Origin of the sequence: Micromonospora matsumotoense, assembly GCF_050951065.1 — a bacterium.
GTDB classification, from domain to species: domain Bacteria; phylum Actinomycetota; class Actinomycetes; order Mycobacteriales; family Micromonosporaceae; genus Micromonospora; species Micromonospora matsumotoensis.
This window is the reverse complement of sequence record NZ_CP192025.1, coordinates 7,149,604-7,376,265: the sequence shown is the minus strand read 5'-3', so window position 1 is coordinate 7,376,265 and position 226,662 is coordinate 7,149,604. Positions and strand designations below refer to the sequence as shown.

Below are 226,662 nucleotides of genomic sequence, written 5' to 3'. Positions count from 1 at the left end.
AGGTTGTCCCGAGGCTCATCCACCGCGGCGGTTGAGGGTCTGACCTCGGGGTCCGTATCGTGGGGCACCGACCGGTCGCGCGGTGGCCCCCCGATCGACTCGACCGGAAGATGGCACACCGCCGGCGTACTGCTGGAACCGGTTCGATGCTGTGGAGGGGGAACCGTGTCGGTCACCGACGACATGCGGGCGGAGCCCCGGGCCGGGGGGCAGTCGCCCCCGCCACCCCGCGACGGCCAGTTCGACAAGACCCCACCCCAGGACGTCGCCGCCGAGCAGTGCGTCCTCGGCGGCATGCTGCTCTCCAAGGACGCGATCGCCGACGTCGTCGAGATCCTCAAGTCCACCGACTTCTACCGACCCGTCCACGCCACCATCTTCGACGCCATCCTCGACATCTACGGTCGCGGTGAGCCGGCCGACGGGATCACGGTCGCGGCGGCCCTGGCCGACTCGGGGGACCTCGCCCGGGTCGGCGGTGCCCCCTACCTGCACACCTGCATGGCGGCCGTGCCGACGGCGGCGAACGCCTCCTACTACGCCCGGATCGTGGGCGAACGTGCGGTGCTGCGCCGGCTGGTCGAGGCGGGCACCCGGATCGTGCAACTCGGCTACGGCACCGCCGCCGGGGGCAGCCGGGACGTCGACGACGTCGTCGACCTGGCCCAGCAGGCGGTCTACGAGATCACCGAACGGCGGGTGAGCGAGGACTTCGCGATCCTCGCCGACATGCTCCAGCCCACCCTGGACGAGATCGAGGCGGTCGGCGCGCAGGGCGGCGTGATGACCGGGGTGCCGACCGGCTTCACCGATCTGGACCGGCTGCTCAACGGCCTGCACCCGGGGCAGCTCATCATCGTGGCCGGCCGACCCGGTCTCGGCAAGGCGCTCGCCCTGGACACGCCGTTGCCCACCCCGGACGGCTGGACCACGATGGGCGAGGTCGAGGTCGGCGACCGGTTGCTCGCGGCGGACGGCACACCGACCACGATCACCGCCGCCTTCGACGTGATGGACGACCGACCCTGCTGTGCGGTCGAGTTCTCCGACGGCAGCGTGATCATCGCGGACGCCGACCACCTGTGGCAGACCACCCACGCGCGGGTCCTGGAGCCGGCGCAGGCCGGGGGACCGGTCGGCCCGGCCGGTAGCGGCGCGCAGGCCCGACGGGAGGGTGTGGTCACCACGGCGGAGATCGCGGCGACGCTGCGTACCGGCCCGGATGCCCGCCTCAACCACGCCGTCACCAACTGTGCCCCCCTCCGGTTGCCCGCGCGGCGGCTGCCGGTCCCGCCCTACAGCCTGGGCGTCCGGCTCGGTGACGGCGGCGCTGACCCGAGTTGCCTCACCGGGACCCTCCGCGCGACCCTCCGACAGATCGGTGTCAGCCCGGACCGGCACATCCCCCGGGACTACCTGCGGGGTTCCGAGGCGCAGCGCCGGGCGCTGCTCGCCGGTCTGTTCGACGCCGCCGGCACGGTCAGCCCCACCGGCGACCTCCAGTACACCTCGACCTCACGGCGGCTGGTCGGAGACGTCCGGGAACTCGTGGTGAGTCTCGGTTACCGCTGCACGGTCACTGAGCGGGCGGTACCCGGCCGTACCACGCTGTCGTCGACGGCCTACACGGTCACCTTCGCCACCGGGGACGCCGTGTTCCGGCTGGAGCGCAAGGCCGCCGTCCACCCTGCCCGTCGACGGACCGGTGCGGACGTCCGGTACGTGGTGGATGTGCGGCCGGTGGCCAGTGTGCCGGTCCGGTGCGTGACGGTGGACAACCCGGCGCACCTCTACCTGGCCGGGCGGTCGATGATCCCGACCCACAACAGCACGGCGAGCATGGACTTCGCCCGCAACGCGGCGATCCGGGCCAACCAGGCCGCCGCCATCTTCTCGCTGGAAATGAGCAAGGTCGAGATCGTCATGCGGCTCCTCTCGGCCGAGGCGCGGGTCCCGCTGCACGTGCTGCGCAGCGGGCAGCTCTCCGACGACGACTGGACCAAGCTGGCCCGCTGCATGGGTGAGATCAGCGATGCGCCGCTCTTCGTGGACGACACGCCGAGCATGAACCTGATGGAGATCCGGGCGAAGGCCCGCCGGCTCAAGCAGAAGCACGACCTCAAGATGATCGTGGTCGACTATCTCCAGCTGATGACCTCACCGAAGCGCACCGAGAGCCGCCAGCAGGAGGTCGCGGACCTGTCCCGTGGCCTCAAGCTGCTGGCCAAGGAGGTCGAGTGCCCGGTGATCGCGGTCAGTCAGCTGAACCGTGGCCCCGAGCAACGCACCGACAAGCGCCCGCAGTTGTCCGATTTGCGGGAATCTGGCTCGATCGAACAAGATGCTGACGTCGTCATTCTGCTGCACCGCGACGACTATTACGACAAGGAGTCGCCGCGCGCCGGGGAGGCGGACTTTATTGTCGCCAAGCACAGGAATGGTCCGACCGACAGTATAACGGTCGCAGCGCAGCTCCATCTCTCTCGGTTCGTCGATATGGCCATCGGGTGACCGGTATTGGGACGCGACCGGCCGCTGGGCGGCGAAGCGACGTGGTTGCACGTGCGGAAAGCGGAGAGTCTTACGAGTATTGCCCTACATGACGGGGTGACAAGGCAAGCGATCCGAGGAATGCTCCGTCGTTGTGGCGTGCCTGCACGTCGAACTGGGAAACTGACGAATGCGTAGCGCGAGGAGGTAATGGAACGATTTCTCGACGGCGCGAGCCTCGGGCAGAGCGCCACCGATTTCAGCGTCACGGTGCCGTCCGTTCGTGGCCTGATTTCCCGCCGAGGAATCAAGATCTCGTCAGTCTCGCAGAGCTTGCGACATGACGCCTTCGATGACCTGACACCCGAGACTTGCCACTGGCTCGGATTCCTGTTCGCCGACGGATGCGTCAGGCTACCGACCAGGTCCTATGCCGCAGATATCGGTAGGACTGGCTGACCGAGATCGGAGTCAACTGGTCGCGCTACGGGATTACTGGGCTGTGGTAACAGTATCTCTCAAACAAGCCCGACTCACGGCTCGTGCCAATTCTCCATACGGTCGCAGACCTTGGCGGACCGGCTCATGGAATTGGGCAGATGCGGTGAGTCCGTCGACGAGCGGTTTGGTTCTCCCCGCGCGACTTCTGGCGTGGCGTCGTCGATAGTGACGGCTCGTTGGGGATTTATAAAAGGGTGGCACCGGGTAATCGGACTCTTGCCCAGTTCAGAGTGGTCGGAAGGTGGCATGTCATGGCCGCATTTGTTGCTTTCCTCGAAAGTAACGGCATTGGTGGCCTGTCGGTGCGTCCACACAAGAGTATCTGTGCTGTTGGAGCCACCTGTGGACTGGCTGAGAGAATAGCCTCCCTCCTCTACCTGAATGCTGAACCGGCTCTCGCGCGGAAGGCAGAAATTGCCGCACAGATGATCGCCCGGCAGCAATAGCGTTTACATGCTGCGCGCTTCAGCGTCAGCCGAGCAGTGGGAACCAACCGGCGGCCTCGCCCAGCGCCACCCGGTCCCGGTCGGTCAGCGGCTGCCGGCCGGTGGCCTTGCCCAGGTACGTCAGGTCGTCCCAGTCGGCGGGCCGGACGGTGTCGTCGCTGAGCAGGCCGTCCATCGTGGCGACCGCGACCGTGACGGCGTGCGCACCGGGTCGCGGCGCGTCGGGCAGGTCGAGCACGAGGTCGAGATGGTGCACGACGGCCTCGGTGGTCAGCGTGGCCAGGAAGTCGGGCACCCGCAGCACGTGCCCCTGGGTGGTGACGCAGCCCTGCGGGTCGGCGGCACCCGCCGCGCGTACGGCGGCCGGGGCGGTGTCGGCCCAGATCCGCACCACGCCGGTGGGCCGGTCGAAGGCGGCGGCCGAGCGGCGGGCCCACCACGCGTGCCGGGCCGCGGCGTCGGGATCGGCACCCGCCGGGAACGACCGCCAGTAGCTGACGTCGTCGGTGTCGGCCGGCCCGTCGGCGGGGCTGGCCAGCGTGACCAACGCCCGTTGGGCGTCGCAGAGCAGGTGGAAGAGCAGGTCGGCGACGACCCAGCCGCGACATCGGGTGGGGCGTTGCAGGGCATCGTCGTCGAGGTCGGCGACCACCCGGGTGATGCCGTCGTAGGCCTGCGCCAACGCGGTGTGCTGCCGGACGAAGGTCATGCCGTGCAGCGTCGCACGCGGGACGCCGTCCGGCACGACAGTCGGCGACCGGCCGGCCAGGGAGCATCGCGACAGGCCGGCCCGCCCGGGGAGCGGTCGGCCGACGGGCCGGGTGGACGACGGGCCGGCTGGCGGCGCGTCGGGACGGCCGGCCGGGCGGTGGAGCGCCAGGCCGGCCGCGACGGGTCGGTCAGCCGAACATCTCGTCGAGGAAACCCTTGTGCTTCTTGCGCTTGTAGTGGCCGTGGTAGCCGTGGTGCTGCTGCTGCTGGTGACCGTAGCCACCGTGGGTGCCGTACGCGGGCTGCGGCGGGTAGCCCGGCGGGGGCGGGGGCGGCGGTACGGCGCCGTAGCCCGGCTGGTGGCTCGGGGCAGGCGGTGGCGGAGGCGGCGGGTAACCGCCCGGCGTCTGGACGTGCTGCTGACCGGGGACGGGACCCGGTTGGCCGGGCGCAGGTGCGCCGCGCTGCTGGTTCCAGTTCGCCTCGGCCTCGAACAGCTTTTCGAGTTCGCCACGGTCCAGGAAGATCCCCCGGCACTCGCCGCACTGGTCGATGACGACTCCGCTGCGCTCGTACTGGCGCATTTCTCCACGACACTTGGGACAGGTGAGCTGCATCGTTCGACGGTACCCGGTCGGCGCAGCATTCAGGCGGTGGCGATCAGCGCCTCGGTCACCTCGTCGTCGTCGACCTCGTGGAAGTCGTCGTAGTAGGCGCTGACCGCGCCGAAGTCGACGGGGTGCTGGGCGCAGACCACCTCGTCCGCCTCGGCGGCCAGCACCTCGTACGCCTCCTGCGCGCCGACCGGCACCGCGACGACGACCCGTCGGGCGCCGAGCCGCCGGGCGACCTGTACGGCGGCGCGGGCGGTCGCGCCGGTGGCCAAGCCGTCGTCGATGATCAGGGCGGTGCGTCCGGTCAGGTCGAGCGGGGGGCGGCCGGATCGGTAGCGGGCCTCCCGACGGTCGAGTTCGGCCTGTTCGCGGCGTTGCACGTCGCTGCTGTCGGCCGGGTCGAGCCGGGCGGCGACCTGGTCGTTGAGGACCCGGACCCCGCCGGGGCCGAGCGCGCCGAAGGCCACCTCGGGGGCCCAGGGCAGGCCGAGCTTGCGGACCACCAGCACGTCGAGTGGCGCGCCGAGCCGGTCGGCGACCACCCGGGCCACCGGCACCCCACCACGGACCAGGCCCAGCACGACGACATCGGGTTGGCCGGCCAGGGCGGTGAGCCGCTCGGCGAGTCGCCGGCCGGCGTCCTCCCGATCGCGATAGCTGCTCATGCTCTCAGGTGTACGCCCTGCGGGCGGGGCGTGCCGGGGACTCGCTAGAACCGGGGCCCGACGGGTGGTCAGGGCGGGTGCCCAACTCAGCAGGGCGATCGGGTAGAGCAGGTAGCCGAAGCGGGTGGTGGGCATCAGCATGATCGCGGCGAGCAGGCCGTACCCGCAGATCAGCGCGGTGGTGACGACGGTGCGCGGCGGGCGGCGGACGAGCCGGACGGCGATCGCGGCACCCACGGCGACGAGCAGCGCGGCGGCGACGAACCGGCCACCGGGCAGGGCGGTGGCGATCAGGTGGCCGGGGAACGGGGACTGGGCGGGGCTGGTGACCTGGCCGTGGCCGAGCGGGAAGCGGAACACGTTCTCCACCAGCGCGTCCCAATTCACCACCAGGGCGGGGAGCAGGGCGAGGGCGGGCAGGCCGAGCGCACCGGCGGCGACCCGCAGCCCGGCCCGCCGGGTCGCCCCCCAGAAGATCAGGACCAGCGCGACCGGCCAGGCGAAGAGCTTCAACGCGCCGGCCAGCCCGACCGCCATCCCGGCCGGGCCGGGTCGGCCGCCGGCGGCGAGGGCCAACGCCAGCAGGCAGAGCGCGAGTACGGGCAGGTCGTCGCCGCCGGTCGCCAGGGTGAGCGCACAGATCGGCAGGACGGTCGCCGCCTGCACACCGCGCAGCACCGCCGGTGCCCCGGCCCAGCCTCCGACGGCCCGACCTCCGACGGGTCGGGTGGAGCGGCGTAGGGCGACCACGGCCAGCGCCAGGGCTGCGGCGGTGACCAGCGCGAACCAGACGCGGGAGTCGGTCCACCAGGCGTCGGTGGCGGCCCGGGGCAGCCCGAACAACGCCATCCCCGGCTGGTAGGGGGTGTAGCCGAGCAGTCGTTCGTCGGCGGGCAGCGCGGCGATGGCCTCCGGCCCGAGGTAGGGGGTGCCGTGTTCGGCGAGCCGGATGCCGGCGTGTTCCACCACCACCACCTCCTCCTGGGCCCGGTCGGTCCGCCCAGCGGCCCGCTGCCCGGCCTGGACGAGCAGGGGGAGCAGTGCGGTGCCGACCCAGGCGAGGCCGTTGACCGCCGCGCGGGCGGTGGTGCCGGCCAGCCGCGGGTGCTGGCGACGGCTGAGGAACTGGGCGGCGACCAGGAGGGTCGCGACGAGGTAGCCGACGGCGGCGATGCTCCCCCAGGCCCGGTGCGGTGCCAGGGCGGAGGAGGCGGCGGCGGTGACGGCGGCGAAGGTGGCGGAGACCGCGTAGAGGCCGAGGTCGAGGGCGAGCCCGCCGGCGGCGGTGTCGACGGTCCGCCAGCGGCGGGCGGCGCGGTGGGCGGCGGTCACGCCGGCAAGTGTGGCAGACCGGTCGAGCGGTTCCGGGCGGGCTGGCGCCGGCCGGGGGTACTGAGCCGGATGACCGAACCGGTGTCGTGCAGTGGCGTGGCGAGGGTGCCGGGCCGGCCGCCGGAGCCGCGTTGGAGGGCGGCGAGGAGCGCGCCGGCCGGCAGCGGGCGGGCGAACAGGTGCCCCTGGCCGGCGGCGCAGCCGAGGGACCAGAGGGCGCGGCGCTGCGGTTCACTCTCCACGCCCTCGGCGACGACCGCGAGGTCGAGGCTGCGGCCGAGGTCGAGGGTGGAGCGGATGACGGCCGCCGCCTCCGCGGAACTCTCCATCGCGGTGACGAAACTGCGGTCGATCTTCAGCTCGTGGACCGGAATCCGGGAGAGCAGGGAGAGCGAGGAGTAACCGGTGCCGAAGTCGTCCAGGGCGAGCCGGATGCCGGAGTCGCGCAGCCGGCTCAGCACCCGGTCGACCACGTCGAGCTGGCTGAGGGTGAGCGTCTCGGTCAGCTCCAGGACCAGCCGGTCCGGGGGGAAGTCGTGGGCCTGGAGCCGGGCCAGCACCGCACCGGGGAAGCGGGCGTCGAGCAGGCTGCGGGGGGAGACGTTGACCGAGACCGGCAGGTCGAAGCCGGCGGTCCGCCAGGTGACGGCGGCGACGAGCGCCTGGTCGAGGATGGCCTCGGCGAATGCGGGGAGCATGCCGGAGCGTTCCACCGCCTCGATGAAGCGCAGCGGGTCGATCACCCCGTGCCGGGGGTGGTGCCAGCGGGCGAGCGCCTCGGCCCCGGTCACCTCGCCGCTGCCGAGGTCGACGAGCGGCTGGAAGTTGACGGTGAACTCGTGGTCGGCCACCGCGCGGGGCAGCTCACCGCCGAGGGTGAGCCGGCGCAGGTCGGCGGTGTCCCGGGTCGGCGCGTACGTGGCGGTCCGCTGGCCGGCCCGCTTGGCCTGGTACATGGCGACGTCGGCGCGGCGCAGCAGCTCCGGCATGCCGCCGCTGGCGGGGGCCGCCGCGATACCGCCGCTGGCCTCCACGCTGATCCGCATGCCGTCCACGTCGAGCGGTTCGTGCAGGGCGCCGAGCAGGGTCTCGGCCCGGTGGGCGGCGATGGCGGGGGCGGGCAGGGCGCGCATCAGCACGGCGAACTCGTCGCCGCCGAGGCGGGCCACCAGGTCCTCGTCGCGGGCGGCGGCGCGCAGCCGGTCGGCGACCTGCATCAGCACCTGGTCACCGGCGGCGTGACCGAGGGTGTCGTTGACCTCCTTGAAGTGGTTGAGGTCGATCAGGACGAGGGCGGTCACCCCCTCGGCGTGCCGGGCGTCGAGCTGCTCGGTGCCCCGGTCCAGCAGTTGCCGGCGGTTGGCCAGGCCGGTGAGCGCGTCATGGCTGGCGGCGTGGGCGTGCTCGTCGGCCACCCGGGCCAGCTCGGCGTACGCCTGGGCGTTGCGGACGGCGGTGCACAGGGCGGAGGCGAAGGTACGCAGGGTGTACTGCTCGCGTTCGTTGAGTCGTACCGGGCCGCGGAACCGGAGGCGGAGCATCCCGACGTCGGCCGTCCGGTCGTGGCCTTCGAGCCGGGCGGGCAGGACGGTGCCCTCGATCTCGCTCGGGGTGCCGGCGGGGCCGTCGTAGGTGATGGTGCCGCTGGCTCCGCGTACGGTGCGGCCGGCGTCGCGCAGCTCGATCTCGACCTCGTCGGCGGAGAAGAGTTCGGTGGCCTGGGTGACGGCGGTGGTGAGGACCTTGTCCAGGTCGACCACGTTGAGCGCGTCGGTGGTGCGGGCGAGGCGCTGCCAGGCCTGCTGCTCGGTCCGGGACTTGACCTGGTTGGAATAGAGCAGGTGGAGGCTGAGCACCAGGGGTGGCACGGCCAGCAGGAGCCGGGGGTCGGCCTGGAGGATGACCAGGGTGACGGCGATGAGGACGAACCGGGCCAGCGCGCTGGTCAGGCGGAGCCCGAGGTCGTCCCAGAAGAGCCTGCGCAACGGGGTGCCGGTGGCCATCGCGATGACCGGCAGGGTGAGCAGTTCGTCGAGGACCACCGCGACGACGTAGGCGAGCCCGATCATGCCGATGACGTGTCGGAGGTCGGTGTCCTGTGGCGACCAGCCGAGGGTGTGCAGGGCGACGCCACCGCCGGCCGCCAGCAGCATGCTCTTGGCGATGCCGAAGGCGGTCTTCAGCGGTGAGGGCTTCATGGACAGCAGGGCGATCGCGACGCCGGTGCCGGTGGTCAGGACGACCAGTGGCGCCGGGGCGACGGCCAGGCCGAGGACGATCGCCGTCTCGCTCCAGGAGATTGCGTGGACCGTTGCCCGAATACGAATTCGCCAGTTGATCCGGACGCCGAGTGCGGCCGTGAAGGCCAGGGCGATGGATCGGGTGAGGTCGCCGCCGGTGAGGTCGAGATGGACCAGTTGGTAGAGGGCGACGGCCGTCGCTGCGGTGGCCACCACGCAGACGAGGCCGACGTGCAGCGTCAGCTGCCGCTCGGCCTCCGTCTTGCCTTCGTCCGGTCGTGCCATCGTGTCCTCGACAACCACTCCGTGTCGCTGAGCAGAGGGCAAGGCTACGTGGGGTCACGCCGCCACCACAATCGTCTACAGCCACTCGTGTGCGGACATCGCGTTCACCCTCCCCTGGTCGTTGCGCCCGACCCTTCCGGTCGGGTGCTGGCAGGGGACAGCCTAAGTGCGGTAAGGACGATTTTGGAGGTATAAATGTAACTATGAGCGATAGGTGAGAATTGAGTGCGGGTTGGTGACTTTCCGTTTCCGTGGGGAAACGGAGTGCTGAGTGCTCCCGACGGTTCTCGTTAACGCTAGATAATGGTGCAGCGAGCGGGTTTACGACATCGGGCGAGGGGTGCTGGTTACCGCAACTGCGAGGTGACCGGCGTGCGAGTGCGACGGATCACCCGATTGCGGAACGCAGCGTAGTCGTGTCGACGCGATGGTGCCAGTGTCGTCGAAGTGGCTCGGTAGCGATTCGCGGTCACGGCGCGACGTAGGGTTTCTCGCCGGTGACGGCCGAGTGTCCGATCTCCCATGCGATGGTGTTTCCCGCTCTCCCTCCGGTCCCAGAACGTATTAGTGGCGACCGATGAAATCGACGGTGAGCTATCGATCGCAAATCGTCCCGTACGGCGTCGACCCCCTTGATCCCCACCGCCCGGGGTGAAAGGGACGTACCCCCTGGTCGGACCCGAACGCTAGGCTCGCGGACGTGACCGATCCCGCGCAGCTCAGCCACGTCGACGCCGCCGGCGCGGCCCGCATGGTCGACGTCTCCGCCAAGCCGGTGTCCGGCCGGGTCGCCGTGGCCGCCGGCCGGCTGCGCACCACCGCCGAGGTGGTGGAGCTGCTGCGCCGCGACGGGCTGCCCAAGGGCGACGCGCTGGCCGTCGGCCGGATCGCCGGCATCATGGGCGCCAAGCGCACCCCGGACCTGATCCCGCTCTGCCACCCGATCGCCCTGCACGGCGTCACCGTCGACCTGCGACTCACCGACGACACCGTCGAGATCACCGCCACCGCCCGCACCGCCGACCGGACCGGGGTGGAGATGGAGGCGCTGACCGCGGTGGCCGTCGCCGGGCTGGCCCTGATCGACATGGTCAAGGCGGTCGACCCGGCCGCCGCCGTGGACGCCGTCCGGGTGCTGCGCAAGTCCGGCGGCAAGACCGGCGAGTGGGTCCGCCCGCAGGACCGGCCGTGATCCGGGCCCGGGTGATCGTGGCGTCCCAGCGGGCCGCCGCCGGGGTGTACGCCGACACCAGCGGCCCACTGCTCGTCGCCGGCCTGCGCGAGCTGGGCTGCCAGGTCGACGAGCCGGTGGTGGTGCCCGACGGCGAGCCGGTCGGCGAGGCGCTGCGGGCCGCCCACGCCGACCGGGTCGACGTGGTGTTGACCAGCGGCGGCACCGGCATCAACCCCACCGACCGCACCCCGGAGGTGACCCGGGCGCTGCTCGACTACGAGATCCCGGGCATCGCCGAGGCGATCCGCGCCTACAGCCGGGACCGGGTGCCCACCTCGGCGCTGTCCCGGGGGCTGGCCGGGGTGCTGGGCCGGATGCTGGTGGTCAACCTGCCCGGCTCGCGGGGCGGCGCGAAGGACGGCCTGGCCGTGCTGGGGCCGATCCTCGCCCACGCGGTCGACCAGTTGCACGGGGGCGACCACTGACCGCACGGCGGCCACGGCGGCGATAGGCTCGCAGGGGGTGAACGCGGAGCCCCGCGTCCCGTCCGAACGGAGGCCCGCCCGGTGAGCACGGAAACCGCCGCGACCTCGGCCCAGGTCGCCGCACCGCCGCCGGCCGGATGGGAGGAGGCCCGCTCCCGGGTGTACGCGGTCGGCCTGGCCGCCGCCCTACCCCCGGTCAACCGGGCGCTGGCCGACGCCGACGGGCACACCCTGGCCGAGCCGTTGACCACCCGGACCGACCTGCCCGCCTTCCCCACCTCCAGCGTCGACGGCTGGGCGGTGCGCGGCGCCGGCCCGTGGGACGTCGTGGGGCGGGTGCTCGCCGGACACACCCCGGCCGGGCTGACCGCCGACGGCACCACCGTCGAGATCGCCACCGGCGCGATGGTCCCCGTCGGGACGACCGCCATCCTGCGCATCGAGGACTCGAGTCGTACCCCGGACGGGCGGGTGACCGGCACGCCGCGTCCCCATCCGGAGTGGCGTGAGCCGGGTGAGGAGGCGGTCGCCGGTGAGGAACTGCTGCCGGCCGGCACCCCCGTCGACCCCGCGCTGATCGGGCTGGCCGCCTCCTGCGGGCACGACCAACTCCGGGTCCGCCGTCAGCCCCGGGCCGCGCTGCTGGTCTTCGGGGACGAACTGCTCACCGCCGGCCCGCCGGGGTCCGGTCGGGTCCGCGACGCGCTCGGTCCCGCCGTGCCGTCGTGGTTGCGCCGCTACGGCTGCCAGGTGCGGCCCTCCGACGTGGTCGGCCCGGTGGCGGACACCCTGCCCGCCCACGTGGCCGCCCTGCGCGGGGCGCTGGCCGTGGCCGACCTGGTCTGCACCACCGGTGGCACCATGCACGGCCCGGTCGACCACCTGCACCCCGCGTTGGAGGCGCTCGGCGCCGACCACGTGGTCAACACCGTCTCCGTCCGGCCCGGCTTCCCGATGCTGCTGGCCCGGCTGGCCGACGCCGACGGGCGGGTCCGCTTCGTGGCCGGGCTGCCCGGCAACCCGCAGTCGGCGATCGTCGCGCTGGTGTCGCTGGTCGCGCCACTGCTCGCCGGGCTCCAGGGCCGTGCGCTGCCGGCGCTGCCGCAGGCCACCCTCGCCGCGCCGGTGTCCGGCCGGGGGGACCACACCCACCTGGCTCTGGTCCGGCTGGACCGGGCCGCCGGCACCGCCCACCCGGTCCGGCACGTCGGCTCGGCGATGCTGCGCGGGCTGGCCGGCGCGGACGGGTTCGCGGTCATCCGGCCGGGCACCTCCGGCGAGGCCGGGGCGCGGGTGCCCGTCGTACCGCTGCCGTTGCTGCCCGGGGAGCGCACGTGGTGACGGCCGGCCCCACGACGACCCTGCTCGCGGTCACCGATCAACCGCTGGATCTGGCCGCGCACGAGGCGGCGGTCGCCGACCGTCGGGCCGGCGCGGTGGTCTCCTTCCAGGGCGTGGTCCGCGACCACGACCACGGCCGACCGGTCACCCTGTTGGAGTACGAGGGACACCCGAGCGCCGTCGAGACGCTGCGCGCGGTGGCCGCCGAGATCGCCGCCGACCCCGACGTCTACGCGGTGGCCGTGTCGCACCGGGTGGGCCGGCTCGACATCGGGGACGTGGCGCTGGTGGCGGCGGTCAGCACGGCGCACCGGGCGGCGGCCTTCGCGGCCTGTGCCCGGCTGGTCGACGAGGTGAAGGCGCGGCTGCCGATCTGGAAGCGGCAGGTCTTCGCCGACGGCACCGAGGAATGGGTCAACTGCCCCTGAGCGTGGCGTCGTGGCCCGCCGGGAGCGCCGCCGGGCCGGCCGGGGTCGGCTGACCGCGGCGGCGCGGGCCGGGCGGGGTCAACGGCGGCCGGTGGTGGCGGTGGCGCGGGCCGACCGGTCGGCATAGAAGGCGGGCTCGGCGCCGGGCCGCCACGGCAGGGCGGCGACCAGCACGATCAACGCCAGCGCGAGCGAGTTCTCCATGAGCGCGCCGAAGAGACCGTTCTGGTAGTGGGACACCTCGGGCAGCTTGTGCTCGTACGGCCAGATCGGCGAGATCAGGAAGAGCAGGTACAACCCGAGCGCCGCCACCCCGTGCCGGAACCCGGTCAACGTGGGGTACCAGATCGGTGGGCGCAGCCCGCTCACCCCGGGTGGTCCGCCGAACGACTGCGGGCCGGTACGCACCGACAGTCCCCGACTCGCCTCGCGGCGGCGTACGGCGGCGTCGGCGAGCACGACGATCGCCGGGATGACCCAGACCAGGTGGTGCGACCAGGAGATCGGGCTGATCACGTTGGCGGTCAGCCCGACCAGCGTGAACGCGGTCAACTCGTCGCCGTCGGCGCGGGCGTTGGCGGCCCGGGACAGCCCGACGGCCAGGATCAGCACCGAGAACGCCAACCAGAGCAGGCCGGGCGTCTCGATCGAGTCGTAGAGCCGGGCCAGCAGGCCGGCCAGCGACTGGTTGGGCGTCATGTCGGCGGCCCCGACCCGCTCGGTCTGCCACAGCACCCCGCCGAAGTAGGCCCGCGACTCGGTGCCGACCAGCGCGAAGCTGGCCAGGGTGACGCCGATGGTGGTGCCGACGGCGGTGGCGGCGACCCGCCACTGCCGGGTGAGCAGCAGGTAGGCGATGAACAGCGCCGGGGTGAGCTTGACGGCGGTGGCCAGGCCGATGCCCATGCCCGCCCAGGATCCGCTGTAGAGCAGCCGCAGGAAGGGGCCGTCGGTGTCGTGCCCGTGGGTGCCCCGCCGGGAACGCCAGCGCAGGCCCACCAGGTCGGCCATGATCAACGCGAACAGGAGCAGGTTGACCTGCCCGTAGCCCAGGGTCTCCCGGACCGGTTCGAGGGCCGTGGCCATCGGGGTGGCGATGGCCACGGTGTACCAGAGCGGCCAGCCGAGCCGGTCGACGATCGGGCGCAGCAGCGCGGCGAGGATCACCGCCAGCGCGGCGATGCTGCCGGCCGCGTTGATCCAGCCGGCCATCTCGATCGGCAGCATGGCCATCGGCAGCATGGCCAGCGCGGCGAAGGGCGGGTAGGTGAAGCCCAGCGTGGTGGTGGGCGCGATGAACTCGTACAACTCGTGCCCGCTCGCCCACCACACCACCGCGCCGTGGTAGATCTTCATGTCGAAGAAGTTGTACGGCCGCCCGAAAGCACCGATGGCGAGCCATGCGGCATAGGCGACGGCGGCCACGATGCCGGTCCGTACGACTGTCCTACGATCGATCCCACGCGTTGCGCGACGGACTGGGGCGAGGCGGTCCGCACGTCTACCGACAGTCGTCGGCATGGCGTGGCCACCCCCATACCAAGGTCGTCCTACCGGTCCAGGTCCGGTAGGGAGCCTAGAACGGCGCCTCACGTTACTGCCTCCCGCGTTATCCGACCGTGTCTGATCCCACACCAGTTTTTGACATTTCCACCGCGTTAACGGGTGTCGGGTGGTTCAGGTAATTCGCGGCCTTACGGGGGGTGGTGGCCGAATCGATGCAGGTCAGCCGGGAAGTCGGCGGGCGGCGGCAGCCGACCGGACGGCGATCCGGGCCTCCCGCCGGGCGGTACGCACCGCGCGACCGACCGAACGTCGAGAGTGGCCGATCCGGTGACCGGCCCGCCACCGTAGGCCCGGCTTCCCCTCGGTGTCGGCGGCGGCGAGCAGCAGGCCACCGAAGAGCCCGAGGTTCTTCAGGAAGTGGACCTGGTTGTTGTTCCGCTTCGCCGGGTCGTCGTCGTTCCAGAACGGGTGACCGGCGGCGGTGGTCGGCACCAGCGTGCCGGCGAGGACCAGTGCGGCCGGCCGGGTGAACTTCCCGGTGGCCAGCATCAGGCCGGCGGCGAGCTGCACGGCGGCGTTGGCGCGGATGAGCGTCTCGGCATCGGTGGTGAGCTGCGGCGCGGCCCGTTGGATCAGCGGAGCGACCCGGTCGGTGACCGGCCGGGCAGCCGGCACCAGCCGCTGGGGGTGCTGGAAGTTGCGGGCGCCGCTGACCACGAAGATGCCGCTCAACATGACACGGGCGAGGGAGCGCACGGGTTTCATTGCTCAGTCATACCCCGTTTGGACCCCTGCTATCCGGGCAACGGCCGATCCGGAGCGCTCTGCGTGCCGTCGCCCGGGAGCAGGTCGCGCCACTGCTCCCGGGGCCGTGTCGTGCGGTGGGCACCGGTGGCACGCCACGCCGAACAGAGCGACCGTCGCTGATGGACCGGCCGCGACCGGTAACGTCGCGCCGGTGACGACCCTGCGGTTGCGTCCCGAGGGCCCGGCCGACGCCGGCCCGATCCGTCTGGTGCTGGCTGCCGCCTTCGCCCGCCCCGACAGCACCACCCCGGGCGAGGTCGCCCTCGTCGACGAGTTGCGCGGCAGCGCGGCGTGGCTGCCGGAACTGGCGATGGTCGTCGAGTACGGCGGCGAGGTGGTCGGGTACGCGCTGCTCACCCGGGTCCAGGTCGAGGCCGACCGGGCCCGCGTCGCGGCGCTGGTGCTCGGCCCGGTGGCGGTGGCCCCGCACCGGCAACGGGTCGGACATGGCACGGCGGTCGTGCAGGCCGCGTTGGAGGCCGCCACCGAACTGGGTGAGCGGCTGGTGGTGGTGCTCGGCGACCCGGCGTACTACCGACGGTTCGGCTTCACCCGGGCGGACCGGATGGGGCTGGTCAGTCCCTGGTCGGGGCTGGGGGAGCCGTGGCAGGCGCTGGTGCTGCCGCCGGAGACCAGTGACGCGCCGCCGCCTCCGCGCGGCGAGGTGGTCTTTCCCCCACCCTGGTCCCGGGTCTGATCCCGACTCGTGCCGGCGGCCGGTTGACGTCCCCCACCCGGGCGCCCAGGTCGGTTGGGCTGTCAGGTCGGCTGGGTACGCAGGTAGCGGCCGAAGTGCGGGACGGTGAAGGCGACCGTGCCGCGTTCCCCCGAATAGATCAGACCCTTCTTGATCAGCGCGTCCCGGGCCGGGGAGAGGCTTGCCGGCTTGCGCCCCAGCGCACGGGCGATCTCGGCGGTCGGCACCGCGGCGTCCATGTCGTCCCGACCACCGCTGTCGGCCTCCCCCGCCACCGGGGAGAGGGTCGCCATCGCCCGCATGTACTCCCGTTCGGCCGGGGTGGCCCGCTCGAACCGGGAACCGAAGAAACCGACCGCCAGCTCCGCCTCCGCCTCCGGGGCGGCGACCCGGACGTCCGCGTCGGTGATCGGTGACCGGGGAGCATGGTCCCAGGTCGCCTTCCCGTACGCCTGGACGAAGTACGGGTAGCCGCCGGACGACTCGTAGAGCAGGTCGAGGGCCTTCTGTTCGTACTCGACCTGCTCCCGCTCGGCCGGTGCACACAGTGCCTGGTCGGCGGCGATCCGGTCCAGCCGGTCGATCCGCAGATAACGGAAGAGCCGCTCGGAGTACGACTTGGCGGCGCTGAGCACCGCCGGCAGGTGCGGCAGCCCCGCACCGACCACGATCAGCGGTGCGCCGAGCTGGGACAGCTCGTGGCAGGCCGCGCAGAGCGCCGAGACGTCCTCCGCGCCGAGATCCTGCATCTCGTCGATGAAGACGGCGATGCCGGTGCCCACGTCCCCGGCGATCGCCGCCGCGTCGGTGAGCAGCTCCACCAGGTCGATCTCGATGTCACCGGAGTCGGCCCGACCGCTGCTGGCCGGCACGTCGATGCCGGGCTGCCAGCGGTCGCGCAACCGGGGGGCCGCACCGGCCCGCCCGGTGGTCGGCACGCTGCGCTGCGCAAACGCCTTGAGTACGCCGAGGAAGGCGTCGATCCGGTCCGGGGCGCGGTGCCGGGGGGCGAGTTCGCGGACCGCCATGTGCAGCGCGGCGGCGATCGGTCGACGCAGCGACTGGTCCGGTCGGGCCTCTATCTTGCCGGTGCCCCAGAGCTGGTTGATCGCCTGTGAGCGGAGCGTGTTGAGCAGCACGGTCTTGCCGACGCCGCGCAGGCCGGTGAGCATCAGGCTGCGTTCGGGGCGACCGCGGGCGATCCGTTCCAGCACCACGTCGAAGACGTCCAGCTCCCGCCCCCGCCCGGCGAGTTCCGGCGGGCGCTGACCGGCACCCGGCGCGTACGGGTTGCGGACCGGATCCACGCATCGCACAGTATCGGGCGATCTAGCCGGCGGACTAGAGATGCGTAGACGGGGCTACCGGCGTGTTGCCGGTCCGGGCCGGTTGCGGCTCTCGACACGAATATGGGGCTGTCTAGCATCCACGCTAGACAGCCCCATATTTGCCTGATCAGTTGCGTTTGCGCAGGCAGAGCACGTAGTCGAAGAGGTCCACCGAGTTGTCGTGCACGTAGTTGGCGTTCGACTCCGGTGCCAACGACTTGCACCGCTCCCCGTTGGTGGAGGCGGGAATCCGCAGCAGCACCTCGTACGTGTTCGGCCCGCACGGCACCTTGCGCAGGTCGGCGTCGCTGGCCGTACCGTCGTTGACCACGCAGTCGCCCCGGACGATCTGCTCCGCCCGGGTCGGCGTCGGGGTCGGCTCGGCCGTCGTCGGTTCCAGGGTCGGCTCGGCCGGCTCCGTTGACTCGGTCGGCCCGTTCTCCGTCGGCGCGGCGGACACGCTCGCCGTCGGTGCCGGGTCGTCACTGTCACTCGACGCCAGGACGAACCAGCCGCCCACCGCGAGGCACGGGCAGAGCAGCAGGACCACCACCAGCCCGATGATCAGTGCGATCCGGCCGCCCCGACCCTTTGCCGGCGGTGCGGCCGGGGGCGGAAAGCCCGGCGTGGGCTGTCCCGGATACCCCGGCGGCGGCGGGGCCTGGCCCGGAAAGCCGGATGACGACGCCGACTGCCCCGGGAAGCCGGATGACGACGCCGACTGCCCCGGGAAGCCGGGTGCCGGTGCGGCCTGCCCCGAGTAGCCGGGCGGTGCGGCCTGGCCGGCGAAACCGACCGGTGGCGGTGACGCCGGTGCGCCGAACACGCCGGCTGCCGGTGCGGCGGTCGGCCCGGCGGGCGGGAAGGGACCCGGTGGCGGGTAGCCGGCCCCCGAGGACGGCACCGGTGCGCCCGTCGGCGGGAGGTAGGTGTCCGGTGGCGGGTAGCCCGCCCCGGAGGACGGCGGTGGATAGCCCGCCCCGGAGGACGGCGGTGGATAGCCCGCTCCGGAGGACGGTGGCGGGTAGTCAGCCCCCGCTGCCGGCATCTGGGTGGTCGGCGAGTATCCCCCGCCCGACGCCGGCAGCTGCGTGGTGGGCGAGTATCCGCCGCCCGACGCGGGCAGCTGCGTGGTGGCCGGCTGCCCGGCTCCCGACACCGGCAGTCGGGTGGTCGGCGGCTCCGGTGGCGTGGAGATCGGGGCGGTCGGTGGTTCGGCGGCGAAGGGCGCCGTCGGCGGCTCGGCCGGGCCGGCCCAGATCGGTGCGGTCGGCGGCTCCGGCGGGCCGGCCGAGATGGGTGCGGTCGGGGGTTCCGGCGGGCCGGCCGAGATGGGTGCGGTCGGGGGTTCTGGCGCGGCGGCTGAGAATGGTGCGGTCGGGGGCTCTGGTGCGGCGGCCCAGATCGGTGCGGTTGGGGGTTCTGGCGCGGCGGCTGAGAATGGTGCGGTTGGGGGTTCTGGCGCGGCGGCCGAGATCGGTGCCGTCGGAGGCTCCGGCGCGGCGGCTGAGAATGGTGCGGTCGGGGGTTCTGGAGCGGCGGCCGAGATGGGTGCCGTCGGAGGCTCCGGCGCGGACGTGGCCATCGGTGTGGTGGGCGGCTCTTCCGTACTCGGAATGGGTGCCGTGGCCGGCTCGCCCGCCTCCCGCGACACGGGCACCGTCGGTGGATCGGCGTCTTCCGACGGGATCGGTGCGGTCGGTGGCTCGACGTCTCCCGGCCGGATCGGTGCGGTGGCCGGCTCGTCCGGGCCGGCATCGGGTTCGGCCGGCCGGGCGGAGATGGGGGCGGTCGGTTGGTCGTCCGGGCCACCCGGAAGGTGCGCGGTCACCGGTTCCTCGGCAGCGACCGGGGCAGGCGCGGAGATCGGCGCGGTCGGCGTCTCGTCGACCGGATGCGGGCCGGCCGGCGGGATGACGGCGGTCGCCGGTTCCTCGGCGGCGTCCGGAGCCGCCGGGGAGATCGGGGCCGTCGGCTTTTCGTCCTGGTCGCGGACGAGGGGAGCCGTCGGCGGCTCGTCCGATCCGCCCGGGATCGGGGCCGTCGGTGGTTCCGGCTCCGACGGAATTCCCACGGTGGGTGGCTCCGGCTCGGCGCGGACGATGGGCTTCGTGGGTGGCTCGGGGTCGGGGTGCGCGAGGGGCGCGGTGGGTGGCTCAGGGTCGGGGTTCGGGGGCCGGTGTCCCTCGTCGGGGCGGCCGGAGTCGGGTGGGCCGAAGGTTGACAATCTCTCCCCCAGGGGTGGGCTCAGCGCTGCTTCAGGCAGAGGACGAAGTCGAGGGTGTCCAGCTCGCTGTCGAAGAAGTACCAGTTGGTGTAGCCCTCCACCTTGCCGCACTTCGCCTCGGCGTCCCTTTCACCACTGGTCGCCCCGTCGAAACGACGTAACACCTCGTACGTCCTCGGGGCGCACTCGGTGATCAGTAGCTTGGGCTTGCCGCCGGCCGGGCCCTCGTTGCGGACGCACTGCCCCGCCTTGACGAAGCGCGGGTCGGCCGACGAGGCGGGAGCGGGGGTGGTGGCTGTCGGCCCGGCCGGGTCGGCGGTGGTCGCGTCCGGCTCGACCGGTGCCGTCGGCAGTGCGGCACCGGTCGTGGTCGACGGCTCGTCGTCGTCGCCCAGCAGGTACCACAGGGTGCCACCGCCGACGACCAGCACCGCGAGCACGACCAGCACCGTGACCAGCGGACCCCGACCCGACGGCGGGTTACCCGGGTACGCGAGCGGCCCGCTCGGCGGATACTGCTCGGTCGGCCCGTACTGCTCCGGCAGGGACTCCGTCGACCCGAATGCCGGATAGCGCTGCGCCGGCCCGTACGGCTCCGACGGGAACTGGTCGTACGACGGATGGTGGGGCTGCCCACCCGCTGGCTGAACTGGCACGGTCGGTGGGTGGGGCTGATCCGGGGCGGGCTGCCGCCACTGGTCGTCCGGGCGTCGTCCACCCCACGGGTCCGGGGAACCGCCCGGTGGTCCGTAGTTCGCCATGCCCGTCCTCCCGCGTGCCGAGATGCCGGTCATCCGGAAGGACGCCACCGACGTGGTCACCGTAGCGTGGTCCCGCGATGACCTCACCTTCCTCGGCCGCGACACCCGCCCGACCAGCCCTGATCTGGACCGCACTGATCCTGGTCTACGTGCTGTGGGGTTCCACGTACCTCGGTATCCGGGTCGTGGTGGAGTCGATGCCGCCGCTCGGCTCGGCCGCCACCCGCTTCGGTGGCGCCGCGCTGGTGCTGGCGGTGGTCCTGCGGCTGCGGCGGGGTAGGGGCGCGCTGCGGGTCGACCGCCGGCAGCTCGGCTCGGCCGCAGTGGTCGGGGTGCTGCTGCTCGCCGGCGGCAACGGCCTGGTGGTGCTCGCCGAGTCCGGCCCGCCCGGTGTGGCGGTGCCCTCGGGGATCGCCGCGCTGCTGGTGGCCACCGTCCCGCTGCTGGTGGTGCTGCTCCGTACGGTCACCGGGGACCGCCCGCCGGGGTGGACGTTCGCCGGCGTGACGGTGGGCTTTCTCGGGCTGCTGCTGCTGGTGCTCCCCCGGGGCGGGACGGGGGTGGTGCCGCTGGTCGGGGCGTTGACCGTGGTCGCGGCGGCCACCTGCTGGTCGGTGGGGTCGTTCCTGTCCAACCGGCTGCGGATGCCCGCCGACCCGTTCGTCGCCACCGTCTACGAGATGGTCGCCGGGGCGGTGGCGCTCGCCGTGCTGTCCCTGGCCCGGGGCGAACTGCGCGGGTTCTCCCCGGCGCAGGTGACGACCCGTTCCTGGCTCGCCCTGGCGTACCTGCTGGTGGCGGGGTCGTTGGTCGCCTTCACCGCGTACGTCTGGCTGCTGGCCCACGCGCCCATCTCACTGGTCTCCACCTACGCCTACGTGAACCCGGTGGTGGCGGTGGCGCTCGGCGCGCTGCTGGTCGCCGAGCCGATCACCGGCCAGGTGCTGATCGGCGGCGCGGTGATCGTGGCCGGCGTGGCGGTGGTGGTGACCACCGAGCGGGCCCGGCGGACCGCCGGCGACGGGGCAGCCGCCGTGCTGTCCCGGCGGTAGCGTCGAGGGCCGTGCCCGTCGGCCCGGTGACCGCCTCCGCGCTGCTCGGCGTCCTGGCCGGTCTCGCCGCACCCCGGGTCGCCCGCGCTTTCCCACCCCGTACCCCGCCGGTCGGGGCCTCGGCTCCTGCGCCGGTCGGGGTCGCGGCTCCTGCGCGGGTCGGGGTCGCGGTGGTGGGGGCGGTGGTCTGCGGCGGGTTGGCCGCCGCGCGGGGCCGGAGCCGGCGCTGCCGGCGTTCCTGCTGGTGGCGGCCGTGGGGCTGACGTTGGCGGTGGTGGACCTGACCAGCCTGCGGCTGCCCGACCCGCTGGTCGGCGCGGCGGCGCTCGGCGGTGGCACCGCGCTGACCGTCGCGGCCGTCGTCACCGGCACGCCCGGTCGACTGGCGCTCGCGCTGGCCGGGGCCGCGCTCTCCCTCCTGCTGTACGTGGTGCTGGCGCTGCTGCCCCGGTCCCGGCTCGGCTTCGGTGACGTGAAGCTGGCGGCGGTGCTCGGGCTGCCGTTGGGCTGGCTGGGCTGGCCCACCCTCTGGCTCGGCCTGCTCCTGCCGCACCTGTTCAACGGGGTGCTGGTGCTGGCGCTGCTGGCCGCCCGCCGGGTACGCCGGGACACCGCCCTGCCGTTCGGCCCGGCCCTGCTCGCCGGCACCTGGCTGGCCATCCTCCTAGCCTGACCCACCCCACCCACCCCACCCACCCCACCCACCCCACCCACCCACCCCTCACCCTTCGCCTGCCCCCACCCCACCCGAGACCGACGCATCGGCATGATCGGCATAGATCTTGGAAGATTTCGGCCCTCCAAGGGGCCATTCCCCACCAAGATCTACCCGTCACCCGCGTGATTCGTCACCCGCAACGACCTGCCGGCGACCAGCGGCACCACGACGAAGACCAGCGGCGGCATCAGCTCGACGGGCCCGTCAGTCAGATCAGGCGGAGCTGGCGGTCCTTGGGGCGGCGCGGCTCGGCCTCGCCGAACCGTTCGAACAGCCCCGGGTCGACGACGTCCAGGAACGGCGACGGTCGGCAGTCGCGTTCGGTGCCGTGCCGGACCCGGCGGGCGGCGTGGCTGACATAGAGCCGGTCCTGGGCGCGGGTCAACCCGACGAAGAAGAGCCGGCGCTCCTCGGCGATCGCGTCGTCGTCGGGCGTCGAGCCGGGCCAGCGCAGCGGCAGCAGGCCGTCCTCGACGCCGACCAGGAAGACCACCGGGAACTCCAGCCCCTTCGCCGCGTGCAGGGTGAGCAGGGTCACCGCCTCGGCGCGCGGGTCCAGCGCGTCCACCTCGGCCCCGGTGGCGAGCTGGGAGAGGAAGAGTTCCAGGTCGTCGCCGCAGCGCCGGGCCAGCGGGGTGAGCAGGTCGACGGCCGTACGCACGTCCTCGGGGCGGACGGTGCCGGCGGCGTCCAGGGTGGGGGCGGCGAACCGTTCGGCGAGCACCTGGCCGGCGAGCCGGACCCGGGCGGGCAGCCCACCGGCGAGACCGTCGGCGTGCCGCAGCTCCCGGGCGATCGCGAGGACGCCGGGCCGGTCCCGGAGCCGGTCGTGGGACCGTTTCTGCACCGGGATGTTGGCCCTGGACAGCGCGTCCACGATCGGGGCGGCCTGCGCGTCGGTGCGGTAGAGCACCGCGATGTCGGAGAAGGACAGGGTGGTGGCCCGGCCGTCGATGCGCCCCGAGTCCAGCGAGCGGTGGGAGAGCCCGCCGACCAGGTCGTCGACGGTGCGTACCACGAAATCGGCCTCGTCGGCGACGGACGCCGCCGGGTAGCGGCCGACCAGCGGGGCTTCCGGGTCGAGCCGGGCCGGGTCGAGCCGGCGGCCCCGGACCAGCGACGACGGCGCGATGGCCTGGACGGCGGCGGCCAGGATCGGCGCGGACGAGCGGTAGTTGCGGTTGAGCCGGACCAGCCGGGCGTCGGTGAAGTCCTCGGAGAAGCGCAGGAAGTAGCCGACGTCGGCACCCCGGAACGAGTAGATCGCCTGGTCCGGGTCGCCGATCGCGCAGAGGTTGCCGTCGGCGGGGCTGAGCAGCCGCAGCAGGTCGTACTGGACGGGGTCGACGTCCTGGTACTCGTCGACGAAGATCCACCGCCAGCGTTCCCGGTAGTCCCGGACCAGCTTCTTGTCGCCCTTGAGCAGCGCGACCGGCAGGGTCAGCAACTCGTCCAGGTCGACCAGGTCCTGCTTGCGCAGCAGTGCCGTGTAGCGGGCCGGGTCGTCGCCGGCCTCCGCCCGCGCCGCCGCACGTTCGGCATCGTCGGCGATCCGGAAACCCGCCGGCAGGCCGGCCGCCCCGGCGTTCTCCCGCAGGATGCTCAGCCCGAGCGAGTGGAAGGTGCCGACGGTGACGTCCTCGGCGACCGGGCCGAGCAGCCCGTCGAGCCGGTGCCGCAGCTCCTCGGCGGCCCGCCGGGTGAAGGTGATCGCCAGGCACTGCTCGGGGAAGACGTTCAGCTCCGCGCAGAGGTAGGCGATCCGGTGGGTCAGCGTCCGGGTCTTGCCGGTGCCCGGCCCGGCCACGATCAGCAGCGGGCCGCCCGGCGCGGAGGCGGCCACCCGCTGCATGGCGTCCAACCGGTCCAGCAGGCCGGTGCCGACCTCTTCCATCCCGGCGAGCATCGGTTCGAACGGCTCGTGCGGCGACGGCGTCGAGGCGATCGGCGGTGGCGGCGGGGTCGGCGCGGGCTTCGGCTTCGGTTCGGCCTTCGCCGCCGCCGGTCGCCGGGCCTTCGGTATCGCCGCCGGCTCCGTCGGCCTGCGCTGCGCCGGCACCGGTACGTCGAAGAGCGTCTCCTGTCCCGACCCACCGGCCCCGGGCAGCTCGGCGGGGTCGAAGAGGGTGATCACGCCGTACTCGCCGTCGTAGCCGGGCATCCGGCGCACGTCGCCCCGGCGCAGTCGGCCGATGCCCTCGGCGAGCAACTCCCCGCCGACCCGGCCGATCTCGTCGACCGGGGTACGGGTCAGGATCTCCAGCTCCGGGCCGAGCGCCGCGACCAGCTCGTTGAGCTTCCCCTCGACCTTCTTGGACCGGGGCCCCACCTTGTTGATCTCACCGAGGATCTCGGCCAGCGGCACCAGGTGGGTCACCTCGCGGGCGTGCTCCGGTCGGTGCCCGTCCGGCCGGTCGGCCAGCTCCTCGACCCGGCTCAGCACCCCCACGGTCAGCGGTTTGCCGCACTCCGGGCAGCGCCCGCCGGCCGCCCGGGTCTGCTCCGGCGACCAGTTGACGCCGCAGAGCCGGTGCCCGTCGGCGTGGTACTTGCCCTCCTCGGGGAAGAACTCGATCGTCCCGGCCAGCCCGTCACCGGTACGCAGCGCGTCCCGGATGGCGAAGTAGTCGCGGGCCGAGGAGAAGACGGTGGCCTCCCGGGCCAGGGCCGGCGGGGAGTGCGCGTCGGAGTTGGAGACCAGCCGGTAGCGGTCCAGGCTGCCGACCCGCCAGTTCATCGCCGGGTCGGAGGAGAGCCCGGTCTCCACCGCGAAGACGTGCTCGGCCAGGTCGGCGTAGCAGTCGGCGATCGCGTCGAAGCCGGACTTCGAGCCGAGCGCGGAGAACCACGGCGTCCAGATGTGCGCCGGCACCAGGTAGCCGTCTCCGCTGGCGTCGAGGGTGATCTCCAGCAGGTCCCGGGAGTCCAGGCCCAGGATCGGCCGGCCGTCCGAGCCGAGGTTACCGATCCGGCCCAGCGCGGTGTTGAACCGGGCCACCGCGTCCAGGTCGGGCAGGTAGATCAGGTGGTGCACCTTGCGGGTCCGGTCGTCCCGCTTGTAGATGGTGGAGATCTCCACGCTCAGCATGAACCGGACCGGGTCCGCCTCCGCCGCGTCGGCCAGCCGGGGCGGCAGTCGCCGGGCGATGTCCGCCTCGGCCTCCGGGCCGAGCCGGTACAGGCCGGGCTCGGCCGGTTGCAGGGTTTCCCGCAGGTGGTCGTACCAGGCGGGATGGGTGAAGTCCCCGGTGCCGAGCACCCCGATGCCCTTGCGTCGGGCCCACCAACCGAGGTTGGGCAGGGTGAGATCGCGGCTGCACGCGCGGGAGTACTTCGAGTGGATGTGCAGGTCCGCGACGAACGGCGGGACGCCACCAGGGGGAGCGGCGTTGAACGGAGGCACGCCGCATCCTGTCACGGCTGGTCCACTACCCGCCTGCCGCCACGCGTACGCGTGAGGAGAGCAATCCGGTGCTGGACTCCACCCGCCGGACGCGGTATGAGCGGGGTTTTCCGTCCATCCGGGCAGGTCACGGGGCGCGCAGCTCCACCAGGGTCACCTGCGGCGGCGCACCGACGCGGACCGGTGGGCCCCAGAAACCGGCCCCGTTGGTGACGTAGACCTTGGTGCCGTCGACCTCGCCGAGGCCGGAGACCACCGGCTGCTGGAGCTTGACGGCCAGGTTGAACGGGGCCAGCTGGCCGCCGTGGGTGTGCCCGGACAGTTGCAGGTCGACGCCGAACTTCGCCGCCTCGCGGGCGGCGATCGGCTGGTGGGCGAGCAGCACCACCGGGCGGCTGACGTCCCGGCCGCCGAGCGCGGCGGTGAAGTCGGCAGGGCCGGCGACGCCGGTGCCGTCGGCGGTGACGTCGTTGATCCCGGCCAGGTCGAGCACCCCGCCCCGGGCCCGGATCTCCTGCCGTTCGTTCTGGAGCACCCGCAGGCCCAGCCGGTCGACCTCGCGGACCCACTCCTCCACGCCGGAGTAGTACTCGTGGTTGCCGGTGACGAAGAAGCTGCCGTAGCGGGAACGCAGGTCACGCAGCGGCTCGGCGGCCTCGCCCAACTCGGCGACCGAGCCGTCGACCAGGTCACCGACGACCGCGACCAGGTCGGCGTCCAACCGGTTGATCATCTCGACGATCCGCTCGGTGTGCATCCGACCGCGCAACGGACCGAGGTGGATGTCCGAGACGGTGGCGATGCGCAGCCCGTCCATGCTGCGGGGGAGCTTCGCCAGCGGGATGCGTACCCGGTCGATCTGTGGTGGTCCCAGCGCGGTGCGGACCCCGTACCCGGTGATGCCGGCGGCGGTGAGCCCGGCGAAGATCGCCGCCCCCCGGGCGAGCAGCAACCGGCGGGATTCGTCGTGGTCGGGCCGGTCCACCGCCTCGGCGGCCGGCGGGTCGGCGCTGCCGGCCGCCCCGACCAGCGCCGGTTCCGGGGCGGCCGTGGTCGCCTCGGCGGCGGCGCTGCGGCGACGCAGCACCAGCCGGGTCACCGCCATCGGCACTTCCAGCACCAGCAGCACGATCAGCAGGTAGAACATCACCGCGAGCCAGAGGTAACCCGGCCAGGCCAACCAGAACGCCCCGGCCACCTGGGTGCCGGTCATCGTGGCCGGGACGAGCACCGCCAGCAGCACCGCGACGACCGTGCCGACCCGCCGCAGCCGCCCCGGGCCGGTGGTGTCCTTGACCAGCCGCTTCCACAGGTAGAAGTGGATCAGGCCGACGACCAGCGCGAGTGTGCCCACGAACCCCAGAATCGCCAACACGGCAGCCCTTCCTCAGCCGCCCGCGAAGGGAGGCAGCACGTCGATCGTGGCCCCGGCCGGCAACGGCGTCTGCCGATCATGGCAGGCCACCCCGTCGACCAGGAAGCTCGCCACCTGGAGCACCGCGGCCAGCCGGGGGCCGTGCCGGTGGGCGAGTTCACCGAGCAGTTCGTCCAACGACTGCCCCGCAGGTGCGGTCTCCTCGCTGCGGCCGGCGGCGGCCCGTGCCCCGGCGAAGTACCGGACGGTGAGGTCCACCTCAGCCGCCGATCGCCGACATGGGCCGGACGGGTTGCAGGAACGTCGGGTCGTCGATGCCGTGCCCGGCCCGCTTGACCACCGTGGCGGCCTGCCAGCGCCGGGCCAGTTCGGTGTCGTCCGCGCCGGCCCGCAACGCGCCGCGCAGGTCGGACTCCTCGGTGGCGAACAGGCAGTTGCGGATCTGGCCGTCGGCGGTGAGCCGGGTCCGGTCGCAGTCGCCGCAGAACGGCCGGGTCACCGAGCCGATCACCCCGACCCGGGCCGGGCCGCCGTCGACCAGCCAGGTCTCGGCCGGGGCGGCACCCCGCGCGGCCGGGTCGGCGGTGAGCGGGAACTCGGCGGCCAGTGACGCCAGGATCTCGTCGGCGGTGACCATCGTGGCCCGGTCCCAGCCGTGCTGGGCGTCCAGCGGCATCTGCTCGATGAACCGCAGCTCGTAGCCGTGGTCGAGGGCGAACCGCAGCAACGCTGGTGCCTCGTCGTCGTTCACCCCGCGCATCAGCACCGAGTTGACCTTGACCGGGGTGAGCCCGGCGGCGGCGGCCCCGGCCAGCCCGGCGAGCACGTCGCCCAGCCGGTCCCGCCGGGTCAACGCGGCGAACCGGGCCGCGTCCAGGGTGTCCAGCGACACGTTCACCCGGTCCAGCCCGGCGTCGCGCAGCGCCGGGGCGAGCCGGTCCAGCCCGAGGCCGTTGGTGGTCACCGAGATCCGGGGCCGGGGGGTGAGCGCGGCCACGGCGGCGACGATGCCGACCAACCCCGGCCGGATCAGCGGCTCGCCGCCGGTGAACCGCACCTCGGTCACCCCGAGCCGCTGCACCGCGACCCGGACCAGCCGGACGATCTCCTGGTCGGTGAGCAACTGCGGCCCGGCCAGCCAGGGCAGCCCCTCCGCCGGCATGCAGTAGGTGCAGCGCAGGTTGCACTTGTCGGTCAGCGACACACGCAGGTCCCGGGCGATCCGGCCGTACCGGTCGACGAGGACGCCGGCGGTCGTCGGGGCGGCGGTCACCCGTCGACCGTAGCGCGGCCGACGCCCCGCAGCGCCGCTCGGGCGGCACCGACGACCGCATCGCGGTACGCCCCACCGAACAGCGCGGTGTGCACGAGCAGCAGGTGCAGCTGGTGCAGCGGGACCCGTTCGGGCCAGCCGTCGACGAGCGGCCACGCCTCCCGGTAGCCGGCTATGATCCGGTCGTGGTGCGGCGGACCGCCGAAGAGCGCCAGTTGGGCCAGGTCCGTCTCCCGGTGCCCGCCGTGCGCCGCCGGGTCCACCAGCCACACCCGGTCGTCCGCGCCCCAGAGCAGGTTGCCCGGCCACAGGTCGCCGTGCACCCGGGCCGGCGGCTCGTCGCCGCCGAACTCGCCGACCCGCGCCACCACCTGCTCCACCAGCGCGGCGTCCGCGCCGTCGAGCGCACCGCCGTCGACCGACATCCGCAGGTACGGCAGGAGCCGCCGCCGGGCGAACCAGTCTGGCCACGGACCGTCGTCCGGGGTGTTGTCCTGCGAAAGCGTGCCGATGAACCCGGGCCAGGCCGCCCCGAACCCGGCCGCACCGGCCCGGTGGGTGTCGGCCAGCTCCCGACCGAACCGCTCGGCCGCCCCGGGCGTCGGCTCGCCGGGGTCGACCCAGTCGAGCGCCAGCAGCCCCGGCAGCGCCACCACCACCTCCGGTACGGCCAGCGCGCCGGCCTCGCGCAGCCAGCGCAGCCCGGCGGCCTCGGTGTCGAAGAAGCCCTCCGGCACCGGCCGGCCGGCCCGCTCCGGCCAGGTCTTGGTGAAGACCGAGTGGCCGTCGTCCAGGGTCAACCGGGAGGCCGCACAGCTGTCCCCACCGGCCACCGGGGTCTCCCGGATGCGCTGGTGGGTCAGGAAGGTGGGCAGGTGCTCCGGGTGCGCCCGCAGGTACGCCAGGTCCATCAGCGCAAGGTAGCCGCTCCCGCCGACCCCGGTGGGCCGTGTGACCTCCGAAATCGCGGCTACGTGCGCAAATACTCTCCGTATCTGTGGATAAGTCGCGTGTCGTCCACAGGGCCTGTCGAGGGCATTCCCGCCCGCCGCAGGCTGCCGGACATGAACGCGACCGACCGCCCCCGGCTCACCGTCCGCTCCCCCGCCGACCTGATCACCGCCGTGCCGTACCTGATCGGTTTCCATCCCACCGACAGCATCGTGGTGGTGGCGATGCGGGGCCGGCGGATCGTCTTCGCCGCCCGTGCCGACCTGCCCGAACCGGGCGCCGACCCGACGCTGCCGGCGCGACATCTCGGCGACGTCATCGGCCGGCAGGACGCCGAATCCACCACCGTCATCGGCTTCGGCCCGCCCGAACGGGTCACCCCGACGGTGGACGCCGTCCGGTCGGCGCTGGTCGCCATCGGGCTGCCCGTGCTCGACGCGCTGCGCGTCACGGATCGCCGCTACTGGTCGTACCTCTGCGAAGCGCCGGACTGCTGCCCACCCGACGGCACCCCGTACGACCCGGACGTCAGCCAGGTCGCCGCCGCCGCGGTCTACGCCGGTCAGGTGGCGCTCCCCGACCGGGCGGCGCTCACCGCCCAGGTCGCCCCCGCCGAGGGGATCGACCGGGTCGCGCTGCGCCGGGCCGGCGACCGGGCCGAACGACGCCTGCTCCAACAGTTGGAAGCGGCCCCCGCCACCGACGAGTTCGGCGAACGGACGATCCGGAAGTCCGGCGTGGCAGCGGTACGGCAGGCGCAGCGCCGGCACCGACGCGGTGAGCGGCTCACCGACGACGAGGTGGCCTGGCTGACCCTGCTCCTGACCCACCTGCCGGTACGCGACCACGCGTGGGAACGCACCGACGGGCGCGAGGAGGACATCACCTTCTGGAGCGAGGTGCTGCGCCGCACCGAGGAGGAGTTGGCCCCCGCCCCGGCCTGCCTGCTCGCCTTCGCCGCCTGGCGGGCCGGCCAGGGCGCGCTTGCCGCCGTGGCGCTGGAGCGGGCGCTGACTATCCGCCCCGACTACACCCTCGCCCAGATCCTCGACGACCTGCTCCGGCGCGGTGTGCCACCGTCCGACCTGGACGGCTGGCCGGCCGTGACCGAACCGGGAGTGCTGCGCCCCCGCCGTCGCCGTCCCCGCCGCCGTCGCTGACCGGTTGGGCCTTCGGGCGGCACCTGGGGGGTGGCTTCGCGGGCGGTGGGTGCTCAACGCCGGGCCGGACGGTGCTGACCACGCCGTTGCGGCGGCGCGTGGGAGGCGCGCATGGTCCAGGGCCGGGTCTGCAGGACGGTGAGCACCTGGCACCGCGAGCCGATCCAGGCCCCGGTAGCGGGACACGTCCAGCAGTCCAGGACGCGACCAGGATCGAGGTACCAGCGGGGCTCTCGGTAGGTTCGGGTGGACCAGGCGGTCAACTGTTGGTGCATGGCGTTGCGGATCAGCACCTCGACGTGGCCCAGCGTGACCCAGAAAGCGCCGCTCATGATGGCGTTCCATTCGTACAGCGCCACCGCCTGGTCAAGATCGCCACCGACTGCGGCCTGGTAGGTGCCCAGTCGTTCGGCAGAGAACCGTTGCCGCAATAGCTGTGCTGTCGCCTCGGACACGCATCCCACTCCACAGACAGGGGCCAGTGCCCGGATTGTCGCGCGCCAGCACAGCGTAGGGCGTGGACCGCCTCCGGCACGCCAGGCGTGCGGAGGTAAGGGCGGGAAATATGAATGGCACCCACCCGACCGGGTGGGTGCCATTCATATTCTGAAGCCAGAACTCTGGTGGCCCCGAAGGCGCCCAGAGCGTTCGTGTTCGATCCTACTACAGACGTCGGCACCCGGCGGTGCCAAGAGTTGCCTGACACTTGCCATCAGTGGCTACCGACGTTCGGCGCACCAGCCTGCGCTTCCCGCCGGCCTGGGAGTGCTCTGCGCCGCCCTCGTGGCCACTCCCGTCGATGGTCGACTGCGTCTTCGAGCGGCGGCCGGGTCGGTGCGCGGGCTGCGGCGGGTCGGGGGTGCAGTAGCCGGTCGGCGGAGAGGACCGACGTGGGAGGGGTGACGGCAGGTCACGTTCGGTGAGGGTGCTCGGGGCATGTGTTCCCTCAGGTGAGTATGCCCAGCAGTCATATTCATGCCTGAGGGGCATGAGGCTGTCGGCGGGACGTTGTCAGGTCGACCCGGTCAACGCCGAGCGGGAAGGCCGGCCGCCGCGTTGGTCCACCGGCCGAGGGCGGGTCAACCAGGTGTGGGCCTGCCAGCTGGCCCTCCACGCGAAGCGCCTGCCCCGAGTCCCCGGGGCAGGCGCTTCGTCAGGGCAGATCGGTCAGGCGCGATCGGCCAACCCGGTGACGAACGTGCGCCATGAGGGCGACGCGAACGTCAGGGCCGGCCCGTCCGGGTCCTTGGAGTCGCGGACCGCGACCGCACCGGGAAGATTGTCGGCAACCTCGACACAGTTTCCACCGCTGGTGCCACTTCGGGTGGACTTGCGCCACTGCGCGTCAGTCAGGTCCATTGGCCTGCTACTCCCATGATCAGATTTAACGACTGCCGTCGTGGCAGCGCCTCGTTTCGGATGCTCTCCCACCGTTCGAAGAGCGTAGCCAGGTCTGCCGGCTGGCTCACCACATCGCCGCCCAACTGGCTTTCGAGGTGTCCTATCCAGCCGCCGTCACCCATGTGCGCGAGCGACAGTGGACCGGAAAGCCCGGCGTAGAGACCAACTTCGGCAGGCACGACGTGGATGCTGATATTCGGTCGTTCCGCACAAGCTACAAGGTGGTTGATTTGCTCGGCCATCAGTTTCTCGAAGCCCTCACCGGCACGGTGGACCGCGCTACCGTCAATCACCGCGACAAGCTGTGGTGGGTCATCTCGGCCCAGGACATGTTGTCGTTCAATGCGTCCTGCCACCCGGCGATCCACTTCGCTATCAGTCAGACGCGGATCGAGCCGCAGCACCGCGCGGGCGTATGCCTCGGTTTGCAACAGGCCGGGGATCAGGTTCGGCTCGAAGTACCTGAGTTGGGTCGCGTTGCGTTCGGCGTCGAGCCACGGCAGAAACCACGACGGGGTGCCGAGCTTGCTCACCAGGCGCTCGAAGAGTCCGCCGGTGCTGAGCGCCCGGTCGGCCCCCTTGATGAAGTCCAGAGTCAGGGCCCGCGTGCCACCCTCGACGGCACTCACGTGCGACGCACTGAAACCGGCACCCCGTCCGAACGCCTCCTGCGTCATGCCGGCGGCACCCCGAGCCCGACGAATCTCGGCAACGACGAAATCGGCGAGCGGATCTGGTACGTCAGCCATGCACAGCGCCCCAATCTGAAGATCGACTATTCACGCCGCCACCTCTTCGGCGGCTCCACGTCCAGCTCTGCCCGGACGCCCGTCGCACCTTTCGAGCCTAATGGTCTCCACATCAGAGTGTCACCAGGGCGGCGCAGTCGGTAGTTGTCGAGAGCTGGCGACGGCGTCTGCCGGAGGGGCCGTCCCGGGGGAGGGCGGGACGGCCCCTCCTCCACGTCGACGGAGAGGGGACACCGTGCCCAGGGAGAAGCCGAAGCCCGACAAGAGCCCGAAGCCTGCGCCCAGTCCGAAGCCCGCGCCCAGCCCGGAGCCCGCGCCCAGCCCCGAGCCCGCGCCGGACCCCGGGCCGCCCGCGCGCCCGATCGTGCCCGGGCCGATCGGGCCGATCGTTCCGCCGTACCGGGGGCCGGGGCGGATGACCGGCATCGTGCCGACGCACCGGTGGGCGGTCAGCCGGAACCAGGGGCCACGGTGACCGCGCCGGAGGTCAGGTCGGGAGAGGTGCTGCACCTGTCGCGCGCCGCCAGCGTGCAGTTCATCCGGCCGATCACCGTCCGGGTCATCCGGGTGCTGACCGACTGGCACACGTACGACGGTTGGGTGTGGATCGACGCGTACCAGCTGAATGCCGTCGGCGACGCGGTGCGGCGGCGGACCCTGTTCATCATGCCGGCGGGCGCGCGCCGGCTCACCCCGCAGCCCGGCCCGACGACTCCCGATGCCAGGCCAGCTGCCCCGCAGCGCCGGGCGACGATCCCACGGCCCGCGACGGCCGACGCGCAGCGACGGACGACGCCACCACGACCCGGGATGATGTCGCCGCAGCCGGACCGGCAGGGTGGGGCGACGACCTCGCGGCGGGCGGCGACGGCCCCCCAGGGCACTCGGGCCGGTCGGGGGCGGGAGCGCAGGTCGGCGGGGACGCCGTGACCGGGCCGCTGCCCAGCCGGCACACGCCGCTGCGGCCGATCTGGCTGTGCCGGGTCGATGCGAACCCGTGGCCGTGCGGGGAGGCGAAACTCGCCCTCCTCGCCAGGTATGACGGCGACCGGCCCGGCCTGCTCGCCCTGCTGGCCAGGTTGTCGGCGGAGGCGACCGAACACCTGACGCAGCTCGACAACGGTCGCCAGATCGACGTGACCGACCGCTTCCTCACCTGGGCCCGCCCGCCGGACCGCTGACCCTTCTCCTCCCAGTCGACGTGACGCCGCCGGAACCGGCAGCGGTCGCCGGTGGATTGTGGAGAGTTGTTGCGGCCCTGGCGACAAGAAGTCTCCACAATCCACCGGCGACCGAGGCAGGGCCGGTTCAGGGTGTGACGCGGTGCGTGCCGGTGTAGACGTTCATCGTCCGGCCGCGCAGGAAACCCACCAGGGTCAGCCCCGCCTCGTCGGCCAGCTCGACGGCGAGGGTGCTCGGCGCGGAGACCGCCGCCAGCAGCGGCAACCCGGCCATCCAGGCCTTCTGGGTCAGTTCGAAGCTCGCCCGGCCGGACACCAGCAGCAGGTGCCCGGCGAGCGGCAGCCGCCGTTGCCGGACCGCCCAGCCGATCACCTTGTCCACGGCGTTGTGCCGGCCGACGTCCTCACGCAGCACCACCAACTCGCCGTCGGGGGTGAACAGGCCCGCCGCGTGCAGGCCACCGGTGCGGTCGAAGGCGCGCTGCGCCGCCCGCAGCCGGTCCGGCAGCTCCGCCAGCAGCTTCGCCGGCACGCTGAGCGGGTCGTCCGCGACGGTGAAGCGGGACCGGGTACGCACCGCGTCGATGCTGGCCTTGCCGCACACCCCACAGGAGCTGGTCGTGTAGAAGTTGCGCGTCGGGTCGGTCGCCGGTGCCGGCACGCCGGGGGCGAGCACCACGTCGACCACGTTGTACGTGTTGGGCGTCTCCACCCCGGAGCAGAGCTGGGCGGTGTGCACGTCGGCGTCGCTGCGGATCAGCCCTTCGGTCAGCAGGAAGCCGATGGCCAGGTCGAGGTCGTCTCCGGGGGTACGCATGGTCACCGCCAGCGGCCGGCGTCGACCCGGCCCGCCCGGGCCGACCCGGATCTCCAGCGGTTCCTCCACGGCGAGCGTGTCCGGCCGGCGCAGCGCCACCCGGGCGTCGTCCGCCGCGTCGAGGTCGATCCGGAGCACGCTCCGCCGGTCAGTGGCCCGTCCCATCCCGCCATCCTGCCCCGCCCACCCGATCCACCGCACGGCGACGGCCCCGCACAGGTGGGCCGGGCGGCTACCGTGACCGGATGACGGCGTACGCGGCGGTGGTGCTGGCCGGTGGGGCGGCCCGCCGGATGGGCGGGCGGGACAAGCCGGCGGTGCCGGTGCACGGGCGGTCGATGCGCGACCGGGTGCTCGCCGCCGTCGCCGATGCCGTACCCCGGGTGCTGGTCGGGCCGGGCGGGTCGCTGCCGGCCGACGTGCTGGTGACCCGGGAGGAGCCGGCGGGTGGTGGTCCGGTGGCCGCGACGGCGGCCGGACTGGCCCTGCTCCACCCGGGTACGACGGTGGTCGCCCTGCTCGCCGCCGACCTGCCGCTGCTCACCCGCCCGGCCGTCGGCGTGCTGCTCGACGCGCTCGCCGCCGAGTCCGGCCCGGGGGCGTCGGACGGCATCTGCCTCCTCGACGACCGGGGGCGGCGGCAGCCGTTGTGCGGGGTGTGGCGGGTGCCGCCGTTACGCGCCGCGCTGGACCGCACGGCCGCCCGGCGGGCCGGGGCGCTGGCCGGGGCGTCGATGCGGGAACTCCTGAGTGAGCTGACCGTGCGCGAGCTGGCCTGGTCCGCTGCCGGCCCGCCACCGTGGTTCGACTGCGACACTGACTCCGACGTACGCCGGGCGGAGGAGTGGACGCGATGACCGTGCTGGACGACTGGGTGACGGCGGTCTGCGCCGAGTTGGGTCTCGACCCGGCCGAGGTGTCGGTGCCGACCGTGCTGGACCTGGCCAGGGACGTCGCCCACCAGGTGGTGCGGCCGGGCGCGCCGGTCACCGCGTACCTGCTGGGGGTGGCGGTCGGGCGGGGCGCGGACCCGGCTGCGGCGGCGGCCCGGCTCAGCGGACTGGCCGCCGAATGGCCGGTCGAGCTGGGCGGAGAACGCCCCGACGGTCCCGCCGTGCCCTGATCGGCGCGTGCTGGTCGGGTCGGCGGGCGCGGTGTCCGATGCCGGTCGCGGTGGATTCGTTCTCCGGCCCGCCTGGGTAGGGTGACCTTGACGGACGGAGGCGATCATGACGGCGGACCACCCCTCGAAGCCGACCGGTGATCAGCCCGGCACCTCGCCGGCGCATCACGATCACCACGAGTCGATCCTGCTGGACGAGCCGAGCACGGCCGACCTGCGGGCCAAGGTCACCGAGGCGTGGCGGGAGTTCGCGCGGGCGCTGGCCGCGCGGCTGCGCGAGCTGCCCACCGGGGCGCAGCTCGAACTCACCCTGGACCCGACCGCCTCCGGCACGGGTGACGCGGTCTATTCGATCAGCGTGGCCGCCGGTGAGGGTGGCCGGATCTCCGCGCGGGCGGTCGGCAACGCCACCCTGCCGCAGGGTTTCCGGCTGGACCGCGCCGCGGTGGCCGACATGATCGCGCTCGGCTGGTCGCCGCCCGGCGTGGTGGCGGGCTCCGGCGAACACTTCGGCCTGGAGGGGGTGGCCGGCGACGCCAGCAAGCTGGCCGGGCTGCTCTCCCGCACCCTGCGGGACGTGTACGGGGCACCGCACCCGGCCTTCCTGGTCTATCTCAGCCAGGACGCCGAGGGTGAGTCGTTGCCGATCGAGGCGCTCGGCACCGCGCGCAGCGAGTTCGGCCCCGACCAGGACGTCGAGGCCGACCTGGATGAGGCGCTGGCCGCCGCGGCGAACGCCCAGAGCGGCGAGCAGGAGGTCCTCGACCTGCCCGAACGGGTCCGGACGGTGGTGTCGACCATGCTGAAGTCGACCTCCGAACACCTCCAGATCGATTCCGACGGGGACATCAACATCCGGGCCGGGTCGGCGATGGTCTTCGTCCGGGTCCGCGACAATCCGCCGTTGGTCGACGTCTTCTCGCCGGTGCTGACCGAGGTCGAGCCGACCGAGCGGCTGTACGTGAAGCTCTCCGAGTTGACCAACCGGATGCCGATCGGCCGGCTGTACTGCGCCGACGACACCGTCTGGGCGTCCATCCCGGTCTTCGGCCGCAACTTCCAGGCCACCCACCTGATGCTGGCGGTGCAGGTGATGACCGGCCTCGCCGACGAGTTGGACGACCGGCTGCACGGTGAGTTCGGCGGGAAGCGGTTCTTCGGTGAGGGCGACAAGCCGAGCCGGGGCGACACCGAGCACCGCACCGGCATGTACCTCTGACAGTGCTGCCCACCGCCCACCGCCCACCGGACAACCGCGCCGCGCCGCCGCTGCGCCGCTGCGGGCCGCGTCGCCGGGTGCGGCATGGGCGGCACGGGCGGTCAGGGGGTGGACGGACCGACGCCGGGTGACTCGACCAGTCGGGACAGCACGATGGTGCTCCGGGTGGAGGTGACGAACGGCTCCGCCCGGAGCCGCTCCAGCGCCTCCTCCAGGTGGGAGATGTCGGCGGCGCGCAGGTGCACGAGCGCGTCGGCCTCCCCGGAGACGGTGTAGGCGCCGACCACCTCGGGGTGCCGGCGGGCGGCCACCCCGAGCTGGGTGGGCGTGGTCCGGCCGGCGCAGAACAGCTCGACGAACGCCTCGGTGGTCCAGCCGACGGCGGCCGGGTCCACCACGGCGGTGAAGCCCCGGATCACCCCGGTGGCCCGGAGTCGGTCCACCCGTCGCTTGACCGCAGGCGCGGAGAGTGACACCCGGGCACCGATGTCCGCGTACGAGGTTCGGGCGTCCGCCACGAGCAACGCAATGATTCGCTGGTCGACCGCGTCTATCTGCAACGTTCCGCCTCGGGGAAGCAATGGTTGTGGCTGTTACCAACGTTCTACGCTACCTACCCTTGGTGACCGTGAACCAGCAGCGCGTCCCGCGAAAGCGGACATATCTCATGTGTGCCCCCGAGCACTTCGCCGTGGAGTACGCCATCAATCCGTGGATGGACGTCACCACCGGTGTCGACCAGGTGCTGGCGGTCAAACAGTGGGACCGGCTGCGGGACACGCTGGTCGGGCTCGGCCACGAGGTGCACGTGCTGACCCCGCAGGCGGGGCTGCCGGACATGGTCTTCGCGGCCAACGGCGCCTTCGGGGTGGACGGGACGGTCTACGGCGCGCAGTTCAAGCATCCGCAGCGGACCGCCGAGGCCGCCGCGCACCGGGCGTTCTACCAGGAGCACGGCTGGCACTTCATCGCGCCGAGCGAGACCAACGAAGGGGAGGGCGACTTCGCCTACCTGCCCGAGGCGCACGGTGGGTTGGTCCTCGCCGGGCACGGGTTCCGCACCGAGTTGCCGGCGCACGCCGAGGCACAGGAGGCGCTGGGCCGCCCGGTGGTGTCGCTGCGCCTGGTCGACCCGCGTTTCTACCACCTGGACACTGCGCTCGCCTCGATCGACGACGGCAACATCGCGTACTTCCCGGGGGCCTTCTCGGCGGCCAGCCAGCGGGTGCTCACCCAGCTCTTCCCGGACGCGGTGCTCGCCGACGACGAGGACGCGCTGGCCTTCGGCCTGAACCTGGTCAGCGACGGGGCGAACGTGGTGCTCAACAGCGAGGCGACCCGGCTGGCCGGGAAGCTCAAGGCGGCCGGGTACACCCCGCTGCCGGTGGAACTCGCCGAGCTGAAGAAGGGCGGCGGCAGCGTCAAGTGCTGCATCGCGGAGCTGCGCCCCTGACCGACCCGGCCACCGTGAAGGCCGACCGGGCCCGGACACGGTGAAGGGCCCACAGGTCGGGCCCGGACACGGTGAAGGGCCCACAGGTCGGGCCGAATATCAGGAAGGGCCGGCCCCGTCCGGGGTCGGCCCTTCGTGGGTACGGTTCAGCCGAGGGTGGCGATCTCGTTGATCAGGACGTTGGAGAGCAGCCGGCCGTCGAACTGCACCTTGCGCAGGTACCACTTCTGCTGCGGGGTACGCGGCTGGTTGAACTGCCACGGTCCGCGCGGGCTGTCGATCTGGCCGATCTTGCCCAGCGCCAGGTTGACCTGCTGCGGGGTGGGCTCCGCGCCGGCCAGCCGGATCGCCTTGTCGAGCACCTGCGCGGCGTCGTACGAGGCCATCGCGTAGGTGGTGGGGGAGACGTTGTAGGTCTTGCGGTACGCCGAGGCGAAGATCCGGTTGGCGTTGTTGTTCAGGTCGGCCGAGTAGTTCAGCGAGGTCTGGATGGTGCCGGCCTTGAGGCTGTCGTCCGCGTTGACCAGGGTCGAGCGCAGGTCGGTGAGGATGTTGCCCTCGGTCAGGAAGCCGGGCGCGTAGATGTCGCCGAACCACCGGCTGCGGCGAAGCTGCCGGATGAACTGCTCACCCGCGGTGCCGGAGTAGAAGCAGAAGATGCCGTCCGGTTGGCGGCTGAGCGCCTCGGTGATCTGCGCGGTGAACTCGCCCTCGCCGGGGGTGGGGTTGGCGGTGGTGAGGATCGGTGCGCCGATGATCCGGGGGTCGTCGGCGCCGAAGCCGTCCCGGAAACCGTTGATCACGTCCTGGCTGGCGGTGCCCTCGGGGGCGACGATGGCGAGCCGGCTGCCGGCGGGCAATGTTCGCCGCAGGTAGGACCCGAGCGCGCGGCCCGGCTCGTCCAGCACGTACGACGTCCGCCAGATGTAGACGACGCTCTGGAGGCTGGGCGGGGAGGCGTTGGACCCGATCAACGGCACCCGGGCCTTCTCCACCGCGTCCCGGATGCCGGACATCACGGTCGAGTTGACCACGCCGCTCATGGCGAGCACGTTCTGGGCGAGCAGGGTGTCGACGGCGGCCTGGCCACTCTTGGCGTTGTCACCCTCGTCGACGGTCACCACGGTCGTCGGGTGCCCGCCGAGCTGCTGTCCGTTCATGGCCAGGAAGAGCTGGAAGCCGTTCTCGATGTCCTCGCCGATCGCCTTGCCGTCGCCGTTCTCCGGCCGGATCAGCCCGACCTTGATCGGTTTGCCCACGACCGGGGTCTCGGTGTCGTCCGTGCCGCAGGCGGCGGCCAGTCCGGTGGTACCGAGCGCGGCCAGCAGCTGAAGGGCCCGCCTGCGGTTCATCTGCGACACCGAAATCCTTCCGGGAGCATTGCCGGGCGTCACCGCCCCTCCGGCGTTCTACCTGGTGGGCGGCCCTGCGTCAATGAATCTTGATCTTCAAGCAGCGACTGCAATGCAGCTCTTACCTGTGGCCAGACCGCCGAGAGTGGGTCGATCAACCCGAAGTGCTCGCATTCCGGCAGCTCAACGAGGGTGACCGGGGCTCCGGCGGCTCGTGCGGTGGCAGCATATGACCTGCTCAGAGCGATCGGCACCTGGCGGTCCTGCATCCCGTGCAAAATCACTGTCCGTGTCCGCAGCGGTACCGAACTGCGGGGGTCGGCCGCCGCGTACCGCTGCGGGTGTTCGGTCGGACCGCCGCCGAGCAGCGCGGCCACCGCACCCGAATCCAGATCCCGCCGGTACGCCTCGACGAGGTCGGCCACCGGGGCCAGTGCCAGCACCCCGGCCACGGCCTGTGGGGCGTGCGCCGCGACGTGCAACGCGAGCTGCCCACCCGCCGAGTGCCCCAGCAGCACCAGCGGCCCCTCGGCGACCTGCCCCGGCAGGGCGCGCGCCGCCAACCCGGGCAGTGCCGTCACCCCCGCCCGGACGTCGGAGAGGGTGTTCGGCCACCCACCGTCCGGCTGACCGGTGCGCCGGTATTCCAGCTGGGCCACCGGCCACCCCAGGTCGGCCAGCGTGGCGGCGAGCGGGCCGGTGTGGGTGCGGTCGTACCCGGCCCGCCAGAAGCCCCCGTGCAGCACCGCCACCAGCGGGCGGACCGGACCGTCCCCGACCGGCCGGCGCAGGTCGACGAGCTGCTCCGGCTGGTCGCCGTAGCGCACGGTCAGGTCCGGCGGCGGGGCGGGCCGGGTGAGCACGGCCCGCGGGTCGGAGGGCATGCCGGCGACGGTAGCGCGGTCGACGGCCCGGCGGTGTCCCCCGCCACCAGCGGGAACGCGCGACCGGCGGTCCGTCGGTGGTGGTGGGCCGGGCGGCTGGTGGTCCGGGCGAGTGCGGCGGGACCGGGTGGGTAAAGATGGGTGCCATGACCGAAGCGCACTCGACTGGACAAGATGACGAGCCGGGCCGCGAGGACGGGCACTCGGGCACCGTGGTGGTGGTCGGCCCGGACGGCCGCCCGGTCGGCACCGTGCAGACCGACGAGGCCGGCGAGGACCCGACCCGGCTGGTCGAGCAGCCGGCCAAGGTGATGCGGATCGGCAGCATGATCAAGCAGCTGCTGGAGGAGGTCAAGGCCGCACCGCTCGACGACGCCAGCCGGCACCGGATGCGGGAGATCCACGAGCGGTCGATCGTCGAGCTGAAGGACGGTCTCGCCCCCGAGCTGCGCGAGGAGCTGGAACGGCTCTCGCTGCCGTTCGCCGAGGACCAGGCCCCCAGCGAGGGGGAGCTGCGGATCGCCCACGCCCAGCTGGTCGGCTGGCTGGAAGGGCTCTTCCACGGCATCCAGGCGGCCCTGGTGGCCCAGCAGATGGCCGCCCGGGTGCAGTTGGAGCAGATGCGTTCCGGTGGCCGTGCCGCCCTGCCCAGTGGCCCCGGCGGGATGATCCCCGGCATCCCCGGGATGGGGCCGCAGCCCGGTGGCGGTGAGGGCCACAACACCGGCCAGTACCTCTGATCCCCACCCGCCGACCCTGAGCCGTGCGCCGGGGCGTTGCCGCGTGGCGACGCCCCGGTCCGCTCAGCCCACCCCGAAGACCTTCTCCAGGTACGTCGCCACCCCGTCGGCGGTGTTCGCCCCGGTCACCTCGTCGGCGATCTCCAGGACGGCGGGGTGCGCGTTGGCCACCGCCACCGCCCGCCCCGCCCAGGTGAGCATGGGCACGTCGTTGGGCATGTCACCGAAGGCGAGCACGTCGGACTGCCGTACGCCGATCCGGGCCGCGTACCAGGCCAGCCCGGCCGCCTTGGTCACCCCGGCGGCGGAGATCTCCACCAGCCCGCTGTACGACGAGTGCGTCGCCTCGGCCAGCCCCTCCAGCGCCCCCGCCACCACCTGCACGAAGGCGTCCGGGTCCTGGGTGCCGGCCCGGGCCAGCAGCTTCACCGCCGGCACCGAGGCCAGCTCCTCCGGCGACTCGACGGCCCGGATGGCCTCGTGGTCGGCGTCCCAGCGCAGCGGGTAGTGCGCCTCGTGCCGCATCTCCCGGCTGTCCACGATCTCCACCGCGAAACTGACCTCCGGCACCGCCGCCCGCAGCCGGCGGGCCACCTCGGCGAGCAGTTGCGGGTCGAGCGGATCGGCCCGCAGCACCTGGTCGGTGTCCGGGTCGTACACCACCGCGCCGTTGGCGCAGATCGCCGGCAACGGCGCGGACAGCTGGTCGTACACCATCTGGAGCCAGCGGATCGGGCGGCCGGTGACCAGTACGACCGGCGTGCCCGCCGCGGCGACCCGCTCCAGCACCGCCGTGGTGCGGGCGCTGAGCCGTCGGTCGTCGCCGAGCAGGGTGCCGTCGATGTCGCTGGCGACCAGCCGTGGTGTCTCTCCCATCACCGGGAGAGTAGTCGGTCCAGATAGACCGCCACCCCGTCGTCGTCGTTGCGCAGGGTCACCTCGTCGGCGGCGGCCCGCACCAGCGGGTGGGCGTTCGACACGGCCACCCGGGACCAGCCGGCCCAGGCGAACATCGGCAGGTCGTTGGGCATGTCCCCGAAGACCAGCACGTCCGCCGGGTCGACGCCGAGCCGGTCGGCGACCACGGTCAGGCCGCTGGCCTTGTCCACCCCCGGCGGGCAGATCTCGACGAAGCCGAGGCCGGCCTGGGTGAGGCTGGCCACCTCCGGCCCGACGAACTGCCGGGCGGTCTCCAGCAACTCGTCCACGTGGTGGTCGGCGGTCCGGACGAATGCCTTGATCACGTCGTGGGAGAGACATTCGGCGCGGGTGCGCGCCTCGAACCGGTCCTGGTAGGGCCAGGCCGGGTGGTAGTCGCCCCAGAGTGGCGCGTCGTGCTCGTCGGACCCCTCGACCATGACGGTCAGCGGGCCGACGGCGGCCTCCAGGTCGGTCAGCAGCGCGGCCAACACCTCGGCGGACAGCCGCTCGTCGCGCAGCACCACCGGGCCGGCCGGGTCGCTCTGGTCCACCACGCAGCCACCCCCGGCCATCACCAGGTAGTCGGCGGCCCGGATGTCGTTGCGGGTGAGTTCCTTCAACCGGGGGCCGCGGCCGGTGGCACCGACCACCGGGATACCGGCGGCCCGCACCCGGTCGAGCACCCCGTGGGTGTACGCAGAGACGGTCTCGTCGCTGCGCACCAGCGTGCCGTCGAGGTCGGTGGCGATGAGTTTCGGCAGTCCCGGGCGGGTCATCGTTCCTCCTTGCCCGCCGCCGTCCGTACCGGTCATCCGACCCGGTGTGACGGCGGGCAGCAACCGTACCTCGCCGAACAGGTCGCGACCACGGCTTCCCGGCGAACCGGGTGCCAACGCCGGATGGCCGCCGGACCGCTCACCGCGGGTCCGCGCCGGTGCCGGGGCGGGGGCCGGTCGTGGCGGGTGACGGCGCTCAGGCGTCGGACTCGCGGCGGGCGAACGGGACCGTCGGGGCGACGGTCAGGTCGGCGGGCGCGGCCGGTCGGTCGTCGCCGCCGGGATCGACCCCGGCCGGTTCCGCCCCGTCACCGAGGCCGTCGTCCCGGAGCCGGACGTCCGGCTCCGGGACGACGGTGAGCAGTGCCGCCCCGACCAGCACGACGGCCACGAACGCCATCACCAGGCCCCGGCCGTAGTCCACCCGGAACCCGTCCTCGGGGGAGTAGAACAGCGCCCGCTGGCCGGAGTCGTCCAACGAGAACGCGGTGACGGTGAGCAGGACCACCAGGGCGCCCGCCACGGCCAGACCGGCCAGCCGGGCGTCGTGCCGGGCCGCCGCCCGCCCGCGCAGGGTCAGCACCACCGCGACGCTGAGCAGCAACAATCCCATCAGGTAGGCGATTCCGAAGCCGCCCACCTCGGCCACTCCACCGGGTACCCGGATGGTGCCGCTGCCCTCCGGACCACCGTTCGGGACGGTCATCACCAGCCACTCCCCGGCCATCGACGCCGTGGCGGCGACCGCGCCGAGCAGGGTCAGCACCGGGGGCAGCCGGCGGTCCCGGCGCAGCGCGGTGGGCCAGTGCCCGAACCGTCGGCCGGTCGGTCGTTCGGGGGCACCCCACTCCAGCACGGCGCTGTCGTCCGTGCGGTCGTCCTGTCTCGGGATGGGGAGATCCTGGGACATCGGCCACCTTCCGCGTCGCGGGCCTGACCCGCATCATCCCACGTCGGAACGCCACCGGCCGGGAGCCGGCACCCGGAAGGTCGGCAGCGCGGTGGGGGTTCGACTAGCGTTCGGGGTATGCCTATCCGTACCGCATCCGCACGTTGGCAGGGCAATCTCACCGAGGGCGCCGGGACCGTCCGCACCGGCAAGGGCGGCCTGGAGGGGAACTACTCCTTCAAGTCGCGCTTCGAGGAGGGTGAGGGGACCAATCCGGAGGAGCTGATCGGCGCGGCCCACGCGGGCTGCTTCTCGATGGCGCTCTCCAAGCAGCTCGCCGACGCCGGCCTGTCCGACACCTCGGTGGAGACCACCGCCAAGGTGCACTTCGACAAGACCGACGCGGGGATGACCGTCACCCGGATCGACCTGGAGACCGTCGGTCAGGCCCCGGGCCTGGACGAGGCCCAGTTCACCAAGCTGGCCGAGGCCGCCAAGGAGGGCTGCCCGATCTCCCGGCTGCTCTCCCCCGGCGCGCAGATCAGCCTCACCGCCCGCCTCGCCTCCTGATCCGTCCCGGTTGCCGCCCGGCCCGCACGCGGGCCGGGCGGCAACCGGGGTACGGGCGGGACCTCGACGGACCGGTGGGCGGGCGGCGGGTCGGGCACAATGGGTGAGGTGCCCGTGGAGATGAGCCGTGAACGCTTCGAGGAGCTGGTCGGCGAGGCCCTCGACGAGGTGCCCGAGGAGTTGCTCCGGCTGATGAGCAACGTGGTCATCCTGGTCGAGGACGACCCACCCGCCGGTGAGAACCTGCTCGGCCTCTACGAGGGGCACGCGCTGACCGAACGCGGCTGGAGCTACTCGGGCGTGCTGCCCGACCGGATCTTCATCTACCGTCGGCCGATCCTGCACATCTGCGCCACCGAGGACGACGTGATCGAGGAGGTGGCGGTGACCGTGGTGCACGAGATCGCCCATCACTTCGGCATCGACGACGAGCGGTTGCACGCGTTGGGCTGGGGCTGAGCGCGCCGCTCGGCTGATGCGGCAGTTGCGGGGGCTGCCTACCGTGGGGCGAGCACATCCCCGATCAGGAGGAAGACCCCATGCGCAGCGCGCTGTTCTCGGCAGAAAACCTGGAGAAGGAGTCCGCCCAGCCCGGCATGCGGCTGCAGAACTCCAAGATGCTCAAGATCGAACTCAACGGTGAGGCGATGGCCCGGGTCGGGTCCATGGTCGCCTACCAGGGGCAGGTGCAGTTCCAGGCGCTCGGCTCGGGCGGCATCGGCAAGTTCATCAAGCAGCGGCTCACCGGCGAGGGGGTGCCGCTGATGAAGCTCAGCGGCCACGGTGACGTCTTCCTCGCCGAGTTGGCCAAGGACGTGCACATCATCGACCTGGAGCCGGGCGACGCCCTGTCGATCAACGGGTCCAGCGTGCTGGCCTTCGACTCCTCCCTGTCGTACGACATCAAGATGGTCGGTGGCGCGGGGATGGCCTCGTCCGGCCTGTTCAACTGCGTGTTCAGCGGCCACGGTCGGATCGCCATCACCACCAAGGGCACCCCGGTCGTGCTCAACGTCGACGCGCCCACCTACGTCGACCCGCAGGCCGCCGTCTGCTGGTCGGCCAACCTCCAGACCGGCTACCACCGGGCCGAGCAACTCGGCCTGGGCACCCTGCTCGGTCGCAGCACCGGTGAGGCGTTCACCATGAGCTTCGCCGGCCAGGGCTTCGTCGTGGTCCAGCCGTCGGAGGAGCCGCCGGTCCAGGGCAGCGGCACTCAGCAGCAGCAACAGGGCCTGCTCGGCGGTCTGCTCAGCTGACCTGCACCGGATGGGGGCGGTCCCGCGTGGGACCGCCCCCATCCGTCTGTGTGCCGTGGAGATCCGCGGCGGCGGGGTCAGCTCAGTTCGCCGGAGCGCAGCCGGGCCAGCCAGGCCGCCGCGTCGGTGTAGTCGGCGTCCGACAGGCCGGCCGGCGCCGGGACCGGCCGGTCGCCCACCGCGTCGGTCCACCGGTGCCGGGGGTACGACCCGAGGAAGCGCACCTCGGCGCAGACCCGACGCAGCCCCTGCAACGCCTCACCGAGCCGGGCGTCCGCGACGTGACCGGTGCAGTCGAGGAAGAAGACGTACCGGCCGAGCGCCTCACCGGTGGGACGGGACTCGATCCGGGTCAGGTTGACCCCCCGGACGGCCAACTCCATCAGCACCGACAGCAGGGCGCCCACCCGGTCGTGGGCGATGTAGACCACCAGCGAGGTGAGGTCGTCACCGGTCGGCGGCGGGGGCGGGCCGGGGCGGGACAGCAGGGCGAAGCGGGTCACCGCGTCCGGATGATCGGCGATCTTGTCGGCGAGCAGCGTCAACCGGTGCCGGGCCGCCCCGATCGGGGCGCAGATCGCCGCGTCGTACTCCCCGTTCGCCGCGCCGGCCGCCGCCGCGCCGTTGGAGAGCACGTCGATCACCGTGGCGTCGGGCAGATGGGCGCGCAGCCAGTTGCGGCACTGGGTGGACGCCTGCGGATGGGCGGCCACGCTGCGCACCCCGGCGAGGTCGGTGCCGGGGCGGGCGCCGAGCACGAACTCCACCGACAGGATCACCTCCCGGGTGATCACCAGCGGGCCCCCCTCGGCCAGCTCGTCCAGGGTCACCCCGACCGCGCCGCCGATCGAGTTCTCCATCGGCACCAGCGCCGCGTCCGCCTCACCGGCCCGTACGCTCTCCAACGCCTCACCGACACTGCGGGCGGGCGTACGACTGCCGTGCTCGGCGGCCGGGACGGTACGCAACGCCTGTTCGGCGAAGGTGCCCTCGGGGCCGAGGTAGACGTATCGGGTCGGCGGTGTTCCGGGCATGCCGACCAGCCTACGCACCCGGTGGCAGCCCGGTCGCGGCGTCGCAGGCCAACGTCCGGATGGCGGGCGGTGCGACCGCCTTCACCTCGATCGAGCAGACGTCCGTCCCGGCGGTGACCAACCGCAGCGCCCCCGGCTCACCCCGGCTGACCGCCTGGAGTTCCTCGTGCCCGCTGACCGCCAGCACGGTGTACTGCCAGCCGTCGGCGCAGAGCGGCCCGTCGACGGCCCGTACCGTCACGTTTCCCGGCAGCACGTCGTCGCGGAGCAGCCCGATCACCCGGTTGGCGGTGGGCCGGCCGGCGCAGTCCGTGGCGACCGCGGCGGCGGTGGGGGCCGGCGGCGTCGGGGTCGACGGCAGGGTGGGGGTCAGTGGCGGGAGGGTGGGCGGCATGGTCGGCGGCGCGGTCACGGCGGGCGTCGGCGGGGCGACGGGGATCGCCACCCGGCGTTCCGGCGGGGCCGCGCATCCGGTGGCCGGTAGCACGGCGAGCAGGACCACAGCGAGCCGGGCGGTGACCGGCCGGCGGTGCGGGGGGCGGTGTGCGGGGTCAGGCGGCACGGGCCGATCCTCGGGGGAGTCGCGCGGGGGCGGCGGGACGGGGAGAGCCGGTCAGATCGCGGAGAAGAAGGTGAGTGAACCGGCGACCGACCCGTCGGTGAGCATCGGCGTGGAGATGGCGTCGACGGTGGCGTAGGTGGTGTCGTCGCCGGCCGGTTGCACCCTCAGCAGCCCCCGGGCGAGTCGACCGGAGTGCAGGGCGAGCAGCGGCGGGATCTTGTCGGTCTCCTGCTCGGGCAGCTCGTGCCGGGCGGCGGTGAAGTCGAGCAGCCGCAGGCCCCCTTCGAGCAGCGGCAGGCCGACCACCTCCTCGGGGGCACCGAGGCAGAGCAGTTCGCAGCCGGCGGCGGAGATGGCCACCACCCGGGTGTCGGCGGCGATCAGGAGGCAGGGCTCCTCGGCGTGTGAGACGGTGGCCGACCACTGCCCGACGTTGTCGCCCCCCGGCCCTGTCGGCGTCCGTGCGGCCGGCACGAACACGTCCGAGAGCGAGAGTTCGACGTGGGCCACCGCGCCTCCTAGGTACACCGACGGACTGTCCACGCTAGCCGGTCTTCATGACGGTCGCCGACCGCGCTGGAGCCACCGGCCGCCGGTGTGGATCGGGTGCCCTGGTGGGCGGCCGGCGACGGCGCGGACCGGAGATGTCGGGGGGACCGGTACCGTGGGGCGTCGCCGGTGACGTTACCGGCGACCTGCCGACTTGTCAGCGGCCGTTCGGCCCTCGTCGTACCACCGGTAGTCGCCGGCGGGACGGTAGGTGCCGTTGTGCCAGGTCTGCGGTGCCTGGGCGACCCGGGACAGCTTCTCGGCGGTGGCCGGGCTGATCCGGTTGCCCCCGGCGACGAGGAGCCGGTCCAGCTCCCGGTGGGTCGCCATCATGCAGTCCTTGGGCAGGCCGTAGACGCTGATGACGCCGGAGCCGACGAAGGTCAGCACCGGCGTCACCGGGATCGGCAGCCCGACCGCTGCGGTGAGTGCCTTACTCGCCCGCTTGGCGTCCTTGCGGGCCTCGGCCACGTACGGCGGGCGCTTGCCGTTGATCTGCACCACGTCCCCGGCGACCAGCACGCGGGCCCGGCCGTGGTCGGCGATGCTGACCGCGAAGAGCCCGCTGGGGCCGATGGCGAGGAACCCGGCGCGTTCGTCCTGGCCGTGGTCGCGCAGGACGTCGGAGACGTCGGTGCGTGGCCACTCGATGACGTGCCAGGCGGGGCCCAGGTGGTCGAGTTGCCCGAGCGCCCGCGCCCCGGCGGCCTCCAGCCGGCGGGCACCCCGCTCGGCGCGGCGTCGACGCGCCCATTCCAGTGGGGTCGGACGGGCCGGATCGAGTGCCGCGGACCCGTCGGGACGGGGGTGCGGCACCGCCACGGGCGGCAGTGCCCGGGTGGGTACGGCTCGACGAGCGGGAAAGACAGTCATCGCGACCTCCGGCAAAAGGTCCCTCGAAAGTTATGGTCTCACTACCCTACGTCGCCACTGTGGGGGTACGGCAAGTTGGAGCGCCGGAATGAGTGCGGATGAATGCCATATTCATCCGCTGTTCTTCCGCTGAAGATCGTTCACCACTGCCCTACGCTGCGGGGGTGACCCACTACGTGGACAGCGAGGTCGGTCGACTCGGCACGGTGCTGTTGCACCGGCCGGGTCCGGAACTTGCCCGCCTCACCCCCCGCAACAACGACTCGTTGCTCTTCGACGCTATCCCATGGGTCGGCCGGGCCCAGGAGGAGCACGACGCCTTCGCCGCCGAGCTGCGCGGGCGCGGCGTGGAGGTGCTCTACCTCGCCACCCTGCTCGCCGAGACCCTCGCCGTCGCCGAGGCCCGCGCCGACCTCACCGAGCAAGTGCTCAGCTCGCCCCGGCTGGGCGACACCCTGCGCCGCCGGGTCGCCGACCACCTCGCCTACCTCGACCCGGCCGGGCTGGCCGGCGTGCTCACCGCCGGCCTCGCCCACGAGGAGGTACGGATCAGCGCCGAGCGCCCCGGCGGTCTGGTCTGGACGATGATGGACCGGCACGAGTTCGTCATCGACCCGCTGCCCAACCTGCTCTTCACCCGGGACTCGTCACTGTGGATCGGCGACCGGGTCGGGGTCACCAGCCTCGCCATGCCGGCCCGCCGCCGGGAGACCACGCTGACCGACGCGATCTACCGCTACCACCCCCGTTTCGTCGGCACCCGGGCCGTCTACCACCCCGGTCTGGAGCATCTCGAAGGCGGCGACGTGCTGCTGCTCGCCCCCGGGGTGCTCGCCGTGGGGGTGGGCGAGCGGACCACCCCGGCCGGTGCCGAGCGGCTGGCCCGGCAGGTCTTCGCCGCCGGCCTGGCGCACACCATGCTGGTGGTGCCCATCGCCCAGGAACGGGCCACCATGCACCTCGACACCGTCTGCACCATGGTCGACGTCGACGCGGTGCTGATGTACCCCAACGTGGCCAGCACGCTGTCGGCGTACACGGTGATCGCCGGGCCGGACGGCGAGCCCCGGGTCGACGGCCCCGCGCCGTTCCTGCGCGCGGCGGCCGACGCGATGGACCTCGACCAGCTCCGGGTGATCGACACCGGCCTCGACCCGGTGACCGCCGAACGTGAGCAGTGGGACGACGGCAACAACACCCTCGCCCTGGCCCCCCGGCTCTGCGTCGGCTACGAACGCAACGTGGAGACCAACGCCCAGTTGGAGCGCGCCGGCATCGAGGTCATCCCGATCGCCGGTTCGGAGCTGGGCTCCGGCCGGGGCGGCCCCCGCTGCATGTCCTGCCCGCTGGTCCGCGAGCCCCTGCACCCGCCCGCCGCCTGAGCCGCCGGCAGGGGGCCGCCCGCCAGCGGGGCGGCTCCGGCAAGGCAGGACGGCTCAGGCTCCGGCAGGCGGGGTGCCGCCCGCCCAGCGGGGCGGCTCCGGCAGGGCGGGACGGCTCAGGCTCCGGCAGGGCGGGACGGCTCACACGCGGGCGGCGGGGGTGGCTCAGCGGAGGGTGAGCTGGCGGCCGAGCAGGCCCTGGCGGGCCCGGCGGCCGGCGGCGTCCAGCGGCTCCTTCTCGGCCAGCGCGTCGGCGTACCGCTTGGCGAACGCGGCGACCGGCTCCTCCCATTCGGCGGCCGGGACGTCCTCCGACAGGTCCCAGACCGGCGCGAGCCGGCCGTGCGCCCGGAACATGCCGGCGAACTTCGTGCCCTCGCCCAGGGTGAGGACACCGGCGGCGGAGAGCCGGGAGAGCGCGTCCAACGCGGCGTCCTCGTCGTCGCCGAGCACCCAGCGCACGTGCGCCTTCTCCGGCACCTGGCACCAGTAGGCGGCCCGCGCGGCGGCCAGCTTCACGGTCGGGTAGATCGCCGCGTTCGCCCGCTCCAGGGACGCCTGCACGGTCGGGTCGTCGGCCGCGCCGGGGTCGAGCCAGAAGTCGAAGCCGTCGTGCATCGTGATGTCCAGCGGACCGTCGACCAGGATGTCCTGGAGCCGGCGGCCGGGGCCCGGCAGCGGCGGCACCGTCACCGCCCCACCCGGCTCGGTACGCAACGCGCAGAGCAGCGCCTCGGCCAGGTCCCGGGAGACGTCGCCGGACTGCTGGTGCCGCTGGAGGCCGATGAACACCCGACCGTCCGGCTTGGTCATCGCCGGGGCGGCCATCGGCAGCACGGTGGCCAGGGTGACCGGCCGGTCGCCGTGCTCCTCGACCAGGTCGGGGGTGAGCCGCAGTGGTGCGGAGGCGGCCGGCACGAGTTCGCGCAGGGCGATCCACTCCGGTTCGTCCGCCAACCCTTCGAACGGACGGGGGACGAAGACGTCCCGGATCTTCTCCCGGCGGGGAGCGGCCTCGGCGCGCTGGTTCTTTCGACGCTTGCTCACGGCGAGACAGCCTAGAGCCCGACCGGGGGCGGTGGGGGCAGGACCCGCCCCGCGCCTCCCCGGGGGGTCGACGAATGCCGAGGTCGGACCCCGGCCCGGCCGGTGACGACCAGGATGTCCCGGTCAGCCGGCGGCGACCAGGTCAGGGCAACAGTCGGCCGGGTCGAACTCGGCCCAGACGCTCTGCCCGAGGCCGTCCCGGTCGACCCCCCAGCGACTGGCCAACCCGGCGACGATGTGCAGGCCCCGACCGTCGACGGCGTCGGTGCCGGCGGCCCGCATCCGGGGGCCCGCCCCGGCGCCGCCGTCGGTCACCCGGACGGACAGGCCCGTGCCGGTCGCCGTCGGCCGCAGCCGCCAGGCGACCCGGACCACCCCGCCGGGTAGCGGGTCGGCGTGCCGGACCGCGTTGCCGACCAGTTCGGCCAGGACGGCCACCAGGTCGGCGAGGAGGGGCGGGGGCACCAGGTCGGCCAGCTCGTCGGCGAGCCGGTGCCGGGCCAGCCGCGCGCCGGTGGCGTGGTGGGGAACCACCACACACCACGAACGCTCGACTCGTCCCCTCGACACCCCGGCTCCTTCGCGGCCCCATGCCTGCTGGTGCGGTGGGTCACCCCCGTGCCCACCGACGACAGCTCATCCGCGCGGCAGCCGCACCTCTGCGACCGTACCGCCACCATCTCGTGGACGTAGGGATACCCATCCATTCTGCTGTTCAACGATCCGGCGGACGAGATAGAGGCCCAGCCCGGCACCGGGATATCCCCGCCGGTCCCCGGACTCGCCCTGCCAGAACCGGTCGAAGGCGCGTTCCACGTGCTCAGGCCGGATGCCCACGCCCCGGTCGGTGACCCGGAACGAGACGGTCTGCCTGTCGGCCGCCGCGAACACCTCGATCGCGGCGTCCGCCGGTGACCACTTTCCCGCGTTGGTGCACAGCTCGGTCAGCACGGTGGTCAGGCTGTGCCGGTCACCGAGCGCCTTGGGCAGGTCGACGGGGACGTGCAGGAGCAGTCGGCGGCGCAGGTCCGCAGGGAGGTCCAGCACCGCCGCGCGCAGCGCCCCGCCGAGGTCGAACGGGACGGCCGGCTCGTCGCCGGGGCGGACATCGGTGGCCGAGGTGAGCAGCCGGTCGACCAGCCGGGCGAGTTCGTTGGCCCGTTGACCGATCACCCGGGCCGCCTGCCGCCGGTCGTGGTCGGTCAACGACTCCCAGTGGTCGGTCAGGGTGTCCGCGTAGCCCTTGATGACGGTGACCGGGGTACGCAGCTCGTGGCTGGTGACCGCGACGAAGAGGTCCCGGTCGGAGTCCCGGCGCTGCTGGTCGGTGATGTCGCGGAAGGTGACCACCCGGAGCGTGCCCGGACCGACCAGCTCACCGGAGGTGATCCGCAGCCACCGCCCGTCCGGCAGCTGGTGGTCGAGGACCTGGCCGGCGGGGGGGAGCGGGAACGGCAGGGGCCGGTTCATCGCCTCACCGGCGCTGCGACCGGTGACCTGGGCGGCGGCCGGGTTCCAGAGCCGGACCCGGCCGTCCCGGTCGACCACCGCCAGGCCGTCGGCGAGGGCCGCCACGACCGGGCCGTCGCCGTGCACCGGCAGGCCGCTCTGGTCGCCGTACATGTGGGCGATGCAGGAGGCGAGGTAGCCGAGGGTGGCGTGCTGGACCCGGTCCTCGGACTCCTCGTTGTCGGCGTAGAGGGCGTGCAGGCTGCCGACGGTGAGCCCGTTGAGTTCGGCGCGGGCGACGATCATGCGGCGCAGGCCGCGCTCGGCCAGTTCCCCGGCGAGCGGGCCGTCGAGGCGGTCCAGCCGGGTCTGCCGGACCCGGGGGCCGGTGAGTAGGCAGACGGTGGCCGGGTCGGAGGCCGGCAGCGGGCGGCCGATGGTCCACTCGGCGCAGCCGCTGGCGGCGATCACCCGCCCGCCGGTCGGGGCGAACTCGACGAAGGCCACGCAGGCCGCGCCGAGCGCGGGCCGGGCCGCCCGGAGGAGCGCGGTGAGCACCGGCAGCCCGGCCTCTCCCGAATTGATCATCTCGATCACCGCGCCGTGGTCGGTGATGAGGTCGGCGAGGTCGGTGCGCTCCGGCATGCCCCGAGTGTGCCCCGTGCACCACCCTTCGGGCATCCCCCGACGGCTGCCGACGCCCCGACCGGAATTCCCGGCCGGTCGGGCCGGACGAGGACGGGTCGCACCGGCCGGTCGGGCCGGCCGGCAGCGGGCCGCACCGGCCGGGCGGCGACGGGTCTGATCGGCCGGCCGGGCCGGGCGGCGACGGGCCTGATCGGCCGGGCGGGCCGGGCGGCGACGGGTTTCATCGGCCGAGCCGGGCCAGGGTGTGGGCGGGCCGGTCGGTGATCACCCCGTCCACCCCGGCGTCGAGGACCAGCTCCAGGTCGGCCGGTTCGTTGACCGTCCAGACGTACACCGGGTGGCCGGCGGCCCGCAGTGTGGGCACCAGCGCCGGGCGGGCCCGCACCAGACCGATGCCCGGCCCGGCGATCCCGGCGCCGAACGGCAGCCGGCCGAGCCGCAGCCAGCGGGGCAGCACTTCCAGCAGCAGCACCGTCGTCAGCGCCGGGGCCAGCTCGCGGACCCGGCGCACCGCCAGCGGGGAGAAGGACATCACGGTGACCTGGACCGGGTCGTCGGGGTCCGGCTCGGCCAGCCCGTGCCGACGCAGCAGCGCCACCAGCCGGCGCTCGACGTCCCCCCGGTAGCGGGACGGGTGTTTGGTCTCCACCAGCAGCCGGACCGGGCGGCCGGCGTCCCGCACGGCGGTCAGCAGCCGGTCCAGGGTGAGCAGCCGGGTGTGCGTGTCGTCCGGTGCCTCGTCGCCGTCGGCCGGCGTGCACCCGGGATGCCAGGAGCCGAAGTCCAAGGTCTCCAACTCGGCCAGGGTGCGGGCGCTGACCAGACCGTGACCGTTGCTGGTCCGGTTCAACCGCCGGTCGTGTACGCAGACCAGGTGCCCGTCGCGGGTCAGCCGGACGTCGCACTCCAACCCGTCGGCGCCCTCGTCGAGGGCCCGCAGGTAGGCCGCCAGGGTGTGTTCGGGAAGGTCGGCCGACGCGCCACGATGTGCGAAGACCAGCGGATCACCCATGGTCCGGTGCTCAGATGACCTGGCCGGGTTGCCCGTCCCCGGTGACCACCGGTTTGCCGACGGCCACCCACTGCCGCATCCCGCCGTCGGCGTTGCGCACCTGCCCCCACCCGTTGCTGAGCAGGTAGCCGACCACCTGGGCGGAGCGCCCACCGGAGCGGCAGATCACCGCGACGTCGCGGTCGGTGGGCACTTCGGCGAGCCGGGCCGGCAGCTCCATCATCGGCACGTGATGGGCGCCGGGCGCGTGGCCCGCCGCCCACTCGTCGTCCTCACGGACGTCGAGCAGGTAGGTATCGTCGTTGATCGCGGTCACGGGGACGCTGGGAACCTGGGATCCGAACACGGTCACCAAGCCTAGATCCTCGGTGCCTACGACGGCACGTCGGCTGGTCGGTGTGGCGTCACAACCGGTTGACCCAGCGCGGGTTGGCCTGCGACCAGTCGGGCAGCCGGTCGGTGCGGACGGCGTCGAAGAGCCCATCGCCCCCCTGGTCCAGCACCACGTACGAGATGCCGTCGATGGTCTGCGGGTAGGACGGCAGCTGCACCCCGTGCAGCGCGTCGGCGGGTAGTGAGCGCAGTGCGAACACCAGGTCGTCCAGGGGTACCCCGTTGGTGTCGACGGTGAGTGAACCGCCGACCGCCCGCAGCACCCGGTCCAGTTGCACGGGGTCGCTGCGCAGGTGGGCCTGGGCGGCGCGGTCCAGCATCGCCCGGAGCATCTGCTGCTGGTGGCGTTGCCGGTCATAGTCGCCGTTCGGGAGGTCGTAGCGCTGCCGGGCGTAGTCCAGCGCCTTCGCGCCGTCCATCTGCTGGCAGCCGACCGGGAAGTGCGCCCCGGTGTGGATCGACCGGACCTCGGTGTCGACGCACATCCGGATGCCCCCGAGCAGGTCGATGACCTGGCGGAAGCCGGCGAAGTCGACGAGTGCCGCGCCGTCGAAGCGGATGCCGGTGAGGCGGGTCAGGGTGGCCGAGAGCAGTCGGGTGCCGCCCTCGCCGCCGCCGCCGTGCTCGTACGCCGCGTTGATCTTGTCTTGTCCCCCGCCGTAGCCGGCGCCGTCGGGCGGGATCGCGACCAGCAGGTCCCGGGGGACGGAAATCAGGTACGCCTGCCGTAGGCCGGGCGGGACGTGCACGATCAGGATGGTGTCCGATCGCTGGTCCGACCCTTGCGCGCCGGGGCGTCGATCGGAGCCGACGACCAGGTAGTTCAGGCCGGTGTCCAGCTCGGTACGGGCCTGCCGGGCGTCCGGGGCGAGCAGTTGTTCCCGGTTGACCGTCCGGTCGTAGCGGTGGGTGAGCAGCCGTACCCCGACGACGGCGAGGCCGGCGAGCAGCACCAGGGCCAGGCCGACGCCGAGCAGGACCCGGGACCAGCGTGACCTGCGCCGGCCGGGAGGCGGTGTACCCCGCTCTCGCTCGGATCGCGCTGACCTGGCCGTGACGCCCTCCCCGTAACGTGAATACTTCTCACGTCAGGCTACGGCGGGGCGGCCGCTCGCCGGGCCGGTTCGCCCCGACTACCCGCAGGTCACTTGCGGGTGGACAGGACGCTCGGGTTGGCGTACACGAACTCACCCAGCTTGTCTTCCTTGATCGCCTGGAACATGTCCAGCGTCTGCTGGCTGAGCGCCTCACGGTTGTTGGCGTTGCCGTTGAACGTGCCGCCGTTGGTGCGCAGCATGGTCAACTCGTTGGCGGTGACCCCGCGCATGGTGAAGACCAGGTCGGCGACCGCCACCCCACCGGTGTCCAGGATGAACGCCTTGCCGGCCGCCTTGATCAGCTGGTTGACCTTCACCGGGTTGGTCAGCATGCCCTTGTCGGTGGCCTTGCGGGCCATCGCCTTGATCAGCTGCTGCTGGTTCTGCTGCCGGTCGTAGTCGCTGTTCGGCAGGCCGTAGCGCTGTCGCGAGTAGTCGAGCGCCTGGAGGCCGCTCATCTCCCGGCAGCCCTTCTTGTAGACCACCGGGGTCATCGGCCGGCCGGTCTTCTTGGCGTCGGCGTTCCACATCTGCTTGCCGTCCACGATCATCATGTGGTGCGACTTCACCTCGTGGCTGACGCAGATGCGCACCGTGCCGAGGGTGTCGATGACGTTCTTGAAGCCACCGAAGTTGATGATCGCGGCGCCGTCGAAGCTGACCCCGGTCATGTTCTTGATGGTCTGGGCCATCAGCTGAGCGCCGCCCTCCCAGCCGCCGCCGTTGCGCGCGCCGGCCTGGAACGCCGCGTTGATCTTGTCGGTACCGCCCTTGAACCCGCTCTTCTTGAACGCGGGGATCTGCGCCTCGGTGTCCCGGGGGATCGAGATCAGGTACGCCTGGTCGTGGCTGGCCGGGATGTGCAGCACGATGATGCTGTCCGACCGGACGTCGTCGGCGGCCCAGCGCTCCCGCGCGTCCACGCCGAGCAGCAGCATGTCGATCGGGCCGTCCAGATTGGCGCCGCCCTCGGCCTCGCTCTTGCCTGCCCCGCCGAGCAGGTTGCGCTGGGCGATGTTGCCGGTGGCCTGGCTGATCAGCACCTTGCTGCCGACGATCGCGACACCGCTGGTCAACATCAGCACCGCGCCGAAGACCACGGTCAGCCGCGCCCAGAGCGGGTCCTTGCGCCGGGCGCGCTTGCGGGCTGTTCCGGAGGGCCGTCCGCCGCGTCCGCCCGGTGACGGGACGGCGGCCGACGCCCGGTAGGGGTCGGCGTTCAGCGACGGTGGGCGGGGGCTGGTCTGAACCGGCATGCGTGCTCCAGCTCGCGTGATCGGGGGGCGGGACCACTTTACGTACCGCTTCCCGTCAAGGCGAGGTCGTCACACGCACAAATCCCAGATAACCTGACCTTTAGCCCGGCAATTCATCCGTTCGGGCTGGTTGATGAGACCGGACGGCTGTTGGCGTTCGATGATCAAGCCCTCAGGAATCGACCTCTGATGACGCTCATCGAAATCTGCCCGACACATCGGGCATCGGCCCAGGCCGGGCTGAAAGCGGGGGCGGACCGTGCCGGCCCGCCCCCATCCCGCGGAAGGCTCAGTTTCCGTTGCCCGGCGCGTCCGCCTTCTTGTCGGCCGCCACCCAGTCCGCCATGGTGTCGGCGGACATCGCCTTGTACATCGCCAGCGCCTTCTCCCGGTCGGAGACCACCACCGACTCCCCGTTGATGGTGTCGCTGCCGGTGTTCGGACTGGTGAGGAAGGTCAGGTTCTCGCCGCGCAGGTTGCGGAACTGGACGGCCATGTCGCCGAGGGAGAAGTCGTTGTCCACGGTCACCGCGTCGGTCACCGACTGGAGGAACGCGTTCAGCTTCTTGGGGTTGGTCAGGGTGCCCGTGCTCGCCGCCTTGTCCATCAGCGCCCGCAGGAACTCCTGCTGGTGGCGCATCCGGGCGAAGTCGCCCTGGGGGAACTGCTTGCGCTGCCGGATCCAGTCCAGGGCCGTGGCACCGTCCATGTGCATGGTGCCCTTGGTGAACTTCCGGTACGGCTTGTGGATCGAGGTGACGCTCTGCTCCACCTTCAGGTCCACCCCGCCGACCGCGTCGGTGACCTCCTTGAAGCCGCCGAAGTCGATCGCCATCACGTTGTCGATCCGGACGTCGGTGAAGCACTCCACGGTGCGTACCGCCAGCGGCAGGCCACCGAAGGCGAACGCCGCGTTGATCTTCGCGCGCCGACCGGAGTCGCAGGCCGCGCCCGCGCTCTCGGGAATGGGCACGTACAGGTCACGCGGGACCGAGACCAGGTAGGCCTTCTGGTGGTCGGCCGGGATGTGCATGACGATCAGCGTGTCCGCCCGCCACTCGCCCGGCTTGTCGACCGCGGCGTCCGGGTCCCGCGAGTCCGTGCCGACCAGCAGGATGTTGAGCGCCCCGTCGACCGCCTTCGCGGGCCGACCACCGGTGATCTCGGAGAACGGGTCGGTGCGGGCCAGGTCCTCGTTGAGGTTGCGGGTGTAGAACCAGGCCCCGATCCCGCCGAGCAACGCCACCACCAGCACTGTCACGCCGGCGACCAGGGCGATCCGGCCCCAGCGCGGTCGCGGCCCGCGCCGGCCGTAGTTCCCCGGCCCGCCCGGCCCGGCGGGTGTGCCGGGGCCGCCCGGTCCGCCCGACCGGGGCTGGTCGTCCTGGTACGACGGGTACCACTGCGCGTCGGACTGGCGGGCGCGCCCGGTGGCGCCGCGGTCGGCACCGGGCACCGCGGCGCGGCCCGCGCCGCGGTGCAGGTACGGGAGCGAGGCGCCGGCTGACGAGGTCGCTGACATGCGTTTCAGCGTACGTAGGCCAGTCGAGCGTTGGCGGAACGTGAAGCGTACCGACCGTCCCGCGTGGCGCGGGGGAGCTACCCTAGCCGGTCGCGGAAATGGTCGATGGTGCGTCGCAGGCCCTCATCGGGCGACACCTGCGGCTCGTATCCCAGCAGGTCCCGGGCGAGGGTCAGGTCGGGGCGGCGCATCTCCGGGTCGTCCGAGCTGCGAGTGACGTAGGTCACCTGTGACCCGCTGCCGGAGAGTGACACGATCGTCTCGGCGAGTTGTCGCATGGTCAGCTCGTGTTCGGTGCCGCAGTTGATCGGGCCGGTCTCCGTCGAGTCGAGCAGCAGCAGGATGCCGCGCACCAGATCGTCGACGTAACAGATCGAGCGGGTCTGCTCACCCGTGCCGTGCACGGTGATCGGCGCGCCGCGCAGCGCCTGGGAGATGAAGGTCGGGATGGCGCGGCCGTCGTCCGGTCGCATCCGCGGGCCGTACGTGTTGAAGATCCGGACGATCGCCGCATCAAGCCCCCGACTGCGGTGGTAACCCATGGTGGCCGCCTCCGAGAAGCGCTTCGCCTCGTCGTAGACGCTGCGTACCCCGATCGGGTTCACGTTGCCCCAGTAGGTCTCCCGCTGCGGGTGCTCCTTCGGGTCCCCGTACGCCTCGGAGGTGGAGGCCATCAGGAACCGGGCCCCGTCGGCGACCGCGCGGTCGAGCAGGTGCAGGGTGCCCACCGAGCCGACCCGGAGGATCTCCACCGGCAGCTTGTCGAAGTCGGTGGGACTGGCCGGGGACGCCATGTGCAGGATCGCGTCGAACCGCTCGGCCAGGGCCGGGTGGTGGGTGGGCAGGCCCTCGGAGATGTCCGCCTCGACCAGGGTGAAGCGGGGGTGCTCCGCGAGGTGCGCGACGTTGTCCTTGGAACCGGTGACGAAGTTGTCCAGCGCGACGACCGTGCACCCGCGCTCGATCAGGGCGTCCACCAGGTGCGACGGCACGAACCCGGCGCCGCCGGTGACGAGGATGCGGTGACCGCTTCCGAAACGCTGGGCAACCTTCATGGCGGTCAGCCTACTCAGCGTGGTAGCCGTAGGTTCTTTCGACCTGGGACATCCGCGTGTCCCGTACCCTGCCCATCTCTGCCTCCGGGGTGCTCGACGGCACGGTTGCCGGGATCGGCGACGCCCGGGAAACGCCGGAGGCCCCCGCCGCGATCGCTCGCGGCGGGGGCCTCGTGGTGCCGGTCGCTCAGTGCGCTCCCGCGCCGGTGAGGGCACGCACCTCCAACTCGGCGTACTTGTCCTCGTCGTGCTCCTTGGAGATGACCGTGCCGATCCAGCCGCAGAGGAAACCGAACGGGATGGACAGCAGCCCCGGGTTCGACAGCGGGAACCACTGCCAGTCGTGGTCCGGGAACATCGAGGTCGGCGCGCCGGAGACGACCGGCGAGAAGAACACCAGGAACACTGCGGAGAGCAGTCCGCCATAGATGGCCCAGACCGCGCCCGAGGTGTTGAACCGCTTCCAGAACAGGCTGTAGAGGATCGCCGGCAGGTTGCCCGAGGCGGCCACCGCGAACGCCAGCGCCACCAGGAAGGCCACGTTGAGGCTCTGCGCGTAGATCGACAGGGCGATCGAGACCGCGCCGATGACCAGGGCCGAGATCCGGGCCACCCGGACCTCCTGCCGTTCGGAGGTCTGCCCCTTCTTGACCACGTTGGCATAGAAGTCGTGCGCCAGGCTGGACGACGACGCCAGGGTCAACCCGGCGACCACCGCCAGGATGGTCGCGAACGCCACCGCCGCGATGATCGCCAGCAGGGTCGCCCCGCCCAGGTTGCCGCCGAGGAAGGTCTTGCCCAACTCCTCGGCGAGCTGCGGCGCGGCCGTGTTGCCGGCCTTGTCCTGCGCGACGATCGCCTTGCCACCCACCAGCGCCGCCGCGCCGAAGCCGAGCGCGAGGGTCAGCAGGTAGAAGGTGCCGATGATGCCGATCGCCCAGAGCACGCTCTTGCGGGCCGCCTTGGCGGTCGGCACGGTGTAGAAGCGGATCAGGATGTGCGGCAGGCCGGCGGTGCCGAGCACCAGGGCGATGCCCAGCGACAGCAGGTCCATCTTGTTGTAGAAGGTCTGGGTGGAGTTGCCGGCCACCTCGACGCCGTAGCGGAGCCCGGGTTCGAGGAACGCATTGCCCTTGCCCGACGTGGCGGCGGCGTCACCCAGCAGCGCCGACAGGTTGAAGTTGTACTTCGCCAGCACCAGCACGGTCATCACCAGTGCGCCGGTCATCAGCAGGAACGCCTTGACGATCTGGACGTACGTGGTGCCCTTCATGCCACCCACGGTCACGTAGATGATCATCAGGGCGCCGACCATGATGATGGTGGCGATCTTGGCGGTGTCGGCGTCCATGCCGAGGAAGGTCGTGCCCGGCTTGATCCCCAGCAGTAGCGCGACCAGGGCGCCCGCACCCACCATCTGGGCCAGCAGATAGAAGATCGACACCGTGATGGTGGAGACCGCCGCCGCCGTACGCACCGGACGCTGACGCATCCGGAACGCCAGCACGTCGGCCATCGTGTACCGGCCCGAGTTACGCAGCAGCTCCGCCACCAGCAGCAACGCCACCAGCCAGGCGACCAGGAAGCCGATCGAGTAGAGGAAGCCGTCGTAGCCGTACAGCGCGATGATGCCGGCGATGCCGAGGAACGACGCGGCCGACATGTAGTCGCCGCCGATCGCCATGCCGTTCTGGAAACCGGAGAAGGACCGTCCGCCGGCATAGAAGTCGGTGGCCGTCTTGGTCTGCCGGCTGGCCCAGATGGTGATCGCCAGGGTCACCGCCACGAAGACCAGGAACAGCGTGATGGTCAGGTTGCGGGCGGTGCCGCCACCCGCCTCAACCGCGAGGACCGGATTCATGGGTCACCTCCCCCATCTCGGCGCGGATACGGTCGGCGGTCGGGTCGAGCTTGCGGTCGGCGTACCGCGAGTAGAGCCAGGCGATGAGGAACGTCGAGACGAACTGGAGCAGACCGAAGATCAGCGCCACGTTGATGTTGCTGCCGAAGAGCTTCGTGCCCATGAAGTCCCGCGCGTAGGCGGAGAGGATCACGTAGAGCGCGTACCACAGGAAGAACGCGACGGTCATCGGGAAGACGAAGCTGCGCAGCGCGCGGCGCAACCCGACGAACTCGTCCGACCGTTGTACGGCCAGATAACGCTCCGCCGCCGAGTCGGCCGGGGCGGGCGTGGGTGTGTCCGTGGACATCTGTGGATCACCACCTTCACAGGCATCGGGAGTTTCGCGCACCGTAGAGAGCGGCCTGCCTGCGAGAAAAGGTGCAGATCGATCCCGGCAGCCTCCTGCGCCGAACGGTCCCCCACCTGCGCCCAGTGACCCACGTCACCCCGCTCACCGGCCAGTCGTGCGCCGGCACTTCGCCCGCTACACCCCGGAGATGGTGGAGCGGGTCCCCTCGCCCGCCCGGTTGCCCTACTCCGCCCTGGCCAAGGATCGGGGGTCGGGGTCGGGGGTCGATCATGATCCACTCCGGTGGGTCGAGGTAGCGGTATCCGCCACTCGCGATACCGCCACATCGGCGACATGGCGACCCGACCACCCGGGCGGCTCAGGGGAGTTGGTGGTACCTGCCCCGGTGGTGCAGGAGGGGCGGGGTGTCGGTGACGATCTCGACCGTCTCGATGGTGGCCTCGACGAGGAGGGCCCAGCCGTACTCCCGGGCGGTGTCCAGGCGGCAGCCGGCCCAACTCCCGGCGTCGGCGGGTACCGGCCCGTAGCGCGTGTCGGTCCACGACCCGGTGGCGAAGAGACCGCCCGGGGAGGGGAAGAGCCCGGCGAACCGGTCGGCGAGCTGTCGATGGGGCGGGCCCAGCGGGGTCACGGCGAACCGGCCGGCCTCCTCGATCGCCGCCCAGAGGTCGGCCTCGGGGTCGATCAGGCCGAGTAGCCGGTCCGGCTCTCCCTCGGCGACCAGGGTGGACGACACGGTCAGCCCGGCCGGCGCGGGGGCGGTCCAGAGCGTCACCGGTGCGGCGAGCCGCCCCCGCAGTCGACGGGCCGGCGAGCGCTGCCCGGTCGGCACCGCGAACGGGTCGGTGTGGTGGATCTCGGCGCCCGGTTCTGGATTCACGTGAAACATTGTGGCCCCCGCCCCGTCCCGCGTTGCCGGGTCGGGGCGAGAGATGGCCGCGCTTTCCTGATCCTCTGCGCGGGGGCGATCACGACACGCCGGTTCGGTGCCGCTCACGCGTAGACGATCACCGGGCCTCCCCGCCGAGCGGGCGCGCGCCCAGCCGAGAAAGCGCTCGTGCAGTTCGGCCGGGCGGGCGTGGTCGGTGAGTTGGCTGAACTGGTCGCCGGCCTCGACCATCAGCGCACCCAGGTAGACCAGCAGGGCGGTCCGCTGGCCCCGGTACTCGACCAGCAACGTGAGCCGGGCCGGCTGGCAGGGCCAGGGTGCGCCACAGGCCCGGCAGCGCCACAGCGGTCGCATCGGCACGTGCGGCACGAACCGTCTCACCACCTGCTCCACCCCTGGCCGCGCCGACATGCCGGGTACGCCAGGAAGGATCTTGGAGACTTTCGGCCCCCACGGGGGCCGTTTCCCACCAAGATCCGGGCCACCTCGGGCGGTAGCGCCATTCGTGAGCACGACTGCCCGTCGCCGTCGCCGTTGCGGTGCCGCGAGCGGCAAGCGGTGCGGAACGGGGTCAATGGTCTCGACCGGGTGGGCCGGCGACGTGGATGCAGCACGGAAGCCTCCTTCGCGGGGTGGGGGCCGCCCCGGCCGGAGATGGCCGGGGCGACCCGCGCAGGACCGGTCGCCGGGACGCCGCCTCCACCGACCGGGCCGCGTGGCATCCACCCTGGACTCGGTAACCCGGGCTCCCTTCGTCACCTCGACGGGAACCGCCGCCCGGCTGGAGGGACGACGGGTGTGCCGCTGAGCGCCGACGACCGGCTAGCCATCCATGAACTCGTCGCACTGCACGGCCACCTGATGGACGACGGGGCGTTCGACCGGTTGTCCGAGCTGTTCACCGACGACTTCGCCTACGACGTCACCGCCTACGGGTTCGGCGTACTGCGGGGATACGCGGCGTTCGCCGAGGCGGCGCGGACCCTGGGCGACGGCAACCCGCTCGGCCACCACGTGACCAACATCGTGGTTAGCGAGGACGCCGACGGTACCGTGCGGGTCCGCTCGAAGGGGCTCGGCGTGCCGGTCGACGGCCCGGTGGGCACGGTGGTCTACGAGGACGTGGTCCGTCGGGTCGAGGCGCAGCCTCCGGCAGGGACAGTCGGTGCGCGGCGGCCGGCGGCGGGCTGGCGGATCAGCTACCGGAGGGTGGTCCCGCGTCGTCGACCGTTGTATCCCGAGAGGTGGAGTCAGTACCCCCAGGGGTGAGGTCCGCCGCCCGGGACGTGCCGTCCGGCCCGGCGGACAGGGCGGCACGGGCGGCGGCCAGCACCTCCGGGTCGGCGCACCCGGCGGCGTAACCGGCGATCCGGCGGCGGATGTCCCGGGTGAGCAGCCGGACGCCGATCCGGTCGGCGATCGGGCGCAGGAACGCCGGCCGGCAGCGGAAGCTGTACCGCCAGGTGGCGACCGTGTGGCCCGGCTCGGGTGCGGGGGCGAACCGCCAGCCACCGGCGAACATCTCGAAGAACCACGGGCCGCGCACCATCTTCATCCCCACGTTCGTGGGCGGGGCGAAGGAGACGTACTCACTGATCATCACCAGGCCGTGCCGGGACCGGGTGAAGGTGCGCACGCCCTTGCCGGGGCGGGTGGCCCCGTCGGTGAAGTGCTGCTCGCGGACGAACGGGTCCCACCGGTAGCGCACCGGCGCGACGGTCTGCGACACCGCGAACGCCACCTCCGGCGGGACCGCGACGGTGGTGACCGCCTCGACGACCGGCATCAGCGGCGGGGCGTGACGGTCGACAGCAGCTCCGGCATCCGGCGGTCCAGCACGTCCCCGGCCAGGTACGCCCCGAGCAGGGCCGCCCCCAGCCCGTACGCCGCGCCGACCGGCAGGGCCAGCCAGAGCCACCCGTCGCCGAGCAGCCCCGCGGCCACCACCATCGGTACGGCGGCAGCCGCCGAGCCGACCATGGACAGCAGGGTGAGCATGCTCTTGGCGATCCCGGAACCGCCGTTCATCGCGAACGGGTTGCTCGTCTCCGGCAGCGAGTACGCCCCGAGCACCGAGATGAACCCGTTGATCGCCAACCCCACCCCGTACGAGGCGAGCAGGGCCCCCGCCGCCACCCCGAACCACTCCGGCCGGCCGAGCACCCCGCTGATGATCAGGGAGACGATGCCGAGCATCGGCAGCACGTACACGGAGAAGGCGGTCATCCGGGCGCGCAGCTCCAGCCGACCCGGGACCCCGGCCACCACGTTCGCCGCGTAGGCGCTGCCGTCGAAGCCGAACTGGTTGGCCAGGGTCACCGAGGCGAGCACGCCGACGAAGAGCATCGAGATGCTGAGCAGCACCGGGGACGGGTCCCCGGCGGCCTCGAAGCCCTCCTCGCCGCCGGCGAACCCGGCGCCACCGAGGTTGACCATCACCGGCACGAAGATGCCGACCACCGCGACGGTGATCAGGTTGGCCCGTCGCCGGGCGTCCCGCCACCAGTAGCGGCACTCGCGGGCCACCAGCGCGCCGAACCGGTCCCGGCGGGCCCAGCCGACCGCGCGGGGGAAGAGTTGGGCGATCGCGCCGCCGGTCGGTGCCCGGCGGGCCTTCGTCGGGGCGGCGCTCGCCGCGCCGACCATCGCCGACTCCAGCGACCGGGACCACCAGAGCAGCAGGGCCCCGATGGTCACCGCCGTGATGATCAGCTTCACCGGGACCGCCCAGGCCCGACCCTCGGCCACGTCGAGGCCGATCGTCCAGGGGGCGCCGAACGGGGTCCAGCCGACGATCCGGGCCACCCCGACCAGCCGGTCCCAGTCGGCGGACCGCACCGCGGCCAGCACCACGAGCTGCAACGGGCCGAGCAGCGCGGCGACCACGGCCAGCAGCACGGCGGCCAGGTCGCGGACCCGGCGGGACCGCAGCATGGTGGCGAACGCGCTGGTCACCGCGCGGCTGGCGGCGACGCAGAGCAGCACCCCGACGACCACGCCGAGGGCGGCGACGATGCCGGCCACCGCGCCACCGAGCAGTGCGGCGCTGACCACCAGCCCGGCGACCGCTACCAGCACCGCGAACACCGGCACGCTGATCAGCGCCGCCGCGAACAGGCCGGTGACCAGGGTGCGGCGGGACAGCGGCAGCAGGGCGAACCGGGCCGGGTCGAGGGTTTCGTCGACGCCGAAGAAGACCAGTGGCAGCAGCAGCCAACCGAGGACGAGCACGCCGCCGCCGAACGCCGCCGCCATCACCGCGTACCGGGGTTCGTCGGCGAAGCCGGGGGCGGCGAACATCAGGAACCCGCCGGCCGCGAACCAGAGCCCGACCAGCACCCCGACCACGAAGAGCGCGATCCGCCAGCCCTGGCCCCGGAAGTTGTTGCCCATCACCCGCAGCTTGAGCCGGACGAAGTGGCGCGGGGAGACCGGGCGGACCCGCTCGGCGGGTGTGCTCACCGGGACAGCCACGCCAACTCCTCACCGGTCGCGGTCCGGCCGCCGACGACCTCGACGAAGACGTCCTCCAGGGAGCGCTCGCCACGCACCTCGGCGAGGGTGCCGACCCGCTTGATGGTGCCGTCGGCGAGGATCGCCACGTGCGAGCAGAGCCGCTCGACGACCTCCATCACGTGGCTGGAGAAGACCACGGTCCCGCCGCCGACCACGTACCGGTGCAGGATGTCGCGGATCAGCGCCGCCGACACCGGGTCGACCGCCTCGAACGGCTCGTCGAGCACCAGCAGCCGGGGGCCGTGCAGCAGCGCGCAGGCCAGACCGATCTTCTTCTTCATGCCGGCGGAGTAGTCGACGACCAGGGTCCGGCCGGCGTCGGTGAGTGCCAACACGTCCAGCAGTTCCGCCGCCCGCTGGTCGACCACCGCCGGGTCCATGCCCCGCAGCAGACCGTGGTACGCCAGCAGTTCCGCGCCGGTGAGCCGGTCGAACAGCCGGACGCCGTCGGGCATGACGCCGAGCAGCCGTTTGGCCTCGACCGGGTCGCCCCAGACGTCGTGCCCGAGCACCCAGGCCTGGCCGTGGTCGGGTCGGAGCAGCCCGACGGCCATTGACAGGGTGGTGGTCTTGCCGGCGCCGTTGGGGCCGAGCAGGCCGTAGAACGAGCCGGCGGGGACGGCCAGGTCCACCCCGGCGACCGCCACCTTGCCGTCGAACTGCTTGGCCAGGCCGCGGAGCGCCAGCGCGGGGTGTTCACCAGTCATGTGTCGACCGTATCCGGGTCGGGCGAGTGGCTGCTCCCGCCGGGGGACGATCCCGGCTCATCCCCGAGGCGGACGGTCGCGCACGGTGCAATGTTCGAGACGTAAAGTGACTGCCCGTCGGGCCGGGTTCCTCCTGACACGACGCCGGGCGACCGGGACGAACCGGTCAGGAACGCAGTGACTCGGGCGTGTGCAGGCGGAGCATGGTGGCCCCGACGTCGACCGGGGTGCGGCGTCGGGTCGCCATCGACACGGCGATCATCACGGTGAAGGCGAGCGGCACCGTCCAGGCGGCCGGCTGGGTGGTGAGGGTGGCCGGCCAGCCGGACAACGGTGGCCCGAGCACGGTGACCAGCACCGCGCCGATCGCCGCCCCACCGCCGACCAGCACCCCGGCCGCCGCGCCGAGGTCGGTCAGGCCGCGCCACCAGATGCCGAGCACCAGCAGCGGGCAGAAGCTGGACGCGGCGACCGCGAAGGCCAGCCCGACCACCTGGGAGACGTCCAGCCCGGAGACGTTGAGGGCGAGCACCGCCGGCACCCCGCCGGCGATCACCGTGGCCAGCCGGAAGCCGCGTACCGAGCCGCGCCCCAGCACGTCGGTGGAGATCACCCCGGCGACGCTGGTGAGCAACCCGGACGAGGTGGACAGGAAGGCGGCGAACGCCCCGGCGGCGACCAACGCGGCGAGCAGCCGGCCGGTCACCCCGTCGCCCAGCGCCGCCTCGGGCAGCAGCACCACCACCGCATCGGTCTGCCCGCTGACCAGTAGTTGCGGGGTGTAGATCCGGCCGAGCACGCCGTACAGGGTGGGCAGCAGATAGAAGACGCCGACCAGGGCCAGCACCACCAGGGTGGTCCGCCGGGCCGCCGCGCCGTCGGGATTGGTGTAGAAGCGCACCAGCACGTGCGGCAGTCCCATGGTGCCGAGGAATGTGGCCAGGATCAGCGAGTAGGTGGCGAACAGGCCCCGGTCGTCGTCCCCGGCGGCGCTGGGCAGCAACCAGTCGGCCGCCCCGGTGGCCGCCCCGGACACCTCGGGCACCGGGTCACCGGCGGCGAAGCTCAGCTCGTCGCCGGGGCGTACCTCCCGGATGGTGCCGTCGGGGAAGGTGAGGGCCGCGCGGTGCTCGACCACGACGGTGGTCGCGGTGCGGAACGCCGGGCCGTCGGGCGGGGTCACCGCCGGGCGGGCGTCGGCCTGCCACTGGAGGGCCAGGAAGATCGCGGGTACGGCGAGCGCGGTCAGCTTCAGCCAGTATTGAAAAGCCTGGACGAAGGTGATCGCCCGCATCCCGCCGAACGCCACGTTGGTGGTGACCACCGCCGCGACCAGCAGCGCCCCCAGCGGGTAGGGCGAGCCGGCGACCGTGGCCAGGGTGAGCCCGGCGCCCTGCAACTGCGGCACCAGATAGAGCCAGCCGATGAAGATGACGAAGACGGTGGCCAGGGTGCGCAGCCGGCGGGAGCCGAGCCGCAGCTCGCAGAAGTCCGGCAGGGTGAACGCGCCGGAGCGGCGCAGCGGCGCGGCGACGAAGAGCAGCAGCGCCAGGTAGCCGGCGGCGAAGCCGACCGGGTACCAGAGCACGTCGACGCCGTACTTGAGGATCAGCCCGGCGATGCCGAGGAAGCTCGCCGCCGACAGGTACTCCCCGCCGATGGCGGCGGCGTTCCAGGTCGGACTGACCGTCCGGGACGCCACCAGGAAGTCGGAGGTGGTCCGGGCCAGGCGCAGGCCGTAGAAGCCGATGCCGACGGTGACCAGGGTGACCGCGACGATCGCCGGTACGACGTACCCGTTGCCCACCTCAGCGCTCCGGCCGCTGGACGAGGTCGACGAAGTCCTGTTCGTTGCGTTCGGCGAGCCACACGTACGCCCAGCCGACGGCGATGAGGAAGGGGAAGGAGACCACCCCGAGCAGCAGCCACGGCAGGTTGACGCCGAGCACGGTGACCCGGCCGACCGGGGGTGCGATGGCGAACAACCAGGGCAGCCCGCCCAACCCGATCAGCACCAGCAGGCTCAACCGCAGGGCCAGCGTGAGCTGTGCCCGCATCAGGCCCCGGACCAGCGCCTCCCCGACCCGGGTCTGTTGGGCCAGTTCGGTGCGGGTGTGGTCGGCCCGGGTGTCCCGCCGGGAGACGCCGGCCAGCACGATCCGTACCCGCCCGGCCGGCCGGGCGGGCGGCGGCCCGGGGTCCCGGGGCGTCGGTTCCGGATCGTCGTGGGCGGTCACCCGGGCAGTCTCGCCTGCCCCGCCCGAATGTCAAGTGTCGTCCACCGGGGGGTGTGGACAACCTGTGGACAAGGCGGTCGCCCTGTGGACGACGACGGCGAGCCGAGGATGACGATGGCGTTAAGTCTGATTCGTCCTCACCGGAACGTCACCGGGCGGTCATCTGTATCGACCTTGCCGGCATTGACCCAGGCCCCTACGCTGGGGCGGCCAATCCTTCCTCTTCGAACACGGGGTCTCTATGCGCAAAATCCGCACTATCCTCGGCGCGACTCTCGCCGGAGCATGTGCACTGGCCGTGGTGCCGGGCACGGCGTCCGCGGCTCCGGTCTCCGCGCCGCTGCAGAAGGCGGCGGCCCTCGACGACGTGACCGGTGCCTACTACCCGGTCGCGCCGGCCCGGCTGCTGGACACCCGCACCGGTGTGGGCGCCCCGGTCGGCAAGATCGGCGCCGGCAAGACGGTCGACCTCCAGATCGCCGGCCGTGGTGGCGTACCGGCCAGCGGCGTCGGCGCGGTCGTGCTGAACGTGACCGTCACCGGTCCCAGCGCCGCCAGCTTCCTCACCGCCTACCCGACGGGTGAGTCGCGGCCCACCGCCTCCTCGATCAACTTCGCCAAGGGCTGGCTGGGCTCCAACAACGTGACCGTGAAGCTCCCTGCCAACGGCAAGGTCTCGGTCTTCAACAACAGCGGCTCGACCGACGTGATCGTCGACGTGGTCGGCTTCTACGCGGGCGACAACAGCCTCACCAACCGCAACGGCGGCCAGTACGAGTGGTACCTGCCGGAGCGCATGTGGGACAGCCGCGAGGACCCGGAGGGCAAGCCCCCGGCCGGCCAGGTGCTGGAATACTCGCTCAACTTCGGCGAAGAGTACAACCCGCACGTCACGTCGTTCGTCTTCAACGTCACCGCGGTCGCGCCGGCCAAGTCCGGCTTCCTCACCGCGTGGTCCGGTAAGGGCGCCCGGCCGACCGCCTCGACGGTGAACTACCTCGCCGGCAAGAACGTGCCGAACCTGACCTTCGTGCAGACCACCCCCTGCACCGGCACCGAGCTGAACGAGTGGTGCACCAAGGGTGCGCCGAAGTTCCACATCTACACCTCGCAGGCGGCGCACGTCCTGGTCGACCTGGTCGGTGTGATCGACGACGGCGAGTCCTCGTACGGCATGCGGTTCGCGCCGCTGAGCCCGACCCGGATCGTGGACAGCCGGTCGAACCTGGGCATCAACGGCGCCATCCCGGCCGGCGGCACCCGCAAGGTCACCACGCCGTCGGAGCTGCTCACCGCCGACACCGAGGTGCTGGCGATGAACGTCACCGCCGTCACCCCGACCAACAACACGGTCATCACCACCTGGCCGGCCGACTTCGACGGCATCGGCAAGCCCGCCACCAGCAACCTGAACCCGTACGCGGGCCAGGTCGTCTCCAACGGCGTGCTCGGCGTCATCGGCCCGAACGACGCGTTCAACGTGAACAACCTGTCCGGCAGCACCCACCTGGTCGCTGACGTGGTCGGCACGTTCTACTACCCGGCTCCGCGGCCGGCCAAGACGGCCAAGTCGCTGAAGGCCGGTACGGCCAAGCAGGACGCGGTTCCCTCCGCCAACCGGCGCTGACCGACAGCCGCGTCAGCACTGATCGACACCCGCACCACGCAGAGCGCCCCGACCATCCGGTCGGGGCGCTCTCGCGTTTCCCGGAATGGTGAATGCCGGTCCCGCCGACTCGCGGGGCCGGTGCCGGGGCCGATCCGAACCGCAGCACGCCGCCGCGCCGACTCCGGTGCCATGGTGTCGGTCGTCGATCCGGTAAGGGCGCAATGCCCCTTCTTGGCATTCCACCGATATGGCCTTGCCGCTGGTGATCACCACCCATAGTGTGTGGTCCACAATCACTCTTCCTTCTTCCACGGGGTATTCATGCGCATTTTTCGCGCTCTTCTCGGCACGAGTATTGCCGGGGCCTGTGCGTTGGCCGTACTGCCGGGGGTGGCGCTCGCCGCGCCCGCCGCGCCGTACACGGTCCTCACCGTCGACGTCGGCGACCAGACCGGCGGCTATCCGATCTACAAGTCCGATGTCTTCGACCGCGACAACTCCACGATCACCGTGGCCGCGCGGGAGAACGACCTGCTGACGGTCGACACCAACCGCGCCGGCTCCTACGTGCGGCTCAGCATCCGGCCACCGGCGGGTCAGCAGTGGACGGACGGTCAGACCTACCAGGCGACCTGGCAGGGCGAGGGCGGCACCGCATCGATGGGGCTGGACTCCGACGGGCGCGGCTGCGGCCACGTCACCGGCTGGATCAAGGTCCGGGAGGCCCACCGGGACAGCGGGACCGGCCTGGTCGACGCGTTCGCCGCCGCCTACGAGTACAGCTGCCGGGACAGCCTTTACTACACCGGCACGGTCAGCGGGGAGCTGCGCTGGAACTCGTCCGTGGACTACGTGGTCGCCCACGGCGAGCCCAACCCGGTCAGCTTCAACTACCAGGAGCTGGCGGTGCCCAGCGCCGCCCGCACGGTGACCTTCCGGTCCGTCGGCAGCGCGCCGATCACGTTCGGGGCGGCCAGCCTGGGCGGCCCGACGCCCGAGGCGTTCGTGCTGCTCGGCGCGAACTGCACCGGTCGGACGCTGGCCCCCGGAGAGACCTGCACGGTTTCCGTCGCGGCCAACCCGACCAAGGCGGAGCAGCAGTCGGCGACCCTGTTGCTCGCCGACGACAGTGCCTCCGGCACCCGCCGGGTGCAGTTGGCCGTCGAGGGCTTCCGGGGCGTCACCGGCAGCTACTACCCACTGTCGCCGAAGCGGCTGATGGACACCCGTTCCGGGTTGGGCGCGCCCAAGGCCAAGATCGGCGCGGGTAAGAAGGTCGACCTCCAGGTCACCGGCCGGGGTGGGGTGCCGAGCAGCGGTGTCGGCTCCGTCGTGCTGAACGTGACCGTCGTCGGCCCGACGGCGGGCAGCTTCCTGACCCTCTACCCCGCCGGCCAGAGCCGTCCGACCGCCTCCTCGATCAACTTCGCGAAGTCGTGGCTCGGCTCCAACAGCGTCACGGTCAAGTTGGGTTCGGGTGGCAAGGTGTCGGTCTACAACCACGCCGGGTCCACGGACGTCGTGGTCGACGTGGCGGGGGTCTGGGCGGGGGACAACTCGCTCTCCAGCCGGGGGCAGGGCGGCCAGTACCAGTGGATCAAGCCGTACCGCCTCTACGACACCCGGGAGGAGGGCGGTCCCCTGCCGGCCGACTACACCATGTGGAGTTGGCTCAGCTTCGGCGACCTCAACACCCACGTCAGGGCGTTCGTCGTCAACATCACCGCCGTCTCGCCCCGCAAGGCTGGTTACCTGACGGCTTGGACCGGGCAGGGGACGTGCCCACCGCGTCCACGGTCAACTATCCGGCCGGCAAGGTGGTGCCGAACCTCGCCATCGTGGAGACCGTCGAGTGCACCGAGTGCGGTGGCAGGCGGGCGCCGCAGTTTTCGGTCTACACCTCACAGACCACCCACCTGGTGGTGGACGTGGTGGGCGTGATCGACGACGGCACCGTTCCGGACGGCCTGCGCTTCACGCCCCGGACGCCGACCCGGATCGCGGACAGCCGGATCGGCCAGGGCCTGCCGAGCGTGCTCGGGCCGGCCTCGGTCGGCAAGGTCACCGCGCCGGCGAGCATGCTGACCCCCAGCACGCAGGTGTTGGCGATGAACGTCACGGCGGTGACCCCGAGCAGCAACACGGTGCTCACGGTGTGGCCGGCCGACTCGGCAATGACCCGACCGACGGCGAGCAACCTGAACCCGGCCGCCGGGCAGACCGTGTCCAACGCGGTGCTGGGCATCCTCGGTCCCCAGCAGGGATTCAACGTCTACAACCACTCCGGCAACACGCACGTGGTGGCCGACGTGGTGGGAGCGTTCTGGCTCTATCCGGGCACGGCCACCCCGACCGCGGGCCGGGCCGCGTCTGCCGGCAGCAGGCTCAAGGTGATCGACTCCGGGGTGGGCACCCCCTCCCGGAGCTGATCCGCAACGAGTCGAAGGGCGTCCCGGCCTCGGCCGGGGCGCCCTTCGCCGTCGAAACGCGACGGGGCCCGGGTGCCTTCGCCGTCGATACGCCAGGGGGCCGATATGGCGGTGTCCGGGCCGGTGCGTTACCGCTACTTCGTCGACCTTGCGATGATCACGGGGGCGGCCCGGCGTCGGGCACCGGGTCAGCGGTTCCAGTCCTGTTTGGCGGCCCGGACCAGCTTGTCCTTCAGCTCCCGGGTGTGCCGCCGGCTCACCGGCAGCTCGGCGGCGTCGATCAGCACCACGTACCCCGAGTTGACCAGGCGCAGCTCCGCGATCAGCCGCAACTGCACCAGGTACGACCGGTGGATGCGGACGAAGCCGGCGTCCGCCCAGCGTTCGGCCAGGGTGGCCAGCGAGACCCGGACCAGGTGCGACCCGTCGGCGGTGTGCAGCCGGGCGTAGTCGCCCTGCGCCTCCACCCAGCGCACCGCCGAGCGGGGCAGCATCCGGGTCGTCCCGGCCAACTCCACCGGGATCGTCGGGTCCTCCTCGGCACGGGCCAGCGCCACCGGGTGCGACGGCACCACCCGGGAGCCCATCACCCGGCGCAGCGACTCGGCCAGCCGTTCGGCGCGTACCGGCTTGCGGACGTAGTCGGTGGCGCCCAGGTCGAACGCGTCCACCGCCCCGTCGTCGTACGCGGTGACGAAGACGATCGCGGGGGGCCGGGCGAACCGGCGCAACACCCGGGCCAGCTCCATCCCGTCCAGGCCGGGCATCCGGATGTCCAGGAAGACCACGTCCACGTCGGTGTCCCGCAGCACCCGCAACGCCTCGGTGGCGTCACCCGCCGTGTGCAGCCGGGCCACCCGGGGATCGGCCCGCAGGTGGTACGCCAACTCGTCGAGCGCCGGTGGCTCGTCGTCGACGGCCAGCACCCGCAGGAACCCGGACGCGTTCACCGTGCCGGCCCGCTCGTTCACGCGCCGGCCCGTACGCCCGGGTGGAACTTCGGAATCCGCAGGCTCACCTTCGTGCCCGAGCCCGGCCCGGTCTCGACGACCAGGCCGAACCCGTCGCCGAAGACCGAGCGGAGCCGCTCGTCGACGTTGGAGAGGCCGACGTGCTGGCCCGGGTCGTCGGTCGGGTCGCTGCCGGCCCGGGTCAGCTCGGCGATCCCCGCGGTCAGCGTGGCCGGGTCCATCCCCACTCCGTCGTCCTCCACAGTGATGTGACACTCGGCACCCGCGTCCCGGGCCTCGATGCTCACCATGCCGGTACCGGGCTTGCGCGACAACCCGTGCCGGACCGCGTTTTCCACCAATGGTTGGAGGCAGAGGAACGGCAGGGTCACCGGCAGCACCTCAGGGGCGATCTGCAACCGCACCTGTAGCCGGTCGCCGAACCGGGCCCGCTCGATGGTCAGATAGCGGTCGATGGACCGCAGCTCCTCGGCGAGGGTGGTGAACTCCCCGTGTGCCCGGAAGGAGTACCGGGTGAACTCGGCGAACTCCAGGATCAGCTCTCGGGCCCGCTCCGGGTCGGTGCGGACGAACGACCCGATCGCGGTCAGCGCGTTGTAGATGAAGTGCGGGCTGATCTGCGCCCGCAACGCCCGGATCTCGGCACGGGCCAGCCGCTCCCGCGACGAGTCCAGCTCGGCCAGCGAGAGTTGGTTGCCGGCCCAGTGCGCGGTCTCCAGGGTGGCCTGCACCAGGCCGGGCGCGGGCGGCCCGTCGGCCACCGCGACCAGCGCCCCGACCACCCGGCCGTCCGCCGACAGCGGCGCCACCACCGCCCCCCGGACCAGGCAGTCCACCCGGTCGCAGTGCAGCTCCGACTCGCCCAGCACCGTCGACCGGCCGGTCTCCGCGACCCGCCGGGCCGCCGCGAGCAACTGGTCGCCGTGGTGCCCGCCGCGCCCGTCCAGGGCGAGCAGCGTGTCGGCGTCGGTCAACGCCAGCCCGGCCGCCCCCACCAACGCCCGCAGATGGCGTACGGCTTTCGCCGCGCCCGCCGGGTGCAGTCCGGTGCGCAGCGGTTCGGCGGCCAGGCCGGCGGTGTGCAGCACCTCGTAGGTGGCCCGTTGGGTGGCGGTGGCGATGCCCCGTCGACCGCGCAGCCGCAGCGCCGCCCAGAGCGCGGCGGCGAGCGCGGTCACCAGCGAGACGACGCCGACCACGGCGGAGAGGTTGCCACCCACCCCGCGATCCTGGCCTGTCCGGGCCGCCACGCCAAGGGGTTCAGTACGCGCCCTTGCGGGCCAGCACCACACCGACCGTCCGCCAGAGGATGCTCAGGTCGTACGCCAGCGACCAGTTGTCGACGTAGTACAGGTCGAGCCGGACCGCCTCGTCCCAGGACAGGTCGGAGCGGCCGGAGACCTGCCACAGGCCGGTCATCCCCGGACGGACCAGCAGCCGACGCCGTACGTCGCCCAGGAAGTCGCCGTCGTCGGCGGGCAGCGGACGCGGCCCCACCAGCGACATCTCCCCCCAGAGCACGTTGATCAGCTGGGGCAGCTCGTCCAGCGAGGAGGCCCGCAGGAAGCGGCCCACCGGGAACACCCGGGGGTCCTGCTTCATCTTGAACAGCATGCCGTCGGTCTCGTTCTGGTCGACCAGGCCGGCGAGTCGTTCCTCGGCGTTGACGTACATGGTGCGGAACTTCCAGACCTGGAAGGTCCGCCCCTCGTGGCCGACCCGGGGCTGGCGGAAGAAGACCGGCCCGGGGTCGGAGAGCCGGATGGCCAGCCCGACGGCGAGGAAGACCGGCACCAGCATCAGCAGGCCCAGCCCGGCGGCGACCCGGTCCATCAGGTTCTTGGCCAGCAGCGCCGGCCCGGACAGGGTCGGCTCCTCCACGTGCAGCAGCGGCAGGCCCTCGATCGGGCGGATGTGCACCCGGGGGCCGGCGATGTCGGTGAGCTGCGGGGCGACCACCAGGTCGACGCCGGAGCCCTCCAACTGCCAGGCCAGCCGGCGCAGCTCACCCGGCTCGGCGCTGGCCGAGCCGCAGACCGCGATGGTGTCCCCGCCGACCTCCCGGACCAGGGCCAGCACGTCCCGGCCGGCGTACACCGGGACGGGGGTCTCGATGCCCCGGGCGGCGGCGTACCCGTCGGTGATGTGGATGGCCACCGGCACCAGGCCGGCGCTCGGGTTGCGGGTGACCGCGATGTAGACCTCCAGGCACTCCGGCAGGGTGCCCACCAGCACCATCCGGTGCCCGGCGTGTCCGGCCCGTCCCCGGATGCGGTGCAGCACGAACCGCGCGGTGATCCGGCCGAAGAGGACGAGTACCAACGCCCCGAGGAGCGCGAAGCCGACCGTCCACCGGGAGAGTTGCGTCACGGTGGCGAAGGCGACGAACGAGACCGTCGCGGCGGTCGCGACACCGCCCCGGATCACCCGCTTGAACTCGTCCGGGCCCAGTCCCAGGTAACGGCGGTCGTATGCCCCGTTACCCCAGAGAATGACCACCCAGGTGAGCGGCAGCAGGACGAAGGCGATGGTGTGGAACCAGGTGGGATCTTCCTCCACGCCGTAGAAGCCGGAGGCCGCCTGGTCGAAGATCTGGATGGCGAGGAGACTCGCCAGCGCGGCGGCTCCGAAGTCGAGCAGCAGCAGCACAGCCGTGTACGGGCGGTGCCAGCGGGACACCCGACGGCGGGCGCGTGCCCAGGCCGACCGGGGCACCCCGTTGTGTGACGGCGGTGTCGGCGGCTGGATCTCGAAGCTGTCCACGTGCCGCACGAGTCTGCTCCGGCCTGTGTTGGTTACCGGGCGCTGGAGGCTTGTCGTCACCTCAACCCATGTCCTCCCGCATGACACGCGCCGCTCACTCGCCGTGAGGGGCCCGGGTCGCCCACCGTTCCCGTCTCCCCACGCTGGCAGCGGGCCAAACGCGGAGCCGAGGGGCTTTGCGTCTGGCGTCGCCAACGAGGAACCGGCCGACTTCACGTCAGTTTTCGAAGCCGGGGACCGAGCCACTATACCGATGGACGGCCACCGGGGTAGAGCGCGGACGGGGAGGTTTCACGCGCCGCGGGCGATACCTCTCCGTAACAATGGCGGTCTGTCACTCAGCGTACGATGCGGGACAACCGACGGTCAGCGAGCGGTTTGCCCCCGGTCTGACACGTCGGGCAGTACTGGAGGCTGGAGTCGGCGAACGACACTTCCCGCACCGTGTCGCCGCAGACCGGGCAGGGCAGTCCGGTGCGGGCGTGCACCTTCAATCCGGAGCGTTTCTCGCCCTTCAGCTCCGCCGCCCGGTGTCCGGCGGAGCGGCGTACCGCGTCACCGAGCACCGTCCGGGTCGCCGCGTGCAGGGTGGCGAGCTGGTCGTCGGTGAGCCGGTCGGTGATCGCGAACGGGGACAGCTTCGCCGCGTGCAGGATCTCGTCGGAGTACGCGTTGCCGACCCCGCAGAGCACCGCCTGGTCGGTCAGCACCCCCTTGACCTGCCCCCGTCGACTGCGCAGCCGTGCGGTGAAGGTGGCCAGGTCGGCGTCGAGCGCGTCCGGCCCGAGCTTGGCCACCCCGGGGACCTGCGTCGGGTCGGTCACCAGGTAGACGGCGAGCTTCTTCTGGGTGCCCGCCTCGGTGAGGTCGAAACCGGAGCCGTCGTCGAGGCGTACCCGTAGGGCGATCGGGCCCTTGCCGGGGCGCAGCGGGACGGTCGCCGGGAACGCCTCCCGGTAGTGCAGCCAGCCGGCGCGGGCCAGGTGCACCACCAGGTGCAGGTCACCGTCGAAGATCACGTCGAGGAACTTGCCGTGCCGCCGGGCGTCCACCACCGCCCGGCCCGACACCGCCGTGGGTGCCGGGTCGTACGTCTTCAGGGCGTTGATCGCGGCGACCTCGACCCGGTCGACACGTCGCCCCACGGCACGCTCACGCAGATAGCCGGCGAGCGCTTCCACCTCCGGTAGTTCGGGCACCACCTCACGGTAGCCTTCGTTCCCGTGAGAATCGTGGTGGCGCACAACCGGTACCGGGAAGCCCAGCCGTCGGGTGAGAACACGATGGTCGACTCGGAGATCGGGCAGCTCACCGCCGCCGGGGTCGAGGTGTTGCCGTTCATCCGCAGCTCGGACGAGATCCCGTCGATGCCGAAGTCGGCCAAGGCGCTGCTGCCGATCTCACCGATCTATGCCCCGCGCGCCCAGCAGGACCTGTCCCGGCTGCTCACCGAGCACCGGCCGGACGTGCTGCACCTGCACAACCCGTACCCGCTGCTCTCGCCCTGGGTGGTGCGGACCGCGCACAAGCACGGGGTGCCGGTGGTGCAGACGGTGCACAACTACCGGCAGGTGTGCTCGTCGGGGATCTATTTCCGCGACGGCGTGATCTGCCAGGACTGCAAGGGCCGGGCGTTGGCGGTGCCGTCGATCGTGCACCGCTGCTACCGGGATTCGCGGGCGCAGAGCGCGCTGATGGCGGCCACCCTGGCCGTGCACCGGGGCACCTGGCGCTCGGTGGACCGGTTCATCGCGCTGACCTCGGCCATCGCCGACCACCTGACCGACTATGGCATCCCGGCCGAACGGATCGTGGTCAAGCCCAACGCGGTGCCCGATCCGGGTGCCCCCACGCCGCTCGGCGACGGTTTCCTCTTCCTGGCCCGGCTGACCCCGGAGAAGGGCGTCGACCTGCTGCTGGACGCCTGGCGGCGGCACCCGGTGGGCAGCCTGGGCACGTTGCGGGTGGCCGGTGACGGCGAGCTGCGCCCGCTGGTCGAGGCCGCCGCCGCCGAGCGCGCCGACGTCGTCTACCTGGGTCAACTCGACCGGGCCGGGGTACGCGCCGCCGTCGAGGCGAGTGCCGTGGTGATCGCCGCCTCGATGTGGCACGACGTGCTGCCCACCGTGATCATCGAGGCGTTGGCCAGCGGGCGGCCGGTGCTGGGCACCGCGCTCGGCGGCATCCCGTACCTGGTGGGTGCGGACGCCCCGCACGAGCCCGCCGGCACCGGCCCGGCCGCTGTCGCCTCGGCCGTCGCGGGTCACGCCCCGCCGCCGGTCGGTCCGCCGGCGATCCCGGCCGGCCTGCTCGGCGGCACCGCCGGCTGGGTGGTCCCGCCGGACCCGGGGGCCCTGGCCGCCGCGCTCCCGGTCGCGCGCGCCGGTGCCGCGCTGCTCTCCGCCCCGGCCCGGCTGCGGTACGAGCAGACGTTCCATCCCGACGTGGTCCTCAAGCGGCACCTCGCCATCTACGCCGCCCTCACCCGCCCCCACTGACCTTGTTGCCGCCAGCGGCAGACCTCGCGGAGATCTTGGAAAAGAATGGCCCTCATAGGGGCCGTTTCGCTCCAAGATCTCCGCGCTGGATTACTGCCGGCGGGACGGCCGGGCGTGTCGCGGGCCGACCGAGACATCTGATCGGAGTGGTATGCCGCGCTGGCATATTTATGCCAGCGCGGCATACCATTTGTGGGCAAGTCGTCTCGGCCGTGGTGCGGGGCCGGCCCTGTTGGTACGACAATGGCGTTGTCGGGACAGGGAGGCGTGGAATGAGCACCGGTTCAGTGCGCGAGTTCTCCAGATAGGCGTCCCTGGTGGCCAGCGGGGCGATCCATAGGCGTCCCTGGTGGCCAGAGGGGCGATCCGCCTCACGGTGATCACCACCAGCGACATCGACCGGCTGCCCCGTGACGACGTACCGCCGCAGGTGTCGCCTCTCGAACTTCTGCTGGCCGCCCGCGAGGACGAAGAGCGGTGAGGTGCTCCGGTGCGGCGGCGTTTCACGCCCGGTGGTAGGGCTTGCCGGGCGGCAGGCAGGCAGCGGCGGCGTCGAGGACGTTGCGGGCAGCGGCCGACAGCCGGCAGTCCGGAATCCGGCAGACCCGGCAGTGGCCGTCCGGGTCGGGCCGGTGGGCGCGGAGGACCGCGCGGGCGGTGAGGATCAGCCGGTTGCGGATCTGTGCCAACGACAGATGTGGCGCGGTCATGGTCAGATCACCCCGAGGGCGGCGGCGAGCGTGACGATCGTGGCCGGGGCATGTGGGGCGCGGGCCACCTGGGCGAGCACTTCCCGGGCGGCGGGCCGGTGGCGTACCTCGGCGGGTGCCATCCGGTCGGCGTCGGCCAGCACCCGGCCGGCGTTGGTCGGGTCGTCGGCCTGGAGGTAGGCGCGGGCCGCATCGATCAGGTGCGCCGCCCGGTGCTCCAGTGGCAGCCACCGCCAGGCGTCCCGCCGGGTCGTCTGCTCGTGCCAGGCCACCGCCTCACCCGCGTGCCCCAGCTCGAGGGCGGCGGCGGTACGGGCGAGGTCGACCGCCGTCGGCCCGAACGCGGTCCGGTGGTGGTCGTGGCCCTCGCCGACCTGCGCGGCCATCCCGGCGGCCTCGTCGAGGAGGTCGGCGGTGGCCCGGTCGTCACCCAGGCGGGCCGCCCCCAGCGCGGCCTGCACCAGCAGCGCCCCGCACAACGACAACTCACCAGGGCCACCGTCGCCGGGTCCGAGCAGGGCGATCCGGTACGCGCCAGCGAGCGCCGCCGACTGCGCCGCCCGGGCCCGCCCCGAGGCGCGGAACACCTGGCCGAGCTGCACCGTGGCGGCGGCCACCAACAGGGGATCGCCGGCCCCGGTGGCCATGGCCCGATCGGCGGCCAGCCAGCCCAGGTCGGCCTCGCCAAGCTTCACCAGCAGCGCTGCGGCGAGCCGGTACACCTCCACCAGCAGCGGGCGGCTCCGCTCGTGATCGTCGGCGGCGACCCGTTGCACGTCGGCCAGCAGACCCGGCAGGACGGTGGTCACCTGCGGGTACCGGGCATGCTGGAACAGCACCCAGGCATGCCCGACGTCCCGCACCACCCGGTCGGCCGGCAGCACCCGGCGGGCCGCCGGTCGACCCAGCGCTATCTCGTACGCCGACAGGGCCTCCCGGATCCGCTCCACCCCCTCGATCCGGGCGGTCGTCGTGGCGGGTTGCGTGTCCCGGCCGAGCAGCACGGTGGTGTCGATCCGCAGCACGGCGGCGATGTCCCGCAACGTCGACACCTTGTCGAGTGACCGGACGCCCCGCTCGACCTTGTCGACCCACGACTTCGACCGGCCGAGCCGATCGGCGAACACCTGCTGCGACAGTTTCCGCCGCCCCCGCCAGTACGCCACCCGCCGGCCGACCGGCAGCAACTCACTGCTGTCCACGACGCCACCGCCGGTCCGGCACCGCCCGGGTGGTCTCCTCGGCCGGTATCCGCTCCGCCTCGGCCTGGGCGAGGATCCGTTGCCGCGCCGCCTCGCGCTCCGCCGCCTGGATCTGCTCGCCCCGGTCCTCGTGGTCACGCCTGCGCCGGGCCGTCACGACCAACACCCCGCCCGGTATTCCCCCGCCAGCGTCAGCAGCGGCCGTTCCGGCAGGTGGGGCACCCGCGCCACCCCTATCACCCGGTACGCCGCGACGCGTTCCGCATGGTTCGTCGCCGGGCGGAGACGGTCGAGCGGGTTCACCCGCCGCCGCCCGAACGGCCAGAGCTTCGCCAGCAGACCGGGCTGCGTCGGGTTCTTCGCGTGCCGAGTCATGGGACCTCCCGAAACGTAGTTCCTTCCATGCGAAGAGTGACAAGAACTATCCGAGAAGTCTAGTCTTCCAAGGAAAGTTTCCATGGAAGTCGAAGGTTCGCCTCGCGTTCCTTGATCTCCGAGGTGGAGAGGAGAACACTGGCGGTGTTCGCAACCCTGGAGGTAGACGTGGCGAGGGCAAGCGGGCCGACGATCGCGCGATGGCAGCTCGGCCGAGAGTTGCACCGGCTCCGTGAGGCGGCCGGTGTCTCGCACAAGGAGATCGCAACCGAGCTGGGCTGCTCGGAGTCAAAGATCTACAAGATCGAATCAGGGGTGGTTGGCGTCAGCCGGTCTGACGTCATCGTCATGCTCACCCGCTACGGCGTCAGCGACGACCGGATACGGCAAACCGCACTTGACCTTCAGCGCCAAGGCAAGGAACGCGGCTGGTGGGCGAAGTTCGGCCAACTCCCGAACCCGTACAGCATGTACATCGGGCTGGAGTCCGCAGCGACGGCAGTCCGGAACTTCGAGCTGGCCGTCGTGCCAGGACTGCTTCAGACCGAGGCATACGCCTATGCGATCGTCAGCGCCGCCTGGCCGGGTCAGAGCGAGGAAGTGCGTCGTCGGGTCGAGGTGCGGATGACCAGGCAGGATCACCTGACCGAAGAGCCAGCGTTGAAGTTCTGGGGAATCGTGGACGAAGGTGTGCTGCGTCGCCAGACCGGCGGCCCAGAGGTGATGCGCGCCCAGCTCCGTCACCTCATCGAGATGAGCGAGCGGCCGAATATCGAGCTTCAGGTGCTGCCGTTCAGTGAGGGCTGGCACCCCGGCACCGTCGGCTCCTTCTCGATCCTGGAGTTCCCCGAGGACATCCACAGCCCCGTCGTCTACGTGGTGAGCCAGGCGGGCGACGCCTATCTCGAACGCGAGGATGACTTGCGGCGCGTTACGCTTGCCTACACCCACTTGCACGCGGCGGCGCTCAGCGTCAGCAAGTCCCGCGACCTGATCGCCGCCGTCGTGAAGGACATGACGTAGGGAGAAGCGTGGCAATGGACCGTTCACGCGGCGTGTGGCGCAAGAGTAGCCGGAGCGACGCCAACGGTCAGTGCGTCGAGGTGGCGGACCTTCGCAACGGGGTGGCCGTCCGGGACAGCAAGGACAAGACCGGCCCCACCCTCGCCTTCGACGCCCGGGGCTGGCGCACCTTCGTCGACTCCCTCAAGCACAACTGACGCCGCCGCTCGTACCGACTGCGGCAGTGACACGCCCCGGCCCCCGTCTCGGCGGCCGGGGCACCCTGCTTTCCTGCCTCGTCGCGGCCCGGTAGTGGCCTGGCGGAGGAAGCTCTACGGTAGTGCCGAGCTTCAACAGCGATTGGGCGTGTCGCGCGTCCGCATCGTCCAGCTCACCAGCCGACCCGACTTCCCGGAGCCCTTCGACCGGTCGGCCGGCGGATCGGTCTGGCTCGTGAACGACGTGGAAGCCTGGATCGCCAAACACCAGCCGTGGAAGGCCCGGGGTGCGGACGAACCCCCACCATCGGAGATCTGAGCGGCCCCGGCCTTCTGATCCGTCTGTGTTGGGGCGAAGTAGCGGTGTCCGGGCGCGGTCGATACCGCTACTTCGGCCCCACTGAGTCGATCACCACGGGCTTGCCGGTCGGCCGGCGCACGGGCGGTCGATCAGTGCCCGTTGACGGGACGCGGAAGCCAGCCACACCGCGCCCCCGATGCAGGAACAGCCCGGGTTTCGTCAGAATCCTGCGAAACGTCAGCCGTGATTGCGGCCTGACCTGCGGTAGCGTGCAGATGTGCTTATCAGGTTCGAGGCCAGCAACTACCGGTCGATCGCCGAGGGTGTCGAGCTGTCGATGGTGGCGGTGGACCGCGACCGCGAGGCGGCCCGGGACGCCCCACACCTCGGCGAGAGCCTGCTGACCCGAGCCGCGATCTACGGGCCGAACGCGTCTGGCAAGTCCAACGTCATCGGCGCGCTCGCCTGGCTGCGCGACGCGGTCGAAAACTCACTTCGGCTGTGGGAAGACGAGATTCCGCTGGAGCCTTTCGCCTTCGGCTCGGGGCCGACCGGCCCCAGCGAGTTCGTCATAGAAACCACTGTTGGCGGCGTCCGCTTCGAGTACATAGTCGAACTCGACGCCCGCCACATCAGCTACGAAGGGCTTTTCCACTATCCCGAGAAGAAGCGTCGCCGGATCTTTGAGAGAGAAGGTTCCGAGCTTAAGCTGCAGCGTGGTCTGGGCGCACTGGCCGGCACTCGCGAGCTGCTGACGGAACGGACACTCGCTCTGTCCGGTGCGCGACGTTTCGACGAGCCACTCGTCACGAATTTCGCCAGGGAGATCCTGCGTATTCAGGTCCTCGGTCAACTGCCGCGCCGGGGCCGTTCGGGGACGCTCTACAACAGGTTGCGGCCACGACCCTTCAGCCGGACTGACACGGTCCAGTGGTTCGACGGGCCAGGTAATGACCAACCATTACTGTTCCCCCTCTCCCTCTTTGGCGAAGGAGAAGTTCCCCTCAGCGACGAACACAAAGAGTGGTCGACCCTCAGTAGGCGACAGCAGGCGCTGGCACTGCTACGCCTTGCCGACCTGGGCATCAAAGATGTCGTCATCGACAGGCAGGAAGTTCTGTCCGGCACCGGCGAACCCATGAGCCAACGTCGCCTACGTCTCCTACACAGGTCCGGCAACGACTCCACGCCGCTTGATTTCTCCGCTGAGTCGGAAGGAACGAGGACCTGGTTCGGCCTGATCGGGCCGGTGCTGACCGCGCTACAGGCAGGGTCGATCGTCATCTTCGACGAACTGGACGCCAGCCTGCATCCGACGCTCTCCGCCGAGTTGCTGCGGGTCTTCCAGAGCCCGGTCACCAACCCCCACGGCGCTCAGCTCATCTTCACCTCGCATGACACCAGCCTGCTCAACCACCTGAACCGGGACGAGGTCTGGCTCACGGAGAAGCAGCTCGACGGCTCCACCCGGCTCGGCGCGCTCGCCGAGTTCGCCGGTGAGCGGGTGCGGAAATCGCAGAACCTCGAAAGCGCCTACCTGCACGGCCGGTTCGGCGCGCTTCCTCAAGTCGACCAGACAGAGTTCCTGCGGGCGCTCGGCCTGATCGGCTGACAAGACGATGAGCCCACGCCGCCGGGAAACGAAACCCCTCAAGCGCACCGTCGCTCGACGCCCAGAATTGCGCACGGTCGTCGTGTTCTGCGAGGGCAGGAATTCCGAGCCCGACTACATCAACGGGCTGAAGAAGCTGCCCGAAATCGCGGACAACACCGCCCTCAACCTCGAAATCCACCCCGACCAGGGCGTCCCGCTCACGCTTGTGCAGATGGCAGCCGACCGCCTGGTCGACCCGGAGGTGGACGAGTGTTGGTGCATCTTCGATGTGGAATGGCCGAAGAACCATCCGAACCTGCATCGCGCCAAGCAACTCGCTCAGGCCAAGGGTGTCGGGTTGGTGATCTCGAACCCGTGCTTCGAGCTGTGGCTGATCCTGCACCACTGCGGACACACCAAGTTCGTCGACACGGCCGAAGCCGAGAAGATGAGCCGCAAGCTTGACGGCCGCACTGGCAAGAGTATCGACAGCAGCATCTATATGCCGCTGCGAAAGCAGGCCGCCCGCCGGGCCGAGCAACTCGAAAAGCGGCACGACAACAATGGCACCGCGTTTCCCGACGACAACCCGTCCTCCAGCATGCATCACCTGCTACGGGCACTCGGCGCAACGTAGCCGACGGCCCGTTGGGCCGGCTCTGCTGGGGCGAAGTAGCGGTGTCCGGGCGCTGTCGATACCGCTACTTCGACCCAACTGAGTCGATCACCGTGGGGCGCGGCGGTGGGAGCGGAAGTCAGCGCCGTTGCCTGTAAAGAAGGCGATAGTCGGGCTCGTCCATGGCAGCCACCGTGCAAGTTTGCGCTGGTGGCGGGGGTGGACCCGGTACGGCCGGCGAGTGGTTACCCGCCGCATTGTGCGCATACGTCTGTCTGGCTGCCGCCGCGTCCCACCACGTAACCTGAGCGACCGCGACCACAGTGGACGCCGGTGGATCCGAGGAGTTCGACGAATGGTGACGGATGCCCCCGACGGATCAGTTCCGGAAGCGGCCGGAGGCGGGCAGCGGGTCCTCGATCTCCTGGACAAGGCGATCACCCTCCAGAGCCCTCTGGTGCGCAAGAACATCGCCCGTGCCCGCCAACGCAACCCGGAGGCGACCCCCGCAGAGGTCATCCGCAACCTGGAGCGGATGTACGTCAGCGCCCTGACCGGGACGGGTGCCGCAGTGGGCGGAGCCGCAGCAGCGCCCGGCGTCGGCACGGGAGTCGCCCTGGCGCTGTCGGGAGGCGAATTCCTCTCTTCGCTCCAGCTGAGCGCACTCTTCGCGCTCTCCATCGCCGAGGTGCACGGCGTTCCCATCGACGAGGTCGAGCGTCGCCGGACGATCGTGATGGGCATCATGCTCGGTGGCTCCGGCTCCGCCACCATCACCAAGGTCGCCGAGCGGACGGGGCAACACTGGGGGCGTCAGATTGTCGGGCAGGTCTCCGGCGAAACGTTGCGCCAGATCAACAAGCTCTTGGGAAGGCACTTCATCACGAAGTACGGCACCAAGCAGGGCATCATCGTTCTCGGTCGAGTGGCGCCGTTCGGCATTGGCGCGGTAATTGGTGGTGGTGCCAACGCGGCCCTCGCCACTCTGGCCGTACGGGCCGCCCGTCGCGCCTTCGGCCCGCCCCCGACGTCGTGGCCAGAGTGACACCGGCACGGGACCGGAGATCTTAGCGACTCAAAACCTGTGGGCCGAAGTAGCGGTATCCCGGTGCGGTTGATACCCCAACCTCGCCCCAACGGAGTCGATCAACCGGGGCGCGGCGGTCAAAGGCGCGGCATCCGACTTCTTACCGGTCTTCCCCTGGTGCTGGCGACGGCGACAGGCCGCGCACACCCCCGTCGGGTGTGCGCGGCCCGCCTCCGTTACGGCGGAACTGCGATGCCGGCCCTTACTTCAGGTGGCGAATACCGGGCCACTGGCACCCGAAGGACGCCGGCTTTACCTGTAGACGATGTTCGACGACGTGTACTTGCAGTACGTACCGTCGGGGCCGCTGCCGGTCTTGACGGGCTCGGCACCGGAGCTGTTGCCCGTGTAGCGGTCGCAGATGGAGATCTTCCGGCTGCTGTCGCCATAGATGGTGATGCCCGAGAAGGTCGCGGTGTCGCCGTAGTTGGTGTTGATGCCGGCGAGCGACTTGCCGGGGGCGGTCACGGTGACGTTCTGGATGACGACGGTCCGCTTGTACTGGGTCGAGCAGTTGCCGCACGACCGGTACAGCTTGCCGAAGTTGCTGACGTCGAAGTTCTTGATGGTCAGCTTGCCGCCGCCGTTGTGCTGGAACACCTTGTCCGAGGCGGACCGGGCACCGCCGCCGTCGACCGTGTAGTTCGCTGACGAGCCGCCCCTGAAGGTGGCGGCGTCCTCGCCGACGTCCTCCCACCACACGTTGATCAGCGTGCAGGTGCCCTTGCAGTGGATGCCGTCGGCGGCCGGCGAACCGATGATCACGTTCTTGATCGTCGCGCCGTCGGCCAGTTCGAGGATCGGCTTCTGGCTCTCGCTCTGGCCGCCGTCGCCCATCGCGCCGCCGGCCTTGAAGCGGATCAGGCCGTAGTCCTTGGTGCCGCTGACCGACTGGGTGCTGGTCACGGTGGTGGTGCTCTTGGCCGTGGGCCAGGTGGCGGCCTGGGCACCGGTCTGGGTCACGGCCAGGCCGGCGGCGACCAGGCCGACGGTGGCGAGCGGCACCAGGGCGAGTCGCCACCGTCGGTGGCGGGGCGTCGCGCCGTTCTCACGTGTGCTCACGTGTCCTCCGAATGGATCAAGGGACGGGTGGTGGTGGGCAGGCATTTGCGCTGGCGGAGCGCTCGCCAGCGCACCGTACGCACCGGGAAAGCGCTTGCCTGCAAGTTTCCACAGTACGACAGTCGTCGATGCCACGGAAGGGCTTCGGTCTCGGTAGGCCCCAGATTCTGTTTGCCGGAATCAACGCACAGCGCTGCCCGGCCGGTAGGGGAAGAGACCCTTCCCCTACCGAGAGCGTTGACAGGAGGCCCTCTCCCTACCGGCCTTCCGCGCGTTGTCGGCGGAGTTTGTCGAGGACAGCGGTGTCGGATTCGAGGTCGGGGTGGTCGACCTGTCGGTCGAGGTCGACCACCTGTTCGAGTTCCCGGATCGCCTGGTCGAGGTCACCGCCCGCCCGGTGGACCATGGCGATGTTGTACCGCGTGACGGCTTCGCCGACCCGGTCACCGACCTCCTGCTGGATGGGCAGGGCCTGGTGGTAGTGGTCGAGGGCCCGCTGTAGATCCCCCAGGCCGTTGTGCACGAGACCGATGTTGTTGAGGGTGTTGGCTTCACCGGCCCGGTCTCCTACCTCCTGCTGGATAGGAAGGGCCTGGTGGTAGTGGTCCAGGGCCCGCCGCCGATCCCCCAAACCGGCATACACGCGGCCGATGTTGCTCAGGGTGATGGCTTCGCCGGCCCGGTCTTCGACGTCCCGCTGGATGGGCAGGGCTCGGTGGTAGTGGTCGAGGGCCCGCTGTCGATCCCCCAGGCCGTTGTGCACGTGGCCAATGTTGTTGAGGGTGGCGGCTTCGCCGGCCCGGTCTCCTACCTCCCGTCGGATGGGGAGGGCCTGGTGGTAGTGGTCGAGGGCCCGCTGCCGATCCCCCAAACCGGCATACACAGTGCCGATGTTGGTGAGGGTGGCGGCTTCGTTGCCCCGGTCGCCGGCCTGCTGGTACATGGCCAGGGCCCGGTGGATGTCCTCCAGCGCTGGCCAGGGCTGACCGGTCGACGACCGCGCCCAGCCACGCTGGTAGAGAGCGGTAGCGTCCGGACCGAGGGTCAGGGTCGCGGTGGCCACGGCCTCGACCGCAGCGAACCGCGAGGTATCCAGCCACACGCGACACACCCGGGCGCCGACGTCTCGGGCAATCGCCGACTGCCGCCCGGCGACAGCGAGCCGATGTACCTCCACGTGTCGGACGAGGGTGGTCGCCGCAGCGGGAGCAACGGGGTGCGGTCGTGCCGGTTCTCGATCCTCCATACCCGATCCCCTCGCTCTTCCTGCTGCTCCGGTTGCCCAGGCGACGATTACCGAGGGTCCGACCGTGGCACCACCGGCGTACGACGGTGGCATTGGTCGTCATTGTTCTTACCCCGATGGTCGGGAGGCGGTCAGCGAGTCGGAAACCCGTCACCTGAGCCAGGTTCACCATCCGTCGTAGGACGGGAATGAAACGTACAGTAGCCGCCAAGGTCCACCCGCCGGTTGCCTGGCCTGGCCAGACGTAGGCGGTCCCGGGCCGGCTTGACCAGGCGCATCAGGGGAGGGTGCGGGTGATGGGGAACGCCACAGTGGAGGTGTCCGGGGCGCAGGCCGCGAGCTGGGCGGCGGAGCTGCGGGCCGCGCTGGTCGGGGCCGTGGGGCCGGACGACAGCGTGTCGCCGGTGCAGGTGCAGCGGTCGGCCGAGATGGTGGTCGCGGTGATCGGGCTGGTGTTCTCCGGGGTCGAGGTGGCCAAGACGATCACCGAGTGGTGGAGTGCCCGCCGCCGGGACGGCGCTGCGGTCACCGTGCTGCTGCCGGACGGCACCCGGATCGAGCTGGCCGAGGGCAACCAGGCGCGGTTGGAGATCGCCATGCGGCAGGACGGCACCGGCCCGCAGTGAACTGACCACCACCACGGGGACGGGCAGATGAACACCTTCGAGCTGGAGGTCTTCGCGCAGACCTCGAACTACTACGAGCTGCGGCTGTCCGCCGACGGCGGGCCGCCCCGCACCCGCGGCCTGGACCGGGCCGCAGTCGACGAGCTGATCACCCTGGTACGCCGCGACTACAGCACCGACGCCACCGCACAGCGGGTCTACGGCGCGACGCGGCTGGTCGAGTTAGGGACGCGGCTGGCGGAGTTCCTCGACGGCGACGAGCGCTGGTTGACCCCGATGCTGGCCCATCCCGCCGGGGCGGTGCTGCGGATCACCGCCGAGCAGCGGCTGCGGCACCTGCCCTGGGAGCTGCTCGCCCGGGAGGGCGCGTTCCTGACCGTGGCCGGGCGGGCGCCGCTGTTGCCGGTCCGTACGGTCGGCAGCCATGCGGCGCTGACCGGCCCGGTCACGCCGGGCAACCGGCCGTTGCGGGTGCTGTTCATGGCAGCTTCGCCCGAGGGCGTCGAGCCGGTGCTCAACTTCGAGGCCGAGGAGGCCGCGATCCTGGCTGCGACCCGACGCACCGGCACCGATCTGGTGGTCGAGGAGAGCGGCACCCTGGAGGGGCTGCGGTTTCTCAGCCGTGACTACGGGCCCGGCCACTTCGACGTGCTGCACCTGAGCGGGCACGCCACCACCGACGGCGGGAAGCCGGTCTTCGTGGTGGAGGACGAGTTCGGCGCGCCCACCGGGGCGACGGCCGACCAGATCGCCCAGGCGATGCAGGGGCACTGGCCGAGGCTGGTGTTCGTCTCCGGCTGTCTGACCGCCGACGCCCCCGACGGCGGGGTGTTCCCGTCGATGAGCGAAAGCCTGGTCGACGCCGGTGCCCCGGCGGTGCTGGGCTGGGCGCTGCCGGTCGGGGACGTCTCCGCCACCGACTTCGCCGCCGCCCTCTACCGGGGCCTGGCCGACGGCGGGTCGTTGGACCGGGCCGTCGTCGAGGCCCGCCGCCACCTGTTCCACGACCGGAAGAGCAGCTACTGGCATCTGCTCCGGGTCTACGCCGACCGGTCCCCGCTGACGCCCATGGTCACGCCGCTGCACACCCGGGGCCGCAGCCGGTTGCAGGTACGCGCCGTCGACCAGCAGTTCCTGGACCCGCAGACCCAACTGTCCCGGGTCGCGTCCCGCGCCGAGTTCGTCGGCCGGCGGCGGGTCATCCAGCGCTGCCTGCGTACCCTCCGGCAACCCGCCGACACCCCCGGCGCGGCGCAGGGCCTGCTGCTGGCCGGCATGGGTGGGCTCGGCAAGAGCAGCCTCGCCTCCCGGCTCCTGGAGCGCATGCCCACCCACCAGCACGCCGTCTGGTACGGCCAGGTCGACGCCATCAAGTTCCGCGAGCTGACCAGCAAGATCCGCTTCGACGACGTCGACCAGAGCATCGAGGCGGCCAAGCTTCTCGACAACGAACAGGTCCCCCTCCCGACCCGGCTGCGGTACCTGTTCGACGCCGACGGACCACTCGGTGGGACACCCTGCCTGTTCGTGTTCGACGACTTCGAGAGCGGCAACCTCGACACCCGCGACGACGGCAGCCGGGTCCTCGCCCCGGCGATGGCCGAGATCCTGCCCGCCCTGCTCACCGCCATCCGCGACACCGGCAGTCCGAGCCGCGTCGTCATCACCAGCCGCTACCGCTTCCCCACCCCGGCCGGCACCACCCTCGCCGTCGAGGCCCTGGAGACCCTGACCCCCGTCGAACAGACCAAGAAGATCGCCAATCTGGCCAAGCTGCGCCCCGATTCCACCATCGACCCCGTCATCCGGGACCGGGCGATCAAGGCCGCAGCGGGCAACCCCCGGCTGCTCGACTGGCTCAACCGGATCGTCGACGATGCCAACCGCGACGTCGGCGGTGCCAACCTCGACGTCGACGGCCTGCTCACCGCTATCGAGAACGAAGCCGACAAGTTCCGCCGCGAGACGGTCCTCGCCGACAACCTGCTCGACTCCCAACCCCTCGAACTGCGCCGCATGCTCGCCAAGGTCAACGTCGTCGAACTACCGGTCCCCGCCGCCACCGTCCACGCCCTGCACCAGCATCCCGACGCCACCCGGCACATCCAGCGGGCCGTCCAACTCGGCCTGCTCGAAGAGGGTACCGACCCCGAGACCCACCAGCCCCGCTACTACGTCTCCAACGTCCTACACCCCCTCGTCCGCCCCCTACTCACCGACGACGAACACACCCAGGCCTGCGCCGACGCCGCCCAGTCCCTCTACCAACTCTGGGTCCTCGACCCCACCGCCGCCGATGCTCACTGACCCGAGGACCATCGCCCGCTGGGTCGAGGTGCACCGGCTAGCCGTCGCCGGCCGACAGCCAGCAATCGCCCGAGATATTGGTATCCGGGTGTGTCGGGTGTGGCTGGTTACCTCGCGGTTCACCGCCGTCGAAGCCATGGCCTCCGCGACCCTGACCTTGGGCCCGGACGCAGACGCCCTCTACTACCGGGGTCGGGCGCGGTCGTCGACCGGTCAGCCCTGGCCGGCGCTGGAGGACTACCAGCAGGCCCTGACCTTGTGCCAGCAGGCCGGCCACCGGGGAAACGAAGCCGCCACCCTCACCAGTATCGGCCACGTGTACGACGGGTTGGGGGATCGGCAGCAAGCTCTCGACCACTACCACCAAGCCCTCCCCATCCTGCGGGATGTCGGCGACCGAGCCGGAGAATCCGCCACCCTCACCAGCATCGGCAACGTGTATCACGGCTTGGGGGACCGGCAGCAAGCTCTCGACCACTACCACCAAGCCCTCCCCATCCTGCGGGATGTCGGCGACCGAGCCGGAGAATCCGCCACCCTCAACAACATCGGCAGTGTGTACCACGGCCTGGGAGACTGGCAGCAAGCCCTCGACCACTTCCAGCAGGCCCTCCCCATCCGGCGGGAGGTGGGCGACCGGGCTGGTGAAGCCGCCACCCTCAACAACATCGGCAGCGTCTACAACGGCATGGGGGATCGGCGACGGGCCCCTGACTACTTCCACCAAGCCCTCCTTATTGCGCGGGAGGTCGGTGACCGGGCCGGCGAAGCCGTCACTCGGTTCAACATCGCCATGGCCCACCGGGCGCTCGGTGATCTCGACCGGGCGATTCGGGAGCTCGAACACGTCGTCGACCTCGACCGGCAGGTCGACCACCCCGACCTCGAAGCCGACACCGCCCTCCTCGAACAACTCCGCCGACAACGCGCCGAAGACCGCAGACCTGGACCGCCTGCCGGACCATGACGGCAGCGGTGTCAGCGGACGATCTGCACCACCTGTTCGGCGGTGGCGTTCTCGCAGTTCGCGCCGGGGCAGGCGGAGATCCGTGCCAACAGCAGTGCCTCGCCGGTGCGGAACGGGACACCGGCGACATCGGCCGGGATCACCGCCGACAACGGCTGCGTCTGCCCGGTGCAGGTCCAGGTGCGGTATTGCGGGACGGACCCGTAGGCGATGCGGTTCCCGACGGCCTGGGTGATCGTGGCGCGCAGCTCGCCGGAGGCGTCCTCGTCGCAGTCCACCACGAAGTCCAGGCGCACCCCGGCGCCCTTGGCGACCAGGGTCACCGAGCTGATCTCCAGGGTGGGGGCGGCGGCGACCGCAGGTGTCGCACCGACGAACACGAGCATCGGCAGTGCGAGGGCCAGGATCATGGCAGTCAAACGGCGTGAACGTGACATCGCATGCGCTCCGTCTCCGATGGCCCCGCCCATGGTGGACGTAGAGTGACCAACCCATATCATTGAGCTTCGCCGCTGCTTGGTCAACGCTCCCCGGACACCAGCCCGCGAAGTGGACCCGCCACCCGGCCGGTCACCCGACCCGACCGACACGGCTCTAACGCAACGAGGCGCGGGCGGAGAAGGCGATGCTGGCCAGCAGGAACCCGCCGTTGACGATCGTGAACGCCACGATCACCCAGAACACCAGCGCGGGCACGACCATCAGCACCAGCCCGGCCACGAAGATCACCGCGCCGTAGTCGCGGACCAGCTTGACCAGGCGTACCGGGAGCGACGTCGAGGTGACCATGCTCGCGGCGTTGGGGCCGGACTGCATCACCGAGGTCACCAGGTTGACCATCCAGGTGCCGGCGAAGGTCGCGATCAGCCAGGTCGGGGTGCTCGGGCGCTGCGCCACGGCGGTGGCCGACAACGCGGCGACCAGGGCGATCTGGGCGGCCACGTCGCAGAGCACGTCGACCCGGGCACCCGCCGCGCTGCCCTGCCCGGTCACCCGGGCCAGTTGCCCGTCCGCGCAGTCCAGGGCGTACGCGACCTGCCAGCCGACCAGCGCGACCAGCCCGACCACCCACGCCGGCACGGTGCCGGCGGCGACCCGGCCGGCGAGCGCCACCACGGTCACCGAGGCGGCCAGGCCGAGCACCAGGTTGGTGATGGTCAGCGCGGTCGGGCGCAGCCCGAGGCGCTGGGCGACCAGGGCGAAGACGGCACCCAGCCACTGGCTGACCGACTCGCTGAACAGGCCGCCGCCCCGGTTCACCCGGTGGAAGTCGGCAACGGTGGGACGGGGTTCAGCCACTGTGGTCGCGGAGTGCACCGGCGTAGTCTGCCAGCCGCTCCCGCGTCTCGGTAACCGACATGGCCAGGTGCTCCAGGATGGTGTACCGGTCGGGGCGGGTGGCCGGGGCGAACTGCACCGCCTCGACGAACTGCTCGTCGGTCAGCCCCACGTCGGCGGGCAGCCGGGGCAGCCGGTGCCGGCCCAGGCAGGCCGACATCTCCGCGAAGCGCCGCTGGTCGCCGCGCAGGTAGGTGCAGAACAGCGCGCCGAGCCCGGCCAACTCGCCGTGTGACGAGGTGCCCGGGAAGAGGGCGTCGATGGCGTGCATGATCTCGTGGCAGCCGCCGCTGGCCGGTCGGCTGCTGCCGCAGACCGCCATCGCCAGGCCGCTGGAGATCAGCGCCTCGGCCAGCACCGTGACGAACGCGTCGTCGGTCATGTCGCCGCCGTGCGCGAGCACCGCCTCCGCGCCCATCCGGGCCAGCGAGGCGGCCAGGCCGTCGACCGGCTCGCCGCGTACCTGGCGGGCCAGTTCCCAGTCGGCCAGGGCGCTGATGTTGCTGATCACGTCGCCGATGCCGGCCCGGTTGTGCTGGTCCGGGCCAGCCGCCACGAAGTCGAGGTCGACGATCACCGCGATCGGGATGTGCACCCCGTAGGAGCCCTTGATGCCGCCGTTGATCAGGCTGGCCACCGGGGAGGCGATGCCGTCGTTGGCGAGGCTGGTCGCCATGGTCACCATCGGCAGCCCGCGCCGGGTGGCCGCGTACTTCGCCACGTCGATGGTCTTGCCGCCGCCGATGCCGACCACCGCGTCGTACGACCGCTCGCGGAGCTTGCCGCCCAGCTCGTCGGCGGCGTCGAGGGTCCCGCCGGCCACGGTGAACACGTCCGCCGAGCGCAGCGAGGGCCGGATCAGCTCGGCGATCTGCCCGCCCTGCCCGGGGCCGACCACCACCGCCACGTCGCCGCCGGAGGAGATCCGCCCGTCGGCGAGGATCGCGGCCAGGTCGGCCACCGCCCCGCGCCGCACGTCGATGTGCAGCGGGGTCAGGATGGTACGGGCTAGTAGCGGCACGCGATCTCCCGCGCCCGGGTCAGGTCGTCGTGGTTGTCGACCTCGACCCAGGAGACGTCCCCGATCGGCGCGGCCCGCACCTCCCCACCCCGGCCGGCGAACTCCTGGTAGCCGTCCTCGTAGTAGAGGTTCGGGTCCCGCCGCCAGGTCGCCTCCAGCGCGTCGGCGAGCGCCCCGGCCACCTGCGGCTCGATCAGCGTCGCGCCGATGTACTCCCCGTACGCCTCGCCCGGGTCCATCAGCTTGGTGATCCGGGTGAGCTGGCCGGCGGCGTCGAAGGTGGTCTTCATCTCCTCGTCGGCCAGCGTCTTGAGGGTGTCGACGGCGAGCAGGATGCCCGGACCGCGCTCGGCCAGCAGGGTCTTCTCCACGCTCACCGGGTGCACGGTGTCGCCGTTGACCAGCAGCACGCCCCGGGCGAAGTGCTCCCGGGCCAGCCACAGCGAGTAGGCGTTGTTCCACTCCTCGGCCTTGTCGTTGTGCACCAGGGTGAGGGTGACGCCGTACTTCTCCTCCAGGGCCGACTGCCGCTGCACGACCGCGTCGGCGGCGTAGCCGACCACGATCACGATCTCGGTGAGCCCCACCTCGGCCAGGTTGCGCAGCGCGATGTCCAGGATGGTGGTCTCACCGTCCACCGGCACCAACGCCTTGGGCAGGGTGTCGGTGTACGGGCGCAGTCGGCGCCCCGCACCGGCCGCGAGCACCATCCCGATCATGCGGGGCCTCCCTCGTACGACTCCAGGTCACCGTTCCAGGTCACCGTGGAGGATAGCCGTGCGTCACGGGGCAGCCGCCGCCAACCGTGAGTTCAGCCGGGGAGCGCGGGTCGGACGGGCCGGGGGCTCAGCCGGCAGTGCGGGAGTTCAGCGGGCATTCGGGAGCGCAGCCGGGCCGGGCGGGGTTCAGCCGGGCAGGGCGGCCAGGTCGGCGAGCACGCCCAGCCGCTCGTCCGCGGTCAGCGTCGAATACGGGCCGGCCGCCCGACGGTCCGTCTCCAGCTCGATGGCCCGCCGTTCCGGCCCGTCGGGCAGCTCCCCGACGCTGATGGCGGTGTGCCCGGCGGCGGTCCACGCGGCGGCGTGCGCGTCCGCCCGGTGGTACCGCAGCGTGCCGAGTCGGTTGAGCAGCAACACCCCCGACGGGATGCCGTCCGGCTCGTACGGCGGGGCCATCGCGGCGAACGCCGGCCCGGGTTCGGCCTCCGGCTCCCCGGCGAGCAGCACCGCGTACGCCAGCACCCGGCCGTACGCCTCGACCAGCCGGTGCACCCGGTCGTCGTGCCCGGCCCACAGCTCCTCGGTCACCTCGGCGTGCACCTGGTACAGCTCGGTGAGGAAGTCGACGCCCCGCTCGGTGGCGGTGAGACCGCCGTCCGGCCGGCGGGCGATCATGCCGTGCGCGATCTGCTTGTCCAGCGCCCGCTGGCAGGTGGCCGGGTCCCGGTAGCGGTTGACCGCCGCGAAGCCCGCCCGGTCGACGGTGCCGCCCGGCACGGCGAGCCGGGTGCGGAACTCCACCAGGAAGCCGGTGGCGGCCGGCCCGCCGTACCGCTGGCTCAGCTCGGCGCCGCCACCGTCGCGGCCGGCGAGCATCCCGGCCACGAACGCCCGCTCGACCGCCGGGGCGACCAGCCCGGTGAACCGGTGCGGTGCCAGCTCGACGCCATCGTCCACGGTCAACGCGCCGGCGCAGCGGAGGGGCTCGATGGGCACCGTTCGACAGTAGCGAGCGCCGACCGCCCGCGCCGATGTCCGGTCCCGTCCCGACCTGCACCGGAGTCGACCGGTTCGGCCCACCCTGCCCGGCGCACCGGCCGCGCCTTCAGGAGGCCGCCGAGCTGGACCGCCGCCAGCACGCCGGGGCCGACGGTCGTGCCCGCATGTTGAACTTGGCGTGTATGCCGGCCGGAGCGGCCCGGCCAGGCCCTAGGCTCGTGCGCATGACCGCCGAGCAGCTGATCTCGTTCGCCCGTGGCGCGCCCTCGCTGGACATCGTGGATGTCGAGGGGCTCAAGGCCGCCGCCGTCCGTGCCTTCGACGCCGACCCCGCCGGGGTCACCGCCTACGGCACCTCCGTCGGTTACCCACCCTTGCGGAAGTGGATCGCCGAGAAGCACGGCGTCGAGGCGGATCAGGTGCTGGTCACCAACGGCTCGCTCCAGGCCGACGCGTTCCTCTTCGACCACCTGGTCCGGCGCGGCGACGCCGTGGTGGTGGAGCGTCCGACGTACGACCGGACCCTGCTCAACCTCCAGCGGATGGGCGGCGAGATCCACGGCGTGGGCATCGAGCCGGACGGCCTGGACACCGCCGAGCTGCGCAAGCTGCTGGAGTCCGGGGTACGCCCCCGACTGGCCCACGTGATCCCGAACTACCAGAACCCGGCCGGCGTGACGCTCTCCCTGGACAAGCGCCGGGAGTTGCTCGACCTCGCCGCCGAGTACGGCTTCACCATCTTCGAGGACGACCCCTACGCCGACATCCGGTTCCGGGGCGAGCCGCTGCCGTCGATGCTGTCGATGGACACCCGGGGCGTGGTGGTGCACGCGTCCAGCTTCACCAAGACCGTCTGCCCCGGGGTCCGGGTCGGTTACCTGGTCGGGCCGGCGAGCCTGATCGCGGACATCGCCAAGTCGGCGACCAGCCTCTACATCTCGCCGGGCATGGTGGCGCAGGCGATCGTGCACCAGTTCTGCGTCTCGGGTGACATCCAGCGGTCCATCGCCACGGTGTCGTCGGCGCTGGGCGAGCGGGCCGGGGTGCTGGCCGAGTCGCTGCGCCGGCACCTGCCGGAGGTGACCTTCGTCGAGCCGGACGGCGGCTACTTCCTCTGGGTGGAGTTCCCGGACGACGTGGACGTGGACCGGTTGGCCCCGGCCGCCGCCGAGCGGGGCGTCGCGGTGGTCAAGGGCAGCGACTTCATGGTGGACGGCGGGCGGCACGCGCTGCGGCTGGCCTTCTCCGCGGTGACCGCGGACCGGATCGACGAGGGCGTCCGTCGGCTGTCGGAGGCGGTGGCGGCCGTCCGCGGCTGAGAATCTGTCGGGTTTCTGACACAAACGCGACCCGGGTCGGTCGGGGGCTCCCCTCGGCCGGTCCGGCAACCCACAATGCTGCGAGCGTTACTCACGTCTGGCCGGTGACCCGCTCAGGGCCACTGCCGCCGGGTGGTCGGTGACGCCGCAGCTTTGTCCCCGCCCCCAACGGTGCCGGGTGGGTCGGGTCGCCCCTCACCCCCTGAACGCGGCCCGACCCGCCCGGTGCCACCACCCGGTCGGCTCCCCGTCGACCGCCTGGCTCCCGGTCGGGTTCCCACGTGACCAGGATCACGGCCGTCGTGCCTCCCGCTGCCCGTCCCGCCGCAGGGGCCGCCGATCGTCCGAGGGCTGCCGGCCCGGCGGCGGCGTAGCCTGCAAGCCGCAGCAGCACACCCGGGAGGGGGAACGCCATGACGGACCGGGCGGAACGGGAGCGGTCGGCGACACCCCACGGCGGTCGGGTGCTCAACCCCCGGGCCTGGGTGTCCCCGGTCCGGGCGATGTCCCGCATCCTCAACGCCGACGGCTCCCCCCGGACCCCCGCGCCCACCGGCCCCGGCCGCAGCGGCGTGGTCGACTGCGGCCTCTACGTCGACGGCGAACGCCGCCCCGGCCAGTGGCAGTACGCCGAGGCGCTGGCCGCCGCGCGCGACGAACGCGACGGGTTCGTCTGGCTCGGCCTGCACGAACCGGGACTGGCCGAGATGACCGCCATCGCCGCGACGTACGGGCTGCACGAGCTGGCCGTCGAGGACGCGGTGAAGGCCCAGCAGCGGCCCAAGCTGGAGCGCTTCGGCGAGGTCAGCTTCCTGGTCCTGCGTACCGCCCGGTACTGCGAGCACACCGAGCTGACCGAGACCTCCGAGGTGGTCGAGACCGGCCAGGTGATGCTCTTCATCGGCCCGAACTTCCTGATCAGCGTCCGGCACGGGGACGCCTGCCGGCTGGCCCCGGTACGGGCCGACCTGGAGGCCAAGCGGGACCTGCTGCGGCACGGGCCGTGGGCGGTGGCGTACGCGATCACCGACCGGGTGGTGGACCTCTACCTGGAGGTGGCCGACCAGTTGGAGGACGACCTCGACGTGCTGGAGGCGGACGTCTTCGACCGGCAGAGCAGCGGGCGGATCCAGCGGATCTATCAGATGAAGCGGGAGCTGGTGGAGTTCAAGCGGGCGGTGATCCCGCTGCAACGGCCGCTGATGACGCTGACCGCACAGGTGCACCGGGAGGTGCCGCAGGAGGTGCGGCGCTACTTCCGCGACGTGCAGGACCACCTCAGCCGCACCGTCGAGCAGGTCAACTCCTACGACGACCTGCTCAACTCGATCCTCCAGGCCCGGCTGGCGCAGGTCACCGTCGACCAGAACAACGACATGCGCAAGATCGCCGCCTGGGCCGCCATCGCGGCGGTCTGGACCGCGTTCGCCGGGGTCTACGGCATGAACTTCGAGAACATGCCCGAGCTGAAATGGACGTACGGCTATCCGGGCGTGCTCGCGCTGATGCTCGCCATCTCGCTGGCGCTGTACCGGTGGTTCCGCCGCAACGGCTGGCTCTGACCGCCCGGGTCGGGTCTGTGCGGGGTCCCGGTCAGTGGGCCGTGGCGGTGGCCGGGGCCGCCGCCGCCATCAGCTCGGAGACGGTGACGAACTCGAAGCCCCGCCGCCGTAGACCGGTGATCATCGCGGCCAACCCTCGGATCGCGACCAGCCGGTCCACCGGCCCGGTGTCGTGGGCGAGCAGGATCGTGCCCGGGTCACAGGATTCGACGATGTAGTCGACCAGGCCGTCCGGATTCTGGGTGAACCGGGATTCGAGCATCTGCCGGTTCCAGAGGACCACCTGGTAGCCCAGGTCGTTGGCGGCCAGCAGGGTGCTGCCGGAAAGGTGCCCGTAGGGCGGGCGGAGCAGGGTCGGCTCCCGCCCGCAGAGCCGGGTCAGCTCGTTGTGCGCCCGGCCGATCGCGGTGCACGCCTGCTCGTAGGTCATCTTGGCCAGGTCCCGGTGGGCCCAGGTGTGGTTGCCGACCTCGTGACCGGCCAATCGGTGTGCCACCAGCCGGCCGTACTCACGGGCGCGGCGGCCGACCATGAAGAAGGTGGCCGGGGTGTCGGTCTGGGCGAGGATCGACAGCACCCGGGGGGTCCAGTTCGGGGCCGGACCGTCGTCGAAGGTGAGCGCGATCAACCGCCGGGTGGTGTCCACGCTCCACACCACGTCGACCCGGGACGACCGGGGCGGGGTGCTCCGGTCGGCGTGCACGGTGGCGGCGTACCCGCCGTAGACCGGCAGCTTGCTGTCGGCGGTGGCCTCGGCGTACCCGAACTCGCCGGTCAGTGTCACTCCCGCGCCGGCCAGCGCGGCGGCGGCGCCGGAGAGGACACGCCGCCGCGAGAGCGCCCGGTCGTGCTCGACCGGGCGCTCGACGAGCTGGTCGTGGGGCCCGGACGACGGAGCACTGTCCGGCTCCGAGGCGGTGAGCTCCGGGTCGTTGGTCGGCGGCATAACGAGCACTGTAGGAGCCGGCGGCCCGCCGGGTGAGCCCGGACCGGTCGGGGAGAACCCTGATCTCCCCGCCCTGACGTGGGGGTCGGGCGTCGCCGTGGCCGCAGGCGGCCGGGCCGTGGGCCGTGAATCGCGGGTTCCGGCCGGACCGGCGGCGGACGGGTCTGGGCGCGGCTGCGGCGCGGGACGACCGGGGGGTCGTCACCGCGCCGCCGGCGAGGTGCGGGGGATCAGCGACGGGTGCTGTGCTGGGCCCCGGCCTTTCCGGCGCCGAGCGCCTTGCCGAGGTCGTCGGCCGGCCGGCCGGAGACGTCGGTGGCACCCTCGGCGACCGAGGGAACCTTGTCGTTCGGGTGGATCACCGGCTTGCCGGGCGAGGTGGCGGCAGCCACGGTGGAACTGCCCACACCGGTGGCGGGCGGCGTGGCCGAGCCGGTCGGCGTGGACCCGTCGGCCGACGGGGTCTCCACCACCAGGACGTCGACCTCGTCGCGGGGAGCGTCGATGCCGGTGCCGGCCGGTACGGCGGGGGTGTCGAACCCGGGGGTGGTCCGGCTGACCGGGGCGGTCTCGATGCCCCGGGTCGGGTCGTACTCGGCCCACTCCTGCTGCTCGCGACGGCGACGCACGGCCATCGCCCCGGCCACCCCGGCCACCGTGCCGGCGACCAGCAGACCGGCGAGCATGCCGCGCGACGTGCGCTTCTTCTTCCGGGCCTTCGGGGTCTTCGCCTTGATCTTCTTGCTCACCGCGGCCTGCTTAGCGGCGGCGGCCTTCTTGCCGGCCACCGCCTTACCGGCAGCATCGGCCTGGGCGTTGCGCACCGCCAGGGCCACCGGGGCGAGGGCCGCGACCGTCGATGCGAGGCCACTGGAAGCCCGGTCCCGCACCACGACCGCGGTCGGCGCGACCGCGCCCCGGGCCGCCTGGACCCGCGGGCCGACAGTGGCCCCGGCACCCTTCGCCGCATGCGTGGCGGCCTGCCTCAGGTGACCGATGCCCTGGTGCAGCTCCACCTTTGCCAGCTGCCCCTGGGTCTTGCGCCGCCCGATTCCAAACACGGTCCCACCTCCTGGGAGTTGTTCCTTCGTCATCCTCCACCACCGGATGCCTCCGCACTGCCAGATGGGGCACATGGGAGGATCCGCATGGAACTGACCAACGAGTGAGGAGTACCCGTGGCCGAGGCTGTCTACGCCACCTTGCACACCAACGCTGGCCCGATCCGGCTGGAGCTCTTCGGTAATCACGCTCCGAAGACGGTTCGTAACTTCGTCGACCTGGCCGAGGGCAACAAGGAATACACCGATCCCCGCACCGGTCAGCCGGGCAACGGGCCGTACTACGACGGCACCATCTCGCACCGGGTGATCAGCGGTTTCATGGTCCAGATGGGCGACCCGACCGGCACCGGCCGGGGTGGTCCGGGCTACACGTTCGCCGACGAGTTCCACCCGGAGCTGCGCTTCGACCGGCCGTACCTGCTGGCGATGGCGAACGCCGGGCCGGGCACCAACGGGTCGCAGTTCTTCATCACCGTCGGGGCGACCCCGCACCTGAACAACCGGCACACCATCTTCGGCCAGGTGGCCGACGAGCAGTCGGTGAAGGTGGTGGACTCCATCGCGAACACCCCGACCGGTCCGAGTGACCGGCCGCTGCAGGACGTGGTGATCGAGCGGGTCGAGATCGAGCGCACCGAGGCCTGATCGCGTCCGCGAGGTACCTTTGCACGCATGACTGAACGCTCCGGGCCGGCCGGCGACGCCACCGGCGGGTCGGTGCCGACCGCGCCGGTCTGCTACCGCCACTCCGACCGGGAGACGTACCTCAGGTGCTCCCGCTGCGACCGACCGATCTGTCCGGAGTGCATGCGGGACGCCCCGGTCGGCCACCAGTGCCCGGAGTGCGTGAACGAGGGACGCCGCAGCGTACGGCCGGCGCGTACCGCCTTCGGTGGCGGTGCCGCCGGCCGTCGCGGCCTGGTCACCCGCGTCCTGATCGCCCTGAACGTGCTGGTGATGATCGTCTCGGTGCTCAGCGACCGGGGCGGCGACTCGATGATCGGCGGGTCCGGCTTCGGCGGCCTGCTCGGTGGCGGCACCCCGCTGACCCAATGGGGTTCGGTGCTCAGCTACGCCTCGTACGTGCCGTTCGGGGAGGCGCACGGCGTCGCCTCCGGTGAGTGGTACCGGCTGGTCACCGCGATGTTCCTGCACTACGGCGTGGTGCACCTGCTGCTCAACATGTGGGCGCTCTGGGTGCTGGGGCGGGAGTTGGAGGCCCTGCTCGGGCCGCTGCGCTTCCTCACCCTCTATCTGGTGGCCGGGCTCGGCGGCAACGTCGCGGCATACCTGTTCAGCAGCCCCAACACCGCGTCGGCCGGTGCCTCGACGGCGATCTTCGGACTGTTCGCGGCGGTCTTCGTGCTGATGCGCCGGCTCGGCCGGGACACCTCGGCGATCCTGCCGATCCTGGTGATCAACCTGATCTTCACCTTCACCGTGCCGGGCATCTCCATCCCGGGCCACGTCGGCGGGCTCGTGGTCGGGGCGCTGATGGCGCTGGTGCTGGCGTACGCCCCCCGGATGCGACGTTCGGTCTTCCAGGCGGCCGGCACGGCGGTCATCGTGGTGGCGCTGCTCGGCCTGGTGATCGTCCGCACCGTGATGCTGCTCGGCTGACCCTCCGGCGTCGTTCGGCGGGTTGCCTCCGACGCCTGCCTCACCTGGTGGCTGCCGTGCCGGGGCCACCACCCACGTCGCCGCTGAACGGCCGGGTCGATGCCCTGTCGCGGTGTCCGCGGGGTCGGCGGCGGAGTAGTCGAGGCAGGAACGGGCCGACGTCGTCGAACCGATTCGTTGTCCACGGTTCGGGCGGGCTGCCGGCGTCGGCCGGCAGCCCGCGGTGCGGCTCAGTTCACGGAACAGGTCAGCGTCGGGGTGCCGCCGGCTTCCCCGGCCACGAGCATTCCGAAGGTGGTGCTGGCCCCTGGTGCGAGACTCCCGTTGTACGAGACGTTGCCGACCGTGGCCGTTGCGCCGCCGGTCGTCAGCGAGCCGTTCCACACCTGGTTGATGGTCTGCCCGGACCCGATCGTCCAGCTCACCCGCCAGCCGGTGGTGACCGTCGAACCGCTGTTGGACACCGCCACATCGGCCTGGAAACCGCCGGGCCAACTATTGGTCACCCGGTAGGAAGCGTCGCACCCCGGGCCGCCCGGGCCGGGGGTGGTCGGCGACGGTGTCGGGGTGGTCGGCGAGGGCGTCGGGGTGGTCGGCGAGGGCGTCGGGGTCGTCGGGGTGGGCGTCGGGGTCGTCGGCGACGGCGGCAGGACGGTGATGGTGTACGCGTCGTTGACGTCGTTGTTGGCGATGTTCACGACGGTGCCGTTGTTGGTGAGGGTCACCACCTGGTCCTGGACGGTGGTGGGCCCGGTGACCGCGCCGCCGTTGTTGTAGGGGATCCGCTGCACCAGGATGCGCGCCCGGTTGTCGCTCACGATGCCGCTGGTGCTGTTCAGCCCTTGTAGGTTGACGGCGATGTTGCCGGTGGTCCGGCCGCCGCCGACCAGGATCTTGGCGTCGCCGGCGGCCTTGGTGGCGTACGCGTCGTACCCGGCGGACGCGGTGGTGGCGACGGCGACGCCGGTCTGCTGGGCGTAGAAACGGTAGACCCACCACTCGCCCTTGGGCTGGTACTGACCGGCCGAGTTGTGGGTGAGCAGGTTGCCCAGGTCGTTGTGCAGGTTGCCGCCGCTGGCCCAGTTGGCGCGCAAGCCGTCGGCCCCGGCCCGTTCCAGCCGGGTGATGTACCACGCGCCGTCGCCGGGGTTCTGCTCGTTGGAGGCACCGTACTCGTTGATCTGGTAGGGCCGGGGGTGCGGAATGCCCCGCGAGTCGAGCGTCGTGTTCGCGGCGGCGACGTTGGCGACCGGGTCGCTGGGCAGGGAGTGCCAGCTCACGATGTCCGGCACCGCGTTGTTGGCCTTGATGTAGTCGAGGTACTGGTTCCACCAGGTCCCGGAGGTGGTGGGTACGCCGGCCAGGCTCGGCCCGACGATCAGGGTGCCCGGCATGTCGGCCCGCAGGCGCTGATAGGTCCGTCGCCAGAGTTCGAAGTACTGGGCTTGGGGGCGGTTCCAGAACAGGGTGATGTTGGGCTCGTTCCAGATGTCCCATTCGACCGGGACGCCGGTGGCCTTCACATCGTTGATCACCCGGGTGAGGAAGTTGTTGTAGTCGGTCCAGTTGCCGTTGTCGCCGGGGAAGCGGGAGATGGGAGCGCCGTCAGCGCCCCACAGGTCGTGGGGGAGCAGGACGAACTTGCCGCCGAGCGCCTTGGTCCGCAGCATCTGGGCGCGGGTGGCGTTCCACCGGCGGTCGTAGCCGCCGCCCACCCAGCCGCTGCCGGGCAACTGGGCGCCCCCGGCCCGCATGGCCTGGTATTTGATGTCGGTGAAGAAGTGGTCGGGCGGTGCGGTGCCGTTCTCGGTCATGCCGTAGATCCACCCGGAGGCCCGGTAGGTCGGCGCGGTGGTGGCGGCGGCGAAGTTCACGCTGAGGCTCTGGTTGTCGGCCTGGGCCACGTTGGGTGCGACCAGCAGGCCGGCGGCGACCAGCGCGCCGGTGAGGAGGTAGGTGGCACGAAGGTGTGGCCGGGACAGAAGATTCACGGGCTCTCCAGGGGTGGTAGGGGGGTGGGTGCGCGCGGCTCGGGGGCCTCGCGGTCAGGGCGGGTCCGGTGCCGTGACGGAGCGAGATGGACGGTGGGGCGCAGCGGGCGACGGCGATCTCGGCCCATGACCCGGCGTGGTGCGGTCGTGGGGTCGACCACTGCTTCGAATCGGTTCGATGGAACGGTAGACACTGACTCTTGTCGATGTCAACGTCGCGCCAGCCGAGCGGGCGTCGTGTTGCTGAGCTCAGCGAAGGCCGCCGGGCCGGCCCCGCGCTGGTGGGTGAGGCGACCTCCGCCTCCGATCCCACCGACCGGAGCCATGTCGACCGACCCGGGCGACGGAGCCCGGGCCCACTAAGGCCGGGCGATCCGGATCAGCTCGACCACCTCGGCCGGCGACGCGCCCAGGTCGGCCCGACCGAACAGGTGCAGGGTCTCGCCGGCGTCGATCTCCAGCGTCTCGCCGGTCAGCCCGAACCGGGTTCGCCGGTCCACGGTGACCGCCTCCACCGCATCCCACGGCAGGTGCCGCCGCCCGGCGTAACCCCGGACGACCGTGATCCCTCCGGGGTCGACCGCGAGGCGGACGGGGGCGAGCAGGTCGCGTACCGCCCAGCCGGCCAGGCCGACGGCGGCGGCGACGGCCAGCGCCAGCCGGACCGGGTCGCCGTCGGCGAGCAGCAGCCCCAGGGCGGCCAGCCCGATCACTCCGGCCAGCTTCGCCGCCGGGACCGCCGGGGGGACCCGCCACTGGTGGGCCGGGGACGGTGGAGGATGCACCATCCCAGCATGCCAGCCACCCGCGGCGACCGGCCGCCCCGCCGGTGCCGTTGGCGGCCCCGCCGGAGTTCCGGCGGCGACCCGACACCCGCCGGGTCGGCCGCCGGCGATCCTCCGACCGACCCGGCGGGCGGACGCTGCGCCGATCGGGACGTAGTATCGACGCAGCCGAAGTTACCGGGGAGTAGTTATGAGTGACGCAGTCATCGTCGGTGCGGTGCGTACCCCCGTCGGGCGACGCAAGGGCGGCCTGGCCGAGGTCCACCCGGTCGACCTCTCGGCGCACGTGCTGCGCGCCCTCGCCGACCGGACCGGCATCGATCCCGGTCAGGTCGACGACGTGATCTGGGGTTGTGTGTCCCAGGTCGGCGAGCAGTCCTGGAACATCGCCCGCAACGGCGTGCTCGCCGCCGGCTGGCCCGAGTCGGTGCCCGGCACCACCCTCGACCGGCAGTGCGGCTCCAGCCAGCAGGCCCTGCACTTCGCCGCCGCGACGGTGCTCTCCGGTCAGGCCGACCTGGTGGTGGCCGGTGGTGTCGAGTCGATGACCCGGGTGCCGATGGGGTCCAGCGTCGGCGACGGCATGCCGTTCAGCGCCCGGCTCCGCGAGCGTTACCGGGGCGTCGAGGGCTTCGCCGACGACCAGCCACTGCCGTTCAACCAGGGGGTCGGTGCCGAGCTGATCGCCGCCCGCTGGCGCTTCTCCCGTAGTCAGCTCGACGAGTTCGCGCTGGCCAGCCACGAGAAGGCCGCCGCCGCGCAGGACGCCGGGGTGTTCGACCCGGAGCTTGCCCCGGTGCCGCTGGCCGACGGCGGCACCTTCACCGCCGACGAGGGCATCCGCCGGGACACCTCACTCTCGGTGCTCGGCGGGCTGAAGACCCCGTTCCGCGCCGACGGCGTGGTCACCGCCGGGTCCGCGTCGCAGATCTCCGACGGGGCCGCCGCGCTCGCCGTCACCACCAGCGAGTGGGCCAGCCGGCACGGCCTGCGCCCGCTGGCCCGGGTGCACACCGCCGTGGTCGCCGCCGACGACCCGGTCACCATGCTCACCGCCCCCATCCCGGCCACCGCGAAGGCGCTGCGCCGCGCCGGCCTGGGCATCGAGGAGATCGGTGTGTACGAGGTGAACGAGGCGTTCGCCCCGGTGCCGCTGGCCTGGCTGGCCGAGACCGAGGCCGACCCGGAGCGGCTCAACCCGCGCGGCGGCGCGATCGCGCTGGGCCACCCGCTCGGCGCGTCCGGTGCCCGGATCATGACGACGCTGCTCCAGCACATGCGGGACAACGACATCCGGTACGGCCTACAGACCATGTGCGAGGGCGGCGGCATGGCCAACGCCACCATCCTCGAACTGCTCTAACCCCCACCCGCCCGCCCCGCCCTCGCCCCGCCCGCCCTCGCCCCCGCCCCGCCCTCGCCCCGCCTCGCCCCGCCCGCCCTCGCCCCGCCCCGCCCTCGCCCCGCCCGCCCTCGCCCCCGCCCCGCCCTCGCCCCCGCCCCGCCCTCGCCCCGCCCCGCCCTCGCCCCGCCTCGCCCCGCCCGGCCTCGCCCCGCCCGGCCCCTGCCCCCGCCGCCCGGGCCTGGCCCCGCCCGGCCTCGCCCGGTCCGGCCCCTGCCCCGGTCCGGGCGAGGCCGACCGTCGCCTGGGCCGGGCTGGCGATCAAGGTCATCACCACGGGGGCGATGTTGCGGTATCAGGGTGGCTCGATACCGCAACATCGCTCCCCTTGTCGCGGGCCCCCACGGGGCGGACTGGGCGGGAGGCGGGCGGAGTCGGGGGTGGGTGCGGAAAATGGCGGGTGTCGGGGCGGGTGGGTGGCCTACCCTGCGCTGCGTGACGATCACCTCCGTAGCCGCCAGCTGGGCCGACCCGCAGTGGCGGTCCGCCGCCCTCGACTGGGTCACCGGGCAACTCGGTCGGCACGGCCGCCGGGTCACCGGCCCGGTCGAGGCCCGGCTTCGCCCCTGGTCGCTGGTCTGGCGGGTGCCCACCGACGCCGGGTCGTACTGGTTCAAGGCGAACAACACCGGCACGGCGTACGAGGCGGTGCTCCTCACCGAGTTGGCCCGGCGTACCCCCGGTCGGGTGCTCGACTCGGTCGCGGTGGACACCGGACGCGGCTGGTCCCTGCTGCCCGACGGCGGTCCCACCCTGCGTGAACTGGCCGAACCCGATCCCGCCCGCTGGGTCGACGTGCTGGTGGCCTACGCCGAACTCCAGCGGGAGGCGACCCCGGCGACGGACGAACTGGTCGCGCTCGGGGTACCCGACCAGCGGCCGGCGGCCATGCCGGGCCTCCTCGCCGACCTGCTCGACGACCGGGCCGCCCTGCTCTTAGACCTTGAGGGTGGCCTGGACGCGGCGACCCACGAGCGGTTGCGGGCTCACCTGCCGCGCTTCGCCGAGGACTGCCGTCGGCTCGCCGACAGCGACATCCCGACCAGTGTCCAGCACGACGACCTGCACGACGGGAACGTGTTCGTCACCGCCGACGGCTACCGCTTCTTCGACTGGGGGGACTCGTCCGTCGCGCACCCGTTCGGCACCCTGCTGGTGACCCTGCGCTCGGCGGCACACACGTTCTCGCTGCCCGAGGGTGATCCGATGCTGGTCCGGTTGCGCGACGCCTATCTGGAGTCGTGGACCGACCGGTACGACCGGGCCACCCTGCGGGAGATCGCCGGGCTGGCCATGCGGGTGACCACGGTGAGCCGGGCGCTGTCCTGGCGGCGGGCCCTGGACACCACCGACCCGAGCCGCACCGAGTACGCCGACGCGGTGCCCGGCTGGCTCGGCGAACTCTTCGCCCCGATGCCCGTCTGACCGCTCGTGGTGATCGTCCCGTAGCGACCACCGTCCGAGGTGGACGGGCCGGGCGGGGTGGACATGGCGACCGGTGTCCGGGGAAGATTCCCCGGAACGCTGCGCCGCGTCCCGCCGGGCCGGCGTGCCCCAGCCCGCCGCTCGTCACCCCAGCCACGTCGACCCACCACCAGCGTCGTCAGGCCATCCCCACGGCACCCGCGACCACGTCGCCAGCGCCGTGGCCACCGCCTGCTCCGTGCCTCGGCCGGTGACGACCGGTGCGGGTACGGCGTCGGTCTGATCGGAGCTGCGCCACCGTCGTCGCGTCACGAGAACGGGAGACCCGTGCCGGACAGTTCCGCCACCTCGGCCCTGCGTCGGCTGATCACCGCCACCGTGGCCGGGGTGCTCCTCGCCACCGTGGCGCCGGTGGTGGCCGCCGGCCCGGTCCGCGCCGCCGGCTACTCCGGGCCGCAGCCGGGCACCTTCACCGGGTCGGGCTTCGACACCTGCGCCGCCCCCTCGAACGCGGCGATGACCGCCTGGCTGAAGTCGCCGTACCGGGCCGTCGGCGTCTATCTCGGCGGGGTGAACCGGGGATGCGCCCAGCCCAATCTCACCCGGAGTTGGGTGGCGACCCAGCAGACGGCGGGTTGGCGGATCTTCCCGCTCTACGTCGGGTTGCAGGCGCCCTGCTCCACGTACCAGCGGCGGATCGACCCGACCCGGGCCACGGCCCAGGGGCGTGCGGCGGCCGACGACGCGGCGACCAGGGCCGACGATCTCGGTCTGGCTCGCCGCAGCACGCTCATCCTCGACCTGGAGCACTACCCGTCGGGCGACGCGGCGTGCACCGCCGCCGTCGACGGGTTCGTCAGCGCGTGGACCCTCCGCCTGCACGAGCGCGGCTTTCTCGCCGGCCTCTACACCAAGGTCACCTCGGCCGGCCTGGGCGACCAGGTGGCCGCCTACCACCGGCCGGGGCACGGCGTCCCCGACCTGCTCGACTTCGCCCGCTGGGACGGCGTGCGGACGGTCACCGACCCGGCCCTGCCGGCGTCGCACTGGGCTCCCGGGCGGCGGATGAAGCAGTACCAGGGCGACCACCACGAGACCTGGGGCGGGGTCCGGATGAACATCGACAGCAACTATCTCGACCTGGTGCAGCCGGCGCGGACGCGGTCGCGGCCCGCACCGCAGGCGCCACCGAAGTGGGGCACCGGGCTGTCCCGGCTGGTGGCCCGGTCCGCCGCCGCAGCGCTGCGCTGACCCGTGCCGGCAGCGGACCGTCCCCCACCCCACTGACCTGGTCGGGTGAAAGACGCACCGGCGGTGCGACACGGGGGAGTGGAAGTTCCAATAGCCGACAGTGACCCACATCACCCCTGGTGGCGGCTCGTTGGCCAGGTATGGACGTCTTCTCGCGCACCTTCCTCCCGGCCGCCGCCGAGACCGGGTTGGCGGTCCAGACGGTGAGTCGGCACATGCCCGTCTTCCGGCAGTGCGTCGGCTCCGGTGACGCCACCATCCTGGTCGCCCGGTGCGTCCGCCCCGACCGGCCGGTCGGCGGTGAATACCTCCTCCTGCTCACCCACCGCCGGCTGGTGGTCACCCAGCAGACCCGGGTGCTGCACCGACTGCGCCTGCACCTGAACACCGAGCTGCGGGAGCTGAGCAACGTCACCTGGAGCCCGGACCCCCGGGCGCAGGCCGTCGAGTTGGCCGCCACCGCGATCGACGGGGTGCGGGAGCGGTTCGTCATCCGTACCCCGCATCCGAAGCAGGTGTGGCAGCTCGACACGCTGCTGCACCACGCGTTCCGGATCCGGTTGCGCAAGCCCGAGGAGCGGGTCGTCGCCACCATCGGCGACGCCCCGGCCACCGGGCCGGCCCCGTTGCTGCGCCCGTTGCCGGCCCGCTGATCGCATCATTACCTGACTCGAACACCGCCGTACGTCCCGGTCGGCCCCGGGTCGGTCATCATGGGCCGGTGACCGTTGACGCCACCGGGCAACGCGGGCTCGTCCTCGTGGTGGAGGACGAGCCGTCCATCGCCGACCTGGTCCGGCTCTATCTGGGCCGGGACGGGTTCGGCGTACACCTGGAACGGGACGGCACGGCCGGGTTGGCCGCCGCCCGGCGGCTGCGCCCGGTGGCCTGCGTCCTCGACATCACCCTGCCGGGCCTGGCCGGCACCGAGATCTGCCGCCGGCTGCGCGAGGCCGGCGACTGGACCCCGGTCATCTTCCTCACCGCCCGCGACGACGAGGTCGACCGGATCGTCGGCCTGGAACTGGGCGCGGACGACTACGTCACCAAACCGTTCAGCCCCCGGGAGTTGGTGGCCCGGGTCCGGGCGGTGCTGCGGCGCACCGTCGGTGCCCCGGACGGGCCGGACCGGCCCCGCACGGTCGGCCCGGTCACCCTCGACCCGGCCCGTCGCACGGTGCTCGCGGCCGGTGCCCCCGTCCAGCTCACCTCCACCGAGTTCGACCTGCTCGCCCACCTGATGGCCCGCCCCGGCCGGGTCTTCACCCGGGAGGAACTGCTGGCCGGCGTCTGGGGCTACGCGGCACACGCCGGCACCCGTACCGTCGACGTGCACGTCGCCCAGGTCCGGGCCAAGCTCGGCCCGGCCAGCGTGATCCGCACCCACCGGGGCGTCGGGTACGCCGCCAATGGCTGAGCCCGCCACCCCGCCCCCGGCCGGCACCACCCCGCCCCCGGCCGGCACCACCCCGCCCCCGGCCGCTCCACCTCGGACCGCTCCGCCGCCGGCCCGCCAGTCGTCGGCCGCTCCGCTGTCGGCGCGCCAGTCGCCGGGTGCCCCGCCGCCGGCCGCCGTCCGGCCGCGACGCCGTCGGCCGCGACGCCGGTTCACCCACACGCTGACCGCCCGCGCGGTCCTGGTGACCTGCGCGGTGGCGCTGGTGTCGGTGCTGGTCACCGCGCTGGTCGCGGTCCCCCTGGCGGTACGCGGGGTGGAGCGCCGCGACCAGGCCGCGCTGGCCGCCCAGGCCCGTCTCGCCGCCGACGTCCTGCGGGTACGCCCCAGCCGGCAGCGCGACGCGGCCGGCGACCGGCTGATCCGCCAACTCCGGGAACAACAGATCGAGGTGTACGTCGTCCAGGGCGGACTGGCCGACCGCCCCGGCCTGCCCCGGCAGGTGGTGAACCGGATCTCCGCCGGCCGGGACGTCTCCGGTCGACGGTTCGTCAACGGCCAACGGACCCTCGTCGAGGGGCGGGCGCTACCCGGCGGGGAGGGTGTGGTGCTGACCCGGGCCACCCCGCAGGGGCCGTGGCGGCAGGTGCTGCGCGCCCTCTGGCTGCCGCTGCTGGCCGGGCTCACCGCCGGGGCGGCGGCCGGGCTGCTGCTCGCCCGTCGGCTGGCCCGGCCGATCCGGCACGCCGCCACCGCCGCCGCCCGGCTGCGCGCCGGTGACCGGGCCGTCCGGGTGCCCGTCGAACCCCCCGACGAGGTCGCCGACCTGGCGTACGCGTTGAACGGGTTGGCCGCCGCGCTGGCCACCAGCGAGGGGCGGCAGCGGGAGTTCCTGCTCTCCGTCTCGCACGAACTGCGTACCCCGTTGACCGCGATCCGGGGGTGGGCCGAGGCGCTCGCCGACGGGGTGATCGGCGCGGACGAGGCCGCCGCCACCGGCCGGACGATGCTCACCGAGGCGCAGCGCCTGGACCGGCTGGTCGCCGACCTGTTGGCGCTGGCCCGGCTGGAGGCGGTGGACTTTCCGCTGGAACCGGTGCCGGTGGACCTCACCCGGCTGGCCGTCGACGCCGAACGGACCTGGTCGGAGCGGTGCGCGGCCGTCGGGGTGCCGTTCCGGCTGGAGGTCCCGGGCACGGCGGTGCCCGCGTACACCGATCCGGGGCGGATCCGGCAGGTGGTGGACGGGCTGCTGGAGAACGCGCTGCGGGTCGTACCGCCGGGGGCGTCGGTGGTGCTCGCGGTCCGGCCGGCCGGTGCCGGACCGGCCGCCGGTGGGCTGGTCGAGGTCCGCGACGGCGGACCCGGCTTCACCGACGACGACCTGGCGGTGGCCTTCGAACGGGGGGCGCTGCACCAGCGCTACCGGGGGGTCCGGAAGGTGGGCAGCGGGTTGGGGCTGGCGCTGGCCGCCGGTCTGGTCCGGCGGCTCGGCGGGGAGATCGTCGCCGGCCACGCGGCCGAGGGCGGCGCGGCGTTCACCGTCCGGCTGCCCGCCCATCCTTACCCGACCCGAACATCGGCCTGACCCCGCGCCCATCGGACTCCGCGACGCTGGTGGCACCACGGACCAGAGGGAGAGTCATGGCACATCGGGGAATCGCCGTCACCGCCACGTCGCTGCTCGCGGCGCTCACGCTGGGCGTCGCCGGCTGCGGATCGGCACAGGTGGCGCAGGACGGCACGAAGGCCGCCGCCGTCGACGTCGCCGCCGCGCTGGGCGTCGAGGGGCAGGCGCTGGCCGCCCTGGGCCTCGACCCGACCGAGTTGGATCTGCTCGCCGCGCCCGCCCCGGCCGCCGGGGAGTCGGCCTCCCCGTCCCCGTCGGCCGGGGCGAAGGGCAAGCGTGCCGAGCGGGCGCAGGAGCTGCGGCAGCGCCGGCAGGCCCGGGTGCTGCTGGGCCGCAACGGCCTGCACGGTGAGGCGGTGGTGCAGACGAAGGACGGCGGCACGAAGACCGTCGTCGTGCAGCGCGGCGAGGTGACCGCGGTCGACGGCGACTCGGTGACCGTGAAGTCCACCGACGGCTTCACCCTGACCTGGAAGCTCGGCGACCAGCTCCGGGTGGTCGAGCGGCGCACCACCGTCAAGGCCAGCGACATCAAGGTGGGCACCAGGGTCAATGTGGCCGGGGCCCGCGACGGTGACGCCAGCGTCGCCCGGCTGATCGTGGTGCCGGTCAAGCAGAAGTGACCCGTGGGGGACGGTCGGGGTCGGCGTGGACCACCGCGCCGGCCCCGACGCCCCCCGACGCCTGTCCCGACGCCCGGCAGCCGGCCGCCGCTGCCGTCAGCCGGGGTCGGGGTCGGGGTCGGTGCTCAGCGGGTCGGGGGCAGCGCGTAGCCGACGTGGTCGCGGTACTCGATCGTCCAGCCCGCCGGGACCAGCCGGGCGCACTCCGTCCGAGGGCCGGTGCAGACGATCGCGTCGACCGAGGTGGGGTCGGCCGGTGGCCGGTCCGGCAGCACCGACTGCAACGCCACCAGCTCGGGCGACCGGCCGTCGTCGTCGCGCAGCAGCAACCACCAGGGGTACTCCCAGTTGTCGTTCTGCTGCACCAGGCCGATCCGTCGGGCGTCGCTCGCCCGGACCGCCGAGGCGGCCCAGCGGAACTCGTCGGCCCACTGCGGCCGGCGCAGGAACCGGGTGTCCCACTCGGTGGTGGTGAAGACCGAGCCGGCACCGACCAGCCGGCGCGGGAAGCCGTACGACAGGGCCAGGACGCCGGCCAGCGCGGAGGTGGCCAGCATGGTCACCACCAGCCCGGCGGCCACCGACCGCCGGCCCGCCCCGGCCCGCCGCCGCAGCACCGCGTCCACCCAGAGCCCGGCCAGCGGTACGGCCAGCACCAGCGCGTAGAGCAGCAGCCGGTTCCCCCACGGCTGCCACTTGATCATCGCGGTGTGCAGGACCACCGCGAGCACCACCACGGCCGCGTACGCCCGCAGCGCCCCCGGTCGACCGGGGCTGACCCGGCGGGGTCGGACCAGCGCGAAGACCGCCCCGAGCAGCGCCAGCGACCCGGCCAGCGGGAAGGCCACCCGGTCCTCGTCGGGATACCAGGACGGCACCGGGAAGACCTCCCGGCCGAAGGTGATGGTCCGGTCCTGCGGGTCCACGCCGACCGCCCGGGAGCCGGCCATGATCGCCTCGGCGGTGCCCGCGCGCAGCGGGGAGAGCGGGGTGTCGAAGGCGGTGTGCCCGATCCGCAGCGCGTTGACCAGCACGGCGACCGGATCGTGTCGTTCCATCGGGATGGACTCCCGCAGCCGGGGCGGCCCCAACGGGTGGCCGAACTCGGCGGTCTCCCGGGCCAGGAACGGCCCCACCACCGTCGCCGCGACCAGCAGCACCAGCAGCGAACCGCCCACCGTCCGGGCCACCTGCCGGACCCCGGTAGGTGCCGGCCGGTCGGCCGCCCCGGTCGCCGGGCCCGACCCGACACCGCCGACCGCCCGACCGACCCGGTCGGCGCCGACCCCGGTGGAGTCGCCGGGAGCGAGCCCGGTGGAGTAGCCGGCGCCGATCCCGGTGGGGCGGGCGGCGAGTCGGAGTTGGGCCAGGCCCCAGAGCAGCAGCAGCGGTCCGACGGCGATCAGCCCACTGGTCTTGGTCAGCGCGGTCAGGCCGGTGGCCGCGCCGAGCGCCAGCGCGTCGCCCAGGCCGGCCCGGCGGCGCAGGCCGTCCAGCACCAGGGTGGCGGCGCAGGCGGCCCAGGCGGCGGCCACCAGGTCGGTCTGGGTGCTGGTCGCCTGGAGGGCCACCATCGGCGTGGTGGCGAGCAGGAACGCGGTGAGCAGTTGGGCCCGCCGGCCGCCGCCGAGCTGGGCGGTGATCCGGGTGGCCGCCAGCAGGCAACCGATCCCGGCGGCCCACTGCACCAGGTGGTGCAGGGCGTCCCCGCCGGTGAACAGGCGCAGGTGCAGCAGCAGGTATTCGGCGCCGGGCGGGATGGTCACCTGCCGGTGGATGGCGGTCGGCCAGAAGTCCAGGCTGCCCTGGGCCACCCAGTGCTCCACCTTCGGCAGGTGGTAGGTCTGCGAGTCGAAGTTGTTCGGCTCGGCCAGCAGCGCCACCACCAGCTCGATCGACACCATGCCGAGCACCGCGCCGGCGAGCAGCCGCTCGCCCCGGGTCGCCGTACGCCGGAGGTGGGACAGCCGGGCCGCCCAACCGGACAGCAGCGCCGCGAGGCCGCCCCGGGCGGTGGCCGGCCGTTCCGGTCCGGGTGCCGCCCCGCTGCCGGCGGCCGCGCCCCCGGTCGGGCCGTCTGTCGTCGGGTCGCTCCCGGTCGGGCTTTCCGCCGTCGGGCCGCCCACGGTCGCGCCGACCAGCACCGCTTGGCGGGTCTCGGCGGCGGTCCGGGGCCGGAGGGCGTCCCGGCCGCGTCGCCGGCCGGCGACCACCGCCACCCCGGCGACGAAGAGCAGCCAGGCCAGGGCGAAGGCGGGCAGGGTGAGCGCGTCGAGGACGCCGAGCAGCTCCACGGTCAGCACGGCGAAGACGCCGGTCAGCAGGGCGGCCCGGACGATGCCGAGGCGGTGCGGGGCGACCACCCCGGCGGCCCGGGGCCGCAGCAGAGCGGAGAGCACCACGAGCGCGACGACGGGGGCCGCCACGAGCATCCAGCCGGCTGCCGACATGGGCGGAAGTAAACACCATCCCCCTGAAAGAAGCGTTGCCGGTCGGTACGGTGGCGACGAACGGCCGGGCCCCGGCCGGCCCGGTGGCGGCCCTCGCACGGCTGACCTGCCAGGCTAGGCTAGGGCCGACTCACTGTCGCCACCGTGGAGATTCCCGTGAAGCTCTCGATCCTCATGCCGGTCTACAACGAGGAAGAACGCATCGCGGATGCCCTGAAGCAGGCATTGGCGGTCGATTATCCGTGTGAGATCGAGTTGGTCGTGGTCGATGACGGTAGCCGGGACGGCACCGGGGAGATCCTCGGCCGGGCGGACGACGCGCGGCTGCGGGTGATCACCCACCCGCGTAACGCGGGTAAGGGTGCGGCCATCAAGACGGCCGTGGCCAGCGCCGAGGGTGAGTACATGGTCATTCTCGACGCCGACCTGGAGTACGACCCGCAGGACATCCCTCGGTTGCTCGCCCCGGTGCTCGACGGGCGGGCCACGGTGGTCTACGGCAACCGCACCTTCGGTAGCCACAGCGCCTACAGCTTCTGGTATGTGATGGGTAACAAGGGCGTCACGATGGCGGCGAATGTGTTGTTCAACTCCTATATCGGTGACCTGGAGACGTGTTTCAAGCTGATGCCGGTCGAGCTGTACCGGTCGCTGGGCATCCGGTCGCGGGGTTTCGGGATGGAGGCGGAGGTGACCGGCAAGCTGTTGCGCCGCCGCATCCGCCCGTACGAGGTGCCGATCAGTTACCGGGCGCGCGGGCGCGAAGAGGGCAAGAAGATCACCTGGAAGGACGGGGTCGAGGCGATCTGGATCCTCGGCCGGGAACGCACCCGCCGGCGTGCCAGCCTGGTAAGGCGCTGATTGGCCGGCGCGGCCCGGTAGCGTCAAGTCCGTACAGCGCTGTGTCGATCGACGTGCCGTATCGCCGCAGGCCCTGCCTCAAGCGCTGACGTGAGAGGACGGCCTGCACGGTCGCGGTGGCGCGGCGTGGCAGCACCATAACCATAGCTTCGCCAGGGCTTTCCAGGTCTTGAGAGTGGCGATGGTCTGATCGCCCAGGTCAATCTCCACCGCGGCCCCCGGGCCGCTGCCGACGGCTTGAGCGCTACCAATCGTGTGGTGCCAGCGTCGCCTGACGATAAGCTATCCTGCCTTGGCTCGATGACTTCGTAATTACGGGGGCGCGGTGGTGCGGTCAGTTAGCAATGATCGACTTCGTAATTATGGTGAGGCAACTGCCGCCCTTTCGGGTGGGCCGAACGCCCAGCGAGTAGTACGAATAGTGACCCCCGGCCGGGTGGCTACGGCCGTCGGTCTCGCTGGCCTCCTTTATCGGGTTCTCCTGGTGGCGTTTGACGTTCCACCCGCCAACAGCGATGAAGGCACCGCCGGCTTGGCGGCACTGCACATCGGGGAAGGTTGGCACTGGCCGGTCTTCTTCTACGGCCAGCACTACATGGGTGCGTTCCATTCCTACCTGGCGGCGCCCCTGGTCCAGGTTTTCGGCGCGCATTGGTGGGCCATGCGGTTGCCGGCTCTGGCCATGTACGCGCTATTTCTGATGCTGCTCTACCAATTAACGAGAAATCTCTACACGCCATGGTTCGCCGCGTTCTCTGTAGCGATCATGGCATTCGGTTCCGATCGCGTCATAAAGAACCAGGTAGTCGGTGCTGGCGGATACTCCGACGTGGCTGCGGCCACGGCGGCATTGATGGCGGCATCGGCACTCTTGGTGTTGCGCAGAACGGGAGGGCTGGGAATCTACCTTGGTTGGGGGCTGCTGGCCGGCTACATCGTGTGGACCCACTGGCTTGCGTTGCCATACGTAGCCGTGGCCGTGCTCCTACTAGGCTGGGCGAATCGAGAGGTGTTGACTAAAGGGCGACTGCTCCTTGTCGCCGGGGGCTTCGCCCTGGGCGCGGCCCCCTTGATCTGGTATAACCTCCGGCCCGGCCACCCCGACTCACTGTCGGTCCTGCTTTCCATCAGCGGTGCCGCCGAGTCGGCCCCGTTGGTCGACCGACTGCACGGAGCAGTTCTTCTCGGTTTACCACTGAGTTCTGGCGTGTGTGGCCCGAGCCACTGTGAAGCGTGGCAGATGTGGTGGGGGCCCGGCTATCTGACTTTGCTGATCACGGCGGTCACAATGGGGGCCGTTTCATTTCGTCAGGCCGATACTCAGGATCGACGGCTACATGCCAGCCGACTCGCTCTCCTTGCCGGCGGCGGGCTGACCCTGATCGCCTACGTTCTCAGCGCCTCATCAGCACTGACCCCCGTGGAGAGCGCTCGCTATCTCCACTACGGTCTCATTTCGCTGCCAGCAGTTCTCTGGCCGCTGTGGGCCGGTCTGAGTCTCACGTCCCGCAGCGCGGTACCGCCCAACTTCGGTGCGAGCCATCCGACGATGGTTCGAAAAGTGCGCGGTGGATTTGTTTCGGCTGCCGTCCGTGTCGCGACGGCCGGTGCTTTCGTGGGCAGCCTGCTGGTCGCCACCGGACAACTAGTTCTTCATCAGCCACAGTATGCGGCAGAGGCAGTTGAAGAAAGGCAATTGAAGGATCATCTGCTCGCTGCTGGGCTTACACGGATCTATACCGAGTATTGGACGTGCAACAGGCTGGCCTATGCAAGCGCGGAGAATATTCGTTGCGCTGTGGTTGATGACGACCTGAACCCCGGGCACGATCGGTATCGCCCGTATCGCGCCCAGGTGGAGCAAGCGGATCGCGTGGCATACGTACTGCCCCGCGCGAGCGGACTTGCGGATACCTTTACACGATCGACCCCAGCGAGGGTGGACGTCATTGAGGTCCAGGACGTCGGGGAGTATCGAGTTTTCGTCTGCCACCAACTGCCATAGTGCGAGCGCTTGACGTCGACCTGGCAGTTGATGTGCAGGCGCTATTTCGTGGGCGACCCCAGCTGCTATGCGCGTCGCGACTGGCGCTTGATCTCGTACACGCCCTGAACAGCCTCGCGGAGACAGGATGTCCTGAGATCTGTGTGACCGGTGACGAGGTCTACGGCGCACCCATCGATCTGGAACACCGCGGGATCGGGTACCGCCTGGCTAGTGCCGTAACCACGAACGTTCAGGGGGTTGGGGTCAGGCTGCGCGGGTGGCGGGTTGTCCACCAGCGTCGTCGGCGTCCGCTGCGGATGCGGGCGCGTTCACGGCGTTGGGCGGCCAGGATGTCGGGGTGGCGGGCGTTGGCGTTGCGCCAGCGCAGGCAGGCCTGCAGATTCCGGGTCAGCGTCGGGTGGTGGGGGTGGTCCGCCCACGCTCGGATCTTGCGGCCGTTGTGCGCGGACAGGTTGTCCAGGATGACGTGGATCGGGGCCCCGTCGGGGCGGCCCGGATCGACTTGAGGGCGGCGCGGGTGTTCGCGGCGCTCTCACGCTGGCGGAAGACGCCCCGGAGTTGGCCATCGCTGACCGTCGCCGAAGTCCGTCGGCTCCTCCACGCCTTCGTCCTCGCCGTGACGCTCCCACCCAGCACATCCTGCGCTGGTCGACCTGGCGACGAACATCCCAAGCCCGAGCCCGCCGATCCCACCACCAGGGTCGACACGCCAACTGACCTGCCAGGCTAGGCTAGGGCCGACTCACTGTCGCCACCGTGGAGATTCCCGTGAAGCTCTCGATCCTCATGCCGGTCTACAACGAGGAAGAACGCATCGCGGATGCCCTGAAGCAGGCATTGGCGGTCGATTATCCGTGTGAGATCGAGTTGGTCGTGGTGGATGACGGTAGTCGGGACGGCACCGGGGAGATCCTCGGTCGGGCGGACGACAGCCGGTTGCGGGTGATCACCCATCCGCGTAACGCGGGTAAGGGTGCGGCGATCAAGACGGCTGTGGACAGTGCCGGGGGTGAGTACATGGTCATCCTGGATGCTGATCTGGAGTACGACCCGCAGGACATTCCCCGGTTGTTGGCTCCGGTGCTTGATGGGCGGGCGACTGTGGTCTATGGCAACCGCACCTTTGGTAGTCACAGCGCGTACAGCTTTTGGTATGTGATGGGTAACAAGGGTGTCACGATGGCGGCGAATGTGTTGTTCAACTCGTATATCGGTGATCTGGAGACGTGTTTCAAGTTGATGCCGGTGGAGTTGTACCGGTCGTTGGGTGTCCGGTCGCGGGGTTTCGGGATGGAGGCGGAGGTGACCGGTAAGTTGTTGCGTCGTCGGATCCGTCCGTATGAGGTGCCGATCAGTTACCGGGCGCGGGGGCGCGAGGAGGGTAAGAAGATCACGTGGAAGGACGGGGTCGAGGCGATCTGGATCCTCGGCCGGGAACGCACCCGCCCCCGCCCCGCCCGCTCACCCCGCTGATCCCGCCCCGGTCTCCGGGTCCCGTCGCCGCCTCCGGTCCGGTCACCGCGTCGGGTCGCCCGGTGTCCGGTCCGATTACCCGACCGGGGCTCCCGCTGTCAGGAAGTCGCCGATCGCGCGGCGCAGCCCGGCCGGATCGAGGCCGTGCCACCGGTCGTGGTCCTCGGCGGTGCCGTAGCGCCGCAGCTCCGCACGGCCCACGCCGAGGCTGAGCAGTCGGTGCGGCCGGTCCGCCAGCGCCTCGGCCACCACCCGCGCGGAGGTGCCGGCCAGGTAGGGCTCCACCACGATCACCTCGCTGCCGGCCAGCGCCCGCAGCCCGGTCACGTCGAACGGTCGGGGCCGGTGCGTGTAGGCCACCGTCACGGGCAGGTCGGCCACCGCCGCGAGCGCGTCGTCGCGCATCGGACCGACCGCCACCAGCAGCGCCGCGCCCGGCCCGGCGTCGCGCACCACGTGCAACCCACCCGCCTGCGGGTACGCCCGCGCGTTGCTCCGGGTGGACAGCCGCAGGTAGGTCGAGTGCTGCCCGCAGACCGCGTCCCGTAGCAGGTCGGGGACCTCGTCGGGGTGGCCGGGCACGTGCACGGTCCAGCCGTCCAGGGTGTCGATCAGCGCGACGTCCGCCGGGGCCAGGTGGGTCCGGCCGGCCTCCGCCCGGTCGTAGGACGCGCCGATGCTGACCAGCACCGCGCCGACCCCCTGGTGGTCGAGGTCCAGCTTGATCTGCTCGTACGCCCGCTCGACGAGGAACGGGGCGTAGCTGTGCACGATCGGGCGCTGCCCGGTGAGGGCGAGCCCACCGGCGACCCCGACCATCAACTGTTCCCGGATGCCCACGTTGACGACCTGGCCCGGATACCGGCGGGCCGCCCCGGCGAAGGCGTCGGCGGAGATGTCGGCCAGCACGATGGTGGTCCGGGGATCGTCGAGGAACCGGGTGGCGCTGGCGACGAAGGCGTCCCGCATGGTCATTTCCCGCTCCCCGGGGTAGGTCCGTCGCCGGCCACCGACCGGCCCGGGTGGTCCGGCCGGGCGGCCTGGATCTCTGATCGGCCCGCCTGCTCCGGTCGGTCTGCGCCGGCTGGTCGGTGTGCCGGGTGGCGGGGCGTGTCGACCGCGACGACGACGTGCGGGCGGTGGCCGTCGTGGCCGGTGAGGGCCGCGTGCAGGGCGTCGTGGTCGTGCCCGTCGACGGTGGCGGCGGTCCAGCCGTTGACGGTGAACCGGCTGGCCACCCCGCCCGGCCAACCGTGACTGGCCGACGCGTTGTCGACCACGATCGCGGTGAGCCCGGCCAGCCCGGCGGCACCGGCGTACGCGATCGCCTCGTGGTTGGAGCCCTCGTCGAGTTCGGCGTCGCCGAGCAGGACGTACACCCTTGGGGTGGTGCGACCCTGGGCGCGCAGGCCGAGCACGGTGCCGACACCCAGCCCGAGGCCGTGGCCGAGGGAGCCGGAGCCGATCTCGACGCCGGGGACCAGGGTCCGGTCGGGGTGGCCGCCGAGCCGGCTGTCCGGCCCGCCCGCGTCGTCGAGCCAGTCGACGGGGATGAACCCCTTGGCGGCGAGCACCGCGTAGTAGCCGGCCACGGCGTGCCCCTTGGAGAGCAGGAAGCGGTCCCGGTCGGGGTCGTCGACGGTGGCCGGGGTGACCCTCAGGACCCGGTCGTAGAGCACCCAGTGCACGTCGATGGTGGAGTACACGTTGGCGTCGTAGGCGTCACCGGCGCGGATTCGTTCCAGCGGAGCGACGACCGGCGCGGGGAGGAGGCGGCCCGGCGGACGGGTTGCGGTCGATGTGGTCATGTGGCTAGCGTGCAACCTGAAGTTCACTTCAACTCAAGGGCAGTGATGCACGAGTCACTCACCATCGGCCAGCTCTCCGCGCGCAGCGGGGTGGCCCAGTCGGCGTTGCGCTACTACGAACGGCTCGGGCTGATCAGCGCCGAACGCACCGGCGGCAACCAGCGCCGGTACGCCCGCACCGAGCTGCGTCGGGTGGCGTTCGTCCGGATCTCCCAGCAGGTCGGCATCTCGCTGGAGGAGATCCGTGCCGCGCTGGACTCGCTGCCCTCCTCGCGCGCACCCAGCCCCGACGACTGGGCCGCCCTGTCCCGCACCTGGCGGGAGCGGCTGGACGAGCGGATCAAGTTGCTCGGCAAGCTCCGCGACGACCTGGACGGCTGCATCGGCTGCGGCTGCCTGTCGTTGCAGCGCTGCACCCTCTACAACCCGGGCGACACGCTGGCCGGCGAGGGCCCCGGCGCCCGCCTGGTGCTGCCCCGCCGCGACGGCCCGGTCACGCCGTCCTGAGCCCTCACCCGCGGCTGCCCGGGTTGATCAGGTCCGGTGCCGGCGAGGCGTCGCGGTCCCGGCGGTGACCGTCCGGTCGGGGCCGTCACGCGGTGGTGAGCAGCACCTTGCCCACGTGGTCGCTCGACTCGACCAGCCGGTGCGCCTGCGCGGCGTCGCGCATCGGCAGCCGCCGGTCCACGATCGGCCGGACCGCGCCCGACTCCACCAGTGGCCACACCTGCTCCCGGACACCCCGGACGATGTCCGCCTTGTCGGCCAGCGGGCGGGAGCGCAGTGCGGTGGCCGCCACCGAGGCCCGCTTCGCCAGCAGCGCGCCCAGATCCAGCTCGGCCTTGCGCCCGCCCTGCATGCCGATCACCACCAGCCGGCCGCCGTCGGCCAGCGCCGCCACGTTCCGGGCCAGGTAGGAGGCGCCCATGATGTCGAGGATCACGTCCGCGCCCCGCCCGTCGGTGACCCGCCGGGTCTCCTCGACGAAGTCCTGCTCGCGATAGTCGATGGTGTGCGCGGCACCCAGCTCGCGCAGCCGGTCGTGCTTGGCCGACCGGGCGGTCGCCACCACTGTCGCGCCCAGCGCCGCGCCGAACTGCACCGCGAACGTGCCGATCCCGCTGCCACCGCCGTGCACCAACAGCGTCTCGCCCTTACCCAGATGCGCCACCCGGACCAGGTTCGACCAGACCGTGCAGGCCACCTCGGGCAGCGCGGCGGCGTCGACCGGATCGAGGCCGGCCGGCACCGGCAGCAACTGCCCGGCCGGCACGGCCACCCGCTCGGCGTACCCGCCGCCGGCCAGCAGCGCGCACACCGGCTGACCCACCGCCCACCCGGTGACCCCCGCACCGACCGCGCCGATCACCCCCGAACACTCCAAGCCGGGGTACGCGGGCACGCCCGGCGGCGGCGGGTAGTGCCCCTGCCGCTGGAGCAGGTCGGCCCGGTTGACCGCGCTGGCGGCGACCTCGACGATCACCTCACCCGCGCCGGGCTGGGGATCGGGCACCTCCGCCCAGACGAGTGCGTCGGGTCCACCGGGTACCGGGATCGTGATCGCGCGCATGGCCCAGTCTTACCCGATCCGATCCGGAACCACGTCGGTCTGACGACAACTGCCACTCCGACCACCTTCGGTCGGCAATATCCACCACCCGTCGCCGGGGGAGGACCACGGCTCGCCCAGGACGGCCGGAATTTCGGCCACAGTGGACCGTCCGGGTGAGGTCACGCTGGTCATGCCATGGATCAAGGGCCCCTTTCCGGTACGCCGAACCCCACCCGGCGGTGATGGGCCGGCTCGTCCGGACGCGGTTCGTGGCAGACTAGGGACAGGCCGCGCACCCGTGGGTGGCGGTCCGGGAGGGTTCGCCTAGTGGCCGATGGCGCTGGTCTTGAAAACCGGTAAGGCAGCGATGTCTTCGTGGGTTCGAATCCCACACCCTCCGCCACCAGAACAGCAGAAACGCCCCCTGACCAGCGCGGACGCTGACCAGGGTGTTTCACCGTCAGTGAATCGGTCTCACTTGATCCCGCTGGGGGCAGTCTCGTTTCGCTGTCGGGTCGCATACTTTTCGGCGTCACTCGGCCCCTTGCAGCCGCAGCCGCAGCCGCGTGAGCATCAACCGCGTGGAATGAGACTGTGCCGGTATGTGGTGGTGCGGCCTCTGCCGCCGTCCTGTTGCACGAGGCCACGTTTGCGCAGGCTTCGGAGGGCCTTACGAATATTGGGTCCGGTCAGATCGAGGATTGCTTCCAGTTGGGCTACGGTCCTCGGTCCGGATCCGAGCGCGTCATAGATACGTAGCTCGGTGGCGTTGAGGGCCGGGCTGGTGGAGTTGGCTGCGGGGCCACGGAGCAGCACGGTGAACCTGATGTTGGTGTCAATGTACTGCGCCGGTGGTAGGGCATGATCTGACAGTTCGTGAGTAATTGTGGGGATGCCGCTGGCGAGGGCCTCGATGACCCGGCCGCCGGTGGCGGCCGAGCGGACGTGTTGGCAGATGGCCACGAGGAGCCCGTTGCGGGCGGAGGTGACGGCGTCGTGACCGAGGCGATCGACAGTGATGCCGTACAGGCCGCCCGGGTTGGTAATGACGAGACGGTCGCGGCGTAGCCGTACCTCGATGGCGAAGGCATGTGACCAGTGGTCGAGGTCGCGGTGGATGAGAGCGTTCGCAATGATCTCGCGAAACGCGACCAGGGGGTAGGCGGGTCGATCAGTGACGCTGCCGTCGGAGTTGGCGACGATGGCCGTGTCGAACGTGCGGCGGGCCCAGTCCAGGGCGGTGTCGAGCATGTGGGGGATGGGCCCGGTGATCGTAATCTGGTTGCGCGCCCGCGCTTCGGGTGGGTCATGGGGCAGGGGTTCGGCGGAAGCCTGGATGACGTAACGGGGGAAGAACTGCTGGGGATGGACACCGAGGGCGAGCAGGCCGGCCGTGGTGGGTCGACCTCCACTCACGGTGACTCCGGCCCGACGCAACAACTCGGCGTCCTCGGTGAAGCGCCCCAGTCCGGTGGCGTCCCGTTCTCGTACCGTCGCCAGGTAGGCGGCGACCAAGTGCGGATCGAGGTCATCGAAGCTGGCACCGTCGACGGGCTGGCGATCGAACAGCGGCGGTCGCCGGGCGGTAAGGAAGCCTTGCGTCTCCAGGTCGGACAGCGGAAAGTCGCCATCGTAGCCGCGAAGGTAGGCGGTACCTGTGGCGGTGACTCGACATGGTTTCGCCGAGGGGTCACATTCGTGGACCCGAGCGACGATCACCGGTTTCCCGTCAACGAGGCCATCGCCGATGGACAGGCGCACTGGCGGTGTGTACGCGCGTGCCTTCGTGGCGAGGCCCTGCTTGAGGACCTGTGGATCGGTCAGTGGTACCGGGCGGAAGCCGGTACGTTCGTCCAGGCCCAGGATGATCGTCCCGCCGCCGGGAAGGTTGGCCAAGGCGCTCAACGATGAGCTCAGCGATACAGGCAGTCCGCCTGCGGCAGCCTTGACCTCGACACTGGTCGTATCTCCGCCAGATGCGCGCAGCGTCTGTACCAGGTCGGTCAGATCCTCGGTCATGGCCGAAAGGTAACCGTGGGGGGGTTACATTTCAAGCTTGTTCAGTTACATTTGGTGGGTGTGTTGCGCGGCACGTTGCCGGCGACACGATTGACCCCTGTCCCGGAGCGGATCCCCACCACTCCGTCGCTTGCCCACCAGGTAGCTATGCGGCATCAGCGATGCCTTCGTGGGTTCGAATCCCACATCCTCCGCTGATCGACGCCCTTCTCAGATGAAGCTCAGCTCCGGGTTCCATGCCAGGGCTGTTCGCCGGTGGGGCTGTGGGGTTGGCCCGCGGCAATCCCCGGGGGCGCGCCGCCGCCCCGACAGCGTCCTGATCGGTGACAGCCGCCCTGCGTCGTCCAGCAAGCAGCCCAGATGGCTCGGTCAGGGGACGGGGCTGAGGTGGGCGGCGAGGATGCGCCAGCCGTACTCGTCGTCGTACGCCCAGGTGCGGGTGTAGCGCAGCCGCGCCGCGAACGGCGCACCCGCGAAGGTGCCGCTGACCCGCCCCCGGAAGAACGTCACCCCGGTGGTGCCGGCGACGACCAGCTCCAGCTCCTCCTCCTCCAACTCGTCGAGCACCGAGCTGCCGCTGCGGTGGGCGGCCAGGTCGTCCTCCTTGCCGAAGGTGCGCCCGTCCGGCCCGACGGCGATCAGCCGGTCGTCGAGCAGGGCGTCGAGCGCGGCCACGTCGCCGGCCCGTTGGGCGGTCTGGAGGCGGCGCTCCGCCTCCAACAGTTCCGCCTCACGTTCGGTGTCCCGCATGTGCCCTCCCGGTCGTCGGCCGGCCCGTCGGCCGCGTCCCCTCATTCTGGCGGTCCGACGGTACGCGGAACTTCCGGTTCGTCGTCCCGGCCCGGCGGGGTAGGAGGGGCGGACGGGGTAAGAAGGGGCGGAGGAAATCGCGTACACCGGAAGGAACCTTCCCGATGACCCTGGAACGACCGATCGCCCCGGACCCGTACGAGCTGCTGCCGACCCTATCGTCGTTCGACCTGACCAGCGACGATGTGCACAACGGCGAGCCGATGGATGCCCGGTACGCGCACGGCAGCACCGGTGGCGAGAACGTCTCCCCGCAGCTGGCCTGGTCGGGCTTCCCGGCCGGGACGAAGAGCTTCGTGGTGACCTGCTTCGACCCGGACGCCCCGACCGGCAGCGGCTTCTGGCACTGGGTGCTGGTCGACGTCCCCGCCTCGACGACCAGCCTGCCGACCGGTGTGCAGGAGGCCGACCTGGGTGGGGCGTTCAGCGTCCGCAACGACTACGGCGACACCGGTTACGGCGGCGCGGCCCCGCCGCCGGGCGACCGCCCGCACCGGTACGTCTTCGCCGTGCACGCGGTCGACGTCGACACGCTCGACGTCGGGCCGGACGCCAGCCCCGCGTACGTCGGCTTCAACCTGGCGTTCCACACCCTGGCGCGGGCGGTCATCCGGCCGACGTACCAGATCAAGGAGTGAGCGGTGCCCCGCCGATCCCGCCCGCGCGGGATCGGCGGGCGCGCGGCACGGTCAGCCGGGCACCCGGGCGACGGCGAAGACGGACTGGCCGAACGGGGGCCGGACGAGCTGCTCGGCGGCCTTGGTGGCGGGCAGGACGAGGGTGTCGTACACCTTGACCATCGGGCCCTCCTTCGGCATCAGCCGGAAGACCTTGGTGGCCATGAAGTAGCCGATCAGGCCGAGGGCGTTGGCGTAGTGCATCGTCTCGACCCGCAGCCCGGCCGAGGTCATCGCGTCGCCGAGGGTCTTCTTGGTGTAGCGGCGCACGTGGCCGGTGGCGATGTCGGCGGGGCCCATCGCGAACTGGAACGCCGGCACGATGATGATCACCGCACCGCCGGGCCGGACCAGGTCCTTCATGCTGCGCAGCGCGCCCACGTGGTCCTCGATGTGCTCCAGCACGTTGTACGACACGGCCGCGCTGTAGTCGCCGCCGCCCGGGTGCGGCAGCAGCATCTCGCGTACCTCGATGGTCGGCTCGTCGACCAGCCGCTCCTTGAGCAGGATCAGCCGGTCCGGGTCGGCCTCGGTGGCGGTGAAGCGGGGGACGTGCCGCGCCCACTCCAGGGCGTAGTCGCCCAGGCCGCTGCCGATCTCGATCGGGTCGTCACCGAGGTGGGGCACCGCCAGTTCGACGAACCACCGGCGGTGGTTGACCGCGGTGGCCAGGCCCTCCAGGACCTCTGACTGGACGCGCTGATCCCCAGTGATTTCTGCCATGCGTCGATTCCTCACGATATGACTGACCCGCGCCTGGACCGACAGAGTGAATCATCCGCAGGAGGGGCGGAGGAAACGGGGCACTGGGAAGGCCGGAATGCGGTCGGGGGAGGGCACGTGATCGGCGGTCGGCGAACCCGGCACATAGTACGGCAGTACCCGAAACATGTCACGTGCCCGCCATAGGCCAACTACGCTGTGAATTGTTATGACTACTCCCGAATCGGAGCCCCTGGCCGGCCGATCCGGCGTCGGGGACGCCGAGTCTGCGTCGGCTCGGCGTGTCGTCCGGCGGAGGTGGCGACGGGTGTTCCCGCCGGGCCGGCGGCCCCGCCCACCTCGACCGGCACCGGCCGGTCCGGTGGCGGGGTGGCGGTGGGACGCGCTCGCCGTGGTCAGCTATCTCCTGCTGGCCCTGTGGGTGACCGCCCGGTTCTGGCGCGATCCGGGGGCCGGGGTACGGGACAACCGGTCGGACCAGGCGCAGTTCGAATGGATGATGGCGCATGGCGCTCGGGTGGTCACGGAATGGAGTTATCCGTTCGGTTCGGACCGGATGAACGTGCCCGACGGCGTGAATCTGATGGCGAATACCTCAGTATTATCCATCTCGATACCGATGACCCCGGTCACCCTGCTCTTCGGGCCGCACTGGTCATTTCTTCTGTTCCTCACCCTGGGAATGGCGGCCACCGGCGTCGCCTGGTATTTCTTCCTGTCCCGGCTGGTCACCCGGTCCCGGGGGCCGGCCTGGCTCGGCGCGGCCTTCTGCGCGTACGCCCCGGCGATGGTGTCGCACGCCAACGCCCACCCGAACATCGTCTCCCAGTTCGTCGTGCCGCTCATCATCTGGCGCACCCTGCGGCTGGCCGAGCCGGGCCGGTGGCTGCGCAACGGACTCCTGCTCGGCCTGCTGATCGTCTGGCAGGCCTTTCTCAACCTGGAGATCCTGCTGATGACCGCGATCGCCCTGGCCGTGGTGATCGGCGCCATGGTCATCGGCCGACCGCACCTGCGCACGGCGGCCCGGCCGTTCCTCGCCGGGCTCGGCGTGGCCGCGCTCCTGTCCGCCGTGCTGCTCGCCTACCCGTTGTACGTGCAGCTCTTCGGGCCGGGTTCCTACCACGGGCTGTCCCGGTTGATCCGGGGCTACCGCACCGACCTGGGCGCGTTCGTCGGCTGGTCCCGGGAGTCGCTGGCCGGCGACGCCCGGTCCGCCGATCCGCTGGCCCGCAACCCCACCGAGGAGAACGCCTTCTTCGGCTGGCCGCTGGCCGTCCTCACGGTCGCCCTGGTCTGGTGGCTGCGGCGCAACGCCCTGGTGCTCGGCCTGGCCGCGCTCGGGCTGCTCTTCGCCGTCCTGTCGCTGGGCCGGGAGGTGCAGCTCAACGGGCGCAACACCGGCGTCCCCGCCCCCTGGGCGCTGCTGGAGGAGTTGCCCCTGCTGCATTCGGTGGTACCCACCCGCTGGTCGCTGGCGATCACCCCGATCATCGGGGTGCTGCTGGCCCTCGGCGCACAGCGGGCCCGGGATCTCGCCCACCGGCACCCGACGGCCCGGCGACAGATCCGCTTCGCCACGGCGACCGTCCTGCTGATGGCCCTGCTGCCGCTGCTGCCGACCCCGTTGCCGGCGACCCGCCTCGACCCGGTGCCGGAGTTCGTCACCTCCGGCGGGTGGCGTCCCTACGTCACTGAAGGCCGCAGCGTGGTGACCCTGCCGCTGCCCGACAACACCTACGCCGACCCGCTGCGCTGGTCGTCCCGGACCCGGCTGGAGATGCCGCTGGCCCGGGGCTACTTCCTGGCCCCCGACACCCGGCCCTGGTCGCCCGAGCCGGACGCCGCCCTGTTCACCGCGCCGTACCGGCGGACCAGCAACTTCTTCGGTGGGATCGCGCGGACCGGTACCATCCCGCCGATCACCGCCGCGGACCGGCGGGCCGCCGTGACCGACCTGCGCTACTGGCGGGCCGGTGTGGTGATCCTCGGCCCGCACCCGCAGGCCGACGCGCTGCGCCGGGCGATGACCGCGTTGACCGGCATCACCCCCACCTGGACCGGTGGGGTCTGGCGCTGGGACGTCCGGCCGCTCACGGGTTGAGCGGGCCGGGCCGGTTCAGGCCGGGCGGACGCAGCAGCCCTGGCAGACCTTCGGGCTGGGCAGGGTGAACGCCAGGCAGCAGGTGCGCCGCTGCACGGTCGGCTCGCCGCCCCGGCCGGGCACCAGCTCGACCAGGTCCGCCATGCCGAGGGTGTCGAGCAGGGTGTCGATGGTGCACGCCGACGGGCCCGGCAGGACGTCCGCCGCCCGCAGGATGCCGTGCGCGATGCCGGAGGCCACCGAGCCGAGCAGGGTACGGGCACCCACCCGCACCTCCGCCTGGATCGCGGCGATCATCGGGGCGAGGTGGGCGTCGAGCAGGGTGGCCCGCAGGACACCGAGCAGCTCCGCCTCGTCGGCGACCACCCGGACCCCGGGCTGTCCGGTGACGGCGAGCGGGTCACCGGGCAGCACCGCGACGGTCGTCGAACGGCGCAGACCCATGGTGAGCAACTGCCGGTGGTCCTCGAAGTGGATCAGCACGTCGGCCGGATCGAGCAGCGGCACCCGACGGGCCGAAGCCCAGCCGAGCGCCACCGGCAGCGCCGTCCAGTAGCTGTAGGACTTCCAGGCCAGCGCGGTGCAGGCGTGCGGGGTGCCACCCCAGCGGCGGGCGGCGGCGCGCAGGAACTCGGGCATCCGGGTGCCGTCGACCAGGGTGGTGGCGGGGTGCCAACCGGCCTCGTCCGTCACCACCAGGCCGGGCGCGAGGCCGGGCAGCGCGTCGGTGCCGAACATGGCGCGCAGGGTGGTGGTCACCGGGGCGAGCCGACCGGCGAGATCCTGACCCGGCATCACCGCCGTCATCTCGACCACCCTCCCGTTCCCGCTCGGCCACCGCAGGTTGACGGGGCCTCCTCGGCCACTCCGGTGCCGGAGGGGTCGTCCGTGAAGCTAAGGCTAGCCTAACCATGCCTAGGGCCCGGAGGGAAGTCTCTCCGGAGATGGATCGGGAGGTCGGGATCACGGCGTGCGTCCCGTCGGCCCGGGTCACCCGGTTCGGCTACTACCCGGCGGAACGCGGGGCAACCGCGGGTGATGTCAAGGCATATGTCGGCAACGTGCCAGTTCGGTGCGGGGAGACGGAGAAAACGTGAAGACTTGTCGTCCCGGCTGTGCTGCGTGAGGAAGCTGATGACGACCTCTTCCCTGGAGCGGGCCGCCGATTCGTTCGCGGCGGAACTCGCCCGGCACCGGACGGGGCGAGGGCTGACCAAGAAACAGCTCGCCACGATGATGGGGTTCGACCCGTCGTACGTGAGTCACGTCGAGGGGCGTCGACACCGACCCACCGAGGACTTCGCCCGCCGCGCCGAAGCCGTCCTCGAGGCCGGCGGCGTCATCTGGCAACGCTTCCGTGAGTACGACCAGCTCCGCCAGGCCCGTACCGCCCCCGGCCAGCGTGAACCCGCATCCCCCGGACGATGGCTCCCCCCGGGCACCGGGCTCGTCGTCGAACGGGAGACCGCCACCCTCACCCTGGTCGACGGCACCTACCGGTGTGTGATCCGCCGACGCCTGCACAACGCCGGCACCGAACCGGTCACCCGCTACCTCGTCCGGGTCGCCGTCGACCGGTGGCCCGACGACCCGGGCCGCTCCAACCGGCACCACCGCGAACACCCCCTCACCTTCGCCGAGCTGCGCTTCCGGGCCGTCCACCACGACGGCGGCGCGCGCGAACCGATGCACTGGCGGGTCCGCCACGACCGGGACGCGTACAAGGAGATCTGGCTGCTGTTCGAGAACGCCGACGGGCCGTTCCCGCTGCACCCCGGCGAACGCGCCGAGGTCGAGTACGCCTACCGGGTCGGCCGGGTCAAGTGGGGCCCCTGGTTCCAACGGGCCGTCCGCCTGCCCACCCGGCACCTGGCCGTGCGGCTCGACCTCCCGGCGGCCCTCGACCCCCGGGTCTGGGGGGTGGAGACCTCGCTCTCCGCCGACGAGGGGCCGCTGCGCACCCCGGTACGCCGACACGACCGGGGGGACCGGGTGGTCTTCGACTGGTCCACCGACGATCCGCCGCTCAACACCCGCTTCCGGCTCCAGTGGCGGTTCCGGCAGGAGCCCGCAGAGACGACGACGCCGGTGCCGCCCCGCGCCGCCGACCGGCTGCGCGCCCTCGGCGTGCTGCCCCCGGACGCCACCCCGCCCGGCCGCCCGGCCCGCCCCTTCGACCTGCCCCGGGAAGCCACCGCCGCCCGCGAGGTGGTCGGCCGGCTCACCGAGCTGTTGGCCCAGGCCGACGAGGTACACACGTTCAGCCCCGGCATGGGGCTCGCCGCCCCGCAGCTCGGCCTGGACGCCGCCGTCGCCGTGATCCGCCCTGCCGACCGGGCCGCCCCACCGGTCGTGCTGGTGAACCCCCGGTTGGTCAGCGAGAGCCCGGAAACCGTCGAGCAGTACGAGGGCTGCCTCGCCGCCGCCGACCACCGTGGCCTGGTGCCCCGCCCGTTGCGCATCGACGTGGAACACGCCCGCTGGGACGGCAGCCGGATGATCACCTCGTTCGCGTACGGGATGGCCCGGTTGGTCGCCCACGAGATCGACCACCTCGACGGTCGGGCCTGGACCGACCGGATGGCGCCCGGCGTGCCGCTGGTCCCCGTCGAGGAGTACCGCGACAGCAACGCCTGAACCCGCCCGTCCCGGACCGGTGACCCGCACCGGCCCGAGCTGTGGAGAGGGGACCGGGGCGCGTGCCCCAGGGGGCGGGGGCACGCGCCCCGGTTTCGGGGGGAGTAAAGCTCTACAGGTTGCCGAAGGTGTCGTACCGGATGTGCTGCGGCGGGACCTCGTCCTCGGCGAGCGCCCGCAACGTCGCCCGGACCATCGGGGCGGAGCCGGAGACGTAACAGTCGTGCGACGTCCACGGGCCGTAGCGGGCGACCACGTCGGGAACGTCCCCCCGCTCACCGTCGAAGTCCGGGTCGTCACTGCACGACGGGGTCACCGACAGCCAGGGGTGCGCGGCGACCAACTCCTCCAGGCCGGCCAGGCCGTACAGCTCGTCGGCGTGCCGGGCACCGTAGAAGACGTGCACCCAGCGGGCCCGGTTCCAGCCGGCCAACTCCTCCACCATCGCCTTCACCGGGGCCAGGCCGACCCCGCCGGCCACGCAGAGGATGTCCCGCTCGGAGTCGCGGTCCACCGTCATCGAACCCATCGGCGCGGCCACCCGGAGCAGGTCACCCGGCTTGGTCCGGCGGACCAGCGCACCGGAGACCCAGCCCGCGCCGGCCGGCGTACGGACGTGGAACTCCAGCACGTTGTCGTCGTTCGGGGCGTTCGCCACCGAATACGTCCGCCACACCCGGGGCAGGTGTCGGGGCACCTCGACGCTGACGTACTGGCCGGCCTGCCAGACCAGCGGATGCTGGAGGGCGCGGACGGTCAACACGGCGGTGTCGGTGCCGTACCGCTCGTGGGTGAGCACCTCCGCATGCCAGTACGGCGGGTTCTCGTCCGACCCCGCGCCGGCCAGCATGGTCGCCGTGATCGCCGCGTACGCGTCCCGCCACGCCTGGTCGTATTCCAGGTCCCAGCCGGTGCCGGCGGTGCTGCGCAGCGCATCGAGCAGCGCCACCCCCATCGTCGCGTAGTGCGCGGCGTCGACGTGGTATTTGCGGTGGTCCCGACCCAGCGAGCGCAGGTACTCGTCGAAGCTCTCCGGGTCGTCCATCACCTGGGTGGCGGTGACGATGGCGTCGAGGATCCGATCGCCCTGGCCGGTCATCTCCACCGGGAAGAGCTTGCGCAGCCCGGGATCGAGCAGGAACAGCCGGGCGTAGAAGCGACCGCTCAGCCGGTCCCGGTCCTCCTCGACCAGGGTCCAACTCTCCTTCAGCAGCCGAGCGAAGTTGTCCACGGGCGGTGGTCCTCCTCTGACGGCGGATCGGGCCCCGATAGAATGTCCACGGAGCGTGTGCGCCGGTCGCACAGAATGTGCGATCGGCTCATCTGGGCCCACCGGCCGGTGCCGTCGGTCCACCCCGTCGGGCAGAGTGGTGCGGTGACCGTTGAGCAGCACACCCGCCCGGCGTCCCGGCGGGTCCTCGGCACCGAGGCCCTGCTGGTGCTCGGCCTGTCACTCGGGCAGTCGGCCGTCTACGCCGTGGTGTCGCTGACCGCGAAGCTGACCGCCGACGGGCCGCTCTCGAAGCAGACCGCCTCGCTCAACACCTCGCAGTCCGCCCGGCCCTGGCTCGACCTGACGTACCAACTGCTCGGCATCGTCTTCGCGCTGCTGCCGGTGCTGCTCGCCGTACACCTGCTGGCGCGGGACCCCGGCGACCCGGCGCGGACCCTCGGCGTGGACCTGCGACGGCCCGGGTCCGACCTGGCCCGGGGCGTCGGCCTGGCCGCGCTGATCGGCCTGCCCGGCCTGGCCCTGTTCTGGGCGGCGGCGCAGCTCGGCGTCAACGCCACCCTGGTCCCCGCCGGCCTGCCGCCGCTGTGGTGGGCGGTGCCGGTGTTGATCCTCGCCGCCGTGCAGAACGCCGTGCTGGAGGAGGTGATCGTGGTCGGTTACCTGGTCACCCGGCTGCGCCAGCTCCAGTGGCGGCTTGGCGCGGTCATCGCGACCAGCGCGCTGCTGCGCGGCTCCTACCACCTCTACCAGGGCTTCGGCGCGTTCGTCGGCAACGCCGTGATGGGCGTCGTGTTCAGCCTGTTCTATCTGCGCACCCGGCGGGTGATGCCGCTGATCGTGGCGCACACCCTGCTCGACGTGGTCGCCTTCGTCGGCTACTCGTTGCTGCCCAAGGACTGGTTCGACTGGCTCTGACCGCCACCGCCCCTGCCGGCACTGCCTTCCCCGCCGCCGCGCCGACCTGCTGTCGATGTTTCTGCGCTGGCCGCTGTTGTCGTTGCGGTGGCCGCCGGTGGTGAGCGGGTTCGGCGGGTCCGGCCCTACCCGAGGGCCCGGCCCGGCCGGTAGGCGGCCATCGCCCGGACGGCGAGCCGGTCGGTCGCCGCCACGTCACCCAACGCCGCCGCCACCACCGCCGCCCCGGGCAGGAGCCGGGCCGCCAGCCGCAGCGCGGCCCAGCCGCCGGCCTGGGCGGCCAGCGGCGCCGCCAGCCGCCAGGCCGCCTCCGCCGCGCGCGGCCACGGCCCGTCCTCGGGCCCGTCCGCCGCCCGCGCCGCGTCCAACGCGCTACGCGCACTGTCCGCGTCCGGGTGTACCTGGGTCAGCACCAGCAGCTCCACCGCCCGGTCCGGGTGGGCCGGGTCCCGGCCGTACGCCGCCGCCAGGTGCAGCACCAGCGCCGACTGCGTCCAGAGCACCGCCGCCAGCTCGGCCACCGGCGCGAACAGCCCGGCCACCGCCGCCGTGGCCCCACCCACCCCGGCCCACCGCACGAACCGCCGGGTGGCCAGCCGGGCCAGCCCGTCCGGACCGGCATCCGGGTACGCCTCCCGCAGGCCGCGCGCCCACTCCCGGGCGCCCGGCCCGATCCCCTCGACGGCAGCCAGGGCCAGCAGCTCGGGTGCGAACCCGGGGTGGGCCAGCAGCCGGACCCGGAGCACCGCCAGCTCCAGTCCCCCGGTACGCCCCACCGCCGTGCTTTCTGCTGCCGTGCTGCCCGTACTCCCCACTGCCGTGCTGCCCGTGCTCCCTACCGTGCTCTCCGCTGCCGCGTTGACGGGTGCGCTGATGGGGGTGGGCTCAGGGCCGATCGGTGCGGTGCCGAGGGTCGATCCGGCAGGTGGGCGCTGCCTGGTGGTTGGTCGCCGCCTGGTTGCCGGGCTCTGCGGGGTGGACGGGCTCTGACTGGCGGTCGGGGCCGGGGTCGGGGTGGGTTCCGAGGGCGGGGCGGTGGGTGGGGCGGCTGCCTCGGGGGTGGGTCCGGGCAGGGTCGGCTTCTTCGACGGGGTTGCTCTCTTGCGGGGCGCGGCCCGAGGGGTGGGCCGGCCGGTCTCCTCCGCTGGTGTCGTCTTCCGGGGGGCCCGTTTCCGTGCCGGCGGTCCTGCCGGCGCCGAGATGTCCGTCGCCGTCGGGGTGCCTGTCTCTGCTGAGGTGCCCGCCCCTGTCCGGGTGTCGGGCTCCGCCGAGGTGTCCGCTTCCGACCGGGTGTCCGTTTCCCTGCGGGCGCTGGCGGGCCCGGCGGGGCTGGCGGGCCGGGCGGGCGGCTCCTGGCCGTCTGTCGGAGAGGTGTTGCCGGCAGCCACACCCGCCGCCCGGCTGCGGGTGGTGCGTCGTGCGGCGGGCGTCCCGGGGGTCGCGTCGCGTGCCGGTGGGCCGTCCGTCCCGGCCTCCGCCGATGCCGCCGGAGGCTCGTCCTTCGCGCTGGTCGACCCGCCTACCGGTGGGCTGTCGTCGGCCGCGCCGCGCGGCCGGATGGCGGGCACCGGAGGTGGTACGGGCGACTCGGCGGCGGGCGGTTGGAACAGCACCGGCGGCGCCGCCTTGGCCGGTCGGGCAGGCTTCGGCCGGGCCGGCGCGTCAGCGTCGGAGGGCTGCTGCTGCCGGGGCGGGGCAGGCGGCGGAGTGAAGGTCGCCTCCGGCGAGCGGCGACGCGCCGGGACGCTGGTGGGACGGCGGGGCGGATCGCTCGGCGGCTGCTCCTGCATGTGGAAGGAGCGTAGTCGCGAACGTGACCTCGCACACGGTGGAATACGCCGCACGGCTCGCCGGGACGGCTGTCCTCGGCCTGCTCCGACCAGCGTGCCGTCACCCGTCGGGATAGTCGCTTTGCCCCGGGTGGGGGCGGACCTGTATCCTCGTCCGCGGTGGTCCGCAGGGTCACCGAGGAGACTTCGCCTAGTCTGGTCTATGGCGCCGCACTGCTAATGCGGTTGGGGTCTTAAAGCCCCTCCCGGGTTCGAATCCCGGAGTCTCCGCGCAAAACCGGTTGTGTAGACTGGTCGAGCACCGGGCGCCCGTAGCTCAATGGATAGAGCATCTGACTACGGATCAGAAGGTTAGGGGTTCGAGTCCCTTCGGGCGCACAAGATCAACAGGGGTCTGACCTGCCGAAATGGCGGTCAGGCCCCTTTGCTTTTCCGTCCCTTGTGGTCGGTTGGGTGCTCGGTGGGTGCTCGTGCGACGAGCATCCCTCACGTCCAGCCGTGTCCGGTGCGGGGTTGCCGTGTCTGGCCGGGTTTTGATCATGGCGGGGTCTACCGTTGTTGGTGCCCACGTTCTGGTACGCGAATCTGTTCCGAGTTCGTCGTTGAGCCTGCTGGGTCTTTGTGTCTGCAGGCTGGGGCGTGTGCGGTGGTTGTGCCTGCCGAAAATGTCATCCGGGCAGGTCAGGCTGCATGTTCGTACTCGTGCAGGATGCCGCCGAGGCGGTCACGACGACGGATGTTCAGGCGGTCGAGTCTGTGCGGGTCGGTGATCGGTTCGGGTAGCGGTGTGAGTGGCCGGACGTTGGCGATGCCCTGATGCGGGCGGTGCTCGTTGTGGAAGATCTCGTACTCAGCCAGCGCATGCCGTAGGTGCCGCTGGTTGAGGATTAGTGTTCGGTCGAGGAGTTCGTGGCGGCAGGTCCGTACCCAGCGTTCCATGATCGCGTTCATCCGGGGTATCCGGACGCCGGTGCGTACCACGGTGATGCCGGCGTCGGCGAGAATCGTGTCGAACGCGGCCGGGTACTTGCCGTCCCTGTCGCGGATCAGGTACTTCACCGGGCAGCCCGCGTCTTCGAGGTCCATGACCAGGTTGCGGGCGATCTGGGCCACCCACGCCGCGGTCGGGTGCGCGGTCGCACCGAGGATCCGGATCGGCGGGTGGCATGGTCGATGACCGCGAGGACGTAGAGGCGGGCGCCGGTCAGCGTGGTCGTTTCGAAGAAGTCGGCGGCGACGATGGTCTGTGCCTGGGTGCGCAGGAACGTGGCCCACGTGCTGGTGGTGCGCTCGGCTGCCGGATCGACACCCGCCTGGTGGAGGATCTCCCAGACGGTGGACGCGGCGACCTTGACGCCCAGCACGAGCAGTTCGTCGTGGATTCTGCGGTATCCCCAGGTGCTGTTCTCCCGGGCCAGGCGCAGGACCAGCCGGCGGACCGACCGGACGGTTCGTGGCCGTCCGGCCTGGTGGGGCCGGGAATGTCGGGCGTGCCGGCGAGCGATGAGGTCCCGGTGCCAGCGCAGGACCGTGTCCGGCCTTACCAGTAGCCGTAGGTGGTTCAGTACGCCGCGCGGTAGCGGGTGTAGGAGGGCTGCCAGCCACGCCCGGTCGGCTGAGGTGAACCGGACCCGATCACCGTGCAATTGTCGTTGCAGGACCACGATCTGGTGCCGCAGTGCGAGGATTTCGGTGTCCTTGTCGCGGTCACTCATCGGCAGCAGTCGTAGTAGGGCGAGCGCATTGGTCACGCCGAGGTACGCCAGTCGAAACAGCACACCTCATCGTCGCGCAGTGCTCGACGCAGACGGACCATCGCGATCCAGCCGAGAGGTTCCACGTCTCTACCGCCGGCTTCCACCTCGGTCATGAAGATGGCTGTGACCAGGACGGATGAGATTGTCGGCACCCACACAGTCAGGCCGCGTGACTGAAACTGTCACCTATCGGTGCAGCAGACCCGTGCGTTGGTGTTCTTGCCGGACGTGAAACTTCCAGTACGCCTCGAAGTCGCCGTTGGTGATCACGGCTCGCAACAGGAGTACAGCCTCTGCGCCGGGCAGGCTCCAGCGGGCACCGATGATCGCCAAGCGGTCTTTACCTATTGACCGAACTAGTGTCGTAGGTACCGGGCGTCTGCCCAGTCACGCGTTGAAAGGCGGCAATGAAGGCGCTGGGCTTTCGGTATCCCACTGCCCGCGCGGTGGCCTTGACGGACGCGCCGGTCGCCAGATGGCCTACTGCAGCGCGGACACGGATCCGAGTCCTCCACTGCGAGAAGGTCAGCCCCGTCTCGGCGAGGAAGAGCCGTGACAGAGTACGCACCCCGCTGTGCACCTGCGCCGCCCACATCGCCAGTTCTCGCTGATCTCCGGGCGAGTCGATGAGTCGCTCGGTGATCGTACGCAAGCGCGGTTCGGCAGGAATGGGCACCTGGATCGAGTGGGTCGGCAGCGGCCGGAGGACCTCGAAGAGGAGGGCTTCGGCATGCTGGCGACTCGCAGCGTCCGGCTCAGCCCGCAGGTATCGGATGAGCTCACGAAGCAACGGTCCGACGGCGACGCCGGTGGGCTGCGCCCAGTCGATGGGGCAGCGCGTGGCCATGAACCGGATGACGCACAGTTCACCGGCGTGCCGTGTCGTCCCCGTGTGCTCGACACGGCCGGGAATCCACAGGCCGTGCCCCGGAGGCACCAGCCAGTCGTGCGAGACCGTGCGCAGGGTGACGGAAGTGGTCGACGCCCACAGCAGTATCGGCTCCGAATGGGTATGGGATGCCACCTGGATGGGCGGATGCGCATGCTGGTGATCGATGCTCATGATCGGCGAAGCAGCTCCGTCGCCCAGAGCTGTCACCTGAGCCAAGACGCTCACCTCTCCATCCGCCGATCCGTCCTGTCCTGGCCCAGCAGTCCCGTTCGCCTCGTGCTCCGATCACGGTCTGGCCGTTCCGGAGTATCGCATGGCCACCATGCGCACAAGCGCCATCCTACGGTTAGGCATGCCTAACTTGATGCCCGGGCGTGGTGCGTACCCGCCTCCCGTTGCGGCGTCGACGCATGGGAAGAGGACGTCACCATGAACCGGATCAAGCCCGTCAGCCGTCGGATGCTGTCGGTCGAAGTCGTGCGCAAGGAGCGGAGACCCGGAAACTTCCTGCTGGTGACCGTGGGCGGAGAGGACCTCAAGGACTTCCGGCCGATCGGAGTCGACCAAGCCTTCAGACTCCTGTTCCGGCGGCCCGGCCAGGGCAGGCTCTGGTTGCCCTCCCGGTCCGACGCCACATGGATGGCGCAGTACATGATGACGGGTAAGGCGGCACGCCCCTACGTCCGTTTCTACACGGTCCGGCACTTCTGGCCCGACCGCAACGAACTGGACATCGAGTTCGCGCTCCACGAAGGGGACAGTCCGGCCTCCACCTGGGCGCGGGGCGCCCGCCCCGGCGAACCGGTCGGCATCCTCGACGAGGGAGCCACCTACAGCCCGCCCCATGGCGTGGAATGGCAACTGCTCGTAGGGGACGAGACCGCGGTGCCGGCCATCCTGTCCATCCTGGACTCCGACGAGGGCGTATTGCCCAGCGAAGTGTTCCTCGAGGTACCCAGCAGCACGGACATCCGGCAGTTGAACACGCCACAGAACATCATCGTGCACTGGCTTCCGCGCGACGGCCGCCCCGGACTTCCGGGGCGCTACGCGCTCGACACCGTGATGAAGGCCGGCCTGCGGGCAGGGCGCTTCGCCACCTTCGTGGCGGGTGAGAATCACCTGCCCACGACACTGCGGCGACACCTCGTTCATGAGCGCGGCGTCGACAAGTCCGACATCACTTTCGTCGGTTACTGGCGGCACGGCAGGGCGGCTCCGGGATGACAGCCGGTGCGTTCGGTCGAGGCCGCCCGCGTGGACCGCCCTATCCACCCCAATCTGGAGATAGATCTCGCTCTGCCACCCATCGGCGCCCAGCGACGTTCCTTCCGCGGGTTGGTTCTGTTCACGAGGCACCTCCATGACCGAGGCGACCTCTGAGTCTTCACCACCGGGGTTGATCACGCTGGGCGTGAAACCGGGGGGCCGGTCGCGGGTTGCCGCTGGATCGGGGGACGGGGCTGGCGGCGCTGAGCAGTTTCGCGGTCCGCCACAGGGCAGCGATCTCGGGACGCGGATCCTCGCCCCATGTGCTCGCCGAGCGCGGCGAAGAGCAACTCCGCGGCCTGGTGGGCGGCGGCCAGGACAGACTGGGACCGGCGCTGTTGCGTTGGCGGATCGGTGGGCACGCCGAGCCGCGTCAGTGGGGCACTGGTCAGATCGCTCGGGCCAGTTCGGTGAACGCGGCGGCCACCCGCAGCCCGGGCGGGACGTCGGTGGCGAGTTCGTAGTGTCCGCGTCGGAGGTTCTGCACGAAGGCGTGCCCGGTGATGATCGTCTGGGTGGTGCGGTCCGAACGTGGTCCGCGCATCGGTCTGAGAGGACGTCTGATTCACGTATTTTGTGTGTGTTGTGGTTGTGGGGGTTCTCGCCAGGTTGGGGTGGTTTCGGTGGTGAGGCGTTTGGCGAGGTTGTCGATCATGGCGAGGGTGATCATGCTGGCGGAGTTGTCGGGTCGGGTTTCGTAGTCGCGGACGAGTCGGCGGTGGTGCATGAGCCAGCCGATGGTGCGTTCGACGACCCATCGGCGTTGGACGACGCTGAAGCCCTTGACCTGTGGGTCTTTGGTGACGATCTCGACGTCGACGCCGAGTGCGGCGCCGTGTTCGACGACGCGGTTTTTGAAGCCGGCGTCGGCCCAGGTTTTGGTGAGGGTGGGGTAGGTGGTGGTGGCCTGGTCGAGCAGGTTCATGCCGATGGTGTTGTCGCTGGCGCTTGCGGCGGTGACGATGACGGCGAGGAGCAGGCCGAGGGTGTCGGTGATGATGCCGCGTTTGCGGCCGACGATTTTCTTCCCTGCATCAGTGCCCTGTGTGGACAGTGGGACGTTGGTGGAGGTCTTCACGCTCTGGCTGTCCATGATGGATGCGGTGGGTGTGATGGTGCGGCCGTGGTGGTCGCGGACGAGGCCGGTGAGCTGGTAGTTCAGCTCGATGAAGATGCCTTCCTTGCTCCAGGCGGCGAAGTAGCCGTAGGCGGTCGGGTGTGGTGGGAAGTCGTGGGGCAGGTAGCGCCAGGCGATGCCGGTGCGGTTGACGTAGAGGATGGCGTTGAAGATCTCGCGTAGGTCGTGGGTGGGGGTGCGGCCGCTGACGCCGGCGTCGGTGCGGGCCCGCCGCCAGGCGGTCAGCCGGGGTGCGATCAGGGCCCACCGGGCGTCGGACAGGTCGGATGGATAGGCTCGTCGCGCGGTCATGATTCAGGGGTACGGCGTTTGGGGGTCGGATCGGCGGACCTCATGTACGTCGATGTCGGATGACAGTGAATCAGACACGATCGCGGGCTGAAATGCTCTGATTCTGGTCAACGTGGAGCTGGCCGCGATGTGCGCTTTCCAGGTCAGGTCCGGCATATTGCCCCGACGAGGTCGAGGCGCAAATCGGTCTCTACTGACGCGAACGCGAAACGAACGTCCAGTGAGGATGCCTTGACCTTCGGTAGGCCCGATAGGGCAATCGCGTGGCGATACCGTCTGTCGATTTCCGAGGTCAGCTGCACCGATCGTTACTGGTCTTCGTGGGTGGGTGCAGTCGAGTACGGACCTCTGATCTGACCGGACTCGTGTGCACTACCGTCGCTTTCGTCTCCTGCTCCTGTACGCGGCGGTGAGGATTGACGGTGGACGAGGCGGGCGTGGTGCCCGAGCTTGGCGTGCTTACTAATACCTCGGAAGCAGGGGATCTGGCGGTTCGCCGCAGAGTGGTGGGGCAGGGCCGGGCGCCGGCAGCGGCCCCCGGCCCTGCCCTGCCCTGCCCTGCCGATCAGAATTCAGGGGCGTACTTGAAGTACCAACCGTCGTTGAGCGTGCCGGTCAGGTCGCGGTACAGACACTGCTGGGTGATGTAGGTGTTGGCGAACTCGGCGCGCTCGACGTCGCAGGCGGCCTTCGCCGGGTACGGGCCCACCCAGATCCACAGCAGTGCGTATGCCGGGCTGCCGAGCGTGAGGGTGGCGACGGCGGTGATGGCGGCCACGGTGAGTGCAAGCCTCTTCTTCATGCCAGTAGCTTATATGTCGATCGATGGACTTGGGGGGTGGCCGTATCTAAGGTTTCTGCTCAAAAGTGTGTCCACGCACGGATATGCAGCCTTGCAGTCGACCTCGAAAACCGACACGACCGTACCTTGATGGCTGTCGTTCTAACCCGTTTTGCCGCGAATGAGACGGCTGGTCGTGACAATGGTGTTGCGGGTAAACTTCGACACCCTCTACGCGAACTGCTGGCTGGACCTGACAGCCGGGCCGGTCACGTGCACGTGCCCGACAGCGACGACCGGGTGCTGTTGCGTTGGCGGATCTGTGGGCACGCCGAGCTGCGCCAGCCGGGCGCTGATCAGATCGCTCGTGCGAGTTCGGTGAACGCGGCGGCCACCCGCAGCGCGGGCGGAACGTCGGTGGCGAGTTCGTAGTGTCCGCGTCGGAGGTTCTGCACGAGGGCGTGTCCGGTGACGATCGTTTGGAGGGTTCGGTCGGTGCGGAGTCCGCGTATCGGTCTGAGCCGGTGCTTGAGTTGGCTGTGGTCGGCCTCGATCGGATTGTTGGCATGTCGTTCGACGTGGTGCCACGCCGACGGGACCAAGTCCTCCAACACCCTGGCATAGGCGGGAGCGGCGTCGGTTACGACCTCGCTGGGCATGATCTTCAGCGTGGTCAGCGCCCGGTGGAAGAATCGCCGGGCCACGGCGGCGTCCCGACGCGCCGACACGAGCACGTCGATGACCTGCCCGTGCTGGTCGACGGCCCGGTACACGTACCGCCAGATACCGTTGACCCTGACGTAGGTCTCGTCCACGAACCAGCGGTCACCAGGTGAGTGACGAGCGAACCGGGCGGCGTCGGCCAGCAGCGGGGTGAACCGCTGCACCCACCCACCGGTAGACGGTGACGTGGTCCGCCTCGACGCCGCGTTCGACCAGCAACTCCTCCACATCCCGGTAGGGAAGGTTGAACCGCAGATACCAGCGGACCGCCAAAACGATCACCTCAGGCGGGAACCGAAAGCCGACGAGCGCCGACGGCGGCGGAGACCAGGACCGGACACGAGACAGCGACCTCACCGGCCCAGCAGACCACACCGGACAAGCCGGAGTCGATCATGCTTTCGCCCAACGCAACAGGACCCACCGCGTTCAGGTCTTCCACAGCGGTGCCGCTCGCCCCGACGGGCACGTGTGCCCGGCCTGATGCGCGGGTCCTATTCCGCTCGGCGGGGCGGAGCACGTGGCGCACGGCGTCACGCAGCCACTGGTGGGCGCCGTCGACGCGGTGCCGTGGGTGCCAGGCCATGCCGATCGTCAGTGGTGGCAGCGGCAATGGGATTTCCAGCAGGCGCAGTCCCAGCGCGTGCGCCGCGTCGCTGAGCCGTGACGGAGGCTCACCCGGCAGCGCGGTCGGCACCAGGCAGACCACGTCCTCGGCTGCGGCCAGCATCATCGCGGCCAGGTGTCCGGGCAGGACGGCGCTGACCCGCCGGCGGAGCCCCTGCGCGGCCAGGGCCGTGTCCAGCGGCCCGGTGAAACGTCCGCGGCGGCTGACCGCCACGTGCTCGGCCGCAGCGAGCCTGGCGGCGGTCAGAGTGCCCTCGGTGAGGGGGTGCCCGGCCCTGACGCCAGCCGCCATCCGCAGGGTGACGAGTTCTTCGACGCGCGTCTCCGGGTCGACGTGGTCGATGGCCCCGATTTCCAGGTCGATCCGTCCGTCACGCAGCGCGGGGCCCGCCTCCCACTCCTCGGCCAGCACCCGCAGCGAGACGCCCGGCGCCCGCCGTCGGGCGAGCCGGAGCAGACCGGGCGCGACTGCGGCACCGACCAGGTCAGCGGCCTGGACGGTGAAGGTGCGCCGCAGTGCCGCTGGATCGATTCCGCCGCTCGGGGCGAGCAACGCCTCTAGCCGGCGTACCACCGCGCCGGCCTCGTCCCGCAGCGCCTCGGCGCGCGGAGTGGGCACCATCCGCTGTCCGGCCCGCACCAGTAGTGGATCTCGGAGCGCCCGGCGCAACCGGGCCAGGGTTCGGCTCATCGCCGCGGGGGAGGTCTGCAGCCGCGCGGCGGCGCGGGTAACGCTCTGCTCGGTCAGTAGGGCGTCGAGAGCGACGGCGAGGTTGGCGTCAAGGTTCGGGGCTGGGCTGCTCACCGCATTTATTCCACTTCAGGCAATGATTGGATGCTGAAGTTCCCATTGTGGCAATGCAGTGCCCCTCCGCACTATGAGTGAGTCCTGCCGATCCGACAATCGAGGTTTCATGATCGTGATTACCGGCCCCACCGGGAACATCGGGCGGCAACTGCTGTCGCTGCTGATCGAGGCCGCACCCGCAGGCCGTGAGGAGTTACGTGTCGTCGTCCGGGATCCGGCCCGGCTACCCGAAGGCGTCCGTGGACGGGTCGAGGTGGTCGTCGGCTCGCACGGCGACGCCGCGACCGTCGAGCGTGCCTTCGCCGGGGCGGACGCCGTGTTCTGGCTGGTGCCGCCGGACGCCTCCGTCACGCCCGACGAAGCCTACAGCGGCTTCACCCGACCGGCCGCGCGGGCTTTCGCCGCTCACGGCGTCGGCCATGTCGTCGGCGTCTCGGCGCTCGGCCGTGGCACCCCGCAGGCCGCCCGGGCCGGGCTGGTCACCGCCTCCCTGGCCATGGACGACCTGATCGCCGGCTCCGGCGTCGCCTACCGCGCCCTGACCTGCCCGTCCTTCTTCGAGAACCTGCTGGAGGAGGTCGACGCGATCCGCGACGACGGCGTCTTCACCGACACCGTCGCCGCGGCCCGTCCGGCCCCCATGGTGGCCGTCGCCGACATCGCCGCAGCCGCGGCCGTGCTGCTGCTGGACCGCTCCTGGACCGGGGTGGGCGACGTCCCGGTGCTCGGCCCGCAGGACCTCTCGCCCGACGACCTGGCCCGCATCATGACCGAGCAGCTGGGCCGTCCGGTCCGCTACCAGCGTCAGTCGCTCGACGAACTGCGCTCCACCATGCTCGGCTACGGCCTCAACGAGGCGTTCGTCGAGGCCATGGTCGACATGAAACGCGCCAAGGACGAAGGCCTGGACTCGGGCGTCGACCGCTCACCGCAGGCGGGGCCGGGCACCACGTTCGCGCACTGGTGCGCCCGAACGCTCCGACCCGCCGTCCTCACCGCGCAGGAGGCCGCCGATGCCCGCTGACCGGACCGAGCCGCCGGTCACCGCTTTCATGCTGGTCAAAACCACCCCCGAGTGGCTCGCGATGACTGTGGCCGAACGCGTCCAGGCCTTCACCACCAACGTTCTGCCCGTCATCCAGGCCCGCACCCACGGGGTCCGCTCCCGCTTCTACGACACGGAGTTCTACTCGGCGCGGGTCACCGACATCTGGGTCTGGGAGGCGGATGACCACGACGCCTACCGGCTGCTGATCGACGCTTTGCGCGAGACCCCCTTCTGGGACCGCTACTTCGAGGTCGTCGACCTGGTCGTGGGCATCGAGAACGGCTACGCCCGCACCTACGGCCTGAAGCCGCTGGCCACCCTCGCCACCTGACGGTCCACCAGGCCGGCCGGTGCCGCCGTCGCCCGACGGCGGCACCGGCTCGGGGCAAGACACTCCAGCCGGTACCTGTTTCAGCGGGCGTCGGCCAGTCGGGCCATGTGCCCGTCCTCCAGCGGTACGTCCACCGCGTCGACGGCCTCGTCGAGTTGCGCGAGGCTGCTCACGCCGACGATCGGTCGGATGCCCTGCCGCAGCAGCCAGGCGAGCACCACCTGGTTACGCGTCGCCCCCGTCTCGACGGTGATCTCGTCGAGCACGCCGAGGACCCGGCTCGTCCCCGGGTGGGCGTAGGCATCGGGGAGGGGCTTGTCGGGACGCACGTAGCCACCGTTGATCAACGGGGTGTAGGCCCACACGTCCAGGCCCTCGGTGTGGGCGTAGTCGAGGTCGTCGGCGGTGAGGAGTTTGTGGCCCTGGTCGGGCAGCAGGGCACCGGGCCTGGGTTGGGCCAGCGAGTGCCGCAGTTGCACCGCCGACCACTGCGCCACCCCGTGGTCCCGGGCCAGGGCGCGGGCCTGCTCGACGCGCCACGAGGCATGGTTCACCGCCCCCACCCGGCGCACGGTCCCCCTGCCGACGAGATCGCCGAAGGCGGTGACGGTCTCGGCGAGCGGCACGCTGCGGTCCTCGCCGTGCGCCCACAGCAGATCGACCGCGTCGACGCCCAGCCGCGACAGGCTGCCGGCGACGCCCGCCGCGATCGCCCCGGCCGACAGCCCCTCGGCCGACTCGGGCCAGCGGTGCGCCACCAGCGGGTCGTACCGGACCTTCGTCGCGATCCGCACCCGGGCCCGCCCACCCGGACGCGCCTGTAGCCACGCCCCGATCACCCGCTCACTCGCCCCGCCGAGACCGGCCGGGTCGGACCAGAACGCGTAACAGTTGGCGGTGTCGAGCCAGTCCCCGCCCACCTCCACGAACCTGTCCAGCAGCGCGAACGCGCGTTCCTGGTCCACCGTCGTGCCGTAGTTCATCGTCCCCAGCACCAGCCGGGCCGCTGCCCTGTCCCCTGCCATGACGTCGACCCTGACACCTGGAGCGCACTCCAGATCAAGCCCTCCGTCCGGGGTCGTCGGGCACGGGTGCGTCCACCATGTCCGGCCGGTCGGGGCGTCGGGTACCACGCCGACAGCCCACGGTCGCCAAACCCTCAGGATGCGAAATGCGTAACTTGCCCGATTTGTTTTCGTTCACGTCGGTGACGGCTGCCACCGCATCACGCAGGTCCGTCATCCATCTGAACGGGGGAAATTGGTGAGGACCGTCCTGCGAAGAACCACGAGCGCCGCCACGGCGCTGCTGGTCACCAGCCTGGCAACCCTGACCCTGGGTACGCCGGCCCTGGCGGCACCGGGCGACGCGAGCGCCCGCGGGGTCGTCGTCGACCTCTCGGCCGAGGTGGCCGGGATAGCCGTGATCAGCGCCGACGCGACCATCGGCACCGCCACCGCGCCCGCCGGAGGGGGCACCGACACCGAGACGCTGCTGGCGATCTCGATACCGGGGGCGGTCGGCGTGACCGCCAGCGGCACCGTCGAAGAGGTCACCGCCACCCGGGCAGACGACGGGTCGTCGGCGTCCTCCAGCGTCAACGGGCTCAACCTGGCCGTGCTCGGCATCGACGTGCTGAACGCCACGGAGGTCACCGCCACCGCGGTCTGTCCGCAGGTCGGCGCGACCAGCGCGGACACCACGCTCGTCGGGCTGGAACTGTTCGGCTCGGCGGTGACGCTGACGGCGAACACCCCCGCCGTCGTGGGTAGCGCGGCGGTGGTGGTGCCGGGGCTGCTGGACGCGAGCCTGAACGCCTCGTTGACCCGCGTCGAGACGACCACCGCCACCGGTGCCACCGCAATCACCGTGCGGGCCGTGCTGACCCTGTCGGGCAGCATCCTCGGTGTCCCGACCACCATCCCCGTCGGAACCGTCATCGTCGCCGAGGCACTCTGCGAGCGTCCGCCGGCGGCACCGACCACCGCGACGATCACCCCGGACGAGGGCCCGCAGTCGGGCGGCCAGACCGTGACGATCACCGGCACCGGCTTCATCCCGGGCGGCACCACGGTCACCTTCGACGGCGTACCCGCGACCGACGTCACGGTCGCACCGGGCGGCACCTCCTTGACGGCGGTCACCCCGCCCGGCGCGGTCGGACCCGCCGAGGTCGTGGTCGGCACGGTGAACGGCACGGCCGCCCCGCTGGGCTACACGTACCTGGCCGACGGCAGCGCGGCCACCATCACCAGCCTTACACCGACCTCCGGGCCGACCGTCGGCGGCACCACCGTGACCATCACCGGCACCGGCTTCGCCGGAGCGGCCGGCGTGGACTTCGACGGCCTGCCCGGCACCGGGTTCACCGTCAACCCGGCCGGCACCACGATCACCGTGGTGACACCGCCGAACCCGGCGGGCCCGGCCCTGGTCGAACTGGTCTTCCCGGCCGGTCGGGTGACCGCGCCGACGTTCACTTACCTCGGGCCGACGATCACCTCGATCGTCCCGGACACCGGACCGACCGCCGGCGGCACCACGGTGACCATCACCGGCACCGGCTTCACCGGGGCGACCGGAGTGACCTTCGGCGACACCACGGGCACCAACGTCACGGTCAACCCGGGCGGCACCTCACTGACCGTGGTCACCCCGCCCGGTCAGGTCGGCCCGGTGGACGTCACCGTGCTCCTGCCGGGCGCGGACGCGACCGCCCCGGACGGTTTCACCTACGTGGCAGCGCCACCGACCGTCGCGTCGATCACCCCGAACGCGGGTCCCCAGTCGGGCGGACAGACCGTGACGTTCACCGGCACCGGTTTCGTCCCCGGTGACACGACCGTCACCTTCGACGGGGCGCCGGCCACCAACGTCACGGTCACCCAGGGTGGCACCTCCCTGACGGCGGTCACCCCGCCCGGCGCGGTCGGACCAGCCGTCGTGGTGGTGAGCACCGGCGGCGGTACGGCGGCACCGTTGGACTACACCTACCTCGCCGACGGCAGCGCCGCGACCGTGACCGGGCTGACCCCGACGAGTGGGCCGACCTCCGGCGGCACCACGGTCACCGTCACCGGGACCGGTTTCACCGGCGCCACCGGCGTGAACTTCGACGGGGTGCCCGGCACCGGGTTCACCGTCAACCCGGCCGGCACCACGATCACCGTGGTGACCCCGCCGAACGCGGCCGGGCCGGCAGAGGTCCGACTGGTGTTCCCCGCCGGCACCGCCACCGCGCCCGTCTTCACGTACGTCGCACCGACGATCACCTCCATCGTGCCGGACACCGGACCGACCACCGGTGGCACCACGGTGACCATCACCGGCACCGGTCTCACCGGCGCCACCGGCGTGAACTTCGGCAACACACCCGGCACCAACCTGGTCGTGAACCCGGACGGCACCTCGCTGACCGTGGTCACCCCGCCCGGCTCGCCCGGGACGGTGGACGTCACCGTCCTGCTGCCCGGTGACGACGTCACCGCACCGGACGGATTCACCTACGAACCCGCCCCGCCGCGCATCGACACCGTCAACCCCGGACAGGGGCCGACCGGTGGCGGCACGACCGTGACGGTCGGTGGCTCCGGGTTCGTACCGGGCGGCACCACGGTCACCATCTGCGGCACGACCATCCCGGCCGACCAGGTCACCGTGGCGCCGGACGGCCGCTCGCTGACCTTCCGCACACCGCGCTGCGCGGCCGGGAACACCACGATCACGGTGAGCACCGGCGGCACCTCCAACGGAATCACCTTCCGCTATGTCGGGGGGATCCTGCCGGTGACCGGTGACGCCCTCACCGCGCCGCTGACCGTCGGGGTGATGCTCGCGCTCCTCGGCACCGTCCTCGTCGTGCTGACCCGCCGCCGGCACCGCGCCGGCCGCATCGGCTGACCGGATGCTCCCGGCCAGGGTCCCACCCGACCCTGGCCGGGAGCGACTCCGACCTATCCGGTACGCGCACCGCCGGGCGCTGGGCCGGTCGTCACGTCACGGCTCACCCGCCGCACGGCGTCCGCTCCGGCTCCACCGTCGCCGGGGGCCGGGCCGTACGAACACGTCGGCCACTGTCCACGTCCCAGAGGTGAATCGCATTGTTCCTATCACCGACCAGCGCCCAGCGCCCGCCCACGCTGAAGTGGGTCGGTTCGGCGCCGCCGGCCATGTAGTCGGCCAGGCGGTCGGTCTGCGGGCTGGCGATCCTCGTCAAGCAGTCACCACTGTCGATCGACCACGCACAGATCTCACCGTCCTGTGACGTAGACAGAACGCGCCGCTGATCTGGGCTGAGTCGGACCGCAGTCAGCGGAGACGGGCGGTCGCTGAACCTCCGCTCGGAGCGTCCCGCGCTGAAGTCCCATTCCCGCAGGCAGCTTCCCGTGCTGGTGTCATGAACGCGCAAGGTCCTACCGCCGGATACGACGCGCGCAAGGGCGCCAGCGGGTGACGTGACCACCGCGAACGCCAAGGCGCGGGCCACAAAGAAGCCGAAGTCTGTCGATCCCCATCCACGCCGCACAGGTTGAAGATCCTCTACCGCTGCCGGCCGACGTACTCACCCTGGTGCGTCGGGCCGTCCCGGTGCCCGGTGAGCGCGGGATCGGTGAGCCGGGCCCGCAGCGCCTCGTCGGTGAGAGCGGGTCGGCCGCCGGGATGCCCGACCGTCGCGCCGGCGGCGGCCACCGCGTACCGGGCTGCGGACGTCGGCGGGTCGCCACGGAGTAGCGCTATCGTCAGCGCGGCGGTGAGGGCATCGCCGGCGCCCGTGGTGTCGACCACCTCGTCCCTGCTCAGGGGTACCAGCAGGGTTCCCGAGCCCCATCGTTCGTGGCGCCAGGCGAACAGGTTGCCCATCGGGCCCAGCCCGAGCACGAGCAGCTTTGGTCCCGCGTCCAGCAGGTCCGTGGCCGCCTTCCGAACCCGGTCCGGATCGTCGCTGCGGACTCCGGTCAGCAACTCCGTCTCCCGGTCGTCGGCCCGCACGACGTCGCCGGCCGCGAGCAGGGGCAGCCGGTGTTCGTCGTCGGCTGGTGCACCATCCAGCACCACCAGCGCCCCGGCGGCCCGTCCCAGGCGTGCTGCGGCCCGTGCCGCCGCAGGTGGCTGCTGCAATTGCACCAGCACCGCGTCGGTACGCCGGAACGCGTCGGCCGCGGCCGTGACGTCGGCTTCGGTGAGCAGGACCGCCTCGGGAAGGTGTTGGAGATAGTGCCATCGCCCCTGCGGCTCCAGCACCTCGACGATCAGCCCGGTGGGTACGCCGCTGCGCCGGACGACGTGGGTGACGTCGATGCCGTCCCGGCGGGCCTGGGTCAGCAGGTCGTCGCCGACGTCGTCGTGGCCGGCCACCGCGAGCAGCGTCGGTGCGGCTCCCAACTGGCTCAGTGCGACCGCCTGGTTGGCGCCCTTGCCGCCGAGCAGTTCGCGGCGCTGTCGCACCTCGGTGGTCTGGTGCGGCCCGGGTATCCCGTCCACGGTCAGGACGAGGTCCCGGGCCAGCTGGCCCATCACGAGTGTCCGCCATGGCGACATCTCATCCCGCTACCCCGGGCGGTCCCGGTTATGCGCCGGATGCCCCGGCATGAGCCGTCGGGGTGCTGGCCGGCCCGGGCTGGGGATCTCCCGACTCAGGTTTCCAGGCGGTGGACCGGCGCGACGACCAGGTCGTGGATGCGCCAGTCGAAGTCGCGGGCGAACGCCTGTAGCTCCTCCAGCCGTTCGACCAGCCGGTCCGTGCCTTCCCGGGGCACCACGATCAGTTCGCCGACGAAGACGTGGCCCTCCTCCCGTAGGCGCAGGCAGGCGTCGACGATCCAGTCGTGGTCCTGGACGGCGGTGAGCAGTTGGTGAGGCAGCGGGTGTTCGTGGCTGCCGTCGACCACGCGGGGCTTGTTGTCCATCAGGTTCGCCACTGCACCGCGGGTGGTCCGGACCCCGTCGCGGACGATGTCACCGCCGATGATCAGCGCGGCGACGGCGTCGGCCCACCACAGTCCGATACCGATGCCGGCCACGCCGAGGATGGCGGCACCGGCGGTGAGCCAGTCCGCGCGGTTCATCTCGGCGTCGGCGAACAACACCTTGTCGTGCAGTTGGCGGGCGATCCGTTGCTTGGCTCGGCCGAGCAGGATGGCGGGCACCATGGTGGTGAACAGCACGGCGATCATCAGCCAGCCCAGCCAGAACCGTTGTCCGAAGACCTCGATGAGGCCGATCGGTGGCCGCTCCCGCGCGATGAGCCGCACTGCGGAGTCGTAGACGACGTATCCACCGAGACCGAGTAGCGCGACCGACCCGGCCAGGAACGCGACGCTGACCGAGCGGTGGTAGCCGTAGGGGAACCGCGCGTTCGGGGCGCGGTTGCGGTACCGGGCGGCGATGAGGAACGCCGCTGGTGGGACCAGGCCGAGCATGTCCTCGATCCAGGCGGCCTTCATCGCCTGCGACTGCCCGAGGGTCACCGCCAGCAGAGCGACGGTGGCCACGAAGAAGGCGATGGTCCACCATTCGAGCCGGACCGCGCGCTGGTGCAACGCGGCCTTGTCCGGGGGCAGTTCGAAACGGTCGTACATCCTCATCGGGTCGCCTCCGCTCGCTGCGCCTCGACCAGCAGTCGCATGACGTCGGCGTGCGAGCGCTCCAGCAGGAACCGCTCGACCGCTACCTGCCATGCGTTCTCGCCGGGTGGTAACGCCCACACGTGATCGGTACTGCTGAGTTCGTGCCGCGAGGAGGTCAGCCCCAGCTCGGCCAGCCGCCACTCGCCGACGACGACGGGCATGCCCTCCGTGCCGGTCACCTCGTCCACGGCCACGACGTGGACGCCTTCGCTGGTCAGTGCGGCGACGTCGGCGGTGCCGCCGCGTACGGCCACCCGGTGCCCGGTGAGGTCGTCGGGAACGCGGACGCCCGCGGGGGCGGCCACCAGGGTGCGGGTCGTGACGTACGGTCGGGTCAGCGACGCCTCCTTCGTCCATGGCGCCTTCGCGTCCAGGCCACCGACCACGACATCCAGGACCCGGTCCTTCAGCGCGGCCATCAGCGCGGACTCCGAGCCGGGGTACCACTCGACCTCGGCGCCCAACTCCGCCGCCAGCTGGGTGACCAACCGGACCTCGGCACCCGACGGTGGACCCTCGTCGGGCACCCGGACCCAGGGCGGGTTCTCGGTGACGCCCACCCTCAGTACGCCGTCGCGTACGTCGGCGAGGGTGCCTGCCGTGTCTTGCGGCAGGCCACACGCCGTGACCAGCATGATGATCAGAATCAACACCGCGCCGCCGCGTCGCATTCATCCTCCTGTCTGAAAGGTCGTCGGCCTCGCCACCGTCTCAGCCCTTGCGGCCGGTGGTCGCGATGCCCTCGACGAAGTGCCGCTGGGCCAGGAAGAACAGGACGATCATCGGTATGGTGGAGATGACCGTGCCGGCGAGGAGGACCTCCCACTGCTGGTGTTCGCCGCCGTAGCCGAACCGGTCGACCATCACCTTGAGCCCGCGGGGCAGGGTGAACAGCGACTCGTCGCGCAGGTAGATCAGCGGCTTCATCAGGTCGGTCCAGCTCGCCTTGAACTCGAAGACGAACGCCACCAGCAGCGCCGGCCGGATCAAGGGGAACGCCATCTTCCAGAACAGCTGCGGGTAGCTCGCGCCGTCGACCCGGGCGGCCTCGAAGTACTCCCGGGGCAGCGACAGCAGGAACTGCCGGAGCAGGAAGATGTAGAACGCCGACCCGAACAGGTTGCCCGCCCACAGCGGCACCTGGGTGTCGACGAGTCGTAGCTCCGACCAGATCAGGTAGGTGGGGATCATCGTCACCGCGAAGGGCAGCATCATCGTCGCGAGCACCAGCCCGAAGAGCAGGTTGCGTCCGGGGAACCGGAAGTAGGCGAATCCGAACGCCACCCACGCGCTGGACAGGGTCACCGCCGCGGCGGCGGCGACCCCCACCACCAGGCTGTTGCCCAGCCAGGCCACCAGCGGGACGGCCTGCCACACCGTCCGGTAGTTCTCGGGCGCGAAGGGTACCGGCAGGAAGCCGGTGTCGAAGACGTACGCCCGGGGCCGCAGTGACGCCGAGACCAGCCAGACGAACGGCGCCAGGAAGACCACCGCGGCCCCCAGCAGTGCGGTCAGGCGGAGCGCCCGCGACCACCAGGGGCGCCCGTCGTCCCGGTCGTCCGCCGGCCGGCGGACCGGCGACGCGGTCCGCGTCCGCGCCGGTACGGCCGAGGCCGGACCGCGATCGACGGCGGCGCTCATGAGTCCCCCTCGTAGAAGACGAACCGGTGGGAGAGTTTGACCTGGACCAGGGTGATCACGCCGATGATCAGGAAGAGGACCCAGGCCATCGCGGAGGCGAAGCCCATGTGCAGGAACTGGAACGCCTCCTGGAACAGCCGGATGACGTAGAAGCTGGCCGCGTCGCTGTTGAAGGCGCCGGCGTTCTGCCGGTTGCCGAAGTACATCGTGTAGACCTCGGTGAACATCTGCAGTGCGGCGATGGTGTTCACGATCAACGTGAAGAACAGCGCCCCGGAGATCATCGGCAGGGTGACGTGACGGAACCGCGCCCACCCGCCGGCGCCGTCGAGTGCGGCCGCCTCGTACAGGTCGCGGGGTACGTTCTGCAACGCGGCCAGGTAGATGATCACGCTGGAGCCGAGACTCCACAGGCTCATCAGCACGATGCCCGGCAGCACCCAGCGCGGGTCGGTCGTCCAGCTCGGACCGTCGACGCCGACCAGGCCGAGCGCCCGGTTGATCAGCCCGTTCTGGGTGTTGAGCAGCAGCAGGAAGAGCACCCCGACGGCCACCGCCGGGGTCATCACCGGCAGGTAGAACACGGTCCGGAAGAAGCCCTGCCACCGGCCGACCCGCTGGAGCAGCAGGGCCAGCCCGAGCGAGATCGCCATCACCAGCGGCACGTGCAGCAGCGTGTAGTAGATCGTGTTGGTCAGGCTGCGTAGCACCTGCGGATCGGCGGCCAGTCGCCGGTAGTTGTCCAGCCCGGTGAACCGGGGCGAGCTGATCACGTCGTACTCGGTGAAACTTAGCCACAGGCTGGCGAGCATCGGGCCGGCGGTGAAGACCAGGAAGCCGATGATCCACGGGGCCAGGAAGACGTACGCCCAGCGGGCCTCCCGCCGGGTCGTCGGCGTCATCCGACGCCGCCGGGTACGCCGGGGGCGGGCAGCGCCCCCGGCGGTGTCGGTGGTGGTGGACATGGCCGCGGCTGCTACTTCGACGCCCGGTCGAGCGCGGCGGTGGCCTCCTGCTGGGCCCGGCGCATCGCGTCGGCCGGCTGCGCCTGCCCGGACAGCACCCGGTTCACCCCGTCGGTCCACGCCTTGTCGAACTCCGCGCCCGCCGGCGACGCCGGCAGCGAGAACGCGGCGTCCTGGGCCGACCGGATCACCTGCACCGCGTCGTCGAACCGCTTGTTGCCGCTGGGCTGGTAGAGCTCGTCGAAGATCTTCTTGTCCGCGGCGACGTTGCCGGTCCACACGCCGGTGAACGGCAGGTTCTGCGCCTTGCGGGCCGCCAGCCGGGCCTGCGCGGCGGTCATCCAGGTGTCGGTGGCGGTCACCGTCCGGGCGAACGTGCAGGCGGCCTCCGGGTTCTTGGCGCCCTTGGGGATCACCCAGGCCTGACCGTTGGCCATCGTCAGCGGCCTGCCCTGCCGGTCGGTGAACGGCTTCACGACGAACGGGACGTCCGGTGAGTTCTTCGCGATCTGGTTGAGGAACCAGTCCTCCAACGGCCACACCCCGATCTGGTGCTGCACGAACGGGTACTTCGCGCCGAACAGGTCGAAGGTGTCCCGGAAGGACTTGAACTTCCCCCAGCCACCCTGCCCCTGGATGAGCGAGCTGGCGGTCTGCACCGCCTCGACCACCTTCGGATCGTCCAGCTTCGCGGTCCGGCCGTCGGCGGAGATCATCTCACCGCCGTTGGCCCGGACCCACATCGGCAGGAACTCGGGGATCTTCGGGTCGATGCCGATCCGGGTGACCTTGCCACCGTCCACCTGGGCCAGCCTGGTCGCCAGCGCCGGCAGGGCCGCCCAGTCGGCCACGCCGACCTGGTCGGCGGTGACCCCGGCCTGCTTGAGCGCCGCCTCGTCGAGGTAGAGCACCCGGACGATGGAGAACTCCGGGATGCCGTAGACGGTGTCGTTCAGGGTGACCTGGGCCCGCGCGTCCGGCTGGTACTGCCCCATGTCGATGCCCTGCTTTTCGAGGCAGTCGGTCAACGGCTGGACCGCACCGCTTTTGGCATAGGTGCCGATCAGCTTGCGATCCAGGTAGACCAGGTCCGGCGGGTTGCCCGAGGCGACCGCGGAGAGGAACTGCTGCTCGTCGAAGCTGCCCTCGGTGATGGTCAGCTTGACGCCCGGGTTGGCCTTCCGGAACGTGTCGACACGGGACTCGGCGATCTCGTCGGACAGGCCGAAACCCATGGTGGTCAGGGCTCCGGCGTCCTTCGTCCCGCCGCCCGTGTCGTTCCCGCCGCCACCGACCCCACCGCAGCCGGCCAGCGCCGCCGTGCCCGCCAGGGCGAGAGTCATCAGGAACGCCGCGGGCCGCCTCTTGTTCGTCACGGTTGTCTCCCTCCACGGATGTGGACGACTGTCACTTCCATCGAGGCGGATTCTCTAAACGCATCCGCGACGGGCGTTACTCTCCGCGATTGATGAGGTGCTGAGTGTTGAGGGCTTGGTGTTCTGTGTGGATGGCGATGGTGCGGTCCGCGACTACGCAGTGCTGGCCCGAAGTTTCAGGCGGGCGCTCGGCTGGCGCACGTCGGTCAGGACGACTCGGTTGCGCGGAACCATCGTCGTCTACACCGACGTGGCGTGCGGCTGGTCCACGATCGCGATCGTGCGGCTGTTGCGCGCCCGCGTCGAGGCCGGCCTCGACGACCGGGTGCGCCTGGACCACCGGCTGTTCCTGCTGGAGGACCTCAACCGGTTCCCGATCCCCAAGCGGTACCTGGAAGCCGAGGTGCCCGTGCTCGGCGCGCTCGAACCCGACCTGGAACTCAAACCCTGGCAGGCCGACCCCGCGACGTGGCCGGTCACCACCCTGTTGCCCAATGAGGCCGTGCACGCCGCCAAGGAACAGTCCCCGGCCGCCGCCGAGGACCTCGACCTCGCGCTGCGGATGGCGTTCTTCCGCGACAGCCGCTGCATCTCCCTGCGCCACGAGATCCTCGACATCGCCGACGGCTGCCCCGGCGTCGACACGTCAAAGCTCGCCGACGCCCTCGACACCGGTCGGGCCCGCGGCGCGATGATGCGCGACTACCAGCGGCACCGCGACGACGTGCAGGGAAGCCCGCACCTGTTCTTCGCCGACGGGTACCAGGTCCACAACCCGGGCATCATGATGCACTGGGTGGGTGAGCCCGGAGCCGGTTTCCCCGTCGTCGACGCCGACGACCCGGCGGTCTTTGCCGACCTCGTCGCCCGCGCCGCCGCCACCGCCGGATAGGTTCGACGGCCGCCGGTACTACTTCCTGCGGGTTCGAGCGGCGGTGACGAAGCGGGCGGTGCCGGCACCTGTCGGTGCGCCGGCACCGCTCACTGTTCTCCACTGATGGTGGCCGGGAGGTCCCGGCAGGCCTGCTCGCAGGGGCGGGAAGGCAACTTGGCCGGTGGCGGTGTTTGAAGCCGCGACCACAGGGCACGGTCATCGAACAGGAGCCGACGAGAGGAGCGACGATGCCGGCACGGAAGGACATGCCCAGCACCCTGAAGCGGTCGCCGAAGAAGGCCCAGGACACCTACGCCCAGGCGCACGATTCCGCAGTCGACTCGTACGGAGAGGGCGAGCGCGCCCACCGGACGGCGTTCGCGGCGGTCAAGCACTCCTTCGAGAAGGTGGGCGACCACTGGGAACCGAAGGCCAAGAAGGGACCGAGTGACAAGAAGGCCGCCGGCGGCCGCGGCTCGTCGGGCCGGACGGCCGGTGGGGTCGACGCCCACGCCAGCAAGGAACACCTGATGGAACTGGCGAAGAAGCTCGACATCCGCGGCCGGTCCCGGATGAAGAAGGCCGACCTCGTCGAGGCCATCCGCAAGGCCAACGACGACAGCACCCGAAAGGCCCGCGGCAAGTAGCTGCGGTCAGCGGCGAGGTGTCCCGACCGCCTGGTCGACGAGGGCTTGGGCCACGTCGCGGACCTTGCGGTGGGAGTCCTGGGACACTCTCGCCAGGAGGCGGAACGCTTCGGTGGTGGTGCAGCGGCGTTCGGCCATGATGATGCCCCTGGCCTCTCGATGACCGTGCGGCTGGCCATCGCCTCCTGCATCTGCCGTCACCGTCCGGGTGACCGCTGGTTTGTGGACGAGACCTACGTCAAGGTCAACGGCATCGGGCGGTACGGGTGCCGGGCCGTCGACCAGCATGGTCAGGTCACTGACGTGCTCGTCTCGACGCGGATACGCAGTCGCTACCCACCTGTCCGGCACCGTGCCCGCGATCACCTCCCTTCGTTGGTGCCTCCGTTCCCGGCCCTGTGCTCGGCTCCGACGGTTCGACGGCCGCCTTCTAGGATCTCGGTGTGATGGTCGCCGTGGTCCCGGACAGGTAGGGGGTATGACGGCAACCGAAGACCGGAAGAAACGCTTCCGGCAGTTACATGCGCAGACGTACCCTGATCTGTTGCGTTTCGTGGAACGGCGGGTGCCGCCCGCCGACGCGGAGGACGTCGTCGCGACGGTCTTCCTGACAGCGTGGCGGCGTTACGACGACATCCCCGAGGACGCGCGGCCGTGGCTTTTCGGGGTCGCCCGTGGCGTGCTGTCCAACCAGACGCGGGGATGGTTGCGCCGCCGGGCGCTGAACGTCCGGCTGGTCGGCGAGGACCGCCCGGTGGACGACCATTCCACCGACGCCGCGGCCCGCGTCGACATGGCACGCGCCTGGCGGGAGCAGCGTCCCGCCGACCAGGAGACGCTCGCGCTGGTGCTGTTCGACGGCCTGACCGTCGAGCAGGCCGCGGAGGTGACCGGGTGCCGGCCGTCGACCTTCGCCATGCGACTGAGCCGGGCCCGGCAGCGGCTGCTGAGCGCGTACGCAGGGCCGCCCGGCCGGCCATCGGTATCCACCATCACCCGTCCGCAGGCCATCAGGGGGCAGCTGTGAACACGAATCTCGAGGATCTCAAGCAGTTCGCCGCGCTGGACCCGGCCGCCGGGCGGGAACCGGGACCGATCGAGTGGAACCGGTCCAGCAACAGGCTGGAACAGGTGATGAACGACGCGGCCCCGGGCCGGCGCACCCGGCTGGTGACGTTCCGCCGGTCTGCCGTAGGCCTGGTCGCTGCGGCGGCCGTGGCGGTGACCGGCATGCTGGCCGTGCCCGCCCTGTTCCCGAACGCCGCAGCCGAGGCGGTCGCCGACTGGACGCCGGTGCCCGGCTCGCTCAATGGCGCCGACGTGCTGCCGCAGGCGAAGGCGTGCGCCGAACTCCGCGTCGGTGGGCTCGACCCCCGGGTCGTCACCGCAGATCAGGTGGTGCTCGCCGAGCAGCGTGGCGGCGCCACCATGCTGATCCTGAAGCAAGGGCCAACCGCCATGGCGCAGTGCATGATGGTCGGCGTCAACGGCGGCTTCGCGTCGATTGCCCTCGACGAATCCCATCCGGCATCGGCCGGCCCGCCGATCACCATCGAGACCGCGAGTGCGCATGGTGAGGGCGACGACCAGTTCTCCACGGTGATCGGCCGGATCGCCCCGTCAGTCACCCGCGTCGACCTGATCCTCAACGACGGTCAGGTCATCCAGACCAGCGCCAAGCAGAGCTGGTGGGGCGCCTGGTGGCCCGGCCCGGCCGGCGGCGAGGTCGACGCTTACACCATCCGCGTGTACACCGCCACGGGCACCACCGACTACCGATCGTCTCAGTTCTTCCACAACTAGGCCGTGTTTCGTAGGGCGTCGTTGTTGGGGCGCGTGGGGTTGCGTCCACGGAGTGGTGTACGACTTGCCCGTGATGGGCGTGTTGCGTAGATGAGAGGCGGCCATCGCGTCGATCCTTCAAGACGACCAAGTCGAAGAAGGAGGAGAGGACGCGATGGCCGCTTCAGAGAGCATGAACCCTGTTGACCTGTGCGCGAGCAGTCGAGGACGCGTCGCCGGACGTGTCGCAGGCGATGATCCGCACGTTCGCGCAGGCGGTGATCCGCATGTTCGCGCAGGCGGTGATGTTCGCTGAGGCCGACGCGATCTGTGGCGCCGGCTATGGGCAGCGCAGCGATGAGCGGGTGAGCTCCCGCAACGGGTATCGGTCTCGGGAGTGGGACACCCGAGCAGGCACGATCGACCTGGCGATCCCGAAGCTGCGGCAGGGCTCGTACTTCCCCGGACTGGTTGCTGACGCACCGGCGGCGGGCCGAGCAGGCCCTGGTGTCGGTGGTTGCCACCTCCAATCTGTCGGGGGTGCGAACAACGATCATCGATGCTCAAGGACTCGCTACCGTGCACGAGGTCGTTAGGTGCGCAGATAGGAAGCGCCGTTGAGGTCGACGATGCCGCCGGACGCCCACTCCGCATCAGGGGAGGCGAGCCAGTGCACGGCGGATGCGACCTCCTCCCCCGGCCCGTCCTCTGAAAGGGGCTCTGTGAACTCATCTGCGAGAAGAACGGCGAGCTTCGAATGAGTTCCGTGTCGATGGGCCCAGGAGCAACTGTGGTGACGGCGATTCCGGCCGGAGCCAGCGCGACCGCCAGGGACTGGCCCAGCGAGTTCAGTCCGGCTTTGCTCGCACCGTACGCGGGCGAGTCCGGCATGCCGCGGAAGGCGCCTCGCGACGAGATGTTGATGATTCGGCCCCCGCCGGCCGCACGCATGTGCTGCGCCGCGCACCATATGACGTTGGCGGTGCCGGTGAGGTTCGTTTCCACTACGCGTTTCCATCGCTGCTGCCACTCGTCGTATGAGCATTCCAAGATGTCGTGCGGCACGTAGTCGGCGGCGTTGTTGACAAGTACGTCCAGTCCGCCGAGCCGCTCGGCGGCACTGTCGACGGCGAAGCGGACCGCGCCGGGATCGCAGAGGTCGGCCGCCACCGCCAGGTGACCCTGTCCCGGCAGCGAGTCGCGTAGTTGCTCGGCGAGGATCTGGGAAGTGCGGTAGTGGATGGCGACTCGATCGCCACCTGCGGCGAAGGCCTTCACTACCGCCGCGCCAATACCTCGAGACCCACCGGTCACCAGCACTCGCCGAGAGTTCATGGCCCAAGTATCTCCAGCTTCCCCGCAGGCATCAAGATCGTCGGTCATGGTGGCCGCTGCTACTGGTCGGGCCCGGTGCCGGCACGCCGAAGTGGGCGACTTCAGCACAGGTGCCAGCTGATCAGCTTTCCGGTGGGCCGGTCGGGGTGCCGGTGCGGGTGTATGCGTGAAGGTGGGCCACGTCACGCGTCGGTGGCTCGCCGAATTGGCGGCGGTAGTCGCGGCTGAACTGCGCGGGGCTCTGGTAGCCGACTCGGCGGCTGATTCCCGCGATGTCGGCGGGGTCCGCCGCCAGGAGAAGTCGGGCCTGTTGCAACCGAATCTGTTTCTGGAACTGGATGGGGCTCATCGCGGTGACAGTCTGGAAGTTGCGATGGAAGGCGGAGACGCTCATGCCTGCCTGCCGGGCCAGTTCCTCGACGCGGAAGGGCTGCGCGTAGTGGTCGCGGATCCGCTGGACGGCACGGGCGATGTGGCTGAGGCTGCTGTCGGGGAAGCCGAACTGGCGCAGGATGGCACCCTGCTCGCCGGTGATCAGCCGCCAGATGATCTCGCGTTTGACGAGGGGCGCGAGCACGGCGATGTCGCGGGGCTGGTCGAGCAGGCGCAGCAGCCGGACGGCCGCTTCGACGAGTTCGGTTGGAGCGGTGCTGACGGCGAGGCCTGGCGGCGTGTCGGGTCCGAGGTCCGGCAGCTCGCCGGGGGTGGTCTGCAGCAGAATCTCGGCAATGGTGGACGGGTGCAGCGTCAGCCCGAAGCCGAGCCCGGGCAGTTGCGGGTTCGGCTTTTCGAAGTAGGCGGTGACGGGCAGGTCGACCGAGGCGATGAGATACTGCCCGGCCCGGTATTCGTACAGGTGGTTGCCGAGCGCGAAGCGCTTGGTGCCTTGGGCGACGAGCGTGAACACCCTGCCGTACGTGGTCGGAATCGGTGGTTGAGGCCGATCGGCGCGGAAGACGCGGAGGTCTTCGATCGGCGTGCTGAGGTCCGGCCGAGCATGGCGGGCAAGCAGATCGCGCAACTCGTCGAGGGACATGCCCTCGATTGAAACACCCGGGTCAAGATCGACGCCGGCCCGCCGCACGTCCGACCGCATGGCACTGCCCGCAGGGCATACGAGTGCATGCTCACCGCAGCAGGGACTGTGCAAACAGCGGACACTTCCCCCGGGGTTCCGTGCTGTCCATATTCGAGTCGCGGCGTGGCCCGAATCATGGGCGCGCTTTGTGCCCAGGCGTCTGTCGCTGTTCGGGGCACCACGGAAGTCCGACGAGGGTGGGTGGGGTCGATGTCTGACGGTCTTGGAGCATTGTTTGAAGCGCCCAGGACTACGCGCACAATCGGGGCCGTAGGGACCACCCGAGACCGCACTACACATCAAGGCGGTCAGGAGCGTGGCGAGGGCGTTCTCGATGATGCCGTAGCGCTTGCGGTCGTCGTCGGTCTCGAGCCATGCGGTGACCGACACGTACATCAGGGTCACCGACGTCTCGGCGAGCAAGGCGGCTCGGGTTGGATCGAGGCCGCGGGCGTGGAAGCCGTTCCGCATCGCGGCGGACAGCGCGGCCCGCTTCTGCAGCTCACGCTCGTGTGGCGGGGGTGTTCGGCGTCTCGGGTACGGGAGTGGTCCACCGGAACTGCGAGCCCGCGCGCAGCGCCCCGCGGTCCAGCCGCTTGGCGGTGGCGACTAGCGGTTGCCACGACGGCCAGCGCTCCACGTCGGTCTGGAGCTTCCAGATGGCGTGCAGCGGTGCCTTGATCAGGGTTTCGGTGCGGTATCGAATCTTCGCGGCGGGGTCGACCCCGCGACCGGCGCAGGTCAACGGGACCAAGGTCGACTGAACCCGCCCGGAGGTGCCGTCGTCGGCGGAGGCGGGTGATGGCACACCGAGCGCCCCGATCGTGACCAGGGGTAGCGCGAGCGCTGCGGACAGCCGGGCTGCACGAAGAGATCTGAGCATCGTCCGTCTCCTTGTTCCGGGGGAGTGGACGCCGAGGGTTCGTAACCTTGCGTCGCGTTAGTTATAGCCTATAACGAGAGTTGAGTTTCCGTCAATAACACTGGTGATAGCGTGTAACGGCTGTCCCGTGGAGCCGGGCAGAAGGACGGGCCCTGACCATGGCCGCGGTGCTTCAATGGCGGGCATGCCGCTCGACGAGTTATGCGCTCTGCTGGCCCGGCACGCCCGGCCCGACCTGGGCACCGGCATCGCCGATGTCCGCATTTTCCGCGCCGATCGGCCCCACCCGCCGACACCGACCACCTACGGCAAGGTGCTGGCCCTCGTCGCCCAGGGCACGAAGCGGTTCGCGCTCGGCGACCGTGTGTACGAGTACCAGGCCGGCGAGTACCTCGTCGCCTCGATCGACCTGCCGGTGACCGCGCACTTCGCCCGGGCCAGCCCGCAGGAGCCGGCGCTCGGCTTCGGCCTGACCCTTCACCCGGCCGCCGTCGCCGAGGTGCTGCTCCAGGCGGACCCGGCGGACCTGCCGGCACCCGCCACCGACGCACCGGCCGGCCTGGCCGTCAGCAGGGCCCCCGTCGAACTGCTCGACGCCGCCGTCCGGTTGCTGCGCCTGCTCGACCAGCCCCGCGACATCCCCATGATCGCGCCCTTGATCAAGCGGGAGATCATCTGGCGGCTGCTCACCGGCGAGCAGGGCGGCGTGCTGCGCCAGTTCGGCCTGCCCGACAGCAGCCTCAGCCACGTCGCCCGGGCCGTCCAGTGGATCCGCGACAACTACGCGCAGCCCTTCCGGGTCGAGGACGTGGCGCAGCAGGCGGGGATGAGCGTTTCGGCGTTCCACCGCAACTTCCAGGCCGTCACCTCGATGAGCCCGATCCAGTACCAGAAGCAGATCCGTCTGCAACGCGCCAGGCTGCTGCTCGCCGCCAGCCCCGGCGACATCGCCGGGGTCAGCCGCCGGGTCGGCTACGAGAGCCCCGCCCAGTTCAGCCGGGAGTACCGCCGGCAGTTCGGGGGTCCGCCCCGCCAGGACGCGGCCCACCTGCGCGCCCGGACCGCCGCGCGGGTCGCACCCCGCGACAGTTGACCGGAACTCGCGTTCTCTTGCCCGTTCCTGCCCGCCTGCCCGATGGACGGCCGGGCGGCGGGACGTCCCCGGTAGCCTGCCCGGACAGAGGGCCGAGGTCGGCCGGGGGCCGACGGACAACGACGGGCGCGTGAGGTACGGGTGGCCGGTAGCGAACTGTTCGGACGCCACGACGACCTGACACAGCTCGCCGAGTTCCTCGATGGGGTGCGCCAGGGCGGCGGCGCGCGGCTGATCTGCGGCGAGCCGGGGGTCGGCAAGTCCTCCCTGATGACTGCCGCGACGGAACTCGCCCTCGCGGGCGGGATGCACGTGCTGCGGGCGTCCGGGTCGGAGTTCGAGGCCGACGTCAGCTACTCCGGCCTGCATCAGCTGTTGCTGCCCGCGCAGGGGGCCCTCGACAGCCTCCCGCCCGGTCCGCGCGAGGCGCTGTCGGTGGCGCTCGGGTTCGGCGTCGGCATGCCCCCGGACGTCCTCCTGGTCTGCAACGCCGCACTGCTGCTCGTCACCGAGCTCACGACCGACGGGCCGGTCGTGCTGGTGGTCGACGACGTGCACTGGCTCGACCGGGCGAGCACCGTCGTCCTCGGCTTCGTCGCCCGGCGGCTGACGGGTCGCCGGGCCGGGCTGCTGGCGTCGACCAGGACGGGATCGGTGAGCTTCCTCGACCTGCGGGGGCTGTCCGAGCACGTCGTCGGGCCGCTCGACGACGAGGCCGCGGGACGGCTGGTCGACGCCCGCCACCCGCAGCTGCCGGCCCGGGTACGCCGACGCCTGCTCGACCTCGCCCAGGGCAATCCCCTCGCGCTGATGGAGCTGCCCGCCGCGCTGCTGGGTTCCGTTCGGCGCACGGAGACGCAGCCCGAGGTGGTCCCCCTCAGCGACCGGTTGCAGGCGATCTTCGCGGCCCGGTTGACCGGGCTGCCCGAGGCGACCCGGCGGGTGCTGCTGCTCGCCACCTTCGAGGGCACCGGCGACGTCCGGGTGCTCCGCGCCGCCCTGCCCGACCAGCCCAGCCTGGCCGACCTTGCCCCCGCCGAGCGGGCGCAGCTCGTCCGGGTGGACGACGCCACGGCCCGGATCGCGTTCCGGCATCCGCTGATCCGGTCGGCGATCGTAGCCATGTCCACCCACGAGGAGCGCCGCACCGCGCACGTCGCACTCGCCGGAGCCCTGGTCGACGACGAGGAACGCCGCGCCTGGCACCTCGCGACGGCCGCCGTCGGCCCGGACGAGGCGGTGGCGGAACTCCTCGAGGACGCGGCGCACCGGGTGATGCGGCGCGGGGACGGGTTCGCTGCGGTGGCAGCCCTGGTGCGTGCCGCCGAGCTGAGCACCACGAGCGCCGGCCGGGGACGGCGGCTCGCCGAGGCCGCGTACATCGGCGCGGAGGCCAGCGGCACCATCGACGACGCGAAGATCCTGCTGACCGACGCGCGTCGGGCGGCTCCCGACTCCGCCGGTTCCCTGCACGCGGCCAACGCGACCGCCTTCCTCATGATCAACGGGGACGGTGACGTGAACACCGCCCACCGGCTGCTGGCGGGCGCCATCGAGACCGGCGACCACGGATACCGGGCCGACGACCCCGCGCTCGTCGAGGCCATGCACACCCTCCTGCTGCTGTGCTGGTACGGCAGCGCCCCGGAATGCTGGGAACCGTTCTTCGCGGTGCTGCGCCGGATCCAGCCCGGGCCGCCGGACGTGCTCGCGCTGGCGAGTGACAGTTTCGCCGACCCGGTACGCACCGGAAAGGCGGCGCTGCACCGGATCGACGCGGTGCTCCGGACGCTCACCGAGGACGCCGACCCCACCCGCATCACGCGGATCGGCACGGCCTCGGTGTATCTCGATCGTCTCGGCGACTTGCGGGAGGCGTCCTGGCAACTGGTCCAGCACGGACGCAACGGCGGGGCGCCCCGCCGGCACCTCGGGGCCCTGATGCACCTGTGCCTCGACGACTTCCTGACGGGCCGGTGGGACGAGGCCGAGGAACTCGCCGTCGAGGGCCAGCGGACCTGCGACACCAGTGGCTTCTCGTTCTTCGCGTGGTACTTCCGGTACAACCGGGCGATCCTTGCCGCCGGCCGGGGACGGTTCGACGAGGCGTACGCGCTCGCCGACGAGATCACCCACTGGGCGCTGCCCCGGGGCGTCGCCGCCGCCGCGTTGTTCGCGCAGCATCCCCGGGTGCTCGCTGCCATGGGGCAGGGTGACTACGACGCCGCCTTCGGGCACGCCGCCGCGATGAGCCCGCCCGGCGTGCTCGCCTCCCACGTGCCGCACTGCACCTGGGTCATGTTCGACCTGGTCGAGGCAGCCGTACGCACCGGGCGGACGGCCGAGGCCCGAGCCCACGTCCAGGCGATGCGGGACGCGGACGTGGCTGGCCTGTCGTCCCGGATGGCCCTGCTCCAGGCCGGCGCCGAGGCCCTCGTCCTCGACGACGACGAGTCGGTGACCCGCCTGGAGGCCCTGCTGGCCGACGCGGCGACCCGGCGGTGGCTGTTCGACAGGTCCCGGGTGCGGTTGGCCCTCGGGGAGAGGCTGCGGCGGACCCAGGCGCCGACGGATGCCCGGCGGCACCTGCTCGCCGCACGCGACGGATTCGCCGCCATGGCGGCCGAACCCTGGCTCGCCAGGGTGGAGGGGGAGCTGCGCGCCTGCGGCTACCGACCGGCCCCACGGCAACGGGGTGACCTGACCGCGCTGACGGCGCAGGAACTCCAGATCGCCGAACTGGCGGCGAGCGGCATGACCAACAAGCAGATCGCCGAGCGCCTGTACCTGTCCCACCGGACCGTCGGCGCCCACCTGTACCGGATCTTCCCCAAGCTGGGCGTCACGTCCCGGGCTGCGCTCCGGGACGCTCTGTCGCCGTCTGCTGCTGAGCAGACTGCGCGCTGAGCTCGTCGGCCTGCGTCTCCTTCGCTTCGAGCAGCCGCTCTAGGAGCCGCCGGGTGGTGGGGTCGTCGTCGCCGATCCAGCGCACCGCCTCCTGCAACGTCTGGACGAGGATCCGCGCCCCGACGAGGTTCTGCGTCACGATGCCGACGATGTCACCGTCGGGGAACGCCCGGAAGGCGACCCGGGACCGGGCGTTCAGGTGCTGCGGGTCGTAGTCGCCGACGGACCCGAGTTGCCGGATCCGGGTCGCGACCAACCGGGCGTCACCACGATCGCGGTCGGCCCCGGCGAACAGGAGTTCCGCGAGCGGCCGGGCCGTCGGGGCGCGGACGGCCAGCGCGTGCTGCTCGTACTGCAACGAGGACACGACCAGGCTCGCCAGCAGCACGTTGAGCAGGCGCGTGGCCGCCGTCAGATCGACCCGGTTCGACGGCGTGACCGGCCCGTCGTCGAGGTCGAACAGGGCCCGGTCGCGGACCTCGCGCATCCGCAGCACGATGGGTGGCGATGCGGGGTGTTCCCGTCCTGATGGCGTCACGCCGTCGATGGTGCGGCGCGGCTCTCGGCCCGCGCGTCTGTCGAATGACCTAACCGGGGCCGAGGTGCTGGGCCGGGCGGTCCCCGCGGCCCCGGCCCAGGGCACCGCGGCGCGGCGCGGGCCGGCGACCCTGCTCATGCCACCGGGCACCCCCGGCCGCGGACCTGGCCGGTTGCGGCACCACCAGCTAGGTCATCGGCCGTCGGCGGCCCGGATCTCGGAAGTCGGATGACTGATGAAGGCCGACCGGGCGGCACCGAAAGTGGATCCCAGCCAGGCAACACCGTCGCCGCCGGCATCCGGCGGCAGCCGCCGAGGAGAGTGCCCGATGACCGTCAGCTACGGCTTCCACGCCACCATGACCGCCCGCCCCGGCAAGGGCGGCGAACTGGTCGACTTCCTGCTCGCCTCGCCGTCGCTGGCGAACGAGGACTGCGTCGTCTTCCTGATCGGCCGCTCCGCCGCCGACGCCGACGTCGTCCACGTCACCGAGGGCTGGACGACCGAGGAGGCGCACCACAGGTTCTTCGCCACCGACGAGGCGCAGGCCCTGGTGGCGCAGCTCCAGCCGCTGGTCGCCGGCGAGCCGGCATACCTCGACGAGGTGCCGGTCGGCGGCAAGGCCGCGATCTGAGATCACGCACGGCAATCCGCCCTTCCGCACGAACACGACAGGAATCCCCTCATGGCACTGACACGTCCCCCCTTCGACCCTGAGCTGTGCGCGCTCCTGGCCGACATGCCGCTCGTACCCGAACTCAACCGCGACGTGCTCCCGCAGATCCGGCCGTTCTCGTCGATGCCCGTGGAGCCGCTCCTCGATGGCCGGGCGATCGACCGGCGCGAGGTCGGCATCGCCGGCCCGGACGGCGCGGACATCCCGCTGTCCGTCTTCAGCCCCGCCGGCCCGGATCGCACCGGCCCGGCCCCGTGCGTCTACTGGATGCACGGCGGCGGCATGGTGATGGGCGACCGCTTCTCCCAGATCGACATCCCCCTGGAATGGCTCGATCTGTTCGGTGCCGTCGTGGTCTCCGTGGACTACCGGCTGGCGCCCGAGGCCACCGGCACCAGCCTGATCGACGACTGCTACCACGGCCTGCTGTGGGTGGCCGAGCACGCCGACGAGCTGGGCGTCGACCCGGACCGGATCATCGCCGCCGGGGTCAGCGCCGGTGGCGGCCTCACCGCGGGGGTCGCCCTGCTGGCCCGCGACCGGGGCGGTCCGAAGCTCGCCGCCCAGGTGCTGGTCTGCCCCATGCTCGACCACCACAACGACACCACCTCCAGCCGCCAGTACGCCGGCGAGCCCGGCGTGTGGACACGCGAGATGAACGAGTTCGCCTGGCGGTCGGTGCTCGGCGATCTGGCCGACGACGCCGTACCCGATCACGTCTCCCCTGCCACGGCCGACGACCTGTCCGGCCTGCCGGACACCTACGTCGACGCCGGCACCGCCGAGGTGTTCCGCGACGAGGCCGTCGCCTATGCCACCCGCATCTGGGCCGCCGGGGGCCAGGCCGAGCTGCACATCTGGGCCGGTGGCTTCCACGGGTTCGACGCCCTGTACCCGCAGGCGCGGATCTCGTCCCAGGCCCGCCGCGCCCGCACCGACTGGCTCGCCCGCATCCTGACCCCGGCCGCCGGGCCGGCCCGGCCGCAGCTCACCGGGCAGCGGGCTGGCTGATGAGCGACAACCACCGGGCGGAGTTCCTGCGCGAGTTCCTCCGTGACCCGTTCACCGTCGCCGCGGTCGCCCCCAGCGGCGGACCGCTGGCCGACCTCGTCACCGCGCCCGTGCCCGGCGTCGGCGAGCCGCTGGTCGTCGAACTCGGCCCCGGCACCGGAGCGTTCACGGCCGCCATCCAGCGCCGGCTCGCCGGCCGGGGTCACCACCTCGCGGTCGAGATCAACGAGCGGTTCGCCGGCCTGCTGGCCGCCCGGTATCCGCGGCTCGACGTCGCCGTGGCCGACGCACGCGACCTCGGCGAGGTGCTGGCGCAGCGGGGTCACCGCCGCGCGGACGTGATCGTGAGCGGGCTGCCGTGGGCGGCGTTCGCCGGACGTCAACAGGACGAGCTGTTGCACGCGGTGACCGACGCGTTGACCCCGGACGGCGCGTTCACCACGTTCGGCTACACGTTCGCCCGCTGGACCCCGCCCGCCCAACGGCTGCGGCGGGCGCTGGGCGACCGGTTCGAGGAGGTCGTGACCGGCCGCACCGTGTGGGCCAACGTGCCGCCGGCGTTCGTGTACTCCTGCCGGCGGCCCCGGGTCACCGCGCGACCGCGCACGCTGGTGCCCCTGCCCTGCTGAGAAAGGACCCCGAGAGGAGAATTGGCCATGGGAAAGCCGCAGGGTCCCGGTCCAGCCGTACGCCCGGTCGGCCGGGACCATCGCGCGACGCCGTTCGAGCTGTTCTTCGACCTCGTGTACGTCTTCGCGACGACCCAGATCACCGCCTACCTGGCCCACGAGCGCAGCCCGTACGGTGTCCTGCGGGGTCTGCTGATCCTCGCTCTGCTGTGGGGAACGTGGTCCGGCTACACCTGGCTGGGCAACCACTCCCGCGCCGACGAGGGCCTGCTGCGGACGGGAATGGTCGGCGCGATGGCGGCGATGTTCGTGGTTGCTCTGGCCATACCCGAGGCCTGGCGGGACGCCCCGGGCGGCCTGCCCGGCCCCGTCGTCCTGGTCTGCGCCTACCTACTCGTCCGGTGGGTGCACCTCGCGATCTACGCGGTGGCCGCGACCGGCGACGCCGGGCTACGGCGACAGATCGTGGTCACCTGGCCACCCCTGCTGGCCGGCGCAGCGCTGCTCCTCTGCGGGGCGCTGCGGGGCGGCTGGGCCCAGGTGCTGCTGTTCACCGTCGCGTTGCTGGTGGACTGGGTCGGCATCTACCTGACGGCCAGGCGTGGCGCATGGCGGCTGCACAGCCCGGCGCACCTCACCGAACGGCACGGCCTGTTCATCATCCTGGCCCTCGGCGAGTCGACCGTCGCGATCGGGGTGGGTGCCGCCGGCCAGCCCATCGGCGTGCCGCTGCTGATCGCCGCCGTCCTCGGTGTCGGCACCGCCGTCTGCCTCTGGTGGCTGTACTTCGACGTGGTGGCGCCCGCGGCCCAGCGCCGCCTCGTCGAGGCGCACGACGCGGCCCGGGTCAGCCTGGCCGTCGACGCGTACACCTACGGTCACTTCCCCATGGTCGCCGGGATCGTGCTGACCGCGCTCGGCGTGGAGGGTGTCGTGGCTCACGCCGACGAGACAGGGCCGTTGGGAGCCTTCTACGCGCTCTCCCTCTGCGGCGGTGCGGCGCTCTACCTCGCCGGGCACCTGCTGTTCGAACGGCTCGTGCACCGTACGACGAACCTGCCGCGCCTGGTGACGGCCGGCGTGCTCGCCGCCGCCGGTCCGGCGGCCGCCACCCTCGCGCCGATGGTCGGCCTGGCCGGCCTGGCCGCCGTCCTGATCGTCCTGATCGTCGTCGAGACCTGCCAGCACCGACGGAGTTCACGCCCGAGCACGCCACCGGTCGAAGCGACGGCGTGAGTTGTCGGACCGGAACCGCGGAGGATCGAGCAAGAAGTCGCGAGGATCGAGATGAATGCCGCACCCGAGAACTGATTACCTGAACACCTCCTTCGAAAGATTGTGATGCCCAATTCGATGGGCGGAAGAGGACGGCGATGACCGATCAGACACGAAGCACGATATCGCTGCTGGTGAACGACGTGACTCACCGACTGTCGGTGGACAACCGTCGGACGCTGCTCGACGTGTTGCGGGACGACCTGGGCGTCACCGGGCCGAAGAAGGGGTGCGACCACGGGCAGTGCGGCGCCTGCACGGTGCTGCGCGACGGCCGGCGGGTGGTCTCCTGTCTGGTCCTCGCGGTCGCCGCCGACGCTGCCGCGATCACCACCGTCGAAGGGCTGGCCGTCGAGGGCAGGCTGCAGCCGATCCAGGAGGCGTTCGTACGCTTGGACGGCTTCCAGTGCGGTTTCTGCACTCCGGGGCAGCTCTGCTCGGCGGTCGGGATGCTCGCCGAGCACGCGGCCGGCTGGCCAAGCGCCGTCACCGTCGACGACTCACCGGACGGCGCGCCGGAACTGGACGAGGCCGAGGTACGCGAACGGATGAGCGGCAACCTGTGTCGCTGCGGGGCGTACCCGTCGATCGTGCGCGCGGTGATCGAGACCGCCGCCCGGCAGGGGGTGGCGGGGTGAAGGAGTTCGCCTATCAGCACGCCACACAGGTCCACGAGGCGCTCACGGCGGTTGCCGGGAATGCCGGTGCCCGGTATCTGGGCGGAGGCACCAACCTCGTCGACCTGATGAAGTGCGGGGTCGAGGAGCCGACCCGGCTGGTGGACGTACGGCGGCTTCCCCTCGACGGCGTCCACGACGCACCGGACGGCGGGCTGGTCATCGGTGCGACCACCACGAACAGCGACGCAGCCGCGCACCCCGAGGTGCGCCGCCGGTTCCCGGCGCTGGCCCAGGCCGTGTTGGCGGGTGCATCCGGTCAACTGCGGAACATGGCCACGGTGGGCGGCAACCTGTTGCAGCGGACCCGCTGCGGCTACTTCACCGACCTCTCCTCGCCCTGCAACAAGCGGATTCCCGGCAGTGGATGTGCCGCCATCGCGGGAGTCCACCACAACCATGCGATCCTCGGCCACTCCGCGCACTGTGTGGCCACCCACCCCTCGGACCTGGCGGTGGCGCTCGCCGCGTTCGACGCGGTCGTGCGCTACGAGACGCTCGACGGCACCGGTGAGATCCCGTTGGCGCAGTTCTACCTGCCGGTCGGTGACCGTCCGGACCGGGAGACCGCGCTGCCACCCGGCGCGCTGATCACCGCCGTCGCCCTGCCCGGGTCCGCGCGGAGCCCCCGGTCGCGCTACCGCAAGGTCCGCGAGCGCGCGTCGTACGCCTTCGCGACGGTTTCCGTCGCCGCCGCGCTCGACGTCCGCGACGGCGTGGTACGCGACGTGCGCATCGCCCTCGGCGGCGTGGCGTCGCATCCCTGGCGGGCCCGCTCCGCCGAGGCCGTGCTCCGCGACGCCCGACCCACCGCCGAGTTGATCCGCGACGCCGCCGAGGCGGAACTGCGCGCCGCGAAGCCCCTGCACGACAACGGATACAAGGTGGCCCTGGCGCGGAACCTCGTCGAGGCCGTGCTCGGTGGGCTCGCTGGAACGGAGAGGACCCGATGAGCGCAGACCTCAATCCCGGTGCCGTCGGTGCCCCGCGCCCCCGGATCGAGGGCCCGCTCAAGGTCACCGGTGCCGCCCGCTACGCCGCGGACGTGCCGATGCCGGACCTGGCCCACGGCTGGATGGTGACCGCCACCATCTCCCGGGGCCGGATCCGCGACATCGACGCCTCGACCGCGCTCGGCATGCCCGGCGTGCTGGGGGTGCTCGACCACCGCAACGCGCCCCGGCTCAACCCTCAAGCCGGCAACTACTTCGGCCCGGACGGCAGCATGCAACTGCTCCAGGACGACGTGATCCCGTACGCCGGCCGGCCGGTGGCGCTGGCGGTGGCGGAAACGCCCGAGCAGGCCCGGGCGGCAGCGGCGGCACTGCGGGTGACCTACGAGGTCGAGCCGCACGACCTGGACTTCAGCCTGGAGCATCCGGCCGCGCGGCCGGGATCGACCGCCTTCGGCCCGGAGGCGGACACGGGTGACGTGGACGCGGAACTGTCGGCGTCCGCAGTGGTGGTCGACGAGCGGTACCGCACTCCGGAGGAGAGCCACAGCGCCCTGGAGCCGCATGCCGCGACCGTGTGGTGGGACGGGGACCAGGTGTACGCCGTGGACTCCAACCAGGGCGCGTTCAGTGTGTCCGAGGCTCTGGCCTCGTTGTGGTCCATCGACCGGGAGCGGGTGCACATCCGCGCCGAGCATGTCGGCGGCGGCTTCGGCGGCAAGGGCGCGTGTGGCCCGCAGGTGATCCTCGGGTCGATGGCCAGCGAGCGGTTCGGACGCCCGGTGCGGGTCGTCATGACCCGGGCGCAGGTCTTCGAGGCAACCGCGTCGCGGCCCCCGACGGACCAGCTGGTACGCATCGGTGCCGACGCCGACGGCCTCCTGCGCGCCATCCACCACCGGCCGGCGTACGCCCTCTCGCCGCTCGCCGAGTACATCGAGGCATGCGCCGAGCAGGCCAAGACCCTGTACGCGGCGCCGGCGATCCGCACGCAGCTCACCGCCGTACCCCTCGACATCCTGCCGCCGGCCTCGATGCGTGGGCCGGGCGCGACGCCCGGCTCGTTCGCCCTGGAGTCGGCGATCGACGAGGTGGCGGAGCGGCTGGACATCGACCCGCTGGAGTTGCGCCTGCGCAACCAGCCCACGGTCGGGCCCGTGTCGGGGTTGCCCTTCAGCAGCCGCCGCCTGATCTCCTGCCTGCGGGAGGGGGCGCGCCGGTTCGGCTGGGCGGCGCGCGACCGGCGTCCGCGTACCCGGCGCGAGGGCCCACTGCTGATCGGCACCGGCATGGCCGCCACCTCGTTCAGCGCCGGGGTGTTCCCGTCGACGGCCTCGATCACCGCCGAGGTGGACGGGACGTTCACGGTGTCGATCGGCGCGAGCGACATCGGTACGGGTGCCCGTACCGCGCTGACGGCGGTCGCCGCCGACGCGCTCGGGGTCGGCGCGGAGCGGATCCGGATCCGGATCGGCGACAGCGACCTCGGCATGGCGTGGGGCGCGGGCGGCTCCCGTGGCACGACGTCCTGGTCCTTCGCCATCACCGAGGCCGCCAGGAAACTGCGGGAGAACCTGGGCGACCCGGCCCGGCCGGTGACCGCGACGGTGGACACCACCACGATGATCGACTACCAGCCCGGCCGGGAACGGCAGACCTACAGCGCCGTCTTCGCGGAGGTGGCCGTCGACCCGGCGACCGGCGAGGTACGGGTGCGTCGCCTGCTCGGCATGTTCGCCGTGGGCCGGGTGATCAACCCGCTGCTGGCCCACAGCCAGGTGACCGGCGGAATGATCATGGGGCTCTCCATGGCCCTGCACGAGGAGAGCGTGCGCGACCCCCGCACCGGCAGGCAGACCAACGGCGACTTCGCCGGCTACCACTTCGCCGCCCACGCCGACGTGCCCGACGTCGAGGCCGACTTCGTGCCCGACTACGAGCCGCAGGACCCGTCGGGCTTCAACGGCCTCGGCGAGATCGGCACGGCCGGCACCGCGGCGGCGATCGCCAACGCCGTATGGCACGCCACGGGCACCCGCCAGCGGATCCTCCCGATCCGCCTCGACCGGGTGCTGGAGCCCGCCGACCCCGCCGAACGCGATGCTGCGTGAGGTCTGGTCGTTCGTCGACGCCCATCGCCGGGCCGGACGCCCCGTCGCCCTCGCCCGGCTGGTGGTGCGGGACGGCCCGGGAGCACGGCCGCTCGGATCGACGATGGCCGTCGCGGCGGACGGCACGTGGCGCGGCTCGGTGTCCGGGGGCTGCGTGGAGGCCGTCGTGGTGGAAGCTGCCCGCGCCGTTCTCGCCGGGGCGGCGGCGCACGTGCTGCCGGTGACCCCGGGCGAGTTCCTGCTGCCGTGGGAGGACGCGCCCGCCTGCTCCGCCACCATGGAGGTGCTGGTCCTGCCGGCACCACCGGCACCGGTGCACGAAGCGATCACCATGGCGTTGCGGCGGGACAGACCCGTCGCGGTGGGTGTCGGACTGCGGCCGCCGTACCGGTGGTCGGTGGCCCCGACCACGGACCAGCTCCCCGGCGGTCACCCGGCGTACGTCGAGGAACTGCCGCGCCGACGGCGGCTGGTGCTCGCCGGAGCGACCGACCTGGCCGCGGTGCTGGCCAGGCTGGCGGAGTCGCTGGACCTGGCGGTGTCCGTCATAGACCCACGCCCCGACCACGTCGGGTCCGGGGCACTGCCGGCCAGCGCCCGGGTGGTGCGGGCCTGGCCGGACGAATGGCTGACCCGCCACCCGCTCGGACCGGGCGACGCCGTGGTCACGTTGAGCCACGACCCCCGCATCGACGACCGGGCGATCCGCGCAGCGCTGGCCGGCGGCGCGGGACACGTCGCGGCGCTCGGCAGCCGGGCCACCCACGCCCAGCGCCTGCGACGCCTCGCCGGCACACCCGACCTGGACCGGCTGGCCGGCCCCGCCGGACTGGACCTGGGCGGCACGTCCCTCGCCGAGGCCGCCCTGTCCATCCTCGCCGAGGTCGTCGCGGCGGGGAACGGCCGGGCCGGCGGCCGATTGCGCGACTCCCGGCTTCCCATCGGTGTCCACGCGACGGCGACGGCCGATGGTTGACCTCCGATCACCGGTCGGCCGTGCGTCGGCCGGCCGGAGAACACCTTCCCGCAGCCTTGTCCGCCCGACGGGCGACGGCCGGCCAACGGGCCGGGATGAAACCTGACGGCAGCGCGGCGAACCGCGTCGCCGGGCTGGTCCTGGCCGCCGGGGCGGGGCGCCGCTACGGCGGCCCCAAGGCACCCGTGTTTCTCGGGCAGGCGCTCCGCGCCCTCCGGGACGGTGGTTGCGACCCGCTCATCGCGGTCCTCGGCGCCGGAGCCCGCCAGGCCCGGTCGGCCGTCGACCTGGCAGGCGTCCACGTCGTCGACAATCCGCTCTGGGCCGAGGGGATGGCCTCGTCGCTACGGCTCGGCCTGAACACGGTCGCCGGCCTGCCCAGGATCTCTGCCGTGTGCGTGCACCTGGTGGACATGCCCGGAGTCACCGCAGCGGCGGTGGCCCGGCTGCGTGCCCACGCGCACCCGGGCTGCCTGGCCCGTGCCTGCTACCACGGCGAGCCGGGCCATCCTGTCCTGCTGGGCCGCGACCACTGGGCGACGGCAGCCGCGACCGCGCGGGGCGACCAGGGCGCGCGGGCGTATCTGCGCCTGCGGGCCGACCAGGTGAGCTTCGTCGAGTGTGCCGACGTGGCCGCCGGCTACGACATCGACGAACAGTAACGACGGCTCCCCTCCCGTCCGGGCCCGGCATCAGCTGCGCCTGCGGCACTTGGCCCTTCCACGCCCGGCGCAGGTAGGTGTCGTGCAGCGCCTCGGCGACCACGGACCGTCCGTGCTGGTGGTCCGATTCCGTGTGGGGCATGGACGTGGTCGGTAGCCGAGTTCGTCCAGGGACGGAACGAGGCGGGTCACCGACCGAGACCGTGTGACTGACACTGGTCTGCCCCTGCCCGGTTCCACCAGAGGAAACTTGTGCGTTCCCCGAATTTTGGCTTTCCGGGCGTCGCCTCTCGGGTGGTTCCGGTAGCCTAATCGACGATCATGAATGGCAGTGGGGTGGATGCCGTGCTGGTTACCGCCGCAGCCGACCAGAAGGAGAAGACGGTGGACGCAAGAATGATCGTCGCGACCGGTGCCGTGCTTGGTGTGCTGGGCCTGCTCGGAGCACCCGGCTCGCCGGCCGTCGCCAAGGAGCAGCCGCGCAACTGCGCGGTCAACCTGGACACCCGCGTACTGGGCTGTGCCGACACCGAGGCGCAAGCGCTGCGCGCGGTGGGGGCTACGCAGGCCAGCGTCGTCATCGCCCGTACCTACGACGGTGCGGGCTTTGGCGGCGCGCAGTTGGCCTGGGCTCAGAGCGGCAGCTGCTCCCCGGAGTACGACGCCGAGTTGCAGTGGGATGACCTGCGGACGACCAGCGGTGGCAACTGGAACAACCGAATCAAGTCGGTGCGCACCTACAACCAGTGCGACGTCAAGTTCTTCGACGGGATCAACTTCACCGGCGCCCAGTCAGTCTGGATCGATGAAGCCTCCAACCTCGCGAACATCGGCGACGGCTGGAACAACCGGGCCGGCTCGATCAAGTTCTCCTGATCGTTCGTACGGCGGTGCTCACTTTGTGGCAGCCCTCGCGTGACGCGCATCGAGAGCCTGCCGGACCTGGATGAAAGTCCTGCGGAGGTGGCGGTCGCCGGCATCATCTGGCTGCCGACGGTGAAGGGTGAAGGGCCCCACCGATTCGGCCTGCCACGAGGTCACCGCTTCGGCTTGCCACCGACCGGACCGAGCACGCGGAAGGCCCGCACCAAGCACCGCCAACGAGCAGTCGTGGATCGTGCTCGTCACCCAGCGGCGGCCCCGGGAGCACCACGGCCCCCGGGTCGCCGCTGTGGTCGGTACCGCCGGGATCTGGCGCTCACACAGTCGGCGCTCGACCGGGCCCACACTGAGGCCCGCGCTCGTGACGGTCCGGACCCGCACGCTCGCGCGGCTGCGCCCGGCCACCGTCGCCGGCGTTGTCCAGGGTGCGAGGACTCCGGCGGGCGGGACCGGCGGTCCGACAACGCGTATCGGCCAGCAGGTACCCCGCGTGCGTGCGGTTGCGTCCACGGGAGTGGTGTACGACTTGCCCGTGATGGGCGTGTTGCGTAGATGAGAGACGGCCATCGCGTCGATCCTTCAAGACGACCAAGTCAGAGAAGGAAGAGAGACCGCGATGGCCGCATCTGAGAGTGTGAACCCTGTTGAGCTGCTGCGCGAGCAGATCGAGGGCGCGTCGCCGGACGTGTTGCAGGCGATGATCAGAACGTTCGCGCAGGCGGTGATGTCCGCCGAAGCCGACGCGATCTGCGGTGCCGGGTATGGGCAGCGCAGCGACGAGCGGGTCAACTCCCGCAACGGATACCGGGTGCGGGAGTGGGACACCCGTGCCGGAACGATCGACCTGGCGGTGCCGAAGCTGCGCACTGGTTCGTACTTTCCGGACTGGCTGCTGACGCACCGCCGGCGAGCCGAACAAGCTCTCGTCTCGGTGGTGGCAACCTCCTATCTGCTCGGCGTCTCGACTCGTCGGGTGGAGAAACTGGTCGAGCAGCTCGGCGTCCGGCAGCTGTCCAAGTCGCAGGTGTCAGAGATGGCCGCGCACCTCGACGCGCAGGTCGAGGCGTTTCGCAACCGGCCTCTCGACGCCGCGCATTACACCTTCGTGTGGATGGACGCCCTGACGATGAAGGTCCGCGAGCACGGGCGCACGGTCAACGTCCACGCGCTTATCGCTGTCGGCGTCAACGCCGACGGACAACGTGAAGTCCTCGGCCTGGACGTCGCCTCCGACGAGGACGGCGCCGGATGGCTGGCGTTCCTACGGTCGCTGACCGCCCGGGGCCTGTCCGGCGTCCAACTGGTCATCTCCGACGCCCACCGCGGCCTCGTCGCCGCGATCGGCGCCGCCCTGCCCGGCGCGGCTTGGCAGCGCTGCCGCACCCACTACCTGCGCAACCTGCTCACCAAGGTCCCCAAGTCGGCCCAGCCGTGGATCGCCACCCTGGTCCGCACGATCTTCGACCAGCCCGACGCCGACGCCGTCCACGCCCAGTACGGGCGGGTCGTGACCACGATCGAGGCGAAGTTCCCCGCCGCCGCCGAACACCTCGACCACGCCCGCGACGACCTCCTGGCTTTCGCCGGCTTCCCCCGCGAGATCTGGCGCCAAATCTGGTCGAACAACCCTCAGGAACGGCTGAACAAGGAGATCCGCCGCCGCACCGACGTCGTCGGGATCTTCCCCAACCGGGCGGCGATCATCCGCCTCGTCGGCGCCGTCCTCGCCGAACAGACCGACGAATGGACCGAAGGACGCCGCTACATGGGCCTGGAACTCCTCACCAAAGCCCGCCCCGTCATCGTCGAGCCAGACCAAGACGACACCGACCACGCCGATCCCAGCCCGATCGCCGCCTAACATCAAACCGGATCCCGCGATGGCCGTCTCTTACACCACCAGCGCGGACGTGACCCCGCGTGCTGGGTCGCCCGCCTGGTCTTCGAGGTCGAGCACCTGCGGTGGGCGGTCTTGCGGAGTACCTACGGGCGGTCGTCGGCCTTGTGGGCACAGTGCTGGCAGTGTTGGGGGCAGGGTGTCTGTGGTGCGGCGGTGGTGAGGCCGCTGGTGTGCAGGATGGTGGTGACGGTCTGGGTGGGGGTGCTGGCTTCGGGGATGAGGGTTTCGTTGGGGAGGTGGAGTAGGTCGCGGTGGGTGTACCAGCGGCGCATCTCGTCGGGGGTGACGGGGATGGGTTCTTCGCGGGTGAGGTGGCGGCGGACGGTTTCGTCGTAGGTCACGTCGAGGTAGAACACGGCGGTGGGCCCGGGGTGGTGGTTGATGAGGTGGTGGAGGGCGTCGGCGTAGCGTTCGGTGTGCAGGATGCCTTCGAGGATGACGTGGTAGCCCAGGTCGAGGGCGGTGCGAGCGGTCGCGGTGATGAACGCCGGCGCGACGGGGTTGATGTGCGCGCTGTCATGCTCGCGTAGGAGGGTTCGGCGTAGGTAGTCCTGTTCCAGCAGCGCCGCGCCGCGGCCGTAGCGTCGCCGCGCTTCCCGCGCGGCGGTTGTCTTGCCGCTGCCGGAGTTACCGCGGATGATGACCAGCGTTGGTGGAACAGGGTCGTCGGGGTGTGGTGTGGGCATCGGTCGGGCCCTTCCTGCGCAGGTGAGCGGGCGGGGAAGCGTCGCGCGGGGTGATGTCCGGGTCGGGTGAGAGCACGCCCGTGTTGTCGGTGCCGCCGTCCTTATCCACCCCGACACACCGAACAAGGCTTCACCCTGCGCACCGCAGGCCAACGCCGACGACGCCCCATCGACTTCGACGAACTCACCCGCGTAGCCATGAGCCCCCTCGAACCCCCAGAGCCCGACACCACAACCCCCGACAGAATCTGGCCAGACGGCTGGTAAACCCGCAGGTCGCGAAGTGTCCTCCCCACGCACGTGGGGGTGTTCCGCCATGAACACCAGCAGTATCCGACCCCGCGTCCTCCCACGCCACGACGTCCAACGCCGCCCGGGTCTTGGGCAACTCCGCGCGCAGCCGCTCGTTCTCGGCCCGCAACCTCTCTGCCTCCCGGTCGGCGTCGCTGCGGCCGGCTTGCGGGGCTTGTCCGCCACCCCGGCAAGAGCCCGGCGTCGCGGACACGACGCCGCTCCATGGTGTGCGAGGAGTACGACACCTCGGCAGCTTGTTACACGACCGGCAGCTCACTGTTCCTCCACTCAGGGGTGAACCCGGTCTGCGCTCGGCGCGGCCAGTGCCCGGCCGTGGCGTGAGTGTCACGGCACCGGTCGCGGTGCTGGCGGCTTCGGCGGTGCGAAGCCGGAGCCGGGTGACGGATCCGGCGGCGAGCAGGGCGGACGTTGCGGCGAGCAGTGTCTTGCCCAGAATCGCCGCTCCCACGCCGGTGAGCACCCCGGGTACGCCAACGTGCAGAAGTCAGGGACGCGAAGCGCTCGGGACGCCGCGACGGCGGCGGGCCCGCCGACCCACGTCCGCTACTCACGATGAGTAATCGGTGGACGTGAGATGGCATCCGGATGGCGACATGACAGTGCGCGGAGTTCGCCGCCGGCCTGCGGGCCTGGTAGTGCGCCTGGCACGCCGACACTCCGTTCTCGCAACTATCCGTGCCGGCGGTTCCACGGTTCGTTGCCGTCCCGTCAGTGGTCAAGTCTGAGTTCAGGCATCCGTAAGAGCACGGTCCGCGGGCACCACGGAGGCGACGGTTCTAATCCTGGCTTCAGGTTGATCGGGGAGGATGAGCGGCAAAGCATCGACTGGAATGGGGCGGGCCGGCGTGCGGATCCTGATCGCGGATGATGACAGGGCCATCCGTGAGTCGCTGGCGCGGGTGCTCCAGGTCGAGGGTTACGACACCAGCACCGTCGCCAACGGTCTCGCCGTGCTCGACGGGGTCGGTGGGGCGGGCGGTGACCCGCTGGATCTGCTGATCCTCGACGTGATGATGCCTCGCCTCGGCGGGGTGGAGACCTGCCGGCGGTTGCGGGCCGCGGGTCGGGATCTGCCGGTGCTGATGCTGACCGCCCGTGACCAGATCTCCGACCGGGTCGCGGGGCTCGACGCGGGCGCCGACGACTACCTGTCCAAGCCGTTCGCCACCGAGGAGTTGCTGGCCCGGGTGCGGGCCTTGCTGCGCCGGCGCACGCCGGCCGACGGGGAGTCGCAGATCCTGTCGTTCGCCGACGTCCGGCTCGACCCCGACAGATTCGAGGCGTGGCGTGGCGGGCGGCCGCTGCGCTTGACCCGGACGGAGTTCTCCCTGCTGGAGGTTCTCGTGCGCAACGCGACCCGGGTGTTGACCCGCGACGCGCTGTTCGAGGCGATCTGGGGCTTCGACATGAGCGCCACCGCCAACAACCTCCAGGTGTATGTGAGCTACCTGCGCCGCAAGATGGAGGCCGAAGGTGAGCCGCGATTGATCTACACGCTGCGCGGCCTGGGATACACGTTGCGGGAGACTCCTCCGTGAGCAGGCCCGCCGGCCGGGAACCGCGCCGGCTGACCCGATGGTGGCACCGGCGGTCCCTGCGGACCAGGCTGACGGTGATCGCGGCGACGGCCATCGCGGTCAGCGTGTTCGTGGCCTTCCAGGTGGCCAGCGAGCTATTGGACTGGGAGCTGCAGGACACCGCCGAGGATCAGCTGCGCGCCGACTCCCGCGTCCTGGCGACGGACGCGGAGCATGCCGGTGTGGCGCAGGTCCAGCTACCGCCGTATCCCGGGTCCGGTCGGCTGGTACGGGTCATCCTGCCCGACGGCTCGACCCGGACGCCGGCCGGCCAACCCGCGCTGCCCCCGGTCAGCGAGGGCGCCGGGCGCGTGGCGCAGGGCGCGTCGGCCGACCTGATGGAGTCGAACGACAGCGACGAGGACGGCTACCGCATCTACACGCTGCGGGCGGGCGACGGCGCGGTCCAGGTGGCCCGCGTCGCCGACGACAGCCCGCTCAACCGGTTCGGGTTCGGGATGTTGCTGATCGGGCTGCTCTGCGTGGTTGGCGGCACCCTTGTCGGGCGGACCGTGGCGCGGGCCGGGCTGGCACCGATCGACCGGCTGACTGCCGCAGCGGTACGTGTCGCGCACACCCGGGATCTCGACGCCGACATCCCGGATGAGGGCGGTGGGGAGATCCGGCGGCTGATCCAGTCGATCAACGAGATGCTCGCCGCGCTCCGGGACTCCCGGCGGGCCCAGCGGCTCCTCGCCGAGGACGCCGCCCACGAGCTGAAGACCCCGCTCACCAGCCTGCGCCTCAACGTCGAGCTGCTGATCCGGCTCGACCGGCGCGGCACCCTGGACAGCGCACTGCCGGCGGAGAGCCGGACCCGGTTGCTCAACGATCTCGGCGCCCAGGTGGCCGAGTTGAGCACCCTTGCCGCCGAGCTGACCGAGGTGGCGCGCGGTGACGTCAGCGACGAGAGCACGGAGCTGCTCGACCTCGGCGACGTGGTGGTGGCCGCCGCGACCCGGGCGCGTTCCCGCGCGCCTGACATCGAGGTCACGCTCGACGTGACCTCCGTGTGGGTGGGCGGGCGTCCCGCTGCGCTCCAGCGGGCGGTGCTCAACCTCATCGACAACGCCGGCAAGTGGTCCCCCGCGGACCAGCCGGTCCAGGTCCGGCTGCGTGCCGAGGGCGCGTCGGCGGTGCTCGAGGTCGACGACGCCGGGCCGGGCATCGACGCAGTCGACGTACCGCGGGTGTTCGACCGGTTCTACCGTGCCGACAGCGCCCGGGCGTTGCCCGGATCCGGTCTGGGGCTGTCGATCGTGCAGCGGGTCGTCGACGCCCACGGCGGCCGGGTCGCTGTCGACCGTTCCACCCGCGGTGGCGCGCTGCTTCGGGTCGACCTTCCGGCCACGGCCCCGCCCGCCCCGATCGCGCGCCGCGCCGCCGGGGAGGACACCGCGGCGCGCTGACCCCGTCCCGGCGGTGCGGCGCAGGACAAGAGACGGCCGCCTTCGGGCATGACCCCGCGCCGTTCACCTTCGGGGCCGGACACCGCGGTACGCGACCCCGGGCCCGACGCGTCGCGCAGAACCGGAGGGCGGCGGCCGCCGGGCCCACGAAAGGACACGGGACGGGCTGGATGCCCGTCCCGGATCTCCTCCGTGCCGCCGCGCTCACCGTTGCAGCGTGGGCTCCTCCTCGTCGGCGAGCGTGTGTCGACCGATCGGCGGTCCTGCCGCTGGACGGGACAGCCGGCTCGGCCACCAGATCCGCCGGCCGATCAGCAGGGTGAGGGCGGGGACCAGGACCGACCGCACCAGCAGGGCGTCGAGCAGCACGCCGAAGCCGACCAGGAACCCGACCTCGATCAGCATCACCAGCGGAAGTGTGGCGAGGACCGCGAACGTGGCCGCCAGGACCAGCCCTGCCGAGGTGATGACGCCACCGGTGGCCGACAGGGCCTTCAGCATGCCCTCTCGGGTGCCGAGACGCACCGTCTCCTCCCGGGCCCGGCTGACCAGGAAGATGTTGTAGTCGACACCGAGCGCCACCAGGAACAGGAATGCCAGCAACGGCACCGAGTAGTCGATACCTTTGAACCCGAGGATCGTGTCGAAGACGAACACGCTGCCGCCGAAGGCCGCCGCGAACGAGACGATCACAGTCGCCATCAGGACCAGCGGGGCCACGATCGCGCGCAGCAGCAGCCCGAGGACGATCAGGACGACGGCGAGCACCAGCGGGATCACCAGCCTCTCGTCACGGCTGGTGGTCACCTCGGTGTCGAGGTTCTCCGCGCTCGGCCCACCGACGATCGCCTCCGCCCCGTTCACCGCGTGCACGGCGGTGCGCACCCGCTTGATCGTGTCGTACTCCGCGGCGGTGTCCGGCGCGTCGGTCGGGAACACGGAGATGTCGGCCCAGCCTCCGACGGTCTGGCCCGGGACGGCCGCTGCCACGCCGGGAGTGCGCTCGACGATGTCGAGCACCCGCTCCTGGTACGCCGGCCGCGTATAGATCGTCATCGGCTGGCCGCCGAGCTCCGGGAAGTGCTGGCGGAGAACGGTGAAGCCGGTGACTGACTCCGGCGCGGACAGGAACTGGTCCTGCTCCCGCAGGGCGCCGGTGTTACCCGTCAGACCGATGGCGAGCACGCCGAGGACTCCGAGCGAGCCGAGCGTGGCCACCCACCGTCGGCGGCTGATGCCGGTGCCGAGCCGTCCCCACAGCCCCGGCTTGTCCTGCACGGCCGTGCTGAACCGCGGGATGGCCGGCCAGAAGATTCGTCTGCCGAGCACCACGAGCACCGCCGGGAACAGCGTCAGCATGGCCACCAGCGCGCACAGGATGCCGGCGGCGCCGATCGGGCCCAACCCGCTGGTGCTGTTCAGGTCCGCGACGAGCAGGCAGAGCAGGCCGGCGACCACGGTGGCCGCGGACGCGACGATGGCTGGCGCCGCGCCGCGCAGCGCGTGGACCATTGCGACCCGGACGTTCTCGTGGTGGTGCAGTGCCTCCCGATATCGAGCGATGAGCAACAGCGCGTAGTCCGTGCCGACGCCGAACACCAGGATCGTCAGCAGCGCCGAGTTCTGGTCGTTGACCACGATGCCGAAGCCCTTGACGAGCAGGTAGACGGTCGCCATCGCAGTCAGTGCGGCCGCGCCGACGACCACGAGGGGGATGAACCACAACACCGGGCTGCGGTAGGTGAGGATGAGCAGGACCGTGACGACGACGACCGTGGTGAGGAAGACCTGCAGGTCGATGCCGTCGAAGATGGCGTCCATGTCGCCGTCGATCGCGGCCGGGCCGGTCACGTCGAGTTCCAGGCCGGCGGGGCGGTCGTTCGCGGCGTCCCGCAGCGGGCCGACGAGGTCCTCCGGTGCGCCGTAGGCCGTGCTCACGTCGAGGGTGAACATCATCGCCTTGCCGTCGGTGGAGAGTCTTGTCGCCGGGCCCTCGTCGTCCCCGCCGGCCGCCGCCTTCGGCGGGTACCGCTCGGCGAGGGTGTCGTAGTGGCGCTCGACCGTCGCGCGGTCGGCGTCGGTCACGCCGCCGGCGCGGTGGTACACGAAGACGAACGTGTTGTCCTCGCCGCCGGGGAGACTGTCCTCCAGCACCGCCACCTTGGTGGACTCGGCGCTGGCCGGCAGGGTGTCCACAGCTTTGTCGGTGGTGACCGAGCTCAACTTTCCGCTCAACGGCACCATGACCGCCGCCAGCGCCAGCCACAAGCCGATCACCAGCCACGGCACCCACCTGCCTGCCAACCGACCGGGCGGCGCTTCCCTGGGCGGTGCTGCGTTGACTGACATCAATAGCCTCCGGACGGGTTGCATCGCTTGTCTGAGGCCAACTTCGTACCGAGCGAATCTGAGACGACCGTTAATCCGGTGATCAGACCGGTCGGCAAGGCCCAGGCGACATAGCCGTCGGACCGGATGAGCAACGCGGCACGGCTCTCGTGCGGGTGTGCGCCAACCCTGAACTGTTCCCGGAGTTCACTAACGACCTCGTGCACAGTTGGTGGCGTGATGATGAGCGCGTCTCACCGAACGTGAGGTGTGGCGGGTAGTGCCCTGCGCTGCCAGGCGGTGTTCTCGCTGCGGCCGGTGTGTTGGTGGTCGGACAGGAGGCCGGCGATCGCGCGGATGGTGGTGTCGAAGGACTCCCGCCAGGGTCGTGGGCAGCGGTCAGCTAGGCCCGCGGAGTGCGTCGACGGGTTGCATGCGGGCCGCCCGGATGGCGGGGTAGAGGCCGGCCAGCAGGCCGACCACGGCCCCGGCGACAGGGGCGAGGCCGGACAGGCCGACGTCGAGGACCGGGGTCCAGTGGCGGACGGCGCTGATCGCCACGGTGGCGACGATGCCGGTGCTGGCCCCGACGATGCCGCCGAGCAGCCGTGTGGTGATCTCAGCTCGGCGCCTCGCAATCCGTTGGACAGTCGATGCGCGGGCATTCATGGAGGCTTGTGTATGTGTCTCGGGTCACACTGCTTTGGCTATCCGCCGGGCGGTCGGTGCCGTCCTACTGAGCGTGGGTGATCAGGAAGCGGTGACCGAGGTGCAGCTGGTTCGCCGCTGCGCACGCGGTGAGCATGCCGCTTTCGACGAGTTGTACCGGCGTACGGCGCCGTGGCTGGCGACCCGGTTGCGGCGCCGGTGTTCCGACGACGAGATCGTGGCCGAGGTTCTGCAGGAGACCTTCATGGCGGTGTGGCGGTCGGCGGGGTCGTTCACCGGTTCGGCGCAGAGTGGTGCGACGGGCTGGATCTGGACGATTGCGGCACGCCGGCTGGTGGACGCCTTCAGGCACCGTGCCCGCGCGGCGGAACTTCCGCTTGCGATAGCCGCGGCGCCGGCGCCCGCCGCCGAGGACGAGGTGCTGGCTGGCCGGGTCGATGCGGATCTGCTGCGGGCCTTGCACACCTTGGCTCCGGAGGTCCGGCGTGTGCTGCAGGCGATGGTTCTGGACGGGCTCTCGGTACGCGACACTTCGGCTCTGCTCGGAGTGCCGGAGAGCACAGTGAAGTTGCGCGCCAGAATGGCCCGCATCCGCCTTCGGGAGGCGCTGTCATGAATTCGCACATCGACGACGACCTGCTGGCGCGCTATGCCGGGATCAGTGAGAGCCTGCCGGATGCCGCGGTGTGGGGCGTGGAGGTGCACCTGGACTCCTGTTCCGGCTGCCGTAGTCGGCTCGGCGAGGTCGTTCACCCCGGCACGGCGGCGATGGTCGCCCGCGTCGGTGGAGAGCTCACCGGGTCGTTGCCCGCGGTAGTGCCGTACCGGAGGTTCGGGGTGGTGCGCCGGTGGTCGACGTGGTCGTTGCTTCCGCGGTTGATGGTCAGCGTCGGCGGGCTGGTGGCGGCGCTGCTGCTGGAGGTGGTCAATCCGCACTATCCGTCGCCGGTGCTGTTGATTGCCCCGGTCGTGCCGCTGTTCGGTGTCGCGGCGGCGTGCTCACGCCGCGACGATCCGGCGTGGGAGCTGGTCGCCGCCTCCCCTCGGGGAGGTGCTCTGATGGTGCTGCGCCGCACCGTCACGGTGCTTGCGGCGCTTCTGCCGGTTCTCGCGGTGGTCGGCTGGGCCGTCGGGACGTCGGTGGCGTTGTGGCTGCTGCCCTGCCTGACCGTTACCTCGGCCACGATCGCGCTGGGCAGTCTGCTCGGCGTACGAAGGGCTGCCGGTGTCGTCGCCGCTGCCTGGGCCGCCGTGGTGACGGCACCGGCGATGCTGACCCATCAGCTGCCCGACGTGCTGGACGCCGACAAGGCCCCGGTCTGGGCAATGACCGGGCTGGTACTGGCCGCTCTGGCCTGGACCCGCGCTGAGGCATTCCAACGGCTCGCCAGTCGTAACTGATCAACGGCCCGCCCACTGTTTCCCGCTGCCTGCCAGCGGCTGATGATCCCTGTCCAAGGAGCGATGATGGTACGAAGTTTGTCCGAGGCCGAGTTGAGGCCGACCACATGGGAACACGCGGTGCAGGCGCACGGCTTGCAGGTCCGGGCGGGCCGGCATCTGGCGGTGACCGGCCTCGACCTGCGCATCGGTGTAGGCGTCCACGGCCTGCTGGGGCCCAACGGCGCCGGGAAGACCACGCTGATGCGCGCGCTGGCCACCGTGCTCAGGCCGGCCGCCGGCAGCCTGAACCTTCTGGGTCGGCCGGCGCACGAGCGTCGAGCCGATCTGCGGCCGATCCGGCGCATGATGGGCTACCTGCCGCAGGAGTTCGGCTACTACCCGAAGTTCACCGTCCACGAGTTCGTCGAGTACACGGCCTGGCTCAAAGAGGTCCCCACGGCCGACATCACCGTGGCCGCCGAACGGGCGATCGCCCGGGTCGGGCTCACCGAGCGGGCCGGCAGCAAGTTGAAACAGTTGTCCGGTGGGATGCTGCGTCGTGCCGGTGTGGCCCAGGCCATCGTCAACGACCCGGCGTTGCTACTGCTTGACGAGCCCACCGTGGGTCTCGACCCGGAGCAGCGGTTGACCTTCCGCGAGCTGCTCCGTGACCTCGGCGCCGACACGTGCGTGCTGGTCTCTACCCACCTGGTCGAGGACGTGGTGGCCTCGTGCACCGATGTGGTCATCGTGCATGCCGGCCGGGTGGTGTGGCAGGGCACGCCTGCGGAACTGGCCGAACGCGGCGGCACCGGTGACCCTGGTGACAGTGCCGCTGAACGCGGCTACGCCGCGGTGATCCGCCAGGCCCGGCGGGAGGCCGGCGCATGATCCGCGCGCTCGCCATCGACCTGCGCCGTAGCGCTGCGGTCGGCACCGGCCTGATCGTGCTCCTACTCGGCCTCGCCGCGATGTATCTGCTCTTCGGGCCCGATGCGTGGAGCAGCCGATGGTCCCCGCTGGCAACTACGCTACGCACAGCGCTGGCCTTCACCTGGCCGCTCACCCTGGCCGCCGGGGCGTGGCTGACCGACCGCGACCGCCGCGGACGCGTCGGCGAGTTGTTCACCAGCACTGCCCGGCCCGCCTGGCAACGCGCCGCGTCGCCGGCCCTCGCGCTGAGTCTGACCGTCACCGTCGCCTACCTGCTGACCGTGGCCGCATGCCTGCCGCTGGTGGCCGGCTCGGCAACCTACTTCAACCCCGCCGCGATCGCCGTCATCGCCACCGGGCTGCCGCTGCTACTCGCCGCCGGGCTGCTCGGCATGGGCCTGGGCGCCGTCGTACCGTCGCGGTTCACCGCGCCAACTCTGGCCATGGCCGGACTGATCCTGTCCAGCGCCCCCGGCCTGCTGTCCGCCTACTACGTCGCTGGCCGTATCCAGCAGAGCGTTGCTCTGCTGTCGCCGGTGCTCGGCCAGAGCGGCGACTTCCTCATCGTGCCGGCCCGGCTGAGTCTGGCCCAGTCCATCTGGGCGCTCGCCCTGGCCACCACCGGATTCCTGCTGCTGTCGGCCACCCACGTCCGCGCCCGCACGGCTGCCGCCCTACCAGCCGTCTTCGGCGCCGTCACCGCGCTGCTTCTGCTGGCGTCGGCCGGCCCGGCCAACAGCATGGACGCCGTCGACGCCGGTGCCCGAGAACTGGTCTGCGCCGACGGAACACCCCGCGTCTGCGTCCGCCGGGTACACGCCGCCGTCCTCCCCGACACCGTCGCACCGGCCCGCGACGCCCTGCACCGCCTCAGCCGCCTACCGAATCCCCCCACCGCCATCGAAGAAGGGATCCGAGACATCAGCGGTAACCCCGACGAACAGGACACCCCGTCAGGGCAGACCGTCACCTTCTACCTCGACAGCGGGCGGGCCACGGACATCGACGCCGAACAGGTCACGCTGCAACTACTGACCGGTGCGGGGGTCATCAGCTGTGGAGACACCAGCAACTGGGAGACGTACGACGCCGCCCGGCTCGTCGCCGCGTACTGGCTGCTCGAAACACCGCCACCGGACACCAAACAGAAAGCAGTCGAGGCGTGGCAACGGCTGACCTCACTGCCCGCAGCCGAACAACTGGCACGCATCGCCGCGCTCCGCGACGCTGGCCTCGCCTGCAACGCCGACGCCCAGTGGGACATCCTGATGGGTGGTCCCCGATGAAGGGGCTTGCTCACCACCTCCGAGCGCGCCGGATACCCGCCGCCATGATCGGCGCCGCGGCGGTGGTCTGGGGCCTCTGGGCGATCTGGACCGCAATCTTGCCACCCGACATCCTGCCGGCTCCCCTGTCCATGGCCGCCACCGGCTTCGCCGCCATCGCCGCCGGCACCACTCTCACCGGTCCCGACCCCGACCTGGACCGCACCGCCGCACTGCCCTGGCCGACTCGGCGGGCACTGCACCTGACCCTCGCCGCTCTGGTCGTCCTCGGTCTGCTGCTGTCGGTAGCTGGCACGACGCACGGATACGGCGAGCCGGCCGCCCTCGCGCGCAACTGCGCCGGCGCGCTCGGTCTGATCAGTCTCGGCGCCACCACCCTCGGTAGCGCACGCTCATGGTTCTATCTGGTCCCCTTCATCACCATTCCGCCGTTCGTGCCGATCAGCCGCACCACCGGCGACGGCGTCCTCGGCCAGATTCTCAGCTGGCCCCTGCAGCCAGCCGAATCCACCACAGCCGGCACTACCGCAGCCGTACTACTCGTCCTCGGCGCAGCCGGCTACATCCTGCGAGGATCACGACTGAACACATCAGCACGGACCGCCGGCTGAGCTGATCTTGATCTTCAACCTCGGCCGCTATCCGTCGGTGCAGTCCTGTGTGGATTTGCGGCGTGTCGTGCTCGACGTGGGACGGCCACCGCTTGATGATCTTCCGGTTCCTGGCAGAACACGAAGATCGAAGGCGGTAGCCGTGGCTGCCTTTTCGTCCCTGGTGCCCGGTGGGTGCTCGTGCGACGAGCGTCCCTCACGTCCGGGCCTGTCCGGTGGCATCCCGGTGGGTGCGAGGGCGTCTTGGCGGTAGTGCTTGCGGTGGCCGCAGTGGCCGGACGTGGGGACGGTGGATTCTTGGCTTGGTCGATGCTCGTCCGCCGCGTTGATGTCGGTTACGGTGACTTCGCTCTGCGTCGATTGGTCTCGTTCAAGGCGGTCATGCCGCCCGCGCCAACTATTGATCGGCGTGGCCGGCGTTAAGGTTGCGACGAGGACGACATCGGGATGGGGTGTGGATGCGATTCGTCGCCCGGCAGTCGGAGTTGCGCGAGCTCGGCGCGCTCGCGGCGGCCGCGGCGGGCGGGCGCGGAGGTGCGACGCTTATCGTCGGCGAGGCGGGCATCGGCAAGTCGACTCTTGTCCAGGCCGCGGTCGAGTCGCTCGACGGCTGGCGGGTGCTGCGCGCGAGCGGCGTCGAGTTCGAAAGTGAGCTGCCCTACGCGGCGCTGCACCACCTCTGTGCTCCGGTACTGGAATACCGCCGCGAGCTCCCGGCGCCTCAGCGGCTCGCACTGGAGACGGTGTTCGGGCTCGGCGCAGGTGCCGCACCGAATCCCATGCTGGTCGGCCTGGCTGTACTGAGCCTTCTGGGCGCTGCGGCGCAGGACGTTGCGGTGTGGTGCGTGCTCGATGACGCGCAGTGGAGTGATGAAGCGTCGCGGCAGGCGCTGGCGTTCGTCGCGCGCCGTGTCGGTGCCGATCGGGTCGTGATGGTGTTCGTCGCGCGGGACGTCGCTTCTGTCCCGCAGCTCGATCGTCTTCCTCGGCTCGCCGTTGCCGGGCTTGCGGCCAGCGAAGCTCTTGACCTGCTGCGATTGTCAGCGTTATCCAATCTTGACGGCCCGGTACTGGAACGGATTGTCGCCGAGGCGGGTAGCAATCCGCTCGCGCTGGTGGAGTTCGCTCGGGAGGCGGATCCGTTGGGTCTGCCGAACGTGGTGACCGGTGGCGTGCAAAGCGCGTTGGAGGCGCAGTTCACACGTCGGATCCTGCGGTTGCCGGCGCGGACCCGGTTGGCCTCGGTGCTCGCCGCGGCGGAGCCCTTGGGCGACATCATGCTGCTACGCCGCGCCATGACGGTTCTGGGGCTGGACGCTGCCGATCTCACTCCGGTTGTGGAGGAGGGCCTGGCGGTCGCCGGTCCGCGCTTGTACTTCCGGCATCCATTGGCTCGTTCCGCGGTGTACCGGTCGGCGGATGCCCGGACACGCCGGCAGGTACACGCGGCGCTGGCCGCGGCGACCAGTGCCGATACGGATGCGGACCGTCGCACGTGGCACCGAGCCAACGCGGTCGCCGTTCCTGACGAGTCGATAGCGGCGGAGTTGGAGCGGTCGGCTGTGGGGGCGCACGCCCGTGGGGGCTTTGCCGCGGCCTCGGCGTTCTTGGAACGCTCCGCTCAGCTGACGCCGGACGCATCGCGGCGGGCAGGTCGGTTGTTGTCGGCCGCTCGAGCGCGGTTGCAGTCCGGGGCGCCCGAAGCCGCACGGGAACTGGTGAATCAGGCGCGGCTCGGCCGGCCAGGAACGGCTGACCGTGCTGAGCTGCGCCTCCTGGATGCGATGATCGACTACCACGTGTCCCGCAGTATCCCGGCGACGCTCGCACTTGCCGACGCGGCCGAGGGTCTCGATCCCGACCGGGCCCGCGAAATCTACCTGGAGGCGTTCGCCTCCCTGATGTTCAGCATCGATGAGCCTGGCCGGCTGCGCCGTCTCGCCCTACGCATCCAGGAGCGGGTACCGCGACGGCGTCCGCCCCGCGCCGTTGATCTTCTACTTGACGCCCTGCTTGCCCAGAACCTGCTGCCCGCCGACGAGGCGGCACCCGCGATGCGCCGCGCGGTCGAGGCGTTTCAGGATCAGACCCGGGGGTCCGATGCGAATCCGTGGTGGATGGAACGCGCCTGCGTGCTGAGCGCCGACCTCTGCGACGAGGTCGCGATGGAGCAGCTGACCGACCGGCAGGTCGAACTTGCCCGGGCACAGGGAGCCTATGCGATTCTGCCGCATGCGCTGCGTTTTCAGGCGGCCGCCAGGGTCATGGCCGGCCGGATCGATGATGCGGCCGCCAGCATCATCGAGGCACGCGCGGTCGACGAGGCGGCGGGCACGACCAATCTCCTCGGCTCGGACCTGACACTCGCCGCCTGGCGTGGTGACACTGGACGGTTCCGCGAGGTTCGGGAGGCGCTGCGCGACTGGGCCGGTGTGGAGTTCACCGCCGTCTTCTACGCGACCGGCGTGCTGCACAACGGGCTCGGCGGCTACGAGGACGCGCTCGACGCGTTGCTGGTCGCGCGAGATCGGCAGCAGCAGGGTTCGTACGTCGTCTCCGCGTTCCACAGTGAACTCGTCGAGGCCGCCGTGCGTGCCCGTCGGCCGGAGGAGGGCAAGCTCTCCGCCGCCTGGCTTGAGGATCTCGCGCGCGCCAGCCCCACCTCGTGGGCGGTCGGCGCGCACCTGCTCGCGCGGGCGCTGCTCGAACCGGGCCTGGGCGCTCATGAGCTGTACGTTGGCGCGATCGACCGGTTCGCCCACACCCGCGTGCGTGGGCACTACGCGCGGGCTCGCCTGCTGCACGGGGAGTGGCTACGCAGTGTGGGCCGTCGCGCCGAGGCGCGGGTGGAGCTGCGTGCCGCGCACGAGTTGCTGAAGACGGTCGGCGCGCGGGCCTTCGCCGACCGGGCCGTGCGGGAGCTGGCGGCCATCGGCGAGCATCCGGGTGTGGGCGAGACCGACCCGCTCAACGCACTGACGGAGCGGGAGCTGCTTGTCGCTCGCAGGGTCGCGTCCGGGGCGGGCACCAAGGAGGTGGCCGCGCTGCTGTTCGTCAGTCCTCGCACGGTCGATGCCCACCTGCGCAACATCTATCGAAAGCTGGGGATAACGTCGCGACGCCAGCTCCGGGAGCTTCAGCTGTAGCGGAGACGGCTGGCCCCGCCACCGGGGGCCGGTGGCCCCTCTCCACCCGGCGTGGTGGCCAGCTTTTGCCGCAGCCGCGCCAGCGGACGAACTCGCGGCCGAAGCATGCCCCGGCGTGCCAGGTTAGTCGGAGCGGAGAGCCATTTCCTGGACACCGATAGTGGCCAACAGGTCCAGTTTGCTTCGGGCGTCAGTGCCCGGTCGCGCCGTCAGCACCACGACCCGCAGATCGCTGTCCTGGGTGGGAAGAATGTTGGCGTCCAAGGCGATCTCACCAACCTCCGGATGGACGGCAGTCTTGTGCGCGCTTTCGTGAGCCGCGACGGTCGGACTCGCCCACAATTCGCGGAACCGCGCAGTGCGGTTCAGCCGATCGATCAACGATGCGACATCGGGATCGTTCGGGTATCGGCCGGTGGTGGTCCGCAGGTCCGCGACGAGGGACTGCTCGAACCACACCCGTTCCGCCGCGGTCTGTCGGACCCGGGCGTTCCGCCGTTCGAACTGGGTGATCATGGCGTTCCGGTCCTCAACGCTGGCTCGGCACGGGTCACCCCAGGTCGCCGCGAACAACGGGTTCCAGTGCAGCAACTGCCAGGCGGCGTCGTACACGGCCAGAGGGCTGGCGCTGAGCTGGTCGGCAACCCGGCGCACACTGATCGGGATCAATCTGGGAATGCGATCCGGGTTGGCGGTATGCCCCGCCAGACGCAGCAGGTGGGCCTGCTCCTCGTCGTTCAACTGCAACGCGCGAGCCAACGCCGAACACACCTGAGCCGACGGGGTCTTCGCTCGGCCCTGCTCGAGCTGCGCGACGTACTCGGCCGAGACACCCGCCAGCATCGCCAGCTCACCGCGGCGCAGTCCGACGACCCGCCGCGGTGCGTGGTGGATCAGCCCGACGGTGGCCGGCTCCAGTCGATCTCGCCAGGCGCGGAGCGCGGCACCAAGGTGGTTCATCCTCTTCATGATCCCGCATCCGGTTGCCGGTGTCCTGGTACCAGCAGTACGAGGAAGATCTCTGACTCCCTCGGAACGTACCGCTGTAGGAGCATCGATGGATGCTCAAAGTGACGCGAATGCACCACATCGGCGTGCCCGTCAGCGACCTCGACCGGTCGGTGCGGTGGTACGAAGATGTTCTCGGGGTCGCCGCGAACGGCGTGACCATCTCGGCCGACAACGCCGCGCTCGGCGCCGTGGTGGAAGTGGAGAACCCCGCGATGCGAGCGGTCTTCTCGCTCGCCGGAGACAACGTCCTGCTGGAACTGATCCAGTATGACCGGCCGGCGCCGAAGCCGTTCGAGGGCCGCAACTGCGACGTCGGGGTGATGCATCTCTGCTTCGAGGTCGACGACATGGACACGGCGGTACGCCACCTGAGGGAGCGCGGCGTCCACCTCAACGCTGACCCGGTGATATTGGCCAGCGGGGACGGAATCCACGCTGGCGAACTCGCCGGCACCAAGATCCTGTACCTGCGTGACCCGGACGGCATCCAGTTGGAGCTCTTCGAACTCCCTCGGTGACCACCCGGCACGCTACTCAGCCACGGGTAGGGCGACCGCCGCAGGCTCAGGAACGCCCCGAACCCGATCCACGGATCAAGGGTTACGGTCGTGAATGCGTAGGTGGGCCCAGAGCACCGGTCTTGTCGGCAGATGTGCGGAGCTGTAGCGGACATCGGCCGCCGAAGTCCCAGCGCGGATCGCATCGCCGCAGCTCCTCCACGTCTCGGTAGGAGAGGTCGAACCGCAGGTGTCAGCGGACCGTCAGGACGATCGCCTCGGGTGGGAACCGGAACCCGACGAATGCCGACGGCGGGTGGGACCAGGGCCGGACCCGAGACAGCAACCTCACCGGCCAGCGGACCACCCGGCCAAGCTGGAGTCTCATGCTTCCGCTCGACGCAACAGGTCCAGCTCAGGCGCTTGGCTGGACGAGGCCGTTGTCGTACGCGAAGATCACTGCTTGGATCCGATCCCGTGCCCCGATCTTGGCCAGTACCCGCCCGACGTGCTTCTTCACGGTTGACTCGGTCAGGGTGAAGCGTTCGGCGATCTCGGTGTTCGTGGCGCCCTGACCGATCGCCTCAAGGACTTCGCGTTCTCGCTCGCTGAGTGCGGCCAGCCGGTGGTCCTGCTTGGCGTCGGGCGCCGCGTGCTGAAGGTAGGCGGTCATGAGTTTACGGGTCAGGCTGGGTGCCACCACCGACTCTCCGCTCGCGACGGCCCGGATGCCGGCGATGAGTTCCTCGGGACGGGCGTCCTTGAGGAGAAAGCCGCTCGCGCCGGCCCGCAGTCCGGCGTAGACGTATTCGTCCAGGTCGAAGGTGGTCAGGATCAGCACCTGGGTGCGCGAGCCGGCGGCGGTGATGCGGCGGGTGGCCTCGATGCCGTCCATGCCGGGCATGCGTACGTCCATCAGCACGACGTCGGGTCTCATCTGCTCCACCGAGCGCACTGCCTCGGCGCCGGTGGAGGCCTCGCCGACCACTGTCATGCCGGGGGTGCCGTCCAGCAGCATCTTGAAACCCATCCGTTGCAACGGCTGGTCGTCGACGATCAGCACGGTCGTCATGCGGGCTCCTTGAGGACGACGTCGATCAGCCAGCCACTGTCGGCCGGGCCGGCGGTCATCACCCCGCCGTACATGGTGGCGCGTTCGCGCATGCCGAGCAGGCCGTGACTCGGGGCGGCGGGTCTGCCGTGACCGCTGTCGCGGACGCGGACGCGTACCTCCCCGTCGGAGGTGGTGAGAGTGACGTTCGCGGCCGCACCGCGCCCGGCGTGTTTGAGGGTGTTGGTGAGTGCTTCCTGCACGATGCGATAGACCGCGAGTTGTACGCCTCGGCTGAGTTTGTCCAGCTCGCCCGTCGTGGAGTAGGTGACCGGCAGTCCGGCGGCCCGCACACTGGGCAGCAGCCGGTCGAGGTCCGCGATGCCGGGCTGCGGGCTCAGCTGCGGATCGGCGTCCTCTCCGCGCAGCACGCCCAGCACCCGGCGCAACTCGGCGAGCGCCTGCCGGCCGGTCTCCCCGATCAGGCGCAGCGGTTCGGCGGTCTGCTCGTCGCGCGATCTCGCGAGCGTGGCCCCGCCGTCGGCCAGCCCCACGATCACCGACACGTGGTGGCCGACGAGGTCGTGCATCTCGCGGGCCACCCGGGCCCGCTCGTCGGCGACGGCGAGGCGGGCACGCTGGTGCTGTTCGACCTCCAGGCGGGCGGCGCGGTCCTCGAGAGCGATGAGGTACGCCCGGCGGGTACGCGCCGCGACGCCGGACGCGACCGCGGCCATCGACGTGCCGAGCACCAGGAACAACGTGACGGTGCGGTTTTCGAGCACTTCCTCGAACAGGTAGATCTCGGCGACCAGCAACGTGACCGTGACGCCGCAGGCCCAGGCCAGCGCCCGCCAGGAGCCGCGGGAGGCCACGCCGAACAGCATCACCAGCAGGACCACCCCGGCGCCGACCTCGACGCCCAGCCAGCCCTGGGCCAGTACGGTGGCCGCGGTCACCAGGAACGCCGGGAACGGCTGCCGCCGCCGCCAGTACAGCGGCGGCAGCAGGGTCAGCGTCGCGATGGTGGCCCGCAGGGGCGCCTCGACCAGGCTCGAGATGCTGAACAACACGACCGCGACGGCCACGACGGTGTCCATGACCCACGGCCGGCGACGATGGAAAGCCCGTACCCCGGCCTGCCGGTCCACCAGCCATTCCTGGGTGCTCATCAGGCGATTGTCCCCTTACGCGTCGGTCTTTTTGAGCCGATACGCCGCGGCGGCGAGGACGATGACGACATACCCGGCGAAGACGGCGAGACCCGTCCAGGGCGCCAGAGTGCTGTCTCCCGGGGTCAGCGCCATCACCGCGCTGCCCGCATTGCTCGGCAGGTACGGGGTGACCGCCTCGGAGATCGAGTGCGGTAGCAGCAGGGCCAGGCCCGGCACGATCAGCAGCAGGCCGGCGAGGATGGCGATCGCGCCGGCGCTGGCGCGGACGAGCATGCCGAGCGCGACGCCCAGCACGGCGATCAGGCCCAGGTAGAGACCGGCCCCGAACAGGGCGCGCAGCACACCGTCGTCGCCGAGGCTCAGGCCGCCGACGTCGTCGTTGAGAACGGCCGACCCCAGGGCGAAGGCGGCAAACGCGCCGGCGGTCATCGCGACGAGCCCGGCCAGTCCGGCGACGAGGCTCTTCGACCACAGCACCGGCAACCGGCGTGGCACCGCGGCCAGGGTCGCCCGGATCATGCCGGTGGTGTATTCGCCGGCCCCCAGCAGCACGCCGAGTACTCCGACAGCGAGGGCCGCCAGGGTGCTGCCGGACAGGGCCAGGTCGACCGCTGACATGCCGTCGCCTGCGGAGGACGCCGAGGCGATCATGCCGAACGCGATCAGGACGACGACGGAGGTGCCGGTCGTGATCCAGGTGGAGCGCAGCGAGGAGAACTTGGTCCATTCGGCGGCGACGACGCCACCAGGGGTGATCTTCATCGGGCGGCCTCGTATTCGACGGCGTCACGGGTCAGGTCCATGAACGCCTCTTCCAGCGAGGCGTTCTGCGGGGTCAGTTCGAACAGCGGGATTCCACGCCTCGCCGCCGCCAGCCCGATCTGCCGGGCGGAAGTGCCGGAGACGAGCAGCTCCTCGGCACCGGTCGAGGTGACCGTGACGCCCGGTCCGCTGATCACCGTGCGTAGCGCGTCGGGGTCGGCGGTGACCACCCGGACGCCCTCCGCGGTCACCAGCTCGGCCACGGTGGTGTCGGCGAGCAGCTTGCCCCGCCCGATGATGATCAAGTGGTCGGCGATCAGCGAGACCTCGCTCATCAGATGGGAGGACAACATCACGGTGCGGCCCTCGGCGGCGAGGCCGGCGAGCAGGTTGCGCACCCAGAGGACACCCTCCGGATCGAGGCCGTTGACCGGCTCGTCGAGCATCACCACGGCCGGATCGCCGAGCAGCGCGGCGGCGATGCCGAGCCGCTGGCCCATGCCGAGGGAGAAGGCACCGACCCGCTTGTTGGCGACGGCCGAGAGGCCGGCCATGCCGAGGACCTCGTCGACGCGCGAGCGCGGGATGCCGTGCGTGCGGGCCAGGGCGAGAAGGTGGCTGACCGCGGTGCGCCCGGGGTGCACGGCCTTGGCGTCGAGCAACCCGCCAAGCTCGTGGAGCGGGGCTTTCGACGAAACGTACGGTTTGCCGTTGATCAGCACGTCACCGGAGGTCGGGGCGTCGAGGCCGATGATCATCCGCATGGTGGTCGACTTGCCCGCGCCGTTGGGCCCGAGGAAGCCGGTGACCTGGCCCGGCTTGGCGCTGAACGACAGCCGGTCGACGACTGTCTTCGCACCGTACCGCTTGGTTACTTCGCGTATCTGAATCATGCTCACCACGCTAGGGGCGCGTAGCGCCAGGATCGTGGTACCGCGGTCGGCACTTCCGCGCCTTCGGTGGTACCGCGGTACCACCCCCGCCGAGGGCCGTGTCACGTGGTCAGAGACTGGACTTCCGCGGACCCGGCACGTCCTGCGCCGGCTGTTGCCGGCCCTGCTGGTGCTGGCGACGGACCTGGTCGGCCCGTAGGCGTTCGGCACCTGCCACCTTCCCTTGGCCGGTGGCGCGTGGCATGACAGGGGCTGTGTGTCCGCGCGTCGTCGATCAGGGAGAACTCGGTCGCGGCGGACCGGGGTCGATTGGGCTCGCATCCGAACCTGCGGGAGGAAGCCCAGAGGTGCGCTGTCGTGGCCGGTGTGCGTGCGTGTCCCCGGCCGAGGAATCCGTTGCTCGCAGGTACGAGATTGGGTGACAACAGGTCTCCCGCGCGCATAGCGTGCACTCGATGATTCGAGATGCGTTCCTGGATGTCGCTGAGATCGCCGCGTCGCTGTTGCGTGAACCGTTGATGGCCGAGCGGTGGTCCACGCCGAGCGCGTTGCCTGACTTCTCCACCGGCGGCCTCGCTCGTCACCTGGCCAACCAGGTAACCCACACCGTGACGTTCCTCGCCGCCGAGCAGGGAGCATCGCCGATTCCGGTGTTGGAGCATTTCACCGGCAACGCCTGGGTGACGTCGGGCGTCGACAGCGCTGACAACGTCGACATCCGCCGTCGCAGCGAGCAGGCAGCCGCGTCGACGACCGCCACGGACCTGGCGGCCGACGTCGATGCGGCGTTGGCCGAGCTGCGCGTCACGGTGCCGGCGCAGTCGGCCGACCATGTCGTGGATCTCGGCGACTGGGGCCTGCAGGTGGACGACTTCCTGCTGACTCGGGTGATGGAGCTGGTTGTCCACGTCGACGACCTGGCCGTCAGCCTCGGCGTGCCGACCCCACCGATACCGCCGGCAGCGGCCGAAGCGACGATCCACCTGCTGGGCAGCCTCGCGGCATGGCGGCACGGTTCCCTGAAGGTGATACGCGCGTTGGCCCGCCACGAGCGAGCTCCCGCCTCGGTCGCCGCCCTTTGAAGCTGCACGATCTGTTCCAGGACTGGGCCGGCACGAGTCGCTGGTCAGCTGCGGACGCCGGCCGGCGCGTGCAGCGTGAGGTGCGCGGACATGGCATTGAGGAAGTTGGGGGCGTCGAAGACCGCGCCGGCGGAGACGACGCCGGTTGCCCGGGTCCGGCCGGTGAGGAGGCGGTCGGCAGCCTCGGCGCACTGATGGCGTGGATGTCCTGACCGGTGGCGGCCAGGCGACGTTCTGTGTCGCCGGAGCGGACGAAGACGTCGATGACGAACGTCTGTGCGGAGCGGTTGCGCGCGTCGACGGCCCTCGTCTGCAGCCGTTCCGCTGCGCGAGAGCCAACACCAGACTGATCCAGCAGTCGGATCAACAGCGCCACGTCGGCCGTGACCGCCTCCCGCGCCACCTGCTGAGTCCATACGACCGGGTGCCCGTATCCGTCGATCACCAGATCGTCCGGGTCGTCGGCCACCTGGAACAGATCCGTCCGCAGGTCGGTCCCGAAGTGGTTGCGGTGGCCGGCCTCGGGGCATGGACCACAGCACATCCCCGTCGGTACCGTCCCGTCTCGTCCGCCGGATCCTGCCCGCCGGCCTGGCTCTTCTCGGGCTGGCGGGCGTGGCGTTCGTGGTACGGCGGCCGCTCCTGATGTCCGCTCCGAGGTGTCTGGCCGGGCGGTGGCACGGCTGCTATGACACGTTCAACGGGGTGGTGCTGATGATGTTGGTGGGGCTGCCGTTGGCGGCCCTGGCGTGCTGCCGGCGTGCTGCCGGCGTCGCCCCGGTGCGGTTCGCGGCGTTCGCCTCGATGCCGCGGATCCTGGCGCTCGGCGCGGGCTGCTCGGTCCTGGTGGAAACCGCCCAGTACGTCCTGTGGCTGGACCGGGTGTCGTCGGTGGATGACGTCCTGGTCAACGCCACCGGTGCCGTGCTGGCCGGGCTGGCGTCCCGCCACTGGTGGCGTACCCCGGCGGAGGTGCCGTCGCAGCGGCCGTGTCCCGCGCCGGTGGCGGCCGGCTGAGGCACGCGTCCGGGATGTGTACGTCGGTACCACCTTTCGGTGCTCCTAGGCTGCGCGTATGCGCGTACTGATCGTGGAGGACGAGCCCTACCTGGCTGAAGCCGTCCGGGACGGCCTGCGGCTGGAGGCGATCGCCGCCGACATCGCTCCCGACGGCGACTCCGCCCTGGAGTTGCTCGGCGTCAACCACTACGACCTCGCGATCCTCGACCGTGACATCCCCGGCCCGTCCGGCGACGAGGTCGCCCGCCGTGTCGTCGCCTCCGGTAGCGGCCTGCCGATCCTCATGCTCACCGCTGCCGACCGGATCGACGACAAGGCGTCCGGATTCCAGTTGGGCGCCGACGACTACCTCACCAAACCGTTCGAACTCCGGGAACTCGTGCTCCGGCTCAGGGCACTCGACCGCAGGCGCGGGTACGCCCGGCCCCCGGTCCGCGAGATCGCGGGCCTACGGGTCGACCCGTTCCGCCGGGAGGTCTTCCGCGACGGACGCCATGTCGCGCTCACCCGCAAGCAGTTCGCCGTGCTGGAGGTCCTCGTCGCCGCCGAGGGTGGGGTCGTCAGCGCCGAGGATCTGCTGGAACGGGCCTGGGACCTCAACGCCAACCCCTTCACCAACGCCGTACGGATCACCGTCTCCGCGCTGCGCAAACGGCTCGGCGAACCATGGATCATCGCCACGGTGCCCGGCGTCGGCTACCGCATCGACACCGCTCCCGGCACCGGGCGTGCGGGAGTGGACCGTGGATAGGGAGCCGGGTCTGAGCGTCCGCCTCAAGTTGACCCTCAGCTATGCCGGGTTCGGCATGCTGGCGGGTGGTCTGCTCCTGGTCACCGTGTGGGTGTTCCTGCTGCGGTACGTACCCGAGGTGATCGCCGCCGGGTCGCCCGCCCCGGCACCCGACGGCTCCCGCCTTCCCGCCCCCGTCATGTTCGTGCCGGACCGCTTCGACCTGCTCCATGCCTTCGTTCCGAGAGCAGTCGCGGTGCTGGTCCTGCTGCTGTTCTTCGGCCTGCTGGGCGGATGGGCCCTCGCCGGCCGGATGCTCGCGCCGCTGACCCGCATCACCGATGCCACCCGCGTGGCCGCGGGCGGAGCACTGACCCACCGGATTCGGCTGGAGGGTCGCCGGGACGAGTTCCGGGAACTCTCCGACGCGTTCGACTCGATGCTAGAACAGCTCGAATCCCACGTCGCGGAGCAGCAGAGATTCGCCGCCAACGCCTCCCACGAACTGCGTACCCCGCTCGCGATCTCCCGGGCACTCCTCGACGTCGCCCGCAGGGAGCCGGCTGCTGGGCGCGGCGACCTCGTCGAACGACTGCACACCGTCAACCAGCGGGCGATCGACCTCACCGAGGCCCTCCTGCTGCTCAGCCGCGGCGACCGCGGCACCTTCACCCGCGAAGTCGTCGACCTCTCCCTCGTCGCCGAGGAGGCCGCCGAGACGCTGCTTCCCCTCGCCGAACGGCGTCGGATCACGCTGGACGTCTCCGGCGGGGCGGCCCGCACCAGCGGCTCCGCCGAACTCCTGCTCCGGATGGTGACGAACCTCGTGCAGAACGCCATCGTGCACAACCTTCCCGCCGGCGGCACCGTGACGGTCCACACCGAGGCGCACGGCGACACGAGCCTGCTGCGGATCGGGAACACGGGCCGCCGGCTCCCACCCGCACTGGTGTCGACCTTCACCGAACCCTTCCAGCGCGGAGTGGAACGCGTACGCACCGACGAACATGTGGGTGTCGGCCTCGGTCTCGCCATCGTGCACAGCATCGTCCGGGCCCACGGCGGGACCCTCGACCTGGCCCCCAACCCGCACGGAGGTCTCCTCGTCACGGTCCGGCTCCCCGGCCCGCCGTAGGGTCGACGACCGGTTTCCGTTCGACGTGCTGCCATGCCGCCGGGGCCGGGCCGTGGAGCCCACCGGAGGCGTCAGCTCAGGCGGGGCGTCCGGGACCGCCGAGCAGTACGGTACGGCGCGCAGGCGCGTCGATGTCTGTACGGTGTGGACGGACGTTCGACGGAACCGGTGTCCGCCATTGGCCCGCGGACGATCTCGGTGCGGTGCGGCAGCAGGAAATTTCGACCTATAGTGGCGGCAGTCACGTCACGGTGGTGGTGGGAAGGGCGACGATGGAACGGCCGGATTGGGCGCCAGCAGATGTTGATCTCAGCCGGCCGAGCGTCGCGCGAGCCTACGACTACTGGCTCGGCGGCTCGCACAACTTCGAGGTCGACCGGGAGTTCGCCCGCCAGGCACTGGCGGCGGTGCCAGATCTCCGCCTGGTCGCGCGGGCGAACCGTGAGTTCCTGCATCGTGCGGTGCGATTCATGCTCGACGAAGGGATTCGGCAGTTCCTGGACATCGGGTCCGGCATTCCGACGGTGGGCAACGTGCACGAGATCGCCCAGCAGGTGGATCCGGACTCCCGCGTGGTCTATGTGGACATCGATCCGGTGGCGGTGACGCACAGCACACACATCCTGGCCGGCCAGCCGAACGCGGTCGCGCTGCTGGAGGACCTGCGCCATCCGGAGGCCATCCTGGACCATCCGGAGGTCCGTCGGCTGCTGGATCTCGACCTGCCGGTCGGTCTGCTGCTCGTCTCGGTCGTGCACGCGGTCCCCGACCAGGACGACCCGTACGGGCTGATCCGGCGGCTGTGGACGGCGCTGGCCCCGGGCAGTTGCGTGGCGGTCAGCCACGTCACCACCGACAGCCGGCCGGACGAGATGGGCGAGGGCGCCCGGCTCAGTGGCCGGACGAACACCCCGGTCACCGCCCGTACCCGCACGCAGGTGGAAGACTTCTTCGCCGGCCTCGACCTGGTGGAACCCGGCGTGGTGTGGTCACCGCTGTGGCGTCCCGAGTCGTCGGCCGATGTCGGGGAGCACCCGGAGCGGATGAGTTTCTACGTCGGAGTCGGACGCCGCAGGTGAGCGATCGGCCCGCCGCCGACGGGCTCGACGACCGGAGCCGTCCGGGCGTCGAGGAGTTCGTCACGGCGTGGGCCACGGCCCTGCACCGGGCCCACTATGTGCCGATCAGCGCCGAGCAGCGCCGTCGCATCGTGGCCGGACTGGCGGACCGCCTGGTCACCGCGGTTCTCGCCGAGCCGGGCGAGCCCGGAGGCGGCCGACGGATCGGCGTCGATCTGGTGGCGGCCGGCTTCGGGTCGCCGGAGGCGCTCGGTGGCACGATCGCCGTCATCGGCTCCCGGTTCCTCGGCGAGCTGGGCATCGCCGCCGACCCCGCCATTGCCGCTCGGCTGAACCGCCTGCTGGCGGACCTCGCGGCGGGCTTCACGTCGGCCGCGCACGATCGCAGCCTGCGAGCCCAGGACACGGTCCGGCTGGCCGCGCTCGCCGCTCGTACCCAGGCCGAGGAGGCGTTGCGGGTCAGCGAGGCCAGGTTCCGCCGCTTCGCCACCCACGACCAGTTGACCGGGTTGCCCAACCTGACGTTGCTCACCGAGCAGTTGGGACGGCTGTCCGCCGCCCAGGTGCCGATCGACCGGGTCGGGGTCTGCTGCCTCGACGTCGACGACTTCGCGGCGGTCAACGACGTACTCGGTTATCAGGTGGGTGACCTGTTGCTCCGCGAGATCGCCGACCGGATCGGCGCGCTCACCGACCGGCGGATCGACCTGGTGGCGCGGCTGGACAGCGACCGGTTCGCGATCCTGGTCCGCGACACCACCTGCGCCGGCGACGCCGTCAAGATCGCCGATCAGGCGCTCGCCGTGCTCGCCGCCCCCTTCCGCGTCAACGGCACCGAGGTGCCCCTGACGGTGAGCGCGGGAGTGGCCGAGGGCACCGTGGCCGACGGTGGCGCCGCGACCCTGATGCGCGCCAGTGAGATCGCGCTGCACTGGGCCAAGGCGGACGGCAAGGCCACCCTGCGCCAGTTCGACCAGGACCGCAGCAACGCCGACGCCGAGCGTTACCGGCTGTCGGCAGCCATGCCGGCGGCGCTGCGGCGGGGCGAGTTCACCGCCGCCTACCAACCCATCGTCGCTCTCCGGTCCGGGCAGCTGACCGGGGTGGAAGCCCTGGCCCGCTGGCAGCATCCTCAGCTCGGCCTGCTGAGCGCCGCCCGGTTCATCGAGCTCGCCGAACGCACCGGCCTCGTGGTGCCGCTCGGCCGCCAACTGCTGGAGCAGGCGTGCCGGCAGGCCAGCCGGTGGCAGCGGGTCCAACCCGGCCTGTACGTGAGCGTCAACGTGTCGGTGCGCCAGCTTCGTCGCAACGGGTTTGCCGGAGCGGTGGCGCAGATCCTCGACCGGACAGGCCTGCCGCCGCACCTGCTCCAGCTGGAAGTCACCGAGCAGGCGGTGATCGATCTGACCGGCATCGTGACGGAGACGCTGGCGGCACTGATGAAACTCGGCGTCCGGATCGTCATCGACGACTTCGGCATCGGCTATGCGAATCTGGCCAATCTCCGCTCCCTTCCCCTGCACGGCCTCAAACTCGACGCCAGCCTGACCCGTTCGTCGGCGCAGCCGGCCAGGCGGCCGGGGGCCCGCCGCCCCGGCACGGATGACGACTTCCTCAGCACCGTCGTGTCGCTCGGGCACAAGCTCGGCCTCGTGGTGACCGCCGAGGGCATCGAAACCGCGCAGCAGGCCCACCGGCTGACCGCGACCGGTTGCGACAACGGGCAGGGCTGGCACTTCGGCCGTCCGGTGCCGCCCCACGAGATCACTGCCCGCATCGTCGCCCAGCAGCACCACGACGCCGTGTCACCGGGCACCGAACTGCCGGCGTTACCGATCCAGCAGCGCTGAAGCACCCTAGGGGCCGGTGTGGATCAGCGCCGCCCACAGCTCCGGACGGTCCGGGTGCTCACGCCTCACCCGGTCGATGGCCTTGTCCAACGCGACGGCCGCATCGTCCGCGTCAAGACGCTCTCCGGCCTGCAAACCGGCGTAGACGTCGTCGGCGACCTGGGCCGCGACCCGGTCGGAGACCGCCCACTGGCTGCCGATGACGTGCCGGAAGCCGGCCATCTGCAGTGCCGCGGTGAGATGGATGGCCTCGTCGGGCAGGTCACGGCCGCCCGCTGCGGTGCGGCAGGCGGAGAGGTAGGCGAGGTCGGCGCCGCCGGACGACCGGCTGCCGGCGGCGAGACGGCCGGCCAAGTCCAGGACGCTGAGCCTGCCGTCGACCAGGCGGAGGGCGGCGGCACTGGGCCGCTTGAAGTCCTGGTCGCCATGGCAGGCGAAGTGCGCCCAGCTGTGCTGTTCGAGCGCGGTCAGCACGCCCTCGACGGTGGCGCTGCGGCCGGAGAGCACCCGTAGGCCGGGCACGTGCGAGCTGACCGCGCGCAGCTCGTCGCTGACCGCCGGCAGCGACGCCTGGCCGGGCAGGGTGCCGAGACCCACGGCGAAAGCCCGCGGCGGTCCGGGTGGTGCCGGGGTGGCCCGGGCGCGCAGCAGCGCGGACAGGCTCGGGATGTAGGACGACACGCAGCGGGCGGCGACCGAGATCCGGCGTTTCGCGGCAAGCGGCGCGCTCGCGCCGAATCGACCGGCGGCGTGCAGCGGCAGCATCGTCAGTGGCCCGGTCGGGCACCACCAGACGCGGTGCCGCCGATCCGTCGCGCCACCGAGGATGTCGTCGAGGGCCGCGCAGACGGATTCTCCGACGGTGTCCCAGAGCCATCGTTGCAGCGACACCAGCGTCTGGTGCAGCGCGACCCGCTCGGTCGGCCCGCCACCCCCTTCCACCGCCCGCTGCACCTCAAGGAACGCGGCGGCACGACGCTGCGCCGCGGCGTGGGACAGCCACGGGAGCGGCACGGCCCGTACCCCGTCGGCGGTGACGATGATCGCGTCGCTGCGCCACCGCGAGGTGTTGACCAGCACCGCCGCACCGCCGGTGGTCGCGGGCTGCAGGGCGGCGAACGACGGCGGGTGCAGGAAGTTCTCGAAGCCCGGCTGGCGGCGGGCCTCGGCCACGAGATTCTCCCAGCGTTCGGCCAACCGGCGGCGGCGACCGGTGTCCTCGGTCTCGGCGCGATGTGGTCCACCCGGCGCGGTAGTCAGCAGGCCGTGGCCCATCTTCCAGCCGCGGAGGGCGGGCAGCTCGACGAGCTGGGAAGCCTCCGCCCCGTCCAGGTCCCGGCGCGCCTGGTCGAGCTCGTCGGCGAGCGCCGGGGCGACCACGGCCAGCTCGGACAGGTCGCTGCGGGTCTGCAGGGCCTGGGACCACAGCACCTGACGGCCCTGCTCCAGGAGTTCCACCGCGCGTTCCGGCTGCCCGGCGGCGATGGCCCAGGCAGCCGCGTCGCCGGCCAGGCCGGACACCGTGGTCAGCCGCTTCTCCTGCACCGTGCGGTCCAGGCCACGCCACGCCAGCAGCGGCAGCAGGCCCACGGCGGTGCCGCACGCCTCCAAGGCCAACTCTGCGTCGCCGGCTTCGGCGGCGGTCTGCGCCCAGGTGCGGGCCGCGGTCATCCGGATCTCGATCGCACCCGCCCGGGAAGCCGACGACGACCGCCACATGCCGACTGCGGCGTCGAGGTCGGCCGGGTCGTGATCGATCAGGTAGCGAGTCCGCAACGCCGTGCCGAGCACGTTGAGGGCCCGCGCCCGGTCCGGGTGGCCGGGAGAGAATCCTGCCAGGGCGGTCAGGCCGGTGTCGACGGCGTCGCTGATCCCGACCGGGTCGTTGCTCACCTGGGCCCGGATGAGCAACGATTGGGCGAGGCTGACCAGGTGGCCGGCCCGTTGTGTGCCGGCGGTTGGCGAGTCGACGGCCTCCCGGGCGCTCCGGATCGCCTCGTCCAGGTGGGCCGCCGAGTTGCTGCTGAGGCCGTGTATGACCAGCAGCCTCCCGTGGGTGGCCAGCATCTGCGCGCGGACGGCGCCGATGTTCGGCAGGTCCGCGACGACCTGCCGGCTGACCTGGACCGCCTCGTGCAGGTCGGCGTCGTCGGCGTCGTCGACGCTCACCCAGCGCTGCATCAACGCGATCGCCAGCACGCCGTTCAGGGCGGCCCGGTCGACGTGCCGCTCGGGCAGGGCGGCCAGACCACCGCGACAATGCGCGATCGCCTCGTCGATGTCACCCTGGCCGCCGGTGCGGACGAAACGCATGACCAGGCAGAGCGCCAGCAGTTGACGGGCGGTGAGCGCGTGGTCCGGGTCGGTGGACCGTTGGACCTCCCGGCTGAGGCGGACGGCGGTGTCGATGTCCGCCAGCTGACCGAACCTCTCGAAACTGAGCCGGTACACGTTCACACAGCGGACCAGCACATCCGTCCGGGTGGGGTCGCTCTCGCCGGCGGCGGCCACGGCGAGGTCCGCGTGCCGTTTCGCCATGGACAGGTCCGACACCGCGCGCCGCTGTTCGAACCGAAAGCCGACGACCAGGGCGAGTTGGGCATTGACGTACGGCCACCACGGATCATCGGCCGCGGTCAGCGTCACTGCCTTCTCGGCGGTGGCCACCGCGGCGTCGAGGTACTTCGGGTCCGAAGTCCGGCCCCGCAACATCAGGACGGTGGACAGCGCGGCGAGCACATCCACCCGGGACGGATCGGCGGCGAGGAGATCCCGTGCCAGGCCCTCGGCCCGGACCAGCAGAGATTCGTCACCGCTGTCGTTGTACGCGACGATCAGCGGGTCCACCGAGTCGATGGACTCCTCTGCGGATGGCACCGGCTCAGTAGATTCGACAGCAGCTGAGGCGTCAACCGACGGGAGTGTCGTGTATGGAGCAGCGTCGTCTGCTGGCATCGTTGTGCGCCGCCGTGCCGACCCTGCGCGAACGTGCCGAGGCCGGGCTGTGGAGCGACCTGCTCGAAGAACTCCTCGACGACCTGGCCGCCGGTAGACCCGTGGTGGAGGTCTGTCAGCAGCTCGGCTGGCGGGTCGAGACCGAGACCGAGCGCAGCGGCACCGGCCCGTCGTTCACCGACTATGCCGAGGGCGCCCAACTGGAGGGTCTCGCGCCGGTGGTGCTGAACGGCGACTACCGCTGCCCGCGCCACCGCTGCTCGCGTCGGGCCCACCGCGACGACCGGGGTCGGGTGCCGCACTGCGCGCTCGCCGGGACGCCGATGACATACCGGGCCGAGCCATGATCGAGGTGTTGCTGGGCGAGGTCGGACGGCGCATCAACGACCGCTGGCTGACCCGTGCGCTCGGCCCCGGACTGTTGTGGTGCGCGGTGGCCGCCTTCGCCGTACTGCCGGGTCGCAGTGCCGTCTTCGACGTCCACGGCGCGGCGCTCGCCGCGGCCGACGCGCTCGATCACCTGAAGGACCGGGTCAGCCTGGCCGTGGTGGTCGGGTCGCTCGTCGTGGCGGCCGCTGCGGCGGCGGCGGTCTGCGCCCAGGCGGCCGGCAGGGTCGCCCGCCACGTCTGGCTGGGCTCCTGGCCGGGCCCGGCGGGCCGGGTCGCGGTGGCGGTGACCGCGCGTCGGCGTGCCGCCGCCGTGCGTCGGATCGCCGCGCAGCGTCGGGTGGTGCCGGCGGTCTACCTGCCGGCCCGCCCGACGTGGATCGGTGACCGGATCCGGCTCGCCGACGACCGGGTGGCCGCGCAGTACGGTCTCCGCCTGGGCCTGATCTGGTCGCGGCTGTGGCTGCTGCTCGGTGCCGACGGCCGGACCGACGTGATGCAGGCGCGCGACCGGCTCGACCGGGCCGTCACCTCGGCCGGCTGGGCGGTGCTCCACCTCGCGCTGACCCCGTGGTGGTGGCCGGCGGTGCTGCTCGGCGCGACCCTCGGTGCCGTCTCCTGGTGGCGGGCCCGGTCTGCGGCGGGCCTGTTCGCCGACCTCGTGGAGGCGACCGTCGACCTGCGTCACCGCAACCTGGTCGCCGAGCTGGGTTTCCCGGTCGAAGAGGGCCGTCCGGTGCCGCCGTCCACCGCCGCCGCCGTCAACGATCTGCTGCACAAGGGTGCCAGCGGTCACGGGCACGAGGCCCGGACCGGTGCGGAGAGCGAGCCGACGTCATAACCGTCACCGTCCTTGACGAGCGACAGCCGGGAGCGCCAGCAACCGGCTGACGAGCCGGCGCCACTCGGCGCGAACACCACGTTGACCTGAGGGTTGCCGCTGGCCGCAGTGCGGATTCCGATGATCGTCGCGACCCGGAACGGGCCTTTCCCCGTCAACGTGCCGGCGCGGGCGATCTGGGTCTTGCTGCGGTCCACCAGCCGCGGCGCGTCGATGTTGAGCCCGCAGAGGAAGCTGCCGACGGTGACGACTGCGGCTTTCGTCCGGGCGGACGACCGGTTCAGGCCGGGTCCCACCGTGACGTCGCTGAGGATGCAGGCCCTGGTCAGGGGGAGGAGCTTTTCGAGGTCGAAACGGGTCGGCAGAGGCAGGCCGGGGTATCGGGGCACCCCTGCCGAGCTGCCGGCGGGCAGGAGCGGATCCGGATTCCTCATCGGCAATCCGGGGTAGGAAGGCGGCGGGGCGGTCCAGCGGAACCCCGTCGGCAGGGTCGTCCGGGAGGTCGTGCCCGACGAGTCGCTGTTGGCGCTGATCAGGCCGGCCAGCACCGCGATCGCGACCATCGCCCCGACGAGCAGACCCCACCCCCGGCCGGCCGGTTGCGGGCTGACCACCCCGGGCTTCGGGATGATCCGGCGTACGGGGTCTGGACGTGCGGCGTTCCGGTGGGGCGGCTCCTGTTCCGTCGGGGGAGCAACCGGTTCCACCGGCGTCGGAGGTGTGCGGTGGATGCTCCGGTCCAGGGTGGGCAACCACTGCTCCGGAGCAGGCCGGCGTTGCGGGTCGGGGTCGAGACTCCGGCCGGCGAGGGTGAGCAGTTGCCGGTCGAGCCGCCGCCGGGCCCCGTCCGGATCGCGGGTCTGCTGATCACCCGCGAACAGGCGCACCGCGAGCAGCCCGAACTTGAACGCGTCGGTGGCCGGCGTGGCCAGTTCCTCGGCGTCCGCATCCGGCACGTGCCACTCCGGGGTCTCGGCCTGTGCCAGCACCGAGTCGCCGTCGAGGCGCATCGCGTCGCAGTCGATGAAGTAGCACCGGGGTCGGGCGTCGAGGCTGAACAGCAGGTTGTTCGGCGACAGGTCGCCGACGCAGACGCCGAGCCGGTGCAGCAGGGTCAGCGCCTCGCCGGTGTCACGCAGCAGTTCGAGGCGCATCCGGTTGTCGATGTGCAATCCACGGTCGCGCAGGTAGTCGTCGCTGTTCAGCAGGTACTGCACCTGTGCCAGGACGGTGTCCGGCCCCCGCGGCAGTTGGATCCGGACGCGGAACCGGTCGGGTACCCGTGGCATCAGGAACCCACGGACCACACCCTCCTTGCGGACGATCGCAGTGGGCCAGGCGGCGAGACCGAGCAGCGCGTCCGCATCCGGTCCGGCGTCGGCGGCGAGCCGGACGAAGCGGTGCAACGTGGTGACGTCGACGTCGTCGACGAACCGGGTCGCGTACTCCTTGTAGACCCACCGGGGATCCTCGGTGAGGGCGTACACCGTGCCCTGACCGCCGGCCCCGACACGGGTACGCGGACCGAGGGCGGACAGGCTCACCTCGGGCGGCAGCGGGCCGGTCATGACAGCTCGGGCGACACCGGCCAGACGGCCAGCACCGTGCGGTCGTCGTCCCACGACCCGCCGGCGAAGTCGAGCATCCAGGCGAGCCGGGTCATCGCCGGAGGCGTGGCCAGCCCGTCGCCGAACAGCCGCCCGAGGTCCCCGGTGCCGTGGCCGAGCGGCTCGGCGAAGCCGTCGGTGGCCAGCACCAACACGTCGCCCTCCACGATCGCCACCTCCACCGGATCGACCTCGGCGGGCACCCGGGGCAGGGCGGCGACGCCGTCCGGGAGCAGCTCGTCCTGCGGGTCGGTCAGGGCGGCGAACAGCGGCTCCCAGGTGCCGTCGCGCAACCGCCAGGCGGTCGAGTCGCCGACCCGGACCAGCTGGGCGACGGCCCGACCGGGGCCGTCGGGCCGGACGAGGGCGACGACCACGGTGCTGGCCAGCAGGGTCTCGGCCTGCTGCGGATCGCTGTCACCCAGCTGCCGCCCGGCGTACTCCACCAGCGCCCAGCCCGCGCAGCGCAGCAGGTCGTGCCAGTCGACCGTGCCGTCGGCGCGCAGCAGGTAGTCGACGACCGTCCGGCACACCATGGTGGCGCCCAGGTGGGACAGGGGGGCGTTGGAAACCCCGTCGGCCACCACCGCGATCACCGAACCGCCCACCGTGGCCAGGGCGAAATCATCCTGCCGGGGTACGCCGGACGCCCGGTGGCCGGGCCCGCGCACCGAGGCCGCCCGCACCTCGAAACCGCCCGCCGCCCAGCCGTCGATCACCGTGTCCGACCGGTACGGCTGCGTCTGTGGGGCGCGGGCCGACAACTGCGGGCCCGTGGCCCCGATCAACGGAGGCGCCCAGTCGAAGCTCACACCACGTCCACGGCCATCCGGAAGCTGTCCGGCCGCTCCACGACCAGCTCCGCCGTGTCCCCGCCGACGGCTTGCCCCGACCGGATGACGCTGCGGGTCAGGGCGGTGCAGAACTCGGCGATCGCGAACCCCACCTCGACCCCTGGCGTCGCCACGAACGCGAATTCCGGCCGGGTCGCCACATGCAGGATCGTCTCGGCCCGCGCGTCACCGATGCCACACGCGATGATGTTCGGCGCGGTCGGCGTGCGCTCCCGGTCGATCAATTCGGCATAGACCGGCTCCCACTCGCCGGGATCAGTCGGTTGCCCGTCGCTGAGGAAGAACACCGCCGGCCGGTGCACCGCGAAGCCCTCCCGCTTGAGGGCCCGCACATCGGCCGGAATCCGATCGATCAGCAGGCTGAACGCGACGCCGTAGGCGGTGCCGGAGCGCACCGAAAGCTGCGGCAGCGCAGTCTCGTTGCGCAGGTCGGACAGGGCGGAGTGAACGACCACGTCCTCGGAGAACCCGATGATCGAAAAGCGGACCTTGGCCGCGGCGAGGGGTTCACGCAGCAGGGCGTCGTGCAGCGACTGCAGCCCCGCGTTCAGTTCATCCACCACCGGTGTCATGGAGACGGACTCGTCCGCCACCAGATAGACCGGCAGCACCCGTCCGGCAGTCTCCGCCATGCGCACCCCCAACCGTCGCCAGTGGACAGGCCCAACGTAACACCGGCTGTCTATCTGAGGGTCGCGCTCGGTGTCGCCCGCGCCCGCGCCGGCGGGTGGTCCCGGCGGACAGGGAGGTCGCTCATCAGCGCCGCTGCGTCAGCTGACCGCCATCGCGGCCAGCTGACGCCGGCCGTGGGGCGTCGCACCGCTCGACTCCAACGCGGTGGGACCGGTCCCGGGCGAGGGTGGAGCCGCCCACCGGTTGGTGCAATTCGTTGACAATCATCGATGTCATGTCGCACCGTTGACCCATGGCAGGCATGCGCTCGTCCTCCCTGCGCCGCCGTGTGCGGCCCGGCCTGCTGGCCGCCGTCGTCTCGTCGATCGCGGTGCTCGGCGTCGGGCTGATCGCCGTACCGGCCGCCGGTGCCGGCACCGCGACGCCCGCCGGGCCGGTCGCCGGCAGCCACCCCGAGGTCGCCCCCATGCCCGCCGGTGCGGCGGGAACCCTCCCGGGGTCGGCCACGACACCCCCGTCCACGCCGACCCCGGCGCCCACGACGCCACCCACCACGCCGGACCCCTCGCCCTTCCCGCCGAGCGCGCCCACGAACGTCACCGCCAGCCAGGTCCGGGCGGGGTCGGTCACCCTCACCTGGACGGCCGCGACGCCCGGCTGCTGCGCCATCGCCGGCTACGACATCATCTACTACATGGCCTTCGACGACGTCGTCGTGTCGGCCAGCGTCGGCAACGTCACCACCACCACGATCAGCAACTACATCCGCGCGGGCCAGCAGTACTCGTTCCGGGTCTCCGCCCGGGACGTCGTCGGCCACCGCTCCGCCTCGTCGAACACGGTGACCGTGGTGACCCCGGTGACCGACACCGGCCCGGACACCACCCCACCGAGCGCTCCGCAGGACCTGACCCTGGGCGACGTGACCGACTCCACCGCCACGCTCTCCTGGTCACCGTCGACGGACGACGTCGGGGTGAGCGGCTACAACGTCTACCGCTTCGACGGCTGGTACACCTCGGTCCTGGTCGCCAGGGTGCCGGTGACGACGTACACCATCGCGCTCCCGACGTCGACGCCGCTGCGCAACCTGTTCTACGTGCGGGCCCGGGACGCGGCGGACAACGTGTCGATCGCCTCCAACACGGTCACCGCGCCGACGGTGCCCACCCCGCCGACCACGCCGCCGCCGACCACCCAGCCGCCGTCCACCTGTCGGGTGACCTACCAGAACCAGTCCGAGTGGCAGGGCGGGTTCGTCACCGTCGTGACGGTCCAGAACACCGCGACCGCTCCGGTCGACGGCTGGACGCTCACCTTCAGCTTCCGGGGCGACCAGCAGATCACCTCCGCGTGGAACGCCACGACCAGCCAGAACGGCGCCACGGTGACGGCCCGCAACGTCGACTGGAACCGCGTCCTCGCGGCGAACGGCTCCGCGAGCTTCGGCATCCAGGGGAGATGGGACGCCAGCAACGCGCCGCCGACCAGCTTCGTGCTCAACGGCATCCCCTGCACCCTCGGGTGAGAGCACACCGTCGAGACGCCTTCCGCATCCGGGCCCGGACCCGGGGGTCACGTCCGGGTGGGCTGCCGGGTACGCGGGTCGCCCTGCTGCACCGACTCGACGGCGGCGAAGACGACGCCGATGACGCTCAGGAGCAGCAGTGAGACGACGGATGGCAGCGCGACGGTCAACGGCGCCAGTACGGTGACCACCCCCGCGCCGATGAGCCGGTGGCGGCTGGTGGTCCGGAAGATCCGCAGCCAGAACATCTGATTGCTGAACAGGTACAACGCCACGCCGAGGAACAGCGTGTAGTGGCCCAGGAGGGCGCTGTCGCGGTCCTGGGACGCGGCAAGGGTCTGGTGCAGGCCGTAGGCGACCAGGACGATGCCCGCCACCATCGGCAGGTGCAGATAGGTGTAGGCGTCCCGCGCGGCACGCACCCGGCGGTCCCCCTCGTAGGCCGCCAGCGCAATTCTGGCCGCGTCGATGGCGGTGAAGTAGCTCCACCAGATGGTGCCGAGGGTCACCGCGGAGGCGACGACGACGACGAGGGTGGGCGCTGAGATCGGTTCGTCGTTGATGGCGACGCCGACGGAGAGGACCGCTTCGCCGAAGGCGATCAACATGACCAGGGCGTGGCGGTCCGCCCAGTGGCGGACCAGCCTGATCCGCCACAGCTGGTTGCCGGCCCAGTAGCCGGCGACGTACTGCACGAGCAGCGCGACGACCCAGAGCAGCGTCATGGCGGGGTGGCGGGCCACCCTGTCGGGGGCGACCACCTCGACACCGGCGATCACCATCAGGATCACGATGGTGATCGCCGTGCCGGCGAAACGACTGCCGGCTCCCCGCAGGTCGGAGTTCTCGCGGACGATCTGCCGGAAGATCAATCCCTGCATCAGCTGGATGAAGATGTAACACCCGATGACCAGCAGTGGTCCGGGCAGGCTGTCGGGCAGGGGCACGAAGGCCTGCGGGATCGCCAGCCCGATCAGCAGCACCGCCGTCATGATGCCCGCCGTGCTCAGCCGCACCACCGTGCTGTCCTGCCGGACCGCGTTGGTGAGCCAGGTGTACGACGTCCAGGCCCACCAGAGCAGAGCCAGCAGGATCATGCCCTGGGCCAGCCCGAGCAGCGTCGGGAAGCGGTTCATCAGCGCGGTGACCTCGATGAAGGCGTACACGAACACGAGGTCGACAAAGAGCCCCCGGGGGTCGACCGCCCCGACGTCGGTGCCCTCTCCCTCGACCGACTCGTGGAGTTGGCGGTGCCGCTGCCGGAAGACGGTGTTGTCCAGCGCCACCATCGTGCAGGTGGCGACGACCAGCACCACCAGCGCCTGCACCTCGGAGATCCGACCGACCACCGTCAGCAGCGCCAGCAGCAGCGCCACCGCCGTCAGCGGACCCCGGCCCAGCAGCCGGACCGCCCGCCACTCCACCGCGACGAGCGCTCCCAGATAGAGCAGCACGCCGCCGTACAGGATGGTGGTGCCGGCCGAGGGCCACGGGTGCGCGATCTCGTGGGTGGCGTGCGTGTTGAGGTGCTTGAGCCCCAGCGCGAAGAAGATCAACCCGCCGATCATGGGCAGGTGCAGCCCGCTGTAGACGTCGCGCCCGACCCTGGTGCGGTCTTTCCCGGCGCTGGCGTTCAGCGCACGTTCGATGATCACCTTGGCCAGGTCGAAGTAGCTCCACCACAGCGTGAAGACCACGGTGATGCCCAGCATGGCCCCGACGGCCAACTGGAGGGTCACCGGGCGGTGCACCCCGAGCCCTTCGCTGGCGCCGATCGAGATGATCGTCTCGCCGAGCGCGATGAGCACGATCAGGGCGTGCCGCTCGGCCAGGTGCCACGGCGAGACGACCTGCCAGCCGCCCTTGCTGGCCACCACGAGGATGAGAGAGTCGATCAGGAGAGCGACCGCGAACAGCGCCACCTGCACCAGTGCGGCGTCGACGGTCGCCGGCAGCAGGGGCGGCACCAGGGCGGAGGCGAGCAGCACCAGCCCGCCCGCGATGAAGATCAACCATGCGGCGACCGCCGACCGCCGACCACCCTCGCCCCGGTGACGGACGAACGTGAGGATGACCATGGCGGTCGCCCGGATCAGCAGATACCCACAGATCAACACCAGCGGGCCGGGCAGCCCGCCCTGCCGGTCGGTGAACGCCTCGGGGATCGCGACCCCGATCACCATCAGGGCGGCGGCGATGCCGAGCATGATCGGGGGCATGACCCCCCGGTCGAGGTGCACCACGTTGCCGAGCCAGACACACGGCGTCCAGCAGTGCCAGATGAGCAGGATCACGAGCACGCCCTGGACCAGCCCGAGGGGGCTGAAATGCTCGCCCATCAGCGTGGTGACGGCCAGGAACGCGAACACGAAGAGCAGATCGACGAAGAGTTCGACCCAGCTCACATCGCCGACGGCCCCGGGGTCACGGGCCACCAGCCGCCGCCCCCCGGCCGTCGGATGGGGCGCGGGATCATCCCTCCGCACCCGCTAAGCCTCGCAAACCGGACACAGCTTGTCCCGCCAACCTCGATTAGCAGAGCAAACGGCCGAAGCTGAGAAGAAGTCACCAACGGGCGTACGGCACCGGGCCGGGCCGGTGCCCTCCCGCACGGGAGAGCACCGGCCCGGGCCCGGTGGAAACGGTGGACGTACCCGGTGGGTCAGGGGCCTGCCCGCCGGGTCGGTTCGGGCGGTCAGGCGAGGGGCGTGAGGGTGAACCGCTGGTTGGTCTGTCCGTGGCAGTCGTAGAGCTGGACCTGCGCCCCGTTGGCCGTGCTGTAGACGTCCAGGCACCGCCCGGACTGCACGCTGCTGATGGTGCCGTTGGCGTTGAGGTTCCACTGCTGGTTGGTCTGACTGTGGCAGCCGTAGATCTGGACCGCCGCGCCGTTGCCGGAACCCGCCGCGTCCAGACACATGTCGCCGTACACCCGTAGTTGCTTGTTCGAGGTGTACGTCCACGACTGGTTGGCCTGCCGGTTGCAGTCCCAGAGCTGTACCCGGGTGCCGTTGGCGCGGGAGGCGTTGGGCACGTCGAGGCACCGGTTGGACTGCGCGCCGACGATCAGGCTGGCGGTGCCGGGCGGGTTGCTGGTCGGCGACGTGGTCGGGGTCGGCGGCGGGGTGTCCGACGGCGTCGGCGGCGGGGTGGTCGGTGCCGGGGGCAGCAACGGGCACGTGCTGCGGTAGCTGACCACGCCGCTGTTGTCCGCCAGCGGGCAGAGGAACTGGCTGTACCGGGCGTCGTTGTCGACGAACATCTTGAGGAACGGCAGCATGGTCCGGATCAGCACCGGGTTCGACCGGCCGACCATGAACCCGTGGTCGGCGCCCGCGACCTCCAGGTAGGCGCTCTCGGTCGTGGCCGGGAGGCTGTTGTAGAGGCCGGTGGCGTAGGACGGGGTGACCACCGTGTCCGCCTGCCCGGCGAAGACCATCGTGGGCACCCGGTCGTTGGCCAGGTTCGACGACGGCGAGTACGGCGCGATGCCGACCGTCGCCTTCAACGACGAGCGCCGGATGGCCGCGCTCAGCGCCCCACCGCCACCCATCGAGTGACCGGAGACGGCCAGCCGGTTGGGGTCGACCCGGTCGCGTACCGGGCTCTGCTGGACCAGGTAGTCCAGCGCGGCGAGCAGCTGGGTGCCCCGGGCCGTGTCGAAGTCGTTACGGCTGTTGGTCTCGATGCCGATCACGACGAAGCCGTGGGAGGCCAGCCACGGACCCATCCAGGCCAGCTCGACCGAGAACAGCGCGGTGTAGCCGGGCGAGATCGCGATCGCGCCGAAGGTGCCCTGGCTGGTGTCGGTCGGGTAGTAGATCCGGCCGCCGTTGAAGCCGTACCCGGTCGGGACGGCGACCGAGGTGTTGGCGAAGGGGCCGTTCACGGCCGCGACGCTGCTCCGGGTGGGGTCGGGCCCCCGCTGGTACGGGTTGTCGGCGGCCGACGCCGAACCGGTCGCCACCGTCATGGTGAACAACCCGACGACGGCGGCGGCGATCCCGGCCGCGACGAGTGTGAACAGTTTTCCCCGACGGCGGGGGGACACCCGGCCGGGGTGGGTGTGCTCCGGGGGCGGGGAGTGTGGTGCGTGTCCTCGCACTATCGGTACCTCCTGGTGGTGGGTGGTGGGTGGGCGGCCCGGTCGGGTGCCCGACCGGGCCGGCGTCCATCCGGCAGGGCAGTTGGTACCGCCCCTGTTAACGTTCACGGTTATCAATGGGTTTCAGGTTGGCAGGTAATCCCGGGGTTTTCAACCGGTAGTTTCGAGCAGGTGACCCGATAGTTTCGGGACGCCGCCTGGACCGGGTGGTAGCGAAGGGGCCCTCCCCGGACGCGACGGGCGCATCCGGAGAGGGCCGGTGGATCACGGTGGACCTGACGGTCGCCCGTCGGTCAGCTCGCGGTGCAGGACCGGATCTGCGGCCTGGCACCGCTGTTGCCGTTCATCATCGTGGTGAAGCCGAAGGTGTTGCCGCTGCCGTTGGACCGCATCGTCATCACGTAGCCGGAGCTGTCCCAACTGGCGGTGCCGTTCCAGGTGGTGGTGATCTTCTGCGGCGCGGTCACCGCCACCACCACGGTCCAGTTGCCGGCCCCCTGGACCGTCACCGACGTGTTGTACCGGTCGCCCCAGACGTTGGGGTACGTGGCTGTCGCGGTGCACCCGCCGCCGGCCGGCGGCGTGGTCGGGGTGCCGGTCGGCGGGGTGGTCGGGGTGCCGTCCGGGGCCACCGCCCGGCCGGTGCTCGGCGAGATCATGCCCGGGCAGAGGCTGCGGCTGTTCAGGTTGGCCATGATCTGTGGGATCGCGTCGCGGGTGTTCTGGATGCCGTCGTGCATCAGGATCACCTGACCGGCCTGGAGGCGGCCGGCGTTGGAGACGATCTGGCTGACGCTGGCACCGTTCCAGTCCTGGGAGTCGACGTCCCAGATCACCTGGCGCAGGCCGAGTGACGAGGCGACCGACTGGAGGGTCGAGTTGGTCTCTCCGTAGGGCGGGCGGAACAACTGCGGCCGGACGCCGGTCGCCGACTGGATCGCCGAGTTGGTCTGGGAGAGGTCCGACTGCATCTGGCTCTGGCTCATCGAGGTCATGTGGGAGTGGTTCCAACTGTGGTTGGCGACCCACATGCCGGCGTCGACCTGGGCCCGGGCGGCGGACTGGTTGCCCTGCACGTTCTGCCCGACGTTGAACATGGTCGCCCGGACGTTGTTGGCGCGCAGCACGGACAGCAGTGCGCCGGTGTTGCCGGTCGGTCCGTCGTCGAAGGTGAGGCCGACGTAACCGTTGCAGGCGGCGGCGCTGGACGGGGTGGCCGAGACCGCCACACCGACGGCGCCCAGGGCCACGGTGGTGGCGAGCACTGCCAGCCGGACGGTGAACCGTGCTGTTCGGGGGGTGGGCGGGCGGCCGGAGCCACCGAAACTGGCGATCATGCGCAGGTCCTCCCTGGGACGGTGACACCTGACAGCGCGGCAGGCATATCGAGTCATGTTGATGTCACTGTGGATCGGAGTATTGCAGCGGGGTTTCGAACGCGTCAACAACTTTCGGAAACTTTCGGAAGCGCGCGCATGGGGGACATCGCGCCCATGGATGGCGTACCGGATCGCGGTGGTGTTCCTCCCTGCGGACAGGGGGAGCCATGGACACCGAACGGCCCACCGGCGGCCAGCAGCGCCCCGGGCGGTCCGCTCTCCGCCAGCCGGCCCCGGTCGAGCGCCAGCGCCAACCTCTCCCCGGTGGTCGGGTCGGCGTTCCCGACGTCCTCGGGTGGGCCGGCGCTGACCGAGGTCGAGGCCCGGGTGGCCACCGCGATCGCCAACGGGCTCAGCAACCGGGAGGCGGCCCAACGGCTCTTGCTCTCGGTGAAGACGATCGAGTTCCAGCTGGGCGACATCTTCCGCAAACTCGGAGTCCGCAACCGCACCGAGCTGGCCGCCCGGCGGGCCCATTCCGGCTGAGCGCGCTGTCGCCGGGTGGTCGGGCCGTGGCGGAGGGTGCAGGCCCGTCCCGGACGCCCCGGCACCGGTCGCAGATCGAATGCATTCGATATAACATCACCGCAGGGCAGCGTCACCCCGCACGGGCGTACGACGCGGAGTGTTCGCGATCCACCGGGTGGACCGGGCAGCCACCGGTGGTCACTGACGAGGACGCGGTCGGGGTTGACTCCCGGCTCGGCGTCCCCTGTGGCGTGCTGGTCCAGCGGCGCGCGGCGCTCGGGTCATCGATCCACCACGATCGTCCGGCTCAGTGCCTCGTGCTGCCACGGACCAGACAGAACACCGAGAGGAAACGCACAGATGAACGACGTACCCGCTCCATCGAAACGCCGTACCCGCAGTGGCGCCAGGCTGCTGCTGGGCGGGGCCTGCGCCCTGGCGATCACCGTGTCGTCGATGGCCGTCGCCACCCTCGCCCACGCCGACCTCAGCGGACCGCCCGGGACCACGCTGAAGGCCGCCGCCGAGCGCAGCGGCCGGTACTTCGGTGCCGCCATGGGGGCGGACCGGCTCAACGACTCGGGCTTCCTGAACATCGCCAACCGCGAGTTCGACATGATGACGGCCGTCAACGAGATGAAGCCGGACGCGACCCAGCCCAACCCCGGCCAGTTCGACTTCCGTAGAGGCGACGCGATCTACGACTGGGCCACCCAGCACGGCATGCGGTTCCGGGGCCACACCCTGGCCTGGCACGCCCAGCAGCCGAAGTTCTGGGCAGGTCTCAGTGGCAGTGCCCTGCGGTCCGCGATGATCAGCCACATCAACGGCGTGATGGCGCACTACAAGGGCAAGTTCGCCTACTGGGACGTGGTGAACGAGGCGTACGCCGAGAACGGCAGCCGGCGGTCGTCGAACCTCCAGTCCACCGGCAACGACTGGATCGAGGTGGCGTTCCGGACCGCGCGGGCCGCCGACCCGAGCGTGAAGCTGTGCTACAACGACTACAACATCGAGAACTGGACGTACGGCAAGACGCAGGGCGTCTACAACCTGATCAAGGACTTCAAGGCCCGGGGCGTACCGATCGACTGCGTCGGCCTGCAGACCCACTTCACCGGTGGCAGCTCACTGCCCGGCAACTTCCAGCAGACGCTGTCGAGCTTCGCCGCCCTCGGGGTGGACGTGGCGTTGACCGAGGCCGACGTCACCAACGCCTCGACCAGCCAGTACCAGGGTCTGACCCAGGCCTGCATGAACGTCCCCCGCTGCGTCGGCATCACGACGTGGGGCATCCGGGACAGCGACTCCTGGCGTGGCAACGAGAACCCGCTGCTGTTCGACCGCAACAGCAACCCGAAGCCGGCGTACACCTCGGTTCTCAACGCCCTCAACGCCGCCTCCACCACGGTGCCGGGGACGACGACCCCGCCGCCCACCACGCCGCCGACCACCCCGCCCACCACGCCGCCGACCACCCCGCCCACTACGCCCCCGACCACGCCCCCGACCACGCCCCCGACCACGCCGCCGCCCACCGGGCAGCCGGGTGGCTGCACCGCGACGTACCGCATGGTCAGCATGTGGACCGGTGGCTTCCAGGGTGAGCTCACCGTGACCAACGGCACCACCGCCATCAGCGGCTGGACGGTGCAGCTGACGCTGGCCGGCGGGCAGACCATCGCCAACGTCTGGAACGGCAGCAACACCGGCAACAGCGGCGCGGTCAGCATCCGCAACGCCGCGTACAACGGCGCCCTCGGCGCGAACGCCTCGACCACCCTCGGCTTCCTGGTCAACGGCAGCAGCAACACGGCACCCAGCAACATCTCCTGCACCCCCGCCTGACGGCGGGCACACCACCCACGCCGGCCGGGGCCGGAGCCACCAGCTCCGGGCCCGGCCGGCGTCCCGGGCCGGTCCGTGGTGACCGGGGGCGTCGTGGTCGACCGGGGTGTGGGCGTCGCCACGGTCGTAGCCGATTCTTGCCGGTGCTTCTGCATGGTCCCGGAGCGTCAGGATCACTTGACTCTTGGTCATGACGCAAACCTGGAAAGCGGCCCCCCGCTCGGTGGTCGCCGGCGTGCTGCTCGGCACCACGGTGCTGGTCGGTCCGCTGTCGGCGCCCTCGCACGCCGCGCCCAGCCAGCCGTTCGGCACGTCGGCGACGGCGCCGACGCCCGAGAACGGCCGTACCCTCCTCGACCTGATCCCGGCGCAGACCCGGGACCGGATGCTCGCCCAGACCCCGCTCGTCGACGCCGCCAACGTCGTCCGCACCGCCATCGACGCCGGCGCGCCGCGCGGCTACGCCGGCATCGGGCTGGTGGACGACCACGTCACGCTCTGGTGGAAGGGCACCCTGCCCAGCGACGTCGCGACGGCGGTGACGACCGCCCGGCGCACCGCCCCGGTCGAGGTCGTCGGGGCCACCTACTCCCGCACCGAGTTGAAGAAGGCGGCGGCGAAGCTCGCCCCCGTCGTCGACGCCGACCCGAACGACGCCGCCCACGCCGTCCGGCTGCGGACCGACGGCTCCGGGATCGAGATCGCCGTCGACCCGAAGGCCGGTGCGAAGCAGCCGACGCTGCCGACGACCGGCGTCAGCACCCGGACCGTGGTCCGGGAGCGGATGGTCGAGCGGTCCCGGTACAACGACTCCGCGCCGTACGACGGCGGGATCGGCATCGGCCTGACCACGTACGCCTGCACCGCCGGCTTCGGCGTCCGTAACCAGACGACCAACGTGGGCTACCTGCTCACCGCGGAACACTGCGGCCCGATCGGTCAGCCCTGGCACGTCGGCTGGAACACGAACACCAACACCGGCACGTTGATCGGCTACTCGGTCGCCAGCAACGACGACCACGACACCATGCTGGTCTCGACCTCCTCCCCGGGCGGCCACATCTATGTCGGTGGGCAGAACGACGAGGTCCGTGCGCAGGTGACCGGCTGGACCCAGGTCTTCCCCGGCCAGCTGCTCTGCCAGTCGGGATACACCTCGGCCGGTGAGATCGGTGGCCCGGTCTGCAACCTGCGGGTCGACTTCCACTACGACGACATCGAGGACCTGGTCGAGGCCACCCAGCTCGACGGCAACGAATCAGCCCGGGGCGGCGACAGCGGCGGGCCGGTCTACTCGGTCAACGCCAACGGCACCGTCCTCGCGGCCGGCACCACCACCCGGTCGGCCGGTCCCGGCTTCGGCTTCCAGGACTTCGCCACCGCCCGGGACGACTACGGCGACATCCGGCCGGCCACCACCCTCGCGAGCACCTGCCGGGTGTCGTACGTGGTGACCAACTCCTGGAACACCGGCTTCAACGTCAGCGTCACCGTCTACAACGACGGCCCGGCCGTCAACGGTTGGTCGCTCGGCTGGACCTTCCCCGGCAGTCAGCTGGTCCAGGGCCACTGGAGCGGCGTCTTCCAGCAGACCGGCGCGGTGGTCACGGTGGGTAACGAGACCCACAACGCCAGCATCCCGACCAACGGGGCGGTCAGCTTCGGCTTCACCGCCAGCGGGTCCCCCACCGTCCCGGCGCCCTTCAAGCTCAACGGCACCACCTGCAACTGACCTGTCCTCGCCGTACCACGGCGGGCGGCACCGCACCACCCGGTCATCCGGCACGATCGCGATGACCACCGCAACGGGCCCCGCCGGACACCCCGGCGGGGCCCTTCGGCGCGTGGGCCGACCCGTCCCGCCTGCGGACGGCAGCGAAGACGCCGGGTGGGCGGGCGATAGGCTGCGGGCGGTCTCCGAACGAACTGAGGGGTACGCGTGATTGGCGCAACGGCTCGCGGGCTGGTCGTGGTCTGCGGGCAGCCGACGTGAACGACGGGCTGCGCCCCGGCGACCCTGCCCGACTCGGCGGGTACGAGCTGCTCAACCGGCTCGGCGAGGGTGGCATGGGTAGCGTCTTCCTGGCCCGGTCGCCGCAGGGCCGCCAGGTGGCGGTCAAGGTCGTCCGCGCCGAGCTCTCACACGACGACGAGTTCCGTGGTCGGTTCCGCAGCGAGGTGAACCGTGCCCGCCAGGTTCCGCCGTTCTGCACCGCCGAGGTGCTGGACGCCGACCCGGACCACGACCCGCCCTACCTCGTGGTGGAGTACGTCGAGGGGCCCAGCCTGGCCCAGGTCATCCGGGACCGGGGGCCGCTGGGCGCGGCGCAGCTGCACAGCATCGCGGTCGGGGTGGCCACCGCGCTCACCGCCATCCACGGTGCCGGGGTGATCCACCGGGACCTGAAACCGGCGAACGTGCTGGTGGCGCCCGGTGGGATCAAGGTCATCGACTTCGGTATCGCCCGCGCGCTCGAGGCGACCAGCCAGCACACCCGGACCCACCAGATGGTCGGGACCGTCTCGTACATGGCTCCGGAGCGGTTCGACACCGCGTCCGGTCGGGCGGTGGGCCCGGCGGCGGACATCTTCGCCTGGGGTGCCGTGGTCGCCTATGCCGCGACCGGCCGCAACCCGTTCGGGGGTGACTCCGCCACCGCCACCGCGATGCGGATTCTGACCCAACCGCCGGACCTGACCGGACTGACGGGGCCGTTGCGGGAGCTGGTCTCCCGGGCGTTGGAGAAGGACCCCGACGACCGGCCCACCGCGCGGGAACTGCTCGACGGGCTGTTGACGGTCGCGGCCCCGGTGGGCGACCCGGCCCCCGTCGCCGCGATGTCCCCGGCCGGTGCCGCCGGTGCCGACCAGCCATCGGGCGGATCGTTGGGGCCGGTTACGCCGCCCGCCGCCGCCGGCGATGGCCAGGGCGAACCGTCGACGTCGTCGGCGGCGGGGACGGGCCCGGCCGGCCGGCGGAGCCCGCTGCGGCGGCGTTGGCTCACCGGGGTGGGCGCGGCCGTCGCGGTGATCGCGGTGCTGGTGCCCGTCACCCTGTTCGGCCCGCGACTGTTGGACGGCCGGTCGACCCCGGACCCGAGCGGCTCGGCGGGGGCCGAGCCGGCAGCGGGTGGCTCGGCGACCACCGCCTCCGCAGCGGGTACGCCGACCCCGTCGCCGTCCGCCGCGCCGTCCACCTCGGTGGACCGTACCCAGGCGATCCTGGCCGGGCAGCGACAGATCCTGCTGCACGTGGTGGAGATCGACCGCGACCTCTCGCTGCCGTTCGACGGTGAGGTCCGGGTCAGCGACGGCACCAAACCGGACGCCCGCTTCGTGCTCGACCCGGTCGGCGTCGACTTCATGATCAAATCCCTGAACCCGGAGATCGCGCACCGGCCCTGCCTCGGCGTCAAGATCGACGAGGAGGGGTACGCCTCGCTGGTGGGCACCGAATGCAACCCCGGCGGGGCAACCCTCTTCGGAGTCTCCAGGGAGGGCAAGGACGACAAGGGGCGACTCTCCTACGCCATCGTCAGCGAGAAGTACGGCGTGGTGCAGTGGAGCCCGAGCCAGAAGAAGATCTACGTGGAGGTTCTCGGCGACGCCCCGGTGGGCACCACGTTCAGCCTGGTCGACCGGGGCGCGGTCTGATCCGCGAGGATCCGCCCGGGGCAACGGGGCGCGGCTGAGCGGTCCGCCGGTGCCGGCCGGGATCGGGACGCCGGAGCGGTCAGGGGCTGACCGCACCCAGGCGCGCTGACGAACGTCGATGTTGCCTGAGCGG

At 71.5% G+C, this 226,662-nt stretch carries 206 protein-coding genes, 3 tRNA genes and 11 pseudogenes; 105 read left to right on the top strand and 115 right to left on the bottom strand.

Annotated features, from left to right (window positions below; all coding sequences use genetic code 11):
* The first annotated feature begins 165 nt into the window (after window positions 1-165).
* Together dnaB and ACQP1S_RS31750 are read left to right on the top strand one after the other, a co-directional pair.
* On the top strand, window positions 166-2,511 hold the full coding sequence (gene dnaB / locus ACQP1S_RS31755) for a replicative DNA helicase (RefSeq protein WP_432901787.1): 2,346 nt from the start codon (window positions 166-168) through the stop codon (window positions 2,509-2,511).
* A 731-nt stretch (window positions 2,512-3,242) separates the two neighbouring features.
* Window positions 3,243-3,437 carry a hypothetical protein gene (locus tag ACQP1S_RS31750; protein WP_432901785.1) on the top strand — a complete coding sequence of 65 codons (195 nt, stop codon included), beginning with the start codon at window positions 3,243-3,245 and terminating at the stop codon, window positions 3,435-3,437.
* A gap of 25 nt (window positions 3,438-3,462) precedes the next feature.
* Here ACQP1S_RS31750 and ACQP1S_RS31745 read toward each other — a convergent pair whose 3' ends face one another.
* The 5 genes and pseudogenes from ACQP1S_RS31745 to ACQP1S_RS31725 form a co-directional block, all read right to left on the bottom strand.
* Window positions 3,463-4,146 (bottom strand): maleylpyruvate isomerase N-terminal domain-containing protein, encoded by a 684-nt coding sequence (locus ACQP1S_RS31745; protein ID WP_432901783.1) that lies wholly within the window; start codon window positions 4,144-4,146, stop codon window positions 3,463-3,465.
* A gap of 190 nt (window positions 4,147-4,336) precedes the next feature.
* A complete protein-coding gene (locus ACQP1S_RS31740; RefSeq protein WP_432901780.1) occupies window positions 4,337-4,765 on the bottom strand; it encodes a zf-TFIIB domain-containing protein in 429 nt (142 codons plus the stop codon).
* Between the two features lie 29 nt (window positions 4,766-4,794).
* Entirely contained in the window at window positions 4,795-5,427 is a 633-nt protein-coding gene (locus ACQP1S_RS31735; protein WP_432908483.1) for a phosphoribosyltransferase, read from the bottom strand.
* Window positions 5,428-6,759, bottom strand: a pseudogene (locus ACQP1S_RS31730) (glycosyltransferase 87 family protein); the annotation flags it as partial. It lies immediately after the preceding gene.
* Complete coding sequence (locus tag ACQP1S_RS31725; RefSeq protein ID WP_432901777.1) at window positions 6,756-9,284, bottom strand: putative bifunctional diguanylate cyclase/phosphodiesterase; 2,529 nt, start codon at window positions 9,282-9,284, stop codon at window positions 6,756-6,758. The pseudogene ACQP1S_RS31730 and the gene ACQP1S_RS31725, both read right to left, overlap by 4 nt.
* Window positions 9,285-9,984: 700 nt before the next feature.
* Between ACQP1S_RS31725 and moaC the strand changes: the two genes are divergently transcribed.
* The 4 genes from moaC to ACQP1S_RS31705 all read left to right on the top strand — a co-directional run bounded on the left by moaC (window position 9,985) and on the right by ACQP1S_RS31705 (window position 12,712).
* Window positions 9,985-10,476, top strand: coding sequence for a cyclic pyranopterin monophosphate synthase MoaC (gene moaC, locus ACQP1S_RS31720; protein WP_432901774.1), 492 nt, complete (start codon window positions 9,985-9,987; stop codon window positions 10,474-10,476).
* Window positions 10,473-10,943, top strand: coding sequence for a MogA/MoaB family molybdenum cofactor biosynthesis protein (locus ACQP1S_RS31715; protein WP_363672455.1), 471 nt, complete (start codon window positions 10,473-10,475; stop codon window positions 10,941-10,943). Before moaC ends, ACQP1S_RS31715 begins: the two co-directional genes overlap by 4 nt.
* Before the next feature lie 81 nt (window positions 10,944-11,024).
* On the top strand, window positions 11,025-12,284 hold the full coding sequence (locus tag ACQP1S_RS31710; RefSeq protein WP_432901771.1) for a molybdopterin molybdotransferase MoeA: 1,260 nt from the start codon (window positions 11,025-11,027) through the stop codon (window positions 12,282-12,284).
* Window positions 12,281-12,712, top strand: a complete 432-nt coding sequence (locus ACQP1S_RS31705; RefSeq protein WP_218108250.1) for a molybdenum cofactor biosynthesis protein MoaE — start codon at window positions 12,281-12,283, stop codon at window positions 12,710-12,712. Before ACQP1S_RS31710 ends, ACQP1S_RS31705 begins: the two co-directional genes overlap by 4 nt.
* A gap of 78 nt (window positions 12,713-12,790) precedes the next feature.
* Here the strand turns inward: ACQP1S_RS31705 and ACQP1S_RS31700 are convergent, their stop codons facing one another.
* The gene (locus tag ACQP1S_RS31700) at window positions 12,791-14,233 is read right to left on the bottom strand and encodes a glycosyltransferase 87 family protein (protein WP_432901768.1); all 1,443 of its coding nucleotides are present in this window, start codon (window positions 14,231-14,233) and stop codon (window positions 12,791-12,793) included.
* Window positions 14,234-14,437: 204 nt separating this feature from the next.
* Window positions 14,438-14,983, bottom strand: coding sequence for a DoxX family protein (locus ACQP1S_RS31695; protein ID WP_432901766.1), 546 nt, complete (start codon window positions 14,981-14,983; stop codon window positions 14,438-14,440).
* 193 nt (window positions 14,984-15,176) lie between these two features.
* Here ACQP1S_RS31695 and ACQP1S_RS31690 point away from each other — a divergent pair, with 193 nt between their 5' ends.
* Window positions 15,177-15,722, top strand: coding sequence for a GNAT family N-acetyltransferase (locus tag ACQP1S_RS31690; RefSeq protein ID WP_091249030.1), 546 nt, complete (start codon window positions 15,177-15,179; stop codon window positions 15,720-15,722).
* Window positions 15,723-15,784: 62 nt separating this feature from the next.
* On the opposite strand, the gene ACQP1S_RS31685 is transcribed toward ACQP1S_RS31690, so the two are convergent.
* The 3 genes from ACQP1S_RS31685 to ACQP1S_RS31675 all read right to left on the bottom strand — a co-directional run bounded on the left by ACQP1S_RS31685 (window position 15,785) and on the right by ACQP1S_RS31675 (window position 19,822).
* Window positions 15,785-17,029 (bottom strand): AAA family ATPase, encoded by a 1,245-nt coding sequence (locus tag ACQP1S_RS31685; RefSeq protein WP_432901763.1) that lies wholly within the window; start codon window positions 17,027-17,029, stop codon window positions 15,785-15,787.
* A gap of 148 nt (window positions 17,030-17,177) precedes the next feature.
* Window positions 17,178-17,876: an LppU/SCO3897 family protein gene (locus ACQP1S_RS31680; protein WP_432901761.1), complete on the bottom strand. Its 699-nt coding sequence runs from the start codon at window positions 17,874-17,876 to the stop codon at window positions 17,178-17,180.
* 1,421 nt (window positions 17,877-19,297) lie between these two features.
* Complete coding sequence (locus ACQP1S_RS31675; RefSeq protein ID WP_432908480.1) at window positions 19,298-19,822, bottom strand: LppU/SCO3897 family protein; 525 nt, start codon at window positions 19,820-19,822, stop codon at window positions 19,298-19,300.
* A gap of 293 nt (window positions 19,823-20,115) precedes the next feature.
* Between ACQP1S_RS31675 and ACQP1S_RS31670 the strand changes: the two genes are divergently transcribed.
* Genes ACQP1S_RS31670 through ACQP1S_RS31660 form a run of 3 tightly spaced genes read left to right on the top strand, consistent with a single transcriptional unit; the run spans window position 20,116 to window position 21,763 of the window.
* The gene (locus tag ACQP1S_RS31670; RefSeq protein WP_432901759.1) at window positions 20,116-21,090 is read left to right on the top strand and encodes an EamA family transporter; all 975 of its coding nucleotides are present in this window, start codon (window positions 20,116-20,118) and stop codon (window positions 21,088-21,090) included.
* An 11-nt stretch (window positions 21,091-21,101) separates the two neighbouring features.
* Window positions 21,102-21,353 (top strand): hypothetical protein, encoded by a 252-nt coding sequence (locus ACQP1S_RS31665; RefSeq protein ID WP_432901756.1) that lies wholly within the window; start codon window positions 21,102-21,104, stop codon window positions 21,351-21,353.
* On the top strand, window positions 21,344-21,763 hold the full coding sequence (locus ACQP1S_RS31660; RefSeq protein ID WP_432901754.1) for a prepilin peptidase: 420 nt from the start codon (window positions 21,344-21,346) through the stop codon (window positions 21,761-21,763). The genes ACQP1S_RS31665 and ACQP1S_RS31660 overlap by 10 nt, the downstream gene beginning before the upstream one ends.
* A 253-nt stretch (window positions 21,764-22,016) precedes the next feature.
* Here the strand turns inward: ACQP1S_RS31660 and ACQP1S_RS31655 are convergent, their stop codons facing one another.
* The 5 genes from ACQP1S_RS31655 to ACQP1S_RS31635 all read right to left on the bottom strand — a co-directional run bounded on the left by ACQP1S_RS31655 (window position 22,017) and on the right by ACQP1S_RS31635 (window position 28,770).
* Complete coding sequence (locus ACQP1S_RS31655; RefSeq protein WP_432901752.1) at window positions 22,017-25,211, bottom strand: UvrD-helicase domain-containing protein; 3,195 nt, start codon at window positions 25,209-25,211, stop codon at window positions 22,017-22,019.
* Window positions 25,212-25,338: 127 nt separating this feature from the next.
* A complete protein-coding gene (locus ACQP1S_RS31650; protein ID WP_432901750.1) occupies window positions 25,339-26,586 on the bottom strand; it encodes a metallophosphoesterase in 1,248 nt (415 codons plus the stop codon).
* A 12-nt stretch (window positions 26,587-26,598) separates the two neighbouring features.
* Window positions 26,599-26,844: a MoaD/ThiS family protein gene (locus tag ACQP1S_RS31645; RefSeq protein ID WP_432901748.1), complete on the bottom strand. Its 246-nt coding sequence runs from the start codon at window positions 26,842-26,844 to the stop codon at window positions 26,599-26,601.
* Window position 26,845: 1 nt separating this feature from the next.
* A complete protein-coding gene (gene moaA / locus ACQP1S_RS31640; protein ID WP_432901746.1) occupies window positions 26,846-27,859 on the bottom strand; it encodes a GTP 3',8-cyclase MoaA in 1,014 nt (337 codons plus the stop codon).
* Entirely contained in the window at window positions 27,856-28,770 is a 915-nt protein-coding gene (locus tag ACQP1S_RS31635; protein ID WP_432901744.1) for a fructosamine kinase family protein, read from the bottom strand. Before ACQP1S_RS31635 ends, moaA begins: the two co-directional genes overlap by 4 nt.
* 153 nt (window positions 28,771-28,923) lie before the next feature.
* On the opposite strand from ACQP1S_RS31635, the gene ACQP1S_RS31630 reads away from it, so the two are divergent.
* The gene (locus ACQP1S_RS31630) at window positions 28,924-29,970 is read left to right on the top strand and encodes a DUF4192 domain-containing protein (RefSeq protein ID WP_432901742.1); all 1,047 of its coding nucleotides are present in this window, start codon (window positions 28,924-28,926) and stop codon (window positions 29,968-29,970) included.
* Between the two features lie 53 nt (window positions 29,971-30,023).
* Here ACQP1S_RS31630 and ACQP1S_RS31625 read toward each other — a convergent pair whose 3' ends face one another.
* From ACQP1S_RS31625 to ACQP1S_RS31615, 3 genes are all read right to left on the bottom strand, one after another.
* Complete coding sequence (locus ACQP1S_RS31625) at window positions 30,024-30,425, bottom strand: hypothetical protein (RefSeq protein WP_432901740.1); 402 nt, start codon at window positions 30,423-30,425, stop codon at window positions 30,024-30,026.
* A 712-nt stretch (window positions 30,426-31,137) separates the two neighbouring features.
* Complete coding sequence (locus tag ACQP1S_RS31620) at window positions 31,138-31,329, bottom strand: DUF397 domain-containing protein (protein ID WP_432901738.1); 192 nt, start codon at window positions 31,327-31,329, stop codon at window positions 31,138-31,140.
* Window positions 31,320-32,120, bottom strand: a complete 801-nt coding sequence (locus ACQP1S_RS31615; protein ID WP_363672489.1) for a helix-turn-helix domain-containing protein — start codon at window positions 32,118-32,120, stop codon at window positions 31,320-31,322. The genes ACQP1S_RS31620 and ACQP1S_RS31615 overlap by 10 nt, the downstream gene beginning before the upstream one ends.
* 471 nt (window positions 32,121-32,591) lie before the next feature.
* Here ACQP1S_RS31615 and ACQP1S_RS31610 point away from each other — a divergent pair.
* Window positions 32,592-32,784 (top strand): annotated as a pseudogene (locus ACQP1S_RS31610) (hypothetical protein); the annotation flags it as partial.
* A 262-nt stretch (window positions 32,785-33,046) separates the two neighbouring features.
* The gene (locus tag ACQP1S_RS31605) at window positions 33,047-33,301 is read left to right on the top strand and encodes a flavin reductase (protein WP_432901735.1); all 255 of its coding nucleotides are present in this window, start codon (window positions 33,047-33,049) and stop codon (window positions 33,299-33,301) included.
* A gap of 127 nt (window positions 33,302-33,428) precedes the next feature.
* Here ACQP1S_RS31605 and fdhD read toward each other — a convergent pair whose 3' ends face one another.
* Window positions 33,429-34,283: a formate dehydrogenase accessory sulfurtransferase FdhD gene (fdhD, locus tag ACQP1S_RS31600; RefSeq protein WP_432901732.1), complete on the bottom strand. Its 855-nt coding sequence runs from the start codon at window positions 34,281-34,283 to the stop codon at window positions 33,429-33,431.
* 80 nt (window positions 34,284-34,363) lie between these two features.
* On the opposite strand from fdhD, the gene mobA reads away from it, so the two are divergent.
* From mobA to ACQP1S_RS31585, 3 genes are all read left to right on the top strand, one after another.
* The gene (gene mobA, locus ACQP1S_RS31595) at window positions 34,364-34,975 is read left to right on the top strand and encodes a molybdenum cofactor guanylyltransferase (RefSeq protein WP_432901730.1); all 612 of its coding nucleotides are present in this window, start codon (window positions 34,364-34,366) and stop codon (window positions 34,973-34,975) included.
* Window positions 34,972-35,241 (top strand): DUF6457 domain-containing protein, encoded by a 270-nt coding sequence (locus ACQP1S_RS31590; protein ID WP_432901726.1) that lies wholly within the window; start codon window positions 34,972-34,974, stop codon window positions 35,239-35,241. Before mobA ends, ACQP1S_RS31590 begins: the two co-directional genes overlap by 4 nt.
* 106 nt (window positions 35,242-35,347) lie before the next feature.
* A complete protein-coding gene (locus tag ACQP1S_RS31585; protein ID WP_091248982.1) occupies window positions 35,348-36,460 on the top strand; it encodes a T3SS (YopN, CesT) and YbjN peptide-binding chaperone 1 in 1,113 nt (370 codons plus the stop codon).
* Window positions 36,461-36,561: 101 nt separating this feature from the next.
* Here ACQP1S_RS31585 and ACQP1S_RS31580 read toward each other — a convergent pair whose 3' ends face one another.
* Window positions 36,562-37,020, bottom strand: a complete 459-nt coding sequence (locus ACQP1S_RS31580) for an Lrp/AsnC family transcriptional regulator (protein ID WP_357896463.1) — start codon at window positions 37,018-37,020, stop codon at window positions 36,562-36,564.
* Between the two features lie 107 nt (window positions 37,021-37,127).
* On the opposite strand from ACQP1S_RS31580, the gene ddaH reads away from it, so the two are divergent.
* Complete coding sequence (gene ddaH, locus ACQP1S_RS31575; RefSeq protein ID WP_432908478.1) at window positions 37,128-37,913, top strand: dimethylargininase; 786 nt, start codon at window positions 37,128-37,130, stop codon at window positions 37,911-37,913.
* A 146-nt stretch (window positions 37,914-38,059) separates the two neighbouring features.
* Here ddaH and ACQP1S_RS31570 read toward each other — a convergent pair whose 3' ends face one another.
* The gene (locus ACQP1S_RS31570; RefSeq protein ID WP_432901723.1) at window positions 38,060-39,274 is read right to left on the bottom strand and encodes an ABC transporter substrate-binding protein; all 1,215 of its coding nucleotides are present in this window, start codon (window positions 39,272-39,274) and stop codon (window positions 38,060-38,062) included.
* Between the two features lie 29 nt (window positions 39,275-39,303).
* A complete protein-coding gene (locus ACQP1S_RS31565) occupies window positions 39,304-40,149 on the bottom strand; it encodes an alpha/beta hydrolase family protein (protein WP_432901721.1) in 846 nt (281 codons plus the stop codon).
* A 137-nt stretch (window positions 40,150-40,286) separates the two neighbouring features.
* On the opposite strand from ACQP1S_RS31565, the gene ACQP1S_RS31560 reads away from it, so the two are divergent.
* A complete protein-coding gene (locus tag ACQP1S_RS31560; protein WP_432901719.1) occupies window positions 40,287-40,889 on the top strand; it encodes a bacterial proteasome activator family protein in 603 nt (200 codons plus the stop codon).
* Window positions 40,890-40,952: 63 nt separating this feature from the next.
* Here ACQP1S_RS31560 and ACQP1S_RS31555 read toward each other — a convergent pair whose 3' ends face one another.
* From ACQP1S_RS31555 to ACQP1S_RS31545, 3 genes are all read right to left on the bottom strand, one after another.
* Window positions 40,953-41,765 carry an HAD family hydrolase gene (locus ACQP1S_RS31555; RefSeq protein ID WP_091248958.1) on the bottom strand — a complete coding sequence of 271 codons (813 nt, stop codon included), beginning with the start codon at window positions 41,763-41,765 and terminating at the stop codon, window positions 40,953-40,955.
* A complete protein-coding gene (locus ACQP1S_RS31550) occupies window positions 41,765-42,586 on the bottom strand; it encodes a Cof-type HAD-IIB family hydrolase (protein ID WP_432901717.1) in 822 nt (273 codons plus the stop codon). The genes ACQP1S_RS31555 and ACQP1S_RS31550 overlap by 1 nt, the downstream gene beginning before the upstream one ends.
* 196 nt (window positions 42,587-42,782) lie before the next feature.
* Complete coding sequence (locus ACQP1S_RS31545) at window positions 42,783-43,496, bottom strand: hypothetical protein (RefSeq protein ID WP_432901715.1); 714 nt, start codon at window positions 43,494-43,496, stop codon at window positions 42,783-42,785.
* Between the two features lie 117 nt (window positions 43,497-43,613).
* Between ACQP1S_RS31545 and ACQP1S_RS31540 the strand changes: the two genes are divergently transcribed.
* From ACQP1S_RS31540 to ACQP1S_RS31530, 3 genes are all read left to right on the top strand, one after another.
* Complete coding sequence (locus ACQP1S_RS31540; RefSeq protein WP_091248949.1) at window positions 43,614-44,045, top strand: OsmC family protein; 432 nt, start codon at window positions 43,614-43,616, stop codon at window positions 44,043-44,045.
* 114 nt (window positions 44,046-44,159) lie between these two features.
* Complete coding sequence (locus ACQP1S_RS31535) at window positions 44,160-44,504, top strand: metallopeptidase family protein (RefSeq protein WP_176739077.1); 345 nt, start codon at window positions 44,160-44,162, stop codon at window positions 44,502-44,504.
* 80 nt (window positions 44,505-44,584) lie between these two features.
* Window positions 44,585-45,304, top strand: a complete 720-nt coding sequence (locus ACQP1S_RS31530; RefSeq protein ID WP_091248947.1) for an AIM24 family protein — start codon at window positions 44,585-44,587, stop codon at window positions 45,302-45,304.
* 77 nt (window positions 45,305-45,381) lie between these two features.
* Here the strand turns inward: ACQP1S_RS31530 and pheA are convergent, their stop codons facing one another.
* The 4 genes from pheA to ACQP1S_RS31510 form a co-directional block, all read right to left on the bottom strand.
* Window positions 45,382-46,338, bottom strand: coding sequence for a prephenate dehydratase (gene pheA, locus ACQP1S_RS31525; protein WP_363672513.1), 957 nt, complete (start codon window positions 46,336-46,338; stop codon window positions 45,382-45,384).
* A gap of 10 nt (window positions 46,339-46,348) precedes the next feature.
* Complete coding sequence (locus ACQP1S_RS31520) at window positions 46,349-46,900, bottom strand: hypothetical protein (RefSeq protein ID WP_245722624.1); 552 nt, start codon at window positions 46,898-46,900, stop codon at window positions 46,349-46,351.
* Between the two features lie 51 nt (window positions 46,901-46,951).
* Window positions 46,952-47,410 carry a hypothetical protein gene (locus ACQP1S_RS31515; protein ID WP_091248943.1) on the bottom strand — a complete coding sequence of 153 codons (459 nt, stop codon included), beginning with the start codon at window positions 47,408-47,410 and terminating at the stop codon, window positions 46,952-46,954.
* Window positions 47,411-47,584: 174 nt separating this feature from the next.
* Window positions 47,585-48,322, bottom strand: a complete 738-nt coding sequence (locus tag ACQP1S_RS31510) for a hypothetical protein (RefSeq protein ID WP_432901711.1) — start codon at window positions 48,320-48,322, stop codon at window positions 47,585-47,587.
* A 164-nt stretch (window positions 48,323-48,486) separates the two neighbouring features.
* On the opposite strand from ACQP1S_RS31510, the gene ACQP1S_RS31505 reads away from it, so the two are divergent.
* Complete coding sequence (locus ACQP1S_RS31505) at window positions 48,487-49,704, top strand: arginine deiminase (RefSeq protein ID WP_091248935.1); 1,218 nt, start codon at window positions 48,487-48,489, stop codon at window positions 49,702-49,704.
* Window positions 49,705-49,869: 165 nt separating this feature from the next.
* On the opposite strand, the gene ACQP1S_RS31500 is transcribed toward ACQP1S_RS31505, so the two are convergent.
* From ACQP1S_RS31500 to ACQP1S_RS31445, 12 genes are all read right to left on the bottom strand, one after another.
* On the bottom strand, window positions 49,870-50,751 hold the full coding sequence (locus tag ACQP1S_RS31500; RefSeq protein WP_432901709.1) for a DUF5926 family protein: 882 nt from the start codon (window positions 50,749-50,751) through the stop codon (window positions 49,870-49,872).
* Window positions 50,752-50,874: 123 nt separating this feature from the next.
* Entirely contained in the window at window positions 50,875-51,288 is a 414-nt protein-coding gene (locus tag ACQP1S_RS31495) for an ATP-binding protein (protein WP_176739076.1), read from the bottom strand.
* A gap of 99 nt (window positions 51,289-51,387) precedes the next feature.
* Window positions 51,388-52,845 carry a sensor histidine kinase gene (locus ACQP1S_RS31490; RefSeq protein WP_432901707.1) on the bottom strand — a complete coding sequence of 486 codons (1,458 nt, stop codon included), beginning with the start codon at window positions 52,843-52,845 and terminating at the stop codon, window positions 51,388-51,390.
* A 223-nt stretch (window positions 52,846-53,068) separates the two neighbouring features.
* Window positions 53,069-53,860, bottom strand: a complete 792-nt coding sequence (locus ACQP1S_RS31485; RefSeq protein ID WP_091248920.1) for a glycerophosphodiester phosphodiesterase — start codon at window positions 53,858-53,860, stop codon at window positions 53,069-53,071.
* A 10-nt stretch (window positions 53,861-53,870) separates the two neighbouring features.
* A complete protein-coding gene (locus ACQP1S_RS31480) occupies window positions 53,871-54,206 on the bottom strand; it encodes a rhodanese-like domain-containing protein (RefSeq protein ID WP_432908474.1) in 336 nt (111 codons plus the stop codon).
* Between the two features lie 58 nt (window positions 54,207-54,264).
* Entirely contained in the window at window positions 54,265-55,206 is a 942-nt protein-coding gene (locus ACQP1S_RS31475) for an LCP family protein (RefSeq protein ID WP_432901705.1), read from the bottom strand.
* A gap of 191 nt (window positions 55,207-55,397) precedes the next feature.
* On the bottom strand, window positions 55,398-56,606 hold the full coding sequence (locus tag ACQP1S_RS31470; RefSeq protein ID WP_432901703.1) for an LCP family protein: 1,209 nt from the start codon (window positions 56,604-56,606) through the stop codon (window positions 55,398-55,400).
* A 289-nt stretch (window positions 56,607-56,895) separates the two neighbouring features.
* Window positions 56,896-58,128, bottom strand: a complete 1,233-nt coding sequence (locus tag ACQP1S_RS31465) for an LCP family protein (RefSeq protein WP_091248911.1) — start codon at window positions 58,126-58,128, stop codon at window positions 56,896-56,898.
* A 77-nt stretch (window positions 58,129-58,205) separates the two neighbouring features.
* Window positions 58,206-59,183, bottom strand: coding sequence for an NAD-dependent epimerase/dehydratase family protein (locus ACQP1S_RS31460; protein WP_432901701.1), 978 nt, complete (start codon window positions 59,181-59,183; stop codon window positions 58,206-58,208).
* Window positions 59,184-59,370: 187 nt separating this feature from the next.
* Entirely contained in the window at window positions 59,371-61,044 is a 1,674-nt protein-coding gene (locus ACQP1S_RS31455) for a solute symporter family protein (protein ID WP_091248905.1), read from the bottom strand.
* Complete coding sequence (locus ACQP1S_RS31450) at window positions 61,022-61,393, bottom strand: DUF485 domain-containing protein (RefSeq protein ID WP_091248902.1); 372 nt, start codon at window positions 61,391-61,393, stop codon at window positions 61,022-61,024. Before ACQP1S_RS31450 ends, ACQP1S_RS31455 begins: the two co-directional genes overlap by 23 nt.
* A 361-nt stretch (window positions 61,394-61,754) precedes the next feature.
* The gene (locus ACQP1S_RS31445; protein ID WP_432908471.1) at window positions 61,755-62,639 is read right to left on the bottom strand and encodes a flavin reductase family protein; all 885 of its coding nucleotides are present in this window, start codon (window positions 62,637-62,639) and stop codon (window positions 61,755-61,757) included.
* Window positions 62,640-63,083: 444 nt separating this feature from the next.
* Between ACQP1S_RS31445 and ACQP1S_RS31440 the strand changes: the two genes are divergently transcribed.
* On the top strand, window positions 63,084-63,554 hold the full coding sequence (locus ACQP1S_RS31440) for a nuclear transport factor 2 family protein (RefSeq protein ID WP_432901698.1): 471 nt from the start codon (window positions 63,084-63,086) through the stop codon (window positions 63,552-63,554).
* Here ACQP1S_RS31440 and ACQP1S_RS31435 read toward each other — a convergent pair.
* The 5 genes from ACQP1S_RS31435 to ACQP1S_RS31415 all read right to left on the bottom strand — a co-directional run bounded on the left by ACQP1S_RS31435 (window position 63,481) and on the right by ACQP1S_RS31415 (window position 68,745).
* Entirely contained in the window at window positions 63,481-64,071 is a 591-nt protein-coding gene (locus ACQP1S_RS31435; RefSeq protein WP_432901696.1) for an SRPBCC family protein, read from the bottom strand. The genes ACQP1S_RS31440 and ACQP1S_RS31435 overlap by 74 nt on opposite strands.
* Window positions 64,071-65,759, bottom strand: a complete 1,689-nt coding sequence (locus tag ACQP1S_RS31430) for an ABC transporter permease (protein WP_432901694.1) — start codon at window positions 65,757-65,759, stop codon at window positions 64,071-64,073. Before ACQP1S_RS31430 ends, ACQP1S_RS31435 begins: the two co-directional genes overlap by 1 nt.
* Window positions 65,744-66,508 carry an ABC transporter ATP-binding protein gene (locus ACQP1S_RS31425; RefSeq protein WP_357896410.1) on the bottom strand — a complete coding sequence of 255 codons (765 nt, stop codon included), beginning with the start codon at window positions 66,506-66,508 and terminating at the stop codon, window positions 65,744-65,746. The genes ACQP1S_RS31430 and ACQP1S_RS31425 overlap by 16 nt, the downstream gene beginning before the upstream one ends.
* Before the next feature lie 166 nt (window positions 66,509-66,674).
* On the bottom strand, window positions 66,675-68,315 hold the full coding sequence (locus ACQP1S_RS31420) for a cation acetate symporter (RefSeq protein WP_091248882.1): 1,641 nt from the start codon (window positions 68,313-68,315) through the stop codon (window positions 66,675-66,677).
* 1 nt (window position 68,316) lies between these two features.
* On the bottom strand, window positions 68,317-68,745 hold the full coding sequence (locus ACQP1S_RS31415; protein WP_425413175.1) for a hypothetical protein: 429 nt from the start codon (window positions 68,743-68,745) through the stop codon (window positions 68,317-68,319).
* Between the two features lie 301 nt (window positions 68,746-69,046).
* Between ACQP1S_RS31415 and ACQP1S_RS31410 the strand changes: the two genes are divergently transcribed.
* The 3 genes from ACQP1S_RS31410 to ACQP1S_RS31400 all read left to right on the top strand — a co-directional run bounded on the left by ACQP1S_RS31410 (window position 69,047) and on the right by ACQP1S_RS31400 (window position 72,783).
* The gene (locus tag ACQP1S_RS31410) at window positions 69,047-70,372 is read left to right on the top strand and encodes a hypothetical protein (RefSeq protein ID WP_432901691.1); all 1,326 of its coding nucleotides are present in this window, start codon (window positions 69,047-69,049) and stop codon (window positions 70,370-70,372) included.
* Window positions 70,373-70,675: 303 nt separating this feature from the next.
* Complete coding sequence (locus tag ACQP1S_RS31405) at window positions 70,676-72,295, top strand: choice-of-anchor D domain-containing protein (RefSeq protein WP_432901689.1); 1,620 nt, start codon at window positions 70,676-70,678, stop codon at window positions 72,293-72,295.
* The gene (locus ACQP1S_RS31400; RefSeq protein ID WP_432901687.1) at window positions 72,274-72,783 is read left to right on the top strand and encodes a hypothetical protein; all 510 of its coding nucleotides are present in this window, start codon (window positions 72,274-72,276) and stop codon (window positions 72,781-72,783) included. The genes ACQP1S_RS31405 and ACQP1S_RS31400 overlap by 22 nt, the downstream gene beginning before the upstream one ends.
* 188 nt (window positions 72,784-72,971) lie before the next feature.
* Here ACQP1S_RS31400 and ACQP1S_RS31395 read toward each other — a convergent pair whose 3' ends face one another.
* The 4 genes from ACQP1S_RS31395 to ACQP1S_RS31380 all read right to left on the bottom strand — a co-directional run bounded on the left by ACQP1S_RS31395 (window position 72,972) and on the right by ACQP1S_RS31380 (window position 77,716).
* On the bottom strand, window positions 72,972-73,733 hold the full coding sequence (locus tag ACQP1S_RS31395) for a LytR/AlgR family response regulator transcription factor (protein ID WP_091249309.1): 762 nt from the start codon (window positions 73,731-73,733) through the stop codon (window positions 72,972-72,974).
* A gap of 17 nt (window positions 73,734-73,750) precedes the next feature.
* On the bottom strand, window positions 73,751-74,974 hold the full coding sequence (locus tag ACQP1S_RS31390) for a sensor histidine kinase (protein WP_091248871.1): 1,224 nt from the start codon (window positions 74,972-74,974) through the stop codon (window positions 73,751-73,753).
* A 40-nt stretch (window positions 74,975-75,014) separates the two neighbouring features.
* Window positions 75,015-76,526 (bottom strand): sugar transferase, encoded by a 1,512-nt coding sequence (locus tag ACQP1S_RS31385; RefSeq protein ID WP_432901685.1) that lies wholly within the window; start codon window positions 76,524-76,526, stop codon window positions 75,015-75,017.
* Window positions 76,527-76,855: 329 nt separating this feature from the next.
* Entirely contained in the window at window positions 76,856-77,716 is an 861-nt protein-coding gene (locus tag ACQP1S_RS31380; protein ID WP_432901683.1) for an Fpg/Nei family DNA glycosylase, read from the bottom strand.
* A gap of 24 nt (window positions 77,717-77,740) precedes the next feature.
* On the opposite strand from ACQP1S_RS31380, the gene ACQP1S_RS31375 reads away from it, so the two are divergent.
* Together ACQP1S_RS31375 and ACQP1S_RS31370 are read left to right on the top strand one after the other, a co-directional pair.
* A complete protein-coding gene (locus ACQP1S_RS31375) occupies window positions 77,741-79,015 on the top strand; it encodes a glycosyltransferase family 4 protein (RefSeq protein ID WP_432901680.1) in 1,275 nt (424 codons plus the stop codon).
* A 349-nt stretch (window positions 79,016-79,364) separates the two neighbouring features.
* The gene (locus ACQP1S_RS31370) at window positions 79,365-79,496 is read left to right on the top strand and encodes a hypothetical protein (RefSeq protein ID WP_432901677.1); all 132 of its coding nucleotides are present in this window, start codon (window positions 79,365-79,367) and stop codon (window positions 79,494-79,496) included.
* Window positions 79,497-79,518: 22 nt separating this feature from the next.
* On the opposite strand, the gene ACQP1S_RS31365 is transcribed toward ACQP1S_RS31370, so the two are convergent.
* The 4 genes from ACQP1S_RS31365 to ACQP1S_RS31350 are packed head-to-tail and all read right to left on the bottom strand — an operon-like array spanning window position 79,519 to window position 81,302.
* The gene (locus ACQP1S_RS31365) at window positions 79,519-79,725 is read right to left on the bottom strand and encodes a hypothetical protein (protein WP_432901675.1); all 207 of its coding nucleotides are present in this window, start codon (window positions 79,723-79,725) and stop codon (window positions 79,519-79,521) included.
* Between the two features lie 2 nt (window positions 79,726-79,727).
* Complete coding sequence (locus ACQP1S_RS31360) at window positions 79,728-80,927, bottom strand: helix-turn-helix domain-containing protein (protein ID WP_432901672.1); 1,200 nt, start codon at window positions 80,925-80,927, stop codon at window positions 79,728-79,730.
* Window positions 80,914-81,084 carry a hypothetical protein gene (locus tag ACQP1S_RS31355; protein ID WP_432901670.1) on the bottom strand — a complete coding sequence of 57 codons (171 nt, stop codon included), beginning with the start codon at window positions 81,082-81,084 and terminating at the stop codon, window positions 80,914-80,916. The genes ACQP1S_RS31360 and ACQP1S_RS31355 overlap by 14 nt, the downstream gene beginning before the upstream one ends.
* Complete coding sequence (locus ACQP1S_RS31350; RefSeq protein WP_432901668.1) at window positions 81,081-81,302, bottom strand: hypothetical protein; 222 nt, start codon at window positions 81,300-81,302, stop codon at window positions 81,081-81,083. Before ACQP1S_RS31350 ends, ACQP1S_RS31355 begins: the two co-directional genes overlap by 4 nt.
* 144 nt (window positions 81,303-81,446) lie before the next feature.
* Here ACQP1S_RS31350 and ACQP1S_RS31345 point away from each other — a divergent pair, with 144 nt between their 5' ends.
* The 6 genes from ACQP1S_RS31345 (at window position 81,447) to ACQP1S_RS31320 (ending at window position 86,078) form a co-directional block, all read left to right on the top strand.
* Window positions 81,447-82,325: a helix-turn-helix domain-containing protein gene (locus ACQP1S_RS31345; protein ID WP_432901666.1), complete on the top strand. Its 879-nt coding sequence runs from the start codon at window positions 81,447-81,449 to the stop codon at window positions 82,323-82,325.
* A 14-nt stretch (window positions 82,326-82,339) separates the two neighbouring features.
* Window positions 82,340-82,522, top strand: a complete 183-nt coding sequence (locus ACQP1S_RS31340) for a DUF397 domain-containing protein (protein WP_432901664.1) — start codon at window positions 82,340-82,342, stop codon at window positions 82,520-82,522.
* 148 nt (window positions 82,523-82,670) lie between these two features.
* A complete protein-coding gene (locus ACQP1S_RS31335; protein WP_432901662.1) occupies window positions 82,671-82,841 on the top strand; it encodes a DNA-binding protein in 171 nt (56 codons plus the stop codon).
* Between the two features lie 259 nt (window positions 82,842-83,100).
* Window positions 83,101-84,435, top strand: a complete 1,335-nt coding sequence (locus ACQP1S_RS31330) for an AAA family ATPase (RefSeq protein WP_432901660.1) — start codon at window positions 83,101-83,103, stop codon at window positions 84,433-84,435.
* A gap of 7 nt (window positions 84,436-84,442) precedes the next feature.
* A complete protein-coding gene (locus ACQP1S_RS31325; RefSeq protein WP_432901658.1) occupies window positions 84,443-85,054 on the top strand; it encodes an RloB family protein in 612 nt (203 codons plus the stop codon).
* A 334-nt stretch (window positions 85,055-85,388) separates the two neighbouring features.
* Window positions 85,389-86,078, top strand: a complete 690-nt coding sequence (locus ACQP1S_RS31320; RefSeq protein WP_432901655.1) for a hypothetical protein — start codon at window positions 85,389-85,391, stop codon at window positions 86,076-86,078.
* Between the two features lie 294 nt (window positions 86,079-86,372).
* Here ACQP1S_RS31320 and ACQP1S_RS31315 read toward each other — a convergent pair whose 3' ends face one another.
* On the bottom strand, window positions 86,373-87,182 hold the full coding sequence (locus ACQP1S_RS31315) for a pectate lyase (RefSeq protein ID WP_432901652.1): 810 nt from the start codon (window positions 87,180-87,182) through the stop codon (window positions 86,373-86,375).
* A 256-nt stretch (window positions 87,183-87,438) separates the two neighbouring features.
* Window positions 87,439-88,245: a tetratricopeptide repeat protein gene (locus ACQP1S_RS31310; RefSeq protein WP_432901649.1), complete on the bottom strand. Its 807-nt coding sequence runs from the start codon at window positions 88,243-88,245 to the stop codon at window positions 87,439-87,441.
* Between the two features lie 479 nt (window positions 88,246-88,724).
* Between ACQP1S_RS31310 and ACQP1S_RS31305 the strand changes: the two genes are divergently transcribed.
* From ACQP1S_RS31305 to ACQP1S_RS31295, 3 genes are read left to right on the top strand one after another with little or no spacing between them, the layout of a single operon-like run.
* The gene (locus tag ACQP1S_RS31305) at window positions 88,725-89,054 is read left to right on the top strand and encodes an effector-associated constant component EACC1 (protein ID WP_432901647.1); all 330 of its coding nucleotides are present in this window, start codon (window positions 88,725-88,727) and stop codon (window positions 89,052-89,054) included.
* A 27-nt stretch (window positions 89,055-89,081) separates the two neighbouring features.
* Complete coding sequence (locus ACQP1S_RS31300; protein WP_432901646.1) at window positions 89,082-91,361, top strand: CHAT domain-containing protein; 2,280 nt, start codon at window positions 89,082-89,084, stop codon at window positions 91,359-91,361.
* Window positions 91,351-92,328, top strand: a complete 978-nt coding sequence (locus ACQP1S_RS31295; RefSeq protein WP_432901643.1) for a tetratricopeptide repeat protein — start codon at window positions 91,351-91,353, stop codon at window positions 92,326-92,328. Before ACQP1S_RS31300 ends, ACQP1S_RS31295 begins: the two co-directional genes overlap by 11 nt.
* A gap of 11 nt (window positions 92,329-92,339) precedes the next feature.
* On the opposite strand, the gene ACQP1S_RS31290 is transcribed toward ACQP1S_RS31295, so the two are convergent.
* From ACQP1S_RS31290 to ACQP1S_RS31270, 5 genes are all read right to left on the bottom strand, one after another.
* On the bottom strand, window positions 92,340-92,747 hold the full coding sequence (locus tag ACQP1S_RS31290; RefSeq protein WP_432901641.1) for a hypothetical protein: 408 nt from the start codon (window positions 92,745-92,747) through the stop codon (window positions 92,340-92,342).
* A 175-nt stretch (window positions 92,748-92,922) separates the two neighbouring features.
* Window positions 92,923-93,645 (bottom strand): CDP-alcohol phosphatidyltransferase family protein, encoded by a 723-nt coding sequence (locus tag ACQP1S_RS31285; RefSeq protein WP_432901638.1) that lies wholly within the window; start codon window positions 93,643-93,645, stop codon window positions 92,923-92,925.
* Window positions 93,620-94,687 (bottom strand): iron-containing alcohol dehydrogenase family protein, encoded by a 1,068-nt coding sequence (locus ACQP1S_RS31280; protein ID WP_432901636.1) that lies wholly within the window; start codon window positions 94,685-94,687, stop codon window positions 93,620-93,622. The genes ACQP1S_RS31285 and ACQP1S_RS31280 overlap by 26 nt, the downstream gene beginning before the upstream one ends.
* Window positions 94,675-95,406, bottom strand: coding sequence for a sugar phosphate nucleotidyltransferase (locus ACQP1S_RS31275; protein ID WP_432901633.1), 732 nt, complete (start codon window positions 95,404-95,406; stop codon window positions 94,675-94,677). The genes ACQP1S_RS31280 and ACQP1S_RS31275 overlap by 13 nt, the downstream gene beginning before the upstream one ends.
* Window positions 95,407-95,592: 186 nt before the next feature.
* A complete protein-coding gene (locus ACQP1S_RS31270; RefSeq protein WP_432901631.1) occupies window positions 95,593-96,402 on the bottom strand; it encodes a hypothetical protein in 810 nt (269 codons plus the stop codon).
* Between the two features lie 227 nt (window positions 96,403-96,629).
* Here ACQP1S_RS31270 and ACQP1S_RS31265 point away from each other — a divergent pair, with 227 nt between their 5' ends.
* A complete protein-coding gene (locus ACQP1S_RS31265; protein ID WP_091248821.1) occupies window positions 96,630-97,724 on the top strand; it encodes a PLP-dependent aminotransferase family protein in 1,095 nt (364 codons plus the stop codon).
* A 413-nt stretch (window positions 97,725-98,137) separates the two neighbouring features.
* The gene (gene corA, locus ACQP1S_RS31260) at window positions 98,138-99,286 is read left to right on the top strand and encodes a magnesium/cobalt transporter CorA (RefSeq protein ID WP_432901629.1); all 1,149 of its coding nucleotides are present in this window, start codon (window positions 98,138-98,140) and stop codon (window positions 99,284-99,286) included.
* Between the two features lie 31 nt (window positions 99,287-99,317).
* On the opposite strand, the gene ACQP1S_RS31255 is transcribed toward corA, so the two are convergent.
* Both ACQP1S_RS31255 and ACQP1S_RS31250 read right to left on the bottom strand, forming a co-directional pair.
* The gene (locus tag ACQP1S_RS31255; RefSeq protein ID WP_432901627.1) at window positions 99,318-100,232 is read right to left on the bottom strand and encodes a polysaccharide deacetylase family protein; all 915 of its coding nucleotides are present in this window, start codon (window positions 100,230-100,232) and stop codon (window positions 99,318-99,320) included.
* A gap of 230 nt (window positions 100,233-100,462) precedes the next feature.
* Window positions 100,463-101,326 (bottom strand): hypothetical protein, encoded by an 864-nt coding sequence (locus ACQP1S_RS31250; RefSeq protein ID WP_432901625.1) that lies wholly within the window; start codon window positions 101,324-101,326, stop codon window positions 100,463-100,465.
* Window positions 101,327-101,410: 84 nt separating this feature from the next.
* On the opposite strand from ACQP1S_RS31250, the gene ACQP1S_RS31245 reads away from it, so the two are divergent.
* Window positions 101,411-101,941: a peptidylprolyl isomerase gene (locus ACQP1S_RS31245; RefSeq protein ID WP_357896318.1), complete on the top strand. Its 531-nt coding sequence runs from the start codon at window positions 101,411-101,413 to the stop codon at window positions 101,939-101,941.
* A 27-nt stretch (window positions 101,942-101,968) separates the two neighbouring features.
* Window positions 101,969-102,916 (top strand): rhomboid family intramembrane serine protease, encoded by a 948-nt coding sequence (locus ACQP1S_RS31240; RefSeq protein WP_091248707.1) that lies wholly within the window; start codon window positions 101,969-101,971, stop codon window positions 102,914-102,916.
* Between the two features lie 230 nt (window positions 102,917-103,146).
* Here the strand turns inward: ACQP1S_RS31240 and ACQP1S_RS31235 are convergent, their stop codons facing one another.
* Window positions 103,147-104,907, bottom strand: coding sequence for a cellulose binding domain-containing protein (locus tag ACQP1S_RS31235; protein ID WP_432901622.1), 1,761 nt, complete (start codon window positions 104,905-104,907; stop codon window positions 103,147-103,149).
* Between the two features lie 359 nt (window positions 104,908-105,266).
* Window positions 105,267-105,695, bottom strand: coding sequence for a PH domain-containing protein (locus ACQP1S_RS31230; protein WP_432901620.1), 429 nt, complete (start codon window positions 105,693-105,695; stop codon window positions 105,267-105,269).
* Window positions 105,696-105,882: 187 nt separating this feature from the next.
* On the opposite strand from ACQP1S_RS31230, the gene ACQP1S_RS31225 reads away from it, so the two are divergent.
* The 7 genes from ACQP1S_RS31225 (at window position 105,883) to ACQP1S_RS31195 (ending at window position 113,419) form a co-directional block, all read left to right on the top strand.
* Window positions 105,883-107,055 (top strand): thiolase family protein, encoded by a 1,173-nt coding sequence (locus ACQP1S_RS31225; RefSeq protein ID WP_091248704.1) that lies wholly within the window; start codon window positions 105,883-105,885, stop codon window positions 107,053-107,055.
* A gap of 474 nt (window positions 107,056-107,529) precedes the next feature.
* Window positions 107,530-108,519, top strand: a complete 990-nt coding sequence (locus ACQP1S_RS31220) for a phosphotransferase (protein WP_432901618.1) — start codon at window positions 107,530-107,532, stop codon at window positions 108,517-108,519.
* Window positions 108,520-108,846: 327 nt separating this feature from the next.
* The gene (locus tag ACQP1S_RS31215) at window positions 108,847-109,770 is read left to right on the top strand and encodes a DUF1906 domain-containing protein (RefSeq protein ID WP_432901616.1); all 924 of its coding nucleotides are present in this window, start codon (window positions 108,847-108,849) and stop codon (window positions 109,768-109,770) included.
* Window positions 109,771-109,910: 140 nt separating this feature from the next.
* Window positions 109,911-110,423, top strand: a complete 513-nt coding sequence (locus tag ACQP1S_RS31210; protein ID WP_432901614.1) for a hypothetical protein — start codon at window positions 109,911-109,913, stop codon at window positions 110,421-110,423.
* Window positions 110,424-110,491: 68 nt separating this feature from the next.
* On the top strand, window positions 110,492-111,187 hold the full coding sequence (locus tag ACQP1S_RS31205) for a response regulator transcription factor (RefSeq protein ID WP_091248693.1): 696 nt from the start codon (window positions 110,492-110,494) through the stop codon (window positions 111,185-111,187).
* A complete protein-coding gene (locus tag ACQP1S_RS31200; protein ID WP_432901611.1) occupies window positions 111,180-112,754 on the top strand; it encodes a sensor histidine kinase in 1,575 nt (524 codons plus the stop codon). Before ACQP1S_RS31205 ends, ACQP1S_RS31200 begins: the two co-directional genes overlap by 8 nt.
* A gap of 56 nt (window positions 112,755-112,810) precedes the next feature.
* Window positions 112,811-113,419, top strand: a complete 609-nt coding sequence (locus ACQP1S_RS31195) for a hypothetical protein (RefSeq protein WP_432901609.1) — start codon at window positions 112,811-112,813, stop codon at window positions 113,417-113,419.
* A 125-nt stretch (window positions 113,420-113,544) separates the two neighbouring features.
* Here ACQP1S_RS31195 and ACQP1S_RS31190 read toward each other — a convergent pair whose 3' ends face one another.
* Window positions 113,545-115,869, bottom strand: coding sequence for a hypothetical protein (locus ACQP1S_RS31190; RefSeq protein ID WP_432901607.1), 2,325 nt, complete (start codon window positions 115,867-115,869; stop codon window positions 113,545-113,547).
* Between the two features lie 156 nt (window positions 115,870-116,025).
* Between ACQP1S_RS31190 and ACQP1S_RS31185 the strand changes: the two genes are divergently transcribed.
* Both ACQP1S_RS31185 and ACQP1S_RS31180 read left to right on the top strand, forming a co-directional pair.
* The gene (locus ACQP1S_RS31185) at window positions 116,026-116,730 is read left to right on the top strand and encodes a glycosyltransferase family 2 protein (RefSeq protein WP_091248686.1); all 705 of its coding nucleotides are present in this window, start codon (window positions 116,026-116,028) and stop codon (window positions 116,728-116,730) included.
* A 484-nt stretch (window positions 116,731-117,214) separates the two neighbouring features.
* Entirely contained in the window at window positions 117,215-118,735 is a 1,521-nt protein-coding gene (locus tag ACQP1S_RS31180) for an ArnT family glycosyltransferase (RefSeq protein WP_432901605.1), read from the top strand.
* A 246-nt stretch (window positions 118,736-118,981) separates the two neighbouring features.
* Here ACQP1S_RS31180 and ACQP1S_RS31175 read toward each other — a convergent pair.
* Window positions 118,982-119,350, bottom strand: a pseudogene (locus ACQP1S_RS31175) (IS630 family transposase); the annotation flags it as partial.
* Window positions 119,351-119,506: 156 nt separating this feature from the next.
* On the opposite strand from ACQP1S_RS31175, the gene ACQP1S_RS31170 reads away from it, so the two are divergent.
* Entirely contained in the window at window positions 119,507-120,211 is a 705-nt protein-coding gene (locus ACQP1S_RS31170; RefSeq protein WP_432901603.1) for a glycosyltransferase family 2 protein, read from the top strand.
* A gap of 75 nt (window positions 120,212-120,286) precedes the next feature.
* Here ACQP1S_RS31170 and ACQP1S_RS31165 read toward each other — a convergent pair whose 3' ends face one another.
* The gene (locus tag ACQP1S_RS31165; protein WP_432908467.1) at window positions 120,287-121,180 is read right to left on the bottom strand and encodes a transketolase family protein; all 894 of its coding nucleotides are present in this window, start codon (window positions 121,178-121,180) and stop codon (window positions 120,287-120,289) included.
* A 134-nt stretch (window positions 121,181-121,314) separates the two neighbouring features.
* Window positions 121,315-122,019 (bottom strand): annotated as a pseudogene (locus ACQP1S_RS31160) (transketolase); the annotation flags it as partial.
* Window positions 122,020-122,064: 45 nt separating this feature from the next.
* Here ACQP1S_RS31160 and soxR point away from each other — a divergent pair.
* A complete protein-coding gene (gene soxR, locus ACQP1S_RS31155) occupies window positions 122,065-122,526 on the top strand; it encodes a redox-sensitive transcriptional activator SoxR (RefSeq protein WP_091248676.1) in 462 nt (153 codons plus the stop codon).
* 85 nt (window positions 122,527-122,611) lie between these two features.
* On the opposite strand, the gene ACQP1S_RS31150 is transcribed toward soxR, so the two are convergent.
* Window positions 122,612-123,589: an NAD(P)H-quinone oxidoreductase gene (locus ACQP1S_RS31150; protein WP_432901601.1), complete on the bottom strand. Its 978-nt coding sequence runs from the start codon at window positions 123,587-123,589 to the stop codon at window positions 122,612-122,614.
* Between the two features lie 295 nt (window positions 123,590-123,884).
* Between ACQP1S_RS31150 and ACQP1S_RS31145 the strand changes: the two genes are divergently transcribed.
* A tRNA-Ser gene (locus ACQP1S_RS31145) sits at window positions 123,885-123,974 on the top strand.
* Between the two features lie 170 nt (window positions 123,975-124,144).
* Here the strand turns inward: ACQP1S_RS31145 and ACQP1S_RS31140 are convergent.
* Both ACQP1S_RS31140 and ACQP1S_RS31135 read right to left on the bottom strand, forming a co-directional pair.
* Window positions 124,145-125,590: an ATP-binding protein gene (locus ACQP1S_RS31140; protein WP_432901599.1), complete on the bottom strand. Its 1,446-nt coding sequence runs from the start codon at window positions 125,588-125,590 to the stop codon at window positions 124,145-124,147.
* A gap of 369 nt (window positions 125,591-125,959) precedes the next feature.
* Window positions 125,960-126,340, bottom strand: a complete 381-nt coding sequence (locus ACQP1S_RS31135) for a nuclear transport factor 2 family protein (RefSeq protein WP_432901597.1) — start codon at window positions 126,338-126,340, stop codon at window positions 125,960-125,962.
* Window positions 126,341-126,504: 164 nt separating this feature from the next.
* Between ACQP1S_RS31135 and ACQP1S_RS31130 the strand changes: the two genes are divergently transcribed.
* Window positions 126,505-127,038, top strand: coding sequence for a YbhB/YbcL family Raf kinase inhibitor-like protein (locus ACQP1S_RS31130; protein ID WP_432901595.1), 534 nt, complete (start codon window positions 126,505-126,507; stop codon window positions 127,036-127,038).
* 51 nt (window positions 127,039-127,089) lie between these two features.
* Here the strand turns inward: ACQP1S_RS31130 and ACQP1S_RS31125 are convergent, their stop codons facing one another.
* A complete protein-coding gene (locus ACQP1S_RS31125) occupies window positions 127,090-127,800 on the bottom strand; it encodes a class I SAM-dependent methyltransferase (protein ID WP_091251032.1) in 711 nt (236 codons plus the stop codon).
* Window positions 127,801-128,008: 208 nt separating this feature from the next.
* Between ACQP1S_RS31125 and ACQP1S_RS31120 the strand changes: the two genes are divergently transcribed.
* The gene (locus ACQP1S_RS31120; RefSeq protein ID WP_432901593.1) at window positions 128,009-129,904 is read left to right on the top strand and encodes a hypothetical protein; all 1,896 of its coding nucleotides are present in this window, start codon (window positions 128,009-128,011) and stop codon (window positions 129,902-129,904) included.
* Between the two features lie 15 nt (window positions 129,905-129,919).
* On the opposite strand, the gene ACQP1S_RS31115 is transcribed toward ACQP1S_RS31120, so the two are convergent.
* Window positions 129,920-130,699, bottom strand: a complete 780-nt coding sequence (locus ACQP1S_RS31115; protein WP_091251088.1) for a hypothetical protein — start codon at window positions 130,697-130,699, stop codon at window positions 129,920-129,922.
* Between the two features lie 339 nt (window positions 130,700-131,038).
* Here ACQP1S_RS31115 and ACQP1S_RS31110 point away from each other — a divergent pair, with 339 nt between their 5' ends.
* Entirely contained in the window at window positions 131,039-132,541 is a 1,503-nt protein-coding gene (locus ACQP1S_RS31110; protein ID WP_432901591.1) for a peptide deformylase, read from the top strand.
* A gap of 112 nt (window positions 132,542-132,653) precedes the next feature.
* Here ACQP1S_RS31110 and ACQP1S_RS31105 read toward each other — a convergent pair whose 3' ends face one another.
* Window positions 132,654-133,772, bottom strand: a complete 1,119-nt coding sequence (locus tag ACQP1S_RS31105; protein WP_432901589.1) for a globin domain-containing protein — start codon at window positions 133,770-133,772, stop codon at window positions 132,654-132,656.
* Window positions 133,773-133,916: 144 nt separating this feature from the next.
* On the opposite strand from ACQP1S_RS31105, the gene ACQP1S_RS31100 reads away from it, so the two are divergent.
* Window positions 133,917-134,690 carry a CPBP family intramembrane glutamic endopeptidase gene (locus tag ACQP1S_RS31100; protein WP_432901587.1) on the top strand — a complete coding sequence of 258 codons (774 nt, stop codon included), beginning with the start codon at window positions 133,917-133,919 and terminating at the stop codon, window positions 134,688-134,690.
* A 125-nt stretch (window positions 134,691-134,815) separates the two neighbouring features.
* Here ACQP1S_RS31100 and ACQP1S_RS31095 read toward each other — a convergent pair whose 3' ends face one another.
* On the bottom strand, window positions 134,816-135,505 hold the full coding sequence (locus tag ACQP1S_RS31095; protein ID WP_432901585.1) for a hypothetical protein: 690 nt from the start codon (window positions 135,503-135,505) through the stop codon (window positions 134,816-134,818).
* A gap of 1,154 nt (window positions 135,506-136,659) precedes the next feature.
* On the opposite strand from ACQP1S_RS31095, the gene ACQP1S_RS31090 reads away from it, so the two are divergent.
* Window positions 136,660-136,750: transfer RNA gene (locus ACQP1S_RS31090), tRNA-Ser, on the top strand.
* A 35-nt stretch (window positions 136,751-136,785) separates the two neighbouring features.
* Window positions 136,786-136,858 (top strand) — tRNA-Arg (locus ACQP1S_RS31085).
* 303 nt (window positions 136,859-137,161) lie between these two features.
* Here ACQP1S_RS31085 and ACQP1S_RS31080 read toward each other — a convergent pair.
* From ACQP1S_RS31080 to ACQP1S_RS31060, 5 genes and pseudogenes are all read right to left on the bottom strand, one after another.
* Complete coding sequence (locus ACQP1S_RS31080; protein WP_432901583.1) at window positions 137,162-137,593, bottom strand: integrase core domain-containing protein; 432 nt, start codon at window positions 137,591-137,593, stop codon at window positions 137,162-137,164.
* Window positions 137,536-138,258 (bottom strand): transcriptional regulator, encoded by a 723-nt coding sequence (locus tag ACQP1S_RS31075; RefSeq protein WP_432901581.1) that lies wholly within the window; start codon window positions 138,256-138,258, stop codon window positions 137,536-137,538. Before ACQP1S_RS31075 ends, ACQP1S_RS31080 begins: the two co-directional genes overlap by 58 nt.
* Window positions 138,228-138,350, bottom strand: a complete 123-nt coding sequence (locus ACQP1S_RS31070; protein WP_432901579.1) for a hypothetical protein — start codon at window positions 138,348-138,350, stop codon at window positions 138,228-138,230. Before ACQP1S_RS31070 ends, ACQP1S_RS31075 begins: the two co-directional genes overlap by 31 nt.
* A gap of 73 nt (window positions 138,351-138,423) precedes the next feature.
* Window positions 138,424-138,612 (bottom strand): annotated as a pseudogene (locus ACQP1S_RS31065) (ISKra4 family transposase); the annotation flags it as partial.
* Entirely contained in the window at window positions 138,578-138,832 is a 255-nt protein-coding gene (locus tag ACQP1S_RS31060; RefSeq protein ID WP_432908463.1) for a helix-turn-helix transcriptional regulator, read from the bottom strand. The gene ACQP1S_RS31060 and the pseudogene ACQP1S_RS31065, both read right to left, overlap by 35 nt.
* Window positions 138,833-139,558: 726 nt before the next feature.
* On the opposite strand from ACQP1S_RS31060, the gene ACQP1S_RS31055 reads away from it, so the two are divergent.
* Window positions 139,559-140,356, top strand: a complete 798-nt coding sequence (locus tag ACQP1S_RS31055; RefSeq protein WP_432901577.1) for a siderophore-interacting protein — start codon at window positions 139,559-139,561, stop codon at window positions 140,354-140,356.
* A 430-nt stretch (window positions 140,357-140,786) separates the two neighbouring features.
* Here the strand turns inward: ACQP1S_RS31055 and ACQP1S_RS31050 are convergent, their stop codons facing one another.
* From ACQP1S_RS31050 to ACQP1S_RS31040, 3 genes are all read right to left on the bottom strand, one after another.
* Window positions 140,787-140,942 (bottom strand): hypothetical protein, encoded by a 156-nt coding sequence (locus ACQP1S_RS31050; protein ID WP_432901575.1) that lies wholly within the window; start codon window positions 140,940-140,942, stop codon window positions 140,787-140,789.
* Window positions 140,943-140,963: 21 nt separating this feature from the next.
* Window positions 140,964-141,827: an IS5 family transposase gene (locus tag ACQP1S_RS31045; RefSeq protein WP_432901573.1), complete on the bottom strand. Its 864-nt coding sequence runs from the start codon at window positions 141,825-141,827 to the stop codon at window positions 140,964-140,966.
* Between the two features lie 565 nt (window positions 141,828-142,392).
* Window positions 142,393-142,629: a hypothetical protein gene (locus tag ACQP1S_RS31040; RefSeq protein ID WP_141723285.1), complete on the bottom strand. Its 237-nt coding sequence runs from the start codon at window positions 142,627-142,629 to the stop codon at window positions 142,393-142,395.
* Between the two features lie 160 nt (window positions 142,630-142,789).
* Here ACQP1S_RS31040 and ACQP1S_RS31035 point away from each other — a divergent pair, with 160 nt between their 5' ends.
* Window positions 142,790-142,990, top strand: coding sequence for a DUF1254 domain-containing protein (locus ACQP1S_RS31035; RefSeq protein WP_432901571.1), 201 nt, complete (start codon window positions 142,790-142,792; stop codon window positions 142,988-142,990).
* Here ACQP1S_RS31035 and ACQP1S_RS31030 read toward each other — a convergent pair.
* Window positions 142,965-143,679: pseudogene (locus ACQP1S_RS31030) on the bottom strand (IS6 family transposase). The gene ACQP1S_RS31035 and the pseudogene ACQP1S_RS31030 overlap by 26 nt on opposite strands.
* The gene (locus ACQP1S_RS31025; protein ID WP_432901569.1) at window positions 143,615-144,763 is read right to left on the bottom strand and encodes a LysR family transcriptional regulator; all 1,149 of its coding nucleotides are present in this window, start codon (window positions 144,761-144,763) and stop codon (window positions 143,615-143,617) included. Before ACQP1S_RS31025 ends, ACQP1S_RS31030 begins: the two are co-directional and overlap by 65 nt.
* Window positions 144,764-144,872: 109 nt before the next feature.
* Here ACQP1S_RS31025 and ACQP1S_RS31020 point away from each other — a divergent pair, with 109 nt between their 5' ends.
* Together ACQP1S_RS31020 and ACQP1S_RS31015 are read left to right on the top strand one after the other, a co-directional pair.
* Window positions 144,873-145,790 carry an NAD(P)H-binding protein gene (locus ACQP1S_RS31020; protein WP_432901567.1) on the top strand — a complete coding sequence of 306 codons (918 nt, stop codon included), beginning with the start codon at window positions 144,873-144,875 and terminating at the stop codon, window positions 145,788-145,790.
* Window positions 145,780-146,145, top strand: a complete 366-nt coding sequence (locus ACQP1S_RS31015) for a darcynin family protein (RefSeq protein WP_432901565.1) — start codon at window positions 145,780-145,782, stop codon at window positions 146,143-146,145. The genes ACQP1S_RS31020 and ACQP1S_RS31015 overlap by 11 nt, the downstream gene beginning before the upstream one ends.
* Before the next feature lie 80 nt (window positions 146,146-146,225).
* Here the strand turns inward: ACQP1S_RS31015 and ACQP1S_RS31010 are convergent, their stop codons facing one another.
* On the bottom strand, window positions 146,226-147,170 hold the full coding sequence (locus ACQP1S_RS31010) for an aldo/keto reductase (RefSeq protein WP_432901563.1): 945 nt from the start codon (window positions 147,168-147,170) through the stop codon (window positions 146,226-146,228).
* A 238-nt stretch (window positions 147,171-147,408) separates the two neighbouring features.
* On the opposite strand from ACQP1S_RS31010, the gene ACQP1S_RS31005 reads away from it, so the two are divergent.
* Window positions 147,409-150,045 (top strand): beta strand repeat-containing protein, encoded by a 2,637-nt coding sequence (locus tag ACQP1S_RS31005; protein WP_432901561.1) that lies wholly within the window; start codon window positions 147,409-147,411, stop codon window positions 150,043-150,045.
* 103 nt (window positions 150,046-150,148) lie between these two features.
* On the opposite strand, the gene ACQP1S_RS31000 is transcribed toward ACQP1S_RS31005, so the two are convergent.
* The 8 genes and pseudogenes from ACQP1S_RS31000 to ACQP1S_RS30965 form a co-directional block, all read right to left on the bottom strand.
* Entirely contained in the window at window positions 150,149-150,361 is a 213-nt protein-coding gene (locus tag ACQP1S_RS31000; protein ID WP_432908513.1) for a hypothetical protein, read from the bottom strand.
* A gap of 60 nt (window positions 150,362-150,421) precedes the next feature.
* Window positions 150,422-150,607: pseudogene (locus tag ACQP1S_RS30995) on the bottom strand (hypothetical protein); the annotation flags it as partial.
* 77 nt (window positions 150,608-150,684) lie between these two features.
* The gene (locus ACQP1S_RS30990) at window positions 150,685-151,659 is read right to left on the bottom strand and encodes a PfkB family carbohydrate kinase (RefSeq protein ID WP_432901559.1); all 975 of its coding nucleotides are present in this window, start codon (window positions 151,657-151,659) and stop codon (window positions 150,685-150,687) included.
* A 119-nt stretch (window positions 151,660-151,778) separates the two neighbouring features.
* Window positions 151,779-152,729: a cation diffusion facilitator family transporter gene (locus tag ACQP1S_RS30985; RefSeq protein ID WP_432901557.1), complete on the bottom strand. Its 951-nt coding sequence runs from the start codon at window positions 152,727-152,729 to the stop codon at window positions 151,779-151,781.
* On the bottom strand, window positions 152,726-153,442 hold the full coding sequence (locus ACQP1S_RS30980; RefSeq protein ID WP_432901555.1) for a substrate-binding periplasmic protein: 717 nt from the start codon (window positions 153,440-153,442) through the stop codon (window positions 152,726-152,728). The genes ACQP1S_RS30985 and ACQP1S_RS30980 overlap by 4 nt, the downstream gene beginning before the upstream one ends.
* Window positions 153,443-153,482: 40 nt before the next feature.
* Window positions 153,483-154,412 (bottom strand): carbohydrate ABC transporter permease, encoded by a 930-nt coding sequence (locus ACQP1S_RS30975; RefSeq protein WP_432901553.1) that lies wholly within the window; start codon window positions 154,410-154,412, stop codon window positions 153,483-153,485.
* Window positions 154,409-155,377: a carbohydrate ABC transporter permease gene (locus ACQP1S_RS30970; RefSeq protein WP_432901551.1), complete on the bottom strand. Its 969-nt coding sequence runs from the start codon at window positions 155,375-155,377 to the stop codon at window positions 154,409-154,411. The genes ACQP1S_RS30975 and ACQP1S_RS30970 overlap by 4 nt, the downstream gene beginning before the upstream one ends.
* A gap of 11 nt (window positions 155,378-155,388) precedes the next feature.
* Window positions 155,389-156,753 (bottom strand): extracellular solute-binding protein, encoded by a 1,365-nt coding sequence (locus ACQP1S_RS30965; protein WP_432901549.1) that lies wholly within the window; start codon window positions 156,751-156,753, stop codon window positions 155,389-155,391.
* A gap of 220 nt (window positions 156,754-156,973) precedes the next feature.
* Between ACQP1S_RS30965 and ACQP1S_RS30960 the strand changes: the two genes are divergently transcribed.
* Together ACQP1S_RS30960 and ACQP1S_RS30955 are read left to right on the top strand one after the other, a co-directional pair.
* Window positions 156,974-157,645, top strand: a complete 672-nt coding sequence (locus ACQP1S_RS30960) for a DsbA family oxidoreductase (RefSeq protein WP_432901547.1) — start codon at window positions 156,974-156,976, stop codon at window positions 157,643-157,645.
* A 230-nt stretch (window positions 157,646-157,875) separates the two neighbouring features.
* Window positions 157,876-158,274, top strand: a complete 399-nt coding sequence (locus ACQP1S_RS30955; protein WP_432901545.1) for a ChaB family protein — start codon at window positions 157,876-157,878, stop codon at window positions 158,272-158,274.
* Between the two features lie 6 nt (window positions 158,275-158,280).
* On the opposite strand, the pseudogene ACQP1S_RS30950 reads toward ACQP1S_RS30955, so the two are convergent.
* A pseudogene (locus tag ACQP1S_RS30950) lies at window positions 158,281-158,471 on the bottom strand (ANTAR domain-containing protein); the annotation flags it as partial.
* On the opposite strand from ACQP1S_RS30950, the pseudogene ACQP1S_RS30945 reads away from it, so the two are divergent.
* The 3 genes and pseudogenes from ACQP1S_RS30945 to ACQP1S_RS30935 all read left to right on the top strand — a co-directional run.
* Window positions 158,446-158,595, top strand: a pseudogene (locus tag ACQP1S_RS30945) (DDE-type integrase/transposase/recombinase); the annotation flags it as partial. The pseudogenes ACQP1S_RS30950 and ACQP1S_RS30945 overlap by 26 nt on opposite strands.
* Window positions 158,596-158,827: 232 nt before the next feature.
* Window positions 158,828-159,301, top strand: a complete 474-nt coding sequence (locus ACQP1S_RS30940; protein ID WP_432908460.1) for an RNA polymerase sigma factor — start codon at window positions 158,828-158,830, stop codon at window positions 159,299-159,301.
* Between the two features lie 930 nt (window positions 159,302-160,231).
* A pseudogene (locus tag ACQP1S_RS30935) lies at window positions 160,232-160,617 on the top strand (transposase); the annotation flags it as partial.
* Between the two features lie 198 nt (window positions 160,618-160,815).
* Here ACQP1S_RS30935 and ACQP1S_RS30930 read toward each other — a convergent pair.
* The 3 genes and pseudogenes from ACQP1S_RS30930 to ACQP1S_RS30920 all read right to left on the bottom strand — a co-directional run.
* Window positions 160,816-161,391 (bottom strand): annotated as a pseudogene (locus ACQP1S_RS30930) (SDR family NAD(P)-dependent oxidoreductase); the annotation flags it as partial.
* A 121-nt stretch (window positions 161,392-161,512) separates the two neighbouring features.
* Window positions 161,513-162,427, bottom strand: a complete 915-nt coding sequence (locus ACQP1S_RS30925; protein WP_432901543.1) for an AraC family transcriptional regulator N-terminal domain-containing protein — start codon at window positions 162,425-162,427, stop codon at window positions 161,513-161,515.
* A 544-nt stretch (window positions 162,428-162,971) separates the two neighbouring features.
* On the bottom strand, window positions 162,972-163,352 hold the full coding sequence (locus ACQP1S_RS30920; RefSeq protein ID WP_432901541.1) for an SRPBCC family protein: 381 nt from the start codon (window positions 163,350-163,352) through the stop codon (window positions 162,972-162,974).
* Window positions 163,353-163,536: 184 nt separating this feature from the next.
* On the opposite strand from ACQP1S_RS30920, the gene ACQP1S_RS30915 reads away from it, so the two are divergent.
* A complete protein-coding gene (locus tag ACQP1S_RS30915; RefSeq protein ID WP_432901539.1) occupies window positions 163,537-164,445 on the top strand; it encodes an AraC family transcriptional regulator N-terminal domain-containing protein in 909 nt (302 codons plus the stop codon).
* A gap of 141 nt (window positions 164,446-164,586) precedes the next feature.
* The gene (locus ACQP1S_RS30910) at window positions 164,587-167,352 is read left to right on the top strand and encodes an AAA family ATPase (protein WP_432901537.1); all 2,766 of its coding nucleotides are present in this window, start codon (window positions 164,587-164,589) and stop codon (window positions 167,350-167,352) included.
* Here ACQP1S_RS30910 and ACQP1S_RS30905 read toward each other — a convergent pair.
* Window positions 167,288-167,890 (bottom strand): ferritin-like domain-containing protein, encoded by a 603-nt coding sequence (locus ACQP1S_RS30905; RefSeq protein ID WP_432901535.1) that lies wholly within the window; start codon window positions 167,888-167,890, stop codon window positions 167,288-167,290. The two genes, ACQP1S_RS30910 and ACQP1S_RS30905, sit on opposite strands and share 65 nt — an antisense overlap.
* A 328-nt stretch (window positions 167,891-168,218) precedes the next feature.
* On the opposite strand from ACQP1S_RS30905, the gene ACQP1S_RS30900 reads away from it, so the two are divergent.
* From ACQP1S_RS30900 to ACQP1S_RS30850, 11 genes are all read left to right on the top strand, one after another.
* On the top strand, window positions 168,219-168,524 hold the full coding sequence (locus ACQP1S_RS30900) for a putative quinol monooxygenase (protein WP_432901533.1): 306 nt from the start codon (window positions 168,219-168,221) through the stop codon (window positions 168,522-168,524).
* 51 nt (window positions 168,525-168,575) lie between these two features.
* Window positions 168,576-169,577, top strand: a complete 1,002-nt coding sequence (locus ACQP1S_RS30895; protein ID WP_432901531.1) for an alpha/beta hydrolase — start codon at window positions 168,576-168,578, stop codon at window positions 169,575-169,577.
* Entirely contained in the window at window positions 169,577-170,206 is a 630-nt protein-coding gene (locus ACQP1S_RS30890) for a class I SAM-dependent methyltransferase (RefSeq protein WP_432901529.1), read from the top strand. Before ACQP1S_RS30895 ends, ACQP1S_RS30890 begins: the two co-directional genes overlap by 1 nt.
* A 27-nt stretch (window positions 170,207-170,233) precedes the next feature.
* Window positions 170,234-171,442, top strand: coding sequence for a low temperature requirement protein A (locus ACQP1S_RS30885; protein ID WP_432901527.1), 1,209 nt, complete (start codon window positions 170,234-170,236; stop codon window positions 171,440-171,442).
* 137 nt (window positions 171,443-171,579) lie between these two features.
* Window positions 171,580-172,119, top strand: coding sequence for a (2Fe-2S)-binding protein (locus ACQP1S_RS30880; protein ID WP_432901525.1), 540 nt, complete (start codon window positions 171,580-171,582; stop codon window positions 172,117-172,119).
* Entirely contained in the window at window positions 172,116-173,111 is a 996-nt protein-coding gene (locus ACQP1S_RS30875; protein WP_432901523.1) for an FAD binding domain-containing protein, read from the top strand. Before ACQP1S_RS30880 ends, ACQP1S_RS30875 begins: the two co-directional genes overlap by 4 nt.
* Window positions 173,108-175,222, top strand: coding sequence for a xanthine dehydrogenase family protein molybdopterin-binding subunit (locus ACQP1S_RS30870; RefSeq protein WP_432901521.1), 2,115 nt, complete (start codon window positions 173,108-173,110; stop codon window positions 175,220-175,222). The genes ACQP1S_RS30875 and ACQP1S_RS30870 overlap by 4 nt, the downstream gene beginning before the upstream one ends.
* A complete protein-coding gene (locus tag ACQP1S_RS30865; protein ID WP_432901519.1) occupies window positions 175,212-176,198 on the top strand; it encodes an XdhC family protein in 987 nt (328 codons plus the stop codon). The genes ACQP1S_RS30870 and ACQP1S_RS30865 overlap by 11 nt, the downstream gene beginning before the upstream one ends.
* A gap of 95 nt (window positions 176,199-176,293) precedes the next feature.
* Complete coding sequence (locus tag ACQP1S_RS30860) at window positions 176,294-176,860, top strand: nucleotidyltransferase family protein (RefSeq protein WP_432901517.1); 567 nt, start codon at window positions 176,294-176,296, stop codon at window positions 176,858-176,860.
* Between the two features lie 336 nt (window positions 176,861-177,196).
* Window positions 177,197-177,736: a peptidase inhibitor family I36 protein gene (locus ACQP1S_RS30855; RefSeq protein ID WP_432901515.1), complete on the top strand. Its 540-nt coding sequence runs from the start codon at window positions 177,197-177,199 to the stop codon at window positions 177,734-177,736.
* Window positions 177,737-178,358: 622 nt separating this feature from the next.
* Complete coding sequence (locus ACQP1S_RS30850) at window positions 178,359-179,603, top strand: IS256 family transposase (protein ID WP_432901513.1); 1,245 nt, start codon at window positions 178,359-178,361, stop codon at window positions 179,601-179,603.
* A 122-nt stretch (window positions 179,604-179,725) separates the two neighbouring features.
* On the opposite strand, the gene ACQP1S_RS30845 is transcribed toward ACQP1S_RS30850, so the two are convergent.
* Entirely contained in the window at window positions 179,726-180,328 is a 603-nt protein-coding gene (locus tag ACQP1S_RS30845; protein ID WP_432901511.1) for an AAA family ATPase, read from the bottom strand.
* 1,121 nt (window positions 180,329-181,449) lie between these two features.
* Here ACQP1S_RS30845 and ACQP1S_RS30840 point away from each other — a divergent pair.
* Window positions 181,450-182,181, top strand: a complete 732-nt coding sequence (locus ACQP1S_RS30840) for a response regulator transcription factor (protein WP_432901509.1) — start codon at window positions 181,450-181,452, stop codon at window positions 182,179-182,181.
* Window positions 182,178-183,629: a HAMP domain-containing sensor histidine kinase gene (locus ACQP1S_RS30835; RefSeq protein ID WP_432901507.1), complete on the top strand. Its 1,452-nt coding sequence runs from the start codon at window positions 182,178-182,180 to the stop codon at window positions 183,627-183,629. The genes ACQP1S_RS30840 and ACQP1S_RS30835 overlap by 4 nt, the downstream gene beginning before the upstream one ends.
* 204 nt (window positions 183,630-183,833) lie before the next feature.
* Here ACQP1S_RS30835 and ACQP1S_RS30830 read toward each other — a convergent pair whose 3' ends face one another.
* Both ACQP1S_RS30830 and ACQP1S_RS30825 read right to left on the bottom strand, forming a co-directional pair.
* Window positions 183,834-185,906, bottom strand: a complete 2,073-nt coding sequence (locus tag ACQP1S_RS30830; protein WP_432901505.1) for an MMPL family transporter — start codon at window positions 185,904-185,906, stop codon at window positions 183,834-183,836.
* Window positions 185,907-186,356: 450 nt separating this feature from the next.
* Window positions 186,357-186,518 (bottom strand): ABC transporter permease, encoded by a 162-nt coding sequence (locus ACQP1S_RS30825; protein ID WP_432901503.1) that lies wholly within the window; start codon window positions 186,516-186,518, stop codon window positions 186,357-186,359.
* Between the two features lie 175 nt (window positions 186,519-186,693).
* Between ACQP1S_RS30825 and ACQP1S_RS30820 the strand changes: the two genes are divergently transcribed.
* From ACQP1S_RS30820 to ACQP1S_RS30795, 6 genes are all read left to right on the top strand, one after another.
* Complete coding sequence (locus tag ACQP1S_RS30820; RefSeq protein ID WP_432908457.1) at window positions 186,694-187,242, top strand: RNA polymerase sigma factor; 549 nt, start codon at window positions 186,694-186,696, stop codon at window positions 187,240-187,242.
* Entirely contained in the window at window positions 187,239-188,027 is a 789-nt protein-coding gene (locus tag ACQP1S_RS30815; RefSeq protein WP_432901501.1) for a hypothetical protein, read from the top strand. The genes ACQP1S_RS30820 and ACQP1S_RS30815 overlap by 4 nt, the downstream gene beginning before the upstream one ends.
* Window positions 188,028-188,093: 66 nt before the next feature.
* Window positions 188,094-188,900 (top strand): ABC transporter ATP-binding protein, encoded by an 807-nt coding sequence (locus tag ACQP1S_RS30810; RefSeq protein ID WP_432908454.1) that lies wholly within the window; start codon window positions 188,094-188,096, stop codon window positions 188,898-188,900.
* Window positions 188,897-190,228 (top strand): ABC transporter permease, encoded by a 1,332-nt coding sequence (locus tag ACQP1S_RS30805; RefSeq protein WP_432901499.1) that lies wholly within the window; start codon window positions 188,897-188,899, stop codon window positions 190,226-190,228. The genes ACQP1S_RS30810 and ACQP1S_RS30805 overlap by 4 nt, the downstream gene beginning before the upstream one ends.
* A 44-nt stretch (window positions 190,229-190,272) precedes the next feature.
* Window positions 190,273-190,839 (top strand): hypothetical protein, encoded by a 567-nt coding sequence (locus ACQP1S_RS30800; RefSeq protein ID WP_432901497.1) that lies wholly within the window; start codon window positions 190,273-190,275, stop codon window positions 190,837-190,839.
* 458 nt (window positions 190,840-191,297) lie between these two features.
* Complete coding sequence (locus ACQP1S_RS30795) at window positions 191,298-193,985, top strand: AAA family ATPase (RefSeq protein ID WP_432901495.1); 2,688 nt, start codon at window positions 191,298-191,300, stop codon at window positions 193,983-193,985.
* A gap of 123 nt (window positions 193,986-194,108) precedes the next feature.
* Here the strand turns inward: ACQP1S_RS30795 and ACQP1S_RS30790 are convergent, their stop codons facing one another.
* A complete protein-coding gene (locus ACQP1S_RS30790) occupies window positions 194,109-194,945 on the bottom strand; it encodes a helix-turn-helix domain-containing protein (RefSeq protein WP_432901493.1) in 837 nt (278 codons plus the stop codon).
* A 101-nt stretch (window positions 194,946-195,046) separates the two neighbouring features.
* Between ACQP1S_RS30790 and ACQP1S_RS30785 the strand changes: the two genes are divergently transcribed.
* Window positions 195,047-195,514 carry a VOC family protein gene (locus ACQP1S_RS30785; protein ID WP_432901491.1) on the top strand — a complete coding sequence of 156 codons (468 nt, stop codon included), beginning with the start codon at window positions 195,047-195,049 and terminating at the stop codon, window positions 195,512-195,514.
* A gap of 394 nt (window positions 195,515-195,908) precedes the next feature.
* On the opposite strand, the gene ACQP1S_RS30780 is transcribed toward ACQP1S_RS30785, so the two are convergent.
* Genes ACQP1S_RS30780 through ACQP1S_RS30765 form a run of 4 tightly spaced genes read right to left on the bottom strand, consistent with a single transcriptional unit; the run spans window position 195,909 to window position 199,374 of the window.
* Window positions 195,909-196,565, bottom strand: coding sequence for a response regulator (locus ACQP1S_RS30780; RefSeq protein WP_432901489.1), 657 nt, complete (start codon window positions 196,563-196,565; stop codon window positions 195,909-195,911).
* Window positions 196,562-197,716 carry a sensor histidine kinase gene (locus tag ACQP1S_RS30775; RefSeq protein WP_432901487.1) on the bottom strand — a complete coding sequence of 385 codons (1,155 nt, stop codon included), beginning with the start codon at window positions 197,714-197,716 and terminating at the stop codon, window positions 196,562-196,564. Before ACQP1S_RS30775 ends, ACQP1S_RS30780 begins: the two co-directional genes overlap by 4 nt.
* A gap of 15 nt (window positions 197,717-197,731) precedes the next feature.
* Window positions 197,732-198,481 (bottom strand): ABC transporter permease, encoded by a 750-nt coding sequence (locus ACQP1S_RS30770; RefSeq protein ID WP_432901485.1) that lies wholly within the window; start codon window positions 198,479-198,481, stop codon window positions 197,732-197,734.
* On the bottom strand, window positions 198,478-199,374 hold the full coding sequence (locus ACQP1S_RS30765; protein WP_091252340.1) for an ABC transporter ATP-binding protein: 897 nt from the start codon (window positions 199,372-199,374) through the stop codon (window positions 198,478-198,480). Before ACQP1S_RS30765 ends, ACQP1S_RS30770 begins: the two co-directional genes overlap by 4 nt.
* 455 nt (window positions 199,375-199,829) lie before the next feature.
* Between ACQP1S_RS30765 and ACQP1S_RS30760 the strand changes: the two genes are divergently transcribed.
* From ACQP1S_RS30760 to ACQP1S_RS30730, 7 genes are all read left to right on the top strand, one after another.
* On the top strand, window positions 199,830-200,456 hold the full coding sequence (locus tag ACQP1S_RS30760) for a maleylpyruvate isomerase N-terminal domain-containing protein (protein WP_432901482.1): 627 nt from the start codon (window positions 199,830-199,832) through the stop codon (window positions 200,454-200,456).
* Window positions 200,457-200,655: 199 nt separating this feature from the next.
* On the top strand, window positions 200,656-201,102 hold the full coding sequence (locus ACQP1S_RS30755; RefSeq protein WP_432901480.1) for a hypothetical protein: 447 nt from the start codon (window positions 200,656-200,658) through the stop codon (window positions 201,100-201,102).
* On the top strand, window positions 201,102-201,473 hold the full coding sequence (locus tag ACQP1S_RS30750; protein ID WP_432901478.1) for a VanZ family protein: 372 nt from the start codon (window positions 201,102-201,104) through the stop codon (window positions 201,471-201,473). The genes ACQP1S_RS30755 and ACQP1S_RS30750 overlap by 1 nt, the downstream gene beginning before the upstream one ends.
* Before the next feature lie 58 nt (window positions 201,474-201,531).
* Window positions 201,532-202,227, top strand: a complete 696-nt coding sequence (locus ACQP1S_RS30745) for a response regulator transcription factor (RefSeq protein WP_091252346.1) — start codon at window positions 201,532-201,534, stop codon at window positions 202,225-202,227.
* Complete coding sequence (locus tag ACQP1S_RS30740; protein ID WP_432901476.1) at window positions 202,220-203,341, top strand: sensor histidine kinase; 1,122 nt, start codon at window positions 202,220-202,222, stop codon at window positions 203,339-203,341. The genes ACQP1S_RS30745 and ACQP1S_RS30740 overlap by 8 nt, the downstream gene beginning before the upstream one ends.
* A gap of 272 nt (window positions 203,342-203,613) precedes the next feature.
* Complete coding sequence (locus ACQP1S_RS30735; RefSeq protein WP_432908451.1) at window positions 203,614-204,420, top strand: SAM-dependent methyltransferase; 807 nt, start codon at window positions 203,614-203,616, stop codon at window positions 204,418-204,420.
* The gene (locus ACQP1S_RS30730) at window positions 204,417-206,270 is read left to right on the top strand and encodes a putative bifunctional diguanylate cyclase/phosphodiesterase (protein WP_432901474.1); all 1,854 of its coding nucleotides are present in this window, start codon (window positions 204,417-204,419) and stop codon (window positions 206,268-206,270) included. Before ACQP1S_RS30735 ends, ACQP1S_RS30730 begins: the two co-directional genes overlap by 4 nt.
* Before the next feature lie 6 nt (window positions 206,271-206,276).
* Here the strand turns inward: ACQP1S_RS30730 and ACQP1S_RS30725 are convergent, their stop codons facing one another.
* Window positions 206,277-209,147 (bottom strand): CHAT domain-containing protein, encoded by a 2,871-nt coding sequence (locus ACQP1S_RS30725; RefSeq protein ID WP_432901472.1) that lies wholly within the window; start codon window positions 209,145-209,147, stop codon window positions 206,277-206,279.
* 53 nt (window positions 209,148-209,200) lie between these two features.
* On the opposite strand from ACQP1S_RS30725, the gene ACQP1S_RS30720 reads away from it, so the two are divergent.
* Together ACQP1S_RS30720 and ACQP1S_RS30715 are read left to right on the top strand one after the other, a co-directional pair.
* Window positions 209,201-209,572, top strand: a complete 372-nt coding sequence (locus tag ACQP1S_RS30720; protein WP_432901470.1) for a hypothetical protein — start codon at window positions 209,201-209,203, stop codon at window positions 209,570-209,572.
* Window positions 209,569-210,453: a hypothetical protein gene (locus ACQP1S_RS30715; RefSeq protein ID WP_432901468.1), complete on the top strand. Its 885-nt coding sequence runs from the start codon at window positions 209,569-209,571 to the stop codon at window positions 210,451-210,453. Before ACQP1S_RS30720 ends, ACQP1S_RS30715 begins: the two co-directional genes overlap by 4 nt.
* Here the strand turns inward: ACQP1S_RS30715 and ACQP1S_RS30710 are convergent.
* From ACQP1S_RS30710 to ACQP1S_RS30700, 3 genes are read right to left on the bottom strand one after another with little or no spacing between them, the layout of a single operon-like run.
* Window positions 210,405-212,021, bottom strand: coding sequence for a hypothetical protein (locus ACQP1S_RS30710; protein WP_432901466.1), 1,617 nt, complete (start codon window positions 212,019-212,021; stop codon window positions 210,405-210,407). The genes ACQP1S_RS30715 and ACQP1S_RS30710 overlap by 49 nt on opposite strands.
* Window positions 212,018-212,872, bottom strand: coding sequence for a protein phosphatase 2C domain-containing protein (locus ACQP1S_RS30705; RefSeq protein WP_432901464.1), 855 nt, complete (start codon window positions 212,870-212,872; stop codon window positions 212,018-212,020). Before ACQP1S_RS30705 ends, ACQP1S_RS30710 begins: the two co-directional genes overlap by 4 nt.
* Window positions 212,869-213,546 (bottom strand): vWA domain-containing protein, encoded by a 678-nt coding sequence (locus tag ACQP1S_RS30700; protein ID WP_091252364.1) that lies wholly within the window; start codon window positions 213,544-213,546, stop codon window positions 212,869-212,871. Before ACQP1S_RS30700 ends, ACQP1S_RS30705 begins: the two co-directional genes overlap by 4 nt.
* Window positions 213,547-213,839: 293 nt before the next feature.
* Between ACQP1S_RS30700 and ACQP1S_RS30695 the strand changes: the two genes are divergently transcribed.
* Window positions 213,840-215,075 (top strand): cellulose binding domain-containing protein, encoded by a 1,236-nt coding sequence (locus ACQP1S_RS30695; RefSeq protein ID WP_432901462.1) that lies wholly within the window; start codon window positions 213,840-213,842, stop codon window positions 215,073-215,075.
* A 47-nt stretch (window positions 215,076-215,122) separates the two neighbouring features.
* Here ACQP1S_RS30695 and ACQP1S_RS30690 read toward each other — a convergent pair whose 3' ends face one another.
* The 3 genes from ACQP1S_RS30690 to ACQP1S_RS30680 form a co-directional block, all read right to left on the bottom strand.
* Complete coding sequence (locus ACQP1S_RS30690) at window positions 215,123-217,561, bottom strand: low temperature requirement protein A (protein ID WP_432901460.1); 2,439 nt, start codon at window positions 217,559-217,561, stop codon at window positions 215,123-215,125.
* 209 nt (window positions 217,562-217,770) lie between these two features.
* Window positions 217,771-219,180, bottom strand: a complete 1,410-nt coding sequence (locus ACQP1S_RS30685) for a ricin-type beta-trefoil lectin domain protein (protein ID WP_432901458.1) — start codon at window positions 219,178-219,180, stop codon at window positions 217,771-217,773.
* Between the two features lie 293 nt (window positions 219,181-219,473).
* The gene (locus ACQP1S_RS30680) at window positions 219,474-220,517 is read right to left on the bottom strand and encodes a polysaccharide deacetylase family protein (RefSeq protein ID WP_432901456.1); all 1,044 of its coding nucleotides are present in this window, start codon (window positions 220,515-220,517) and stop codon (window positions 219,474-219,476) included.
* 306 nt (window positions 220,518-220,823) lie between these two features.
* Between ACQP1S_RS30680 and ACQP1S_RS30675 the strand changes: the two genes are divergently transcribed.
* The 4 genes from ACQP1S_RS30675 to ACQP1S_RS30660 all read left to right on the top strand — a co-directional run bounded on the left by ACQP1S_RS30675 (window position 220,824) and on the right by ACQP1S_RS30660 (window position 226,529).
* Complete coding sequence (locus tag ACQP1S_RS30675) at window positions 220,824-221,045, top strand: helix-turn-helix domain-containing protein (protein ID WP_432901454.1); 222 nt, start codon at window positions 220,824-220,826, stop codon at window positions 221,043-221,045.
* Window positions 221,046-221,387: 342 nt separating this feature from the next.
* Window positions 221,388-222,875, top strand: a complete 1,488-nt coding sequence (locus ACQP1S_RS30670) for an endo-1,4-beta-xylanase (RefSeq protein WP_432901452.1) — start codon at window positions 221,388-221,390, stop codon at window positions 222,873-222,875.
* Between the two features lie 190 nt (window positions 222,876-223,065).
* Entirely contained in the window at window positions 223,066-224,607 is a 1,542-nt protein-coding gene (locus tag ACQP1S_RS30665) for a cellulose binding domain-containing protein (RefSeq protein ID WP_432901450.1), read from the top strand.
* 257 nt (window positions 224,608-224,864) lie between these two features.
* Window positions 224,865-226,529 (top strand): serine/threonine protein kinase, encoded by a 1,665-nt coding sequence (locus ACQP1S_RS30660; protein WP_432901448.1) that lies wholly within the window; start codon window positions 224,865-224,867, stop codon window positions 226,527-226,529.
* Window positions 226,530-226,662: the final 133 nt, after the last annotated feature.

What these genes read in the sequence shown, in the direction of transcription:
- ACQP1S_RS31750 (WP_432901785.1), top strand. Translation starts at nt 3,243, where the DNA reads ATGGCCGCATTTGTTGCTTTCCTCGAAAGTAACGGCATTGGTGGCCTG.
- ACQP1S_RS31745 (WP_432901783.1), bottom strand. Translation starts at nt 4,146, where the DNA reads ATGACCTTCGTCCGGCAGCACACCGCGTTGGCGCAGGCCTACGACGGC.
- ACQP1S_RS31740 (WP_432901780.1), bottom strand. Translation starts at nt 4,765, where the DNA reads ATGCAGCTCACCTGTCCCAAGTGTCGTGGAGAAATGCGCCAGTACGAG.
- ACQP1S_RS31735 (WP_432908483.1), bottom strand. Translation starts at nt 5,427, where the DNA reads ATGAGCAGCTATCGCGATCGGGAGGACGCCGGCCGGCGACTCGCCGAG.
- ACQP1S_RS31725 (WP_432901777.1), bottom strand. Translation starts at nt 9,284, where the DNA reads ATGGCACGACCGGACGAAGGCAAGACGGAGGCCGAGCGGCAGCTGACG.
- ACQP1S_RS31700 (WP_432901768.1), bottom strand. Translation starts at nt 14,233, where the DNA reads ATGCCGACGACTGTCGGTAGACGTGCGGACCGCCTCGCCCCAGTCCGT.
- ACQP1S_RS31695 (WP_432901766.1), bottom strand. Translation starts at nt 14,983, where the DNA reads ATGAAACCCGTGCGCTCCCTCGCCCGTGTCATGTTGAGCGGCATCTTC.
- ACQP1S_RS31670 (WP_432901759.1), top strand. Translation starts at nt 20,116, where the DNA reads ATGACCTCACCTTCCTCGGCCGCGACACCCGCCCGACCAGCCCTGATC.
- ACQP1S_RS31635 (WP_432901744.1), bottom strand. Translation starts at nt 28,770, where the DNA reads ATGGACCTGGCGTACCTGCGGGCGCACCCGGAGCACCTGCCCACCTTC.
- ACQP1S_RS31630 (WP_432901742.1), top strand. Translation starts at nt 28,924, where the DNA reads ATGAACGCGACCGACCGCCCCCGGCTCACCGTCCGCTCCCCCGCCGAC.
- ACQP1S_RS31620 (WP_432901738.1), bottom strand. Translation starts at nt 31,329, where the DNA reads ATGGACCTGACTGACGCGCAGTGGCGCAAGTCCACCCGAAGTGGCACC.
- ACQP1S_RS31615 (WP_363672489.1), bottom strand. Translation starts at nt 32,120, where the DNA reads ATGGCTGACGTACCAGATCCGCTCGCCGATTTCGTCGTTGCCGAGATT.
- fdhD (WP_432901732.1), bottom strand. Translation starts at nt 34,283, where the DNA reads ATGGGACGGGCCACTGACCGGCGGAGCGTGCTCCGGATCGACCTCGAC.
- mobA (WP_432901730.1), top strand. Translation starts at nt 34,364, where the DNA reads ATGACGGCGTACGCGGCGGTGGTGCTGGCCGGTGGGGCGGCCCGCCGG.
- ACQP1S_RS31590 (WP_432901726.1), top strand. Translation starts at nt 34,972, where the DNA reads ATGACCGTGCTGGACGACTGGGTGACGGCGGTCTGCGCCGAGTTGGGT.
- ACQP1S_RS31585 (WP_091248982.1), top strand. Translation starts at nt 35,348, where the DNA reads ATGACGGCGGACCACCCCTCGAAGCCGACCGGTGATCAGCCCGGCACC.
- ddaH (WP_432908478.1), top strand. Translation starts at nt 37,128, where the DNA reads ATGTGTGCCCCCGAGCACTTCGCCGTGGAGTACGCCATCAATCCGTGG.
- ACQP1S_RS31565 (WP_432901721.1), bottom strand. Translation starts at nt 40,149, where the DNA reads ATGCCCTCCGACCCGCGGGCCGTGCTCACCCGGCCCGCCCCGCCGCCG.
- ACQP1S_RS31560 (WP_432901719.1), top strand. Translation starts at nt 40,287, where the DNA reads ATGGGTGCCATGACCGAAGCGCACTCGACTGGACAAGATGACGAGCCG.
- ACQP1S_RS31555 (WP_091248958.1), bottom strand. Translation starts at nt 41,765, where the DNA reads ATGGGAGAGACACCACGGCTGGTCGCCAGCGACATCGACGGCACCCTG.
- ACQP1S_RS31550 (WP_432901717.1), bottom strand. Translation starts at nt 42,586, where the DNA reads ATGACCCGCCCGGGACTGCCGAAACTCATCGCCACCGACCTCGACGGC.
- ACQP1S_RS31545 (WP_432901715.1), bottom strand. Translation starts at nt 43,496, where the DNA reads ATGTCCCAGGATCTCCCCATCCCGAGACAGGACGACCGCACGGACGAC.
- ACQP1S_RS31540 (WP_091248949.1), top strand. Translation starts at nt 43,614, where the DNA reads ATGCCTATCCGTACCGCATCCGCACGTTGGCAGGGCAATCTCACCGAG.
- ACQP1S_RS31530 (WP_091248947.1), top strand. Translation starts at nt 44,585, where the DNA reads ATGCGCAGCGCGCTGTTCTCGGCAGAAAACCTGGAGAAGGAGTCCGCC.
- pheA (WP_363672513.1), bottom strand. Translation starts at nt 46,338, where the DNA reads ATGCCCGGAACACCGCCGACCCGATACGTCTACCTCGGCCCCGAGGGC.
- ACQP1S_RS31510 (WP_432901711.1), bottom strand. Translation starts at nt 48,322, where the DNA reads ATGACTGTCTTTCCCGCTCGTCGAGCCGTACCCACCCGGGCACTGCCG.
- ACQP1S_RS31490 (WP_432901707.1), bottom strand. Translation starts at nt 52,845, where the DNA reads ATGCCGGAGCGCACCGACCTCGCCGACCTCATCACCGACCACGGCGCG.
- ACQP1S_RS31485 (WP_091248920.1), bottom strand. Translation starts at nt 53,860, where the DNA reads ATGGGTGATCCGCTGGTCTTCGCACATCGTGGCGCGTCGGCCGACCTT.
- ACQP1S_RS31470 (WP_432901703.1), bottom strand. Translation starts at nt 56,606, where the DNA reads ATGCCGGTTCAGACCAGCCCCCGCCCACCGTCGCTGAACGCCGACCCC.
- ACQP1S_RS31465 (WP_091248911.1), bottom strand. Translation starts at nt 58,128, where the DNA reads ATGTCAGCGACCTCGTCAGCCGGCGCCTCGCTCCCGTACCTGCACCGC.
- ACQP1S_RS31460 (WP_432901701.1), bottom strand. Translation starts at nt 59,183, where the DNA reads ATGAAGGTTGCCCAGCGTTTCGGAAGCGGTCACCGCATCCTCGTCACC.
- ACQP1S_RS31455 (WP_091248905.1), bottom strand. Translation starts at nt 61,044, where the DNA reads ATGAATCCGGTCCTCGCGGTTGAGGCGGGTGGCGGCACCGCCCGCAAC.
- ACQP1S_RS31450 (WP_091248902.1), bottom strand. Translation starts at nt 61,393, where the DNA reads ATGTCCACGGACACACCCACGCCCGCCCCGGCCGACTCGGCGGCGGAG.
- ACQP1S_RS31445 (WP_432908471.1), bottom strand. Translation starts at nt 62,639, where the DNA reads ATGCGACCGCTGTGGCGCTGCCGGGCCTGTGGCGCACCCTGGCCCTGC.
- ACQP1S_RS31435 (WP_432901696.1), bottom strand. Translation starts at nt 64,071, where the DNA reads ATGCCGGTCGTCGAGGCGGTCACCACCGTCGCGGTCCCGCCGGAGGTG.
- ACQP1S_RS31425 (WP_357896410.1), bottom strand. Translation starts at nt 66,508, where the DNA reads ATGACTGGTGAACACCCCGCGCTGGCGCTCCGCGGCCTGGCCAAGCAG.
- ACQP1S_RS31405 (WP_432901689.1), top strand. Translation starts at nt 70,676, where the DNA reads ATGCGCATTTTTCGCGCTCTTCTCGGCACGAGTATTGCCGGGGCCTGT.
- ACQP1S_RS31365 (WP_432901675.1), bottom strand. Translation starts at nt 79,725, where the DNA reads ATGACCGCGCCACATCTGTCGTTGGCACAGATCCGCAACCGGCTGATC.
- ACQP1S_RS31350 (WP_432901668.1), bottom strand. Translation starts at nt 81,302, where the DNA reads ATGACTCGGCACGCGAAGAACCCGACGCAGCCCGGTCTGCTGGCGAAG.
- ACQP1S_RS31340 (WP_432901664.1), top strand. Translation starts at nt 82,340, where the DNA reads ATGGACCGTTCACGCGGCGTGTGGCGCAAGAGTAGCCGGAGCGACGCC.
- ACQP1S_RS31325 (WP_432901658.1), top strand. Translation starts at nt 84,443, where the DNA reads ATGAGCCCACGCCGCCGGGAAACGAAACCCCTCAAGCGCACCGTCGCT.
- ACQP1S_RS31320 (WP_432901655.1), top strand. Translation starts at nt 85,389, where the DNA reads ATGGTGACGGATGCCCCCGACGGATCAGTTCCGGAAGCGGCCGGAGGC.
- ACQP1S_RS31305 (WP_432901647.1), top strand. Translation starts at nt 88,725, where the DNA reads ATGGGGAACGCCACAGTGGAGGTGTCCGGGGCGCAGGCCGCGAGCTGG.
- ACQP1S_RS31300 (WP_432901646.1), top strand. Translation starts at nt 89,082, where the DNA reads ATGAACACCTTCGAGCTGGAGGTCTTCGCGCAGACCTCGAACTACTAC.
- ACQP1S_RS31295 (WP_432901643.1), top strand. Translation starts at nt 91,351, where the DNA reads ATGCTCACTGACCCGAGGACCATCGCCCGCTGGGTCGAGGTGCACCGG.
- ACQP1S_RS31275 (WP_432901633.1), bottom strand. Translation starts at nt 95,406, where the DNA reads ATGATCGGGATGGTGCTCGCGGCCGGTGCGGGGCGCCGACTGCGCCCG.
- ACQP1S_RS31265 (WP_091248821.1), top strand. Translation starts at nt 96,630, where the DNA reads ATGACCGCCGAGCAGCTGATCTCGTTCGCCCGTGGCGCGCCCTCGCTG.
- corA (WP_432901629.1), top strand. Translation starts at nt 98,138, where the DNA reads ATGACGGACCGGGCGGAACGGGAGCGGTCGGCGACACCCCACGGCGGT.
- ACQP1S_RS31255 (WP_432901627.1), bottom strand. Translation starts at nt 100,232, where the DNA reads ATGCCGCCGACCAACGACCCGGAGCTCACCGCCTCGGAGCCGGACAGT.
- ACQP1S_RS31250 (WP_432901625.1), bottom strand. Translation starts at nt 101,326, where the DNA reads ATGACGAAGGAACAACTCCCAGGAGGTGGGACCGTGTTTGGAATCGGG.
- ACQP1S_RS31240 (WP_091248707.1), top strand. Translation starts at nt 101,969, where the DNA reads ATGACTGAACGCTCCGGGCCGGCCGGCGACGCCACCGGCGGGTCGGTG.
- ACQP1S_RS31230 (WP_432901620.1), bottom strand. Translation starts at nt 105,695, where the DNA reads ATGGTGCATCCTCCACCGTCCCCGGCCCACCAGTGGCGGGTCCCCCCG.
- ACQP1S_RS31225 (WP_091248704.1), top strand. Translation starts at nt 105,883, where the DNA reads ATGAGTGACGCAGTCATCGTCGGTGCGGTGCGTACCCCCGTCGGGCGA.
- ACQP1S_RS31210 (WP_432901614.1), top strand. Translation starts at nt 109,911, where the DNA reads ATGGACGTCTTCTCGCGCACCTTCCTCCCGGCCGCCGCCGAGACCGGG.
- ACQP1S_RS31200 (WP_432901611.1), top strand. Translation starts at nt 111,180, where the DNA reads ATGGCTGAGCCCGCCACCCCGCCCCCGGCCGGCACCACCCCGCCCCCG.
- ACQP1S_RS31195 (WP_432901609.1), top strand. Translation starts at nt 112,811, where the DNA reads ATGGCACATCGGGGAATCGCCGTCACCGCCACGTCGCTGCTCGCGGCG.
- ACQP1S_RS31190 (WP_432901607.1), bottom strand. Translation starts at nt 115,869, where the DNA reads ATGTCGGCAGCCGGCTGGATGCTCGTGGCGGCCCCCGTCGTCGCGCTC.
- ACQP1S_RS31165 (WP_432908467.1), bottom strand. Translation starts at nt 121,180, where the DNA reads ATGCGGGACGCCTTCGTCGCCAGCGCCACCCGGTTCCTCGACGATCCC.
- soxR (WP_091248676.1), top strand. Translation starts at nt 122,065, where the DNA reads ATGCACGAGTCACTCACCATCGGCCAGCTCTCCGCGCGCAGCGGGGTG.
- ACQP1S_RS31150 (WP_432901601.1), bottom strand. Translation starts at nt 123,589, where the DNA reads ATGCGCGCGATCACGATCCCGGTACCCGGTGGACCCGACGCACTCGTC.
- ACQP1S_RS31140 (WP_432901599.1), bottom strand. Translation starts at nt 125,590, where the DNA reads ATGACCGAGGATCTGACCGACCTGGTACAGACGCTGCGCGCATCTGGC.
- ACQP1S_RS31135 (WP_432901597.1), bottom strand. Translation starts at nt 126,340, where the DNA reads ATGCGGGACACCGAACGTGAGGCGGAACTGTTGGAGGCGGAGCGCCGC.
- ACQP1S_RS31130 (WP_432901595.1), top strand. Translation starts at nt 126,505, where the DNA reads ATGACCCTGGAACGACCGATCGCCCCGGACCCGTACGAGCTGCTGCCG.
- ACQP1S_RS31125 (WP_091251032.1), bottom strand. Translation starts at nt 127,800, where the DNA reads ATGGCAGAAATCACTGGGGATCAGCGCGTCCAGTCAGAGGTCCTGGAG.
- ACQP1S_RS31120 (WP_432901593.1), top strand. Translation starts at nt 128,009, where the DNA reads ATGACTACTCCCGAATCGGAGCCCCTGGCCGGCCGATCCGGCGTCGGG.
- ACQP1S_RS31115 (WP_091251088.1), bottom strand. Translation starts at nt 130,699, where the DNA reads ATGCCGGGTCAGGATCTCGCCGGTCGGCTCGCCCCGGTGACCACCACC.
- ACQP1S_RS31110 (WP_432901591.1), top strand. Translation starts at nt 131,039, where the DNA reads ATGACGACCTCTTCCCTGGAGCGGGCCGCCGATTCGTTCGCGGCGGAA.
- ACQP1S_RS31070 (WP_432901579.1), bottom strand. Translation starts at nt 138,350, where the DNA reads ATGACCGAGGTGGAAGCCGGCGGTAGAGACGTGGAACCTCTCGGCTGG.
- ACQP1S_RS31060 (WP_432908463.1), bottom strand. Translation starts at nt 138,832, where the DNA reads ATGTGGGCGGCGCAGGTGCACAGCGGGGTGCGTACTCTGTCACGGCTC.
- ACQP1S_RS31055 (WP_432901577.1), top strand. Translation starts at nt 139,559, where the DNA reads ATGAACCGGATCAAGCCCGTCAGCCGTCGGATGCTGTCGGTCGAAGTC.
- ACQP1S_RS31050 (WP_432901575.1), bottom strand. Translation starts at nt 140,942, where the DNA reads ATGCGCGGACCACGTTCGGACCGCACCACCCAGACGATCATCACCGGG.
- ACQP1S_RS31045 (WP_432901573.1), bottom strand. Translation starts at nt 141,827, where the DNA reads ATGACCGCGCGACGAGCCTATCCATCCGACCTGTCCGACGCCCGGTGG.
- ACQP1S_RS31040 (WP_141723285.1), bottom strand. Translation starts at nt 142,629, where the DNA reads ATGAAGAAGAGGCTTGCACTCACCGTGGCCGCCATCACCGCCGTCGCC.
- ACQP1S_RS31035 (WP_432901571.1), top strand. Translation starts at nt 142,790, where the DNA reads ATGAGACGGCTGGTCGTGACAATGGTGTTGCGGGTAAACTTCGACACC.
- ACQP1S_RS31020 (WP_432901567.1), top strand. Translation starts at nt 144,873, where the DNA reads ATGATCGTGATTACCGGCCCCACCGGGAACATCGGGCGGCAACTGCTG.
- ACQP1S_RS31015 (WP_432901565.1), top strand. Translation starts at nt 145,780, where the DNA reads ATGCCCGCTGACCGGACCGAGCCGCCGGTCACCGCTTTCATGCTGGTC.
- ACQP1S_RS31010 (WP_432901563.1), bottom strand. Translation starts at nt 147,170, where the DNA reads ATGGCAGGGGACAGGGCAGCGGCCCGGCTGGTGCTGGGGACGATGAAC.
- ACQP1S_RS30990 (WP_432901559.1), bottom strand. Translation starts at nt 151,659, where the DNA reads ATGGGCCAGCTGGCCCGGGACCTCGTCCTGACCGTGGACGGGATACCC.
- ACQP1S_RS30985 (WP_432901557.1), bottom strand. Translation starts at nt 152,729, where the DNA reads ATGAGGATGTACGACCGTTTCGAACTGCCCCCGGACAAGGCCGCGTTG.
- ACQP1S_RS30980 (WP_432901555.1), bottom strand. Translation starts at nt 153,442, where the DNA reads ATGCGACGCGGCGGCGCGGTGTTGATTCTGATCATCATGCTGGTCACG.
- ACQP1S_RS30975 (WP_432901553.1), bottom strand. Translation starts at nt 154,412, where the DNA reads ATGAGCGCCGCCGTCGATCGCGGTCCGGCCTCGGCCGTACCGGCGCGG.
- ACQP1S_RS30970 (WP_432901551.1), bottom strand. Translation starts at nt 155,377, where the DNA reads ATGTCCACCACCACCGACACCGCCGGGGGCGCTGCCCGCCCCCGGCGT.
- ACQP1S_RS30955 (WP_432901545.1), top strand. Translation starts at nt 157,876, where the DNA reads ATGCCGGCACGGAAGGACATGCCCAGCACCCTGAAGCGGTCGCCGAAG.
- ACQP1S_RS30925 (WP_432901543.1), bottom strand. Translation starts at nt 162,427, where the DNA reads ATGTCCCTCGACGAGTTGCGCGATCTGCTTGCCCGCCATGCTCGGCCG.
- ACQP1S_RS30920 (WP_432901541.1), bottom strand. Translation starts at nt 163,352, where the DNA reads ATGCTCAGATCTCTTCGTGCAGCCCGGCTGTCCGCAGCGCTCGCGCTA.
- ACQP1S_RS30915 (WP_432901539.1), top strand. Translation starts at nt 163,537, where the DNA reads ATGCCGCTCGACGAGTTATGCGCTCTGCTGGCCCGGCACGCCCGGCCC.
- ACQP1S_RS30900 (WP_432901533.1), top strand. Translation starts at nt 168,219, where the DNA reads ATGACCGTCAGCTACGGCTTCCACGCCACCATGACCGCCCGCCCCGGC.
- ACQP1S_RS30895 (WP_432901531.1), top strand. Translation starts at nt 168,576, where the DNA reads ATGGCACTGACACGTCCCCCCTTCGACCCTGAGCTGTGCGCGCTCCTG.
- ACQP1S_RS30890 (WP_432901529.1), top strand. Translation starts at nt 169,577, where the DNA reads ATGAGCGACAACCACCGGGCGGAGTTCCTGCGCGAGTTCCTCCGTGAC.
- ACQP1S_RS30885 (WP_432901527.1), top strand. Translation starts at nt 170,234, where the DNA reads ATGGGAAAGCCGCAGGGTCCCGGTCCAGCCGTACGCCCGGTCGGCCGG.
- ACQP1S_RS30880 (WP_432901525.1), top strand. Translation starts at nt 171,580, where the DNA reads ATGACCGATCAGACACGAAGCACGATATCGCTGCTGGTGAACGACGTG.
- ACQP1S_RS30870 (WP_432901521.1), top strand. Translation starts at nt 173,108, where the DNA reads ATGAGCGCAGACCTCAATCCCGGTGCCGTCGGTGCCCCGCGCCCCCGG.
- ACQP1S_RS30865 (WP_432901519.1), top strand. Translation starts at nt 175,212, where the DNA reads ATGCTGCGTGAGGTCTGGTCGTTCGTCGACGCCCATCGCCGGGCCGGA.
- ACQP1S_RS30860 (WP_432901517.1), top strand. Translation starts at nt 176,294, where the DNA reads ATGAAACCTGACGGCAGCGCGGCGAACCGCGTCGCCGGGCTGGTCCTG.
- ACQP1S_RS30850 (WP_432901513.1), top strand. Translation starts at nt 178,359, where the DNA reads ATGGCCGCATCTGAGAGTGTGAACCCTGTTGAGCTGCTGCGCGAGCAG.
- ACQP1S_RS30845 (WP_432901511.1), bottom strand. Translation starts at nt 180,328, where the DNA reads ATGCCCACACCACACCCCGACGACCCTGTTCCACCAACGCTGGTCATC.
- ACQP1S_RS30840 (WP_432901509.1), top strand. Translation starts at nt 181,450, where the DNA reads ATGAGCGGCAAAGCATCGACTGGAATGGGGCGGGCCGGCGTGCGGATC.
- ACQP1S_RS30815 (WP_432901501.1), top strand. Translation starts at nt 187,239, where the DNA reads ATGAATTCGCACATCGACGACGACCTGCTGGCGCGCTATGCCGGGATC.
- ACQP1S_RS30810 (WP_432908454.1), top strand. Translation starts at nt 188,094, where the DNA reads ATGGTACGAAGTTTGTCCGAGGCCGAGTTGAGGCCGACCACATGGGAA.
- ACQP1S_RS30805 (WP_432901499.1), top strand. Translation starts at nt 188,897, where the DNA reads ATGATCCGCGCGCTCGCCATCGACCTGCGCCGTAGCGCTGCGGTCGGC.
- ACQP1S_RS30800 (WP_432901497.1), top strand. Translation starts at nt 190,273, where the DNA reads ATGATCGGCGCCGCGGCGGTGGTCTGGGGCCTCTGGGCGATCTGGACC.
- ACQP1S_RS30795 (WP_432901495.1), top strand. Translation starts at nt 191,298, where the DNA reads ATGCGATTCGTCGCCCGGCAGTCGGAGTTGCGCGAGCTCGGCGCGCTC.
- ACQP1S_RS30790 (WP_432901493.1), bottom strand. Translation starts at nt 194,945, where the DNA reads ATGAACCACCTTGGTGCCGCGCTCCGCGCCTGGCGAGATCGACTGGAG.
- ACQP1S_RS30785 (WP_432901491.1), top strand. Translation starts at nt 195,047, where the DNA reads ATGCTCAAAGTGACGCGAATGCACCACATCGGCGTGCCCGTCAGCGAC.
- ACQP1S_RS30780 (WP_432901489.1), bottom strand. Translation starts at nt 196,565, where the DNA reads ATGACGACCGTGCTGATCGTCGACGACCAGCCGTTGCAACGGATGGGT.
- ACQP1S_RS30775 (WP_432901487.1), bottom strand. Translation starts at nt 197,716, where the DNA reads ATGAGCACCCAGGAATGGCTGGTGGACCGGCAGGCCGGGGTACGGGCT.
- ACQP1S_RS30770 (WP_432901485.1), bottom strand. Translation starts at nt 198,481, where the DNA reads ATGAAGATCACCCCTGGTGGCGTCGTCGCCGCCGAATGGACCAAGTTC.
- ACQP1S_RS30765 (WP_091252340.1), bottom strand. Translation starts at nt 199,374, where the DNA reads ATGATTCAGATACGCGAAGTAACCAAGCGGTACGGTGCGAAGACAGTC.
- ACQP1S_RS30760 (WP_432901482.1), top strand. Translation starts at nt 199,830, where the DNA reads ATGATTCGAGATGCGTTCCTGGATGTCGCTGAGATCGCCGCGTCGCTG.
- ACQP1S_RS30750 (WP_432901478.1), top strand. Translation starts at nt 201,102, where the DNA reads ATGTCCGCTCCGAGGTGTCTGGCCGGGCGGTGGCACGGCTGCTATGAC.
- ACQP1S_RS30745 (WP_091252346.1), top strand. Translation starts at nt 201,532, where the DNA reads ATGCGCGTACTGATCGTGGAGGACGAGCCCTACCTGGCTGAAGCCGTC.
- ACQP1S_RS30735 (WP_432908451.1), top strand. Translation starts at nt 203,614, where the DNA reads ATGGAACGGCCGGATTGGGCGCCAGCAGATGTTGATCTCAGCCGGCCG.
- ACQP1S_RS30720 (WP_432901470.1), top strand. Translation starts at nt 209,201, where the DNA reads ATGGAGCAGCGTCGTCTGCTGGCATCGTTGTGCGCCGCCGTGCCGACC.
- ACQP1S_RS30715 (WP_432901468.1), top strand. Translation starts at nt 209,569, where the DNA reads ATGATCGAGGTGTTGCTGGGCGAGGTCGGACGGCGCATCAACGACCGC.
- ACQP1S_RS30710 (WP_432901466.1), bottom strand. Translation starts at nt 212,021, where the DNA reads ATGACCGGCCCGCTGCCGCCCGAGGTGAGCCTGTCCGCCCTCGGTCCG.
- ACQP1S_RS30700 (WP_091252364.1), bottom strand. Translation starts at nt 213,546, where the DNA reads ATGGCGGAGACTGCCGGACGGGTGCTGCCGGTCTATCTGGTGGCGGAC.
- ACQP1S_RS30695 (WP_432901462.1), top strand. Translation starts at nt 213,840, where the DNA reads ATGGCAGGCATGCGCTCGTCCTCCCTGCGCCGCCGTGTGCGGCCCGGC.
- ACQP1S_RS30680 (WP_432901456.1), bottom strand. Translation starts at nt 220,517, where the DNA reads ATGATCGCCAGTTTCGGTGGCTCCGGCCGCCCGCCCACCCCCCGAACA.
- ACQP1S_RS30670 (WP_432901452.1), top strand. Translation starts at nt 221,388, where the DNA reads ATGAACGACGTACCCGCTCCATCGAAACGCCGTACCCGCAGTGGCGCC.
- ACQP1S_RS30665 (WP_432901450.1), top strand. Translation starts at nt 223,066, where the DNA reads ATGACGCAAACCTGGAAAGCGGCCCCCCGCTCGGTGGTCGCCGGCGTG.